184 protein-coding genes, 2 tRNA genes, 2 other RNA genes, 24 pseudogenes and 1 riboswitch (2 of these 213 only partly in view) are annotated in these 227,506 nt (G+C 67.1%); of the genes and pseudogenes, 104 read left to right on the forward strand and 108 right to left on the reverse strand.

The features are described 5' to 3' along the window. Positions 1-601 carry the end of a phosphomethylpyrimidine synthase ThiC gene (gene thiC / locus IQ220_RS01490; RefSeq protein WP_193912973.1) on the forward strand. It extends 788 nt beyond the left edge of the window, so 601 of the gene's 1,389 nt are visible here — the last part of the coding sequence; its start codon lies beyond the left edge, outside the window; it ends in the stop codon at positions 599-601. Positions 602-642: 41 nt separating this feature from the next. Then, complete coding sequence (locus IQ220_RS01495; RefSeq protein ID WP_193912975.1) at positions 643-1,854, forward strand: sodium:proton antiporter; 1,212 nt, start codon at positions 643-645, stop codon at positions 1,852-1,854. A 36-nt stretch (positions 1,855-1,890) separates the two neighbouring features. Here IQ220_RS01495 and argS (IQ220_RS01500) read toward each other — a convergent pair. The 3 genes and pseudogenes from argS (IQ220_RS01500) to IQ220_RS01510 form a co-directional block, all read right to left on the reverse strand. Next, positions 1,891-3,724 (reverse strand): annotated as a pseudogene (argS, locus tag IQ220_RS01500) (arginine--tRNA ligase). A 517-nt stretch (positions 3,725-4,241) separates the two neighbouring features. Continuing rightward, positions 4,242-5,693, reverse strand: coding sequence for an iron uptake porin (locus tag IQ220_RS01505; protein ID WP_193912977.1), 1,452 nt, complete (start codon positions 5,691-5,693; stop codon positions 4,242-4,244). 113 nt (positions 5,694-5,806) lie between these two features. Next, positions 5,807-6,277 (reverse strand): histidine phosphatase family protein, encoded by a 471-nt coding sequence (locus IQ220_RS01510; protein ID WP_370566304.1) that lies wholly within the window; start codon positions 6,275-6,277, stop codon positions 5,807-5,809. Positions 6,278-6,951: 674 nt separating this feature from the next. Between IQ220_RS01510 and IQ220_RS15450 the strand changes: the two genes are divergently transcribed. The 9 genes from IQ220_RS15450 to IQ220_RS01555 all read left to right on the forward strand — a co-directional run bounded on the left by IQ220_RS15450 (position 6,952) and on the right by IQ220_RS01555 (position 17,846). Then, a complete protein-coding gene (locus IQ220_RS15450; protein WP_225875718.1) occupies positions 6,952-7,572 on the forward strand; it encodes a FeoA family protein in 621 nt (206 codons plus the stop codon). Further along, positions 7,565-9,946, forward strand: a complete 2,382-nt coding sequence (gene feoB / locus IQ220_RS01520; RefSeq protein ID WP_193912979.1) for a Fe(2+) transporter permease subunit FeoB — start codon at positions 7,565-7,567, stop codon at positions 9,944-9,946. The genes IQ220_RS15450 and feoB (IQ220_RS01520) overlap by 8 nt, the downstream gene beginning before the upstream one ends. A 12-nt stretch (positions 9,947-9,958) precedes the next feature. Beyond that, the gene (locus IQ220_RS16320; RefSeq protein WP_193912981.1) at positions 9,959-10,228 is read left to right on the forward strand and encodes a FeoC-like transcriptional regulator; all 270 of its coding nucleotides are present in this window, start codon (positions 9,959-9,961) and stop codon (positions 10,226-10,228) included. A gap of 314 nt (positions 10,229-10,542) precedes the next feature. Then, the gene (gene ggpS / locus IQ220_RS01530; RefSeq protein ID WP_228008799.1) at positions 10,543-12,093 is read left to right on the forward strand and encodes a glucosylglycerol-phosphate synthase; all 1,551 of its coding nucleotides are present in this window, start codon (positions 10,543-10,545) and stop codon (positions 12,091-12,093) included. Positions 12,094-12,140: 47 nt separating this feature from the next. Further along, the gene (locus IQ220_RS01535) at positions 12,141-13,382 is read left to right on the forward strand and encodes an ABC transporter substrate-binding protein (RefSeq protein WP_228008800.1); all 1,242 of its coding nucleotides are present in this window, start codon (positions 12,141-12,143) and stop codon (positions 13,380-13,382) included. Beyond that, the gene (locus IQ220_RS01540; protein WP_186698069.1) at positions 13,379-14,248 is read left to right on the forward strand and encodes a carbohydrate ABC transporter permease; all 870 of its coding nucleotides are present in this window, start codon (positions 13,379-13,381) and stop codon (positions 14,246-14,248) included. Before IQ220_RS01535 ends, IQ220_RS01540 begins: the two co-directional genes overlap by 4 nt. Then, on the forward strand, positions 14,245-15,081 hold the full coding sequence (locus tag IQ220_RS01545; RefSeq protein WP_193912983.1) for a carbohydrate ABC transporter permease: 837 nt from the start codon (positions 14,245-14,247) through the stop codon (positions 15,079-15,081). Before IQ220_RS01540 ends, IQ220_RS01545 begins: the two co-directional genes overlap by 4 nt. Further along, positions 15,078-16,067 (forward strand): ABC transporter ATP-binding protein, encoded by a 990-nt coding sequence (locus IQ220_RS01550; protein WP_193912985.1) that lies wholly within the window; start codon positions 15,078-15,080, stop codon positions 16,065-16,067. Before IQ220_RS01545 ends, IQ220_RS01550 begins: the two co-directional genes overlap by 4 nt. 69 nt (positions 16,068-16,136) lie before the next feature. Then, entirely contained in the window at positions 16,137-17,846 is a 1,710-nt protein-coding gene (locus IQ220_RS01555; RefSeq protein WP_193912987.1) for an alpha-amylase family protein, read from the forward strand. On the opposite strand, the pseudogene IQ220_RS01560 reads toward IQ220_RS01555, so the two are convergent. Together IQ220_RS01560 and IQ220_RS01565 are read right to left on the reverse strand one after the other, a co-directional pair. Beyond that, a pseudogene (locus IQ220_RS01560) lies at positions 17,807-19,371 on the reverse strand (FAD-dependent oxidoreductase). The gene IQ220_RS01555 and the pseudogene IQ220_RS01560 sit on opposite strands and share 40 nt — an antisense overlap. Continuing rightward, on the reverse strand, positions 19,371-20,915 hold the full coding sequence (locus IQ220_RS01565) for a glycerol kinase GlpK (RefSeq protein WP_193912989.1): 1,545 nt from the start codon (positions 20,913-20,915) through the stop codon (positions 19,371-19,373). Before IQ220_RS01565 ends, IQ220_RS01560 begins: the two are co-directional and overlap by 1 nt. A gap of 244 nt (positions 20,916-21,159) precedes the next feature. Between IQ220_RS01565 and stpA (IQ220_RS01570) the strand changes: the two are divergent. After that, positions 21,160-22,283 (forward strand): annotated as a pseudogene (stpA, locus tag IQ220_RS01570) (glucosylglycerol 3-phosphatase). Here the strand turns inward: stpA (IQ220_RS01570) and grrM (IQ220_RS01575) are convergent. The 5 genes from grrM (IQ220_RS01575) to mnmE (IQ220_RS01595) all read right to left on the reverse strand — a co-directional run bounded on the left by grrM (IQ220_RS01575) (position 22,273) and on the right by mnmE (IQ220_RS01595) (position 27,485). Next, a complete protein-coding gene (grrM, locus tag IQ220_RS01575) occupies positions 22,273-23,451 on the reverse strand; it encodes a cyclophane-forming radical SAM/SPASM peptide maturase GrrM/OscB (RefSeq protein ID WP_186698082.1) in 1,179 nt (392 codons plus the stop codon). The pseudogene stpA (IQ220_RS01570) and the gene grrM (IQ220_RS01575) overlap by 11 nt on opposite strands. An 11-nt stretch (positions 23,452-23,462) precedes the next feature. Next, positions 23,463-23,939: a GrrA/OscA1 family cyclophane-containing rSAM-modified RiPP gene (gene grrA / locus IQ220_RS01580; RefSeq protein WP_193912991.1), complete on the reverse strand. Its 477-nt coding sequence runs from the start codon at positions 23,937-23,939 to the stop codon at positions 23,463-23,465. A 66-nt stretch (positions 23,940-24,005) separates the two neighbouring features. Beyond that, positions 24,006-25,034 carry an extracellular substrate binding-like orphan protein GrrP gene (grrP, locus tag IQ220_RS01585; RefSeq protein WP_228008801.1) on the reverse strand — a complete coding sequence of 343 codons (1,029 nt, stop codon included), beginning with the start codon at positions 25,032-25,034 and terminating at the stop codon, positions 24,006-24,008. Positions 25,035-25,135: 101 nt separating this feature from the next. Further along, positions 25,136-25,999 (reverse strand): carboxylating nicotinate-nucleotide diphosphorylase, encoded by an 864-nt coding sequence (gene nadC, locus IQ220_RS01590; RefSeq protein WP_193912993.1) that lies wholly within the window; start codon positions 25,997-25,999, stop codon positions 25,136-25,138. 55 nt (positions 26,000-26,054) lie between these two features. Next, the gene (gene mnmE / locus IQ220_RS01595; protein WP_370566305.1) at positions 26,055-27,485 is read right to left on the reverse strand and encodes a tRNA uridine-5-carboxymethylaminomethyl(34) synthesis GTPase MnmE; all 1,431 of its coding nucleotides are present in this window, start codon (positions 27,483-27,485) and stop codon (positions 26,055-26,057) included. Positions 27,486-27,493: 8 nt separating this feature from the next. On the opposite strand from mnmE (IQ220_RS01595), the gene IQ220_RS01600 reads away from it, so the two are divergent. Continuing rightward, positions 27,494-27,997, forward strand: coding sequence for a DUF2062 domain-containing protein (locus IQ220_RS01600; protein WP_186698087.1), 504 nt, complete (start codon positions 27,494-27,496; stop codon positions 27,995-27,997). 50 nt (positions 27,998-28,047) lie between these two features. On the opposite strand, the gene IQ220_RS01605 is transcribed toward IQ220_RS01600, so the two are convergent. Both IQ220_RS01605 and IQ220_RS01610 read right to left on the reverse strand, forming a co-directional pair. Further along, complete coding sequence (locus IQ220_RS01605; RefSeq protein WP_186698089.1) at positions 28,048-28,236, reverse strand: hypothetical protein; 189 nt, start codon at positions 28,234-28,236, stop codon at positions 28,048-28,050. Between the two features lie 128 nt (positions 28,237-28,364). Beyond that, positions 28,365-29,852 carry a YdiU family protein gene (locus IQ220_RS01610; protein ID WP_193912995.1) on the reverse strand — a complete coding sequence of 496 codons (1,488 nt, stop codon included), beginning with the start codon at positions 29,850-29,852 and terminating at the stop codon, positions 28,365-28,367. Positions 29,853-30,715: 863 nt separating this feature from the next. Here IQ220_RS01610 and IQ220_RS01615 point away from each other — a divergent pair. Both IQ220_RS01615 and IQ220_RS01620 read left to right on the forward strand, forming a co-directional pair. Next, positions 30,716-31,510, forward strand: a complete 795-nt coding sequence (locus IQ220_RS01615; RefSeq protein WP_193912997.1) for a class I SAM-dependent methyltransferase — start codon at positions 30,716-30,718, stop codon at positions 31,508-31,510. 113 nt (positions 31,511-31,623) lie between these two features. Next, positions 31,624-32,748 (forward strand): hypothetical protein, encoded by a 1,125-nt coding sequence (locus IQ220_RS01620; RefSeq protein ID WP_193912999.1) that lies wholly within the window; start codon positions 31,624-31,626, stop codon positions 32,746-32,748. 105 nt (positions 32,749-32,853) lie between these two features. On the opposite strand, the gene IQ220_RS01625 is transcribed toward IQ220_RS01620, so the two are convergent. Both IQ220_RS01625 and IQ220_RS01630 read right to left on the reverse strand, forming a co-directional pair. Next, positions 32,854-33,720, reverse strand: a complete 867-nt coding sequence (locus tag IQ220_RS01625) for a hypothetical protein (RefSeq protein ID WP_193913001.1) — start codon at positions 33,718-33,720, stop codon at positions 32,854-32,856. A 674-nt stretch (positions 33,721-34,394) separates the two neighbouring features. Next, complete coding sequence (locus IQ220_RS01630; protein ID WP_370566314.1) at positions 34,395-36,689, reverse strand: bifunctional (p)ppGpp synthetase/guanosine-3',5'-bis(diphosphate) 3'-pyrophosphohydrolase; 2,295 nt, start codon at positions 36,687-36,689, stop codon at positions 34,395-34,397. Positions 36,690-36,967: 278 nt separating this feature from the next. Here IQ220_RS01630 and IQ220_RS01635 point away from each other — a divergent pair, with 278 nt between their 5' ends. Together IQ220_RS01635 and IQ220_RS01640 are read left to right on the forward strand one after the other, a co-directional pair. Then, the gene (locus tag IQ220_RS01635) at positions 36,968-38,569 is read left to right on the forward strand and encodes an ABC transporter ATP-binding protein (protein ID WP_193913003.1); all 1,602 of its coding nucleotides are present in this window, start codon (positions 36,968-36,970) and stop codon (positions 38,567-38,569) included. A gap of 112 nt (positions 38,570-38,681) precedes the next feature. After that, the gene (locus IQ220_RS01640) at positions 38,682-39,491 is read left to right on the forward strand and encodes a heparin lyase I family protein (protein WP_193913011.1); all 810 of its coding nucleotides are present in this window, start codon (positions 38,682-38,684) and stop codon (positions 39,489-39,491) included. Positions 39,492-39,504: 13 nt separating this feature from the next. Here the strand turns inward: IQ220_RS01640 and IQ220_RS01645 are convergent, their stop codons facing one another. The 3 genes and pseudogenes from IQ220_RS01645 to IQ220_RS01655 form a co-directional block, all read right to left on the reverse strand. Further along, positions 39,505-40,455 (reverse strand): RluA family pseudouridine synthase, encoded by a 951-nt coding sequence (locus tag IQ220_RS01645; RefSeq protein WP_193913012.1) that lies wholly within the window; start codon positions 40,453-40,455, stop codon positions 39,505-39,507. Positions 40,456-40,510: 55 nt separating this feature from the next. Then, a pseudogene (ylqF, locus tag IQ220_RS01650) lies at positions 40,511-41,430 on the reverse strand (ribosome biogenesis GTPase YlqF). After that, positions 41,430-41,801, reverse strand: coding sequence for a universal stress protein (locus IQ220_RS01655; protein WP_186698104.1), 372 nt, complete (start codon positions 41,799-41,801; stop codon positions 41,430-41,432). Before IQ220_RS01655 ends, ylqF (IQ220_RS01650) begins: the two are co-directional and overlap by 1 nt. 150 nt (positions 41,802-41,951) lie before the next feature. On the opposite strand from IQ220_RS01655, the gene pgk (IQ220_RS01660) reads away from it, so the two are divergent. Both pgk (IQ220_RS01660) and IQ220_RS01665 read left to right on the forward strand, forming a co-directional pair. Further along, entirely contained in the window at positions 41,952-43,157 is a 1,206-nt protein-coding gene (pgk, locus tag IQ220_RS01660) for a phosphoglycerate kinase (RefSeq protein WP_193913014.1), read from the forward strand. Between the two features lie 89 nt (positions 43,158-43,246). Next, positions 43,247-44,092, forward strand: a complete 846-nt coding sequence (locus IQ220_RS01665) for an NAD(P)-dependent oxidoreductase (protein ID WP_370566306.1) — start codon at positions 43,247-43,249, stop codon at positions 44,090-44,092. A 65-nt stretch (positions 44,093-44,157) separates the two neighbouring features. Here IQ220_RS01665 and IQ220_RS01670 read toward each other — a convergent pair whose 3' ends face one another. Beyond that, a complete protein-coding gene (locus IQ220_RS01670) occupies positions 44,158-44,931 on the reverse strand; it encodes a hypothetical protein (RefSeq protein ID WP_225875722.1) in 774 nt (257 codons plus the stop codon). A 49-nt stretch (positions 44,932-44,980) separates the two neighbouring features. Between IQ220_RS01670 and IQ220_RS01675 the strand changes: the two genes are divergently transcribed. Further along, positions 44,981-46,081 carry a glycosyltransferase gene (locus IQ220_RS01675; protein ID WP_193913016.1) on the forward strand — a complete coding sequence of 367 codons (1,101 nt, stop codon included), beginning with the start codon at positions 44,981-44,983 and terminating at the stop codon, positions 46,079-46,081. 24 nt (positions 46,082-46,105) lie between these two features. Here IQ220_RS01675 and IQ220_RS01680 read toward each other — a convergent pair whose 3' ends face one another. Further along, positions 46,106-47,221, reverse strand: coding sequence for an aminotransferase class I/II-fold pyridoxal phosphate-dependent enzyme (locus tag IQ220_RS01680; protein WP_193913018.1), 1,116 nt, complete (start codon positions 47,219-47,221; stop codon positions 46,106-46,108). A 143-nt stretch (positions 47,222-47,364) separates the two neighbouring features. Between IQ220_RS01680 and IQ220_RS01685 the strand changes: the two genes are divergently transcribed. From IQ220_RS01685 to IQ220_RS01705, 6 genes are all read left to right on the forward strand, one after another. Then, positions 47,365-48,150 carry a pentapeptide repeat-containing protein gene (locus IQ220_RS01685; RefSeq protein ID WP_370566307.1) on the forward strand — a complete coding sequence of 262 codons (786 nt, stop codon included), beginning with the start codon at positions 47,365-47,367 and terminating at the stop codon, positions 48,148-48,150. 32 nt (positions 48,151-48,182) lie between these two features. Further along, positions 48,183-49,031, forward strand: a complete 849-nt coding sequence (locus IQ220_RS15455; protein ID WP_228008802.1) for a hypothetical protein — start codon at positions 48,183-48,185, stop codon at positions 49,029-49,031. Positions 49,032-49,233: 202 nt separating this feature from the next. After that, positions 49,234-50,304 (forward strand): selenide, water dikinase SelD, encoded by a 1,071-nt coding sequence (gene selD / locus IQ220_RS15460; protein ID WP_228008803.1) that lies wholly within the window; start codon positions 49,234-49,236, stop codon positions 50,302-50,304. A gap of 53 nt (positions 50,305-50,357) precedes the next feature. Next, entirely contained in the window at positions 50,358-51,374 is a 1,017-nt protein-coding gene (locus IQ220_RS01695) for an SIS domain-containing protein (protein ID WP_193913197.1), read from the forward strand. A gap of 53 nt (positions 51,375-51,427) precedes the next feature. Then, the gene (kdsA, locus tag IQ220_RS01700) at positions 51,428-52,249 is read left to right on the forward strand and encodes a 3-deoxy-8-phosphooctulonate synthase (RefSeq protein WP_193913022.1); all 822 of its coding nucleotides are present in this window, start codon (positions 51,428-51,430) and stop codon (positions 52,247-52,249) included. 5 nt (positions 52,250-52,254) lie between these two features. Next, a complete protein-coding gene (locus IQ220_RS01705; RefSeq protein WP_193913024.1) occupies positions 52,255-52,830 on the forward strand; it encodes an HAD family hydrolase in 576 nt (191 codons plus the stop codon). 17 nt (positions 52,831-52,847) lie between these two features. Here IQ220_RS01705 and kdsB (IQ220_RS01710) read toward each other — a convergent pair whose 3' ends face one another. The 6 genes and pseudogenes from kdsB (IQ220_RS01710) to IQ220_RS01735 form a co-directional block, all read right to left on the reverse strand. Further along, positions 52,848-53,630, reverse strand: a complete 783-nt coding sequence (gene kdsB, locus IQ220_RS01710) for a 3-deoxy-manno-octulosonate cytidylyltransferase (protein ID WP_193913199.1) — start codon at positions 53,628-53,630, stop codon at positions 52,848-52,850. Then, positions 53,630-55,000 carry a hypothetical protein gene (locus IQ220_RS16190; RefSeq protein WP_370566308.1) on the reverse strand — a complete coding sequence of 457 codons (1,371 nt, stop codon included), beginning with the start codon at positions 54,998-55,000 and terminating at the stop codon, positions 53,630-53,632. Before IQ220_RS16190 ends, kdsB (IQ220_RS01710) begins: the two co-directional genes overlap by 1 nt. A 9-nt stretch (positions 55,001-55,009) precedes the next feature. Further along, positions 55,010-57,423, reverse strand: a pseudogene (locus tag IQ220_RS01720) (UvrD-helicase domain-containing protein). Between the two features lie 27 nt (positions 57,424-57,450). Beyond that, a complete protein-coding gene (locus tag IQ220_RS01725; protein ID WP_186698223.1) occupies positions 57,451-58,491 on the reverse strand; it encodes a glycosyltransferase in 1,041 nt (346 codons plus the stop codon). An 8-nt stretch (positions 58,492-58,499) separates the two neighbouring features. After that, positions 58,500-59,213: a heme oxygenase (biliverdin-producing) gene (locus IQ220_RS01730; RefSeq protein WP_193913026.1), complete on the reverse strand. Its 714-nt coding sequence runs from the start codon at positions 59,211-59,213 to the stop codon at positions 58,500-58,502. 78 nt (positions 59,214-59,291) lie between these two features. Beyond that, positions 59,292-59,735 carry a hypothetical protein gene (locus tag IQ220_RS01735; RefSeq protein ID WP_186698219.1) on the reverse strand — a complete coding sequence of 148 codons (444 nt, stop codon included), beginning with the start codon at positions 59,733-59,735 and terminating at the stop codon, positions 59,292-59,294. A 90-nt stretch (positions 59,736-59,825) separates the two neighbouring features. On the opposite strand from IQ220_RS01735, the gene IQ220_RS01740 reads away from it, so the two are divergent. Continuing rightward, entirely contained in the window at positions 59,826-61,268 is a 1,443-nt protein-coding gene (locus IQ220_RS01740) for an NADP-dependent isocitrate dehydrogenase (RefSeq protein WP_193913028.1), read from the forward strand. Positions 61,269-61,280: 12 nt separating this feature from the next. Here the strand turns inward: IQ220_RS01740 and IQ220_RS01745 are convergent, their stop codons facing one another. From IQ220_RS01745 to IQ220_RS01765, 5 genes and pseudogenes are all read right to left on the reverse strand, one after another. After that, entirely contained in the window at positions 61,281-62,495 is a 1,215-nt protein-coding gene (locus IQ220_RS01745; RefSeq protein ID WP_193913030.1) for an SGNH/GDSL hydrolase family protein, read from the reverse strand. Between the two features lie 20 nt (positions 62,496-62,515). Next, a complete protein-coding gene (locus IQ220_RS01750) occupies positions 62,516-62,677 on the reverse strand; it encodes a DUF5989 family protein (protein WP_186698215.1) in 162 nt (53 codons plus the stop codon). 22 nt (positions 62,678-62,699) lie between these two features. Further along, complete coding sequence (locus tag IQ220_RS01755; RefSeq protein WP_193913032.1) at positions 62,700-63,095, reverse strand: SxtJ family membrane protein; 396 nt, start codon at positions 63,093-63,095, stop codon at positions 62,700-62,702. Then, positions 63,095-64,965, reverse strand: a pseudogene (locus IQ220_RS01760) (carbamoyltransferase). The gene IQ220_RS01755 and the pseudogene IQ220_RS01760 overlap by 1 nt, the downstream one beginning before the upstream one ends. A 118-nt stretch (positions 64,966-65,083) precedes the next feature. Continuing rightward, positions 65,084-65,308 carry a hypothetical protein gene (locus tag IQ220_RS01765; RefSeq protein ID WP_186698211.1) on the reverse strand — a complete coding sequence of 75 codons (225 nt, stop codon included), beginning with the start codon at positions 65,306-65,308 and terminating at the stop codon, positions 65,084-65,086. A gap of 182 nt (positions 65,309-65,490) precedes the next feature. On the opposite strand from IQ220_RS01765, the pseudogene IQ220_RS01770 reads away from it, so the two are divergent. Then, a pseudogene (locus IQ220_RS01770) lies at positions 65,491-66,108 on the forward strand (chlorophyll a/b binding light-harvesting protein); the annotation flags it as partial. Between the two features lie 147 nt (positions 66,109-66,255). Here IQ220_RS01770 and IQ220_RS01775 read toward each other — a convergent pair. Next, entirely contained in the window at positions 66,256-66,492 is a 237-nt protein-coding gene (locus IQ220_RS01775) for a hypothetical protein (protein ID WP_193913035.1), read from the reverse strand. Positions 66,493-66,721: 229 nt separating this feature from the next. On the opposite strand from IQ220_RS01775, the gene fldA (IQ220_RS01780) reads away from it, so the two are divergent. From fldA (IQ220_RS01780) to IQ220_RS01790, 3 genes are read left to right on the forward strand one after another with little or no spacing between them, the layout of a single operon-like run. After that, positions 66,722-67,234: a flavodoxin FldA gene (gene fldA, locus IQ220_RS01780; RefSeq protein WP_186700033.1), complete on the forward strand. Its 513-nt coding sequence runs from the start codon at positions 66,722-66,724 to the stop codon at positions 67,232-67,234. 56 nt (positions 67,235-67,290) lie between these two features. Beyond that, on the forward strand, positions 67,291-68,646 hold the full coding sequence (locus IQ220_RS01785; RefSeq protein WP_193913037.1) for a (Fe-S)-binding protein: 1,356 nt from the start codon (positions 67,291-67,293) through the stop codon (positions 68,644-68,646). Continuing rightward, positions 68,643-69,380 carry an NYN domain-containing protein gene (locus IQ220_RS01790; RefSeq protein ID WP_193913039.1) on the forward strand — a complete coding sequence of 246 codons (738 nt, stop codon included), beginning with the start codon at positions 68,643-68,645 and terminating at the stop codon, positions 69,378-69,380. The genes IQ220_RS01785 and IQ220_RS01790 overlap by 4 nt, the downstream gene beginning before the upstream one ends. A 3-nt stretch (positions 69,381-69,383) precedes the next feature. Here the strand turns inward: IQ220_RS01790 and IQ220_RS01795 are convergent, their stop codons facing one another. The 12 genes from IQ220_RS01795 to IQ220_RS01850 form a co-directional block, all read right to left on the reverse strand. Next, entirely contained in the window at positions 69,384-70,625 is a 1,242-nt protein-coding gene (locus tag IQ220_RS01795; RefSeq protein ID WP_193913041.1) for an MFS transporter, read from the reverse strand. 5 nt (positions 70,626-70,630) lie between these two features. Beyond that, entirely contained in the window at positions 70,631-72,031 is a 1,401-nt protein-coding gene (locus tag IQ220_RS01800; RefSeq protein WP_193913043.1) for an AMP-binding protein, read from the reverse strand. 229 nt (positions 72,032-72,260) lie between these two features. Then, the gene (locus IQ220_RS01805; protein WP_193913045.1) at positions 72,261-72,626 is read right to left on the reverse strand and encodes a VOC family protein; all 366 of its coding nucleotides are present in this window, start codon (positions 72,624-72,626) and stop codon (positions 72,261-72,263) included. 114 nt (positions 72,627-72,740) lie between these two features. Next, entirely contained in the window at positions 72,741-73,139 is a 399-nt protein-coding gene (locus tag IQ220_RS01810; protein WP_193913047.1) for a hypothetical protein, read from the reverse strand. A 131-nt stretch (positions 73,140-73,270) separates the two neighbouring features. Then, positions 73,271-74,902, reverse strand: coding sequence for an AAA family ATPase (locus tag IQ220_RS01815; protein WP_193913049.1), 1,632 nt, complete (start codon positions 74,900-74,902; stop codon positions 73,271-73,273). A gap of 48 nt (positions 74,903-74,950) precedes the next feature. After that, a complete protein-coding gene (locus IQ220_RS01820) occupies positions 74,951-75,625 on the reverse strand; it encodes a GIY-YIG nuclease family protein (RefSeq protein ID WP_193913051.1) in 675 nt (224 codons plus the stop codon). 497 nt (positions 75,626-76,122) lie between these two features. Then, a complete protein-coding gene (locus tag IQ220_RS01825; RefSeq protein ID WP_193913053.1) occupies positions 76,123-76,461 on the reverse strand; it encodes a hypothetical protein in 339 nt (112 codons plus the stop codon). Between the two features lie 160 nt (positions 76,462-76,621). Continuing rightward, entirely contained in the window at positions 76,622-77,755 is a 1,134-nt protein-coding gene (locus IQ220_RS01830) for an esterase-like activity of phytase family protein (protein WP_370566309.1), read from the reverse strand. A 29-nt stretch (positions 77,756-77,784) separates the two neighbouring features. Beyond that, complete coding sequence (locus IQ220_RS01835; RefSeq protein WP_193913055.1) at positions 77,785-79,203, reverse strand: NAD(P)/FAD-dependent oxidoreductase; 1,419 nt, start codon at positions 79,201-79,203, stop codon at positions 77,785-77,787. Between the two features lie 139 nt (positions 79,204-79,342). Beyond that, positions 79,343-79,699, reverse strand: a complete 357-nt coding sequence (locus IQ220_RS01840; protein ID WP_228008804.1) for a hypothetical protein — start codon at positions 79,697-79,699, stop codon at positions 79,343-79,345. Between the two features lie 47 nt (positions 79,700-79,746). Beyond that, positions 79,747-80,085, reverse strand: a complete 339-nt coding sequence (locus IQ220_RS01845; RefSeq protein WP_228008805.1) for a PCC domain-containing protein — start codon at positions 80,083-80,085, stop codon at positions 79,747-79,749. Beyond that, entirely contained in the window at positions 80,063-80,242 is a 180-nt protein-coding gene (locus IQ220_RS01850; protein WP_193813811.1) for a hypothetical protein, read from the reverse strand. The genes IQ220_RS01845 and IQ220_RS01850 overlap by 23 nt, the downstream gene beginning before the upstream one ends. A 137-nt stretch (positions 80,243-80,379) precedes the next feature. On the opposite strand from IQ220_RS01850, the gene IQ220_RS01855 reads away from it, so the two are divergent. Both IQ220_RS01855 and IQ220_RS01860 read left to right on the forward strand, forming a co-directional pair. Continuing rightward, positions 80,380-80,682, forward strand: a complete 303-nt coding sequence (locus IQ220_RS01855; protein ID WP_193913058.1) for a hypothetical protein — start codon at positions 80,380-80,382, stop codon at positions 80,680-80,682. 7 nt (positions 80,683-80,689) lie between these two features. After that, entirely contained in the window at positions 80,690-82,054 is a 1,365-nt protein-coding gene (locus IQ220_RS01860; RefSeq protein ID WP_193913060.1) for an APC family permease, read from the forward strand. Here the strand turns inward: IQ220_RS01860 and IQ220_RS01865 are convergent. After that, positions 82,009-83,430 (reverse strand): adenylate/guanylate cyclase domain-containing protein, encoded by a 1,422-nt coding sequence (locus tag IQ220_RS01865; protein ID WP_193913062.1) that lies wholly within the window; start codon positions 83,428-83,430, stop codon positions 82,009-82,011. The two genes, IQ220_RS01860 and IQ220_RS01865, sit on opposite strands and share 46 nt — an antisense overlap. A gap of 60 nt (positions 83,431-83,490) precedes the next feature. Beyond that, positions 83,491-84,925 (reverse strand): annotated as a pseudogene (locus IQ220_RS01870) (four-carbon acid sugar kinase family protein). A gap of 17 nt (positions 84,926-84,942) precedes the next feature. Between IQ220_RS01870 and IQ220_RS01875 the strand changes: the two are divergent. Continuing rightward, the gene (locus tag IQ220_RS01875; protein ID WP_370566310.1) at positions 84,943-86,016 is read left to right on the forward strand and encodes an FAD-binding oxidoreductase; all 1,074 of its coding nucleotides are present in this window, start codon (positions 84,943-84,945) and stop codon (positions 86,014-86,016) included. Positions 86,017-86,025: 9 nt separating this feature from the next. Here the strand turns inward: IQ220_RS01875 and IQ220_RS01880 are convergent. Next, positions 86,026-86,987: pseudogene (locus IQ220_RS01880) on the reverse strand (alpha/beta fold hydrolase). A gap of 51 nt (positions 86,988-87,038) precedes the next feature. Between IQ220_RS01880 and IQ220_RS01885 the strand changes: the two are divergent. Then, positions 87,039-87,353, forward strand: a complete 315-nt coding sequence (locus IQ220_RS01885) for a hypothetical protein (protein WP_186698176.1) — start codon at positions 87,039-87,041, stop codon at positions 87,351-87,353. Here IQ220_RS01885 and IQ220_RS01890 read toward each other — a convergent pair. Both IQ220_RS01890 and IQ220_RS01895 read right to left on the reverse strand, forming a co-directional pair. Next, positions 87,313-87,876: an isoprenylcysteine carboxylmethyltransferase family protein gene (locus tag IQ220_RS01890; protein ID WP_193913064.1), complete on the reverse strand. Its 564-nt coding sequence runs from the start codon at positions 87,874-87,876 to the stop codon at positions 87,313-87,315. The genes IQ220_RS01885 and IQ220_RS01890 overlap by 41 nt on opposite strands. Next, on the reverse strand, positions 87,848-89,203 hold the full coding sequence (locus IQ220_RS01895; RefSeq protein WP_193913066.1) for a cation:proton antiporter: 1,356 nt from the start codon (positions 89,201-89,203) through the stop codon (positions 87,848-87,850). Before IQ220_RS01895 ends, IQ220_RS01890 begins: the two co-directional genes overlap by 29 nt. A gap of 129 nt (positions 89,204-89,332) precedes the next feature. On the opposite strand from IQ220_RS01895, the gene IQ220_RS01900 reads away from it, so the two are divergent. After that, positions 89,333-91,774, forward strand: a complete 2,442-nt coding sequence (locus tag IQ220_RS01900; RefSeq protein WP_193913068.1) for a phosphoketolase — start codon at positions 89,333-89,335, stop codon at positions 91,772-91,774. Continuing rightward, a complete protein-coding gene (locus IQ220_RS01905; RefSeq protein ID WP_193913070.1) occupies positions 91,771-94,305 on the forward strand; it encodes a glycogen/starch/alpha-glucan phosphorylase in 2,535 nt (844 codons plus the stop codon). Before IQ220_RS01900 ends, IQ220_RS01905 begins: the two co-directional genes overlap by 4 nt. A gap of 15 nt (positions 94,306-94,320) precedes the next feature. On the opposite strand, the gene IQ220_RS01910 is transcribed toward IQ220_RS01905, so the two are convergent. Beyond that, the gene (locus IQ220_RS01910; protein ID WP_186698255.1) at positions 94,321-94,806 is read right to left on the reverse strand and encodes a hypothetical protein; all 486 of its coding nucleotides are present in this window, start codon (positions 94,804-94,806) and stop codon (positions 94,321-94,323) included. A 65-nt stretch (positions 94,807-94,871) separates the two neighbouring features. Further along, positions 94,872-95,210 (reverse strand): hypothetical protein, encoded by a 339-nt coding sequence (locus tag IQ220_RS01915; RefSeq protein ID WP_193913072.1) that lies wholly within the window; start codon positions 95,208-95,210, stop codon positions 94,872-94,874. 166 nt (positions 95,211-95,376) lie between these two features. Between IQ220_RS01915 and IQ220_RS01920 the strand changes: the two genes are divergently transcribed. Next, positions 95,377-96,957 (forward strand): mechanosensitive ion channel, encoded by a 1,581-nt coding sequence (locus IQ220_RS01920; RefSeq protein WP_193913074.1) that lies wholly within the window; start codon positions 95,377-95,379, stop codon positions 96,955-96,957. Positions 96,958-97,003: 46 nt separating this feature from the next. On the opposite strand, the gene IQ220_RS01925 is transcribed toward IQ220_RS01920, so the two are convergent. After that, a tRNA-Arg gene (locus IQ220_RS01925) sits at positions 97,004-97,077 on the reverse strand. Between the two features lie 77 nt (positions 97,078-97,154). On the opposite strand from IQ220_RS01925, the gene rnpB (IQ220_RS01930) reads away from it, so the two are divergent. Next, an RNA gene (gene rnpB, locus IQ220_RS01930) (RNase P RNA component class A) lies at positions 97,155-97,565 on the forward strand. Between the two features lie 39 nt (positions 97,566-97,604). Beyond that, positions 97,605-98,339 (forward strand): ribonuclease III domain-containing protein, encoded by a 735-nt coding sequence (locus IQ220_RS01935; RefSeq protein ID WP_193913076.1) that lies wholly within the window; start codon positions 97,605-97,607, stop codon positions 98,337-98,339. On the opposite strand, the gene IQ220_RS01940 is transcribed toward IQ220_RS01935, so the two are convergent. Further along, a complete protein-coding gene (locus IQ220_RS01940; protein WP_186698263.1) occupies positions 98,320-98,499 on the reverse strand; it encodes an NAD(P)H dehydrogenase subunit NdhS in 180 nt (59 codons plus the stop codon). The two genes, IQ220_RS01935 and IQ220_RS01940, sit on opposite strands and share 20 nt — an antisense overlap. A 71-nt stretch (positions 98,500-98,570) precedes the next feature. On the opposite strand from IQ220_RS01940, the gene rimM (IQ220_RS01945) reads away from it, so the two are divergent. Both rimM (IQ220_RS01945) and IQ220_RS01950 read left to right on the forward strand, forming a co-directional pair. Next, positions 98,571-99,137, forward strand: a complete 567-nt coding sequence (gene rimM / locus IQ220_RS01945; RefSeq protein WP_193913078.1) for a ribosome maturation factor RimM — start codon at positions 98,571-98,573, stop codon at positions 99,135-99,137. Between the two features lie 43 nt (positions 99,138-99,180). After that, complete coding sequence (locus tag IQ220_RS01950) at positions 99,181-100,650, forward strand: mannose-1-phosphate guanylyltransferase/mannose-6-phosphate isomerase (RefSeq protein WP_193913080.1); 1,470 nt, start codon at positions 99,181-99,183, stop codon at positions 100,648-100,650. A 22-nt stretch (positions 100,651-100,672) separates the two neighbouring features. Here the strand turns inward: IQ220_RS01950 and glmS (IQ220_RS01955) are convergent. Beyond that, positions 100,673-102,585 (reverse strand): annotated as a pseudogene (gene glmS, locus IQ220_RS01955) (glutamine--fructose-6-phosphate transaminase (isomerizing)). Between the two features lie 95 nt (positions 102,586-102,680). Further along, a complete protein-coding gene (gene psaC / locus IQ220_RS01960) occupies positions 102,681-102,926 on the reverse strand; it encodes a photosystem I iron-sulfur center protein PsaC (protein WP_011295528.1) in 246 nt (81 codons plus the stop codon). 181 nt (positions 102,927-103,107) lie between these two features. Between psaC (IQ220_RS01960) and acpP (IQ220_RS01965) the strand changes: the two genes are divergently transcribed. The 4 genes and pseudogenes from acpP (IQ220_RS01965) (at position 103,108) to IQ220_RS01980 (ending at position 108,008) form a co-directional block, all read left to right on the forward strand. Next, positions 103,108-103,350: an acyl carrier protein gene (acpP, locus tag IQ220_RS01965; protein WP_193815346.1), complete on the forward strand. Its 243-nt coding sequence runs from the start codon at positions 103,108-103,110 to the stop codon at positions 103,348-103,350. Between the two features lie 8 nt (positions 103,351-103,358). Continuing rightward, positions 103,359-104,606 carry a beta-ketoacyl-ACP synthase II gene (gene fabF, locus IQ220_RS01970; RefSeq protein WP_186698272.1) on the forward strand — a complete coding sequence of 416 codons (1,248 nt, stop codon included), beginning with the start codon at positions 103,359-103,361 and terminating at the stop codon, positions 104,604-104,606. 75 nt (positions 104,607-104,681) lie between these two features. Then, positions 104,682-106,706, forward strand: a complete 2,025-nt coding sequence (gene tkt, locus IQ220_RS01975) for a transketolase (RefSeq protein ID WP_193913082.1) — start codon at positions 104,682-104,684, stop codon at positions 106,704-106,706. A gap of 76 nt (positions 106,707-106,782) precedes the next feature. After that, positions 106,783-108,008 (forward strand): annotated as a pseudogene (locus IQ220_RS01980) (PQQ-dependent sugar dehydrogenase). Between the two features lie 3 nt (positions 108,009-108,011). Here the strand turns inward: IQ220_RS01980 and IQ220_RS16325 are convergent. Then, a pseudogene (locus IQ220_RS16325) lies at positions 108,012-108,176 on the reverse strand (Mpo1-like protein); the annotation flags it as partial. A gap of 775 nt (positions 108,177-108,951) precedes the next feature. Then, positions 108,952-109,614, reverse strand: coding sequence for a sulfotransferase (locus IQ220_RS01990; RefSeq protein ID WP_193913084.1), 663 nt, complete (start codon positions 109,612-109,614; stop codon positions 108,952-108,954). A gap of 318 nt (positions 109,615-109,932) precedes the next feature. Between IQ220_RS01990 and IQ220_RS01995 the strand changes: the two genes are divergently transcribed. Continuing rightward, positions 109,933-111,105, forward strand: a complete 1,173-nt coding sequence (locus IQ220_RS01995) for a hypothetical protein (RefSeq protein WP_193913086.1) — start codon at positions 109,933-109,935, stop codon at positions 111,103-111,105. A 1,169-nt stretch (positions 111,106-112,274) separates the two neighbouring features. Continuing rightward, positions 112,275-112,616 carry a hypothetical protein gene (locus IQ220_RS02000; RefSeq protein WP_193913088.1) on the forward strand — a complete coding sequence of 114 codons (342 nt, stop codon included), beginning with the start codon at positions 112,275-112,277 and terminating at the stop codon, positions 112,614-112,616. Positions 112,617-112,932: 316 nt separating this feature from the next. Here the strand turns inward: IQ220_RS02000 and IQ220_RS15975 are convergent, their stop codons facing one another. Next, positions 112,933-113,463 (reverse strand): ISAs1 family transposase, encoded by a 531-nt coding sequence (locus IQ220_RS15975; RefSeq protein ID WP_193913207.1) that lies wholly within the window; start codon positions 113,461-113,463, stop codon positions 112,933-112,935. After that, positions 113,457-114,074 (reverse strand): ISAs1 family transposase, encoded by a 618-nt coding sequence (locus tag IQ220_RS15980; RefSeq protein WP_193913090.1) that lies wholly within the window; start codon positions 114,072-114,074, stop codon positions 113,457-113,459. Before IQ220_RS15980 ends, IQ220_RS15975 begins: the two co-directional genes overlap by 7 nt. A 31-nt stretch (positions 114,075-114,105) precedes the next feature. Here IQ220_RS15980 and IQ220_RS02015 point away from each other — a divergent pair, with 31 nt between their 5' ends. Beyond that, the gene (locus IQ220_RS02015) at positions 114,106-114,666 is read left to right on the forward strand and encodes a hypothetical protein (protein WP_193913092.1); all 561 of its coding nucleotides are present in this window, start codon (positions 114,106-114,108) and stop codon (positions 114,664-114,666) included. A 775-nt stretch (positions 114,667-115,441) separates the two neighbouring features. Then, positions 115,442-115,606, forward strand: a pseudogene (locus IQ220_RS16330) (Mpo1-like protein); the annotation flags it as partial. Between the two features lie 3 nt (positions 115,607-115,609). Here the strand turns inward: IQ220_RS16330 and IQ220_RS02025 are convergent. From IQ220_RS02025 to acpP (IQ220_RS02040), 4 genes and pseudogenes are all read right to left on the reverse strand, one after another. Continuing rightward, positions 115,610-116,835: pseudogene (locus tag IQ220_RS02025) on the reverse strand (PQQ-dependent sugar dehydrogenase). Between the two features lie 76 nt (positions 116,836-116,911). After that, a complete protein-coding gene (tkt, locus tag IQ220_RS02030) occupies positions 116,912-118,936 on the reverse strand; it encodes a transketolase (RefSeq protein ID WP_193913082.1) in 2,025 nt (674 codons plus the stop codon). Positions 118,937-119,011: 75 nt separating this feature from the next. After that, on the reverse strand, positions 119,012-120,259 hold the full coding sequence (gene fabF, locus IQ220_RS02035; RefSeq protein WP_186698272.1) for a beta-ketoacyl-ACP synthase II: 1,248 nt from the start codon (positions 120,257-120,259) through the stop codon (positions 119,012-119,014). Between the two features lie 8 nt (positions 120,260-120,267). Then, on the reverse strand, positions 120,268-120,510 hold the full coding sequence (acpP, locus tag IQ220_RS02040) for an acyl carrier protein (RefSeq protein WP_193815346.1): 243 nt from the start codon (positions 120,508-120,510) through the stop codon (positions 120,268-120,270). A 181-nt stretch (positions 120,511-120,691) separates the two neighbouring features. Between acpP (IQ220_RS02040) and psaC (IQ220_RS02045) the strand changes: the two genes are divergently transcribed. Continuing rightward, complete coding sequence (gene psaC, locus IQ220_RS02045; protein ID WP_011295528.1) at positions 120,692-120,937, forward strand: photosystem I iron-sulfur center protein PsaC; 246 nt, start codon at positions 120,692-120,694, stop codon at positions 120,935-120,937. 95 nt (positions 120,938-121,032) lie between these two features. After that, a pseudogene (gene glmS, locus IQ220_RS02050) lies at positions 121,033-122,945 on the forward strand (glutamine--fructose-6-phosphate transaminase (isomerizing)). Positions 122,946-122,967: 22 nt separating this feature from the next. Here glmS (IQ220_RS02050) and IQ220_RS02055 read toward each other — a convergent pair. Next, on the reverse strand, positions 122,968-124,437 hold the full coding sequence (locus tag IQ220_RS02055) for a mannose-1-phosphate guanylyltransferase/mannose-6-phosphate isomerase (protein ID WP_193913080.1): 1,470 nt from the start codon (positions 124,435-124,437) through the stop codon (positions 122,968-122,970). A gap of 43 nt (positions 124,438-124,480) precedes the next feature. Beyond that, the gene (gene rimM, locus IQ220_RS02060) at positions 124,481-125,047 is read right to left on the reverse strand and encodes a ribosome maturation factor RimM (RefSeq protein ID WP_193913078.1); all 567 of its coding nucleotides are present in this window, start codon (positions 125,045-125,047) and stop codon (positions 124,481-124,483) included. A 71-nt stretch (positions 125,048-125,118) separates the two neighbouring features. On the opposite strand from rimM (IQ220_RS02060), the gene IQ220_RS02065 reads away from it, so the two are divergent. Beyond that, positions 125,119-125,298, forward strand: coding sequence for an NAD(P)H dehydrogenase subunit NdhS (locus tag IQ220_RS02065; protein WP_186698263.1), 180 nt, complete (start codon positions 125,119-125,121; stop codon positions 125,296-125,298). On the opposite strand, the gene IQ220_RS02070 is transcribed toward IQ220_RS02065, so the two are convergent. Beyond that, entirely contained in the window at positions 125,279-126,013 is a 735-nt protein-coding gene (locus IQ220_RS02070) for a ribonuclease III domain-containing protein (RefSeq protein ID WP_193913076.1), read from the reverse strand. The genes IQ220_RS02065 and IQ220_RS02070 overlap by 20 nt on opposite strands. A gap of 39 nt (positions 126,014-126,052) precedes the next feature. Next, positions 126,053-126,463, reverse strand: an RNA gene (gene rnpB, locus IQ220_RS02075) — RNase P RNA component class A. Positions 126,464-126,540: 77 nt separating this feature from the next. Between rnpB (IQ220_RS02075) and IQ220_RS02080 the strand changes: the two genes are divergently transcribed. Beyond that, positions 126,541-126,614 (forward strand) — tRNA-Arg (locus IQ220_RS02080). A gap of 46 nt (positions 126,615-126,660) precedes the next feature. Here IQ220_RS02080 and IQ220_RS02085 read toward each other — a convergent pair. Beyond that, complete coding sequence (locus tag IQ220_RS02085) at positions 126,661-128,241, reverse strand: mechanosensitive ion channel (RefSeq protein WP_193913074.1); 1,581 nt, start codon at positions 128,239-128,241, stop codon at positions 126,661-126,663. Positions 128,242-128,407: 166 nt separating this feature from the next. On the opposite strand from IQ220_RS02085, the gene IQ220_RS02090 reads away from it, so the two are divergent. Both IQ220_RS02090 and IQ220_RS02095 read left to right on the forward strand, forming a co-directional pair. Then, on the forward strand, positions 128,408-128,746 hold the full coding sequence (locus IQ220_RS02090) for a hypothetical protein (protein WP_193913072.1): 339 nt from the start codon (positions 128,408-128,410) through the stop codon (positions 128,744-128,746). A 65-nt stretch (positions 128,747-128,811) separates the two neighbouring features. Beyond that, positions 128,812-129,297, forward strand: a complete 486-nt coding sequence (locus IQ220_RS02095; RefSeq protein ID WP_186698255.1) for a hypothetical protein — start codon at positions 128,812-128,814, stop codon at positions 129,295-129,297. Positions 129,298-129,312: 15 nt separating this feature from the next. Here the strand turns inward: IQ220_RS02095 and IQ220_RS02100 are convergent, their stop codons facing one another. Continuing rightward, positions 129,313-131,847 (reverse strand): glycogen/starch/alpha-glucan phosphorylase, encoded by a 2,535-nt coding sequence (locus tag IQ220_RS02100; RefSeq protein WP_193913070.1) that lies wholly within the window; start codon positions 131,845-131,847, stop codon positions 129,313-129,315. After that, positions 131,844-134,285 (reverse strand): phosphoketolase, encoded by a 2,442-nt coding sequence (locus IQ220_RS02105; RefSeq protein WP_193913068.1) that lies wholly within the window; start codon positions 134,283-134,285, stop codon positions 131,844-131,846. The genes IQ220_RS02100 and IQ220_RS02105 overlap by 4 nt, the downstream gene beginning before the upstream one ends. Positions 134,286-134,414: 129 nt before the next feature. On the opposite strand from IQ220_RS02105, the gene IQ220_RS02110 reads away from it, so the two are divergent. Further along, positions 134,415-135,770: a cation:proton antiporter gene (locus IQ220_RS02110; RefSeq protein WP_193913066.1), complete on the forward strand. Its 1,356-nt coding sequence runs from the start codon at positions 134,415-134,417 to the stop codon at positions 135,768-135,770. After that, the gene (locus tag IQ220_RS02115) at positions 135,742-136,305 is read left to right on the forward strand and encodes an isoprenylcysteine carboxylmethyltransferase family protein (RefSeq protein WP_193913064.1); all 564 of its coding nucleotides are present in this window, start codon (positions 135,742-135,744) and stop codon (positions 136,303-136,305) included. Before IQ220_RS02110 ends, IQ220_RS02115 begins: the two co-directional genes overlap by 29 nt. Here IQ220_RS02115 and IQ220_RS02120 read toward each other — a convergent pair. Continuing rightward, a complete protein-coding gene (locus IQ220_RS02120; RefSeq protein WP_186698176.1) occupies positions 136,265-136,579 on the reverse strand; it encodes a hypothetical protein in 315 nt (104 codons plus the stop codon). The genes IQ220_RS02115 and IQ220_RS02120 overlap by 41 nt on opposite strands. 51 nt (positions 136,580-136,630) lie before the next feature. Between IQ220_RS02120 and IQ220_RS02125 the strand changes: the two are divergent. Continuing rightward, positions 136,631-137,592, forward strand: a pseudogene (locus tag IQ220_RS02125) (alpha/beta fold hydrolase). 9 nt (positions 137,593-137,601) lie between these two features. Here IQ220_RS02125 and IQ220_RS02130 read toward each other — a convergent pair. Further along, positions 137,602-138,675: an FAD-binding oxidoreductase gene (locus tag IQ220_RS02130; RefSeq protein WP_370566310.1), complete on the reverse strand. Its 1,074-nt coding sequence runs from the start codon at positions 138,673-138,675 to the stop codon at positions 137,602-137,604. Positions 138,676-138,692: 17 nt separating this feature from the next. Here IQ220_RS02130 and IQ220_RS02135 point away from each other — a divergent pair. Together IQ220_RS02135 and IQ220_RS02140 are read left to right on the forward strand one after the other, a co-directional pair. Next, positions 138,693-140,127 (forward strand): annotated as a pseudogene (locus IQ220_RS02135) (four-carbon acid sugar kinase family protein). A 60-nt stretch (positions 140,128-140,187) separates the two neighbouring features. Next, positions 140,188-141,609: an adenylate/guanylate cyclase domain-containing protein gene (locus IQ220_RS02140; RefSeq protein ID WP_193913062.1), complete on the forward strand. Its 1,422-nt coding sequence runs from the start codon at positions 140,188-140,190 to the stop codon at positions 141,607-141,609. Here IQ220_RS02140 and IQ220_RS02145 read toward each other — a convergent pair. Continuing rightward, positions 141,564-142,928, reverse strand: coding sequence for an APC family permease (locus IQ220_RS02145; protein ID WP_193913060.1), 1,365 nt, complete (start codon positions 142,926-142,928; stop codon positions 141,564-141,566). The genes IQ220_RS02140 and IQ220_RS02145 overlap by 46 nt on opposite strands. 7 nt (positions 142,929-142,935) lie before the next feature. Next, complete coding sequence (locus IQ220_RS02150; RefSeq protein ID WP_193913058.1) at positions 142,936-143,238, reverse strand: hypothetical protein; 303 nt, start codon at positions 143,236-143,238, stop codon at positions 142,936-142,938. A 137-nt stretch (positions 143,239-143,375) separates the two neighbouring features. Between IQ220_RS02150 and IQ220_RS02155 the strand changes: the two genes are divergently transcribed. The 12 genes from IQ220_RS02155 to IQ220_RS02210 all read left to right on the forward strand — a co-directional run bounded on the left by IQ220_RS02155 (position 143,376) and on the right by IQ220_RS02210 (position 154,234). After that, complete coding sequence (locus tag IQ220_RS02155) at positions 143,376-143,555, forward strand: hypothetical protein (RefSeq protein ID WP_193813811.1); 180 nt, start codon at positions 143,376-143,378, stop codon at positions 143,553-143,555. Next, positions 143,533-143,871, forward strand: a complete 339-nt coding sequence (locus tag IQ220_RS02160; protein ID WP_228008805.1) for a PCC domain-containing protein — start codon at positions 143,533-143,535, stop codon at positions 143,869-143,871. The genes IQ220_RS02155 and IQ220_RS02160 overlap by 23 nt, the downstream gene beginning before the upstream one ends. 47 nt (positions 143,872-143,918) lie before the next feature. Further along, positions 143,919-144,275, forward strand: a complete 357-nt coding sequence (locus IQ220_RS02165) for a hypothetical protein (RefSeq protein ID WP_228008804.1) — start codon at positions 143,919-143,921, stop codon at positions 144,273-144,275. A 139-nt stretch (positions 144,276-144,414) separates the two neighbouring features. Then, the gene (locus tag IQ220_RS02170) at positions 144,415-145,833 is read left to right on the forward strand and encodes an NAD(P)/FAD-dependent oxidoreductase (protein WP_193913055.1); all 1,419 of its coding nucleotides are present in this window, start codon (positions 144,415-144,417) and stop codon (positions 145,831-145,833) included. 29 nt (positions 145,834-145,862) lie between these two features. After that, positions 145,863-146,996 carry an esterase-like activity of phytase family protein gene (locus IQ220_RS02175; protein ID WP_370566309.1) on the forward strand — a complete coding sequence of 378 codons (1,134 nt, stop codon included), beginning with the start codon at positions 145,863-145,865 and terminating at the stop codon, positions 146,994-146,996. 160 nt (positions 146,997-147,156) lie between these two features. Then, the gene (locus tag IQ220_RS02180) at positions 147,157-147,495 is read left to right on the forward strand and encodes a hypothetical protein (RefSeq protein WP_193913053.1); all 339 of its coding nucleotides are present in this window, start codon (positions 147,157-147,159) and stop codon (positions 147,493-147,495) included. Between the two features lie 497 nt (positions 147,496-147,992). Beyond that, positions 147,993-148,667: a GIY-YIG nuclease family protein gene (locus IQ220_RS02185; RefSeq protein ID WP_193913051.1), complete on the forward strand. Its 675-nt coding sequence runs from the start codon at positions 147,993-147,995 to the stop codon at positions 148,665-148,667. Positions 148,668-148,715: 48 nt separating this feature from the next. Further along, positions 148,716-150,347 carry an AAA family ATPase gene (locus IQ220_RS02190; RefSeq protein WP_193913049.1) on the forward strand — a complete coding sequence of 544 codons (1,632 nt, stop codon included), beginning with the start codon at positions 148,716-148,718 and terminating at the stop codon, positions 150,345-150,347. A gap of 131 nt (positions 150,348-150,478) precedes the next feature. Continuing rightward, entirely contained in the window at positions 150,479-150,877 is a 399-nt protein-coding gene (locus IQ220_RS02195; RefSeq protein ID WP_193913047.1) for a hypothetical protein, read from the forward strand. Between the two features lie 114 nt (positions 150,878-150,991). Then, positions 150,992-151,357, forward strand: a complete 366-nt coding sequence (locus IQ220_RS02200) for a VOC family protein (protein WP_193913045.1) — start codon at positions 150,992-150,994, stop codon at positions 151,355-151,357. Between the two features lie 229 nt (positions 151,358-151,586). Further along, positions 151,587-152,987: an AMP-binding protein gene (locus IQ220_RS02205; protein WP_193913043.1), complete on the forward strand. Its 1,401-nt coding sequence runs from the start codon at positions 151,587-151,589 to the stop codon at positions 152,985-152,987. 5 nt (positions 152,988-152,992) lie between these two features. After that, positions 152,993-154,234, forward strand: coding sequence for an MFS transporter (locus IQ220_RS02210; protein ID WP_193913041.1), 1,242 nt, complete (start codon positions 152,993-152,995; stop codon positions 154,232-154,234). 3 nt (positions 154,235-154,237) lie between these two features. Here the strand turns inward: IQ220_RS02210 and IQ220_RS02215 are convergent, their stop codons facing one another. Genes IQ220_RS02215 through fldA (IQ220_RS02225) form a run of 3 tightly spaced genes read right to left on the reverse strand, consistent with a single transcriptional unit; the run spans position 154,238 to position 156,896 of the window. Next, on the reverse strand, positions 154,238-154,975 hold the full coding sequence (locus IQ220_RS02215) for an NYN domain-containing protein (protein ID WP_193913039.1): 738 nt from the start codon (positions 154,973-154,975) through the stop codon (positions 154,238-154,240). Then, positions 154,972-156,327 (reverse strand): (Fe-S)-binding protein, encoded by a 1,356-nt coding sequence (locus IQ220_RS02220; RefSeq protein ID WP_193913037.1) that lies wholly within the window; start codon positions 156,325-156,327, stop codon positions 154,972-154,974. The genes IQ220_RS02215 and IQ220_RS02220 overlap by 4 nt, the downstream gene beginning before the upstream one ends. Before the next feature lie 56 nt (positions 156,328-156,383). Beyond that, positions 156,384-156,896, reverse strand: a complete 513-nt coding sequence (fldA, locus tag IQ220_RS02225; RefSeq protein ID WP_186700033.1) for a flavodoxin FldA — start codon at positions 156,894-156,896, stop codon at positions 156,384-156,386. 229 nt (positions 156,897-157,125) lie between these two features. Between fldA (IQ220_RS02225) and IQ220_RS02230 the strand changes: the two genes are divergently transcribed. Next, positions 157,126-157,362 (forward strand): hypothetical protein, encoded by a 237-nt coding sequence (locus IQ220_RS02230; RefSeq protein WP_193913035.1) that lies wholly within the window; start codon positions 157,126-157,128, stop codon positions 157,360-157,362. A 147-nt stretch (positions 157,363-157,509) separates the two neighbouring features. Here the strand turns inward: IQ220_RS02230 and IQ220_RS02235 are convergent. After that, positions 157,510-158,127, reverse strand: a pseudogene (locus tag IQ220_RS02235) (chlorophyll a/b binding light-harvesting protein); the annotation flags it as partial. Positions 158,128-158,309: 182 nt separating this feature from the next. On the opposite strand from IQ220_RS02235, the gene IQ220_RS02240 reads away from it, so the two are divergent. The 5 genes and pseudogenes from IQ220_RS02240 to IQ220_RS02260 all read left to right on the forward strand — a co-directional run bounded on the left by IQ220_RS02240 (position 158,310) and on the right by IQ220_RS02260 (position 162,337). Beyond that, positions 158,310-158,534, forward strand: coding sequence for a hypothetical protein (locus IQ220_RS02240; protein ID WP_186698211.1), 225 nt, complete (start codon positions 158,310-158,312; stop codon positions 158,532-158,534). A gap of 118 nt (positions 158,535-158,652) precedes the next feature. Next, a pseudogene (locus tag IQ220_RS02245) lies at positions 158,653-160,523 on the forward strand (carbamoyltransferase). After that, positions 160,523-160,918 (forward strand): SxtJ family membrane protein, encoded by a 396-nt coding sequence (locus IQ220_RS02250; RefSeq protein WP_193913032.1) that lies wholly within the window; start codon positions 160,523-160,525, stop codon positions 160,916-160,918. The pseudogene IQ220_RS02245 and the gene IQ220_RS02250 overlap by 1 nt, the downstream one beginning before the upstream one ends. 22 nt (positions 160,919-160,940) lie before the next feature. Beyond that, a complete protein-coding gene (locus tag IQ220_RS02255; RefSeq protein ID WP_186698215.1) occupies positions 160,941-161,102 on the forward strand; it encodes a DUF5989 family protein in 162 nt (53 codons plus the stop codon). Between the two features lie 20 nt (positions 161,103-161,122). Further along, positions 161,123-162,337, forward strand: coding sequence for an SGNH/GDSL hydrolase family protein (locus IQ220_RS02260; protein ID WP_193913030.1), 1,215 nt, complete (start codon positions 161,123-161,125; stop codon positions 162,335-162,337). 12 nt (positions 162,338-162,349) lie between these two features. On the opposite strand, the gene IQ220_RS02265 is transcribed toward IQ220_RS02260, so the two are convergent. Next, positions 162,350-163,792 carry an NADP-dependent isocitrate dehydrogenase gene (locus IQ220_RS02265; protein ID WP_193913028.1) on the reverse strand — a complete coding sequence of 481 codons (1,443 nt, stop codon included), beginning with the start codon at positions 163,790-163,792 and terminating at the stop codon, positions 162,350-162,352. Positions 163,793-163,882: 90 nt separating this feature from the next. Here IQ220_RS02265 and IQ220_RS02270 point away from each other — a divergent pair, with 90 nt between their 5' ends. The 6 genes and pseudogenes from IQ220_RS02270 to kdsB (IQ220_RS02295) all read left to right on the forward strand — a co-directional run bounded on the left by IQ220_RS02270 (position 163,883) and on the right by kdsB (IQ220_RS02295) (position 170,770). After that, positions 163,883-164,326 (forward strand): hypothetical protein, encoded by a 444-nt coding sequence (locus IQ220_RS02270; RefSeq protein ID WP_186698219.1) that lies wholly within the window; start codon positions 163,883-163,885, stop codon positions 164,324-164,326. Between the two features lie 78 nt (positions 164,327-164,404). Next, complete coding sequence (locus tag IQ220_RS02275) at positions 164,405-165,118, forward strand: heme oxygenase (biliverdin-producing) (RefSeq protein ID WP_193913026.1); 714 nt, start codon at positions 164,405-164,407, stop codon at positions 165,116-165,118. Positions 165,119-165,126: 8 nt separating this feature from the next. Beyond that, positions 165,127-166,167 carry a glycosyltransferase gene (locus IQ220_RS02280; protein WP_186698223.1) on the forward strand — a complete coding sequence of 347 codons (1,041 nt, stop codon included), beginning with the start codon at positions 165,127-165,129 and terminating at the stop codon, positions 166,165-166,167. A 27-nt stretch (positions 166,168-166,194) separates the two neighbouring features. Next, positions 166,195-168,608 (forward strand): annotated as a pseudogene (locus tag IQ220_RS02285) (UvrD-helicase domain-containing protein). Between the two features lie 9 nt (positions 168,609-168,617). Continuing rightward, complete coding sequence (locus IQ220_RS16195; protein ID WP_370566308.1) at positions 168,618-169,988, forward strand: hypothetical protein; 1,371 nt, start codon at positions 168,618-168,620, stop codon at positions 169,986-169,988. Then, a complete protein-coding gene (kdsB, locus tag IQ220_RS02295) occupies positions 169,988-170,770 on the forward strand; it encodes a 3-deoxy-manno-octulosonate cytidylyltransferase (protein ID WP_193913199.1) in 783 nt (260 codons plus the stop codon). Before IQ220_RS16195 ends, kdsB (IQ220_RS02295) begins: the two co-directional genes overlap by 1 nt. A gap of 17 nt (positions 170,771-170,787) precedes the next feature. On the opposite strand, the gene IQ220_RS02300 is transcribed toward kdsB (IQ220_RS02295), so the two are convergent. From IQ220_RS02300 to IQ220_RS02320, 6 genes are all read right to left on the reverse strand, one after another. After that, on the reverse strand, positions 170,788-171,363 hold the full coding sequence (locus IQ220_RS02300; RefSeq protein ID WP_193913024.1) for an HAD family hydrolase: 576 nt from the start codon (positions 171,361-171,363) through the stop codon (positions 170,788-170,790). 5 nt (positions 171,364-171,368) lie between these two features. After that, positions 171,369-172,190: a 3-deoxy-8-phosphooctulonate synthase gene (gene kdsA, locus IQ220_RS02305; protein WP_193913022.1), complete on the reverse strand. Its 822-nt coding sequence runs from the start codon at positions 172,188-172,190 to the stop codon at positions 171,369-171,371. A gap of 53 nt (positions 172,191-172,243) precedes the next feature. Beyond that, a complete protein-coding gene (locus IQ220_RS02310) occupies positions 172,244-173,260 on the reverse strand; it encodes an SIS domain-containing protein (protein ID WP_193913197.1) in 1,017 nt (338 codons plus the stop codon). A gap of 53 nt (positions 173,261-173,313) precedes the next feature. Next, on the reverse strand, positions 173,314-174,384 hold the full coding sequence (gene selD, locus IQ220_RS15480; protein ID WP_228008803.1) for a selenide, water dikinase SelD: 1,071 nt from the start codon (positions 174,382-174,384) through the stop codon (positions 173,314-173,316). 202 nt (positions 174,385-174,586) lie between these two features. Continuing rightward, the gene (locus IQ220_RS15485; protein ID WP_228008802.1) at positions 174,587-175,435 is read right to left on the reverse strand and encodes a hypothetical protein; all 849 of its coding nucleotides are present in this window, start codon (positions 175,433-175,435) and stop codon (positions 174,587-174,589) included. A 32-nt stretch (positions 175,436-175,467) separates the two neighbouring features. Beyond that, positions 175,468-176,253 carry a pentapeptide repeat-containing protein gene (locus IQ220_RS02320; RefSeq protein ID WP_370566307.1) on the reverse strand — a complete coding sequence of 262 codons (786 nt, stop codon included), beginning with the start codon at positions 176,251-176,253 and terminating at the stop codon, positions 175,468-175,470. A 143-nt stretch (positions 176,254-176,396) separates the two neighbouring features. On the opposite strand from IQ220_RS02320, the gene IQ220_RS02325 reads away from it, so the two are divergent. Beyond that, entirely contained in the window at positions 176,397-177,512 is a 1,116-nt protein-coding gene (locus IQ220_RS02325) for an aminotransferase class I/II-fold pyridoxal phosphate-dependent enzyme (protein ID WP_193913018.1), read from the forward strand. Between the two features lie 24 nt (positions 177,513-177,536). Here IQ220_RS02325 and IQ220_RS02330 read toward each other — a convergent pair whose 3' ends face one another. After that, positions 177,537-178,637, reverse strand: a complete 1,101-nt coding sequence (locus IQ220_RS02330; protein WP_193913016.1) for a glycosyltransferase — start codon at positions 178,635-178,637, stop codon at positions 177,537-177,539. 49 nt (positions 178,638-178,686) lie between these two features. On the opposite strand from IQ220_RS02330, the gene IQ220_RS02335 reads away from it, so the two are divergent. Next, complete coding sequence (locus IQ220_RS02335; protein ID WP_225875722.1) at positions 178,687-179,460, forward strand: hypothetical protein; 774 nt, start codon at positions 178,687-178,689, stop codon at positions 179,458-179,460. Between the two features lie 65 nt (positions 179,461-179,525). Here the strand turns inward: IQ220_RS02335 and IQ220_RS02340 are convergent, their stop codons facing one another. After that, positions 179,526-180,371 (reverse strand): NAD(P)-dependent oxidoreductase, encoded by an 846-nt coding sequence (locus IQ220_RS02340; RefSeq protein ID WP_370566306.1) that lies wholly within the window; start codon positions 180,369-180,371, stop codon positions 179,526-179,528. 89 nt (positions 180,372-180,460) lie between these two features. Continuing rightward, positions 180,461-181,666, reverse strand: coding sequence for a phosphoglycerate kinase (pgk, locus tag IQ220_RS02345; protein ID WP_193913014.1), 1,206 nt, complete (start codon positions 181,664-181,666; stop codon positions 180,461-180,463). Positions 181,667-181,816: 150 nt separating this feature from the next. Between pgk (IQ220_RS02345) and IQ220_RS02350 the strand changes: the two genes are divergently transcribed. From IQ220_RS02350 to IQ220_RS02360, 3 genes and pseudogenes are all read left to right on the forward strand, one after another. Next, positions 181,817-182,188 carry a universal stress protein gene (locus tag IQ220_RS02350; RefSeq protein WP_186698104.1) on the forward strand — a complete coding sequence of 124 codons (372 nt, stop codon included), beginning with the start codon at positions 181,817-181,819 and terminating at the stop codon, positions 182,186-182,188. Beyond that, positions 182,188-183,107: pseudogene (gene ylqF / locus IQ220_RS02355) on the forward strand (ribosome biogenesis GTPase YlqF). Before IQ220_RS02350 ends, ylqF (IQ220_RS02355) begins: the two are co-directional and overlap by 1 nt. 55 nt (positions 183,108-183,162) lie before the next feature. Next, on the forward strand, positions 183,163-184,113 hold the full coding sequence (locus IQ220_RS02360) for an RluA family pseudouridine synthase (RefSeq protein ID WP_193913012.1): 951 nt from the start codon (positions 183,163-183,165) through the stop codon (positions 184,111-184,113). A gap of 13 nt (positions 184,114-184,126) precedes the next feature. Here the strand turns inward: IQ220_RS02360 and IQ220_RS02365 are convergent, their stop codons facing one another. After that, positions 184,127-184,936: a heparin lyase I family protein gene (locus IQ220_RS02365; RefSeq protein WP_193913011.1), complete on the reverse strand. Its 810-nt coding sequence runs from the start codon at positions 184,934-184,936 to the stop codon at positions 184,127-184,129. A gap of 112 nt (positions 184,937-185,048) precedes the next feature. Continuing rightward, positions 185,049-186,650: an ABC transporter ATP-binding protein gene (locus IQ220_RS02370; protein WP_193913003.1), complete on the reverse strand. Its 1,602-nt coding sequence runs from the start codon at positions 186,648-186,650 to the stop codon at positions 185,049-185,051. A 278-nt stretch (positions 186,651-186,928) separates the two neighbouring features. Here IQ220_RS02370 and IQ220_RS02375 point away from each other — a divergent pair, with 278 nt between their 5' ends. Then, positions 186,929-189,223, forward strand: a complete 2,295-nt coding sequence (locus IQ220_RS02375; RefSeq protein WP_370566314.1) for a bifunctional (p)ppGpp synthetase/guanosine-3',5'-bis(diphosphate) 3'-pyrophosphohydrolase — start codon at positions 186,929-186,931, stop codon at positions 189,221-189,223. A 674-nt stretch (positions 189,224-189,897) separates the two neighbouring features. Beyond that, a complete protein-coding gene (locus IQ220_RS02380; RefSeq protein WP_193913001.1) occupies positions 189,898-190,764 on the forward strand; it encodes a hypothetical protein in 867 nt (288 codons plus the stop codon). A gap of 105 nt (positions 190,765-190,869) precedes the next feature. Here the strand turns inward: IQ220_RS02380 and IQ220_RS02385 are convergent, their stop codons facing one another. Further along, positions 190,870-191,994 carry a hypothetical protein gene (locus IQ220_RS02385; RefSeq protein WP_193912999.1) on the reverse strand — a complete coding sequence of 375 codons (1,125 nt, stop codon included), beginning with the start codon at positions 191,992-191,994 and terminating at the stop codon, positions 190,870-190,872. 113 nt (positions 191,995-192,107) lie between these two features. After that, entirely contained in the window at positions 192,108-192,902 is a 795-nt protein-coding gene (locus tag IQ220_RS02390; RefSeq protein ID WP_193912997.1) for a class I SAM-dependent methyltransferase, read from the reverse strand. A gap of 863 nt (positions 192,903-193,765) precedes the next feature. On the opposite strand from IQ220_RS02390, the gene IQ220_RS02395 reads away from it, so the two are divergent. Both IQ220_RS02395 and IQ220_RS02400 read left to right on the forward strand, forming a co-directional pair. Continuing rightward, on the forward strand, positions 193,766-195,253 hold the full coding sequence (locus IQ220_RS02395) for a YdiU family protein (protein WP_193912995.1): 1,488 nt from the start codon (positions 193,766-193,768) through the stop codon (positions 195,251-195,253). 128 nt (positions 195,254-195,381) lie between these two features. Beyond that, the gene (locus IQ220_RS02400; protein ID WP_186698089.1) at positions 195,382-195,570 is read left to right on the forward strand and encodes a hypothetical protein; all 189 of its coding nucleotides are present in this window, start codon (positions 195,382-195,384) and stop codon (positions 195,568-195,570) included. Between the two features lie 50 nt (positions 195,571-195,620). On the opposite strand, the gene IQ220_RS02405 is transcribed toward IQ220_RS02400, so the two are convergent. Then, on the reverse strand, positions 195,621-196,124 hold the full coding sequence (locus IQ220_RS02405; protein WP_186698087.1) for a DUF2062 domain-containing protein: 504 nt from the start codon (positions 196,122-196,124) through the stop codon (positions 195,621-195,623). An 8-nt stretch (positions 196,125-196,132) separates the two neighbouring features. On the opposite strand from IQ220_RS02405, the gene mnmE (IQ220_RS02410) reads away from it, so the two are divergent. The 5 genes from mnmE (IQ220_RS02410) to grrM (IQ220_RS02430) all read left to right on the forward strand — a co-directional run bounded on the left by mnmE (IQ220_RS02410) (position 196,133) and on the right by grrM (IQ220_RS02430) (position 201,345). Further along, positions 196,133-197,563 (forward strand): tRNA uridine-5-carboxymethylaminomethyl(34) synthesis GTPase MnmE, encoded by a 1,431-nt coding sequence (gene mnmE / locus IQ220_RS02410; RefSeq protein ID WP_370566305.1) that lies wholly within the window; start codon positions 196,133-196,135, stop codon positions 197,561-197,563. A 55-nt stretch (positions 197,564-197,618) separates the two neighbouring features. Further along, positions 197,619-198,482 carry a carboxylating nicotinate-nucleotide diphosphorylase gene (nadC, locus tag IQ220_RS02415; protein WP_193912993.1) on the forward strand — a complete coding sequence of 288 codons (864 nt, stop codon included), beginning with the start codon at positions 197,619-197,621 and terminating at the stop codon, positions 198,480-198,482. 101 nt (positions 198,483-198,583) lie between these two features. Continuing rightward, positions 198,584-199,612 (forward strand): extracellular substrate binding-like orphan protein GrrP, encoded by a 1,029-nt coding sequence (gene grrP, locus IQ220_RS02420; RefSeq protein WP_228008801.1) that lies wholly within the window; start codon positions 198,584-198,586, stop codon positions 199,610-199,612. A 66-nt stretch (positions 199,613-199,678) separates the two neighbouring features. Beyond that, the gene (gene grrA, locus IQ220_RS02425) at positions 199,679-200,155 is read left to right on the forward strand and encodes a GrrA/OscA1 family cyclophane-containing rSAM-modified RiPP (protein WP_193912991.1); all 477 of its coding nucleotides are present in this window, start codon (positions 199,679-199,681) and stop codon (positions 200,153-200,155) included. An 11-nt stretch (positions 200,156-200,166) separates the two neighbouring features. Next, positions 200,167-201,345 (forward strand): cyclophane-forming radical SAM/SPASM peptide maturase GrrM/OscB, encoded by a 1,179-nt coding sequence (gene grrM / locus IQ220_RS02430; RefSeq protein WP_186698082.1) that lies wholly within the window; start codon positions 200,167-200,169, stop codon positions 201,343-201,345. On the opposite strand, the pseudogene stpA (IQ220_RS02435) reads toward grrM (IQ220_RS02430), so the two are convergent. Continuing rightward, positions 201,335-202,728: pseudogene (gene stpA, locus IQ220_RS02435) on the reverse strand (glucosylglycerol 3-phosphatase). The gene grrM (IQ220_RS02430) and the pseudogene stpA (IQ220_RS02435) overlap by 11 nt on opposite strands. Here stpA (IQ220_RS02435) and IQ220_RS02440 point away from each other — a divergent pair. After that, positions 202,703-204,247 carry a glycerol kinase GlpK gene (locus IQ220_RS02440; protein WP_193912989.1) on the forward strand — a complete coding sequence of 515 codons (1,545 nt, stop codon included), beginning with the start codon at positions 202,703-202,705 and terminating at the stop codon, positions 204,245-204,247. The pseudogene stpA (IQ220_RS02435) and the gene IQ220_RS02440 sit on opposite strands and share 26 nt — an antisense overlap. After that, positions 204,247-205,811 (forward strand): annotated as a pseudogene (locus tag IQ220_RS02445) (FAD-dependent oxidoreductase). The gene IQ220_RS02440 and the pseudogene IQ220_RS02445 overlap by 1 nt, the downstream one beginning before the upstream one ends. Here the strand turns inward: IQ220_RS02445 and IQ220_RS02450 are convergent. The 9 genes from IQ220_RS02450 to IQ220_RS15490 all read right to left on the reverse strand — a co-directional run bounded on the left by IQ220_RS02450 (position 205,772) and on the right by IQ220_RS15490 (position 216,726). Further along, positions 205,772-207,481 carry an alpha-amylase family protein gene (locus IQ220_RS02450; protein ID WP_193912987.1) on the reverse strand — a complete coding sequence of 570 codons (1,710 nt, stop codon included), beginning with the start codon at positions 207,479-207,481 and terminating at the stop codon, positions 205,772-205,774. The pseudogene IQ220_RS02445 and the gene IQ220_RS02450 sit on opposite strands and share 40 nt — an antisense overlap. A gap of 69 nt (positions 207,482-207,550) precedes the next feature. Next, positions 207,551-208,540, reverse strand: a complete 990-nt coding sequence (locus IQ220_RS02455) for an ABC transporter ATP-binding protein (RefSeq protein WP_193912985.1) — start codon at positions 208,538-208,540, stop codon at positions 207,551-207,553. Beyond that, positions 208,537-209,373, reverse strand: a complete 837-nt coding sequence (locus IQ220_RS02460) for a carbohydrate ABC transporter permease (protein WP_193912983.1) — start codon at positions 209,371-209,373, stop codon at positions 208,537-208,539. The genes IQ220_RS02455 and IQ220_RS02460 overlap by 4 nt, the downstream gene beginning before the upstream one ends. Further along, positions 209,370-210,239: a carbohydrate ABC transporter permease gene (locus IQ220_RS02465; RefSeq protein ID WP_186698069.1), complete on the reverse strand. Its 870-nt coding sequence runs from the start codon at positions 210,237-210,239 to the stop codon at positions 209,370-209,372. Before IQ220_RS02465 ends, IQ220_RS02460 begins: the two co-directional genes overlap by 4 nt. Continuing rightward, positions 210,236-211,477: an ABC transporter substrate-binding protein gene (locus tag IQ220_RS02470; protein ID WP_228008800.1), complete on the reverse strand. Its 1,242-nt coding sequence runs from the start codon at positions 211,475-211,477 to the stop codon at positions 210,236-210,238. Before IQ220_RS02470 ends, IQ220_RS02465 begins: the two co-directional genes overlap by 4 nt. A gap of 47 nt (positions 211,478-211,524) precedes the next feature. Further along, on the reverse strand, positions 211,525-213,075 hold the full coding sequence (ggpS, locus tag IQ220_RS02475; protein WP_228008799.1) for a glucosylglycerol-phosphate synthase: 1,551 nt from the start codon (positions 213,073-213,075) through the stop codon (positions 211,525-211,527). Positions 213,076-213,389: 314 nt separating this feature from the next. Then, positions 213,390-213,659 (reverse strand): FeoC-like transcriptional regulator, encoded by a 270-nt coding sequence (locus IQ220_RS16335; RefSeq protein ID WP_193912981.1) that lies wholly within the window; start codon positions 213,657-213,659, stop codon positions 213,390-213,392. A gap of 12 nt (positions 213,660-213,671) precedes the next feature. Beyond that, a complete protein-coding gene (gene feoB / locus IQ220_RS02485; RefSeq protein WP_193912979.1) occupies positions 213,672-216,053 on the reverse strand; it encodes a Fe(2+) transporter permease subunit FeoB in 2,382 nt (793 codons plus the stop codon). After that, positions 216,046-216,726, reverse strand: coding sequence for a ferrous iron transport protein A (locus IQ220_RS15490; protein WP_370566315.1), 681 nt, complete (start codon positions 216,724-216,726; stop codon positions 216,046-216,048). Before IQ220_RS15490 ends, feoB (IQ220_RS02485) begins: the two co-directional genes overlap by 8 nt. Positions 216,727-217,340: 614 nt before the next feature. Here IQ220_RS15490 and IQ220_RS02495 point away from each other — a divergent pair. The 3 genes and pseudogenes from IQ220_RS02495 to argS (IQ220_RS02505) all read left to right on the forward strand — a co-directional run bounded on the left by IQ220_RS02495 (position 217,341) and on the right by argS (IQ220_RS02505) (position 221,727). Continuing rightward, positions 217,341-217,811, forward strand: coding sequence for a histidine phosphatase family protein (locus IQ220_RS02495; protein WP_370566304.1), 471 nt, complete (start codon positions 217,341-217,343; stop codon positions 217,809-217,811). Positions 217,812-217,924: 113 nt separating this feature from the next. Beyond that, the gene (locus IQ220_RS02500) at positions 217,925-219,376 is read left to right on the forward strand and encodes an iron uptake porin (protein WP_193912977.1); all 1,452 of its coding nucleotides are present in this window, start codon (positions 217,925-217,927) and stop codon (positions 219,374-219,376) included. 517 nt (positions 219,377-219,893) lie between these two features. Further along, positions 219,894-221,727 (forward strand): annotated as a pseudogene (gene argS, locus IQ220_RS02505) (arginine--tRNA ligase). Between the two features lie 36 nt (positions 221,728-221,763). Here the strand turns inward: argS (IQ220_RS02505) and IQ220_RS02510 are convergent. The 6 genes from IQ220_RS02510 to IQ220_RS02535 form a co-directional block, all read right to left on the reverse strand. Next, positions 221,764-222,975 carry a sodium:proton antiporter gene (locus IQ220_RS02510; RefSeq protein WP_193912975.1) on the reverse strand — a complete coding sequence of 404 codons (1,212 nt, stop codon included), beginning with the start codon at positions 222,973-222,975 and terminating at the stop codon, positions 221,764-221,766. Between the two features lie 41 nt (positions 222,976-223,016). Further along, on the reverse strand, positions 223,017-224,405 hold the full coding sequence (gene thiC, locus IQ220_RS02515) for a phosphomethylpyrimidine synthase ThiC (RefSeq protein ID WP_193912973.1): 1,389 nt from the start codon (positions 224,403-224,405) through the stop codon (positions 223,017-223,019). Between the two features lie 95 nt (positions 224,406-224,500). Continuing rightward, positions 224,501-224,618: riboswitch (TPP riboswitch) on the reverse strand. Positions 224,619-224,660: 42 nt separating this feature from the next. Beyond that, a complete protein-coding gene (locus IQ220_RS02520; RefSeq protein ID WP_193912971.1) occupies positions 224,661-225,218 on the reverse strand; it encodes a HEAT repeat domain-containing protein in 558 nt (185 codons plus the stop codon). A gap of 88 nt (positions 225,219-225,306) precedes the next feature. After that, the gene (locus tag IQ220_RS02525) at positions 225,307-225,558 is read right to left on the reverse strand and encodes a DUF3188 domain-containing protein (protein WP_193814958.1); all 252 of its coding nucleotides are present in this window, start codon (positions 225,556-225,558) and stop codon (positions 225,307-225,309) included. After that, positions 225,555-226,838: an amidohydrolase gene (locus IQ220_RS02530; protein ID WP_228008796.1), complete on the reverse strand. Its 1,284-nt coding sequence runs from the start codon at positions 226,836-226,838 to the stop codon at positions 225,555-225,557. The genes IQ220_RS02525 and IQ220_RS02530 overlap by 4 nt, the downstream gene beginning before the upstream one ends. A 27-nt stretch (positions 226,839-226,865) precedes the next feature. Then, positions 226,866-227,506, reverse strand: partial view of a tetratricopeptide repeat protein gene (locus tag IQ220_RS02535; RefSeq protein WP_193912970.1) — the 3' portion only. 172 nt of this gene lie beyond the right edge of the window; the window shows 641 of its 813 coding nt (coding positions 173-813); its start codon lies beyond the right edge, outside the window; its stop codon occupies positions 226,866-226,868.

Consider the following 227,506-nt stretch of genomic DNA (forward strand, 5'->3'; position numbering starts at 1 on the left):
CCGCGCCTGGGAGCACGACATCCAGGTGATGGTGGAGGGTCCGGGCCATGTGCCGATGGACCAGATCGAGTTCAACGTCAAAAAGCAGATGGAGGAGTGCAGCGAGGCGCCCTTCTACGTGCTCGGCCCGCTCGTCACAGATATCGCCCCCGGCTACGACCACATCACCAGCGCCATCGGCGCCGCCCTGGCCGGCTGGCACGGCACGGCCATGCTCTGCTACGTGACCCCCAAGGAGCACCTCGGCCTGCCCAACGCCGAGGACGTGCGTGAGGGCCTGATCGCCTACAAGATCGCCGCCCACGCCGCCGACCTCGCCCGCCACCGCCCAGGAGCCCGCGATCGCGACGACGAACTCAGCCGCGCCCGCTATGCCTTCGACTGGAACAGACAGTTCGAGCTCAGCCTGGACCCGGAGCGGGCCAAGGAATACCACGACGAAACCCTGCCGGCTGACATCTACAAGCAGGCCGAGTTCTGCTCGATGTGCGGACCCAAGCACTGCCCGATGCAGACCAAGATCACCGATGAGGATCTGGCCGGCTTGGAGCAGGTGCTGAAGGCCCAGGAGGCCGCGGCAGGCCAGCCGGTGGGGGTCTGAGTGCGGCGGGGGCGGCCTCTGCAGCCCTTGTTACCTTCCCCATGCTCACAATCGAAACGGTTGAGCTTCTGCTGCTTGTGGCGACCGTGGTGGCCATGCTGGCCCGCCGCTGGCGCCTGCCCTACAGCGTGGGTCTGGTGCTGGGGGGCATCCTGCTGGCCTGGCTGCCCTTCGCTCCTGATATCGCCCTGACGCGGGAGCTGATCTTCAATGCCTTCCTGCCGCCCCTGATCTTCGAGGCGGCGATCTGCATCGCCTGGCCCGCCCTGCGCAAGGACCTGCCGGTGGTGCTCACCCTGGCCACCCTGGGGGTGGTGGTGTCCGCCGGCGTCACCACCCTGGGCATGCACTACCTGGCCCACTGGAGCTGGCAGGCGGCCCTGCTGTTCGGTGTGCTGATCTCGGCCACGGATCCGGTGTCGGTGATCGCCACCTTCAAGGAGGCCGGGGTGCATGGCCGCCTGCGGGAGCTGGTGGAGGCGGAGAGCCTGCTCAACGACAGCACCGCCGCTGTGGGTTTCGCCATTGCGATCGCCTTCGCCACCGGCGCCACGATCACGCCCCTGGGCACCGTCCAGTTTCTGGCACTCACGATCGTGGGTGGGGTGGCCTGTGGCGCCGCCGTGGCCGCGGCCCTGCTCGCCCTGGCCGGCCGCACCGAGGACCCCTTGGTGGAGATCACCTTCACCACGGTGGCGGCCTACGGCTCCTTTCTGCTGGCGGAGCAACTGGAGGTGTCGGGGGTGCTGGCCACCCTCACCGCCGGCATCATGCTGGGCAACCTCGGCCCCCTGGGCGCCATCTCCCCCAAAGGCCGCGAAGCGGTGGAATCCTTCTGGGAGTACGCCGCCTTCGTGGTGAATTCGCTGATCTTCCTGCTGATGGGAATGCTGGAGGCCCACCAGAATTTCTCCCGGGTGCTGCTGCCGATCGGCATCGCCATTGGCCTGGTGCTGGCCGGCCGGGCCCTCTCCACCTATGGCTGCTGCGTTCTGTTCGGTTCGTCGTCGCTGCGGGTGAAGGCCAACCACCAGCACGTGCTCTTCTGGGGCGGCCTGCGCGGTGCCCTCGCCCTGGCGCTCGCCCTGGGCTTGCCCACCAGCCTTCCCTACCGCGACGCCGTGGTGACAACGGCCTTTGCGGTTGTGGCCTTCTCGGTGATCGTGCAGGGTCTGTCGATCACGCCGCTGATGCGGGGGCTTGGGGAGATCGCGCCTGCACCGTCCGGCAGTCCTGTCGAGTCCTCGGGCTGAGCTGAGCGGTCCTGTGCGGCGCCGCCCCCCTTGCGCTCACATCCGCTCCAGGGTCGGAATGCCCAGCAGCCCCATGCCCAGCTTCAGGGTGGCGGCGGTGAGCTGGCAGAGGGCCAGGCGCGAGGCGCGGGCCGGCTCAGGTGCCTTGAGCACGGGCACCTGGTCGTAGAAGCGGTTGAACACCTGGCTGAGCTCGAACAGGTAACTGCACAGGCGGTTGGGCAGCAGCTCCTCCTCCACCTCCACGATCACGCCATCGAGCTTGAGCAGCTCCCGCACCAGGGCCCATTCCTGCGGTTCGCTGAAGCTCAGCGCGCTGGGTGCCTCCGGGGCTGGATCCCCGGAACCGGCCGCCGCCCCATCGCCCCCCTTGCGGGCGATGCCGGCGATGCGCACCACGGAATAGAGCAGGTAGGGGGCCGTGTTGCCCTGCAGCGCCAGCATGCGATCGAAGCTGAACTGATAGTTGGTGCTGCGGTTCTGGCTGAGATCGGCGTACTTCACCGCCGCCAGGCCCACGGTGGTGGCCACCTGCTCGATGAAGGCCTCGTCTTCGCTGCGCTCTTCTTCGCTTAGGCGGCGGCGCAGGTCAGCCTCGGCCCGCTCCACGGCCTCATCCAGCAGGTCGCGCAGGCGCACGGTGTCGCCGGCACGGGTCTTCAGCTTCTTGCCGTCGTCGCCCTGCACCAGCCCGAAGCACATGCTCCAGGCGTGCCCCGGCCGGGATCCAGCCGGCCCTCTCGGCCACCTGGAACACCCCCGCAAAGTGGGCCGCCTGGCCCGCATCGGTCACGTAGATCACCCGCCGGGCGCCATCCCCCTCCGGCGGCGCCGCGAAGCGGTAGCGGATCGCGGCCAGGTCGGTGGTGGCGTAGTTGAAGCCGCCGTCGCGCTTCTGCACGATCACCGGCAGGGGCTTGCCGTCTTTTCCACTCACGCCTTCGAGGAACACACAGCGGGCGCCGTCGTCGGTCACCAGCAGGCCACAGGCCTCCAGATCGGCCACCACCGCCCCCAGATAGCGGTTGTAGAACGACTCACCCCGCTCGCTCAGGTCGATGGCGAGGCGGTCGTAGAGCTTCTGAAACTCGCGGCGGCTCTGGTCGCACAGCAGCCCCCAGGCCTTCAGCGACACCGGATCGCCCCCCTGCAGCTTCACCACCTCCTCGCGGGAGCTGGCCTGGAAGGCGCCATCGGCATCGAAGCGGGCCTTGGCCTGGCGGTAGAAGGCCACCAGATCGCCCAGGTCCACCGCGTCGGCGGTGCTGAGGGCCTCCGGCGCCACCTGCTTGAGATGGGTGATCAGCATGCCGAACTGGGTGCCCCAGTCGCCCACGTGGTTGAGCCGCAGCACCGGATGGCCGCGAAACTCCAGCAGCCGGGCCAGGGAGTCGCCGATGATCGTGGAGCGCAGGTGCCCCACGTGCATCTCCTTGGCGATGTTGGGGCTGGAGAAGTCCACGATCACCGGCGCCGGCGCTATAGAGCCGGGCTCCCGCACGCTCGGCACCCCCAGGCGCGGATCGTCGAGGCGGTGCGCCAGCTCGGCCGCCAGCCGCTCCGGCCGCAGGGTGAGGTTGATGAAGCCTGGGCCGGCAATCTGGGGCTCCAGGCAGAGCTCCGTGAAGCTGGGGTCGGTGCCGAGCTCAGCCACAAGTGCGCTGGCGATGGCGCGGGGCGCCTGGCCCAGCGGCTTGGCCAGGGCCAGGGCGCCATTGGCCTGGAAATCGCCGAATTCAGGCTTGCTGGCCGCCCCCAGCTGGGGATCCAGGCGGCCTCCGCCCTGCCGCGCCACCGCCGCCTGATCGGGAAACGCCCGCTCCAGGGCCGCCGTGAGCTGGGCTTCAAGGGCGTGGGCGATGCGCAGCATGGGTGGCAGGGGCGGCCGGTGTGCCGGGGTGGAACAACAATCCGGCTCCGATCATCCCCCTCCGCCTTCCGTCGCTGGCCCCCCTGCCCCCGGGCTGCAGGGCCATGTCACATCGGGCACGCCGTCGGCTGCCCTGGGTCACCTCTGATTCACGCTTTCTTCCTGGGTCGCAGCGGTCGATGGCGCTAGGGGTGGGGAGCAGCACTCACTTCCACTGGTGTGCCTGCGCTTCGGCCTGATTGGAGAGTGATCTGTTGCCCGATCCCCATCGTTTCACTGGCCACGCTGCCCCAGGTGGTTGGCGTCGGGGTCAGCGCTGGTTCCTGCTCTGGAACGGTGACGCCGGGGCAGATCCCGCTGGGGCGCAGGCCAGGCCCCAGGCCTCGGGCGAAGCCGCAGGTTGCAGACCGGCGTGGCGGCCAGGCCTGAGCTTCAGCGTTGCCTCCTTGCTGAAAAAGCGCCGAAACTCCAGAGAGTCTCAGCGCCAGAGATCGTTATCAAACGGGCTGAATCAGCCTTAGAAGGAGAACGTGGTTTTCAACATGCCACCAAAGGTGTCATCCGTGCCGGTGTTCTCGATGTAGAAAAAGGCGGGAGTCACCGCGATGTTGTCCGTGACCTGCCAGTTGTACCAGAGCTCGTAGGCCAGGTTGTCGTTCCCATCGCCCCCATCAACCCAGAGGCTGTTGCTGCAGGTTCCCACCGTGCCGCACTTGCCCCCATCCACCACTCCCACACTGCCGAGGGCCATGCCGAGGCTGTTGCCCTTGATGAACATGTCATCCCAGGTGAGGCCCACCATCCAGCTCCAAGCCTCATCGTTGGAGCGGCGGTCGATGTCCGACCAGCCAAAACCGGCGCTGATCGAAGGTACCCAGCCAGCTTCCTTCGGCTGCCAGTAGCCGCTCACGGCCACGTTATTGCTGGCGCTGGTGGGGAAGAGCTCGAACGGATCGTAGTCAGAGTAGGTATAGGCAATGGCACCGCCCCAGTTCTCTCCGATGTAGCCCCCCTGTGCGGTCACGATAAAGTCCCGCCCGGCGCCGACGGTTGAGTCGGAGGCTGCACCGATGTCAGACACGTAGGCCATGGTAAAAGCCCATCCTTCCTTCTGCCACTGCAGGCCGGCTCCGGCACCCTGGGTCTTGTTGTAGGTGGCCTGGGCGCCGGCGTAGTTGAAGATGTCGAGGCCCATGTCCACTGGATAGGCGGTGGGCCAGAGCACGATGTCGTCCTGGGCGACGTTGGCACCCACGGTGGCGATGAAGTTCTCACCGATGGGAAACTGATAGAAGAGGCGATCGATGAACACAGAGTCGGCGGAGTCCTCCTCACCGAAGCTGATGCCCAGGGCGGTGTTGCCGTTGCCGAACACCGAGCTGCCGAAGTTACCTGCCCGCAGGGTGGTGCGCAGCAGGTCCTTCCCGGAGAAGCTGGTGTCGAAGCTGAGCTGAACGTCGTAGTTGGCGGTGATGTTGTCACCAAAACCGGTGTTCCCGGCGCCACCCAGCACCATGGTGGCCTGACCGCTGAGCTTGGTGGTGGTGGAGAACTGGCTGGCCTCCAGCTCACCCACCTTGGCCTCAAGGCCGTCGACGCGGCCCTTGAGGATGGCCAGCTCCTTCTCGAACTCGGCCATCAGGCGCTTGAGCTCGTCGGTCACCTCGGTGACGCGGTCAAGGCAGGCGTTCAGCAGCGCAGCGGCTTCAAAACGGGTCATGGCCCGCTGGCCGCGGTAGGTGCCGTCGGGATACCCGGCGACGCAGCCGTAGCGCTCAATCAGGTTGGAGAGAGCCTGGTAGGCCCAATCCGTGGGTTGCACGTCCGAGAACTGGGAGATGCTGGTCACCTGCTCCTGGGAGGCGTACCGGTCAACGCCGTCGAAGTTGAGCTCGGCAGCCGTGGCGGCCACAGGGGCCAGCAGTCCAAGTGCTGCGGGGGCAACCAGCAGTTGCTGGAACAGGTGCATGGGTTCCTCACACGAAAAGGAAAGGTAAGCGTAGTAACGATTCTCATTCTCAACACAGTGGTCTGTGCCGGTGGGCCTTCTGGCTGGTTGGGTCAAGCGGGCTGTCGTCAGGCTCAGAGTTGCGCCCATTCCCCTGGCAGTACATTGGCCACGAGAGTGAATCCGCCTCGGCCATCCGGCTTGATCACATAGGCGATGCCTTGGGGATCTGGATAGATGCCAGTTGCCGATTCAAAAATGTCGTCATGGCCAACAATCACTGTGTTGCTGCCGCGTTCTGGAAGTTCAGTCAGTAAGGGAGTGACGTTCTTCTTCATCAAAGCAACCAAGTCATCGGTGTACTCCTCGTAGGGAAGAAAATTCAGACGTGAATCCTTCTTGTCATACCTTCCAAAGGCCAGGTTCGCCGTCTGCCAGGAGCGACAGTACTCGCTGGAGATCACTCTGCTCACGGGAATGCCCTTGGTCGTGAAGGCGGCACCAATATCTCTGGCATCCTGAATGCCCTGCTGGCTCAACTGACGCTGGGTCGAGCACTCGCCCAGGCTCATGTTGGGATCGGCTTGATCGGCATAGTCTTTCACCGTTTGAGCGTGGCGGAAATAGATGACATAGCTCCCTGTTTCAGGGCTGATAGCAGCGCTTTGCCACTAATTCGATCTTGAAAGTCTGCGTTGGCCTGTTCACCAGGGGACAGCGCCTGAGCCAAGCGAAGTGGGGCAATGGTCTGGCCCCCTGTGCGCGTTGAGACGCGTTCAGATTCACTCACTGCAGTCCATGCAGGCTGATGGGCAGCCGACACTCCGATGATGCCCAAGGCAAGAGACAGGACTAGTCGGGACATGAAGCAAGACCTCTTTAGAACGGAACTAGAAGCGACTTGTTCAATGGAATCATGCTTGTCAGATCTCATCACCCATCCACAGATAAATGTTAGACGTTGGAGCACAGGCCAAGGAGCGCCAATCCGCGTCTGAACCCTATGGGATCAAGGAAGAAGCCGATGGCTTGTGCATCACTCCTGCAAGTGCTGATTGTTACAGGCTGGACACACTGAGTGCGCTCTTGATCGGTCAGGGTGACATTTCATACGTTTACGGGTGTCATGACCGATGCCATCTGCAGTCGAAATGGCTAAACAAGGTGTGTGGTTCAGGAGTAGAGGTCTGCATTGACCTGGCCAGATATCGGCAAAGGTGTGGCTGCCCTGCGGCGGTGGAGGTCCTGGCCCGGGCTCTGGCGCTCCGCCGCGGCGTACGTGAAACCAGGCGATCCAGCCAACCCATCCAGACTCGATGCGTCGTCGTTTCTGCTTGCTGAGGCTTGCCTGGAGGAACCACTCTGGGTTGTGGAGGTGAGCGCCCAGGCAGAACTCAGGGACAGGTTGATCAGCATGGGCCTGCATCGGGGTTGCCCACTGCGGGTGGTGATGCGCGCTGCCCGCGACTCCCATCTGGTGGCGGTCGCCAATGCCCGCCTGGCCCTGGATGGGGCGATGAGCCGAGCCATCCGGGTACGCCGCTCAGCCATCCAGATCGCCCCGGACGCGCCGTCAAGCTCCATTCCATCGCTCGCTTCATCCATGGACATGTCACCCCAGGGACCCACGCAGCAGTCCGGCTCAGCGCACCCGGTGGATCAGGTGCAGCTGCAGACCCTCCCCGCAGGCAGCCGCGGCCGTGTTCAGGGGTATCGGCAGGGATCGAGAAGTTACCGCCAGAAACTTCTGGCCATGGGTCTCACTCCTGGAACCGAGTTTGAAGTCACTCGCCATGCCCCGATGGGCGATCCGGTGGAATTGAAAGTGCGGGGATTCTCACTCATGCTGCGTAAGCATGAAGCTGACATGTTGATCGTTACGGTGTTACGCCATGCCTGAAGCCATCATCGCCCTTTGTGGCAATCCGAATTGTGGCAAGACAACCCTGTTCAACGAGCTGACTGGCACCAATCAGAGGGTTGGCAATTGGCCCGGAGTCACGGTCGAGCGCAAGGAAGGCCTGCTCGAGGTTGGTTCCATGCCGGTGCGGCTCGTGGATCTGCCTGGTATCTACTCGCTTGACCTGGCTGATTCCCACGGAGGCCTCGATGAAAAGGTGGCCAGGGATTATCTGACCTCCGGCAAGGTGAATCTGATCATTAATATTGTTGATGCCTCGAATCTGGAGCGGAATCTCTATCTCACTGCCCAGATCATGGAGATGCGTCTCCCCATGATCGTGGCCCTCAACATGATTGATGTGGCCGAAGAGGCGGGCTTCGCCACCGACAGCGTCGCCCTCTCCGAGCGGCTGGGATCCCCGGTCGTTCCGCTGGTGGCCGCAAAGGGCATCGGGGTGGAGAGCCTCCTGCATGGCGTGGAGCGTGAGCTGCAGAGCCCGACGCCACCCCGGCCCTATGTGGCCTACCCGCCAGTGGTGGAGGATGCCATCGCCGCCCTGATGCCCCAGCTCGGCTGCCTGAGCGCCGCTGTGGGCGCCGGCAGCCTCACGCCGGACCACCGCTGGCTGGCCCTCAAGCTTCTGGAGGGCGGTTCCCAGGGCGAGACCCTGCTGCAGGGCCGGCGCGAGCTGAGCCAGCAGGTGGCGAGCCATCGGCGCTGCATCCGCCAGGTTCTCCAGGACGACATCGATGTGGTCTTCGCTGACAGCCGCTACGGCTGGATCCGGCAGCTGGTCTCTGGCGTGGCCAGGCAGACCCGTCTCGTCAGCCGCAGTGTGTCAGACCGGATCGATCAGGTGGTGCTGAACCGCTGGCTGGGAATCCCCATCTTCCTGCTGGTGATGTATGCACTCTTTCTGGTGACAATCAACATCGGTGGAGCATTTATTGATTTCTTTGACATTGCAGCGGGCACCATCTTCGTGGATGGATTCGGCGCCCTGCTGGCTGCGGCTCAGATGCCTGAGTGGCTGATCCTGATCCTTGCCGGAGGTGTCGGTGCCGGCATCCAGACCGTAGCCACGTTCATACCCATCATTGGAATCCTGTTCCTTTTTCTGGCCATCCTGGAGGATTCGGGTTACATGGCCCGGGCGGCCTTCGTGATGGATCGCTTCATGCGCTTGATCGGCCTGCCAGGCAAATCATTCGTACCCATGCTGATTGGATTTGGCTGTAATGTGCCTGCCATCATGGCCACCCGTACGCTTGAAAACAGGCGCGATCGGTTGCTCACGATCATGATGAATCCCTTCATGTCCTGTGGAGCGCGACTGCCGGTCTATGCCCTATTCGCTGCGGCCTTTTTCCCTTTATCCGGTCAGAACGTGGTGTTTGGTCTTTACCTCATCGGTATTGCCATGGCCGTGCTCACCGGCCTGATCCTGAAAACCACCATCCTGCGTGGCCAGGCATCCCATTTCGTCATGGAGTTGCCGGCCTACCACATGCCCACCATCAAGGGAGTGCTGATCCGAGCCTGGGAGCGGTTGAAAAGCTTCATCATGCGGGCCGGAAAAGTGATTGTGATCATGGTGATGGTGCTCAGCATCCTCAGTTCAGTGGGTGTTGATGGCAGCTTTTCCAATGAGAACAGTGATCGATCTGTGCTCAGCAGCGTCAGCCGATCAATCACTCCTGTCTTCAGCCCTCTTGGCATCCGTCAGGAGAACTGGCCGGCCACGGTGGGAATCTTCACGGGTGTGTTTGCCAAGGAGGCCGTTGTGGGCACCCTTGATGCGCTCTATTCCACGCTTGGGGCCCAGGATGATGCGGCCCGAGGCCTCGCTCCCCAGGCCGACGACGACTTCCGCTTCTGGGATGGCCTGGCGGAGGCGGTGGCCACCATTCCAGCCAACTTGTCGGAGGTTCCCGCCATGCTGCTCGACCCCCTGGGCATCACTGTGGGTGATGTCAGCAACGTGGATGCAGCGGCCGAGGCGCAAGCGGTTGGGGTGGGAACGTTCGGCGCCATGGCCACCCGCTTCAACGGCAGGATCGGAGCTTTTGCCTACCTGATCTTTGTGCTGCTCTACTTCCCCTGTGTGGCCGCCATGGGTGCGGTCTACCGGGAAACCAACGGGGGCTGGACAGCCTTTGTCGGCCTCTGGACCACGGGTCTGGCCTACGCCGCATCCACCCTCTTCTATCAGGTGGGAACCTTTGCCAGCCATCCGCGCCTGTCCATGGGCTGGATTCTGGCCGTCATGGTGGTTGCTGCCCTCACCATTCTCGGCTTGAAGGCCATCGGCCCCCGGGCCGTGGACCCGGAGCGCGAGCGGCTGAATGATGCCTCTGCCCAAGCCCTCTGAGATCCAGATCCTGTGATTCTCAGTCTTCTCCAGAATTACTTACGAGACCATCGAGCGGCTTCGCTCACCCAGATGGAAGCCAGCCTGGGTGTACCAGCTGACGCTCTGCGAGGCATGTTGGATCTGCTGGAGCGTAAGGGCCGGGCCCAGCGCCTGCCTCGTGCGCAGCGCTGCCATGGCTGCACGCTTTGCGACGAGAAAGCATTGGAGTTCTACCGCTGGATGGGCGACACGGATGTGCCGGCTCAGAGGCCCTGTCAGCAGGAGCAGCGTCCTCAGTGAGTCTCGCTGGAGATCGCTTCTGCATCATCCTTGCCGCCCATCGATCAGCTTGATGTGACTCTGCCCAGCACACTGAGGACATCAGCGACGCACATGCGGCGATGAAAAGCGCTTGACAAAGTGGTACGCATGATCTAGTATCGAACGTTAGATTCGACTCAGCAAATCTTTTTCGGCGCGCAGCGCTGGCGACGCGATCAGGCCCTCGGCCTGCCTGGAGAACGCGCTGATCCCAGGCTCGTCCCACGCTGATCCGCCATGCGGCCCACACCCTTCAGTCCAGCGATCTCCTGTTGATGCCAGTGTCCCAAGCCATGCGTGCCACACCCAGTCCGACCACATCCAGTCCGACCACGCCCAGCACCCTTGAGCGCTCGGCTTCCAGCCAGGCCTTCGGCGGCAGCAGCTTTGTGCTGGTGTACCACCGCTCTCCTTACGACCTGAAAACCGCTGCTGATGGCAGCACTGAGTTTGTCGACCAGAAGAGCCCGAACGGCATCATTCCCACCCTCCGCAACCTGTTTCTGGAGGAACGCTCCGGCACCTGGATTTCCTGGCGCCAGGATGAAGACGCGGTCAATGCCGCTGATGAACGGCTCACCGTTCCATCGGCCAACCCGTTCACCTTGCGACGGTTGCCGCTCACCGAGAAGCAGATTTCAAGCTTCTATCATGTGACCTCGAAGGAGTCCTTCTGGCCGATTCTGCACAGCTTTCCAGGCCTTTTCAGTGTTGACAACTCAGACTGGGACACCTTCGTAGGCGTCAACCAGTCGTTTGCCCGTGCGGCCTGTGAGGAGGCGGCGGAAGGGGCCACGATCTGGGTGCACGATTACAACCTCTGGCTGGCCCCAGCCCAGATCCGGGCCCTCCGGCCCGATGTGAGGATCGCCTTTTTTCACCACACACCCTTCCCCTCCAACGACGTGTTCAGCATCCTGCCCTGGCGGGATGAAATTCTCGACAGCCTGCTCTGCTGCGACCTGGTGGGCTTCCACATTCCCCGCTACGCCGACAATTTCTCCCGCACCGCCATCAATCTGCGTGGCGCCCGCTGTGGGGATCCCGTGCCCGTGGCGGTCAAGTTCCGCCACCACGGCAGTGCCCTGGCCCAGCCCACGGTGTTGCCCTGGTTGGAGCACAACGGCCGTCGGGTGCATATCCAGGCCTCACCGGTTGGCACCTCTCCGGATGTGATTCGTGAGCTGAGAGACAGCACCGAGGTGCAGACGATGGCGACCCAGATCTCCGAGCAGCATGCCGGCCGCAAGTTGATCATCTCGGCCTCCCGGGTGGATTACACCAAGGGCAACGAAGAGATGCTGCTCTCCTATGAGCGGGTGCTGGAGCAGCAGCCCCAGTGGCACGGCCGGGTGGAGCTGTTCCTCGCCTGCGTGGCCGCCGCCAGTGGCATGCGCATCTATGAAGACATCCAGCGCTCGGTGGAGGAGATCGTGGGCCGCATCAATGGCCGCTTCGGCCGCATCGACTGGACCCCCGTGCGCCTCTCCACCCGCCGCACCCCCTACGACGAGCTGGTGGCCTGGTTCAGTCAGTCGGATGTGTGCTGGATCACGCCGCTGCGCGACGGTCTCAACCTGGTGGCGAAGGAATACGTCGCCGCCCGCCAGGGCCAGGGCGGGGTGCTCGTGCTCTCGGAATTCTCCGGAGCCTCGGTGGAACTGGAAGACGCCGTGGTCACCAACCCCTATTCCCACCGCAGCATGGACGCGGCCATCGTCGCCGCCCTGGAGATGCCCCTGGAGGAGCAGAAGCAGAGAATGGCCTCGATGTCGGAGGCGGTGGAGGAATTCACCGTGCAGCACTGGGCCGAACAGCAACTGGGCACCCTGCGCGCGATTTGAGCCTCCCCTCCAGACGCTGGCTCCTGGCCCTCGGCCTGATGCTCGGGATGGTGGTCGCCCTGGCCGGGGGCGTGGGTGGCTGGCGCAGCCTGGCCGGTGCTCAGGAGCCCACCACGGTGCGGGTGCTGATGCCCGCTCCCTTCGCCGATGCCACCGCCGAGCAGGTGGCGGCCTTCAACCGCGAGCACCGCGATCTGCGCATCGCCGTGACCCGGGGCCCCTTTGAGACTGAGTCGGTGTCGGATCTGGCCATCAGCAGCCTGCTGCTGGGGGACAGCCCCTACGACCTGCTGCTGATGGACGTCACCTGGACGGCCAAGTACGCCGCCGCCGGCTGGTTGCTGCCCCTCGACGACTGGCTCGGCGCCGAGGCCCTCGAGCCTCTCGCCCCGGGCGCCCGCGCCGGCAACCGCATCGATGGCCGCCTCTGGCGCCTGCCCCTGGTGGCCGACATGGGCCTGCTCTACTGGCGCACCGACCTGATGGACGCCCCGCCCCGCACCCCCGCCGAGCTGGTGGCCGTGTCCGAGCAGCTGCAGCGCCAAGGCCGGGTGCGCTGGGGCTACGTGTGGCAGGGCCGCCAGTACGAAGGCCTCAGCTGCGTGTTCCTGGAGGTGTTGCACGGCTTCGGCGGCGCCTGGCAGGCCGACCAGCCCGGCATGGGGTTGCTGACACCCGCCGCCGATCAGGCCGCCGCCTGGATGCGCTCCCTGATCGACACGGGCGTCAGCCCCGCCGCCGTGGCCAACTTCGCCGAACCGGAGGCCCTGCAGAGCTTCGAGGCCGGCGACGCCGCCCTGATGCGCAACTGGCCCTACGCCTGGCAGGAGCTGCAACGGCCCCAGAGCGCCGTGGCCGGCAAGGTGGGCGTCACCACCATGGTGGCCGAGCCCGGTCAGACCTCCGGCGCCACCCAGGGCAGCTGGGGGCTCTCGGTGCTGGCCGGCACGCCCCATCCCGCCGAGGCCGTGCAGGTGCTGCAGGCCCTCAGCGGCGCCGAGAGCCAGCGCCAGCTGGTGCGGCGCTGGGGCTACACCCCCACCCTCACCGCCCTGTTCGACGACCCGGAGCTGGTGCTGGAGCGCCCCCTGCTGCCCGTGCTGCAGCAGGCCCTGGAGGCCGTGGTGCTGCGTCCGATCAACCCCGGATACGCCCAGCTCAGCGACATCGTGCAGCGCCAGCTCAGTGGCGTGATCACCGGCGACACCCCGCCGGCCCAGGCGATGGACCGGGCTGGGCGAGCCAGCGAGCAGCTGCTGCAAGCGAGCGGCCAGGCGGCGCTGCGATGAGTGCGGCCCTCGCCCTGCTGCTGATCGCCCCGGCGCTGCTGCTGCTGCTGGCCGTGTTCGTGTGGCCGATCCTGGATTACGCCTGGCTGAGTCTGCAGGCCCAGTCGGTGTTCACGGGCCTGGAGCCCGTGCCGGTGGGGCTGGCCAACTGGCAGCGGCTGCTCGGCGACGGCCGCTTCTGGCAGGACGCCGCCCAGACCCTGCGCTTCGCGGTGGTGTCGGTGGGACTGGAGCTGCTGCTGGGGCTGGCCATCGCCCTGCTGCTCCATCAGCGCTGGCGGGGCCGGGGCCTGGTGCGCAGCCTCAGCCTGCTGCCCTGGGCCCTGCCCACCACCGTGATGGCCCTGGGCTGGCGCTGGATCTTCAACGACCCCAACGGGCCGATCAACGGCCTGCTGCAGACCATCGGCCTGCCGAGCCTGCCCTTCCTGGCATCGCCCCAGCTGGCCTGGCTGGCCGTGGTGCTGGCCGATGTCTGGAAAACCACTCCCTTCGTGGCCCTGCTGCTGCTGGCTGGGCTGCAGAGCATTCCGGCCGATCTCTACGAGGCCCTGGCCCTCGAGGGTGGCCGCCCCTGGCAGGCCCTGCGCTGGATCACCCTGCCGCTGCTGCGCCCCTACATCTTCATCGTGCTGCTGTTCCGCCTGGCCCAGGCCCTGGGGGTGTTCGATCTGGTGGCCGTGCTCACCGGCGGCGGCCCCGCCAGCAGCACCGAGAGCCTGGCCCTCTACGCCTACCTCAATGCCATGCGCTTTCTCGACTTCGGCTACAGCGCCACGGTGATGCTGGGCATGTTCGCCCTGCTGCTGGCCTGCGCCCTGGCCCTGGTGCTCAGCCAGCGCCGGCGGCGGGAGGGCGCGGCATGAGCCAGGCCCCTTCCCCCCGTGGCGGTCGCCTGGCCCTGGTGGCGCTGCTGCTGATCTGGAGTCTGGCGCCCATGCTCTGGCAGCTCTACACCTCCCTGCGCACCCCGGAGGCCCTGCTGGCCGGCGCAGAGGCCCTGGGCCGCGGCTGGACCCTGGCCAACTACGGCGCCGTGCTGGGCAGCGATCCCCCCTTCTGGCGCTACCTGCTCAACAGCACCGTGGTGGGGGCCCTGAGCACGCTGCTCACCCTCGCCCTCGCCATCCCCTGTGCCTATGCCCTCAGCCGCCGCGGCGGCCTGCTGCGGCTGCTGGTGGGCGGCGGTCTGCTGGCGGCGGCGGTGTTCCCCTACGTGCTGCTGTTTCTGGCCCTGCTGCAGGTGGCGCGGCAGCTGGGGCTGGCCAACAACCTGCTGGCCCTGTGCCTGCCCTACGCCGGTCTGTCGCTGCCCCTGGCCCTGCTGCTGCTGCAGGCGGCCTTTGCGGAGCTGCCGCGGGAGCTGGAGGAGAACGCCGTGCTGGAGGGCTTCAGCCTCTGGCAGCGGCTGCGCTGGATCCTGCTGCCGCTGATGGGGCCCTCGGTGGTGAGCACGGCGCTGCTGGTGTTCCTGTTCAGCTGGAACGAGTTTCCGATCGCTCTCACCTGGCTCAGCCGCAGTGAGCTGCTCACCCTGGCGCCAGCCATGGCCCGCATGGCCGGCTCGTCGGTGTTTACGGTGCCCTACGGCGCCTTCGCCGCCGCCACCGTGCTGGGCAGCGTGCCGCTGCTGGCCCTGTTGCTGCTGTTCCAGCGCCAGATCGTGGCCGGCCTCACCCAGGGAGCGATCAAGGGATGAGCAGCGCACCAGCCCCTGCCCTGCGCCTCGAAGGCCTGGAACGCCGCCTCGGCCAGCGCTCGATCCTGGCGGGCATCGACCTGCGGGTGGAGCCGGGCGAGTGTGTGGCGCTGCTGGGGCCGAGCGGCTGCGGCAAGAGCACGATCCTGCGGCTGATCGCCGGCCTCGATCAGCCCGATGGCGGCCGCATCCTGCTGGGTGAGCGCGACATCACCGCCCTGCCGGCCGGGCGGCGTCAGGTGGCCATGGTGTTCCAGAGCTATGCGCTCTACCCGCACCTGAGCGTGGCCCGCAACCTCTCCCTGGGCATGGAGCTGCGGGGGGTGCCGCGGCAGCAGCGGCAGCAGGAGATCGACCGGGTGCTGGCCATGCTGCAGCTGGAGGACCAGAGCCAGCGCCGCCCCGCCGACCTCTCGGGCGGTCAGCGCCAGCGGGTGGCCCTGGCCCGGGCCCTGCTGCGCCAGCCGCGGGTGTTCCTGCTCGATGAACCGATGAGCAACCTCGATGCCCAGCTGCGGGAGGAGTTGCGCCCCCAGCTGCGCACGATCCTCTGCGGCAGTCAGGCCCCGGTGGTGTACGTGACCCACGACCAGCAGGAGGCCATGGGCATCGCCGACCGCATCGCCGTGCTGCAGCAGGGACGCCTGCAGCAGTGCGGCACGCCCCAGGAGCTCTACGGCACGCCTGCCAACGTGGCGGTGGCGCGCTTCATCGGCCGGCCCCAGATCAACCTGCTGCCGATGCAGGACGGCCTCCTGGTGGGCATCCGCCCCGAGCACCTGTATCCAGTCACCGAGGGCGGTCTGCCGGTGCGGGTGCTCAGCCGCGAGTGGCACGGCGCCAGCCAGCAGCTCACGCTCAGCAGCCCCCACGGCGAGCTGCGCTGGACCTGCGACGGCAGCCAGCCGATCGCCAGCACGCTGCAGCTGGGCTGGGACCGGCGCCACGAACATCGCTTCCAGCAGGCCAGCGGGCTGCGCTGCTGAGGCCCGGGTGCTGGCGCTGGCGGCCATTTGCGCTTAAACCAAGACAGAGCGAGAGGGTCTGGATGCCTGATGCCTGATCCGGTGGCGCACTGGTGGGAAGGCTGTGTGATCTACCAGTTGCTGCCGCGCAGCTTTGCCGATGCCAACGGTGACGGCATCGGCGATCTGGCCGGCATCAGGGAGAGGCTGCCCTACCTGAGCTGGCTGGGGGTGGACGCGATCTGGATGACGCCGATCTACCCCTCTCCGCTCAAGGACGGCGGCTACGACATCACCGACTTCAAGTCGATCCACCCTGATCTGGGCTGCATGGCCGACCTGCGCCAGCTGCTGGAGCAGGCCCATCGGCTCGGCATCAAGGTGGTGCTCGATCTGGTGCTGAACCACACCAGCGTGCTGCACCCCTGGTTCCAGCGGGCCCGCTGGGCGCCGAGCGGCAGCTCCGAGCGCGACTTCTACGTGTGGCGGGATCGCGACGACGGCTACGCCGACGCCCCCGTGCTGTTCCGCCGCTACGAGAGCTCCAACTGGGAATGGGATGAGGTGGCGGGGCAGTACTTCCTGCATCGCTTCCTGCGCCACCAGCCCGACCTCAACTACGCCAACCCCGCCGTGCAGGAGGAGATGCTGGCGGTGGTGGACTTCTGGTTGGAGCAGGGGATCGACGGCTTCCGGCTCGACGCCGTGCCCTTCCTGTTCGAGGAGGAGGGCAGCCGCTGCGAGGGCCTGCCTGAGACCCACGCCTTCCTGCGGCGGGTGCGGCAGCGGGTGGACGCCTGTGACCGCGACGTGCTGCTGCTGGCCGAGGCGATCCAGCCGGTGCAGGAGTCGGCTCCCTACCTGGCGGAGGGGGAGCTGCATGCGGCCTTCGAGTTCGCCCTCACCGCCCACCTGTTCGCGGCGGTGGCCCAGGGGCGCTGCGACCAGCTCTACACCTGCCTGCGCGAGGCCCAGAACGCCGTACCGGGCTGCCGCTGGGCCCTGCCCCTGCGCAACCACGACGAGCTGTGGCTGGGCGATGGCCACCTGGTGAGCGATGCGGTGGTGGAGGCGGTGTGCACGGGCTTCCCCAACGCCGAGGGCCACTGGCTGAACTGGGGCATCAACCGTCGGCTGGCGCCGATGCTCAACGGCGATCCGCGCCCCAACACCCTGCTGCACAGCCTCATCTACAGCCTGCCCGGCATCCCCTGCCTCTACTACGGCGATGAGCTGGGCATGGGCGACTGGCCCGGGCTGCGCGACCGCGATGCCAACCGCACGCCGATGGCCTGGACGCGGGACCGCGCCGGCGGCTTCTCCACGGCGCCCGATCCCCTGCTGGTGCTGCCGCCGATCACCGCCCCCGGCTACGACTACCGGGTGGTGAACGTGGCCGTGCAGCAACAGCTCTCCGGCTCCCTGCTCAACTGGCATCACCGCATGCTCACCAGCCGCCAGCAGTTGCCGGCCCTGCGGCTGGGGGACTTCCAGCTGCTGGAGAGCGACCACCCCTCCGTGTTGAGCTACGCCCGCAGCACCGGCGACATGACCATGGTGGTGGCGGCCAATGTGTCGGGCACGGGAGCCTCCACCCAGCTCGATCTGGGCCAGTGGCGGGGCAGCCGCATGCGCGAGGTGGTGTGGGGCTGCGAGTTTCCCGCCGCCAATGACAGCTGGTTCATCTACCTGCCCGCCTACGGCTTCTTCTGGTGGCTCGTGGGCGAAGCGGACATGGTGTCCGAGGCTGAGGAGCCGCCTCAGCCCGAAAGGGCGGAGCCGGTGGCCGCCAGCTCCTGATCCAGCAGCCGCTGCACCTCGGGCCGCAGCCGTTCGGCCTCGGCGCTGTCCACGAAGCCGAGGCGGCAGCGCCGCCAGAGCACGTCGTCGCTGCTGCGGGCCCACTCGTGGCGCACGGCGTGGCGCACTTCCGCGGCGGTGAGTGGAATCACCGGGCTCAGGGGTTCCCTTTCCTGGGGCGAGGCGGCGCAGGCCAGCACCGCCTCGGCCTGCAACCCGTGGCTGGCGAGCAGATGCTGCACCAGGGCCGCCGGGTGCTCAGCGCCGAGGCGCTGCTCCAGGGCGGCGAGCCCCCGGCGGGTGGACTCAGGCTCCTCTTCGGCACCCAGGATGGGCGTGGGTCCGGCGGGCTCCGCCAGGGGACGGCCCAGCTGGGCTGCCACGGCCTTCAGGCCATCGAGGGCCATGGGGCGGCAGGTGGTCCACTTGCCGCCCATCACGCTGATCAGTCCGGAGGGGAGCTGCTCCACCTCGTGCTCGCGCACCACGGTGGAGGTTTCCGGGGCTGCACCCGCGGCAGCGGGGCTGGCGGCGCTGGCCGGGCGCAGCAGGGGCGGGCGCCGGCCCAGCGGCTGCACACCTGCGGCTCTCCGTGCTGGGGGAACCAGCGCCGCACGTAGCTGAGCAGGTAGGCCTCCTCCTCGGCGCTGGGGGCGTTGGCCTCCCCGACCGGGCAGGAGGTGTCGGTGGTGCCCACCAGGGTGCGGCCGAAGAAGGGCAGCACGAACAGCACCCGGCCGTCGTCGGTGGCGGGAATCAACAGGCCGGTGCCGCCGGGGCAGAGGTTTCCCTTCAGCACCAGGTGGATGCCACGGCTGGCCTGCAGCCTTGGGCCCTGGTCGGGATCGGCCATGCGGCGGATCGCGTCGGCGCCGATGCCCGTGGCGTTGAGCACCACCCGGGCCTGCAGCTCGCGGCGCTCGCCTGTCTGCAGGTCTTCCACCACCGCGCCGCTGAGGCGGCCCTGCTGGCGCAGCAGCTCCACCACCCGGGTGCGGGTGTGCACGCTCGCGCCGAGGCCCGCGGCGGTGCGGGCGATCAACAGGTTGAGCCGGGCATCGTCGAACTGGCCATCGCTGTAGGCCACGCCGCTGTAGCCGGGAGCCAGCTCGGGCAACTGCTGCTGCACGGTGCCGCGGGCCAGCCAGCGGCTGGCGCCGATGCCGCGGCGCCCGGCCAACAGGTCGTAGAGCCCCAGGCCGATGCCGTAGTAGGCCTGCTGAATGAAGCCGGCGGTGGGCAGCAGCAGCTCCAGCCGGTGGGCCAGAAACGGCACCGCCTCCAGCCAGTGGCCCCGCTCCCCCAGTGCCTCCCGCACCAGCTGCAGCTGGCGCCAGTCCAGCCGGCGGAAGGCCAGTTCCAGGTAGCGCACGCCGCCGTGCAGCAGCTTGGTGCTGCGGCTGCTGGTGCCCTGGGCGATGTCGCCCGCCTCCACCAGGGTCACCGAGAGGCCACGGCGCACGGCCTCAAGCGCCACGCTGGCCCCGGTAGCGCCGCCACCGATCACGAGCAGATCCACGGTCATCAGGCTGCTCCGGAAGGGGTTACCACTTGAGCCTGCTGCAGGTCGGGGTCATGCCAGTGCAGGCTGCGCTCCACGGCGGACCGCCAGCGCTGCTGCCGATGTTGGCGCTGCTCCAGGCTGATCGCGGGCTCGAAGCGCCGGGCACCGGGGGCCTCGGCCAGGTCGCTCCAGGCACCCAGGCCCTCCAGCTCTCCAGCCTGCACCCCAGCCAGCAGGGCCACGCCCCGCGCCGTGCTCTCCAGGTCGGCCCGGCGCCGCACCGGCAGGCCGGTGGCATCGGCCTGGGCCTGGAGCAGCAGATCGGCGGCTGCGGCTCCGCCATCGGCAGCGAGTTCCTGCAGGGGCTCGCCCAGGGCCTCTTCGGCCAGCTCTACCAGGGTGGCCACCGCCAGGGCGATCCCCTCCAGGGTGGCCCGGGCGAGTTGGGCCGGGCCGGTGTCGCGGCTGAGGCCGATCAGCAGGCCCCGCGCCGCCGGATCCCAATGGGGCGTGCCCCAGCCGGTGAAGGCGGGCACCAGCATCACGCCGCCGCTGCTGCTGCAGCTGGCCGCCAGGGCGTTCACCTGGTCGGAGCGCTCGATCAGCCGCAGGCCGTCGCGCAGCCACTGAATGGCGGTGCCGGCATTGAAAAGGCTGCCCTCCAGGCAGTAGGTGGGCCGGCCGACGGCATCGGTCCAGCCGACGGTGCTGAGCAGGCCGGCGTCGGAGCGCTGGATCGTGGCGCCGGTGTTGATCACCAGGAAGGCGCCGGTGCCGTAGGTGCACTTGCCCTCGCCGCTGGTCAGGCAGCTCTGGCCCAGGGTGGCGGCCTGCTGGTCTCCCAGCACCGCCGTGATCGGCACGCCGGCGAAGGGCAGCCCCGCCGCGATCGTGCCGAAGGCGGCCTGGCTCGGCAGCAGCTCCGGCAGGGCATCGGGCGGCACCCCCAGGCTGGAGGCGAGCTCGAGATCCCAGCGCAGCTGCTCCAGGTCCATCAGCAGGGTGCGGCTGGCATTGCTGCAGTCGGTGGCATGGCGTCCGCACAGCCGCCACAGCAGCCAGCTGTCCACGGTGCCGAAACACAGCTCCCCGGCCGCCGCTGCCGCCGCCGCCGCCGGCAGCTCCCGCAGCAGCCACACAATCTTGCTGGCGCTGAAGTAGGGGTCCACCAGCAGGCCGGTGCGCTGGCGGATGGTGGCTTCCAGCCCCTGCTGCTTCCAGGCGGCGCAGAGGGCGGCGGTGCGGCCGTCCTGCCACACGATCGCCGGGGCCAGGGGCTCCTGCGTGCCCCGGCGCCAGAGCACGGTGGTTTCACGCTGGTTGGCGATCCCGCAGGCCACCACGGCTCGGCGCTGCTCCGGGCTGATCGCCTGCTCCAGCTGCTGCAGAGCGGCCAGCTGGCTCTGCCAGATCGCCTCCGGGTGCTGCTCCACCCAGCCATCCGCCGGGTAGTGGCACTCCAGGGGGGCACCGCAGCAGGCCACCTGCTGGCCCTGGTGGTCATACAGCGCCGCGCGGGAACTGGTGGTGCCCTGGTCGATGCTCAGAAAGAGGGCAGAACCCATGCAGCCACCTGTTTTGAGTTTGGTACCACAACAGGCTGGGCTGAACCCAGGGATCCACCCGGCCGCAAGGAAGTGCAACGGTGGGCCGATGGGGCAGGGTGACTGCAGCGGCCCCCGGCCGCCCGACGCCCCGGCAGCCCGCGCCATGCCCCTCTCGCCCAACCCCCTGAGCCCGGATGCCCTGCTCGAGGACCTGGCCGCCCCTGCCGAGCTGCTGATCGTGCAGGACCTCGACGGGGTGTGCATGGAGCTGGTGCATGATCCGCGCCAGCGGCGGCTGGAGCCGGCCTACATCCGCGCGGCGCGGCAGCTGGAGGGACAGTTTGCGGTGCTCACCAACGGCGAGCACGAGGGCAGCCGCGGCGTCAACCGGGTGGTGGAGCAGGCCCTGGCCGGCAGTGCCGAGCCCGCCGCCGAGGGCCTCTACCTGCCCGGGCTGGCGGCCGGTGGCGTGCAGCTGCAGGACCGCTTTGGCCTGGTGAGCCATCCGGGGGTGTCGGCCGGGGAGATCGCCTTCCTGGCGGCAGTGCCGCAGCGGCTGCGGCGCAGCTTGCTGGAGCGGCTGCCGGCGCTGTTGCCCCACCTGGGTGGGGATCGGCGGCAGGCCCTGGTGGAGGCGGCCGTGCTCGACAACCCCCTCTCCCCCAGCCTCAACCTCAACGGGCTGTTCGCTGCCGTGGAGGGCAACGTGGCCGGCCAGCAGGATCTACAGGCCCTGGCTCTGGAGCTGATGGGGGAGTTGCTGGCGGAGGCCACAGCGGCAGGCCTGGGCGAGGCCTTCTTCCTGCACCTGGCCCCGAACCTCGGCCGCCGGGACGGTGCTGAGCAGCTCAAGCCCGCCAGCCCCGCCGGCACCGGCACCACGGACTTCCAGCTGATGCTGCGCGGCGCCCTCAAGGAGGTGGGCCTGCTGGTGCTGCTCAATCAGGCCATCGGCCGCCGCAGCGGCAGCCCCCCCCTCGGCGCCGACTTCAACGTGCGCACGGCCCCCCACGACCACCCCAGCCTGCTGGAGCTGGCCCGCTCGGCCTTCGAGCCGGCGCTGATGCCCACCCTGGTGGGGGTGGGCGACACGATCACCTCGGTGCCGGCGCAGGCGGGGGCTGGCTGCGGGGCGGCAGCGACCGGGGCTTCCTCACCCTGCTGCAGGAGCTGGGCGCGGTGTTCGGCACGGCCAACCGGGTGGTGCTGGTGGACAGCAGCGGCGGTGCCGTGGACCGCCCCTCCCACGCCGATGGCCGCCTGGTGGGTCTCACCGATCCGCAGGATTCCCTGCGCATCGACGCCAGCCTGGCCGGCGGGCCACGGCAATACGTGGAGCTGTTCGGCAGGCTCGCCGAGCGCCGGGGTCAGGCCCTCAGGGGTTGAGGCCCAGCTCGCGCTCCATGCCGGCCAGGGCCACCTCGGCCACCAGCTGGATGCGGTAGCGGCAGTGCTGCGTGGTGGTGCCGTCGAAGCGGCCGTGCTCCCAGTACTTGTTGCTGCCGGCGCCGCCACCGCAGAGGCCGAAGTAGTCGCAGCTGGCCCGGCAGCGCTCCACACCGGTGCGGATCTCGCGCTCCACCTGCTGGAACTTCGGCGTGCCGGCCAGATCCACCAGGCTGTCGCGCAGCACGTGGCCGAAGCAGAAATCGCCGAAGCGTTCGGTGTGCACCGACAGCAGCTCCGGATCGAAGGTGGACATGTTGCCGCGGGCATCCACGTTCACGATCGCGAAGGGGGTGTTCATATCGGTCTGCACCAGGCGGGCTTCGCCGCAGGCCAGGCTGGTGATTCCCTCGAACTCGCGGATCCGCAACCGCTCGGGCTGGTCGCCGCAGCGGTCCCAGACGCGCTCCATGAACTGGCGGTAGCGGGCCTCCAGGGCGGGCCGCTCCCCCGCCGAGACCTCCAGGCTGGACTGGGTGTTGACGCCCTCGGTCTCCTCCATGTTGAAGCCCACGTCGCCGATGCCCTGCTGCAGGAAGAAATCGACGATCGCGTCGGCATGGTCGAGCCCGGCGGCGGTGAGCACGCAGATCACCTCGAAGGGGATGCCCCGCCGTTGCAGCCAGTCCACCCCCCGCATCACGGCGGCATGGCTGGGCAGGCCGGTGCGGGTGACCCGGTGGGCGTCGTGCAGGAAGGCGGGGCCATCCATGCTCACGCCCACGTGGATGTCGTGGCGCTCGAAGCAGTCGCACCAGGCCGCATCGATCACGGTGGCGTTGGTCTGCAGCGACTGCACCACCGTGGAGGGCGGCAGCCCGTGGCGCTGCAGCACGGCCTGGATGCGGGCGCTGGCGGCGTCGTAGAAGGCGATCGGCATGGTGAGCGGCTCGCCCGCATGCCAGAGCAGGGTGAATCCCCCGTCAAAGAAGGGGCTCTCCAGCACCCGCTCCAGGGCCGCCTCCAGCAGCTCCAGCGACAGCCGGGTGCGGTCGTCCCGCTGGGGCAGGTAGCAGTAACTGCAGTCGAGGTTGCAGAAGGGGGTGGGCTGCAGCACCAGCAGGCGCACCGGCCCATAGGCCAGCTCAGGCACCGGGGTGACGCTCATCGGGGCCTCGCTCAGCGGAAGTTGCGGAAGCCACCGCCGTTGCGGAAGCCCCCATTCCTGAAGCCGCCCCCATTGCGGAAGCCGCCATTACGGAAGCCACCGCCATTGCGGAAGCCGCCGTTGCGGAACCCCCCGTTGCGGAAGCCGCCATTGAAGAAGCCGCCGTTGCGGAAGCCTCCGTTGTAGAAGCCGCCATTGCGGAAGCCGCCGTTGCCCCAGCCCACGGTGGGGGCGTTGACGAACACGTAGGCCAGGGCGTCCGGTGGCCCGGCCTCTGGCCCCAGTTCCTCACGATCCTGGCCTTCCAGGTTGGTGCCGGCCTGCTGCTCCCTGTCCCGCACCACCGCTGCAATGCGCTGCATCCGCGCCTCGATGCTGGCGGTCGATCCCTGCTGCGCGGCGGCGGTGGCCAGGGCCGCTGCGCAGTCGAGCGGCAACGACACCAGCAGCAGCAGGCCGAACAGGCGGGAGCGGGTCAGAAAGGCCATGACAGGTGCTGCGAAGAGACGCGCGGACGGAAAAAAGGAACGGCGGGAAGGGGAGCAGAGGCCGCTTCAGCTGCCGGGTTCGGGCTGCTGATCGCCGTCGGCCGCGGGCAGGGGCCTGATCGCCTCCCGGCCCAGCAACAGCCCCTGGAAGATCTCATCGACCTGCTCATGGGCAGCGCCGGGGCCGGTGCCGGGCGCCAGCCAGCGATCCACTGCGGCCACGTCTTCTGGCCTGCCGTCCACATAGCCCTGCAGCAGCCGGGCGATGGCCAGATCCACCAGGTTGCGGAAGGCGGAGTCGTTCTCCGGCAGCAGGCAGGCCACCCCATAGCTCTCGAAGGGCTCGTCGGGCACCAGCGCCAGGTCCTTGAGTCCCCGGGCCCGGGCCAGGGCAGCGAGCACCTTGGTGTCACCGATCACTCCCTCCACCCGGTTCGCCTCCAGGGCATCGAGGGCCTCGGACAGGTTGGCGAACGGCACCAGCCGGGCCTCGGGCTGCATCCCCTCGAGCTCCGTCTCCGCCAGGGTGGAGCGCACCACGCCGATCGGGCGGCCGGTCAGGGCGGCGGGATTGCCGTCGAAGCGGCCGGCCGGGGCCAGCAGGCGCAGGCCCGACACGCCGATGGGCATTGAGAAGTCGGCGGTCATGTCGGCTTCCCAGCTGAAGGGAATGCCGCAGGCCAGGTCGGCGGTGCCGGCCGTCACCCGAGCGGCGGTGGCGGCCAGGTCGGGCTCCATGACCAGCCGGAGCCTCACGGGACGGCCCACGGCCCTGGCCAGCTCGGCGGCGATCCGCTCGCCCAGCAGCACCGCGTAGCCCTGGGGCTGGCCCTGGCTGCCGCCGCTCAGCAGGGGCGGCGCGTCGGCGGGGCCGACCAGCACCAGTTCCCCGGAGCGGGCCACCCGTTCCACGGCTCCTCCCGCCAGGGCGGCAGCAGGAAGCGCCAGCCCCCCAGCCACGGCCAGGGCTGCCAGGGTGGCCGTGCTACAGAGCGCGCCCGAGGCGGCGGGCTCGGCGCAGCTCAGGCTCAGGGGGCGGCCGTAAGGGGCTGATCCCCCTGGGGAGGGAGCGGCCGAAGGGCCTGGGGAAGACAAAGCACGCCACGCCGGATGCCCCAGGACTCTGGCAAGGCCTGGGGCATCCGGCCATGCGGCGGGCTGCAGCCTGCGGGATTCTTCATTGCGACGAAGACCGCTCAGATCCACTGCTGCGCAAAGCGCATGCTGATGTCGAGCCAGGGGCTGCGGGTGATCGGTGCGCTGCTGGAGATCAGGTCCACGCCGCTGGCCGCACAGGCGCGCAACTGGGCCGGCTCCACCCCGGAGGCCTCCAGCACCACAGCCCGGCCCAGGTCTGTGGCCAGCCGGCGCAGGACCGGCACCAGCTCGGCCAGGGCACCAGGGCTGAAGCCATCCAGCAGCACGGCGTCAGCGCCGGCCTGGATCGCCTGCTCGGCCTCGGCGGCGGTCTCCGCTTCCACGATCACCCGGGCGGGCCAGGGGGCCGCAGCCCGCACCGCCAGCAGGGCCGGCACCACCCCGCCCGCCCAGGCCAGGTGGTTCTCCTTGAGCATGGCGGTGTCGTCGAGCCCGAAGCGGTGGTTGAGGCCGCCGCCACAGCGCACGGCGTATTTCTCCAGCAGCCGCAGCCCTGGAGTTGTCTTGCGGGTGTCGGCCAGACGCACGCCGCTGCCCTCCAGCTGCTGCACCAGCTCGGCGGTGGCCGTGGCGATGCCGCTCAGGCGCATCGCCAGGTTCAGGGCCGTGCGCTCGCCTGCCACCAGGGCCGCGGCATCTCCCTCCAGCTCCAGCAACCGCTGATCGGCCTGGATCCGCTCGCCATCACCCACCAGTAGCCGCACCTGCAGCTCGGCATCGAGCAGGCGGAACAGGGGCTCCACCAACGCCCCGCCACTGAACACCCCGGCGCGCCTGGCCACCCAGTGGGCCCGGCCCCGCGCCCCCGCTAGGGCGGGCGCCGTGAGGTCGCCGCGGCCCAGATCTTCCGCCAGCCAGGCGCGCAGCAGGGGCTCGAGTTGCAGGGGGCTCAGCGGTGGCATGGCAGCGAGCGCGGCAGGAGGGCGGACCCTCCAGGACCATGGCAGCCTGCCCGGCTCACTTGCCGATGCAGAAGCGCGAGAACACCCGATCCAGCACCGCCTCGTTCACCTCTTCGCCGGTGATGGCACCGAGGGCCCGCACCGCCGTGCGCAGGTCGATGGTCCAGAAATCCCAGGGCAGCCCCTGCTCGGCGGCCTCCAGGCTGCCCGTCAGGGCAGTCGCCGCCTCCCTGGCCAGATCGCGCTGACGGGCGTTGAGGGCCACCTGGAGACCCTGCCCATCGCCCGCCCCGCAGCGCCGCAGCAGCTGCTGCACCAGGGCATCGCTGCCGGCGCCGGTCAGCGCACTGATCACGCCATCGGGGCTTGTCGCCACCGACTCGGACTGGGCTGGAGGAGGCCCTGCCTGATCCGGGGCGATCAGATCCGCCTTGTTGCCCACCAGCAGCAGGGGCACCCCCTCCGGCACCAGGTTCCGCAGGGCGGCGTCCTCCTCGGTCCAGCCGGCCTGGAGATCGAACAGGAGAAGCACCGCATCGGCGCTGGCCAGGGCCTCGTGGCTGCGGGCGATGCCGAGCTGCTCCACGGCGTCGGCGGTGGGCCGGATGCCGGCGGTGTCGAGCAGGGTGAGCGGCACGCCGTCGAGCACCAGCTCGCTCTCCAGCAGATCGCGGGTGGTGCCGGGCAGGTCGGTCACGATCGCCCGCTCGCGGTGGCTGAGGCGGTTGAGCAGGCTGCTCTTGCCCACATTGGGGCGCCCCACGATCGCCACCCGCAGGCCCTCCCGCAGGGCCGCGCCCTGACGCGCCTCCAGCACCAGGGCCTCCAGCTCCCGCTGCACCGCCACCAGGGCGGCCACTACGGCAGCGGCGTCGAGGCGGGGGAGGTCGTCTTCGAAGTCGACCCGGGCTTCCAGTTCGGCCAGCTGGTCGAGCAGCCGCTCCCGCAGGCTGCCGATACGGCGCTGCAGGCCGCCATCGAGGCCGGCCATGGCCAGCTGGGCGGCGCGGCGGCTGCGGGCCGTGATCATCTCGCTCACCGCCTCGGCCTGGGTGAGATCGAGGCGGCCGTTCAGAAAGGCCCGCTGGCTGAATTCCCCGGGCTGGGCCAGGCGGGCCCCGGCGGCCAGCACCAGCTCCAGCACCCGCTGCACCGGCACCAGGCCGCCATGGCAATGGAGCTCTACCACGGTTTCGCGGGTGAAGCTTCGCGGCGCCCGCATCAGCAGCAGCAGGGCCTCATCCACCCGTTCCTGCGTGGCCGGATCCACCACGTGGCCATACAGCACCCGATGGGTGTCCCACACCTGGGAACCCGGCGCCCGGAACAGCCGGGCGCCGATGGCCTCGGCCCGGGGGCCGGAGATTCTTACGATCGCCACACTCCCCTGCCCAGGCGCGATCGCCGTGGCGACCGCTGCGATCGTGTCGCCGCCTTGGGCGCTGGCCGTGATCGCTTCGTCATCCAGCTCCAGCTCGCCTGTCACCCCGTTCCATGGCGCTGCGTCCACCCCAGTTTCAACCGCTTGCCCCCGCGGTGCGTGCCATCCAGCGGGCGATCCAGTGGCTGTGGCAGCAGGAGGGCAGCCCCGGTCAGCGGGCCAGGGGGCTGGCGGCGGGGGTGTTCTGCGGCTGCTTTCCGTTCTTCGGGCTGCAGACCCTGCTGGGGGTGGCGCTGGCGAGCCTGGTGCGGGGCAACCACCTGCTCGCCGCCGCGGGCACCTGGATCAGCAACCCCTTCACCTACCTGCCCCTCTATTGGCTCAACTTCAAGCTGGGAAGTGTGTTCCTGGGGCCGGGCCAGGGCTGGCCGGGCATGGAGAGCCTGCGCAGTGAGGCGATCTGGCAGCTGGGCTGGGCTTTTGCGAGCCGCATGTTGCTGGGATCCCTGGTGGTGGGTCTCGCCGCCGGGCCCCTGGGCGGCTGGCTCTACTGGCGCTGGCTGCTGCAGACAGGCGGCCAGGCTGATCCCCAAGTCCCACGGCCGCCCACAGGTTGATGCAGGCCCCGCCCATGAATCGGTTTCATGACTTCGCTTCAGGACGGGGATCAGGAATTGGCCAGGCCGGGAAACACCATCAGGTCGATGTGGCCACCGGTGGGATGGCGCCATTCGCGGAATTCCTCAGCCAGGGCCTGATGGTCTTCGCTGAGGCACTGATCCTGGAGATCCTGCAGGCGCTGATGCACCTGATCGAGGGTGTGGTCAATCAATTCGGCGGCCTGTTCAGATGTCATGGCCAGATGGGTGGTTGTCGGACGAAAAATTATCCTCATTTTGTAGACAACATGCTCCGATTGAGCTGTAGCAGCAGACACACGGCCCGGGCGCTGTGGCCGAATGCCCATGCTCAGAGCCACTCGAATCAGTCGTCCTTCACCACAGTGCGCGCCAGCCAGTCGTGGAAGGGTTGCCAGTCGTCGGCCTGATCAATCGCCTCCCAGAGCCTCTCAATCACTCGACGCACCGGGGTTTCGGGCAGGTTCCAGCGCTGCAGGCGATCAGCGATCGAGCTGGCCGCGCTGGCCGCGTCTGGGGAGTTGGCTTCGGTGTTGGCAGCCTGGTGGCTGCAGGCCCACCAGGCGTCGCGCCAGGCCAGCCAAGGCTGCCGGGGCGGCTGCGGGGCCCCCGCCAGGAAGGGCCCCAGCTCATCGGGTGTACTCGGCAGGCCTGCCTCTGCCACCCGCGCCGCCAGCCCGGCGAAGAAGGATCCGTAGCCCACGGGCCAGGCCGCCAGCAGTTGCAATGTGGCAGGCAGGGGATCCGGGGCTTCCCCCAGGCCATCTCCTTCCCCCGGCCATGCCGGCGGCAGCCCCAGCCGCCTGGCCATCAGCTGGCGGTAGTGGTGGTCGAAGGCCGGCGCGAAGCGCTCCAGGCGGGCCTCCAGCTCGGCCCGGGGCAGCAGCATCACCAGGGGCTCCTGCAGCAGGCGCAGGTTCTGGTGGGCGACTGCCGGTTGCTGGCCGTAGGCGTAGAGACCGGCGTGATCGAAGTAGGCCGCCGTGAAGCGCGGGTCCAACTGGTCGAGGAAGGCGAAGGGGCCGTAGTCGAAGCTCTCCCCGGCCAGCGACATGTTGTCTGTGTTGAGCACCCCGTGGGTGAAGCCGGCGGCCATCCACTCGGCGCTGAGTCGGGCCACGCGCTCCACCAGCTCGCCGTAAAAGGCCAGCAGCCGCGCCTCCCCAGTCGCTTCGGTTGCGGCCACCTCGGGGTAGTAGGTGATCACCACATGCTGCAGTAGGCGCTCCAGCTGTCGCGGCTGGCGTTGATGGAGCATCCGCTCGCAGCTGCCGAAGCGCAGGTGGGTGCGGGCCAGGCGCACCATCACGGCGCTGCGTGTGGGGGAGGGCTCGTCTCCCCGGTACAGATCCTCCCCTGTTTCCACCAGGCTGAGGCTGCGGCTGGTGGTCACGCCCAGGCGCTGCAGCGCCTCGCCGGCGATCACCTCCCGCACGCCCCCCTTGAGGGTGAGGCGGCCATCGCCGCCGCGGCTCCAGGGGGTGGTGCCGCTGCCCTTGGTGCCCAGGTCCTGCAGCTGGCCATGGCGGTCGCGCAGCTGGCCATAGAGAAAGCCACGGCCATCGCCCAGAAAGGGGTTGTAGGTGCCGAACTGATGGCCGTGATAGCGCAGGGCCAGCAGGGGTGTGCGCGCCTCGAAGCGGCCGTAGGCGGCCTCGATGTCGGCGTCGGAGACGCTGGCAGGATTGAGGCCGATTTGGTGTAACAGGGAGTCGTTGCGGAAGCGCAGCTGGGTGCGCGGGAACTGCGCTGCCTCCACCACGTCCCAGTAGTCAGCCCCGAGTCCTTCGAGCTGGGGCTCGAACGGCAGGGCGAGCAGGGGGTTGGGGGGCATTGCAACAAGCTTGAGCGGATTGACCCTAATGAGCAGGTCCCAAGGGACACTGGGTTGCCAACGAGGCAGGGGGAGCTTCAACGTCGGTGATCGATAACGTCAAGAAGCGGGCGATCCTTGATGGAAGGCCATCTGCGCCCTCCATTCCACCAAGAACAAAGAGGGCAAGAGAGATCCTGAGATGTATGTTGCCGCCAAGGCAAAGTAGTGGTTCCATTACTGTGCAGATGGCTTGGCCTATGGGATGCGCTGCCGGGTCGGCATTGAGAAGCTCTCAAGGAATGCGAGGCCGAGGTCTGGATTGCCGCAGCCGGGGAGCACCTCCTACGGCTGGATGCTTTCGGAAGCAGCCTGCCTGATCCGATTGAAGAGGAGAAAGTGCCTTTCAATCCGAAGGAGGAGAATCCCTTCGGGTCAGCCATTATCAGCTCGGACTTCGGAGCGGTCTATTCCTGCCGGGGCATCAGGAAAACGGCCTAAAGCTCAAGATCCTTCTTGCATGGAGACGTCCATGAACCGTGCAAGACCACTGCTTCTTATATGCTATCTAAAAGATCGGCGTGTCGGATAAAAGTGTACGACTGGAAAGCCCTCTAGGCCCCAAAGGCAAACCAACAGGCCTGAGTACGAGGCCAGTGTAGACATTAGGACCTAAAGTGGCTCACATCTGTCTCATTGGTGAAAACAAGACTAGCCTTCTAGAGATTGAGTACCTTTGTTAGACTCCTATGGTTGCAGGCGGCGTTGGCAGCGCACGCGCCTGCTTCAGCCTGGGCTGACGAATAACAGCTTTAGCCAGCATCAGGATCCTGGCCTCAAGCAGGCTCTCTACTATACTGATCACAATCTTTGCTCCTTGGGGCATGTCAGACAGGATTCTGGATCACTACACGGACCAGCCACCATCTCTGTCCAATACAATTGGCATCTTTAAAGGCGAGTGGAGCTCTGCCATACCAGGTTGTCCAGATGGTGGAAGAGCCCCGCTTTTTTCTGACCCACGTGCAGACTACTGGATCAAGAAAACAAATGAGTTGTTTGGCAGCTCGCTTACCTCAGAATCAATTAATGCACTCGAGCTGGGGCCGCTGGAGGGGGCACATTCCTACATGTTCTCCAATGCAGGCTGGAATGTTACTTCAATTGAAAGCAATTCCAGGGCGTTTCTAAAAACACTAATCATTTATAATGAATTCAATCTCCATGCCAAGGCGCTCTACGGTGATTTTATCCCTTATCTAAAGAATCCCAGCACCCCTCTATTCAATTTTATTGCTGCCAGTGGCGTTCTCTATCACATGAAAAATCCCTTGGAGACAATTGACCTCATCCTGTCTAAATGTCTATCTGTGGGAATATGGACTCATTTCTATGATGAGTCATTGACAAGTCTTTGGCCTAATCGATGGAGCCAAATCGAACTCAGTGCAGGTGGCACAACTTACCCGGCATTTAAGCAATTCTATGGTCAAGGACAAAAAGATCAATCCTTCTGTGGCGGTGGTCAAGAGTATTCAATATGGGTTCAGAAAGACGACATCCTAACTCGCTTAAGCGATCATGGTTTTGACATAGATATACATTCCTGTCAAATGGATCATCCCAATGGACCTTGCATGACTCTATTTGCGCACTCGAAGCACAAGCCTCCCCAGTAATGCTTACCACTTTTCATATTCAGCCAACACTACTGGTAGCGAGAAAGAGTCCCAACCGAACTGAACGGTATTTGATTAGATCGTAATCCGATTAATAACCTACTCATGCAATAATGAAGCAGATCTACCTCCATATTGGTCATGGCAAAACCGGAACCTCGGCGTTCCAGGCATTGATGGCACAATCTCAGAAGATGCTTCTTTCTGCAGGCATACTGTATAAAGAGCATCCCAGCTTTTCAAATGCGATCCGATCACGGATAAGTTCAGGCAACATTGATCCGAGTGACACGAATGATTGGTTTGACACTCAGGTCTTGGCGACCGTGAGGAACAACCAGAATTACGATAAGTATGTTTTTTCCTGTGAGAATGCTTTCCACTATATGGATAGTGTGTACGCGGCTCTCGACAATAGTAAGGATAACTTTAACTTGCACGTGATTCTAGCTGTCCGCAATCCAGGAGACATGCTCTCATCTGAATACCATCAACTGGTTAAGCGTGATGGGTTGTTCATTTCATACGAGGCCTTTCTAGAGCGCACTAGCTATAGATGCAAGCATGCTTTCAGAGCTCTCGAGATTATTGAACAGCTCGAGAGCAAGGAGATTTCCTTTTCTCTATTAAACTTTTCGAATTTAGGCTATGCAATTACCCGAAGAATCTCTGAAATCATTGGCATAGATACTTTAGTCGATACTCATAGATTTACAAGTATGAGAGTAAACCGGTCGATGTCTGTTTCAGAGTTGCAGGCTCTCGTTCTTGTCAATCGACTCTATGGCAAGTTCGCGGGCACCAAGCTATCAGATGCATTGGTTAACTCACTCCCAGATATTGATTCTGACCCTTTATTGCCATCGGCTTCGTCAAGCAAGAAGATTGCTGATGAAATGAAACCGATCATCCATGCGATTAATCGAAGATTGCCTCTGTCTTCCCCACTTGTAGTCACCAACGATGTTGAGATAGAATCGAATTTGATCTCTCCCCTCGATGATTCTCAGGTTGCCATCATTAAGGGTGCTATTTCTGAGCTGAGTCAAAGTGAAGATCGCGCTTGGCGGGCAAAGAGATCAAGTTTTCTCATGAAGACAGCAAATAAGATCTTGGAAAAAGAGTCACTTGGGGTTCGTGTTGCTTTCAGACTGATGAAGCTTGCTCAGCATCTGCAGCCTTCAAGTCAGCCCATAAGAGAAAAGACTCGCAGGCTAAGAAGAATGATTAGGCGGTGACTCAATATCAGCCCTAGAAGTTCCTGTCATAGACTATTTGACTAGGATGCTTGCAGAGTTTCGAAGAGACTCTGACTTAGAGCGAGGTACTCTGGCTCGAAAATATCATGCTTTTGATAGAATACATCCAAACTCGGCGCCCAGACAGAATACTCTAACGTTCAACTGAGGTAAATATCCTAGTATGGAGAGGTTCAATACGATGTTCTTTAGTGATGCCGGGGTAAATTGCCAACAATGTACATCAACATAGGGCTTGGAGGCGTATTCGTTCATAGCTGCATCAATGCACCTTCTCATGGCCGTTGTAGCATTTCTGAAGGGGTTGAGCGCTTCTTGATACTGGTGACGGCTGAAGCATCTCGTTTCAAGTACTGAACGCAAGCTAGGTCTTGACCTGTGCTCTAGATGGGCAACTATGACTTCAAGATAAGTCGATTCTGGAATAAAGTGATCGAAGCAATATAATTTATGTGGTGCAGTAAATGCGTAGTGCCCGGAGTCCTCTAAGGCTGAAAGTACATTGATGAAATGTGCTATTAAGTCGGGTTGATGCTCTACACAGTGATGAGAGATTATGGCTTCATATTTGCTGGTAATCTGAGAAAAGCCATTCGCCAGGCAATAGTCGATGTGGGGAACTTTGTCGGGATTCCTGTTTAGAGCGTGACTTGCACGAGTTCGAAGTTCGTCGGTAGTAAAGTAGTCGGCGTATTCAATCTCTACTCCAGGCTTTCTAAACCTTTCAAGCGATGGCTTATCAAATGGCCCGATTTCAAGCATCCTTTGGCAGTGGCCAAGGGACTTGTCCATGAATTGCATCCGATTGCTGATTTCGCTTGCAATTCTGTTGGCGGCTAGACCATGATCTTGCCAATGTTGCCTAAGTGCCTTTGTTCTGAGGTCTGGCAAGTCTGGATTGTGCTTTCGATACTGTCTTGCGTTGAATTCCTGGGGGATGGCGTCGTGCATCGGAATCGTTCCAAAGACTAATTACTGAGTTGGTAGTAAGAGTCTAGCGTGAGTAGAGTTCAACTCAACGTGTTCCCCAAACTTTAGAATATGCTCAATAGCCTGCCTGATAGTGTGTTCCTGGCGTGTGTGCCCTCCTAGAACTCATGGGAACTGAACCAATGGTGGTGGTCACGTTAGTCTGGCAATGGTTTTCAGGAGGTTTTAGCTGTATCCTTTTTCGTGAAGGAATTACATTTCTTTCCTAGCAGCGCGCTTCCTTGGGGGCTGGGGCTGGGGTAAATCCCCGGCACCAGCAGGGCTGACATGGCCAAACTTGACCAGCCCGGCCATCTTGATGTGTCCGTAGCATCTACAGAGATGGCACCCCCGTGGCTTAATGTCTGCTGCCGAGTGGTTCTCCGGCAAGACCTCTTCTGGTTTCTGGTTGGCAGACAGCACCGGAAAGCTAATGTCGTTTAGCAAGTATGCCCAGTTCTACTGGGGCATGGCTGTAGAGCGCCCCAACTCATCAGCCACATAGGATTACCATGGGCCCGAATATTCGTAACAGTGGCACTCCATTGGATCTTTACTGCTCCTGGTGAGTTGCATGTTGATGATCCGCCGCATGGACGGAGTTTGGCCTGCTTGAAGACCTCCTAAAACTCCTAGGGACTAAGGCCTCTGCCGGGTCAGCCAATCCCCGTCCGACAGATGTCGAGCACATCCGCCATCGAGGCGATCTGGTTGATGGTGCCGCTGAGCTGGTGGGCGCCGCTGAGTTCCACCCGCAGTTCAATGCGGGCCGGCTTGCCGGGGGTGGTGCGCACCCGGGCGTCGCTCACGTTGATGCGGTGGTCGGAGAGGCGCATCAGGATGTCCTTGAGCACGCCCACCCGATCGAGCACCTCGATGCGCAGCTGCACCGGATAGCGGCGCTTCTCCTGGTCGGAGGTGGGGTTCCAGCGCACGGGTAGGCGGCGCTCGGGCGGCACCTGCTGCACGTTGGCGCAGTCCTGGCGGTGAATTGTGATGCCGTGGTTGCCGAGGGCCACCGCCGCCAGAATCGCTTCCCCCGGCAGGGGACTGCAGCAACCGCCCAGCCGGTAGTCGAGGCCCTCAAGCCCCAGGATGGCGCTGGAGGCTCCGGGGCCGATCGGGCTGGCCGTGGCGGTGGGCGGGCCGGCCTGGTTTTTCACGGAGCGGGCCAGTTCCTCGTTGCTGAGCACCGGGGCGGCAGCGCTGTTGGCGAGGCGCAGCTCCTCGCGCAGGCGGTTGAGCACCTGGTGCAGGGTCACTCCGCCGAAGCCGAGGTTGGCGAGCAGGTCGTCGGTGCTGATCAGGTTGCAGCGGCGGGCCACCTTGGCCATCGCCTCGCCGTTGAGCAGGGCATCGAAGCCCTCACGGCCCAGCTCCCGCTCCAGCATCTCGGTGCCGCGCTGGATGTTGGCCTCGCGATGGCTCTTCTTGTACCAGGCCCGGATCCGGTTGCGGGCCGTGGGGGTGGCCACGAAGTTGAGCCAGTCGAGGCTGGGATGGGCCGCCTTGGCGGTGAGGATCTGCACAAAGTCGCCGTTCTGGAGCGGCGTGGCCAGGGGGCAGAGGCGGTCGTTGATACGTGCCCCCTGGCAGTGGTTGCCCACCTCGGAATGAATGCGGAAGGCAAAATCCACCGCCGTGGATCCCTTGCGCAGGCCCACCACATCGCCATTGGGGGTGAACACGAACACCTCCTCATCGAAGAGGTCTTCCTTGATCGAGGCGAGATAGTCGTTGCTGTCCTGGGCGCCACCATCTTTTTGCCAGTCCACCAGCTGGCGCAGCCAGTTGAAGCGCTCGGCGTCGTTGCCGAGGGCAGCAGGTGAACCGCCTTCTTTGTATTTCCAGTGGGCAGCGATGCCGTATTCCGCCACCTGGTGCATCTCGGCAGTGCGGATCTGCACCTCGATCGGCCGATGGCGGCCGATCACCGCCGTGTGCAACGACTGGTAGCCATTCGGTTTCGGCAGGCCGATGTAGTCCTTGAAGCGTCCGGGGATCGGCCGGAAGGTGTCGTGCACCACCGCCAGGGAGCGGTAGCAGCCATCGAGGCTGGGGCAGAGGATGCGCAGGGCGGCCACGTCGTAGATCTCGTGGAACGCCTTCTGCTGGCGCTGCATCTTGCTCCAGATGCCATAGAGGTGCTTGGGGCGGCCGCTCACCTCGCAGGCCGAGAGCCCCACGGCGGCGAGCTTGTCGCGCAGCAACTGCACCGTGACCTGCAGCCGCTCCTCGCGCTCACTGCGCTTGGTGGCCACCTGCAGCTGCACGTCGCGATACGCCTCGGGCTCCAGGATCTTGAAGGCCAGATCCTCCAGTTCCCACTTGAGTCGGCCGATGCCGAGCCTGTTGGCCAGGGGGGCGTAGATCTCGCGCGTTTCGCGGGCGATGCGCAGCTGCTTCTCGGGTTTCAGCGCCCCGAGGGTGCGCATGTTGTGCAGCCGGTCGGCCAGTTTCACCAGCACGACGCGGATGTCGCTGGCCATGGCCAGGAACATCCGCCGCAGGTTCTCGGCCTGGGCCTCGGTTTTGTTGGTGAAGTGGATGCCGCCCAGCTTGGTCACGCCCTCCACCAGGGCGCGCACCTCGCCGCCGAAGTGCTGTTCCAGCTCCTCGGGGGTGACCTCGGTGTCCTCCACCACGTCGTGGAGGAAGCCGGCGGCGATCACGCTGGCGCTGGCGCCGATGTCCCGCAGCAGATCCGCCACGGCGATCGGGTGCACGATGTAAGGATCGCCGCAGGCCCGGTACTGGCCCTCGTGGAGCTGGTAGGCGAAATCAAAGGCGGAGGCCAGCAGGGCCTCGGCGTCGGTGGGACACGACTGGCCGTCGCCAGGAGGGGCGTGCTCGATGCAGTGCTGGAGCCACTGCGGCAGCGGCACGCCGTAGTCGTCCGGACTGTGGATCGGGCGTGGCTTGGGGAGCGCCCGGGCCGCCGGAGGCCCGATGGCGAGGTCGAGGCATGGGGCCGTCCCCAGGCTCTCCAGGCTGGTCTGCAGCCCTGACTGACGCTTGGACTGCGCTGACGGGTCGCAGTCACTGCAGGGGTTTCGAGACCACCCACAGCCGGGTGATCCGTCTCTGGGCCCGGGGCGTCGGTGCGCTCCAGCGGGGGGTTCAGATCGGAAACCGCGCGGAGCATGCAACCTTGCGGACTGCACCAATCGTAGGCAGGTGCGGCCCGATCGGGACCAGTCTCGGCGTCAGCGGATCCAAGCTGGGGGCCATGACTGAGCCCGTGCTGTGTTTCAAGGACCTGGTGGTCCGCTATCCAGGCGCGCCGAGCCCCACCCTCGACGGCCTGGTCCTGGAGCTGCATCCCGGCCAGACCCTCGCCCTGGTGGGCCCCTCCGGCTGTGGCAAGAGCACCGTGGCCCGGGCCGCCCTGCAGCTGCTGCCCGAGGGCAGCCAGTGCAGCGGCAGCCTCAGCCTCGGTGGCCAGGATCCGCGCCAGCTGGGCCGGGCCGCCCTGCGCCGTCTGCGTGGCGAAGCGGTGGGCCTGGTGTTCCAGGATCCGATGACGCGGCTCAATCCGTTGCTGACGGTGGGGGATCACCTCACCGACACCCTGGCGGCCCATCGCCCCGGCTGGAGGCGGCGCGCCCTGCGGCAGCGGGCCGAGGATCTGCTGCAGCGGGTGGGCATCAGCGCGGAGCGCTTTGACAACTACCCCCACGCCTTCAGCGGCGGCATGCGCCAGCGGCTGGCCATTGCCCTGGCCATGGCGCTGCGACCGCCCCTGGTGATCGCCGATGAACCCACCACCAGCCTCGATGTGGCCGTGGCCGGCCAGGTGATGGCGGAGCTCACCCAGCTCTGCCGCGAGGCCGGCAGCGCCCTGCTGCTGATCAGCCACGATCTGGCCATGGCCGGGCGCTGGTGTGACCAGATCGCCGTGCTCGACCAGGGCCGCCTGATCGAACAGGCTCCGGCCCGGCAGCTGCTGCTGGAGCCGCAGGCGCCGCTGAGCCAGCGGCTTGTGGCCCGAGCCCGCGAGCGGGAGGCGGCGGGCGCCCGTCCACCGGGTGAGCGGCAGCGGCTGCTGGAGATTGAGGCTCTGCGCTGCTGGCATCCTTTGCCCTCGGCCCCTTGGCGGCCCCGCTGGCTGAAGGCCGTCGATGGGGTGAGCCTGGAGGTGAGCCGCGGCGAGACCGTGGGAATCGTGGGGGCCTCAGGCTGCGGCAAGAGCACCCTCTGCCGGGCCCTGATGGGCCTCACCGCCGTGCAGGGCGGGGCGGTGCGCCTGGATGGCATCGACCTGCGGCAGCTGCGCGGCGAGGCGCTGCGGCAGGCCCGCCGCGGTCTTCAGATGGTGTTCCAGGACCCCCTGGCCTGCCTCAATCCCCAGATGACGGTGGCTGACGCCGTGGCCGATCCCCTGCGCATCCACGGCCTGGCCAGCCGGCCGGCGGCCCGGCAGCGGGCCCGGGAGCTGCTGGCGGCGGTGGGCCTGAACCCGCCGGAGGCGTTCGAGCAGAGGCTGCCCCGCCAGCTCTCCGGCGGCCAGCAACAGCGGGTGGCCATCGCCCGGGCGTTGATTCTGGAGCCGAGGGTGCTGCTCTGCGACGAGAGCGTGAGCATGCTCGATGCCGAGGTGCAGGCCGATGTGCTGGCCCTGCTGCGGGATCTGCAGCAGCGGCTTGGGCTGGGTCTGCTGTTCGTGACCCACGACCTCTCGGTGGCCGGCGGCTTCTGCCACCGGGTGATCGTGCTGGAGGGCGGCAGGATCGTGGAGCAGGGCCCGGGGGCAGAGCTGCTGCGTCATCCCCGGGCCGCCATCACCCGCACCCTGGTGGAGGCCTGCCCGCGGCTGCCCCAGCCCGCCTGAGCGGGGGGCTGGTCCGGAGATCGAAATGTGCACTTGCAGCACCCGGCCAAGAGCCACAATCTGCAACCACTCTTCATCTGGCTGAGGGAGGCAAGCCCCAGCCGCCCATCCCATGCGGAAGCGGAACAGAAAGGGCCGGCCAACCTGGCGGGCGGGCCGCGGTATCCGCGTACCTAAAGCCACCACCATTCGCCTCACCGGTGATGGACGCGTTTTCAATCGCCACCCCACAGTCCGGAAGGTCGCGTTAGGGCCAAGCGCCCGTCTGGGTAGCGGCGGCAACTACAGCGAAGCAGGCTCCCCTGATTTGCTTGGCAAATACCAGGGGGCCTTCTCGCCAGTGAGCCTGCGCGAGGAAGGTAGTAACCGCTTTCTGAGCTTCAGCGTGAACGGCAGGGGGAATGGTCAGAAGGATCGCGCTGAGCTCACTCAGCAGGGGTATTTCAAGGCTGGGAGAGCGCTCCAGGCCAACTTCAGGATGCGCATTCCCAAGGGCAGTGGGGTATCCGACAACTCCTACTACCTGATGCAACTCTGGCAGCTGGGCGGCAAGAACCCGTTTGTGGGCCTCCGCATGCGCAGGGGGGAATCCCACAAGGTGGACTTCATTACCAAGACCGTGAAAGGCGGCTCCCGCCAACTCAACAAGGTGGCCCCCTTCAGCTTTGTGCCGGGGCAGTGGCACAACTTCCAGATGCGCTTCCGCTTTCGTCCTGGCAAAAACAGCACCATGAGCGTGGCCGCCGATGGCAAGCAGATCGGCAACTGGAGGGGTCGGGCAGGAACACCCAATGTGCAGCCGATCCCCAACCGCGGCCCCACCCCTTACTACCGCTTCAAGTTCGGGATCTACAAGCGCAACGAGCCCAGCGCCGGCACGTTCACCACCCACTTCGACGACATGCTGGTGGGAATGCTCTGAGCCGAGACCCCTTTCAGCGCAGCCTGCCCCGCAGCTGCTCCAGCAGCCGCTCGAACGCCGCTGGCAGTGGTGCCTCACACACCAGGCGTTCGCGGCTGATCGGGTGATCCAGGCTCAGTTGCACGGCGTGCAGGGCCTGCCCCGGCAGGGCCACGGGCAGGCGCCGGCAGCGGGAGTAGGCGGGGTCGCCCACGATCGGATGGCCGATGTGGGCGGCGTGCACCCGGATCTGGTGGGTGCGGCCGGTGTCGAGCTGGAAGCGCAGCAGCGCGAAATCCCCCAGCCGCTCCTGCACCGACCAGTGGGTGCAGGCGTGCCGCCCGCTGGCATCGCACACCACGGCGTATTTCTTGCGATCCACCGGATGGCGGCCGATCGCGCCAATCACCGTGCCGTGGTCGGCGCGGGGTTGGCCGTGCACCACGCCGAGGTAGTGGCGGGAGGCGATGCGCTTCTGGATCTGCACCTGCAGCTTCACCAGGGCCTCCTGGCTCTTGGCCACCACGATGCAGCCGGTGGTGTCCTTGTCGAGCCGGTGCACGATGCCGGGGCGCAGTTCGCCGCCGATGCCGGGCAGGTCGGGGCAGTGGTGCAGCAGGCCGTTCACCAGGGTGCCGTCCCTGTTGCCCGGCGCCGGATGCACCGTGAGGCCGGCTGGCTTGTTGAGCACGATCAGGTGGGCATCCTCGTAAAGCACATCGAGGGGCATCTCCTGGGCCACCAGGTAGGGCAGCGGCTCCGGTGGTGGCATCCAGAGCTCCACTTGATCGCCCAGCCGCAGGGGGGTCTTGGCCCGTCCGGTGATCCCATTCACCCGCACGTAGCCCGCTTCGATGAACTTCTGGATCCGGGCCCGGCTCTGCTCCGGGCGCTGGGCCACCAGCCAGCGATCCAGCCGCATCGGCAGCGGCTTCGGATAGGAGAGCGTCAGCAGCTCGCCTGCTCCCTCGCCGAACGCGGCCATCAGCAACGCCTCCTCTTCGCTGGGTGAATCGGCTCTGCCCGCATCGGCTCTGCGCTCATGCCAGCGGTGCCGCCGGCAGCTCCAGGGCCAGGGCCCCGAGCCTGGAGCAGCGGAAGTCATCCAGCAGCTTGGTGGCCATGCGCAGGCTGTCGCCGCTGGTGTGCCGCCCGGCGGCGGCCTGCAGCCAGCCCTCCACATCGGGGCCCCCGGAGGGGAGGTCGGCCTGGGCCAGGCCATAGCGGCGCAGCAGCAGATCCCGCGGCACTCCGGAGGCCGGCACCGCCTGCAACAGCACCAGCAACTGCAGGAAGGCGAGGGCGGCCGCCTCGTTGTCATAGGCCGCCTGGCCGATGTCGTCGCAGAGGGCCAGCCGCAGGGCCAGCTGCTGGTCATCCAGCCGGGGCGGCAGCACGCCGGGGGCATCGAGCAGGTCGAGGTCCTGGCCCAGCCGCACCCAGCGCAGGCTGCGGGTGACGCCGGCCCGGCGGGCACTGTCCACCACCTTCTGGCGCACCAGCCGGTTGATCAGGGCCGACTTGCCCACATTGGGAAAGCCCAGCATCAAGGCCCGCACAGGCCGCGGCCGCATGCCCCGACCCAGGCGGCGGGCGTGAGGGCGGCGCCGGCCCGGATGGCGGCCTGCTGCAGCTGTTTCACGCCGGTGCCCACCTTGGCGTCACACCACCACACCTGCTGGCCCTGCCGCTTGAACCAGGCGCTCCACTCCTCCCGGGCCGCCCGGGGGATCATGTCCACCCGGTTCAGGGCCAGCAGGTGGTGCTTGCTGCCGATCCAGCGCTGCAGGCGGGGATGGCCCGTGGCCAGGGGGATGCGGGCATCCCGCACCTCGATCACCAGGTCCACCTTGGCGAGCGCTTCCGCCAGGGCCTTCTCCGCCTTGGCGATGTGGCCCGGATACCACTGAATCGCCGGCGCGTTGACGCTGAGCTGGATGGTCTGGGGCTGGGGGGGCATCAGGGCACCACCAGCACCGGACACGGCGCCAGCTGGATCACCCGGGCCGCGGTGCTCTGTTGATCGCTCTCGATGGAAATGCCGCGGGTACCCATCACGATCACATCGGCATTGATCTCATCGGCCACATCGCCGATCACGAAGGCGGGCTTGCCCTCCCGCTCCACCAGCTCACAGGCCACCCCCTGCTGCTCGAAGCTCTGGCGCGCCTCCTGCAGCAGGGCGGCCACCGCGGCCGGGTCGTCGTCGGGCTCCACAACGGAGAGCAGCACCAGGCGGCTGCTGTGCTGCTGCGCCAGCTGCAGGGCCACGGCGGCGGTGTCGAGAGCCTGGCGGCTGCGATCGATCGGGAAGAGAACGGTGTCGAACATGGGTCGATGCCCCAGTGGCGTCAGTCTGGAGCGCGGCGCCCCGGGCGGCCATCCAGACCCCAGCGGCTGGTCAGATCGGCCGTCCGGGTGGTAGAGGGGGCTGGGAGCTAAGCTCCCGCCCGTTTATCCCTACCCCTACCCGCGCACTCCATGGCGAAGCGATCCCTGGCCAGCCTCTCCGCCGACGACCTGCGCGGCAAGCGCGTGCTGGTGCGGGTCGACTTCAACGTACCGCTGGATGATGCCGGCGCCATCACCGATGACACCCGCATCCGGGCCGCCCTGCCCACCATCAACGCCCTCACCGGCAAGGGCGCCAAGGTGATCCTGGCGGCCCACTTCGGCCGGCCCAAGGGCCAGGTGAACGAGGCCATGCGCCTCACCCCGGTGGCCGCCCGCCTGGCTGAGCTGCTGGGCCAGCCGGTGCTGAAAACCGAGAGCTGCATCGGCCCCGACGCCGAGGCCAAGGTGGCCGCCATGGCCGACGGCGATGTGGTGTTGCTGGAGAACGTGCGCTTCTTCGCCGAGGAAGAGAAGAACGATCCTGGCTTCGCCGCCAAGCTCGCCGCCCTGGCTGATGTCTATGTGAACGACGCCTTCGGCGCCGCCCACCGTGCCCACGCCTCCACCGAAGGGGTTACCAAGGCCCTCAGCCCCAGCGTGGCCGGCTACCTGATGGAGAAGGAGCTGCAGTACCTGCAGGGCGCCATCGACGAGCCCAAGCGCCCCCTGGCGGCGATCGTGGGCGGCTCCAAGGTGAGCAGCAAGATCGGCGTGCTCGAGGCCCTGATCGACAAGTGCGACAAGGTGCTGATCGGCGGCGGCATGATCTTCACCTTCTACAAGGCCCGTGGCCTGGCAGTGGGCAAGAGCCTGGTGGAGGAGGACAAGCTGGAGCTTGCCAAGGAGCTGGAGGCCAAGGCGGCCGCCAAGGGGGTTCAGCTGCTGCTGCCCACCGATGTGGTGCTGGCCGATGCCTTCGCCCCCGACGCCAACAGCCAGACCACCCCGATCGACGCCATCCCCGACGGCTGGATGGGCCTCGACATCGGTCCCGATGCCCTCAAGGCCTTCCAGGCGGCCCTCTCCGACTGCAAGACCGTGATCTGGAACGGCCCCATGGGCGTGTTCGAGTTCGACCAGTTCGCCGCCGGCACCAACGGCATCGCCCACACCCTGGCCGACCTCAGCGCCAAGGGCTGCTGCACGATCATCGGCGGCGGCGACTCCGTGGCCGCCGTGGAGAAGGTGGGTGTGGCCGACAAGATGAGCCACATCTCCACCGGCGGCGGCGCCAGCCTGGAGCTGCTGGAGGGCAAGGTGCTGCCGGGGGTGGCTGCACTTGATGAGGTCTGAGGCCGTGGCTTGAGGTCAGGGGGGGCTTCGCTGAGGTGGGGTGGCCCGGGGCCTTTCTCCAGCCAGATCGCTCAGAGGCGGCACACCCGATGACCCAATCGTTGACAGACCCGATCAACCCGCCGCCATCAGCCCCGAGCGTGGCCTTCCTGGGGCTGGGGGCACTCGGTGCCCCCATGGCCACCAATCTGCTGGCCGAGGGCTACCCCTTGCTGGTCCACAACCGCAGCGGCGCCAGGCAGGAGCCGCTTGTGGCCGCCGGGGCTCGCTCAGCCAGCAGTCCGGCAGAAGCAGCGGCGGGCGCCGATCTGCTCTGCATCTGCGTGAGCGATGGGCCTGCGGTGGAGGCGGTGCTCTTCGGTCCCGCCGGGGCGATCGAAGGGCTGCGGCCCGGATCCCTGGTGATCGACTTCTCCACGATCGCCCCGGCCAGCAGCCGCCAGCTGGCCGCCCGCTTGGCCGACCACGGCGTGGCCTACCTGGATGCCCCCGTGACCGGCGGTACCGAGGGGGCCGCCGCCGGAACCCTCTCGGTGCTGGTGGGGGCGGCGCCGCACCACCTGAAGCGGGCCAGGCCCGTGCTGGAGGTGGTGGGGCAGCGCATCAGCCACTTCGGGCCCGTGGGGGCGGGTCAGCAGGCCAAGGCCGTGAACCAGGTGCTGGTGGCGGGCAGCTACGGGGCCGTCGCCGAGGCGATGGCGCTGGGCAGTCGCCTGGGGCTGCCCATGCCCCAGGTGGTGGAAGCCCTGAAGCTGGGGGCGGCCGGCTCCTGGGCCCTGGAGCACCGCGCCGACCAGATGCTGGAGGGGCACTACCCCCTGGGCTTCCGGCTGGCGCTGCATCGCAAGGATCTCGCCATTGCCCTGGAGGCTGCCGCCGCCGTGGATCTCTCCCTGCCCATGGCCGAGCGGGTGGCCGCCATCGAAGAGCCCTGATCGCCCGGGGCCACGGCGACGACGACGTTTCAGCTCTGGCCCGTTGGTTCAGGGAGTGAGTGGGTTCAGAGGGTGAGCTGGGCCCGATCCGCCACCACCCGCACCCGCTTGGTGGCGCTCACGATCCCCTTGGGGTGCACCATCAGCACGGCCCAGGTCTGCTCCCCGGGGGTGTAAGGGGCCTGCACCGTCTTGAACAGGCCGCCGCCGCCGAGGGCCCCGAGCTGCAGGGTGGGGCTGTCCTGGGTGGCCACATCCTGGGGGCTGAGGGCCACGATGCCGCCCGCGGCAATCGCTCCGTCCAGGGGCTCGTCAAAGATCACGTCCACGTCGTAGCGCTGGCCGGTGAGCACCGCATCGGGGATCAGCAGGCTCACGGGCAGGGGGGCGTCGCCGCTGCGCAGCACCGATTGCTCGTTGATCACGGTCTGGCCGGTGATGCGGCGGCCGTCAGTCTCGAGGGCGAGCCGCTGTTCCGCCTCGAGGCGATAGGTGGTGGGCCCGTCGGTGCGGCTGCCGCTCACCTGCAGTTTCACCGTGGCGCGGCCGTCCCGCAGGGCTTCGCCAGGAGTCAGGGTCCAGCGGGCATCGGGGAACTGGCGCAGCAGGGTGTTGCGTCGGCGCACCACATCGGCCGGGTCCAGGTCGGGGCCGCCCTTCAGCAGGGCTTCCAGATCTCCCTGGCCATTGAGGGCGGCCTGGAGGCTCTGGAACTGGGCCGGGATGGGCTCGGCGGCGCGGGCCTGCGGAGCAAGGGGGGCGTCGAGGCCGAGCAGGGGCAGCAGGATCGCCGTGCTCAGCAGCGTGGCGCGCAGGGAACGGTGCCGGGGGTGGCGCATGCTGCTGCTGGGACGGCTTTTAAGTTAGGCACCGTTGGCGGCCACGTCCATGCCCAGGCTCCTGATCGCGGCCAGTGGCACCGGTGGACATCTCTTCCCCGCCCTGGCCGTGGCCGAAGCCCTTCCCCCCGGCTGGGACGTGCGCTGGCTGGGTGTGCCGGACCGGCTTGAGAGGGAGCTGGTGCCCAGGCGCTACCCCCTGCACACGGTGAAGGCGGGGGGGCTGCAGGGGCGGGGTCTGCGCAAGCTGCTCAACCTGCTGCGGCTGCTGGTGGCGATCGGCAGCGTGCGGCGGCTGCTCCGCCGCGAACAGATCGACGCGGTGTTCAGCAGCGGCGGCTACATCGCCGCCCCGGCGATCCTGGCGGCCCGCTGGTGCGGCGTGCCCGTGGTGCTGCACGACAGCAACGCCGTGCCGGGGCGGGTGACGCGGCTGCTGGGGCGGTTCTGCACCCGGCTGGCGGTGGGCTTGCCCCAGGCCATGGCGCAGTTACCGGGCTGTCAGGTGCTGGTGACAGGTACCCCGGTGAGGCCGGAATTCCGCCAGCCGGCCGCCCCTCCGTCCTGGCTGCCCGCCGGCGAGGGCCCCTTGCTGCTGGTGATGGGCGGCAGTCAGGGAGCCCTGGGCCTGAACCGGATGGTGCGGCCCTTGCTGCCCAGGCTCAGCGCCGCGGGGATCAGGGTGGTGCACCTCACCGGCAGCAGCGACCCGGAGGCCGGCGCCCCCCTGCCCCCGGGCGTGGTGGAGCGGCCCTTCAGTGATGAGATGGCGGGGTTGCTGGAAGCCACGTCCCTGGCCATCAGTCGCTCCGGGGCTGGAGCGCTCAGCGAGCTGGCGGCTTGTGGCACCCCGGCCATCCTGGTGCCCTATCCCAGCGCGGCCGACCGTCACCAGGACGCCAATGCCGAGGCGGCCGCGAGTCTGGCGGCCGCCGTGATCGTGCAGCAGCACGCGCCTGAGCTGCCCACCCTGGAGCGGGCCGTCTGGCGGCTGCTGGGCCCGCACCTGCGCCGGGTGCCGCCCCAGGCCGATCCGCTCACGGCGATGGCCGAGGGCATGGCCCGGCTGGACACCCCGGATGCCGATCGGCAGCTGGCCAGCCTGCTCCAGGACCTGGTGGCGGCCAGACGGGTCCGATCCCGCTCCTGAGCACCAGCCTGAGCGCGGGCCTGATCAGTCGGTGGGGGGCAGCTCCTGGGCCAGGGCCGCCAGCAGCCGCCGATGGCCGCGGCGGTCCTGCAGGCCGAGTCGCAGCCAGCTGGCGCCGAGCCCCTCGAACGACCGGCAGTCACGCAGCAGGATGCCGTGGCGGCGCTCCATGGCCTGGCGCAGTTCCACCAGCGGGTCGCTGCCGCGCAGCAGCAGGAAGTTGGCCGCCGAGGGCATGGCCGTGAACTGGCCCCAGCGCCCGAGCTGTCGCCGCAGCCAGGGCTGCTCCCGGGCCAGCCAGCCATGCACCCGCAGGGTCCAGCCCACCAGGGCCGACGGATCGGCCAGCAGCTGCTCCACCGCCGCCAGGGCGAGGCCGTTGACGGGCCAGGGATCGCGCCAGGCGGCCCAGCGCCGCAGCCGTTCGGGGCTGCCGAGGGCATAGCCGATGCGCAGGCCGGCGCAGGCCAGCAGCTTGGTGAGGCTGCGCACCACCACCAGGTTCGGATGGCGCTGCAGCAGGGGCAGCAGTGACTGGGCCTCTCCGCCCGGCACCAGGGGCAGGAAGGCCTCGTCGCACACCACCAGGCGGTGGCGCTCCAGCAGCGGTTCGAGGGAGTGGCGGCTCCACAGCTGGCCAGTGGGGTTGTGGGGGTTGCAGATCCACAGCACCTGGGCCTCGCCCGCTGGGCTGGGGCTGTCGGGGAGGGCCGGGAAGGGCTGGGGGAAGGCCTGGGGCCAGGTCAGCGGCAGGGGCAGCCCCTGCCAGCTGCCGCCCCAGCAGGCGAGGGCCCGGCTGTAGTCGGCGAAGCCCGGCTGGGGCACCAGGCTGAGCCCCGCTGCGGCGGCGTCGCGGCCCGCCCAGGTGAACAGTTCAGCGGCGCCATTGCCTGGCAGCACCTCGGCCGGCTCCAGCCCATGCAGCGCGGCCAGCTGCCCCCGCAGCCGCTGCCAGCCGCGGTCGGGGTAGACCCGCACGGCCGAACCGAGGGACGCCCCCAGCAGGGCACGGCGCAGGGCCCAGGGAGGCCCGAAGGGCACCAGGGAGGCACTGGCATCGAGCAGCCGGCCGGGGGGCTGGCCCAGGCGGGCGGCGGCGGCAGTCAGGTTGCCGCCATGTCGCTCCCCCGTGTCGCTCACCCGTATCGCCACTGTCCAGGGCAGAACGCTAGACACTGAGACATGGCGCTATAAAGCAATCAATCGAGAGCTGGTCCATGACACGGGACTGGTGGTCATGCCGAGGCCTGGGCCCGCTCCGAGGCACCACCTTCCTCACGCTGGTGGCTGCCCTCAGCCTGGGATCTGCTGCGCTACTGAGCAGGGCCGCCCTCGCCGGCTCCACCGACGACCTGCTGCAGCTGCTGGAGCAGCGGCAGTGCCCGCGCTGCAACCTCACCAGCGCCGATCTGGTGCACGCCCGGCTCGACGATGTGGACCTGCGCCAGGCTCGCCTCCAGCGCGCCAACCTCGGTCAGGCGCGGCTGGATGGCGCCCAGCTGATGGGCGCGGATCTGAGCTTCACCACGCTGCAGGGCGCCTCTCTGCGTGGAGCAGACCTGCGCGGCGCCCGGCTGGAGGGCACCGACCTGCGTCAGGCGGATCTGAGCGGTGCCCTGCTCGATCCGGGAGCCCTCTCCCGGGCCCACTGGCAGGGAGCCCGGGGTGTGGACCATGGCCAGCTGAGCTTTGGGGAACTCCACAACGCCGGTGTGCAGGCCGCTCAGCAGGGCCGCTATCCCGAGGCCGAGCAGTTCTTCAGTTCGGCAATCCGGCTGCAACCCGCCGCGGCGGTGAGCTGGGTGGCCCGGGGCATCACCAGGGGTGAGCAGGGCAAGGCCCAGCTGGCCGCCAACGACTTCAACTACGCCGCCAGCCTCTACGCCGCCGGCGGCGAGGAGATCCAGGCGGACCAGCTGCGCCAGGCGGCCGCAACGATCAGCGCGCCACCGGGCCAGCCCGGAGGAGGAGGTAATGGCCTTGGGGGGGCCCTGGTGGGCGGCACGGTGGATGCCCTGCAGTTCCTGCTGCCCCTGGCCGCCAAGGCCTTCATGCCGCTGCCCTTCTGAGCCCCACCCGCTCCGGCCCTCCCTGCCCGCCCATGCGTTCCTCCGGCCCGGCTGGCCACCTGCTCCTGGCCGGCGGCGGCCACACCCATGCCCTGGTGCTGCTGCGCTGGGCCATGGGCCGGGGTCAGCGGCCCCGGCCGGGCCAGGTGAGCCTGGTGAGCCGGCACAGCACGGCCCTCTACTCGGGCATGGTGCCGGGCCTGGTGGCGGGCCTCTACAGCCGCGACGAGGCCAGCATCGATCTGCGCCAGCTCTGCCAGCGGGCCGGCGTGGCCTTCATCCGCGCCGAGATCACCGGCCTCGATCCCCAGCATCGCCAGGTGGATCTGCAGGACCGCCCCGCGCTGCGCTGGGACTGGCTCAGCCTCGACGTGGGTGCCGTGACGGCCGGCAGCAGCCCAGGGGCGGCCCTGCCCGTGAAGCCGCTGGAGCCCTTCCTCGACCGGCTGGATGGCCTGGAGCGCTTCGATCGCCGCGTGCGCATCCGAGGCGGCGGCGCCGCCGCCGTGGAGCTGGCCCTGGCCCTGTGCCGCCGCGGTCAGCAGGTGGAGCTGTTGCTGCGCGGCCAGGGGTTGCACCTCGGCTCGGGAGCGGCCAACCGGCTCGGAGAGCGGCTGCTGCGGGCCGCCCAGGTGGTGGTGCGCCGGGGCGTGGAACCTGAGGCGGCTGCCGATCTGGCCTGCACGGGAAGCGCCGCTCCCGCCTGGCTCGCCGCCGCCGGCCTGGCCTGTGATCGGCGCGGCCGGGTGCTCACCGAGCCCAGCCTGCAGGTGCAGGGCCACCCCGCGATCCTGGCCTGCGGCGACTGCGCCGTGCTGGCCGGCGCGCCCCGGCGCCGGCGGGGGTGTGGGCCGTGCGGGCGGCGCCCACCCTCGCTGTGAACCTGGAGCGGCTGCTGGCGGCTGATCCTGCCCGGCTACCGGCCCTGCGCCCCTGGCGACCCCAGCGCTGGCGCAGCAGCTGCTCGGTGATGGCGGTGGTGCCACGGGCCGGCCTCCGCGGGCCATCGCCCTGTGGGGCCCCCTGGCGCTCGGCCCCAGCCGCTGGCTGTGGCGCTGGAAAGACCGCATCGACCGGCGCTTCATGCAGCGCTTTCTGCCCGATGGCGCCATGGCGCCCGGCCCCGCTGACGCCATGGCCTGCCGCGGCTGCGCCGCCAAGCTGCCGGCCGCACCGCTGCTGGCGGCCCTTGCCCAGAGCGGCCAGAGCACCTCAGCTGAAGACGCCGCCTCGGTGACACGCACGGCCAACGGGGCGCTGCTGCTGCAGAGCGTGGATGGCTTCCCCGCCCTGGTGGCCGATGCCTGGCTCAACGCCCGCCTCTCCACCCTGCACGCCTGCAGCGATCTCTGGGCCAGCGGCGCCCAGGTGCACAGCGCCCTGGCGGTGCTGACCCTGCCCCAGGCCGCGGCGACCCTGCAGCAGGAGCTGCTGCACCAGAGCCTGGCCGGGATCCGCTCGGTGCTGGAGCCCCTGCAGGCCCCCCTGCTTGGGGGCCACACCCTGGAGGCCCGCGACGGCGGTGGGCTGGTGTTGGCCCTCAGCGTCAATGGGGTGGTGGAGCCGCGACAGCACTGGCCCAAGGGGCCGCTGCAGCCAGGCGATGCCCTGCTGCTCAGCCGTCCGCTGGGCACGGGGGTGCTGTTCGCTGCCGCCATGGCCGGGGCGGCCCGGCCTCGCTGGATCGACGCCGCCCTCGAGCAGCTGCAGCAGAGCCAGGCCCCCCTGGTGCCCCTGCTGCGGCAGCACGGCTGCCGCGCCTGCACGGACGTGACCGGCTACGGGCTGCTGGGGCACCTGGGCGAGATGCTGGCGGCGAGTGGAGCCGGGCTGGAGGTGGTGCTGGCGGGCGGGGCTATTCCGAGCTTGGCGGGGGCCCTGGAGCTGCTGCACCAAGGCCATGCCAGCAGCCTGGCGCCAGCCAACGCCAGCGCCCTGGAGCTGCTGGCGGGCCCGGTGCGGCTGGAGCCTGGCGCCGGATCTGGCCCAGGCAGGGCAGCCCAGGACACGGCCCTGCGGGCCCTGCTGATCGACCCCCAGACCTGCGGCCCCCTGCTGGCGGCCGTGCCGGGCGAGGCGGCGGATGCCGCTGTTGGCAGCCTGCGCCGGGCGGGCTTCCCGGCTGCCGCTGTGGTGGGGAGGGTGCTGGGTTGAAGGGCGCTGGGTTGAGCGGTGCTGGAAGATTGACGCCAATCCCCGTGCCGCCCTTGTCCGCCCTCACCCGCTGCCTGCAGGAGGAGGCCTCCGCGATCGCCGCGGCCGCCGAGCGTCTCGATCCCCAGCAGGTGGAGGCTGCGCTGGAGCTGCTGGAGAGCTGCCGCCAGCGCCGGGCCAAGCTGGTGGTGACCGGGGTGGGCAAGAGCGGCATCGTGGCCCGCAAGATTGCCGCCACCTTCTCCTCGATCGGCCTCACGGCGGTGTTTCTCAATCCCGTGGACGCCCTGCACGGCGACCTGGGCATCGTGGCCGCCGATGACGTGACCCTGCTGCTCTCCAACAGCGGTGAGACGGAGGAGCTGCTGGCGATCCTTCCCCACCTGAAGCGGCGGGGCACGAGCCGCATCGCCCTGGTGGGACGGCTGGAGTCGAGCCTGGCGCGGGGCTGCGACCTGGTGCTCGACGGGGCTGTGGACCGGGAGGCCTGCCCCCTCAACCTGGCCCCCACCGCCAGCACGGCCGTGGCCATGGCCATCGGCGATGCCCTGGCGTTGGTGTGGATGGAGCGGGCCGGCATCTCGCCGGTGGACTTCGCCATCAACCACCCGGCCGGCTCCCTCGGCCGGCGTCTCACCCTCACCGTCGGCGATCTGATGGTGCCCGCCGCCGAGCTCGAGGCCCTGCACCCGGAAGCGCGCCTGCCGGTGGTGATCGCCCACCTCACCCAGGGGAGCCCCAAGCGCGGCAGCCTGGGGGCCAGCTGGGTGCATGGCAGCGATCCCTCCAAGCTGGCCGGGCTGATCACTGACGGCGACCTGCGCCGCACCCTGCAGCGTCACGGTCCGGGCGACTGGGATCGGATCACAGCCGCCGAGATGGCCACCAGCGATCCGATCACCGTGACCCCCGATGTGCTGGCCGCCGAGGCCCTCGAGCTGATGGAGCGCAACCGCCGCCAGGCGATTTCGGTGCTGCCCGTGGTGTCGCCCGACGATCCGTTGCTGCTGGAGGGGCTGCTGCGTCTGCATGATCTGGTGCAGGCCGGCTTCAGCGCCAGCGCCAGCTGAGCGCCCCACCCTGACCCGCCCAGTCCCCTGTCCCCCTCCCCCTGGCCCTCCCGATGACCTTTCGCCTGATCGCCGGACCCTGCGTGATCGAGAGCCGCGATCTGGTGCTGCAGGTGGCCGAGCGGGTGAGCGAGCTCTGCAAGGAGCTGGGCATCAGCTACGTGTTCAAGGCCAGCTTCGACAAGGCCAACCGCAGCTCGGGCCAGTCGTTCCGGGGGCCCGGCGCCGAGGAGGGCCTGGCCATCCTTCAGGAGGTGCGGCAGCAGCTGGGCATCCCCGTGCTCACCGACATCCACGAGAGCCACCAGGCCGCCGCCGCCGCCCAGGCGGTGGATGTGCTGCAGATTCCCGCCTTCCTCTGCCGCCAGACCGACCTGCTTGAGGCCGCCGCCCAGGCGGTGGCCGGCACCGACAAGGTGGTGAACGTGAAGAAGGGCCAGTTCCTGGCGCCGTGGGACATGGCCCAGGTGGTGAACAAGCTGGGGGAGGGCGGCCTGACCCCCGAGAGCGGCCGCCTCTGGCTCACGGAGCGCGGCTCCAGCTTCGGCTACAACACCCTGGTGGTGGACTACCGCAGCGTGCCCCAGATGCAGGCGTTGGGTTGCCCGGTGATCTTCGATGCCACCCACGCCGTGCAGCAGCCGGGCGGCCAGGGCACCAGCTCAGGCGGCCAGCGGGAGTTCGTGGCGCCCCTGGCCCGGGCGGCGGTGGCGGCGGGGGTGGATGGGCTGTTCATGGAGGTGCACCCCGACCCCGACCAGGCCCTCAGCGACGGGCCCAACATGGTGCCCCTGCACCGGCTGGAGGCCCTGCTGCGCCAGCTGATGCAGCTGCGCGCCGTGGTGCAGGACGACCTGGCCGTCAGCAGCTACTGACGTCCATGGCCGCCCCCCTGCACGCCCTGCGCTCCCGCCTGCAGCGTCTGGCGATCGGGCCGCGGCTGGCGGCGGTGCAGCTGCTGGTGTGCGACGTGGACGGGGTGCTCACCGACGGCGGCCTCCACTACGACGAGGCCGGCGCTGTTGTGAAGCGCTTTGATGTGCGCGACGGCCTGGCCATCCGGCTGCTGCAGCAGGCCGGCCTCGAGGTGGCTCTGCTCAGCGGCGGCCGCAGCGGGGCGGTGGAGCACCGGGCCCGCCATCTGCAGATCCGCCACTGCCGCGTGGGGGTGGGCGACAAGCTGACGGGGCTGCGGCAGCTGCAGGCGGAGCTGGGCGCGGCGCCGGCCCACACGGCCTTCATCGGCGATGACCTCAACGATCTGGTGGTGCGGCCGGCGGCGGGGCTGCTGGTGGCGCCCGCTGATGCCGCCCGGGGCCTGCGTCGCCGGGCCGACTGGGTGCTGCGGCAACGGGGTGGCCACGGCGCCGTGCGGGAGCTGGCGGAGGCGCTGCTGCAAGCGCGCGGCGCCCTGCAGGCCCTGCACCGGCAGGGCTGGCGCGACGGCAACGGCTGATCAGGACAGTGCTGTGCTCAGGCTCCGGCGGCAGAGGAGCTCAGCCACCGCCTGGCTTGCTCCAGCTGCTCGGCGGTGTCCACCGAGAAGCAGTCCTGCTCCACCACGAAGGTGGCGATCGGCACGCCGGCCTCGATCAGCCTCAGCTGCTCGAGTTTCTCCAGCTGCTCCAACGGCGAAGGCGGCAAGGCCCCCCAGCCCGCCAGCACATCGGCTCGGTAGCCGTAGAGGCCCACGTGGCCCCAGTAGGTGGTGCGGCTGGCCCAGAGCTCGGGCGGCAGGTCGCGCACGTGGGGCAGGGCGCTGCGGGAGAAGGTGATGGCCCGACCATCGGCGGCTCGCAGCACCTTCACCACGTTGGGGTCGTGCAGCTTGGCGGCCTCGAGGGGGTACACGGGCGTCAGCACCGGCGGAGCCCCCAGGGCCCGGAAGCGCTCCACCATCGCCTCGATGATCGAGGGATCGAGCAGGGGCTGATCTCCCTGCACATTGATCACCAGGGTTTCGGCGGCGAGCCCGCCACCAGCTGCCATCAGCGCGTCGACCACCGAGGCCAGCCTCTCGCTGCCGCTGCTGCAACGGGGGGAGGTGATCAGGGCCGCAAACCCCCAGGCGGCCGCCGCCTCCCTCACCAGCTCGCTGTCGGTGCACACCACCACGTGGTCCACCCCCCGGGCCTGGCCGCAGCGCTCGAGCACGTGGCGCAGCATCGGCCGGCCAGCGATGTCGGCGAGCACCTTGCCGGGCAGCCGCGAGGATTCCAGCCTCGCCGGAACGGCCACCACCACCGGGCAGGACATCACAGCGGCCAAGCGGGGTGATCGGCTGGGCGGATCCTATGGGGCAGGTGAGCGGTGCGCTGCGGGGTGGGGGGCTTGAGGAGGAGTCCAGAACGACCAGACCACCCCACGGTTCGGACCGGAAGCCAGGGCGCTACAGCTTCTCCTGCTCCAGTCGCTCGGCTCGCAGCTGTCGCAGCCGCTCCCCCAGCCCAGGCCCCGGCGCCTGCCCCTGGGCGATCAGTTCCCTGGCCCCCAGCGGCGATTGGAGATCCCGCCAGCGCAGCCACCAGCGCAGCAGTGGCCGGCGAGCGCCGGTGCCCGTGACCAACGCCAGCGCCACGGCCTCGGGGGCGATCCCGGGGGTCTCCAGCACGGCACACCAGGACACCACCGAGCGCGGCGCCGCCTCGCCGCCCAGCGCCGCCAGGGCGGCCCGCAGCTGCAGCCACTGGGCCAGCAGCCGGGTGCTGGCGGTGGGGCAACTGCAGCCGCTCGGCCAGGGCGAGGGGATCGGCGGCCCCGGCCACCAGGGCCGCCAGCAGCGGCAGGCCGGCCCGCTGGGCCCAGCGCAGGCGGCGGTGCCAGTGGTGATCGGCCTGCAGCTGGGCATCCAGCAGGGCCAGACCACCCCAGTTCTGCAGCAGCGCCAGGGCCTGGGGCCAGGGTTCACGCCGCAGCAGCAGCTCCAGCTCCATGCGCAGCCGGGTGCCGAGGGCGGCTGGCGCCTGGCCCGGCCGCTCGCCGGAATGCCAGGCCCAGGGCCAGGCCGCCAGGGTGCGCCGGGCCTGCTCCCGGCTGCCGGCCTCCAGCTGGAACCCCAGCCGGGCCCCATAGCGGGCGCCGCGCACCAGCCGGCTGGGGTCGTCCCGCAGGCTGTGGGGGTGCAGCAGCCGCAGTTGCCGCCGCTGCAGGTCGGCCTGGCCGCCATGGGGGTCGAGCAGCTCGCCGCTGGCCAGATCCAGGGCGATGGCATTGATCGTGAAGTCGCGGCGGGCCAGGTCGTCGGCGAGCCGGCCCGGCACCACCTTCGGGTTCTCGCCCGGTTGCGGGTAGGTCTCACGGCGGGCTGTGGCCAGATCCAGCAGCACCGTCTGCCCCTCGAGTTGCAGCTCCAGCTCCACCGTGCCGAAGGCCCCGTGCTCCTGGGCCCCCCGCAGGGCCCCCGGCGGCAGGGTCGCTTCCAGCCGCCGCACCAGGGCGCTGGCGGAGCCATCCGCCACCAGATCCAGGTCGGGCACGCCGCGCCAGGGGTCGTTGTGCACCCGGTGCAGCAGCAGATCGCGCACGGCGCCCCCCACCAGCGCCAGCCGCTGCCCGGAGGCCTCTCCCTGCCGCGCCACCGCGGCCAGGGCGGCCGAGAGCACCGCGGGAATGCCGGGAACGTCCAAGGTTTCGGCTCAGAGTTGCTCGATCGGCGCCAGGCGCGGATCGAGGATCTTGGGGCCCATGCCCTCGAACTTCACGGCGATCGAGATCTTCTCGCCGCTGCCGAAGAGGTGGGTCACGTGCCCCTCCCCGAAGGAGCTGTGGCGCAGCCGATCCCCCACCGCCCAGGTTTTGCCGCCACCGCCGCCAATCGCGGACCCGCGGCGGCGCACGGCGTTGGCCGGCACCCCGCCGCGCCGCCGGCCGCCACCTGGCGGCTCTCCTGGCGATCCACCCGGGTGAGGCGATCCAGCCGCTGTTCACGGCGGATGGCGGCGCCGCCGCTGCGGGGGATGTCGCCCTGCACCAGCTCCTCGGGCAGCTCGGCCAGGAACACCGACGGCACCGCCGGCTCACGCATGCCGCCCCAGAGGCGCCGCTCGCTGGCATGGGAGAGGAACAGCCGCTCCTTGGCGCGGGTGAGGCCCACGTAGCAGAGGCGGCGCTCCTCCTCCATGGCCGAGGGATCCTCCAGGGAGCGGTAGCTGGGGAACAGCCCCTGCTCCATCCCCACCAGGAACACCACCGGGAACTCCAGCCCCTTGCTGGCGTGCAGGGTCATCAGCGTCACCCGGTCCTGCTGGGTGTCCTTGCTGTCGGCGTCACTGGCCAGGGCCGCTGAGGCCAGGAAATCCTCGAGCGAGCCCTCCTCGTTCTCCTCCTGGTACTGCAGGGCGGCGTTGACCAGCTCGTTGAGGTTGCGGCGCCGGTCTTCCGCCTCATCGGTGCCCTCGGTGATCAGCTCGGCCAGGTAGCCGCTCTGCTCCATCACCCGCTGCACCAGCTCCGAGGGGGCCGCGTCCTGGCTGCGGGTCTGCAGGTCGCTGATCAGTTCGCGGAACTGCAGCAGCCCCCGGGCGGAGCGCCCCCCCAGGGAGCGCACCGCCTCGGCGTCGCTCACCACCTCCCAGAGGGGGATGCCCAGCTGGTTGGAGGCGTCGGTGAGACGCTCGATCGTGGTCTTGCCGATGCCGCGCTTGGGGGTGTTGAGCACCCGCAGCAGGCTCACGGTGTCGGCCGGATTCACCAGCAGCTTCAGGTAGGCGAGCATGTCCTTGATCTCGCGCCGGTCGTAGAAGCGCAGCCCCCCCACCACGATGTAGGGGATGCCCCAGCGCACCAGCGATTCCTCCATCGCCCGGCTCTGGGCGTTGGTGCGGTAGAGCACGGCCATGTCACCCCAGCGCAGCTCGTCGTGGGCGGCATCGAGCAGGCGCATGCGCTGCACCACCGCCTCGGCCTCGGCGATCTCGTCGTCGCAGCGGGTGAGGTGGATCGGCTCGCCCTCGCCGCGGGTGGGGCGCAGCACCTTGTCGATGCGCTCGGTGTTGTGGGCGATCAGGGCGTTGGCGGCCGCCAGGATCGTGGCGGTGGAGCGGTAGTTCTCCTCCAGCTTCACCATCGTGCGGGTGGCCTCATCGGCGGCGCCATCACCGAAGTCGTCCTGAAAGCCCATCAGGATCGTGAAGTCGGCGGCACGGAAGCTGTAGATGCTCTGGTCGGCGTCGCCCACCACGAACACCGAACGGCCCTGCCAGTTGGCGTAGGTGTCCGGGTCCTGGCCGTCGGTCACCAGCAGCTTGATCAGGTCGTACTGGGTGCGGTTGGTGTCCTGGTATTCATCCACCAGCACGTGGCGGAAGCGGCGGTGCCAGTAGTGGCGCACCTGCTCGTTCTGGCTGAGCAGCTGCACCGGCAGCAGCAGCAGATCGTCGAAGTCGAGCGCGTTATTGGCGGCCAGGGCGCGGCGGTAGCGGCGGTAGGTCTCGGCCATCAGCTTGCCCCGCTGGCCGCCGGCATCGGCCTCCAGCTGCTCCGGCAGCCAGCCCTGGTTCTTGGCGTTGCTGATCGCCCAGCGCACCTTCTTGGGTTCGAAGCGTTTGGGGTCGAGGCCCAGCTCCTGGGTCACGATCTCCTTCACCAGGCTCTGGGCGTCGCCCTCGTCGTAGATCGAGAACTGGCGGGTCCAGCTGAGCCCCTCGGGATCGCGGAACTTGTCGATGTCGAAGCGCAGCAGCCGCGCAAACAGGGCGTGGAAGGTGCCGATCCAGAGATCCTTGATCACCTCGCGGTAGATGCGGCTGCGCAGCTGGCGCTGCTCCTGGGGCGGCAGGGTGCTCCAGGGCTGGCCGAACTGGCTCTGGGCCAGCTTCTGGGCCAGCAGCAGCTCCAGCCGCTCCTTCATCTCCCGGGCCGCCTTGTTGGTGAAGGTCACCGCCAGCAGCTCCGCCGGATCGGCGCCGTGGTGGCCGATCAGGTGGGCGATGCGGTGGGTGAGCGCCCGGGTCTTGCCGCTGCCCGCCCCCGCCACCACCAGCAGGGGGCCGGTGTGGTGATCCACCGCCTTGCGCTGGGCGTCGTTGAGGCCGGCCAGGAAGGCGCTCATCCAAGGGCCAGAAGTGCTGGCCGCACCCTAGGCACCGCCCCGCGCCAGCACCCGCCCCAGCCGGGCTCGCCAGCGCCGGGCCTGCAACCGCCACAGCGGTGGGGCCTCAAGGGGAGGCTCCCCCGCCAGCAGCCGGTCCCAGTGGTCGTTCACCAGGCTGAGGGCGTCGCGCCAGCGTTCCAGCAGGGCCACTTCGCTGCTGGTCACCAGCAGCGCCTCAAGGTCAGCCGCCGGGGCTCGCCAGGCCGCCGGATCGGCCACGGCGGCACAGATCCGCTCCAGGTCGGCGCTGAGGGTGCCGCAGCCGAGCTGGTGGCCCAGGCGGCCGGGGTCGAGGCTGTCGGCCAGGGCGTGGTTGAAGCTGCTGAACAGCACGCAGCCGCAGGCCAGGGCCTCCAGCGGCGGCAGCCCGAAGCCCTCGCTCACCCCGCTGACGCGCCAGTGGTCGGCGGAGTCGTAGAGCACCACGGCGGCGCTGTTGAACAGGTCCACCAGATCGTCCACCCAGCCGCTCTGCACCTCCACCCGCAGCCCCCGCCGCCGCAGGGCCGGCACCAGCTCCTGCAGCAGGTAGGCGCTGCTCTTGCGCTGCTGCACGAGCACATCCACCGGCCGGGGACCGGAGCCGTCACGGCGGCCCCGCTGCAGCCACATCGGCGCCAGGGCATTCGGCACCAGGGCCAGGGGATTGCGGCTGGCCCACTGGCCCCAGTAGCCGAGCGTGTTGCGGCTCACCGCCAGCACCGGCACCCCCGGCGGCAGCCGGAAGCCGTAGCCGCTGCTGTGGGCGTGGTAGGCCACCGGACGGCCCCGCAGGGCCCGCAGCTGGCCGGGCACCTCAAAGCCCCAGCTCACGATCCAGAGCACCTGCCGGGCTGCGGGCGACCCCAGAGGTTCGGCGCGCAGCAGGTCGGCCAGAAAGGGCCGCTCAGGCTCCCGCCGCCGGTAGGTCACCACCTCGGTGGGAGCCAGCTGCTGCAGCAGGCGGGCAGTCTGCAGTTCCACCAGCAGGCCGCCGCCCCTCAGCCGGCCGCCGGTGCCGGGCACCAGAAATCGAAGCGAACGCAACAGGGCCGTCAGGCGGCGACGGCTTCGGTGCTGCCGCTGCGCTGGCGGCGGGTGAGGAAGCCGAACAGCACCTTGCCGATGGCGGCCACCAGGTTGCCTTCCAGTTCCTGGAACATCTTCATGTTCAGGTGGAAGGCCTGGTTGGCCTCGGCCACGATGCGATCGGCCGTGGCCTGGTCGATCGGCAGTTGATCGAGCGTGGCGCGGTAGTTCACCTTGAAGGCCTTCTCATCGGGAATGGCCGCGAATTCGTAGAAGCGCAGACCATCGTGTTCACCCAGGTTCATGGCTTTCTGGGCGATGTTCTTGAGGATCTGGCCACCGGAGAGGTCGCCGATGTAGCGGGTGTAGTGGTGGCCCACCAGCAGCTCAGGGCTCTCCTTGGCCACCTGGTGCAGCCGCGCCACGTACTCCTGGGCGGCGGGGGTGGCCTTCACGGAACTGCACCAGTCGGGGCCGAAGTAGAAGGCGAGATCCTGCTCGAGGGTGTCGCGGCGGTTGAGTTCGGGGAAGGCCAACGGGCCTACCACGGGATGGTCGCGCAGGCCGGCGAGCTCCTCCTCCATGGCGGAGTACACGAAGTAGAGATCGGCCACCAGAGTGCGGTAGCTGACCTTGTCCACCACGCCCTTCAGGAAGCAGCTCACGAAGCCGGTGTTCTCCGCCATCGTGTGGGCCTTTTTGGTGCCTTCACGCAGCTGGGAAGCGAGAGCAACGGACATGACCGGTGGGGACTTGCAGCGGGCTGGACGTCACGGTAAGCGTGGCGTTTGCCTGCGGGGTTCCCAGATTGCGAAGGGTTACGCGGCGCAGGCGCCGCTGGCCTCGAACAGGTCGAAGAGCTCGCGGCAGAACTGCTGCAGCTTGGCCACCGTGATCGCGTCCGGAGGGTGGCTGCCGGTGGGATGCCAGTCGCCCAGGGTGGCCAGCCGCCAACGCTCGGACTCGTAGGTGAGGCCCCGGATCAGCACGCCGATCAGGCGCGGCCTGCCTGCCGGCGATCCGGGCGCGGCAGCCAGGCGTAACTGCACCAGGAAGGAGCGGCACTGGCTGCGGGGGCTCCAGCCGGGCAGGTGAAAGGAGAGGTCGAGACTGTCCTGGTCGTCGAACTGGCGGGTGCAGGGATCGTCGCGCCAGGGCTTGAGATTGGCGCGGGCATCAGGGAAGTGCACCCGGAACAGAGCCGCCGCCGAGGCGATCGCCTGGGCCAGTTCCAGATTTCTGGCCTGATCGGCAGCGTTCATGCCGTTTCCCCTGAGCAGAACCCCGTAGGAGCGAAACCTAGGCTCCCCGCACCCTCCAGTGCCGCAGGAATGGCTACCAGCGCAACCAGCATGGCGACCAGCCCAGGAAGCTTCGAGAAGCTCAGCCCCCCCAGCAGCGGCACCGCCATCCGGTTCGAGAACGGCCAGCCGCTGGTGCCTCCCGACCCGATCATCCCCTTCATCCGCGGCGACGGCACCGGCGTGGACATCTGGCCCGCCACCCAGCGGGTGCTCGATGCGGCGGTGGCCAAGGCCTACGGCGGTGAGCGCCGCATCGAGTGGTTCAAGGTGTACGCCGGCGACGAGGCCTGCGACCTCTACGGCACCTACCAATACCTGCCCCAGGACACCCTCAGCGCCATTGAGCAGTACGGCGTGGCGATCAAGGGTCCGCTCACCACGCCGATCGGCGGCGGCATCCGCTCGCTGAACGTGGCCCTGCGCCAGATCTTCGATCTCTACTGCTGTGTGCGCCCCTGCCGCTACTACAGCGGCACCCCCAGCCCCCACAAGCGCCCCCAGGATCTCGACGTGGTGGTCTACCGGGAGAACACCGAGGACATCTACATGGGGATCGAGTGGGAGGCCAGCGATCCGGTGTGTGTGGAGCTGATCGCCCACCTCAACGACGTGGTGATCCCGGCCAACGGCAAGCTCGGCAAGCGCAGCATCCCGGCGGGCTCCGGCATCGGCATCAAACCGGTGAGCAAGGCCGGCACCCAGCGCCATGTGCGCAAGGCGATCCAGCACGCCCTGGGCCTGGAGGGGGCCAAGCGCCACGTGACCCTGGTGCACAAGGGCAACATCATGAAGTTCACGGAAGGGGCCTTCCGCGACTGGGGCTATGAGCTGGCCACCAGCGAGTTCCGTGACGTCTGCGTCACCGAGCGCGAGAGCTGGATTCTCGACAATCTGGCCCGCAACCACGGGCTCACGGTGGAGGAGAACGCCCGCCTGATCGAGCCCGGCTACGACAGCCTCACCCCCGAGAAGAAGGCGGCGGTGGACGCCGAGGTGAAGGGGGTGCTCGACGCCATCGGCGAGACCCACGGCTACGGCAAGTGGAAGGCGATGGTGCTGGTGGACGACCGCATCGCCGACAGCATCTTCCAGCAGATCCAGACCAGGCCCCAGGAGTATTCGGTGCTCTGCACCCTCAACCTCAACGGCGATTACATCTCCGATGCGGCGGCCGCCGTGGTGGGGGGCCTGGGCATGGCGCCCGGGGCCAACATCGGCGACAACGCGGCGATCTTCGAGGCCACCCACGGCACGGCGCCCAAGCACGCCGGCCTCGACCGGATCAACCCCGGCTCGGTGATCCTCAGCGGCGTGATGATGCTGGAGTACCTGGGCTGGCAGGAGGCCGCCGACCTGATCACGGCCGGGCTCAGCGCCGCCATCGCCAAGGGTGAGGTCACCTACGACCTGGCCCGGTTGATGGAGCCGCCCGTGGATCCCGTGAGTTGCTCGGGCTTCGCCGAGGCCGTGGTGGGGCACTTCGGCGGCTGAGCCCTGGGGCTCTCAGGGTCTGATGCGGGTGGCGATCAGCTCGGCGATGCGCTGATTGCCGCTGGCGTTGAGGTGGCGCGGATCGGTGTACAGCGCGAGGTTGGTGGTGAGTTCGCTGGCCTGGCTCAGATCCAGGCAATAGGGCAGCTGCCCACAGGAGCGCCGGAGATGGGCATAGAGCGCGTTGATCTCTTCCACATAGCCTTTGCGCTCAAGCAGGGCCACGGTCACGGCATCGACGCTGTTGCGATCGGAGGCCAGACGGCCATCAGCGAGCAGCTGGGCCCGGTTGCGGTCGAGGCCCAGCGTGGGCTGCAACACCACCAGATAGCGAGCGCCGCGAGCTGCGGTGATGCCATGCATCGCTTTGACGTTGTCGCTCCAGATCGCAGCAGCCCGCTCCAAACCCTGTTGTCTTGGCTGGGAGATCGGCTGCGCAGAGAGCCAGCGTTGCTGCTTGTTGGGATCAAGCGTCACTGGCTTGGCGGCGGGCTGATCCGTCGCTGTAGATCCAGCAGTGGCCAGGAGCACCTGGGCGAGCCGCAGAACGGCGCTGTTGTCTGTGAAGCAGAGCAGGCCACAGGAGTAATAGCTGCGATCGCGATAGGGAATGTGATTGAAGGGCTTATCTTCCAGGGCTTTGAGCAGCATTCTGGGGGCATAGATCTTGTCATTGGATCCGTAGAGACTCTCGTCGGCGAAATAGAGCTCGTTAATGCCGTTGAAGCTCACCACCCATCCAGGTGCGGCTTCAGAGAAGCTGGCCAGAAGCCGCACCACTTCCTGGGAGCTGGTGCCACCACCGATGGCCGCATTGGTGATCTGAATCCTGGCCTGGGGAGTCCCCGAGGCCAGCAAGCGGCCCAACTGGTCAGGCCAGGTGCCGTTCACGCCCGAAAACTGAACGCCAAGTGGATCGGTTGTGGATCCCCCCAGCACGAGCAGCCGCGCCATCTCGTTGCCTGTGCCATAGGTCTTTCGGGTGAAGAGGGTGCTGCTGGAATCAGACCCATCGGCATTGGGACTGATCTTGAAATCCCTGGCCTGATGGGCATGGCCAACTGCCGGATGCAGCTCAAAGTTCCATGTCTTCACAGGGCCTTGCCGCCTCGAGATCAAGCCACCAGGAAGTGATTTGTAGACCATGGCTGAGATCACCTCCAGCGCCAGCAGGAAGATGATCAGAACTGCTCCATTGATGCCACAGAGCTTGAGAAAGCTGCGCATCCGGGACGCATCAAGGCGCATCAGAAAATGGAGTAGATAAACGGAGCCAGCACGGACCCCTGGGTGAAGACAATCAGCCCACCCATCAGCACGATCGTGATGATCAGTGGCGCCAACCAGTATTTCTTGCGAACCCTCAGAAAATCCCAGACGTCCTTGAGCAGATCAAGCAGTGCTTCCATGGCGGCTTCCCGTTGCAGGTGATCAGAAAATGCGGTTCAGACTGATGCTCGAATGGGCGCGCGTTTCGCGATAGCTGTCCTTATTCCTGACACGGCGACGCAGTGGGTCATGGCCCCTGAACCGCATCACCAGCGCAATGGGTTGCAGCACAAGAATGAACACCAGCCCAAGAATGACATGGCTGTTGATCCAGCCAAGCCCATGGCCCAGGGCCATCCAGCAGCGGTAGGGAAAGGCCAGCAGCCCAGGAGTCATCAGGGCAAGGCCGATGGCTGGCAGGCCAATCAGCAGGGGCCACAGCACAGGCGCGTGCCCATGCAGCGCAGGAATCAGCCAGCCGAACACCACTGGGATCACGCTGCCCACCAGCAGGCCAAACTCCCTTAGCAGCTTGCGGCTTGGCACGGCAGTACGCATCAATCCAACTCAAAGTCCTGCATCCAGCTTGGATCAGCATGTTGTGGTTGCTGATTCTCCTTAAGCAAAAGCTGATTCTCTAATACAAGCACGTCCATCTCCGTGCGCATGAAGCAGCGATAGGCATCTTCAGGGTTGCAGACGATCGGCTCCCCTCTCACGTTAAATGATGTGTTGACCAGGGTTGGGCAGCCGGTGCGGCGATGGAAGGCCCTGATGAGATTGTAGAAGCGAGGATTGGTCGAAGCATTTACGGTTTGCACCCTGGCTGTGTAGTCCACGTGGGTGACTGCGGGTAGTTTAGAACGTGAAATTCTTAGTTTCTCGATCCCAAAGAGTTGCTGCTGCTCGGCAGACATGGGAATGCAGAGCTCTGCGCGCAAGGGGGCTACGATCAACATGTATGGGCTGCAGGCGTCAAGCTCAAATTGACTGGAAGCCTCTTCCTCGAGCACGGCCGGTGCGAAGGGCCTGAAGCTCTCTCGATACTTGATCTTGAGGTTCATCACGCTCTGCATCTCCTGATTTCTGGAATCGCCCAGGATCGACCGCCCTCCCAGGCTCGAGGCCCAAACTCCATCGAACCATTGAACCAGCCAACCACTTTCCCCTGGTCCAGGAGCTCCGCCAGACGTAGAAACAGCGGTGCGTCTTCGATCTCCTGGTAGTCGGCCTCAATCGAGTCGAGGTAGCTGCGAATCTCCTTATTGCTGAACTGCGGGCCCAGCAAGGCCCCCTTCATGGCATCGCCCCCCGCCTGGGAGCCGCAGGGCTTACGCGGCTGTTGATGGTGCTGGTGCCAGGCCACCAGGGCCGCTCCCAGTGCTGAGCCGGCATCGCCACTGGCGGGTTGAATCCAGATCTGATCAAAGATCTTCTGCCGCAGCAGCTTGCCGTTGGCAACGCAGTTGAGGGCGACACCACCAGACAGGCACAGATTGGTGGCCCCTGTTTCAGCCCTCAGGGTTCGCGCCAGCTTCAGCACAATTTCCTCAGTGACAGCCTGAATCGACGCCGCCAGGTCCATGTGGAACTGACGCAACTCCGTTTCGCGTTCGCGCGCTGGGCTTGCGAACAGCTTGTCGAACTTGCGGCTGGTCATACGGAAGCCACGGTGATACTTGAAGTAGCGCATGTCCAACCAGAAGGTGCCATCTGGTTTGATATCGATCAGGTGCTTCTTGATCAGGTCGACAAAGCGTGGTTGGCCATAGGGAGCTAACCCCATCAGCTTGTACTCTCCGGAATTCACCTTGAACCCGCAGTAATACGTGAACGCTGAATAGAGAAGTCCGAGAGAGTGCGGAAAATTGATCTCCCAGAGCAGCTTGAGGTCTTTGCCTTCGCCGAGCCATGCCGAGGTGGTGGCCCATTCGCCCACCCCATCCATGCAGAGCACGGCAGCCTTGTCGAAAGGGCTGGGATAGAAGGCTGCCCCAGCGTGGGAGAGATGGTGCTCGCTGAACAGCAACTCAGGCAGCTTGGCCCCGTCCCCACGGACGTCGCCGGCCATGCGGTTCGCGAGGGCGCGCAACTCCTGCTTCAGGCGGGATTTGATGAACAGCTTCTCCTTCAACCACACCTGCATGGCGGCCACAAAGGAGCGTCCTCCGCGTGGTGCGGCGCCCAGGTAGGTTTCCAGTAGGCGCTCGAATGTGAGCAGCGGCTTCTCGTAATACACCACCGCATCGAGATCGGCGGGAGTCAGATGTTGGCTGCTGAGGCAATAATGAGCTGCGCTTGCGGGAAAGGTAGCGTCATGTTTCTTGCGACTGAAGCGCTCCTCTTGGGCTGCGGCAACCACTTCGCCGTCCACAATCAATGCTGCAGCACTATCGTGGTAGTAGGCCGAAAGTCCAAGAATCCGCATAGGCGAGTTCAAACCGGCATGGCTGTGGAAGGAATCCTGCCATGGGAACTGCCCCAGCGCTCCGCTGCCTTCCTGGAGCGCTCCTCCAGCCACGCCTCAGGTGCGGGCCTGGAGGCCCTCAGGCGGGGCCTGGCTCCACGATCATCCAGAGCACACGCGTGGCATCCACCTTCTCGAGGATCTCGAGGTGTTCGGCCGTGAGGGCACGGGCATCGTCGTGTTGACCGTTGGCGGCCAGCTCCGAGAGGTGCCCCATGCACCAGTCGCGCAGCTGCGTGATCGAGAGCATGCGCCGTTCGCGGTCTTCGGGCTTGCTGTAGCGGGCTGGAATTGGTTTCCCCATGAAATGCTGTGATCAATCCATGGCACTTTGGCCGGATGGAGCTGAACTGCACCCACAGGATCTGACAGAGCGGTGTACCTTTTGCCACAGGGTCTTGTTGTGAACCCTGCCTCGACGCGAAGCTTTGCCCACGTGTCCACTTTCTCCGGCCGATAGGTTGGCTTGGCCATGCAGTCACATCAATGCAATCCTACGGCAATCCAGAGCCAGCCTATGACTGGTGGGCTGGTAACTCTCGCTTTGTCAGCCAGTCGGGCAGCTTCATTTCGGCCCATGCTGCCCATGCCGGCCTGATCATGTTCTGGGCCGGATCCTTCACCATTTATGAGCTGAGCCGCTATTCCACCGATCAGCCCCTTGGTGAACAAAGCCTGATCCTGCTGCCCAATCTGGCTCGCCTCGGCATTGGTGTGGGTGATGGGGGCGTGCTCTCCCAGCCGGAGGCGATCGTGGCCATCGCCGCCTTTCACCTGGTGAGTGCAGCGGTGCTGGCCGCTGGTGGCATGTGGCATCTGTTCCGGGCCCCGCTGGATCTGGCGGAGGCGGAGGGAACGGCCCGGCGCTTCGACTTCGACTGGAGCGACCACAAGCAGCTGGGCGTGATTCTCGGCCACCATCTGATCTTCCTGGGCCTGGGCGCCACGGCACTGGTGGAATGGGCCCAACGCCATGGCCTCTACGACACGGCGACCCAGACGGTGCGCACGGTGCAGCCGAACGTGGATCTGGCCACGATCTGGTCGTACCAGACCCACTTTCTCTCGATCAGCAGCCTGGAGGATGTGGTCGGCGGCCACGTCATGCCCTGCGTGCCATCGGCTTTGACTTCAAGCGGGTGAACAAGGCTCTGGAGGCCATGGAGCTGGCCTGACTCCCATCGCCCTGGCCGCTGGCCAGGGCTTTCTGTTGTCGCTCAGCAGCAGTGATCGCTCAGCAGCCGTGATCTCTCAGCCGAGGGGCTGGTTCAGCAGGGAGTGGGTGAGTTCACGCTCAAGCTGAAGCTTGCTGCTTTCGACCCGCTGCATGTCCTGATAGAGGCGATGCAGCTCAGACTCCCGGTCCTGCAGATGGCGGGCAAGGTCGAGTTGCTCCGCCGTGAGTTCTGGATAGTCCTTTGACATGGCGGCGAGATCATCACCGCGGCGTAGCCGCATCAGCAGCTGGAAAGTGTTGGGAGAGGCCACCGATGAGGGGCTGACCCAGCCCCACAAAACCAGATTGGGGGAGGGAGATGGGGAGCTCATATTGGCGATCAGCAAAGCATCTCCAACGTACCCCTGGGGGCTGGATGGGGTGGGATCACGGGCGACCTGCAGTCGTGACAATCCTCACGGCACGCTGTGGCCTGCCGGCTTCAGATGGCCGCTGGCGAGGGCAAGACTTTTCGAGTTCTTTAGAGCTGTTCTGCTCATGCTGGTACCCACCATCTACTTCGCCACGTCCACGGGAAAGACGGAAGATGTCGCCCATCGCCTGGCGCCGCTGGTGAAAGCTGCTGCCGTCGTTGATGTGGCCGACATCAACGACACCTCGGTGCTCGGGGCCTGCGCAGCTCTGATCTGCTGCACGCCCACCTGGAACACCGGCGCGGATGATCTGCGTTCCGGCACGGCCTGGGATGCCCACGTGGAGGCGATCGAAACAACGAAGCTGCACGGCAAGCCCGTGGCGATCATGGGCCTGGGGGATTCCTCCTCCTATGGGGATTACTTCTGCGACGCGATGGAGGAGCTGTATCGCGCCTTCGAGCGGGCCGGTGCCCGGTTGGTGGGCCAGGTGGACATCAGCGATTACAACTACAACAGCTCCAAGAGCGTGCTGAATGGCCGCTTCTGCGGCCTGCCGATCGATGAAGACTCCGAGCCCGATCTCACCGATGAACGGCTGAATCGCTGGGCGGAGCAGCTGCGGCGGGAGCTGGTGTGACAGGCGAAGCCGCAGCAGCCAGCCAGGAGGGTGCCCGCTGACGGCAGACTGACCCCATGACTCTTCCTGGTCTACCGGCGGGGGCGACCGACCCCTGCGTCCACTGCGGCTTCTGCCTGCCCAGCTGCGCCAGCTACCGGGTGCTGGGCACGGAGATGGACTCGCCCCGGGGCCGCATCCACGCCCTCAAGGCGATCGAGGCCGGTGAGCTGCCGCTCGATGCCACGGTGGCGAAGCACTTCGACACCTGTCTGGGTTGCCTGGCCTGCGTCACGGCCTGTCCTTCGGGGGTGCGCTACGACCAGCTGATCGAGGCCACCCGCCCGAAGCTGAACGCCCCGGAGCTGCGCAGCCCGGCGGCCAACGCCTTCCGCCGGCTGCTGTTCGCTCTGTTGCCCTACCCGCGGCGGCTGCGGGCCGCCCTCAGCCCCCTGCGGCTCTACGCCGGCACCCCCCTGCAGGGTCTCGTGCGCCGCAGTGGCCTCACCCGCCTGCTCGGCCCCCAGATCGAAGCCCTGGAGCGCCTGTTGCCGCCCCTGGCGCCCGAGGCCTTCCGCGATGGCTTCCCAGCGGTGGTGCCGGCCCAGGGCGAGCGCCGCGCCCGGGTGGGGCTGGTGCTGGGCTGCGTGCAGCGGCTGTTCGATCCGGAGGTGAACGCGGCGGCGGTGCGGGTGCTGAGCGCCAATGGCATTGAGGTGGTGATTCCGGCGGAGCAGGGCTGCTGCGGCGCTGTGACCCACCACCAGGGGGAAGAGGAGCACACCCGCCAGCTGGCTGATGCGCTGGTGCAGAGCTTCCGCGCCGTGGTGGGCCCGGGCCGCCCTGCTGGGCCTGAGCCGCTGGATGCGGTGCTGGTGGCGGCCTCCGGCTGCGGCCACACCATGAAGGCCTACGACCACCTGGCCAGCCGCGGCTTCCCGGCGCCGGTGGCCGACATCCATGAATTTCTGGTCCGGCTCGGCCTCAGCGAGGGGTTCCGTCAACAACTGCAGGCCCTGCCCCACGCCGATGGCAGCACCGCCAACGCTGAGCGGCCGCTGCCGGTGGCCTTCCATGACGCCTGCCACATGATCCACGGCCAGGGCCTGCACAGTGAGCCGCGGGATCTCCTGCGCGCCATCCCCCACCTGACGCTCAGCGAGGCCTTCGAGGCCGGCGTGTGCTGCGGCAGTGCCGGCATCTACAACCTGGTGCAACCGGAGGAGGCTGCCGAGCTGGGCCGCATCAAGGCCGCCGATCTGGCCGGCACCGGAGCGGCCCTGGTGGCGAGCGCCAACATCGGTTGCACCATGCAGCTGCGCCGCCACCTCGATGGTGAGGCCGCCGCCGCGCTGCCGGTGCTGCATCCGATCCAGCTGCTCGATCGCAGCTGGCGGGCCGGGGGCAGCGCCGCCGCTGCAGAACCCCGATGACCCGGGAGGCACCGAATCTGGCGGTGCTGATCGATTCCGACAATGCCCAGGCCGCCGTGATCAGCGACCTGCTGGCGGAGATCGCCCAGGTGGGAACCGCCACCGTGAAGCGCGCCTACGGCGACTGGACCACACCCCAGCTGGGCAGCTGGAAGGAGGTGCTGAATGTGCACGCGATCGTGCCGGTGCAGCAGTTCAGCTACACCACCGGCAAGAACGCCACCGATTCGGCCCTGATCATCGATGCGATGGATCTGCTGCACGGCGGCCGGGTGGAGGGTTTCTGTCTGGTGTCGTCTGACAGCGACTTCACCCGCCTGGCCACCAGGATCCGGGAACAGGGGCTGCTGGTGATCGGCTTCGGGGAGCGCAAGACGCCGAAGGCCTTCGTGGCTGCCTGCGACCGCTTTCTCTACATCGACCTGCTCAAACGCGGCAGCGGCCGGCCCAGCTCCGGTGGCGGCGGCGCCGGCCATGACCACGACGGCGTCCCCCCGCTCAAGCCCTTCCTCAGTGAGGCGATCGCGGCCGTCACCCAGGACGACGGCTGGGCCCCCCTGGGCATGGTGGGCAGCCTGCTGCAGAAGCACGATCCGTCGTTCGACGCGCGCAGCTACGGCTTCCGCAAACTGAGCGAACTGGTGAAGGCCCAGCCTTACCTCACGGTGAAGGAAGTGCCGATCAGCCCTGGCAGCCCGCAGATGCATCTGTCGGTGCGGCTGCGGGGGGGGTGATGCTCATGGCTTCGCGCCTTCTGCCCGCGGCTGACGCCGCCAGATCAGCAGGGTGGCAACGGTGGCCACGACGCCGCAGACCACCGCGAACTGGAACGGCTCCGCCGGTCCCGAAGCACTGAGCTGACCCCCGAGGAACGACACGATCGCCGCCGCCAGGGTGAACAACGCCGTGGAGAAGCCCATCACCCAGCCCTGCTCGTCGGTGGAGGCGGCCTGCGAATAACCGGTGAGCAGTGTGGGATAGCCGATGCCATGCAGCGCTCCGGCCGGCAGCAACAGTGCCAGGGCCAGTGGTCCGGAAGGAACCAGCAGAAATGCCGTGATCACCCCGCAGAGCAGCACCGCCACCAGCGCCATGATCGTGCGCTGGGAGAGGCGGGCGTTCAGCGGCGCCACCAGAACACCGCTGGCCAGCGCCAGCCCGATGCCGAGCAACACCATGCCGATGCTGGCCGCCTGGGCGCCATAGCCGAAGCGGGCCGTGAGATCGGCAGCGGCGAACACGTAGAACGTCATGAAGCAGAGCATGTAGGGGAAGTAGACCGCCGTGATGCGCAGCACGCTGCGGCGCTCGAGCGCGTGAGTGAGCAGGCGGGAGATCGCCAGGGGGCTCAGCTCCAGCGGGACCCGCTCCGTGACCACGTCCCGGAAGCCGAGCACCACGAGCCCCAGGGCGAACAGGCACAGGATCCCCCCCACCACAAAGGGCAACTGGGGAGAGGCCAGGCCACCCAGGATGGCCGGATCGGAGAACACACCGCCGATGATCGGCCCGAGCACCAGGCCGATGCTCACCCCCACCGTCGCCAGGCCCAGGTTGCGGGTGCTCTCTTTCTGATTGGAGGCCAGGTCGATCATCGCGGCGGCTGCGATCGGCTGGGTGCCGGCGGTGAATCCTGTGATGGCCCTGGAGGCCACCAGCAGCGGGTAGCTGTGCAGCGGGATCGCCGCCGCCGCCAGCCCATAGCCCGCGATCGACCCCAGCAGGCAGATGAGGATGCCCAGCCTGCGGCCGATGCTGTCGGACAGGCGGGAGATGTAAATGGAGCCGAAAAACCAGGTAAGGAAGAAGGTGCCGATGGCAACGCCGTAGAGGAAGGCACCCTGGCCTGGCGGGCTGCCGGCGGCCAGGAAGCTGGAGTCTGGCTTCAACAGCAGGGCATCGAAGATGGGAAAGGCGATCCCCTGCCCCATCACATCCACCAGGCAGACCACCATCAGAGCAACAATCGCGAGGTGCATGGACTTCAGCCTTCTGGATGGGGAACGGGGAGGGGTTGCCCCTCCCCCGCCAGCCGGGCGAGGGCCTGCTCACGCAGTTGCCTGCGGTCGACCTTGCCGGTGCAGTTGCGGGGGAGTTCGGCGGTAAGCAGCACGTGCGCCGGCAGCTTGTAGGCGGCCAGGTGTTGGGCCAGATAGGTGAGCAACACGTTCTCCTTCGGGGCGGGAGCGCCTGGCTGGGGCTGGATCCAGGCCACCGGCACGGCACCGTCGCGGCGGTGGGGTATGCCCACCACCACGGCAGCATGCACCGCCGGATGGGCATCGAGCAGTTCCTCGATCTCCGCCGGGGCGATATTCGAGCCGCGCCGCACGATCAGCAGCTTGCGCCGCCCGCAGAACCAGAGCGTGCCATCGGCATCACGACGGCCCAGATCACCTGTCATCAACCAACCGTCCCGAAACAGGGCCTCGGTGGCCTTGGCATCCTTCCAGTAGCCGATCGTGGCTGAGGCCGTGCGCACGGCGAACTCCCCGATCCCGCCTTCTGCCACCTCGGTGCTGCCCGATTCCGGCAGGATCCGCAGGTCCGTGCCGGGGGTGGGACGTCCGATCGAGCCTGGCTTGCGCTCGCCATGGATCGGGTGCATGGCGTAGTAGCCACCCACCTCCGTCATGCCGCAGCCCTCAAGCACCGGCCAGCCGAACAGCTCGCGGAAGCGCTTCTGCAACTCCATGGGCACGGTGTCGCCCGAACCGATCACCCGGCGCAGGGAGGGAAGGGCCAGCTGCCGGGTCTCGAGATGGTCCACGAAGTCGAGCAGATCACTGGCCAGCAGACCGAACTCACTCACCCCGTGCTGCTGGATCAGGGCTGCGGCTGTCGCCGCTGAAGGCCGCGTCGCCAGCAACACCTGGGCACCGGCGCGCAGGCTGGGCAGCAGCTGGGTCTGCAGGCCGCCCGCATGGCTGAGGGGCTTGCCCACGAGCACCACGTCGTCGGCCTGCAGATCAAGCGCCAGGCGGCAGGTGTCGATCGCGGCCAGGCAGCCGCGGTGGGAGTGCACCACCCCCTTGGGCTGGCCGGTGCTGCCGGAGGTGAACAGGATCAGGGCCGGATGGTCTTCCGGCAGATCCTGCACCGGATCGATCGGTGCTGCGCCGAGCAGGGCCGGCCAGGGGAGTGCCGGCGGGCCCAGGGCAGCCGCGTGCTCAGCCTGCTCGGCGGGCAGCACCACAGCCCCGGGTTCGATGCGCGCCAGCATCGCCTTCACCTCTTCCTCCGTGAGCCGCGCATTGATCGGCACAGAGATCGCCCCGATCCGGTAGCAGGCCAGGGAGATCAGCACGGCTTCGGGGCCGTTGGGGAGTCGCCAGGCCACCCGCTCACCCGGCCGGATGCCCTCGGCCCACAGGCCTCCAGCCACCAGGCAGCACCATCCTCCAGGGCGCGATAGGTCAGGGGAGGGCTCGGGGCCAACAACGCCGGCCGATTGGGACCGCGCCTCAGCGCAGCGTCCAGCAGGCGCTGCAGACCGGTGGTGGGCATGGCGATGGGATGGGGGGTGGGGAGATCAGATGAGACAAACCATGGGGTAGCAGAGGAATCGCCACCACGTGAGGAGACTCTGGGCAACAACCACCTGGCATTGGTGGCTAGCGCCTTGGTTCCCAAAGTTCAATGGGATTCCCCTCTGGATCATGCAATCTGGCAAACTTGCCCATGGGCATTTCTTGATGATCCGTAGAAACTTCAACCCCAGCTTGGCGGAGTTGCGCAACGATCTTGGCTAAGTCGCGTACGCGAAAATTGATCATCCAGGCTTGAGTTTCTTTGCCGAAATAGTCTGTATCCCGCTCAAAGGGGGCAACGATTGTCGGCCCTTCCTCCTGTATCCAGGGAAGCTGGATTTCGTTTGATGGAATTGGGTTCACTCCCAAGTGCACCCTATACCATTCCGAAAGTTTCTCGGGGTTGGTGGCGCGAAAGAACACACCACCAATGCCAGTAACTTTTTCCATTGATCACTTGGTTTGAGGGTTGTGCATGGCGCTTCGCACCGGCGGCGCCAGCTTTGCTGGCATCTGGTTGCCTGCGCTTGTTAGGCGGAACTTGTTCCGATTGAAACAAGTTAGTCATTGAACCGGCTTGCTTCGAATCCACAGCGCCGATGTGAAGAGAATGACGGTCATGCAATGAAAGATCACCAAAGCAGTCAGGTAGCCCTGTTGCGCTTCGCTTACTGTAAAGCCCGCTGGAACGTCGACTATCCAATCTCGAAATACTGTATACAGAAAGATCTGGCTAATTGCTGCAACATAGAAGGCAGCGAATCCTATTTTCCAGCCAAGTACTAGCCCCACGAAGACGAGAAGGTCGATGACCAGGTACAGTATGTCAAGGACTTGCCACTTCAATGGTGCTGCGCTCCAGTCGAAGCCGGAGACCCCCAGAATATTGAACACATGGACTGCAGCGCCGTACGAATAGAACAGTGCAATAAGCCAGGTTACGATCTTTGCCGCGAGTTTCATTCTTTCTTTCTCTTAAGTGAGATGTTAGTCGATCTGCGTTATTATCGAATCCGCCTAGCGCTCTAGATCAGAAGCGGGCAGGAAACTACGCATAATAACAAGCCTCGGCTCCCGCCTTCTGTATCTGGATGTTATGTGCTTGGCAGTATCTCAGGCGGTGGATCTATTCTAGGCAGCAATCTCTTGATTTCCTCAATAACTGGAGGAGAAGCCTGATTATTCAACAGGCGAATTAGCCAATGCTCAAATTCAGATCGCCTGGTGCCCCTTAGATGGCTTGAGGCAATAGCAAGCATTCCTTTGTTGTCATATATGGACAAGAGTTTGACCAAGTCCTTTGCAGCTTTAGATTGGTTAATTTCACTTTGTGCGTAGGCTGATAGCTGTTCGAAATTCAGATTTGAAATTTCCTGACGAAGCAGGTCGTCAAGCTGGGAAGGGGTACGAGCGTCTGATAAATCGACCTTTTTGAGTGCACGGTCTATCCTCCGTCGGCAGAAACGGAGTACAGATCTTTCAATATTCTCTACGCTGAGGCTAGCAATAATTGCATCGCAGAATTCTTGTAGCTTGTCCTCCAGCGGTTTACCTGTAAAGCCCTCGGCTAATAATATTGCACGTGCTACGGATGGATGTACAAAGATATTTTCGATTTCCGAGACAGGCAGCATTTGGATTCCCAGCGTTGACAAATGCTCACTATCGTTCTCACTGTAGTCGTCTGAATCTACAATTCCAGCGCAGAAGACCCGAGTTAGTTCAGAATTTTCGCGCAAAGTGACAACCGAATGTATTACTTGCTCGCACGAACCTCTTGGGATGACTGTCCATTCGGGGTAGGACCGCCTATAGGTAGCGATATCAAGACTGTTTGCATTTCCCTCAACAAATAGAATGGGTTTTCGACTGCCAAGTATCAGCGTTGTGATGGTCTCGTCAAAACCACTATCCTTGGGAATAGGGCTGATCTCCCAAGAGGGTGTGGGCAGGTAGGCCTGGATAACATACTTCTCTGCAATTCGTGAGCAGGCAAAGTCTATGTCATGCGTAATAAACATAAAGCCACAGTCGGGTCGGATCGATTCGAGCTCATCCCATAGCTTCGACATTATTGATTTGTGGACATGAAGTTCTGGCTCATCAAAAATCAAGAGCGAACTAGGCTCTGCAACCAGCGATTGGCCGAGCATATAAAAAACGGCTCTCTCGCCATCGCTCATTTCCGATGCAGAGTAAAGGCTGTTATTGCCTCGCGTTGATACTTGAATGTCATCTCCGCTGATATGGAGCTCTTTGTGCGTAAGCAGCGATTCCCATACTTGTTTCAAGATCTCGAACCTCGTCGCTTTAGCGTCAATGGTTCCCCCTGCTCTTAAGCTCTTATGTGTTTCTAATGAGGTATTCGTCTGCTCCGCAAATAACGACTGAAGCAAGAAGTCGAAGTCATTGAGTAGCGCAACGGGCGCACTGCCGCCCTTCCATCGATGATTTTTTCTATAATTTATATTTGCGCCTTCGCCGCTATAGCCTGTTCTTAGCCCAAGCCTAGCCTCGCGTTCGCTTACTTTTGCTACCGATGGATTTAAAGATAGGGCTCGGTGGGCTGCGATTCGGTGCGATCTTTCGCCAAGCTGATCTTCAACATAAGATGCGAGGCGTGTCTTTCCAGATCCATTGGCTCCGACAATGACCACCGAAGAACCGACCTCTATTTGGAGTGTCTCTACACCCTCTTGAGTAGGTACTTCAATTTGAAAGCTCATTTTTCAAGACATTGAGGAGTTTGGTTTTCAATGCACATAACGTACGCATCACTGGGCCGGCGGTGATGACTCTCCATTGGAATCCGACCCGGCCGCCGGCTCCAGTGCATGCGATTGTTCGCCATCTGCGCCGCCATCGAGTGTGCCATTCTCGAACGTCGGCATGAGCCCAAAGAACTGCTCGCATTTACCAATTACTGCATCAAGGTCTTCGGTTCGGAAGACTTCGGTATGTAGTTGATCGCATTCAACTGTAACACAATCGATCGCAGTGCGCTCCCAAACACGTTTGCATGGCCATGACTTGATGACAACCGCAAACGGCGCAGAACAACGGTGCGAGCGGAGGCGTTCTGGGATGCTGACCGCGAAACCAACCTTAAATCGCCCTGGGTCGTGTTCGGGTTCTAGCTGAATCACGTAGAAGAAGCCGTAGCCTCCTTGAAGGTTGGCGTAGTCGTCGTCGGAATCGGAAACGCTCCCCGATAGGCTCCTTGAGATGACTTCTTGTTGCAATACACCGAAATCGTCTTGCGTGATGTAAGCAATCGCCTGTCCTTTGTGATTCGGATCGGAGCTGCGTTCCGTGAACGTCTCAATCCCAAGACGTTTAAGAATCTTGAATACGTTGTATTTCTCGACTTCCAATCGAGCGGCGGCATCGATTACGGAGATAGGATTCGTATTCATGTCTTTGATGGCGAACTTGGAGCTGAGCCGCACCGCCGTTCTACCGAACGTCGTTCGGCTAGCAGGCGGTGTCGGCTCTAGCGATAGTTGGTTTGCCGCGCAAATAGTCTACGCACCTCACACAACCGTAAAAACGCGGACAAATCAACTAGTCATTGGATGGTTCCGTGAACCACAGCCATCAGCCCTGCTCTTTCCGATAACCATCGAGAGCAGTGCTTGCCGGACCTCCAAAAATCCTTTTGCCCCTTGCGATTTCAGGGTGGCTCACTAAATCTTAGCTGTGGTTCACGGGTCTGCAAACCGTCTGTTCAATTGGCTACACTCTGTCTGCCGGGCTGCGGAGCCAAGGGGCCTAAGGTTGAGCACATGTGTATAGATCATGGTGGTTCTCACATCCTGATGACCCAAGAGTTCCTTGATTGTTCGCGGCCCCAGAATGGCAGTACCCACCAAGTTGTGACTTGTGCCGCAGCTTTAGCCTGCTGGCTTGGACAAGGCTCCAGCTGAGCACCGCAGGTCACCCATGGCTAGAGCTGCTGCAGCCCCACCTCATTCAACTGGGGTTCTGCGGTGCGCTCCAACCAGTCCGCCACAGCTTCGGATGAGAGCAGTTCGGTGAGTACTCGGCATTCGAACTCGCGCTGGCTGTCCTCTTCCCCCACCAGCACCAGCAGCGCTTCCCCGGAGGGCACCCGATCACGGGTCAGCACGGTGAGCAGCGGTTCGGGAATCAGCGGGCCGGGCACCCGGTCCTGAATCACATGGATCAGTTCGTGCCTGAGCACCACCTCCGGATCCGCCCCCTCGCGCTCAATGGCGTCCGGGCAGAGGAACACATTCGCCGCAGCCGCTTCCCAACCCCCCAACAGCCTGGGTTGCAGATCGCAGTGTCCATCTCCCATGGACACGGCAACCCCAACACTGGCGGCAGCGGCAATCAGGAGCTCAACCAATGGACCTTGCCCGGTTAAGGCCAGGTTAAATGTGATGCACCTAGCTCTGTGGGGCGCTCAAGACGTTGTCTTCTCAGCCCGCCAGGGTTCTCGACCCTGCGCCTGCGTTGGAGGCACAGTCAGCACCAGGCTGATCGGTCTGCCACTCCTGGGCGGCAGGGGGCTGCGGGTGCAGCGGTGCCAGTTGGGCCAGGCGGTTGGCCTGCAGGGGATTGAGGTTGTCGTCGCTCAGCAGCAGCAGCGTCGGCCGGCCGTCGGCCAGCGGCGGGCCGGGAATCAGGCCCTCCCAGTTGTCGGGACTGAGGCCGGCGGCGATCAGATCCCATTGCGCCAGCGGCGGCGCCGCGGCTTCATCAGTGGCTGCCGGCAGGGGATAAAGCGCCAGTTGAATCTGCCAGCTGAAGGGCGGCTCGAAGCGCCGCAGCAGCGCCAGCAGTTGGCCCGAATCAAGCACCAGCAGCTCGGTGAGCCCCCAGCCGTCGCCGGACGGCAGCAGCAGCGACCCCTGCTCCAGGGCCTCGGGCGCGTCGACGCGGGGATCCTGATCAGCGCGCCAGCCCCAGCGCAGCAGCCGCACCTGGCGGGGGGGATCCTGCAGCAGGGGCTGCTCGGCGGCCATCAGCAGTGCAGGCTTGCCGTCCACTGCGTCGAGCAGGGCCAGCGACTCCGGCCCGGCGTTGCTGCCCAGTCCGCGTCCCTGGCCTGGTTGCCAGGCGGAGGGCAGCTCCAGCGCCTGCAGCAGCAGTCCGCTGCTGGCCTCGAAACGCAGCAGCTGGGCCGGCAATGGGCCGTCGCGGCGGCCCTCGCTGGCCACCCACAGCTGCCCACCCAGCCGCACCATCCCCTCAGCATCGATCTTCGGCGGCAGCGTCTGGCCGAGGCCGCTGCGCAGCGGCACGGTGCGCTCCAGCCGCAGCGGGGCAGCGCCGGCCAGGGCTGCCTCCAGCCCGCTCCAGATGCCGATTGAGCCCTGGGGCAGATCGCTGAGCAGCCAGAGTCGGTCCGCCGGCCCATCCAGCAGCAGGGCGGAGAAACCGCCGATCGGCTCTGAGGCCCTGCCGCGGCGGGGCAACTCCAGCTCCCGCACCAGCTCCCAGCCGGCGTCGCTGGGGCAGGGCAGGGGCAGCGCCGACGTCTGGGCGCCCAGCAGCGGGGCCCCAAGGCTGAGCAGCTTGAGGGCAATCGCTGTGGCGATGGTCAGCAGCACGGGGGTTCAGGCCTCCACAAGACGTTCGCTCAGGCTGCCAGGGGTTCCGAATCCTGCTCCTCGGCAGGGGTCTCGGGGGCGGCGTGCCGTTCGGCCCGGAACAGCCCCACATCCACGCCCAGGTGTTGATCCGGCCGGCCGGTGATCAGCAGGGCGGTGCGCTGGCGGGTGGCGATCTGCCACATCCACTTGGTGAACAGGGTGACGCGGTTCTCCGTGTCAGGGATGAAGGCCAGGTGGGCCAGCGCCCAGAAGACCCACCCCGCCAAGCCCGTGATGTGCAGGCCTCTTAGGTCGGCCACCGCATACCAGGGGCCGATCACCGCCATGCTGCCCAGGTCGGTGAAGCGGAAGGGGGCGAGGCTGCGGCCTTCCCGCCCAGCCAGGATGTGGGCCGCCACCCAGCTGCCCATCTGCACGGCGGGGCCGGCCATGCCGGGCAGGGGTTTGCCGTCAGTGGTGTGCAGGTAGGCGCAGAGGTCACCGATGGCGTGGATCTCAGGGTGGCCCGGCACCGAGAAGTCGGGCTCCACCAGCAGCCGCCCACCGCGGTCCACGGGGCATCCCGTGCGATCGGCCAGCAGAGCGCCCAGCCGGGAGGCCCGCACGCCGGCGGTCCAGCAGATGGTGGCGGCCTCGAGCTGCTGCAGGCCATCGGCCCCCTGCAGGCTCACCAACCCGGGGGCGATCGCCTCCACCTTCGTGTGCAGCCGCACCTCCACGCCGGCCTGCTGCAGGTAGCCCGCCGCGGCGGCGGACAGCTTCGGGTGCATCGTGGGCAGCACCCGCTCCACCGGATCCACCAGCACCACCCGGCAGAGGTCGGGGTTGAGCTGCTTGAAATCCCGGCGGATGGCGCGGTGCATCAGCTCGATCAGGGAGCCGGCCAGCTCACAGCCGGCGGGGCCGGCGCCCACCACCACCACGGTCTGGAGGAAGCGGCGGCGCTCGGGATCGAGCGTCTGCTCCGCCTCCTCCAGGGCCATCAGCAGACGGCGGCGGATCTCATCGGCGTGCTCGAGGATCTTCATCGGCGGCGCCAGGGGCCGCCACTCCTCGCGGCCGAAATAGGTGCTGCCGGAGCCGCTGGCCAGGATCAGATGGTCGTAGCCGTAGCGGTGGTCGTTGAACACCACCTCCTTGGCCTCGGGGTCGATGTCCACCACCTCCCCCAGCAGCACCTGGATGTTCGGGGCCTGGCCCACCATCTGGCGCAGGGGGGAGGCCACATCCGCCTCAGACACCAGCCCCGAGGCCACCTGATACAGCAGCGGCTGAAACAGGTTGAAGTTGCGCTTGTCGATCAGCGTCACCCGCACGGGCTTGCCGGCCAGGGCGTGGCAGGCCTTGAGCCCGGCAAAGCCGCCGCCCACGATCACCACATGGGGCCAGTCCGCCAGCGCACAGGCGGGGGGCTCCAGTTCCAGAAAGAAGCGTTCCGGTGCCATCGCCCCCCACGCCTACAGCTTCAACGTATCCATGGCTCTCCAGGGGCTTGGTAGTGGTGGAAGCCATTCGGTGTCTCCATCAGCCGTTCCACACCTGCAGCCCCGGGGATCGGGCTTCGGCACGTCGATCACCCAAGGCTCAGCGCAGCGGCACGAAGATCCGGTTGCCGTTGGCCGGGTTGGTGAACTCGGCGTTGCCCTGCACAAACACGCGCCGCTCCCAGGTGCCGCCGAGGGAATCCCGCAGCGTCGAAAGGGGGAAGCCCTCCTTCACCAGCCGGTAGGTCATCGCCATACCGTCCTCCCAGACAATGCGCACCGTGCCATCGGCGGAGTGGCTGTCACGGCAACCGATCGGCTGGTCGTTGTAGGCGCAGCGCTTCCAGGCCTCGGCCAGGGCTGCGGGAGCCAGGACCGCCGGGGCCAGAACCGCTGCAGCCAGTGCGCTGCTGATCAACGCCATGGTCAGGGGGGCACGGCCCAGAGGTCTCGGCATGGCAGGTGCAGCCTGGAACCTGAGTATGGCCAGGCCCTGCGTTGGGCTCACACGTTGTGGCCGTTTGGGTGCCGATGGATCTGCAGTTCGGCGTAACCCGTCGCTGGATCCAGCTCTCGCCGGAACTGCCACTGCGGCAGCAGCCCCACCAGCAGCTCGGCGGTGGTGCGCACCAGCGAACCGGGGGCCAGATGGCCGCCGATCACCGCTCCGGTGTTGTCGGCGATAGCGATGTGCAGATGGGCTCCATCGGCAGAGAGCGTGCCGGCCAGGCTGACGATTTCCAGTGCGCCGTCCAGGGTTGTGCTCTCTTGACGGTCAGCCAGCCGCAGCAGGGGGCAAGGTGGACGTGGCTGGACGGGATCAATCCCCGAACTTGCGATCAAGCCACAGCGTGAGCACATAGACGCCGATGAACATCGGCAGGTAGGCCACCCACATGTTGGGCAGATTCAGTTCTGAGTTGTTGATCAGAACAAGGCCTGAGTAGCTGACCAGGCCATAGATCAAGGCTCTGCGCAATGGGCCGGAAAGTCTTTTCATCGCAGACCTGCCCAAGCACTTGGCCCATGGTATCGGCTGTGATTCCGCGCGCCGAACCTGGGTTTGAGGCTGCACCGCCCGCCTTGCCCGCCCATGATGGCCGTCGCCCCAAGCGGTCCTGCCGTGTGGTCTGTTCCATGCCCCATCCACCCCGGTCTTCAACGCCGCTGATCAGGGCTCTGACGACCCTGCTGGTGGTGGCGCTGCCCCTGGTGCTGCAGCCCCAGGCCGCCAGGGCCCGCCAACCCCTGAACCCCGACATCGAGACGATGTGCGAGGGGTTGGCCCTGATCAATCAGAAGCTGGGTGCCACCGCCGCCCCGGGCACCCCCATGGCCGAGCTCATGGAGCAGGAGCTGGTGATCACGGCAGGCCAGTACGAGGCCCTGTGGTCGTTGATGAAGCTCACCCCCACGCCGATCTGCGAGTCGCTGTACTGATGGCCCGATGAGCACGCCCTCTCCGGGCCGGCTGCAGCAGGTGCTGGGGCTCGGCTTTGGCCTTGCCGGCGCCGTGGGGGGCACGATCGGGGCCGGCATCCTGCGCACCCCCGGCATCGTGGCGGCCCAGCTGCTCGATCCCTGGCTGATCCTCGCGGCCTGGCTGCTGGGTGGCCTCTACGCGGTGCTCGGCGCTCTCTGCGTGGCCGAGCTGGCCAGCAGCCTGCCCCGCGCCGGCGGCTGGTATGTGTACGCCGAGCGGGCCTTCGGGGCCCGGGCCGGCGGCTTGGTGGGCTGGACCGACTGGCTCGCCCACTGCATCGGCCTGGCCTGGGTGGCCACCACCACGGGCGAAGTGGTGCTGCAGCTGTTGCCCGCTGCCGGCCTGTCCGAGCGCCTGATCGGCCTGCTCACCATTGCCCTGTTCGGCCTGATCCAGTGGCGCGGGGTGCGGGCCGGCAGCGCCAGCCAGGAGCTGCTCAGCCTGGCCAAGGCGGTGGCCTTCCTGGGCCTGGTGGCGGCCTGCTACCTGCTGCCGCCGCTGGACTCCACCAGCGTCTACACCAGCGCCGGCGCGGGCGAGCCCCTGGCCTGGGGCAACCTCGGCCTGGTGGCCCTCATGGCCCTGCAGCCGGTGATCACCACCTACGACGGCTGGGCCAGTCCGATCTACTTCTCCGAGGAGTTCACCGATCCCGCCAACGACCTGCCCCGCTCCCTGATCGGCGGCGTGCTGGCTGTGCTGGTGCTCTACCTGCTGATCAACGGGGCCCTGCTGCATGTGCTCACACCGCAGCAGCTGGCCGCCTCCAGCCTGCCGGCCACCACGGCGGCCCAGCTGTTGGGCGGTGCGATCGGCGGCCAGGTGATCACGGCGGTGGCCCTGGTGGCCCTGCTCGGGCTGATCAACACCGTGGTGATGGCCGCGCCGCGCATCCTCTACGGCCTCAGCCGCGATGGCCTCTTCCCGGCTCTGGCCCAGGGCGTGAACCCAGGCGGCACCCCCACAGGCGCCCTCGGTCTCAGCCTGGCGGCCTCCATGGCCCTGGTGCTGGCGGGATCCTTCGAGCACCTGCTGGCCATGGCCGCCTTCCTCTATGTGTGCCTGCCCCTGGTGGGCATCGCCGCCCTGGCGGTGCTGCGGCAACGGGAGCCCGAGCTGGAGCGCCCCTTCCGGCTGCCCGCCTACCCGCTGGCACCGCTGTTGATCGCCCTGGTGTCGGTGGCGTTCCTGGCGGCGGCCTTGCTGCAGGACAGCGCCAACAGCCTGGCGGCCCTCGCCCTGGCCAGCCTGGGGCTGGTGATCCCGCGGCGTTCCAGCCCCGATCAGGCGGAGCCCGGGGCGGCCGGCGCCGGCGGCTCCAGCCAGTAAGTGGTCATTGCCCCCACCCCCTTCACCAGCAGGGACCCGCGCTGCTGCACCTGGAAGCGTGGCTCCAGCCTGCGGGCCAGGGCCTCGCTCAGCTGGATGCGGCCGGCGAGGCCATGGCTTTCCATGCGGCTGGCGATGTTCACCGTTTCGCCCCAGAGGTCGTAGATGAACTTCTTGGTGCCGATCACACCGGCTACCACGGGGCCGCTGTGCATGCCGATCCGCAGGGCCATGCCCTCGGCCTCCGGGCTGCGGAAGTCGCGCATCCAGGCCTGCATGTCCAGGGCCATGGCGGCGATGGCGTCGGCGTGGTTCTCGCGGGGCAGGGGCAGGCCCCCCACCACCATGTAGTTGTCGCCGATGGTCTTGATCTTCTCCAGGCCATGGCGTTCGCAGAGCTGATCGAAGGCGGTGAACACCTGGTTCAGCAGCTGCACCAGGGCATGGCAGGGCAGCCGCGCCGCCAGGGCGGTGAACCCCTCGATGTCGGCGAACAGCACGCTCACATCGGCATGGGTCTCGGCGATGGTGCGCCGTCCCCGCTTCATCTCCATTGCGATCGGCGGCGGCAGGATGTTGAGCAGCAGCTGGTCGGCCCGCTCCTGCTCCTGCTGGGCACTGCGCTCGGCCACCTGGCGGCGCTCCATTTCGGCTGCCGTGGTGAGAAACGACTGGTTGAAGGCCTGCTCCACCTCCCCCACCTCATCGGCAGCCCCGAGGGGCAGCAGCAGGGTTTCCGGGTTGCTGGTGGCGCCCGAGGCCAGGGCCCGCCCGGCCAGCACCAGCCGATCCCGCAGGGTCACGATCCGACCGATCACCAGCCGCTGCATCACCACCAGGGTGATCAGGGTGAGGAAGGCCGCGATCCCCAGAACGATCAGGGTGATGTTGAGGGTGTAGCTGAGCAGCCCTGCGCGGATGCTGCTGGCCTCGTGGCGCATCACCAGAAGATGGTCGCCCCCCAGGCTTTCCGGCCCCCACACGGCGTCGTAGCTGCCGCGCAGCGGATACCAGCGCCCCTCGATGCGATTCCGGCTGGCCTGGACCCCTGAGAGCCGCGGCAGTGCCCCGAAGCCGCCCAGCCTCTCCCCGCTGGACGCCCGGTAGAGCGCAGCACCCTCGATGTCCTGCAGCATCGAGGAGCTCCGCAGCCGCTGCACCGCGGCCAGCAGCTGCGGCGATGAGCCCGCCTGGCCTTCGGCCACCAGCCAATCGATCTTGGCGGTGCTCACCTGCCGCAGCTGCGCCCCGAGCCGGTCGGCCTGGCGCAGCACGGAGGGCACCAGCACCAGCGCCTCCACCACCAGGAAATTCAGAAAGATCCAGAAGGCGATCCGCCGAGCCAACCGGGCCCGGAGCATGGCGGGCAGGGGCACGGCAGCAGAGCACGGAATTCCTCCGGTTTACCGGACTGGGGCCCAGGCGGATGTTTCGCTTCAGTCCGCTGCCTGGGCGCCCTCCATCCAGAGCCAGGCCTGCCGCAGGCTGCCCGCCTCGCCGAGGTTGCCTGGGAAGGTGAGCAGGGGCAGCCGCGGCAGCGGCGCCTCGGCTGGCGGCAGCACCAGCGACAGCCCCGGCAGCAGCTGGCCCTGCAGCTCCACGGCCTCCAGGGCCAGCCCGTCGCGCAGCAGCGCCGAGCTGGTGATGCCCCCCTTGCTGATCACGTAGCCCAGCTGCGGCACAAGGGCGGCGGCCAGCCGGGCCATCAGGGCCGCCAGCCCCTGCCCCAGTCGCTGGCGCTCGGCGGCACTGGCGCAGCGCAGCTCGCCGCGGCTGGTGTGCAGCACGGCCGTGCGGCCGCTGTGGAGCACGGCCTCGAGCTGCTGCAGCCAGTCGGCCTCCAGGGAGGCCAGCAGCTCAGCGGGCAGGGGCCCCTCCAGCACCCGCGCCAGGCGGCGCACCGGCAGTTCCACCGCCTGGCAGGTGGGCTCCTGCAGCAGGGACTCCAGCTGGGCATCGGCCAGGGGCACGTGGGAGCCCACCAGCACCAGCCCCGGCAGGGGGCCGGCGGGCCCCCCGGCGCCGCAGGCCCGCCAGGGCAGAGGGTGTCAGGGGCTGGGGGGGCAGCGGCACCAGGCCGTTCAGCAGGCTGGCGGCGCACTGGCACAGGAACCGCCGCGGCCGCCCCCAGCGCTCGCTGGCCGCTGCAGCCGTGAGCTGCCGCACCGCGGCTCCCAGGGCCGCCAGCTGCTGCGGCCGCTCCGCATCCACCACCACCACCGGGTTGCCGCGCAGCGCGGCCAGGCGGGCACAGAGGGCCGCAAGGCCATCCGCCGAGGCCGCCGCCGCGTCGAGTTCCGCCAGGCCGAGCCGCTGCACGCTCCTGGCCGGCAGCCGGCCCGCACTCTTTTCCTCCACCCAGGCCGCCAGGTCGCTGCTGCTGTAGCCGAACAGGCCGTCGCGGGCGAAGGGCGTGGTGTGCACCGGCACGCCGTAGAGGCGGTGCACTCCCCCTGCGGTGGTGCGCCCCCCCGGCAGGAAGGCCGGTGCCAGCAGGGTGGCATCGAAGCCTCCGGGCTCCCGCTCCCCCGGCGCGCTCAGCAGCGGTGCCAGCTCCCGGGCGATCACCTCGCATTCCAGAGGGAAATGGCTGCGCAGGGTGGAGTCGCCCCGGCTCACCACCAGCCAGTGCCGGCAGCGCCCCTCGGCCTGCTCCGCCCTCAGCGCCTCGAGCAGGGCCCGGCAGATCTCTGCCACCCTCACGGCCGCCTCGTCCGGGGCCAGGGCGCGGCTGTCGGCCAGCACGAACAGCAGTGGTGAGGGGTGCTGCAGGCCGCGCCGCAGCGTCGCCACATCCCAGCGCAGCAGCAGCAGACAACCGTGCACGGTCTGGGATCCGGTGGGGTCGTCGTCGAGCACCACAACCTTCATGGCACCATCGTGCCGTGATGACTCCCGAGCCCAGCGATCTGCAGGCCGTGGTGCAGGACCTGCACCGGCGCAACGTCACCTGGCTGCCCGCCGGGCTCGGCAGCCGCCTCGACTGGGGACCGCCGGTGGCGCAGCCCCACACGGTGCTGAGCTGCCGGCAGCTGAACCGGATCCTGGAGCACAACCCGGGCGACTTCACCATCAGCGTGGAGGCCGGAACACCACTGGTGGAGGTGCAGCAGGCTCTGGCCCACCACGGGCAGTGGTTACCCGTGGACTGGCCCTGGGGCAGCGGCCCCGGCGGCGAGGCTTCCGGCTCCGTCGGCGGCCTGGTGGCCCGCGGCCAGGCCGGCGGCTACCGCCAGCGCTACCTGGGCGTGCGCGACCAGCTGATCGGCATCCACCTGCTGCGCAGCGATGGCGTGGCCGCCCGGGCCGGCGGCAAGGTGGTGAAGAACGTGGCCGGCTACGACCTGATGCGCCCCCTCTGCGGCAGCTGGGGCTCCCTGGCGCTGATCACGTCCGTCACCCTGCGCACCCAGCCGATTCCGCCCCACCGCCAGGGGCTGCGGCTTGAGGGGGCCAGGCCTGCCCTGGGCAGCTTCTGCCGCTGGCTGCTCGGCTCCAGCCTCAGCCCCGAGCGGCTCGACTGGCAGCGCCGCGGCGGCGAGGCCAGCCTGCTGGTGAGCCTGGCCAGCATCAGTGCCCAGACGCTCCAGGAGCAGATCGCCTGCATCGAGGCGAAGGCCGGCGGCGAAGGCCTGGGCTGCGGCTGCCTGGAGCCCGATGCCCTGGCCGCGGCGGAGTGCTGCGGCCAGGGCGACCCCGAGCCCGACTGGTTGCTGCGCCTGGGGGTGCTGCCCGACCGGCTGCCGGAGCTGCTGGAGCAACGGGCCCTCGGCGGCCTGGAGCTGGTGATGGGCGCCGGCAGTGGCCTGGCTACGCCTGGGGCAGCGCTGCCGCGGTGCCGGCCCACCGGGTGGAGAGCCTGCGGCGCCACTGCCAGGCGGCCGGAGGGGCGCTCACCCTGCTGCGGCAGCCCAGCGGCAGCAGCCTGCCCGCCTGGCTCGATGCGCCCTCCCGGCCCCTGATCGAGGCCCTCAAGCGGCAGTTCGATCCGAAGCAGCAACTGGCGCGGGGCCGTCTGCCAGGCGTGGCTCCTGTGGCTGGCTGAGCCCCGCCAGCCAGCTGAGCAGGGCTTCATTCACCTGGTCGGGCACTTCGTCGTGGGGGCAGTGCCCCGCCTCCAGCACCACCTCGGTGGTGCTCTCGGGCGCGTGGCGCTGGAAGGCCTGGCGGCGCCCCACCGCGTTGATCCAGGGATCGCGGATGCCCCAGAGCAGCAGCAGCGGGCAGCGCAGCTCGGCGAACAGCTCATCGAGGGGCTGGCCCCGGGGAATGTCGAACACCGTGCGGAACACGCCGAAGGCGCCCGGATCCAGGGAGGGCCGCCGGATCGCCTCCACCAGGGCGTCGTCGACGTTGGTGCGGTCGATGTACACCTGGTTCAGGGTGCGGCGGATCGTGGCGGGGCGGCGCAGGTTCTCGAACAGCAGCCGCTGCAGCACGGGGCTGCGCAGCAAGGCGCCGCCGATCGTCTGGCGGGTGATGGCGCCCCAGCCCTTCGGCGGGGCCTGCTCATCGCTGAAGGGGCCGGCGGCATTCACCAGCACCACCCCGGCCGCTCGCGACCCGGCGCGGCCTCGCCCTTGAGGGCCGCCGCCGCCGCCAGGGCGGCGAAGCCGCCGAGGGAATTGCCCACCAGCACCGTGGGCCGGCCGATGCGCTCAGCCACATAGGCCACCAGTTGATCGCGCCAGAGTCCGCCGCCATAGGCCAGCCCGGCGGGCTTGGCGCTGCGGCCGAAGCCGAGCAGATCCACGGCATGCACCTCGTGGCTGCGGGCCAGGGCCGGGATGTTGTAGCGCCAGTGGTCGGTGGAGGCCCCGAAGCCGTGCACCAGCAGCACCGCAGGCCCCAGCGGCCGCTCCGGCCCCGCCACCACGGCGTGCACCGGGTGGCCCAGGTGGGTCCAGGGCTGGGCAATCGGCTGATCGGGCACTGCAGCGGCCGGCAGGGAGGGTCGATGCTAAGGAGCACCGCGAGCTCACCCTTGCCCCTCGCCAGCATCGACTGGATCGCCCTGCTGCCGGGGATCGCCCTCTGGGCGCTGGCGCTTTACCTGCCGCTCAGCCTGCCCCTGGCCAGGCTCGAGCAGGCCCTTGAGGCCGGCAGCTGGCCGCCCCTGCTGCAGCAGGTGGTGCTGGTGGGGCTCAGTCTGGCCGCGGCCGTGGCCGTGGGTGCCCTCACGGAGATCGGCCTGGGCCTGGCCCTGGGCCCCAGCTGGGCCTCCAGCCTCGGCCTGATCGCCGTGGGCTGGGGGCTGTTCACAGCTCTCGCCAGTCGAGCCAGGGAAGACGAGGAATGATCGCTGCGGTGGAGTGCCGGTAGGCGGCGTAGTCGGGGTGGGTGCTGGCCAGGGCCCGCTCCTCGCGCCGCGCCTTGCCGCCCAGTACCGCGCCGAGGGCCAGCAGCAGGCCCAGGTGCAGCAGGCTGCCGAGGGCCAGCGTCACCCCCAGGGAGCAGAGCAGCACCGCCTGGTAGAGGGGGTGGCGGCAGCGGCCGTAGGCGCCGCTGGTGACCAGGGCCGCCCCCGGAATCGGCTCCGGCAGGGGCGAGAGGCTGGCGCCCAGGCTCAGGAAGCCCTGCAGGGCCAGCCCCATCCCCACCAGGAACAGCACCGCGCCGCCCAGGGCCAGGGGCAAGGGCCAGGCATAGCCCCAGGAGCCAGGCGCCGGCCAGGGCGGCAGCAGGTGGGCGGCGATCAGCAGCAACTGGGCCAGCAACCACCACTCGCCGCGGCGGTTGTCGCGCCAGCCGCCCCAGCTCAGGCCCCAGCGCCGCAGCAGCGACACACCGGCATCAGGTGGGGATTTCGGCGAGGGGGTCAAGGTCGGGTCCTCCGGATTGGCCGCCGAGCACCAGTCTGAGCAGGATCGGGGCCAGGAAGGTGGTGCCGATCACCATCAGCAGGATGGCCGCCTCCAGCGACTTGGTGAGCAGGCCGGCCTGGCTGCCGAGCCCCAGGAAGATCAGTCCCACCTCGCCGCGGGGCATCATCCCCAGCCCCACCACCAGCCGGTTCGTCTTCTCCTTGCTCACGTAGCTCCAGCCCGCCGCCACCTTGCCCAGGATCGCCACCACCAGCAGGAAGGCGGCCACGATCAGCCCCTCGTGGTTCTCGGGGTTCATCGGGTTGAGCACCGAGAGATCCATGCCGGTGCCGATCAGCACGAAGAAGATCGTGGCGAACAGGGCCACCAGCGGCTGCACCGTGCCCTGGATCGCATGGGTGTGCTTGGAGCCACTGAGGATCAGGCCCGCCGCGAAGGCACCCAGCGCCGCCTCCAGGCCGATCGCCTGGGCGGCGAAACAGCACAGGGTGAGCACCACGAAACCGGCCACCACCACCTCGCCGGGAGCCTTGAGCCGATCCAGTACCCAGTCAAAGGCAGGCGCGGCCGTGCGGCTCAGGAACAGCGCCGCAGCCACGAACACCCCGGCGGCCACCACCAGTTTCAGCAGCGGGGCCAGCTCGAAGCTGCCGCCTCCGGCCAGGCTCACCACCACGGCCAGGATCACGATGCCGAGGATGTCATCGAGCACGGCCGCGCCGATCACCGTCTGCCCCTCACGGGTGCGCAGGAACTTGAGCTCCCCGAACACGCTGGCGGTGATGCCGATCGAGGTGGCCGTCATGGCCGCTCCGGCGAACACGGCAGGAATCAACGGCACGTCAAAGAAGTAGTAGAGGCCGGCCGTGCCCAGGGCGAAGGGCAGCACCACGCCCGTCACCGCCACGGTGGTGGCCTGGGCGCCCACGGCCACCAGCTCATCGAGCTCACTCTCCAGGCCGGTGAGGAACAGCAGGGCGTAGAGCCCGATCTCCGACACCTGCTTGAGGTTGGGGAAGGTTTCGGCGTAGAGATCCTGCACGCTGGCCGGCTCCAGGCCGGAGAGGGAGCCGAGCACCGAAAGGCTCCATGCGGACAGCTGGGCCTGGGTGTCCGGCGGCACGATCAGGTGCAGCCCCGACACGCCGATCACAACGCCAGCCACCAGCTCGCCCAGGATCGTGGGCAGCTGCAGGCGCACCATCAGCTCAGCGAGCACCCGAGCCGCCACGAAGATCACCAGGAATTCGCCAACGGAAATCAGCGTTTCGGCCACCTCCGACTGGTGACTGTCGACAGCGAGCAACAGGGCTGGCAGGGTCATGGAGAGGTTCGGCTGGGGCCGATCGGGTCGTCGGCGCCGGTGTTCGGACGCAGATCTCTAACCAGCGGCGCCGTTCCACCGTGGCCATGGTCGCTACCGTCCGCACATGCCGTTTCTGGGCTGACTGAGATGGGAGAACTGCTCTCCACCGCCATCCCGAGCCTCACCAGCAGCCTGCCGCCTCCCTCCACCACGCCCTCCCAGCAGGACCTGGCCCTGATCGATCGCTGGTGGCGCGCCGCCAACTATCTGGCGGTGGGGATGATCTATCTGCAGGACAATCCGCTGCTGCAGCAGCCCCTCCAGCCCGAGCACATCAAGAACCGGCTGCTGGGCCACTGGGGGTCGAGCCCAGGCCAGGCCTTCATCTGGGCCCATGCCAACCGGCTGATCCGGGAGCGCGACCTGGACATGCTCTACCTCTCTGGGCCAGGCCACGGCGCCCCAGGCGTGCTGGCCCCCACCTACCTCGATGGCAGCTACAGCGAGGTGTACCCCGACATCTCCCGCGACAGCGAGGGGATGCGGCGCTTCTTCAAGCAGTTCTCCTTCCCGGGCCACATCGGCTCCCACTGCACCCCGGAAACCCCCGGCTCGATCCATGAGGGCGGCGAGCTGGGCTACGTGCTCTCGCACGCCTGCGGCGCGGTGTTCGATAACCCCGAGCTGATCGCCGTGGCCTGCGTGGGCGATGGCGAGGCCGAAACCGGCCCGCTGGCCACCAGCTGGCACATCAACAAATTCCTCAACCCGATTTCGGACGGGGCGGTGCTGCCGGTGCTGCACCTCAACGGCTACAAGATCGCCAACCCCACCCTGCTGGCCCGCATCCCGCGCGAGGAGCTGGTGAGCCTGCTGCGCGGTTACGGCTGGGAGCCGATCCTGGTGGAGGGCCATGAGCCCCACGCCATGCACGCCGCCATGGCCGCGGCCATGGACCAGGCCGTCGATGCGATCCAGCAGGTGCGCGCCACCTGCCGGGCCAGCGGCGAGGCCGTGCGCCCGGCCTGGCCGATGATCGTGCTGCGCTCCCCCAAGGGCTGGACCGGCCCCGCCGCCCTCGGCGACAAGAAGATCGAGAACTTCTGGAGGGCTCACCAGGTGCCCCTGGCCGCCCCCAAGACCGATCCCCAGCAGCTGGCCATGCTGGAGGCCTGGATGCGCAGCTACCGGCCTGAGGAGCTGTTCGACAGTGAAGGCCGCCTCTGGCCCGACCTCGAGGCTCTCGCGCCGGTGGGCCCCAGGCGGATGGGCTCCAGCCCCCATGCCAATGGCGGCCAGCTGCGCCGCAAGCTGCGCCTGGCGCCGGTGGAGGCCTATGCCGTGCCGGTGGAGCAGCCAGGAGCCACTGAGCACGAGAACACGGCGCCCCTGGGCTGCCTGCTGCGCGATTCCATTGCGCGCAACCCCGATTCGCTGCGGGTGTTCGGCCCGGATGAAACCGCCTCCAACCGCCTGCAGGCGATCTACGAGGTGAGCAAGAAGGTGTGGATGGAAGACCTCCTCCCCGAAGACCTCAACGGCAGCGAACTGGCCCGCGAGGGCCGCGTGGTGGAGATGCTCTCGGAGCACACCCTGGTGGGGATGATGGAGGGCTACCTGCTCACCGGCCGCTACGGCTTCTTCCACACCTACGAGGCCTTTGCCCATGTGATCGCCTCGATGTTCAACCAGCACGCCAAGTGGCTGGAGAGCTGCATCCACCACGCCACCTGGCGGGCCCCGATCGGCGCCTGGAACTGCCTGATCTCCTCCACGGTGTGGCGCCAGGATCACAACGGCTTCACCCACCAGGATCCGGGCTTCATCGATCTGGCCGGCAACAAGAGTGGCGAGGTGGTTCGCGTCTACCTGCCGGCCGATGCCAACTCCCTGCTGGCGGTGGCGGAAGAGGCCCTGGTGGAGCCCAACGTCTGCAACATCATCGTTTCCGACAAGCAGAAACACCTCCAGTACCTCAGCCTGGAGCAGGCCCGTGCCCACGTGGCCAAGGGCATCAGCATCTTCAGCTGGGCCAGCAACGATGACAGCGGCACTGAACCCGATGAGCCCGATGTGGTGATGGCCTGCGCCGGCGACATCCCCACCAAGGAAACCCTGGCGGCGGTGCAGATCCTTCGTCATGAGTGCCCCAGGTTGAAGATCAGGGTGCTCAATGTGGTGAAGCTGTTTGCTCTCACCGAACCCTCGGAACATCCCCATGGCCTCAGTGATCGGGATTTCGACAGCCTGTTCACCACGAACAAGCCGGTGATCTTCAACTTCCACGGCTATCCCTGGCTGATTCACCGGCTGGTCTACCGCCGCACCAACCACCCCAACTTCCACGTGCGTGGTTACAAGGAAAAAGGCAACATCAACACGCCTCTGGAGCTGGCGATGAACAACCAGATCGATCGCTTCAATCTCGTGATTGACGTGATTGATCGCGTTACCGGGCTCGGCTCAAGGGCCGCCCATGTGAAGGAACGGATGAAGAACGCCATCCTGGCCAATCGCGCCCATGCCCACACCCATGGCATGGATGCCCCCGAGATCACCAACTGGCGCTGGAGTACACCCGAGGCATGACCACCATCCAACCCAGGCCTCTGCGCCTGCCCACCCCGGGCTGTTACGCCGACTCCGACCGCAGCGGCTCCGGGCCGGAGGACCTGTTTGACGGCATGACCGGGCACCTGTTCTTCAGCCTCGGCAAGCTGGCCCCCACCGCCACCCGCCACGACCTCTACGTGGCCCTCAGCTACGCCGTGCGCGACCGGCTGATGACCCGCTACCTGGCCGGCCTCGAGGCCCTGCGGGCGGCTCCCACCCGGGTGGTGGCCTATCTCTCGGCCGAGTTCCTGATCGGGCCGCAGCTGGGCAACAACCTGCTGATGCTGGGCATCGAGGAGGCGGCGAGCCAGGCCCTGAAGCGCTTCGGAATCGACGATCTGCACCAGATCCTGGACGTGGAGGAGGAGCCGGGGCTGGGCAACGGCGGCCTGGGCCGCCTGGCCGCCTGCTTCCTCGAATCGCTCTCCTCGCTGGAGATCCCGGCCTCCGGCTACGGCATCCGCTACGAATTCGGCATCTTCGATCAGCTGATCCGCGATGGTTGGCAGGTGGAGGTCACCGACAAGTGGCTCAAGGCCGGCTGGCCCTGGGAGTTGCCCCAGCCCGATCAGGCCTGCTTCGTGGGCTTTGGTGGCCGCACCGAGACCTACCGCGACAGCAACGGCGTGCAGCGGTCGCGCTGGATTCCTGCCGAGCATGCCATCGGCATCCCCCACGATGTGCCGGTGCTGGGCTACCGGGTGAACACCTGCAACCGGCTGCGCCTGTGGCGCGCCGATGCCACCGAGAGCTTCGACTTCTACGCCTTCAACATCGGCGATTACTACGGCGCCGTGGAGGAGAAGGTGGGCAGCGAAACCCTCTCCAAGGTGCTCTATCCCAATGACGGCACCGACGAGGGCCGGCGTCTGCGCCTCAAGCAGCAGCACTTCTTTGTGAGCTGCTCCCTGCAGGACATGCTGCGCAGCCTGGAGGGCCGCGGTCTGCCGATCGAGGAGTTTCCCGATCACTGGGCGGTGCAGCTCAACGACACCCACCCCTCCATCGCGGTGGCCGAACTGATGCGGCTGCTGATCGATGAGAAGCAACTGCCCTGGGACACCGCCTGGGACATCACCAGCCGCTCGCTCTCCTACACCAACCACACCCTGCTGCCCGAGGCCCTCGAGAAGTGGGGCCTGGACCTGTTCGGCTCGCTGCTGCCCCGGCACCTGGAGCTGATCTTCGAGATCAACCGCCGTTTCCTGCAGCAGGTGCGCCTGCGCTACCCGGGCGATGAGGGCGTGCTCAGGCGGATGTCGATCATCGATGAGGACGGCGGCAAGGCCGTTCGGATGGCGAATCTGGCCACGGTGGCCTCCCATCACGTCAATGGCGTGGCGGCCCTGCACAGCCAGCTGGTCACCACCGACCTCTTTCCGGACTTCGCCACGTTCTGGCCTGAGAAGTTCACCAACGTCACCAACGGCGTCACCCCCCGGCGCTGGATGGCGCTCTCCAATCCACAGCTGAGCGATCTGCTCAACGAGGCGATCGGTGAAGGCTGGGTGCGCGATCTCAGCCAGCTGAAGCGGCTGGAGGGCTTTGTGGATGACAGCGCCTTCCTGGAGCGCTGGGATGCCACCAAGCTGGCCGTGAAGACCCAGCTCAGCCATTACATCCATCGCCATAACGGCGTGCTGGTCGACCCGGCTTCCCTGTTCGACGTGCAGGTGAAGCGGATCCATGAGTACAAGCGCCAGCATCTCAACGCGCTGCAGGTGGTCGCCCAGTACCTGCGCATCAAACACGGCGATGGTGACCATCTGCCGCCCCGCACGGTGATCTTCGGTGGCAAGGCCGCTCCCGGCTATTACATGGCCAAGCTGATCATCCGGTTCATCAACGGCATCGCCGAAACGATCAACTCGGACCCCGAGATGGAGGGCCGTCTGCGGGTGATCTTCCTGGCGGATTACAACGTGAAGCTGGGCGAGAGGGTCTACCCCGCCTCCGACCTCTCCGAGCAGATCTCCACCGCCGGCATGGAGGCCTCCGGCACCGGCAACATGAAGTTCGCCATGAATGGCGCCCTCACCATCGGCACCCTCGATGGGGCCAACGTGGAGATCCGGGAGCAAGTGGGAGAAGACAACTTCTTCCTGTTCGGCAAGACCACCTCAGAGATCGCCGCACTGCGCAGTGGCGGCTACCGCCCCTGGGAACTGATCGGCTCCATGCCGGAACTGGCCGAGGTGTTGCGCCTGGTGGAGCAGGGGCACTTCAGCAATGGCGACGGAGAGCTGTTCCGCCCGCTGCTGCAGAACCTCACCGGCCGGGATCCCTACTTCGTGCTGGCCGACTTCGACGACTACCTCGGTGCTCAGCAGAGCGTGGGTGAGGCCTGGGCCGACCGTTCCCGCTGGAACCGCATGGCCCTGCTCAACACCGCCCGCAGCGGCTTCTTCTCCTCCGACCGCTCGATTCAGGACTACGCGGACAAGATCTGGCAGGTGAAGCCCTACCCAGTGAAGATCACCTGCGAGACCGACGCGATGCCCGACTGATCCGGTCTTGCCCGATCAGCCCCGGTCGGGCAGATCGGGGGTCTGGTGCAGCAGGCGGTTGAGCCGCAGCCGATCGGCGTTGAGCGGATCGGGGGCCAGCTCTCCAGCCACCTCGCGGAACTTCTGCTCCACCTCATCCGGCATGCGCACATCGAAGATGCGCTCCATCAGCGCCTCGATCGAGAACAGGTGGGCGTTGATGTTCTCCAGGTCCGCCAGGGCCTGCTGGAAGGCATCCGGCTCCGGGGCCTGCTCAGGCGCCACGGCAGCCCCGCCGCTGTCTGAGGGGGGAGGGGTGGCGGCAGCCGGGGCCGCCTCCTCAGCGGCATCGGCCTGTTTCTGCAATTCATCCATCACCCGGCCCGCCAGCGTCCGGAAGGACTGCAGGGCAGCCCAGTTGAGCTCCTGCTGCTGGCGCAGGGTGGGGTTTTCGCGGATCAATCGGTCATGTTCCCGATAGAACCGCTGGCAATCAGGGCACTGGCAGGGCTCTTCGGGCACCGCGCTCCCCAGGGAAGTCAATGCCCATCATGGCACCGAGGGCCAGGGTCAGCCGCTTTGAGGGTTCAGGCGGCCAGGCCGTCTCCCTGGCTGCAGTCGCCGGCTCCAGCGTCGTCGTCACTGTCGTCGCAGGCTGAGGGGATCGGGATCTCAATGGTGCTCACCACCTGAATCACATCTCTCAGCCGCATCGAATCGGCAAACCAGCCCATGGCCTGCTCGGTATCGCCGCGTTGCTCGGCGTCCCCGGCCTGCTCCTCGTGGGCCTGGGCCAGCAGCGCCAGCCAGCAGAGGCAGCGGGCCTGCATCACCGAGAGATCCAGTTCGTCGAGATGCCCGTCGGCGATGCGCTCACTTTCCTGCTGCACCAACAGGCGCAGGCGCAGATCATGCAGTTGCGTCATGGAGGTCCCGACGTTGGCCCCACGCTAGCGGCAGTGGTGGAAATCAACAGGCCACCATAGGTAGCGTCAGCTACGACAAGTCCCATTCGCGGCCGTTGCTTGACATCTGGGGACGCTCTGCACAGGGTTGAAGTTGACAGCCCCGATCCCCCTCCTCAGAGTGCCGATGACCGATCCGATCAAGGCTCTGGTGGGGCCGCAGATGCTGGGCCTGGTGGGCAATCTGCTCGGTGCCCTCGGCATCCTGTTGCTGGGCTACGTGGTGGCCGCCCTGCTGGCCCGGGGTGTGCGGCGATTGCTGCGCCGCACGGGGCTCGACCGTCGCATCAGCGGTGCCGTGGGCGCTGGCAGCTCCGGCTCGATGCCCCAGCTCGACCGACTGCTCTCCGGGGTGGTGTTCTGGGTGGTGATGGTGCTGTCGATCGTGGCGGCCCTGAACGTGCTGCAGCTCACCACCGTTTCGGAGCCGCTCAACCAGTTCCTCAATCAGATCTTTGCCTTCCTGCCCCAGCTGGGCGCGGCCGCCGTGCTGGCGGCGGTGGGCTGGCTGCTGGCCTCCCTGGCCCGCGCTGCCCTGCGGCGCGTGACCCAGGGCCTCAGCCCCTCCCCCGAGCCGGAGAGTGGGCCTCTGGCTGCTGCCGCTGCAGCCCCGGAGGCCGCTGCTGATGCCGCCCCCGACACCATGGCGGCCGAGGCCGCTCAGCCGGTTGCCCTGGTCGGCCAGGTGGGTCACACCCTGGCCGAGGTTGTGTACTGGCTGGTGCTGCTGTTCTTCCTGCCGCTGATCCTCAACGCCCTCAACCTGGGCTCCCAGGTCACCCCCGTGGTGAACCTGTTCGACAGCTTCCTGGGTGCCCTGCCCCAGATCGCCAAGGCCGCCGCGATTGCGGCCGTGGGCTGGTTCCTGGCCCGCACGGTGCGCCTGCTGGTGGCCAACCTGCTCGCCTCCAGCGGCATCGACCAGGTGGGTGCCGGCTTCGGCCTTGATCCCAAGCAGGGAGGCCGCAAGCTCTCCTGGCTGGTGGGCACCGTGGTGTATGTGCTGATCCTGATTCCCACTGCCACCGCCGCCCTCGACGCCCTGGCCATCCCGGCGATCTCCACGCCGGCCACGGCGATGCTGAACAGCATCCTCTCGGCCCTGCCCCTGATCTTCACCGCTGCACTGGTGCTGGCCCTGGGCGTGGTGGCGGGCCGCTTCATCGGCCAGCTGGTGAGTCGGCTGCTGGCCGGGGTGGGTTTCGACCGCCTCTACACCTGGATGGGGCTGGAGGGGCTCAACCGCGACGGCGACAACCCCATCGGCCGGCGTCCCTCTGAGCTGCTGGGAGTGGTGGCCCAGGTGGGCGTTGTGCTGTTCGCGGCCGTGGCCGCCACCGATGTGCTCAACCTGCCAGGCCTGGCCTTGGTTGTGGAGGGTCTGCTGCTGCTGTTCGGCCAGATTCTCTCGGGCCTGGTGGTGTTCGCCGTGGGCCTCTACCTGGCTCAGTTGGCCCACCACCTGGTGAGCGGCTCCAGCGGGCACCAGGCCCCTCTGCTGGGCCAGATCTCCCGGGTGGCGATCATCGGCTTCAGCGGCGCCATGGCTCTGCAGCAGATCGGCGTTGCTCCAAACATCGTGGGCCTGGCCTTTGGCCTGGTGCTCGGGTCGCTGGCCGTGGCTGCCGCCGTGGCCTTCGGCCTCGGTGGTCGCGAGGTGGCGGCCGAGCAGCTGCGCGAGTGGGTGGGCAGCCTCAAGCGCCGCTGAGGCCACTGCCAAGGGCGGTGCTCGAGGCTTCACCGCGTGGGCCATACGGGGCTGGCGGGACTCGAACCCACGACCTACGGTTTAGGAAACCGTCGCTCTATCCGGCTGAGCTACAGCCCCCTGCGACGCCATTATGCGACCGCCACCCCACCGGGTCCGCAGCCCTGGCCGCCGGACCGAAAGGCATCATGGGGGGTGAAAGCAGGCGAGGTGATCGCGATCGGGGGGCAGCGGTCTTCGGGCCGCCGGTCCGCCCGGTTGAGGAAAGTCCGGGCTCCCCAATGGCCAGGCTTGCTGGGTAACGCCCAGTGCGGGTGACCGCGAGGAGAGTGCCACAGAAAAACACCGCCGATGGCCGGGGCTTGTCCCCGTGCACAGGCAAGGGTGCAAAGGTGCGGTAAGAGCGCACCAGCAGCATCGAGAGGTGCTGGCTCGGTAAACCCCGGCTGGGAGCAAGGCCCAGGGACAACGGTTGGCCATGACACCCGTCCCGCCACAAGTGCGCCGCTCGAGGCCGTCGGAGACGGCGGTCCCAGACAGATGATCGCCCCGGAGCGAGGGTTCGCCCGGCTCCGGAACAGAACCCGGCTTACGCCCTGCTTTCACCCCTTCGGCTGGCCTGCGCCGCCCCGCCCCATCCCGTTGCCGTGACCCCCGACCGCCGCCGCCAACTGGTGACCTTTCTGGCCGCCCTTGGCCTCGATCCAGATGGCCCCGGCGGCCCCGGATCGACGGCGGAGGCCCTGGCCCCGGTGGATGAGGCCCTCACCCACACCTCCGCCCGCCTGCCCCGCAACCACGAGCAGCTGGAGTTCCTCGGCGACGCCGTGCTGAGGCTGGCGGCCTCCGAATACCTGCGTCAGCACCACCACGGCCTCAGCGTGGGCCGCCACGCGGCCCTGCGCAGCCAGCTGGTGAGTGACCGCTGGCTGGCGGAACTGGGCCAGGAGTGTGGCGTGGCCAGCGTGGCCCTGATCGGTCCGATGGCCCAGGGCGACCGCGCCGGCGAGGCCACCGTGCGGGCGGAGCTGTGCGAGGCCCTGATCGGTGGCCTGTATCAGGCCTGGGGCTCCCTGCAGCCGGTGCACCGCTGGCTCACCCCCCACTGGCAGCGCAGCAGCGCGGCCCTGCTGGCCGATCCCGACCGGCACAACTGGAAGTCGGCGCTGCAGGAGTGGACCCAGGGCCAGGGCCTGGGGCTGCCGCGCTACAGCTGCCGTGAAGCCAGCCCGGCCCACGGCGATCCCCGGCGGTTTCACTGCCGCGTGAGCTTTGAGGCGAGCGGGCCGGAACCGGCCGAGGGCTGGGGTGGGTCGCGCCGGGCCGCCGAGCAGGACGCGGCGCGGCTGGCCCTCGCCCGCCTCAGAGCTGCTCGAGGGTGAGCAGGGGCACCGTGACCAGCTTGTCCCAGTTGCCGCCCTCGAACAGCACGGCGGCCCGGTTGCCGCTGATCCGCTGCACGAAGCCCTTGTAGCCGTTGTAGATCGAGCGCCCGTCACGCACCACCACGGTGCTGCCCGGCAGGATCGGAAGGTCAGTCATGGTGGAAAACCGGCGTGGGGCCATTATCGGCTGTAAGCGCCAGCGATGACTGCGATCGACGAGCCCCAGCGATGACGGAAACCGAAGAACTGCTGGTGGTGGGCCGCTTGGTGGCGGCCCAGGGGCTGAAGGGGGAGGTGCGGGTGCTGCCCATGAGCGACTTCCCCGAGCGCTTCACCCGGCCCGGCCGCCGCTGGCTGCAGCGGCGCGGCCAGGTGGCCCGCCCCCTGGAGCTGCTCTCTGGAAGGCCCCTGCCAGGTAAGGAGCTGTTCGTGCTGCGCCTGGCCGGGGTCGACAGCCGCGAGGCGGCCGAGGCCGTGGTGGGCGAAGAGCTGCTGGTGCCCGCCAGCGACCGTCCCAGGTTGGCCCCCGGCGAGTTCTACCTGCTGGATCTGGTGGGCCTCGAGGTGCGCCTGCTCGAGGGCGGCGTTGAGGGCGTTGCTGAGAGCGGCAACGGGGCGGGTGTGGTGCTGGGCACGGTCACCAACCTGATCCACGCGGGCAACGACCTGCTGGAAGTGGCCCGCAGCGACGGTCGCCGGCTGCTGATCCCGTTCGTGCAGGCGATCGTGCCGGAGGTGAGGCTGGCGGAGGGCTGGATCGGCATCACCCCTCCTCCAGGTCTGCTTGACCTCTGAAACCTGGCGGGCTGGCCTTGAATGGCGGCACGGCACGACAGCGATGAGCAGCACTCCCAACCTGGTTCCCGTGATCCTCTGCGGGGGCACCGGCACCCGTCTCTGGCCCCTCTCGCGGGCCAGCTACCCGAAGCAGTACTGGGCCCTGGGCGGCAGTGGGGAGGAAACCCTGCTGCAGCAGACCCACCAGCGGCTCGCGGGCCTGCCGGGGCTGGCGCCGCCGCTGCTGATCTGCAACGAAGACCACCGCTTCATCGTGGCTGAGCAGATGCGGCAGATCGAGGTGGAGCCCGGTGGCATCCTGCTGGAGCCGATCGGCCGCAACACCGCCCCCGCCGTGGCGGTGGCCGCCCTGCACGCCACGGCTCGCGGCGACGATCCCCTGCTGCTGGTGCTGGCAGCCGACCACGTGGTGCGCGACACCGCCGCCTTCCGCCGCACGGTGGAGGCCGGCCTGGGGGCCGCCATGGCGGGCCAGCTGGTGACCTTCGGCATCGTGCCCACGGCGCCTGAAACCGGCTACGGCTACATCGAGGCCGCCGCGCCCCTGCCCACCGCTGGTGCCGCTGACCCCCAGCCGGTGCCGATCGCCCGCTTCGTGGAAAAACCTGACGCCGCCACGGCGGAGCGCTTCCTGGCCTCCGGGCGCTTCACCTGGAACAGCGGCATGTTCCTGTTCCGCGCCAGCGCTGTTCTGGCGGAACTGGAGCGCCTGGCCCCCGAGGTGGTGAGCGCCTGCCGCGCCGCCCTGGAGCACGACTCCGCCGACCTCGATTTCCTGCGGCTGGAACGGGAGGCCTTTGCCGGCTGCCCGGGGGTGGCCATCGACGTGGCGGTGATGGAGAAGACGGAGCTGGGCTGTGTGCTGCCCCTCCAGGCCGGCTGGAGTGATGTGGGCAGCTGGAGTGCCCTGTGGGAAACCGCCGACCAGGACGGCGCCGGCAACGTGCTGCGGGGCCGGGTGATCAGCGAGGCCAGCCGCAACTGCTACCTGCGCAGCGAGCACCGGCTGGTGGTGGGCCTGGGGGTGGAAGACCTGGTGGTGGTCGAGACCGACGACGTGGTGCTGGTGGCCCACCGCGACAAGGCCCAGGACGTCAAGACCGTGGTGGGACTCCTGGAGCGGGCCGGCGCCCCCGAGAGCAAGGCGCACCGCAAGATCTACCGCCCCTGGGGCTCCTACGACGGCGTGGTGGAGGGCGAGCGCTGGCAGGTGAAGAAGATCATGGTCAATCCCGGCGCCAGCCTCTCGCTGCAGATGCACCACCACCGGGCCGAGCACTGGGTGGTGGTGAAGGGCACCGCGGTGGTGGAGAAGGACGGCCAGCAGGAGCTGGTGGGCGAGAACCAGAGCACCTACATCCCGCTGGGGTCCCGGCACCGGCTCAGCAACCCGGGCAAGATCCCCGTGGAGCTGATCGAGGTGCAGAGCGGCGCCTATCTCGGCGAAGACGACATCGTGCGCTTCGAAGATCGCTACGGGCGCAGCGATGCCGTGCTGAAGGGCGCCTGATCCCTCAGGAGCAGCTGATCCCTCACTCCACCGTGACGCTCTTGGCCAGGTTGCGGGGCTGATCCACATCCAGGCCCCGATGGGCAGCGATGTGATAACTCAGCAGCTGCATCGGGATCACGGTGAGCAGGGGGCTGAGCAGCTCCGACACCTCGGGGAGCGGCAGCAGCACATCGAACAGGTCGGTGTCGGGCCCCTGGGGCGCCACCCCGATCAACTGGGCATCGCGGGCCTTGGCCTCCTGGGCATTGCTGAGCACCTTCTCGAACACCGGGCCCGGCATCGCGATCGACACCACCGGCACCCGCGAATCGAGCAGGGCGATCGGGCCATGCTTCATCTCTCCGGCCGGGTAGCCCTCGGCATGGATGTAGCTGATCTCCTTGAGCTTGAGGGCACCCTCCAGGGCGATCGGGAAGTTGATGCCCCTGCCCAGGAAGATCACGTCCTGGGTGTCGGCAAACAGATGGGCCAGGGCCTCGCAGCGCTGGTCGTGGTCGTCCACAAGCTGGCGCAGCAGCAGCGGCAGCTGGCGCAGCTGGCCCACCAGCTGGCGCAACTGCTCGGGCTCCCCCACCCCCGGGGCGCCCCCCTGGCGCTCGGCGAAGGCCAGAGCCAGGCCGTAGAAGGCCAGCAGCTGGCCCAGGAAGGTCTTGGTGGCGGCCACGCCCACCTCGATGCCGGCGCCGATGTCGAGCAGGTGGGGCACCATGCGGGCCAGGGAACTCTCCGGCCGGTTGGTGATCCCCAGCAGCCGGGCCGCGTAGGCCGGATCGGCCACCTGCTGGCGGCGGTCGCGCTCCATGGCCAGGGCCGCGAGGGTGTCGGCGGTCTCCCCCGACTGGGTCACCCCGATCGTGAGGGTGTGGCGGCTGAGCGGCGGCGGCGCGTAGCGGAACTCGCTGGCATAGAACACGCTGGTGGGGATACCGGCCAGCTGCTCCAGCAGGTAGGCGCCCACCTGGGCCGCGTGGCGGCTGGTGCCGCAGGCCAGGATCTGGATCCGCTCCACCCCCTCGTAGAGACCCTCGTCGAGGGCCAGGGCCACGAGCCGCGCTCCCCCCTCGGGGGGTAGATGGCGTGCCACCCAGAGGGCGGCGGTTTCGGGCTGCTCATGGATCTCCTTGAGCATGAAGTGGCGGAAGCTGCGCTTGTCCGCCACGTGCTGGGTGCCGCTCAGCAGGCTGGGAGCCCGCTGCACCCGCTGGCCCTCGGCGTTGTACAGCTCGATGCCGAGCGGGGTGAGCAGGGCCACCTCGCCGTCTTCCATCGGCAGGATGGTGCGGGTGAAGCCCGCCAGGGCGGGGGTGTCGCTGGCGCAGAGGAATTCCCCCTCGCCAAGGCCGATCAGCAGAGGGGCGGCGCGGCGGGCCACCACCAGGCGCCGGGCACCCGGCCCCACACCACCGCGAGGGCGTAGGCCCCGGCCAGCAGCGGCAGCACCTCCTGCACCGCCTGCAGCAACAGCGCCGGCCCCGCCTCAGTGCCCTCTCCCAGCAGCTGGTCGAGCCGCCGCGCCAGCAGGTGGGGAATCACCTCGGTGTCGGTGTCGGAGCGGAACACCACCCCCTCCTGCTGCAGGCCCTCGCGCAGGCTGCGGTGGTTCTCGATGATGCCGTTCTGCACCACCGCCAGCTCACCGCGGCCATCGAGATGGGGGTGGGCGTTGCGTTCCTCGGGCTTGCCGTGGGTGGCCCAGCGGGTGTGGCCGATGCCGCAGTGGCCCGGCGCGCCGTGCTGCTCAAAGCGACCCGTGAGGTTCACCAACTTGCCCTCCGCCCGCAGGCAGTGGAGCTGCCCCTCGGGGCCTTCGCCGCGGAGCTCCACGGTGGCGATGCCGGCGGAGTCGTAGCCGCGGTATTCCAGCTGGCGCAGCCCTTCCAGCAGCTGGGGAGCCGCCTCCCGGGAACCGATCAGGGCAACGATGCCGCACATAGGCCAGGGATCACAAAAAAAGCCCGGCGCGGGCCGGGCATGAGCTTATGGGAGCTGCAGGGAAGGCCCAGGCCGGCTGGGCGGCCGCTGAGAACTCAGTAGGCGAGGCCCATGGAGCGGGTGGTCTCGTCGCCCAGATAGACGCGGATCGAGAGGAAGTCGGTGGGGCAGGCGGTTTCGCAGCGCTTGCAGCCCACGCAATCTTCGGTGCGGGGGGAGGAGGCGATCTGGGAGGCCTTGCAGCCGTCCCAGGGCACCATCTCGAGAACGTCGAGGGGGCAGGCACGGACGCACTGGGTGCAGCCGATGCAGGTGTCGTAGATCTTGACGGCGTGGGACATCTGGACTCCGGTGTGCTGAGACTCGGCGTGTGGCAAAGGTACCGAAGCTGTTCGGGTCCGATCGCCCCCGACGCCGCGGCCGTCATCCTTGTTCATAAGTCGCCCCTCACTGGCGCCTGAGCGGCCCCTGAGGAGCCCCAGGCGGGACGACCCGTAGAGTGCCTCGACCAACAAAGCGGCCATGTCCCAGGAAGCGATCTTCGAGAAAGTGCGCTCCATCGTTGCTGAACAGCTCAGCGTCGACGCCGCAGAAGTGAAGTCTGAGTCCAACTTCCAGAACGATCTCGGGGCCGACTCCCTCGACACCGTTGAGCTGGTGATGGCGCTGGAGGAGGCCTTCGACATCGAGATTCCCGATGAGGCGGCTGAGGGCATCGCCACCGTGGGGGATGCCGTCACCTACATCCAGGACAAGCAGGCCTGAACCGCTCCATGGTCCAGGGTCTCCAGCGGGTCGTCATCACCGGCCTCGGCGCGGTCACACCGATCGGCAATGACGTCTCCAGCTACTGGGATGGCTTGAGCAGCGGCCGCAACGGCGTGGCGGGGATCACCCTGTTCGACGCCAGCCGCCATGCCTGTCGCTTCGCCGCTGAGGTGAAGCAGTTCGACCCCAGCGGCTGGCTCGAGCCGAAGGAGTCGAAGCGCTGGGACCGCTTCTGCCAGTTCGCGGTGGTGGCGGCCAAGCAGGCCGTGGCCGATGCCGGCCTCACGATCGACGCCAGCAACGACGAGCGGGTGGGAACGGCGATCGGCTCCGGCGTGGGCGGATTACTGATGATGGAGAGCCAGGCCCACGTGCTGGCCGATCGCGGCCCCGACCGGGTGAGCCCGTTCTGCGTGCCGATGATGATCCCGAACATGGCCACCGGGCTCACGGCGATCGCCCTCGGTGCCAAGGGGCCCAGCTCCGCCGTGGCCACGGCCTGTGCGGCGGGCTCCAACGCCATCGGCGATGCCTACCGCCTGATCCAGCTGGGCCTGGCCGACGCCATGGTGTGCGGTGGCGCCGAGTCGGCGATCACGCCCCTGGGCCTGGCGGGCTTCGCCAGTGCCAAGGCCCTCTCCTTCCGCAACGACGATCCGGCCACGGCGAGTCGCCCCTTTGATGCCGAGCGCAACGGCTTCGTGATCGGCGAGGGCGCCGGCGTGCTGGTGCTCGAGAGCCTGGACCATGCCGAGGCCCGTGGCGCCACCATCCTGGGCGAGGTGGTGGGCTACGGCATGAGCTGCGATGCCCACCACATCACCTCACCTGCCCCCGGCGGCCGCGGGGGGGCCCAGGCGATGCGGCTCGCCCTGCGGGACGCCCAGCTGGAGCCGGAGGCGGTGGACTATGTGAATGCCCATGGCACCAGCACCCAGGCCAACGACAGCAATGAGACCGCCGCCATCAGGAGTGCCCTGGGCGAGCGGGCCGGCCAGATTCCGGTGAGCTCCACCAAGTCGATGACCGGCCATCTGCTGGGCGGCAGCGGCGGCATCGAGGCCGTTGCCGCCGTGCTCGCCATGAAGCATGGCCTGGTGCCGCCTACGATCAATTACCTCAATCCGGATCCGGCCTGTGATCTGGATGTCGTGCCCAACCAGGCCCGTGAACGGAAACTCAACGTGGTGCTCTCCAACTCCTTCGGATTCGGTGGCCACAACGTCTGCCTGGCCTTCCGGCGTCTGAGCTGATGGTCCGTTAGCCCCACCGCCCGGCATCGCCTGTTGCGTCGAGCCTGATCACCCTTACCCCCTAGCTCCCTCCCGATGGTCGCCACCCCCACCACCTCCACCGCCTCCGCCAGCCAGCTGGAAACGCTCTGCATCAACAGCATCCGCTTCCTGGCTGTCGACGCCATCAACAAGTCGAACTCCGGTCACCCCGGCCTGCCCATGGGCTGCGCTCCCATGGCCTATGCCCTGTGGGACCAGACCCTCAAGCACAACCCCAAGAACCCCAAGTGGTTCAACCGCGACCGCTTCGTGCTCTCCGCCGGCCACGGCTGCATGCTGCTCTATGCGCTGCTGCACCTCACCGGCTACGACTCGGTGGGCCTGGACGACCTCAAGCAGTTTCGCCAGTGGGGTTCCAAGACCCCGGGCCACCCAGAAACCTTCGAGACCGCCGGCGTCGAGGTGACCACCGGCCCCCTCGGCCAGGGGATCGCCAACGCCGTGGGCCTGGCCATGGCCGAGGCCCATCTGGCGGCCAAGTTCAATCGCCCCGGCTGCGACCTGATCGATCACCACACCTACGTGATCATGGGCGACGGCTGCCACCAGGAGGGCGTGAGCAGTGAAGCCGCCTCCCTGGCCGGCCACCTGGGCCTGGGCAAGCTGATCGCCCTCTACGACGACAACCACATCACCATCGACGGCAACACCCAGGTGTCGTTCACGGAGGATGTGCTCAAGCGCTACGAGGCCTACGGCTGGCACACCATCCACGTGGCTGACGGCAACACGGACGTGGCCGGCATTGCCCGGGCCATCGCCGAGGCCAAGGCCGTCACCGACAAGCCCTCGCTGATCAAGGTGACCACCACGATCGGCTACGGCTCCCCCAACAAGGCCAACACCGCCGGGGTGCACGGCGCCGCCCTGGGCGCCGATGAGGCCGAGCTCACCCGCAACAATCTGGGCTGGACCTACGGCGCCTTTGAGGTGCCCCAGGAGTCCTATGACCACTGGCGCCAGGCGATCAGCCGCGGTGCCGCCGCCGAGGCCGCCTGGAACGAAACCCTGGCCACCTACCGCAGCACCTACCCCGCCGAGGCCGCCCAGTTCGAGCGCCAGCTGCGGGGCGAGTTGCCCCAGGGCTGGGATGCCGCCCTGCCCAGCTACACCCCGGAGGACAAGGGCCTGGCCACCCGGATGCACTCCTTCAACTGCCTCAACGCCATCGGCCCCAACCTGCCCGAGCTGATCGGCGGCTCGGCCGACCTCACCCACTCCAACCTCACGGACATCAAGGGTGAGGCCAGCTTCCAGAAGGGCGGCGAAGCCAACCGCTACCTCCACTTCGGTGTGCGCGAGCACGCCATGGCCTCGATCCTCAACGGCCTCGCTTACCACGGCAGTGGCCTGATCCCCTACGGCGGCACCTTTGCGGTGTTCGCCGGCTATGCCCTCGGCGCCATCCGCCTCTCGGCGCTGAGCGAGCTGGGTGTGATCTACGTGCTCACCCACGACTCGATCGGTCTCGGCGAAGACGGCCCCACCCACCAGCCGGTCGAAACCCTCGCCACCCTGCGCTCCCTGCCCAACCTGCTGGTGATCCGCCCCGGCGACGGCAACGAGACCAGCGGTGCCTACCAGGTGGCGATCGCCAACCGCAAGCGCCCCACCGCTCTGATCCTCAGCCGCCAGGGCATGGCCAACCAGCCCGGCTCCACCGCGGCTGCCGTGGCCAAGGGTGGCTACATCCTCGAGGACAGCGACGGCACCCCGGACCTGATCCTGATCGGCACCGGCACCGAGCTCGACCTCTGCGTCAAGGCGGCGGCCCAGCTGCGGGCCGATGGCCAGAGCGTGCGGGTGGTGTCGATGCCCTGCGTGGAGCTGTTCGAGGAGCAGGATGCCGCCTACCGCGAAGGCGTGCTGCCGGCGGCGGTGCGCAAGCGCCTGGTGGTGGAGGCCTCCAGCTCCTTCGGCTGGCACAAGTACACCGGCTTCGAGGGTGGCAGCGTGTCGATCGACCGCTTCGGCGCCTCGGCCCCGGGTCCGGTGTGCATGGAGCAGTTCGGCTTCACGGTGGACAACGTGGTGGCCAAGGCCAAGGCCCTCGGCTGAAGCCAGCAGACTGGGGGCCTCAAGCCCCAGTCCCTTGGCGCCCTCCCTGCCCTGGTTTCCCCCTCGTGACCGGCCAATGGCCCCGCTGGCGATGTCCCTCGCCATCGGGGCCTTGGCGATGGCGGGTCTGCCTCGCTGCGTCGCCCAGCCGGGCGATGGCCAGGCCGGCGGCGCAGCGGCGCTGCTGAGCCCGGATCCGGCCCGGCTTCCCGTGGAGGCTGTGGCGCTGGAGCCTGTGGTGGAGGGGTTGAACCGCCCCTGGGGTGTGGCCTGGCTTCCCAATGGCGACCTGCTGATCACCGAGCGCCCCGGCCGGCTCCGGGTCGTGCGCGCCGGTGTGCTGGATCCAGAGCCGGTGCCAGGCGTGGCGCCCGTGGCCGATGTGGCCGCCAACCAGCTGTTCGCCTCAAGCCAGGGGGGCCTGCTCGACATCGCCCTGCACCCCCGCTTTGCGCAGAACCGCTGGGTGTATTTCAGCTACGCCCATGGCAGCCAGGAGGCCAACGGCACCCGTGTGGCCCGGGCCCGCTTCGATGGCCGGGCCCTGAGCGATTGGCAGGTGATCTTCACGGTGAACCGTGACAAGAGCGGCGGCCAGCACTTCGGCTCGCGGCTGCTGTGGCTGCCAGATGACACGCTGCTGGTGTCGATCGGCGATGGCGGCAACCCGCCCGTGAGCTCGATGGCGCCTGGATCCGGCTCCAGGCCCAGAACCCGGCCAGCCACCTGGGCAAGCTGATCCGCATCCAGGACGACGGCTCCATCCCCCCCGACAACCCCTTCGTGGGCCAGGCGGGGACTGACCCGGCCGTGTGGAGCCTGGGCCACCGCAACATCCAGGGCCTGGCCTACGACCCGGTGCACCGGCGGGTGTGGGCCACGGAGCACGGCTCCCGGGGCGGCGACGAACTCAACCTGATCAGGCCCGGCGCCAACCACGGCTGGCCGGTGGTGGCCCACAGCCTCGAATACAGCAGCGGCGACTCCGTGGCGCCTACCAGCAGCGCGCCGGGATTCGTGGACCCCAGCCGGGTGTGGATGGACACGATCGCCCCCTCCGGACTGGCGCTGCTCCCGGGCGAGGCGGTGCCGCCATGGCGCGGGAACCTGTTCGCCGGTGGTCTGGTGGCCGGCGGGGTGCGGCGCCTGCAGCTCGATGCCGACGGTGCCGTGATCGCCGAATCCGTGATTCCGATCGGCGCCCGGGTGCGGGATGTGCGCCAGGGGCCCGATGGAGCGCTCTATGTGCTCACCGATGAGGAGCAGGGCCGCCTGCTGCGGGTGCGGCCCACGGGGCTCTGAAGCTCAGAGCTCGATGCGGCCTCTGAGAATCCCCCACCACAGGCACCAGTCGCCCCGGAAGCTGAACAGGGGATAGCGGAAGCTGGCGGGGCGGTTGCGCTCGAAGAGGCCGTGTCCCGCCCAGGCGAGCAGGTAGCCCTGCAGCGGGGCCAGCAGCAGCAGCCACCAGCGCTCAGAGGAATGGACTAATGGGGGTCACGTCAGACCAGTTTTCATGTCGCCGGCGGACCAAAAGCGGATGTCGCTTGAGAAGGGCCTCCATCGCCAAGGGGCCATCCATCCGGCGAGCCAGATTTCAGCCGACCGCGCGGCGACTGAACCGTTCGCTCCAGATAGAACGATGCCGGCAAGCTGCTGTATTACTGATGGTGGGGCTGTCACCTGGCGAGCTGAGGTTCAGCGCTGGGGGCAGAAAGTCCTGCTCCAGCAAGCTCAACCACTTCACTCTTCGTACCCAAAAGGCACCTGAGCACATCCGTGAGGCCCGGAGCGGCACCATCTGGATCGCAGACTGTACTCTCGACATCACGGCACTACTGGCAAGGCAATACGCCAACCCAACCCGAACCCGTGCTGAAACATTGAATCAGCCCTCTCTAGAGCCAGGCTGCTGGTGATAGAACCAAACTGCTCGGCCACGGTGCTGCAGCAGCGGCTCTCCTGCAGGGAGACTCCGCGGCTTCAGCATTCTGCTGCGCCGTAAACCTCTTCCTGATTTTGGTGGGATTGGCCATCGATGGACAGTCTGAGGTCATGGCGTGACCCTTACCGGCTTGTCCTTGGAAGCAACCCCCACTGCTTGTCATGGCTGATTTTGAGGGGCTCAGACAAATGCGCCTTAGTGTGAAGGCGCTCGTCGTGCGTTACACATCTTGCTGGAATTCAATTGTCAATAGCCAAAGAGAGCAACCCATGCACCACAGACTTGTAGGCGCGGTAGCACTTACCTGCAGTGATTGAGCTCTTGACCGAGACACTCAAGCACGGCCTGGGGAATAAATGGGATGTCAAGGGGCTTGAATAGACTACTCTCAAGGTAGCTCAAGTCTTTGTCTCGGATTTTTGAGTACTCAATAGTGATCAGATTTTTGCGATCACGTGACAACACTGAAGCGTAGAACTCATGGATCTGATTGACGAGCTCTGAGTTCAACCTCTTTTTCCACCAGGAACTTTTACAGATTTCAGCAGGCTCTCTTTGCAGGAGCACAAAAACAACTCCTGGGAAGAGTATGTCAAGAAAATCGAGATAGTCATTCAGTTCAGGTATTGGAATCTCGAAGAATCTGATCTCCTTGAAGCCTAGAACAAAGACTCCCTGAGAGTTATGGTTACCAAGTAAAAAGTCAGTCGCGACCTCTCGCATCCGCTCAAGGTAGTTTCGGGGATTGAAAAACTCATAACCAAACCACGGCTTTGTGGAGTTAAGCCCTCTCGGCCTTGGACCTGGAGCCGTCAAGGCCAGATAGGATTTAAACTGCCAATAAAAGAAGTTATTGTTTTCGCCTCGCACTAGAGTATAAGGTGCTGCATTAAGAATAGACTGAAGGATTGTACTGCCGCTTCTGCCGACAGCAATGATAACAACATAAGGATGGGCGTACATCTCGGGAAGAAAGAAGAGACTGGGAGCGGATTTAACCCAACAAAGCATGATGTTTGAGCGTGCACAGCAGGAGCAGTGGCCCTGCGAAGTAGCTCAGCGTGATTGCTTCACCATAAAAACCAATAATCGAATCTATCACATAGTCTTTCAATCCAGCATCTTACTGCCTGAGCGAGGTTTTATTGTCGCTCTGCTCACCCTCTGTTCCAAGTCGTGAGATTTCTTGGAGAGAGCACCGTGGATAGCGCCGCCTCCACAGCCTTGACAACAGGCCTTCCTGGCACTTATTGTCTTGTTTTATCAACATTTATTTAATCGATGCAGGCACTTAGTTTCACAAATTGTGGCCTGCCCAAGCGCGAAGTGTACGACTTTTCAACATATCAGAAACTTTCACCTTCCTCCCAACAGGAAGCCCTCGATCTCTTTGACGGAGATACATTTGTCTACGACATAATAACCGGATGTGATCTCAAGACATTTATTATTCTATCTCCAAGGCTGTCAGAGCGTCATAGCAAGTATTTACAGGAGCGCATTGCTGAGCAGGGCTTTACAGTTAGCCTTCTGCTGCCAAAGATCAAGTCACATATTGTCGTCTGCAGAAATCCCACCTCCAAACAGTTCATTGAGTTAGGTTGCAGAAGTTTTCCACTTGATGAGCCCAACAGCCTTGTCAGCCATTTAGCCTGTAAGCGACCGAGCAAGATTTCCTATACTCTTCAAAAAGATGAACACCTTGATCACATCAACGACTGGGTGGCCTTTCAGCTTCGTGAGTATTTAGCTGATCTTGTCATTCTTTTCGACAACAATAGTAACGCTTGTTATGACTTTGGGGCACTCTCAAGCTCCCTTCTAAGCCTTGGAGACTCTGTATTCCTTAAGCATGTTCCCTTCAAGTATGGACCTGCTGGCACAACCACTGATGGTCAACTGCTTAAAGCCTACAAAGATCTACTCTTACAGGCGAGCATGTTTGAATATGTGAAGTCCTGTATCATGCTGGCTGGGCTTCAAGAAGCATTACTATTAAATACTGACATAGACGAGTTAATTTTCTGCAGAGGCGACACTACGCCATTTACGCTTTTACCAGGAGACAAACTTGGTCTCCTGTTCAGCGGTTATTGGTGCTATCCACCCGTCTCCTTCTCCGAGGAAGGAATTGCGACGTATGAAGACCATGTTTTCATTAATCCAGTCAATCGCATCAGCGGGGACAGAAAATGGCTGCTCAGAGTCAATGAAGCTACATTTCCCTGCTGGCAGAGCGCCCACTTGATCTCAAGACTACCTGACAATGGCAATCCTGAATCGGTGATTGGCGAGCCTGATGCCACAGCATTTTTCTTGCATCATTATGCCGTTACAAATAGATGGCGCGGCACCCGTAGTGTCTCCGACAAGCAGGAAGGCGTACTGGTTTCAGCGAGAGAGTTTGATGTAATAAACAAGATGATAAGCACTTATGTGCCATCGTTGACCTGAGCTGGAAGCCCGACACACCTGCGCAGGGATCGGTAGCATTTATACCAAACCTTCGCAACTAGGGCTTCAGCATCAACGAGAAGCGGGTATAGAGCGGCTTTCGCTAGGGACTCCCTGAAGCTGCTAACAGCCAACAATCTACATCACGCGTGGGTGAGCGACTTCCAGTTCAACCAAACGATGGATCGGCATAAATCAAGGTCCCTGATCTTTATCAATGGCGAAAGATGGGCCTACTTGGCTATTCAAGCCGACATAAGGCCAATGAGGCAGGCGTGGTCGATGCCTTTCGTAAACTTCAGGCAACATCCAGCCTCCACCGACCTTCCGGGTGGACAACAGCCCCGAGTTCATTGTGCATACACTCCAGGGATGCTATAAGGACAACAGATCGAGCACAGCATGCATCCCGCCAAGTTCTTCCCATGAGCTTTCATATGAACTGGACTGCTAATGAAGTCATGTCACTGCTACGTAAAATTCCTGGCTGAATGACTGTGGCGTATGGTCCAGGACGAGGGGGCTTCCTGAGTGTCTACATCAACAACTGGCACACGGCACTCAGCCTACTCCACTTCCCCCTAGAGGCATTGCCAGGTAAGCCCCCTCAGCACACCGGGAAGCAAGACTCCCCCATGATATCCATACTAAATCAGAACCTTTTCCCCACCCAGGTGGAACAACGACGATGGCGAAGGGTGTGCAGTACATGGCATCCAACGCAAACCTCAAAAGAACTAATGAACCCTGCTAGCGAGTCCATCCTAGAAATCGACTATCTTGTCTTTAGTTCTCATAAATCAGGCACGCAAACAGTCGTCAACACTCTAAGAGGCTCCTCAAAGCGGGGACTTCACCTCCATTCCCTAGAGAACATAGGACTTCGCGTAAATCAAGGCGACCTTGTTACATGCTTAAAACACTATTCCCATGTTAGAAGGAGAAGAATCACGATTCTCTCTACATTTCGCGAGCCTCTCGATCGCCATATTTCTTCCTTCTTTCAATGGCATGGGATAGGCGTTCTTCATAATGGCCTCGTACGGCATCCTGAGGACACAGTTATCGCCCGCATGAATACAGAAGAGCTAGCTGAATTGTTTCTATCTCAGCTGCGAGCCCGAAAGTTCGTTGGCTACAGAGATTCTCTGCATCAAATCTGCAGCGAGATGAGTCTTCCTATCTCCGCCATAAACTTCTCACCCAGGCTTGGTTTTGGCATCCTGAAAACTGAGTTAATGCAATTGGTAACCTTTCGTTTCGACCAATTGTTCTGCACATATCCACGCCTTATCGAAGAGGCTCTTGCCATAACCCTGAAGCCTGTTCTGGCCAACTTAAGCGACAATCACTGGTACCACGAAAAATACAGAGACTTCAAAAGAACCGTTAAGCTCCCAGAATCACTGATTGCGCAGATCTACGAAGACAAACGGGACTTGGTCAACATATTCTATCCAGGCCTCTATGACAGCTTGGTACATGCAGCACAGGCAAAGTATGGATATTGATCAGCCCTATCTTTGGGCTCCATGAACAGTCTGGCCCAATAAGACTAGATGATCCTGTCAGCATGGGATTCGGTCCACGGGAGTAGATTTTTCCCCATACCCCTCTCTTCCAATCCAGGCCATCCTAAGTGGGCAGGGCTCGCTGGTCGGCATGGAGCTGCCATTACAGGCCAACGCGTCGGAACGAGGCCATGGCCGCGAGAGCAGCTGGACCCTGCGCGCAGTGGAAGCCCCCACGACGATCAAGGAGATCTGGCCAGGATGCGCCTTGATCATCTCGGTGAGATCCGCCAGTACTCAGGGCTGATTCAAAGTGTCAGCAGGGGTTGGGCTCTGGCTGACGCATCGCCATTGCCATCAGCGCCCTGATGTCGTGCATCACGGCCTGCATCCCAGCGCGGATTGACCGAAACCCAGCCAGCCGCAACAGGTTGAGCGCTGCCGTACGCAGCGTGGCCATCACCCCAGCGCCATTGCCGCGGTAGCGGTGGGCATCCTCATGGAGCTGGGTGTCACGGATCCAGTGCCAGCCCTCAATGCTCCAGCGATCTCGCACCAGTTGCAGCAGGGCTTCTGGGGTGGTGCGCAGGCTGGTGAGAAACAGGTGGATGGCCTGAAACGGCTTGCCTTCTCTGGTGCCGGTAGCGGTCATCTCCACAATCCAGCTGGTGCCCGCCCAGCTCTCGCGGATGTGCTGCGGTGCCTCCTTTGCCCGCAGCGTCCAGGTGATGTCGCGACCGTGGCTGATCTCATGATCCGTTGCCACAAAAGGGATCGCGCGCTTTCCCTGGAACTGGCTGGCAATCTGGCGGTGCAGGGTGCGCTGGTTGGCTTTGACGGTCAGCAGGAAGTCGGCCCCCTGCTCCTGGAGGAGTTGAAAAACGGGCTTTGGGTATGGAGTGCATCCGCTTGGATCAGTACACCGTCCAGATCCATCTCACCGAGCAGCTGTTTGAGGACCGCCCGCTCATGGTTCTCGCCGGTGGCGTAGCAGGCCTGGCTGATCGCCACACCCAGGGCGGCGGAGTAGAGCGTCACCTGGGCAATGAATGCCGAGCCGCCACCGGGCGTGGGCTCGATCGAGCCCCTCAGCGTCTTGCCGTCACAGATCAGCTGATCGAGATCGGCTGCACCACCTGGGATCTGGGCGATTGTCCAGTCGCGGATCGCAGCGCAGAGAGCCGCCACGTCCACCTGGCGAAAGAAGTAGCGGAAGGCGGAATCGGAGGGCGGACGCCTGAGTTCGATGCCCAGTGCCTCGCACAGCACGCTGTGGTGGCGAATGGCAAAGCGCTCCAGATCCCGCAGGCTCTGGCAACGGCTCAGGATTCCCAGCAACGCCACCAGCAGCAGATACCAGGCCGGAATACGGATCCCGCGCCGCATCCGCGCGTCCGGAATCGCCTTGAGAAAGCTGATCAGGTCGAGATCAGTGGCGGGAAGAGCGGTTTCGGGCACAGGAAGAGCGCGATTCCGCTGACCTCAACCCATGCTGACAGCCCCGACCAGGCCGCCTGTGACACACTTTGAATCAGCCCTGGCTCCAGGTCCAAGGCCGAGAGGGCTTAACTCCACAAAGCCGTGGTTTGGTTATGAGTTTTTCAATCCCCGAAACTACCTTGAGCGGATGCGAGAGGTCGCGACTGACTTTTTACTTGGTAACCATAACTCTCAGGGAGTCTTTGTTCTAGGCTTCAAGGAGATCAGATTCTTCGAGATTCCAATACCTGAACTGAATGACTATCTCGATTTTCTTGACATACTCTTCCCAGGAGTTGTTTTTGTGCTCCTGCAAAGAGAGCCTGCTGAAATCTGTAAAAGTTCCTGGTGGAAAAAGAGGTTGAACTCAGAGCTCGTCAATCAGATCCATGAGTTCTACGCTTCAGTGTTGTCACGTGATCGCAAAAATCTGATCACTATTGAGTACTCAAAAATCCGAGACAAAGACTTGAGCTACCTTGAGAGTAGTCTATTCAAGCCCCTTGACATCCCATTTATTCCCCAGGCCGTGCTTGAGTGTCTCGGTCAAGAGCTCAATCACTGCAGGTAAGTGCTACCGCGCCTACAAGTCTGTGGTGCATGGGTTGCTCTCTTTGGCTATTGACAATTGAATTCCAGCAAGATGTGTAACGCACGACGAGCGCCTTCACACTAAGGCGCATTTGTCTGAGCCCCTCAAAATCAGCCATGACAAGCAGTGGGGGTTGCTTCCAAGGACAAGCCGGTAAGGGTCACGCCATGACCTCAGACTGTCCATCGATGGCCAATCCCACCAAAATCAGGAAGAGGTTTACGGCGCAGCAGAATGCTGAAGCCGCGGAGTCTCCCTGCAGGAGAGCCGCTGCTGCAGCACCGTGGCCGAGCAGTTTGGTTCTATCACCAGCAGCCTGGCTCTAGAGAGGGCTGATTCAATGTTTCAGCACGGGTTCGGGTTGGGTTGGCGTATTGCCTTGCCAGTAGTGCCGTGATGTCGAGAGTACAGTCTGCGATCCAGATGGTGCCGCTCCGGGCCTCACGGATGTGCTCAGGTGCCTTTTGGGTACGAAGAGTGAAGTGGTTGAGCTTGCTGGAGCAGGACTTTCTGCCCCCAGCGCTGAACCTCAGCTCGCCAGGTGACAGCCCCACCATCAGTAATACAGCAGCTTGCCGGCATCGTTCTATCTGGAGCGAACGGTTCAGTCGCCGCGCGGTCGGCTGAAATCTGGCTCGCCGGATGGATGGCCCCTTGGCGATGGAGGCCCTTCTCAAGCGACATCCGCTTTTGGTCCGCCGGCGACATGAAAACTGGTCTGACGTGACCCCCATTAGTCCATTCCTCTGAGCGCTGGTGGCTGCTGCTGCTGGCCCCGCTGCAGGGCTACCTGCTCGCCTGGGCGGGACACGGCCTCTTCGAGCGCAACCGCCCCGCCAGCTTCCGCTATCCCCTGTTCAGCTTCCGGGGCGACTGGTGCCTGTGGTGGGGGATTCTCAGAGGCCGCATCGAGCTCTGAGCTTCAGAGCCCCGTGGGCCGCACCCGCAGCAGGCGGCCCTGCTCCTCATCGGTGAGCACATAGAGCGCTCCATCGGGCCCCTGGCGCACATCCCGCACCCGGGCGCCGATCGGAATCACGGATTCGGCGATCACGGCACCGTCGGCATCGAGCTGCAGGCGCCGCACCCCGCCGGCCACCAGACCACCGGCGAACAGGTTCCCGCGCCATGGCGGCACCGCCTCGCCCGGGAGCAGCGCCAGTCCGGAGGGGGCGATCGTGTCCATCCACACCCGGCTGGGGTCCACGAATCCCGGCGCGCTGCTGGTAGGCGCCACGGAGTCGCCGCTGCTGTATTCGAGGCTGTGGGCCACCACCGGCCAGCCGTGGTTGGCGCCGGGCCTGATCAGGTTGAGTTCGTCGCCGCCCCGGGAGCCGTGCTCCGTGGCCCACACCCGCCGGTGCACCGGGTCGTAGGCCAGGCCCTGGATGTTGCGGTGGCCCAGGCTCCACACGGCCGGGTCAGTCCCCGCCTGGCCCACGAAGGGGTTGTCGGGGGGGATGGAGCCGTCGTCCTGGATGCGGATCAGCTTGCCCAGGTGGCTGGCCGGGTTCTGGGCCTGGAGCCGGATCCAGGCGCCATCGAGCTCACGGGCGGGTTGCCGCCATCGCCGATCGACACCAGCAGCGTGTCATCTGGCAGCCACAGCAGCCGCGAGCCGAAGTGCTGGCCGCCGCTCTTGTCACGGTTCACCGTGAAGATCACCTGCCAATCGCTCAGGGCCCGGCCATCGAAGCGGGCCCGGGCCACACGGGTGCCGTTGGCCTCCTGGCTGCCATGGGCGTAGCTGAAATACACCCAGCGGTTCTGCGCAAAGCGGGGGTGCAGGGCGATGTCGAGCAGGCCCCCCTGGCTTGAGGCGAACAGCTGGTTGGCGGCCACATCGGCCACGGGCGCCACGCCTGGCACCGGCTCTGGATCCAGCACACCGGCGCGCACGACCCGGAGCCGGCCGGGGCGCTCGGTGATCAGCAGGTCGCCATTGGGAAGCCAGGCCACACCCCAGGGGCGGTTCAACCCCTCCACCACAGGCTCCAGCGCCACAGCCTCCACGGGAAGCCGGGCCGGATCCGGGCTCAGCAGCGCCGCTGCGCCGCCGGCCTGGCCATCGCCCGGCTGGGCGACGCAGCGAGGCAGACCCGCCATCGCCAAGGCCCCGATGGCGAGGGACATCGCCAGCGGGGCCATTGGCCGGTCACGAGGGGGAAACCAGGGCAGGGAGGGCGCCAAGGGACTGGGGCTTGAGGCCCCCAGTCTGCTGGCTTCAGCCGAGGGCCTTGGCCTTGGCCACCACGTTGTCCACCGTGAAGCCGAACTGCTCCATGCACACCGGACCCGGGGCCGAGGCGCCGAAGCGGTCGATCGACACGCTGCCACCCTCGAAGCCGGTGTACTTGTGCCAGCCGAAGGAGCTGGAGGCCTCCACCACCAGGCGCTTGCGCACCGCCGCCGGCAGCACGCCTTCGCGGTAGGCGGCATCCTGCTCCTCGAACAGCTCCACGCAGGGCATCGACACCACCCGCACGCTCTGGCCATCGGCCCGCAGCTGGGCCGCCGCCTTGACGCAGAGGTCGAGCTCGGTGCCGGTGCCGATCAGGATCAGGTCCGGGGTGCCGTCGCTGTCCTCGAGGATGTAGCCACCCTTGGCCACGGCAGCCGCGGTGGAGCCGGGCTGGTTGGCCATGCCCTGGCGGCTGAGGATCAGAGCGGTGGGGCGCTTGCGGTTGGCGATCGCCACCTGGTAGGCACCGCTGGTCTCGTTGCCGTCGCCGGGGCGGATCACCAGCAGGTTGGGCAGGGAGCGCAGGGTGGCGAGGGTTTCGACCGGCTGGTGGGTGGGGCCGTCTTCGCCGAGACCGATCGAGTCGTGGGTGAGCACGTAGATCACACCCAGCTCGCTCAGCGCCGAGAGGCGGATGGCGCCGAGGGCATAGCCGGCGAACACCGCAAAGGTGCCGCCGTAGGGGATCAGGCCACTGCCGTGGTAAGCGAGGCCGTTGAGGATCGAGGCCATGGCGTGCTCGCGCACACCGAAGTGGAGGTAGCGGTTGGCTTCGCCGCCCTTCTGGAAGCTGGCCTCACCCTTGATGTCCGTGAGGTTGGAGTGGGTGAGGTCGGCCGAGCCGCCGATCAGCTCGGGCAGGTTGGGGCCGATGGCGTTGAGGCAGTTGAAGGAGTGCATCCGGGTGGCCAGGCCCTTGTCCTCCGGGGTGTAGCTGGGCAGGGCGGCATCCCAGCCCTGGGGCAACTCGCCCCGCAGCTGGCGCTCGAACTGGGCGGCCTCGGCGGGGTAGGTGCTGCGGTAGGTGGCCAGGGTTTCGTTCCAGGCGGCCTCGGCGGCGGCACCGCGGCTGATCGCCTGGCGCCAGTGGTCATAGGACTCCTGGGGCACCTCAAAGGCGCCGTAGGTCCAGCCCAGATTGTTGCGGGTGAGCTCGGCCTCATCGGCGCCCAGGGCGGCGCCGTGCACCCCGGCGGTGTTGGCCTTGTTGGGGGAGCCGTAGCCGATCGTGGTGGTCACCTTGATCAGCGAGGGCTTGTCGGTGACGGCCTTGGCCTCGGCGATGGCCCGGGCAATGCCGGCCACGTCCGTGTTGCCGTCAGCCACGTGGATGGTGTGCCAGCCGTAGGCCTCGTAGCGCTTGAGCACATCCTCCGTGAACGACACCTGGGTGTTGCCGTCGATGGTGATGTGGTTGTCGTCGTAGAGGGCGATCAGCTTGCCCAGGCCCAGGTGGCCGGCCAGGGAGGCGGCTTCACTGCTCACGCCCTCCTGGTGGCAGCCGTCGCCCATGATCACGTAGGTGTGGTGATCGATCAGGTCGCAGCCGGGGCGATTGAACTTGGCCGCCAGATGGGCCTCGGCCATGGCCAGGCCCACGGCGTTGGCGATCCCCTGGCCGAGGGGGCCGGTGGTCACCTCGACGCCGGCGGTCTCGAAGGTTTCTGGGTGGCCCGGGGTCTTGGAACCCCACTGGCGAAACTGCTTGAGGTCGTCCAGGCCCACCGAGTCGTAGCCGGTGAGGTGCAGCAGCGCATAGAGCAGCATGCAGCCGTGGCCGGCGGAGAGCACGAAGCGGTCGCGGTTGAACCACTTGGGGTTCTTGGGGTTGTGCTTGAGGGTCTGGTCCCACAGGGCATAGGCCATGGGAGCGCAGCCCATGGGCAGGCCGGGGTGACCGGAGTTCGACTTGTTGATGGCGTCGACAGCCAGGAAGCGGATGCTGTTGATGCAGAGCGTTTCCAGCTGGCTGGCGGAGGCGGTGGAGGTGGTGGGGGTGGCGACCATCGGGAGGGAGCTAGGGGGTAAGGGTGATCAGGCTCGACGCAACAGGCGATGCCGGGCGGTGGGGCTAACGGACCATCAGCTCAGACGCCGGAAGGCCAGGCAGACGTTGTGGCCACCGAATCCGAAGGAGTTGGAGAGCACCACGTTGAGTTTCCGTTCACGGGCCTGGTTGGGCACGACATCCAGATCACAGGCCGGATCCGGATTGAGGTAATTGATCGTAGGCGGCACCAGGCCATGCTTCATGGCGAGCACGGCGGCAACGGCCTCGATGCCGCCGCTGCCGCCCAGCAGATGGCCGGTCATCGACTTGGTGGAGCTCACCGGAATCTGGCCGGCCCGCTCGCCCAGGGCACTCCTGATGGCGGCGGTCTCATTGCTGTCGTTGGCCTGGGTGCTGGTGCCATGGGCATTCACATAGTCCACCGCCTCCGGCTCCAGCTGGGCGTCCCGCAGGGCGAGCCGCATCGCCTGGGCCCCCCCGCGGCCGCCGGGGGCAGGTGAGGTGATGTGGTGGGCATCGCAGCTCATGCCGTAGCCCACCACCTCGCCCAGGATGGTGGCGCCACGGGCCTCGGCATGGTCCAGGCTCTCGAGCACCAGCACGCCGGCGCCCTCGCCGATCACGAAGCCGTTGCGCTCGGCATCAAAGGGGCGACTCGCCGTGGCCGGATCGTCGTTGCGGAAGGAGAGGGCCTTGGCACTGGCGAAGCCCGCCAGGCCCAGGGGCGTGATCGCCGACTCGGCGCCACCGCACACCATGGCGTCGGCCAGGCCCAGCTGGATCAGGCGGTAGGCATCGCCGATGGCGTTGGAGCCCGCCGCACAGGCCGTGGCCACGGCGGAGCTGGGCCCCTTGGCACCGAGGGCGATCGCCGTGAGCCCGGTGGCCATGTTCGGGATCATCATCGGCACGCAGAACGGGCTCACCCGGTCGGGGCCGCGATCGGCCAGCACGTGGGCCTGGCTCTCCATCATCAGTAATCCGCCCACGCCGGAGCCGATCGCCGTTCCCACCCGCTCGTCGTTGCTGGCGTCGATCGTGAGGCCGGCATCGGCCACGGCCTGCTTGGCCGCCACCACCGCGAACTGGCAGAAGCGGTCCCAGCGCTTCGACTCCTTCGGCTCGAGCCAGCCGCTGGGGTCGAACTGCTTCACCTCAGCGGCGAAGCGACAGGCATGGCGGCTGGCGTCGAACAGGGTGATCCCCGCCACGCCGTTGCGGCCGCTGCTCAAGCCATCCCAGTAGCTGGAGACGTCATTGCCGATCGGTGTGACCGCGCCGAGGCCGGTGATGACGACCCGCTGGAGACCCTGGACCATGGAGCGGTTCAGGCCTGCTTGTCCTGGATGTAGGTGACGGCATCCCCCACGGTGGCGATGCCCTCAGCCGCCTCATCGGGAATCTCGATGTCGAAGGCCTCCTCCAGCGCCATCACCAGCTCAACGGTGTCGAGGGAGTCGGCCCCGAGATCGTTCTGGAAGTTGGACTCAGACTTCACTTCTGCGGCGTCGACGCTGAGCTGTTCAGCAACGATGGAGCGCACTTTCTCGAAGATCGCTTCCTGGGACATGGCCGCTTTGTTGGTCGAGGCACTCTACGGGTCGTCCCGCCTGGGGCTCCTCAGGGGCCGCTCAGGCGCCAGTGAGGGGCGACTTATGAACAAGGATGACGGCCGCGGCGTCGGGGGCGATCGGACCCGAACAGCTTCGGTACCTTTGCCACACGCCGAGTCTCAGCACACCGGAGTCCAGATGTCCCACGCCGTCAAGATCTACGACACCTGCATCGGCTGCACCCAGTGCGTCCGTGCCTGCCCCCTCGACGTTCTCGAGATGGTGCCCTGGGACGGCTGCAAGGCCTCCCAGATCGCCTCCTCCCCCCGCACCGAAGATTGCGTGGGCTGCAAGCGCTGCGAAACCGCCTGCCCCACCGACTTCCTCTCGATCCGCGTCTATCTGGGCGACGAGACCACCCGCTCCATGGGCCTCGCCTACTGAGTTCTCAGCGGCCGCCCAGCCGGCCTGGGCCTTCCCTGCAGCTCCCATAAGCTCATGCCCGGCCCGCGCCGGGCTTTTTTTGTGATCCCTGGCCTATGTGCGGCATCGTTGCCCTGATCGGTTCCCGGGAGGCGGCTCCCCAGCTGCTGGAAGGGCTGCGCCAGCTGGAATACCGCGGCTACGACTCCGCCGGCATCGCCACCGTGGAGCTCCGCGGCGAAGGCCCCGAGGGGCAGCTCCACTGCCTGCGGGCGGAGGGCAAGTTGGTGAACCTCACGGGTCGCTTTGAGCAGCACGGCGCGCCGGGCCACTGCGGCATCGGCCACACCCGCTGGGCCACCCACGGCAAGCCCGAGGAACGCAACGCCCACCCCCATCTCGATGGCCGCGGTGAGCTGGCGGTGGTGCAGAACGGCATCATCGAGAACCACCGCAGCCTGCGCGAGGGCCTGCAGCAGGAGGGGGTGGTGTTCCGCTCCGACACCGACACCGAGGTGATTCCCCACCTGCTGGCGCGGCGGCTCGACCAGCTGCTGGGAGAGGGCACTGAGGCGGGGCCGGCGCTGTTGCTGCAGGCGGTGCAGGAGGTGCTGCCGCTGCTGGCCGGGGCCTACGCCCTCGCGGTGGTGTGGGGCCGGGTGCCCGGCGCCTGGTGGTGGCCCGCCGCGCCGCCCCTCTGCTGATCGGCCTTGGCGAGGGGGAATTCCTCTGCGCCAGCGACACCCCCGCCCTGGCGGGCTTCACCCGCACCATCCTGCCGATGGAAGACGGCGAGGTGGCCCTGCTCACCCCGCTCGGCATCGAGCTGTACAACGCCGAGGGCCAGCGGGTGCAGCGGGCTCCCAGCCTGCTGAGCGGCACCCAGCACGTGGCGGACAAGCGCAGCTTCCGCCACTTCATGCTCAAGGAGATCCATGAGCAGCCCGAAACCGCCGCCCTCTGGGTGGCACGCCATCTACCCCCCGAGGGGGGAGCGCGGCTCGTGGCCCTGGCCCTCGACGAGGGTCTCTACGAGGGGGTGGAGCGGATCCAGATCCTGGCCTGCGGCACCAGCCGCCACGCGGCCCAGGTGGGCGCCTACCTGCTGGAGCAGCTGGCCGGTATCCCCACCAGCGTGTTCTATGCCAGCGAGTTCCGCTACGCGCCGCCGCCGCTCAGCCGCCACACCCTCACGATCGGGGTGACCCAGTCGGGGGAGACCGCCGACACCCTCGCGGCCCTGGCCATGGAGCGCGACCGCCGCCAGCAGGTGGCCGATCCGGCCTACGCGGCCCGGCTGCTGGGGATCACCAACCGGCCGGAGAGTTCCCTGGCCCGCATGGTGCCCCACCTGCTCGACATCGGCGCCGGCATCGAGGTGGGCGTGGCCGCCACCAAGACCTTCCTGGGCCAGCTGCTGGCCTTCTACGGCCTGGCTCTGGCCTTCGCCGAGCGCCAGGGGGGCGCCCCGGGGGTGGGGGAGCCCGAGCAGTTGCGCCAGCTGGTGGGCCAGCTGCGCCAGCTGCCGCTGCTGCTGCGCCAGCTTGTGGACGACCACGACCAGCGCTGCGAGGCCCTGGCCCATCTGTTTGCCGACACCCAGGACGTGATCTTCCTGGGCAGGGGCATCAACTTCCCGATCGCCCTGGAGGGTGCCCTCAAGCTCAAGGAGATCAGCTACATCCATGCCGAGGGCTACCCGGCCGGAGAGATGAAGCATGGCCCGATCGCCCTGCTCGATTCGCGGGTGCCGGTGGTGTCGATCGCGATGCCGGGCCCGGTGTTCGAGAAGGTGCTCAGCAATGCCCAGGAGGCCAAGGCCCGCGATGCCCAGTTGATCGGGGTGGCGCCCCAGGGGCCCGACACCGACCTGTTCGATGTGCTGCTGCCGCTCCCCGAGGTGTCGGAGCTGCTCAGCCCCCTGCTCACCGTGATCCCGATGCAGCTGCTGAGTTATCACATCGCTGCCCATCGGGGCCTGGATGTGGATCAGCCCCGCAACCTGGCCAAGAGCGTCACGGTGGAGTGAGGGATCAGCTGCTCCTGAGGGATCAGGCGCCCTTCAGCACGGCATCGCTGCGCCCGTAGCGATCTTCGAAGCGCACGATGTCGTCTTCGCCGAGATAGGCGCCGCTCTGCACCTCGATCAGCTCCACGGGGATCTTGCCCGGGTTGCTGAGCCGGTGCCGGGACCCCAGCGGGATGTAGGTGCTCTGGTTCTCGCCCACCAGCTCCTGCTGGCCGTCCTTCTCCACCACCGCGGTGCCCTTCACCACCACCCAGTGCTCGGCCCGGTGGTGGTGCATCTGCAGCGAGAGGCTGGCGCCGGGATTGACCATGATCTTCTTCACCTGCCAGCGCTCGCCCTCCACCACGCCGTCGTAGGAGCCCCAGGGGCGGTAGATCTTGCGGTGCGCCTTGCTCTCGGGGGCGCCGGCCCGCTCCAGGAGTCCCACCACGGTCTTGACGTCCTGGGCCTTGTCGCGGTGGGCCACCAGCACCACGTCGTCGGTCTCGACCACCACCAGGTCTTCCACCCCCAGGCCCACCACCAGCCGGTGCTCGCTGCGCAGGTAGCAGTTGCGGCTGGCCTCGCTGATCACCCGGCCCCGCAGCACGTTGCCGGCGCCGTCCTGGTCGGCGGTTTCCCACAGGGCACTCCAGCTGCCCACATCACTCCAGCCGGCCTGGAGGGGCAGCACACAGCCCAGCTCCGTCTTCTCCATCACCGCCACGTCGATGGCCACCCCCGGGCAGCCGGCAAAGGCCTCCCGTTCCAGCCGCAGGAAATCGAGGTCGGCGGAGTCGTGCTCCAGGGCGGCGCGGCAGGCGCTCACCACCTCGGGGGCCAGGCGCTCCAGTTCCGCCAGAACAGCGCTGGCGCGGAACAGGAACATGCCGCTGTTCCAGGTGAAGCGCCCGGAGGCCAGGAAGCGCTCCGCCGTGGCGGCGTCAGGTTTTTCCACGAAGCGGGCGATCGGCACCGGCTGGGGGTCAGCGGCACCAGCGGTGGGCAGGGGCGCGGCGGCCTCGATGTAGCCGTAGCCGGTTTCAGGCGCCGTGGGCACGATGCCGAAGGTCACCAGCTGGCCCGCCATGGCGGCCCCCAGGCCGGCCTCCACCGTGCGGCGGAAGGCGGCGGTGTCGCGCACCACGTGGTCGGCTGCCAGCACCAGCAGCAGGGGATCGTCGCCGCGAGCCGTGGCGTGCAGGGCGGCCACCGCCACGGCGGGGGCGGTGTTGCGGCCGATCGGCTCCAGCAGGATGCCACCGGGCTCCACCTCGATCTGCCGCATCTGCTCAGCCACGATGAAGCGGTGGTCTTCGTTGCAGATCAGCAGCGGCGGCGCCAGCCCCGGCAGGCCCGCGAGCCGCTGGTGGGTCTGCTGCAGCAGGGTTTCCTCCCCACTGCCGCCCAGGGCCCAGTACTGCTTCGGGTAGCTGGCCCGCGAGAGGGGCCAGAGACGGGTGCCGGTGCCCCCGCAGAGGATCACGGGAACCAGGTTGGGAGTGCTGCTCATCGCTGTCGTGCCGTGCCGCCATTCAAGGCCAGCCCGCCAGGTTTCAGAGGTCAAGCAGACCTGGAGGAGGGGTGATGCCGATCCAGCCCTCCGCCAGCCTCACCTCCGGCACGATCGCCTGCACGAACGGGATCAGCAGCCGGCGACCGTCGCTGCGGGCCACTTCCAGCAGGTCGTTGCCCGCGTGGATCAGGTTGGTGACCGTGCCCAGCACCACACCCGCCCCGTTGCCGCTCTCAGCAACGCCCTCAACGCCGCCCTCGAGCAGGCGCACCTCGAGGCCCACCAGATCCAGCAGGTAGAACTCGCCGGGGGCCAACCTGGGACGGTCGCTGGCGGGCACCAGCAGCTCTTCGCCCACCACGGCCTCGGCCGCCTCGCGGCTGTCGACCCCGGCCAGGCGCAGCACGAACAGCTCCTTACCTGGCAGGGGCCTTCCAGAGAGCAGCTCCAGGGGGCGGGCCACCTGGCCGCGCCGCTGCAGCCAGCGGCGGCCGGGCCGGGTGAAGCGCTCGGGGAAGTCGCTCATGGGCAGCACCCGCACCTCCCCCTTCAGCCCCTGGGCCGCCACCAAGCGGCCCACCACCAGCAGTTCTTCGGTTTCCGTCATCGCTGGGGCTCGTCGATCGCAGTCATCGCTGGCGCTTACAGCCGATAATGGCCCCACGCCGGTTTTCCACCATGACTGACCTTCCGATCCTGCCGGGCAGCACCGTGGTGGTGCGTGACGGGCGCTCGATCTACAACGGCTACAAGGGCTTCGTGCAGCGGATCAGCGGCAACCGGGCCGCCGTGCTGTTCGAGGGCGGCAACTGGGACAAGCTGGTCACGGTGCCCCTGCTCACCCTCGAGCAGCTCTGAGGCGGGCGAGGGCCAGCCGCGCCGCGTCCTGCTCGGCGGCCCGGCGCGACCCACCCCAGCCCTCGGCCGGTTCCGGCCCGCTCGCCTCAAAGCTCACGCGGCAGTGAAACCGCCGGGGATCGCCGTGGGCCGGGCTGGCTTCACGGCAGCTGTAGCGCGGCAGCCCCAGGCCCTGGCCCTGGGTCCACTCCTGCAGCGCCGACTTCCAGTTGTGCCGGTCGGGATCGGCCAGCAGGGCCGCGCTGCTGCGCTGCCAGTGGGGGGTGAGCCAGCGGTGCACCGGCTGCAGGGAGCCCCAGGCCTGATACAGGCCACCGATCAGGGCCTCGCACAGCTCCGCCCGCACGGTGGCCTCGCCGGCGCGGTCGCCCTGGGCCATCGGACCGATCAGGGCCACGCTGGCCACGCCACACTCCTGGCCCAGTTCCGCCAGCCAGCGGTCACTCACCAGCTGGCTGCGCAGGGCCGCGTGGCGGCCCACGCTGAGGCCGTGGTGGTGCTGACGCAGGTATTCGGAGGCCGCCAGCCTCAGCACGGCGTCGCCGAGGAACTCCAGCTGCTCGTGGTTGCGGGGCAGGCGGGCGGAGGTGTGGGTGAGGGCCTCATCCACCGGGGCCAGGGCCTCCGCCGTCGATCCGGGGCCGCCGGGGCCATCTGGATCGAGGCCAAGGGCGGCCAGAAAGGTCACCAGTTGGCGGCGGCGGTCGGGGGTCACGGCAACGGGATGGGGCGGGGCGGCGCAGGCCAGCCGAAGGGGTGAAAGCAGGGCGTAAGCCGGGTTCTGTTCCGGAGCCGGGCGAACCCTCGCTCCGGGGCGATCATCTGTCTGGGACCGCCGTCTCCGACGGCCTCGAGCGGCGCACTTGTGGCGGGACGGGTGTCATGGCCAACCGTTGTCCCTGGGCCTTGCTCCCAGCCGGGGTTTACCGAGCCAGCACCTCTCGATGCTGCTGGTGCGCTCTTACCGCACCTTTGCACCCTTGCCTGTGCACGGGGACAAGCCCCGGCCATCGGCGGTGTTTTTCTGTGGCACTCTCCTCGCGGTCACCCGCACTGGGCGTTACCCAGCAAGCCTGGCCATTGGGGAGCCCGGACTTTCCTCAACCGGGCGGACCGGCGGCCCGAAGACCGCTGCCCCCCGATCGCGATCACCTCGCCTGCTTTCACCCCCCATGATGCCTTTCGGTCCGGCGGCCAGGGCTGCGGACCCGGTGGGGTGGCGGTCGCATAATGGCGTCGCAGGGGGCTGTAGCTCAGCCGGATAGAGCGACGGTTTCCTAAACCGTAGGTCGTGGGTTCGAGTCCCGCCAGCCCCGTATGGCCCACGCGGTGAAGCCTCGAGCACCGCCCTTGGCAGTGGCCTCAGCGGCGCTTGAGGCTGCCCACCCACTCGCGCAGCTGCTCGGCCGCCACCTCGCGACCACCGAGGCCGAAGGCCACGGCGGCAGCCACGGCCAGCGACCCGAGCACCAGGCCAAAGGCCAGGCCCACGATGTTTGGAGCAACGCCGATCTGCTGCAGAGCCATGGCGCCGCTGAAGCCGATGATCGCCACCCGGGAGATCTGGCCCAGCAGAGGGGCCTGGTGCCCGCTGGAGCCGCTCACCAGGTGGTGGGCCAACTGAGCCAGGTAGAGGCCCACGGCGAACACCACCAGGCCCGAGAGAATCTGGCCGAACAGCAGCAGCAGACCCTCCACAACCAAGGCCAGGCCTGGCAGGTTGAGCACATCGGTGGCGGCCACGGCCGCGAACAGCACAACGCCCACCTGGGCCACCACTCCCAGCAGCTCAGAGGGACGCCGGCCGATGGGGTTGTCGCCGTCGCGGTTGAGCCCCTCCAGCCCCATCCAGGTGTAGAGGCGGTCGAAACCCACCCCGGCCAGCAGCCGACTCACCAGCTGGCCGATGAAGCGGCCCGCCACCACGCCCAGGGCCAGCACCAGTGCAGCGGTGAAGATCAGGGGCAGGGCCGAGAGGATGCTGTTCAGCATCGCCGTGGCCGGCGTGGAGATCGCCGGGATGGCCAGGGCGTCGAGGGCGGCGGTGGCAGTGGGAATCAGGATCAGCACATACACCACGGTGCCCACCAGCCAGGAGAGCTTGCGGCCTCCCTGCTTGGGATCAAGGCCGAAGCCGGCACCCACCTGGTCGATGCCGCTGGAGGCGAGCAGGTTGGCCACCAGCAGGCGCACCGTGCGGGCCAGGAACCAGCCCACGGCCGCAATCGCGGCGGCCTTGGCGATCTGGGGCAGGGCACCCAGGAAGCTGTCGAACAGGTTCACCACGGGGGTGACCTGGGAGCCCAGGTTGAGGGCGTTGAGGATCAGCGGCAGGAAGAACAGCAGCACCAGCCAGTACACAACCTCGGCCAGGGTGTGACCCACCTGGCCGACCAGGGCAACCGGCTGAGCGGCCTCGGCCGCCATGGTGTCGGGGGCGGCATCAGCAGCGGCCTCCGGGGCTGCAGCGGCAGCAGCCAGAGGCCCACTCTCCGGCTCGGGGGAGGGGCTGAGGCCCTGGGTCACGCGCCGCAGGGCAGCGCGGGCCAGGGAGGCCAGCAGCCAGCCCACCGCCGCCAGCACGGCGGCCGCGCCCAGCTGGGGCAGGAAGGCAAAGATCTGATTGAGGAACTGGTTGAGCGGCTCCGAAACGGTGGTGAGCTGCAGCACGTTCAGGGCCGCCACGATCGACAGCACCATCACCACCCAGAACACCACCCCGGAGAGCAGTCGGTCGAGCTGGGGCATCGAGCCGGAGCTGCCAGCGCCCACGGCACCGCTGATGCGACGGTCGAGCCCCGTGCGGCGCAGCAATCGCCGCACACCCCGGGCCAGCAGGGCGGCCACCACGTAGCCCAGCAACAGGATGCCGAGGGCACCGAGCAGATTGCCCACCAGGCCCAGCATCTGCGGCCCCACCAGAGCCTTGATCGGATCGGTCATCGGCACTCTGAGGAGGGGGATCGGGGCTGTCAACTTCAACCCTGTGCAGAGCGTCCCCAGATGTCAAGCAACGGCCGCGAATGGGACTTGTCGTAGCTGACGCTACCTATGGTGGCCTGTTGATTTCCACCACTGCCGCTAGCGTGGGGCCAACGTCGGGACCTCCATGACGCAACTGCATGATCTGCGCCTGCGCCTGTTGGTGCAGCAGGAAAGTGAGCGCATCGCCGACGGGCATCTCGACGAACTGGATCTCTCGGTGATGCAGGCCCGCTGCCTCTGCTGGCTGGCGCTGCTGGCCCAGGCCCACGAGGAGCAGGCCGGGGACGCCGAGCAACGCGGCGATACCGAGCAGGCCATGGGCTGGTTTGCCGATTCGATGCGGCTGAGAGATGTGATTCAGGTGGTGAGCACCATTGAGATCCCGATCCCCTCAGCCTGCGACGACAGTGACGACGACGCTGGAGCCGGCGACTGCAGCCAGGGAGACGGCCTGGCCGCCTGAACCCTCAAAGCGGCTGACCCTGGCCCTCGGTGCCATGATGGGCATTGACTTCCCTGGGGAGCGCGGTGCCCGAAGAGCCCTGCCAGTGCCCTGATTGCCAGCGGTTCTATCGGGAACATGACCGATTGATCCGCGAAAACCCCACCCTGCGCCAGCAGCAGGAGCTCAACTGGGCTGCCCTGCAGTCCTTCCGGACGCTGGCGGGCCGGGTGATGGATGAATTGCAGAAACAGGCCGATGCCGCTGAGGAGGCGGCCCCGGCTGCCGCCACCCCTCCCCCCTCAGACAGCGGCGGGGCTGCCGTGGCGCCTGAGCAGGCCCCGGAGCCGGATGCCTTCCAGCAGGCCCTGGCGGACCTGGAGAACATCAACGCCCACCTGTTCTCGATCGAGGCGCTGATGGAGCGCATCTTCGATGTGCGCATGCCGGATGAGGTGGAGCAGAAGTTCCGCGAGGTGGCTGGAGAGCTGGCCCCCGATCCGCTCAACGCCGATCGGCTGCGGCTCAACCGCCTGCTGCACCAGACCCCCGATCTGCCCGACCGGGGCTGATCGGGCAAGACCGGATCAGTCGGGCATCGCGTCGGTCTCGCAGGTGATCTTCACTGGGTAGGGCTTCACCTGCCAGATCTTGTCCGCGTAGTCCTGAATCGAGCGGTCGGAGGAGAAGAAGCCGCTGCGGGCGGTGTTGAGCAGGGCCATGCGGTTCCAGCGGGAACGGTCGGCCCAGGCCTCACCCACGCTCTGCTGAGCACCGAGGTAGTCGTCGAAGTCGGCCAGCACGAAGTAGGGATCCCGGCCGGTGAGGTTCTGCAGCAGCGGGCGGAACAGCTCTCCGTCGCCATTGCTGAAGTGCCCCTGCTCCACCAGGCGCAACACCTCGGCCAGTTCCGGCATGGAGCCGATCAGTTCCCAGGGGCGGTAGCCGCCACTGCGCAGTGCGGCGATCTCTGAGGTGGTCTTGCCGAACAGGAAGAAGTTGTCTTCTCCCACTTGCTCCCGGATCTCCACGTTGGCCCCATCGAGGGTGCCGATGGTGAGGGCGCCATTCATGGCGAACTTCATGTTGCCGGTGCCGGAGGCCTCCATGCCGGCGGTGGAGATCTGCTCGGAGAGGTCGGAGGCGGGGTAGACCCTCTCGCCCAGCTTCACGTTGTAATCCGCCAGGAAGATCACCCGCAGACGGCCCTCCATCTCGGGGTCCGAGTTGATCGTTTCGGCGATGCCGTTGATGAACCGGATGATCAGCTTGGCCATGTAATAGCCGGGAGCGGCCTTGCCACCGAAGATCACCGTGCGGGGCGGCAGATGGTCACCATCGCCGTGTTTGATGCGCAGGTACTGGGCGACCACCTGCAGCGCGTTGAGATGCTGGCGCTTGTACTCATGGATCCGCTTCACCTGCACGTCGAACAGGGAAGCCGGGTCGACCAGCACGCCGTTATGGCGATGGATGTAATGGCTGAGCTGGGTCTTCACGGCCAGCTTGGTGGCATCCCAGCGCTCCAGGAAGGCGCTGTCATCCACAAAGCCCTCCAGCCGCTTCAGCTGGCTGAGATCGCGCACCCAGCCTTCACCGATCGCCTCGTTGAGCAGATCGCTCAGCTGTGGATTGGAGAGCGCCATCCAGCGCCGGGGGGTGACGCCGTTGGTGACGTTGGTGAACTTCTCAGGCCAGAACGTGGCGAAGTCCGGAAAGAGGTCGGTGGTGACCAGCTGGCTGTGCAGGGCCGCCACGCCATTGACGTGATGGGAGGCCACCGTGGCCAGATTCGCCATCCGAACGGCCTTGCCGCCGTCCTCATCGATGATCGACATCCGCCTGAGCACGCCCTCATCGCCCGGGTAGCGCAGGCGCACCTGCTGCAGGAAACGGCGGTTGATCTCGAAGATCAGCTCCAGGTGCCGGGGCAGCAGCGAGCCGAACAGGTCCAGGCCCCACTTCTCGAGGGCCTCGGGCAGCAGGGTGTGGTTGGTGTAGGAGAGCGAGCGGCTGGTGATGTCCCAGGCGGTGTCCCAGGGCAGTTGCTTCTCATCGATCAGCAGCCGCATCAGTTCGGCCACCGCGATGGAGGGGTGGGTGTCGTTGAGCTGCACCGCCCAGTGATCGGGAAACTCCTCGATCGGCAGACCGCGGCCCTCCAGGCTGCGCAGCATGTCCTGCAGGGAGCAGCTCACAAAGAAGTGCTGCTGCTTGAGGCGCAGACGCCGGCCCTCGTCGGTGCCGTCATTGGGATAGAGCACCTTGGAGAGGGTTTCGCTGCCCACCTTCTCCTCCACGGCGCCGTAGTAATCGCCGATGTTGAAGGCGTAGAAGTCGAAGCTCTCGGTGGCATCGGCGCGCCACAGGCGCAGCCGGTTGCAGGTGTTCACCCGGTAGCCCAGCACCGGCACATCGTGGGGGATGCCGATGGCATGCTCGGCAGGAATCCAGCGCGACCGCTGCACGCCGTTGCTGTCGCGGTAGGTCTCGGTGCGGCCACCAAAGCCCACGAAGCAGGCCTGATCGGGCTGGGGCAACTCCCAGGGCCAGCCGGCCTTGAGCCACTTGTCGGTGACCTCCACCTGCCAACCATCGCGGATCAGCTGATCGAAGATGCCGAATTCGTAGCGGATGCCGTAGCCGGAGGCCGGGATCTCCAGCGAGGAGAGCGATTCGAGGAAGCAGGCGGCCAGGCGGCCCAGGCCGCCGTTGCCCAGCCCCGGCTCCTCCTCCACGTCCAGGATCTGGTGCAGATCGTCGATTCCGAAGCGCTTCAGGGCCTGGCTCGCCGCCTCCTCGATGCCCAGCATCAGCAGGTTGTTGCCCAGCTGCGGCCCGATCAGGAACTCGGCCGAGAGATAGGCCACCACCCGGGTGGGAGCCGCCCGCAGGGCCTCGAGGCCGGCCAGGTAGCGGGTCATCAGCCGGTCGCGCACGGCGTAGCTGAGGGCCACGTAGAGGTCGTGGCGGGTGGCGGTGGGGGCCAGCTTGCCGAGGCTGAAGAACAGGTGCCCGGTCATGCCGTCAAACAGGTCCTCCGGCCCGGAGCCGCTGCGGTCGGAGTCGGCGTAACAGCCCGGGGTGGGCAGGCGCAGAGGCCTGGGTTGGATGGTGGTCATGCCTCGGGTGTACTCCAGCGCCAGTTGGTGATCTCGGGGGCATCCATGCCATGGGTGTGGGCATGGGCGCGATTGGCCAGGATGGCGTTCTTCATCCGTTCCTTCACATGGGCGGCCCTTGAGCCGAGCCCGGTAACGCGATCAATCACGTCAATCACGAGATTGAAGCGATCGATCTGGTTGTTCATCGCCAGCTCCAGAGGCGTGTTGATGTTGCCTTTTTCCTTGTAACCACGCACGTGGAAGTTGGGGTGGTTGGTGCGGCGGTAGACCAGCCGGTGAATCAGCCAGGGATAGCCGTGGAAGTTGAAGATCACCGGCTTGTTCGTGGTGAACAGGCTGTCGAAATCCCGATCACTGAGGCCATGGGGATGTTCCGAGGGTTCGGTGAGAGCAAACAGCTTCACCACATTGAGCACCCTGATCTTCAACCTGGGGCACTCATGACGAAGGATCTGCACCGCCGCCAGGGTTTCCTTGGTGGGGATGTCGCCGGCGCAGGCCATCACCACATCGGGCTCATCGGGTTCAGTGCCGCTGTCATCGTTGCTGGCCCAGCTGAAGATGCTGATGCCCTTGGCCACGTGGGCACGGGCCTGCTCCAGGCTGAGGTACTGGAGGTGTTTCTGCTTGTCGGAAACGATGATGTTGCAGACGTTGGGCTCCACCAGGGCCTCTTCCGCCACCGCCAGCAGGGAGTTGGCATCGGCCGGCAGGTAGACGCGAACCACCTCGCCACTCTTGTTGCCGGCCAGATCGATGAAGCCCGGATCCTGGTGGGTGAAGCCGTTGTGATCCTGGCGCCACACCGTGGAGGAGATCAGGCAGTTCCAGGCGCCGATCGGGGCCCGCCAGGTGGCGTGGTGGATGCAGCTCTCCAGCCACTTGGCGTGCTGGTTGAACATCGAGGCGATCACATGGGCAAAGGCCTCGTAGGTGTGGAAGAAGCCGTAGCGGCCGGTGAGCAGGTAGCCCTCCATCATCCCCACCAGGGTGTGCTCCGAGAGCATCTCCACCACGCGGCCCTCGCGGGCCAGTTCGCTGCCGTTGAGGTCTTCGGGGAGGAGGTCTTCCATCCACACCTTCTTGCTCACCTCGTAGATCGCCTGCAGGCGGTTGGAGGCGGTTTCATCCGGGCCGAACACCCGCAGCGAATCGGGGTTGCGCGCAATGGAATCGCGCAGCAGGCAGCCCAGGGGCGCCGTGTTCTCGTGCTCAGTGGCTCCTGGCTGCTCCACCGGCACGGCATAGGCCTCCACCGGCGCCAGGCGCAGCTTGCGGCGCAGCTGGCCGCCATTGGCATGGGGGCTGGAGCCCATCCGCCTGGGGCCCACCGGCGCGAGAGCCTCGAGGTCGGGCCAGAGGCGGCCTTCACTGTCGAACAGCTCCTCAGGCCGGTAGCTGCGCATCCAGGCCTCCAGCATGGCCAGCTGCTGGGGATCGGTCTTGGGGGCGGCCAGGGGCACCTGGTGAGCCCTCCAGAAGTTCTCGATCTTCTTGTCGCCGAGGGCGGCGGGGCCGGTCCAGCCCTTGGGGGAGCGCAGCACGATCATCGGCCAGGCCGGGCGCACGGCCTCGCCGCTGGCCCGGCAGGTGGCGCGCACCTGCTGGATCGCATCGACGGCCTGGTCCATGGCCGCGGCCATGGCGGCGTGCATGGCGTGGGGCTCATGGCCCTCCACCAGGATCGGCTCCCAGCCGTAACCGCGCAGCAGGCTCACCAGCTCCTCGCGCGGGATGCGGGCCAGCAGGGTGGGGTTGGCGATCTTGTAGCCGTTGAGGTGCAGCACCGGCAGCACCGCCCCGTCCGAAATCGGGTTGAGGAATTTGTTGATGTGCCAGCTGGTGGCCAGCGGGCCGGTTTCGGCCTCGCCATCGCCCACGCAGGCCACGGCGATCAGCTCGGGGTTATCGAACACCGCGCCGCAGGCGTGCGAGAGCACGTAGCCCAGCTCGCCGCCCTCATGGATCGAGCCGGGGGTTTCCGGGGTGCAGTGGGAGCCGATGTGGCCCGGGAAGGAGAACTGCTTGAAGAAGCGCCGCATCCCCTCGCTGTCGCGGGAGATGTCGGGGTACACCTCGCTGTAGCTGCCATCGAGGTAGGTGGGGGCCAGCACGCCTGGGGCGCCGTGGCCTGGCCCAGAGAGGTAGAGCATGTCCAGGTCGCGCTCCCGGATCAGCCGGTTGGCATGGGCCCAGATGAAGGCCTGGCCTGGGCTCGACCCCCAGTGGCCCAGCAGCCGGTTCTTGATGTGCTCGGGCTGGAGGGGCTGCTGCAGCAGCGGATTGTCCTGCAGATAGATCATCCCCACCGCCAGATAGTTGGCGGCGCGCCACCAGCGATCGATCAGGGCCAGGTCCTGCTGGGAGGGCGTGGTGGAGGGAGGCGGCAGGCTGCTGGTGAGGCTCGGGATGGCGGTGGAGAGCAGTTCTCCCATCTCAGTCAGCCCAGAAACGGCATGTGCGGACGGTAGCGACCATGGCCACGGTGGAACGGCGCCGCTGGTTAGAGATCTGCGTCCGAACACCGGCGCCGACGACCCGATCGGCCCCAGCCGAACCTCTCCATGACCCTGCCAGCCCTGTTGCTCGCTGTCGACAGTCACCAGTCGGAGGTGGCCGAAACGCTGATTTCCGTTGGCGAATTCCTGGTGATCTTCGTGGCGGCTCGGGTGCTCGCTGAGCTGATGGTGCGCCTGCAGCTGCCCACGATCCTGGGCGAGCTGGTGGCTGGCGTTGTGATCGGCGTGTCGGGGCTGCACCTGATCGTGCCGCCGGACACCCAGGCCCAGCTGTCCGCATGGAGCCTTTCGGTGCTCGGCTCCCTCTCCGGCCTGGAGCCGGCCAGCGTGCAGGATCTCTACGCCGAAACCTTCCCCAACCTCAAGCAGGTGTCGGAGATCGGGCTCTACGCCCTGCTGTTCCTCACCGGCCTGGAGAGTGAGCTCGATGAGCTGGTGGCCGTGGGCGCCCAGGCCACCACCGTGGCGGTGACGGGCGTGGTGCTGCCCTTCGCCCTGGGCACGGCCGGCCTCTACTACTTCTTTGACGTGCCGTTGATTCCTGCCGTGTTCGCCGGAGCGGCCATGACGGCCACCTCGATCGGCATCACCGCCAGCGTGTTCGGGGAGCTCAAGTTCCTGCGCACCCGTGAGGGGCAGACGGTGATCGGCGCGGCCGTGCTCGATGACATCCTCGGCATCGTGATCCTGGCCGTGGTGGTGAGCCTGGCCGGAGGCGGCAGCTTCGAGCTGGCCCCGCTGCTGAAACTGGTGGTGGCCGCCGGGGTGTTCGTGGCTGCGGCGCTGTTCCTGAGCCGCACGGCCGCGCCTGCCTTTGACTGGGTACTGGATCGGCTCAAGGCTCCCGGCGAGGTGGTGGTGGCCGGTTTCGTGGTGCTCACCCTGTGCTGTTTCGCCGCCCAGGCGATCGGCCTGGAGGCGGCGCTGGGTGCCTTCGCGGCGGGCCTGATCCTCAGTGGCTCCAAGCACACCCATGCGATCCAGGGCACGGTGCAGCCGCTGGTGGCCCTGTTCGCCACGATCTTCTTCGTGCTGATCGGCACCGGCATGGATCTCTCGGTGCTCAACCCGATGAACCCCGAGAACCACGAGGGGCTGATCGTGGCCGCCTTCCTGCTGGTGGTGGCGATCCTGGGCAAGGTGGCGGCGGGCTGGAGCTACGTGAGCAAGGAGAAGACGAACCGGCTGGTGGTGGGGCTGGGGATGATGCCCCGCGGCGAGGTGGGACTGATCTTCCTGGGGCTCGGCAGCCAGGCCGGCCTGCTCACCAAGTCGCTGGAGGCGGCCATCCTGCTGATGGTGATCGGCACCACCTTCCTGGCCCCGATCCTGCTCAGACTGGTGCTCGGCGGCCAATCCGGAGGACCCGACCTTGACCCCCTCGCCGAAATCCCCACCTGATGCCGGTGTGTCGCTGCTGCGGCGCTGGGGCCTGAGCTGGGGCGGCTGGCGCGACAACCGCCGCGGCGAGTGGTGGTTGCTGGCCCAGTTGCTGCTGATCGCCGCCCACCTGCTGCCGCCCTGGCCGGCGCCTGGCTCCTGGGGCTATGCCTGGCCCTTGCCCCTGGCCCTGGGCGGCGCGGTGCTGTTCCTGGTGGGGATGGGGCTGGCCCTGCAGGGCTTCCTGAGCCTGGGCGCCAGCCTCTCGCCCCTGCCGGAGCCGATTCCGGGGGCGGCCCTGGTCACCAGCGGCGCCTACGGCCGCTGCCGCCACCCCCTCTACCAGGCGGTGCTGCTCTGCTCCCTGGGGGTGACGCTGGCCCTCGGCAGCCTGCTGCACCTGGGCCTGCTGCTGGCCCTCGGCGCGGTACTGGGCGGCAAGGCGCGGCGCGAGGAGCGGGCCCTGGCCAGCACCCACCCCGACTACGCCGCCTACCGGCACTCCACCGCAGCGATCATTCCTCGTCTTCCCTGGCTCGACTGGCGAGAGCTGTGAACAGCCCCCAGCCCACGGCGATCAGGCCGAGGCTGGAGGCCCAGCTGGGGCCCAGGGCCAGGCCCAGGCCGATCTCCGTGAGGGCACCCACGGCCACGGCCGCGGCCAGACTGAGCCCCACCAGCACCACCTGCTGCAGCAGGGGCGGCCAGCTGCCGGCCTCAAGGGCCTGCTCGAGCCTGGCCAGGGGCAGGCTGAGCGGCAGGTAAAGCGCCAGCGCCCAGAGGGCGATCCCCGGCAGCAGGGCGATCCAGTCGATGCTGGCGAGGGGCAAGGGTGAGCTCGCGGTGCTCCTTAGCATCGACCCTCCCTGCCGGCCGCTGCAGTGCCCGATCAGCCGATTGCCCAGCCCTGGACCCACCTGGGCCACCCGGTGCACGCCGTGGTGGCGGGGCCGGAGCGGCCGCTGGGGCCTGCGGTGCTGCTGGTGCACGGCTTCGGGGCCTCCACCGACCACTGGCGCTACAACATCCCGGCCCTGGCCCGCAGCCACGAGGTGCATGCCGTGGATCTGCTCGGCTTCGGCCGCAGCGCCAAGCCCGCCGGGCTGGCCTATGGCGGCGGACTCTGGCGCGATCAACTGGTGGCCTATGTGGCTGAGCGCATCGGCCGGCCCACGGTGCTGGTGGGCAATTCCCTCGGCGGCTTCGCCGCCCTGGCGGCGGCGGCGGCCCTCAAGGGCGAGGCCGCGCCGGGTCGCGAGCGGCCGGGGTGGTGCTGGTGAATGCCGCCGGCCCCTTCAGCGATGAGCAGGCCCCGCCGAAGGGCTGGGGCGCCATCACCCGCCAGACGATCGGCGGCGCCTTGCTGCGCAGCCCCGTGCTGCAGCGGCTGCTGTTCGAGAACCTGCGCCGCCCCGCCACGATCCGCCGCACCCTGAACCAGGTGTACATCGACCGCACCAACGTCGACGACGCCCTGGTGGAGGCGATCCGGCGGCCCTCCCTGGATCCGGGCGCCTTCGGCGTGTTCCGCACGGTGTTCGACATTCCCCGGGGCCAGCCCCTCGATGAGCTGTTCGCCGAGCTGCGCTGCCCGCTGCTGCTGCTCTGGGGCATCCGCGATCCCTGGATCAACGCGGTGGGGCGCCGCCAGGCCTTCCAGCGCCACGCGCCCGAGAGCACCACCGAGGTGGTGCTGGAGGCGGGGCACTGCCCCCACGACGAAGTGCCCGACCAGGTGAATGAAGCCCTGCTCAGCTGGCTGGCGGGGCTCAGCCAGCCACAGGAGCCACGCCTGGCAGACGGCCCCGCGCCAGTTGCTGCTTCGGATCGAACTGCCGCTTGAGGGCCTCGATCAGGGGCCGGGAGGGCGCATCGAGCCAGGCGGGCAGGCTGCTGCCGCTGGGCTGCCGCAGCAGGGTGAGCGCCCCTCCGGCCGCCTGGCAGTGGCGCCGCAGGCTCTCCACCCGGTGGGCCGGCACCGCGGCAGCGCTGCCCCAGGCGTAGCCAGGCCACTGCCGGCGCCCATCACCAGCTCCAGGCCGCCGAGGGCCCGTTGCTCCAGCAGCTCCGGCAGCCGGTCGGGCAGCACCCCCAGGCGCAGCAACCAGTCGGGCTCGGGGTCGCCCTGGCCGCAGCACTCCGCCGCGGCCAGGGCATCGGGCTCCAGGCAGCCGCAGCCCAGGCCTTCGCCGCCGGCCTTCGCCTCGATGCAGGCGATCTGCTCCTGGAGCGTCTGGGCACTGATGCTGGCCAGGCTCACCAGCAGGCTGGCCTCGCCGCCGCGGCGCTGCCAGTCGAGCCGCTCGGGGCTGAGGCTGGAGCCGAGCAGCCAGCGGCAGAAGCTGCCCAGGGCAGGCCTGGCCCCCTCAAGCCGCAGCCCCTGGCGGTGGGGCGGAATCGGCTGGGTGCGCAGGGTGACGGACGTGATCAGCGCCAGGGAGCCCCAGCTGCCGCAGAGGGGGCGCATCAGGTCGTAGCCGGCCACGTTCTTCACCACCTTGCCGCCGGCCCGGGCGGCCACGCCATCGCTGCGCAGCAGGTGGATGCCGATCAGCTGGTCGCGCACGCCCAGGTAGCGCTGGCGGTAGCCGCCGGCCTGGCCGCGGGCCACCAGGCCGCCGACGGAGCCGGAAGCCTCGCCGCCGGGGCCGCTGCCCCAGGGCCAGTCCACGGGTAACCACTGCCCGTGGTGGGCCAGAGCCTGCTGCACCTCCACCAGTGGTGTTCCGGCCTCCACGCTGATGGTGAAGTCGCCCGGGTTGTGCTCCAGGATCCGGTTCAGCTGCCGGCAGCTCAGCACCGTGTGGGGCTGCGCCACCGGCGGTCCCCAGTCGAGGCGGCTGCCGAGCCCGGCGGGCAGCCAGGTGACGTTGCGCCGGTGCAGGTCCTGCACCACGGCCTGCAGATCGCTGGGCTCGGGAGTCATCACGGCACGATGGTGCCATGAAGGTTGTGGTGCTCGACGACGACCCCACCGGATCCCAGACCGTGCACGGTTGTCTGCTGCTGCTGCGCTGGGATGTGGCGACGCTGCGGCGCGGCCTGCAGCACCCCTCACCACTGCTGTTCGTGCTGGCCGACAGCCGCGCCCTGGCCCCGGACGAGGCGGCCGTGAGGGTGGCAGAGATCTGCCGGGCCCTGCTCGAGGCGCTGAGGGCGGAGCAGGCCGAGGGGCGCTGCCGGCACTGGCTGGTGGTGAGCCGGGGCGACTCCACCCTGCGCAGCCATTTCCCTCTGGAATGCGAGGTGATCGCCCGGGAGCTGGCACCGCTGCTGAGCGCGCCGGGGGAGCGGGAGCCCGGAGGCTTCGATGCCACCCTGCTGGCACCGGCCTTCCTGCCGGGGGGGCGCACCACCGCAGGGGGAGTGCACCGCCTCTACGGCGTGCCGGTGCACACCACGCCCTTCGCCCGCGACGGCCTGTTCGGCTACAGCAGCAGCGACCTGGCGGCCTGGGTGGAGGAAAAGAGTGCGGGCCGGCTGCCGGCCAGGAGCGTGCAGCGGCTCGGCCTGGCGGAACTCGACGCGGCGGCGGCCTCGGCGGATGGCCTTGCGGCCCTCTGTGCCCGCCTGGCCGCGCTGCGCGGCAACCCGGTGGTGGTGGTGGATGCGGAGCGGCCGCAGCAGCTGGCGGCCCTGGGAGCCGCGGTGCGGCAGCTCACGGCTGCAGCGGCCAGCGAGCGCTGGGGGCGGCCGCGGCGGTTCCTGTGCCAGTGCGCCGCCAGCCTGCTGAACGGCCTGGTGCCGCTGCCCCCCCAGCCCCTGACACCCTCTGCCCTGGCGGGCCTGCGGCGCCGGGGGGCCCGCCGGCCCCCTGCCGGGGCTGGTGCTGGTGGGCTCCCACGTGCCCCTGGCCGATGCCCAGCTGGAGTCCCTGCTGCAGGAGCCCACCTGCCAGGCGGTGGAACTGCCGGTGCGCCGCCTGGCGCGGGTGCTGGAGGGGCCCCTGCCCGCTGAGCTGCTGGCCTCCCTGGAGGCCGACTGGCTGCAGCAGCTCGAGGCCGTGCTCCACAGCGGCCGCACGGCCGTGCTGCACACCAGCCGCGGCGAGCTGCGCTGCGCCAGTGCCGCCGAGCGCCAGCGACTGGGGCAGGGGCTGGCGGCCCTGATGGCCCGGCTGGCCGCCGCCCTTGTGCCGCAGCTGGGCTACGTGATCAGCAAGGGGGGCATCACCAGCTCGGCGCTGCTGCGCGACGGGCTGGCCCTGGAGGCCGTGGAGCTGCAGGGCCAGCTGCTGCCGGGGCTGTCGCTGGTGCTGCCGCCAGCCGAGGCGCCGCTGCCGCGGCTGCCCCTGCTCACCTTCCCAGGCAACCTCGGCGAGGCGGGCAGCCTGCGGCAGGCCTGGCTCTGGATGGAGGGCGCCCAGGCAGCGGACTGAAGCGAAACATCCGCCTGGGCCCCAGTCCGGTAAACCGGAGGAATTCCGTGCTCTGCTGCCGTGCCCCTGCCCGCCATGCTCCGGGCCCGGTTGGCTCGGCGGATCGCCTTCTGGATCTTTCTGAATTTCCTGGTGGTGGAGGCGCTGGTGCTGGTGCCCTCCGTGCTGCGCCAGGCCGACCGGCTCGGGGCGCAGCTGCGGCAGGTGAGCACCGCCAAGATCGATTGGCTGGTGGCCGAAGGCCAGGCGGGCTCATCGCCGCAGCTGCTGGCCGCGGTGCAGCGGCTGCGGAGCTCCTCGATGCTGCAGGACATCGAGGGTGCTGCGCTCTACCGGGCGTCCAGCGGGGAGAGGCTGGGCGGCTTCGGGGCACTGCCGCGGCTCTCAGGGGTCCAGGCCAGCCGGAATCGCATCGAGGGGCGCTGGTATCCGCTGCGCGGCAGCTACGACGCCGTGTGGGGGCCGGAAAGCCTGGGGGGCGACCATCTTCTGGTGATGCGCCACGAGGCCAGCAGCATCCGCGCAGGGCTGCTCAGCTACACCCTCAACATCACCCTGATCGTTCTGGGGATCGCGGCCTTCCTCACCCTGATCACCCTGGTGGTGATGCAGCGGCTGGTGATCGGTCGGATCGTGACCCTGCGGGATCGGCTGGTGCTGGCCGGGCGGGCCCTGGCCTCGGGCGCCACCAGCAACCCGGAAACCCTGCTGCTGCCCCTCGGGGCTGCCGATGAGGTGGGGGAGGTGGAGCAGGCCTTCAACCAGTCGTTTCTCACCACGGCAGCCGAAATGGAGCGCCGCCAGGTGGCCGAGCGCAGTGCCCAGCAGGAGCAGGAGCGGGCCGACCAGCTGCTGCTCAACATCCTGCCGCCGCCGATCGCAATGGAGATGAAGCGGGGACGGCGCACCATCGCCGAGACCCATGCCGATGTGAGCGTGCTGTTCGCCGACATCGAGGGGTTCACCGCCCTGGCGGCGCGGCTGCCCTGCCATGCCCTGGTGCAGCTGCTGAACCAGGTGTTCACCGCCTTCGATCAGCTCTGCGAACGCCATGGCCTGGAGAAGATCAAGACCATCGGCGACAACTACATGGTGGTGGGGGGCCTGCCCCTGCCCCGCGAGAACCACGCCGACGCCATCGCCGCCATGGCCCTGGACATGCAGGCCTGGATGCGCGACTTCCGCAGCCCGGAGGCCGAGGGCATGGCCCTGCGGATCGGCATGCACAGCGGCCCCGTGGTAGCCGGTGTGATCGGCACCAAGAAGTTCATCTACGACCTCTGGGGCGAAACGGTGAACATCGCCAGCCGCATGGAAAGCCATGGCCTCGCCGGCCGCATCCAGCTGAGCGAGGCCCTGGCCCGCAGGCTGGAGCCACGCTTCCAGGTGCAGCAGCGCGGGTCCCTGCTGGTGAAGGGGGTGGGGGCAATGACCACTTACTGGCTGGAGCCGCCGGCGCCGGCCGCCCCGGGCTCCGCCTGATCGGGGCTGGAACGCCGCGGGATCACCAGCCCCAGGCTGGCCAGGGCGAGGGCCGCCAGGCTGTTGGCGCTGTCCTGCAGCAAGGCCGCCGCCAGGAACGCCACCGACACCAGGGCGATCAACAGCGGTGCCAGCGGGTAGGCGGGCAGCCGGAAGGGGCGCTCCAGCTCGGGCTCCCGTTGCCGCAGCACCGCCAGGGCGGCGATGCCCACCAGGGGCAGGCACACATAGAGGAAGGCGGCCATGGCCAGCAGGTGCTCGAAGGATCCCGCCAGCACCAGGGCCATGGAGGCCGCCAGGCTGAGACCGAGGGCGCCTGTGGGGGTGCCGCCTGGGTTCACGCCCTGGGCCAGAGCCGGGAAGAGGCCATCGCGGCTGAGGCCGTAGAGGATGCGCGGCGCGGCCATCACCACGGTGTTGATCAGCCCGAGCAGGGCCACCAGGGCCACCGCCGTGATCACCTGGCCGCCGATCGCACCGCCCAACAGCTGGGCCGCCGTGGTGGCCGGCAGGCTGGAGGCGGCCAGCTGCTGCGGTGTGAGCACATGCAGCAGGGCCCCGTTGATCAGCAGGTAGAGCACCAGCACAGCCAGCACGCCGCCGATCAGGGAGCGGGGCAGGTCGTTGGCGGGATCGGTGAACTCCTCGGAGAAGTAGATCGGACTGGCCCAGCCGTCGTAGGTGGTGATCACCGGCTGCAGGGCCATGAGGGCCACCAGGCCGAGGTTGCCCCAGGCCAGGGGCTCGCCCGCGCCGGCGCTGGTGTAGACGCTGGTGGAGTCCAGCGGCGGCAGCAGGTAGCAGGCCGCCACCAGGCCCAGGAAGGCCACCGCCTTGGCCAGGCTGAGCAGCTCCTGGCTGGCGCTGCCGGCCCGCACCCCGCGCCACTGGATCAGGCCGAACAGGGCAATGGTGAGCAGGCCGATCAGGCGCTCGGACAGGCCGGCAGCGGGCAACAGCTGCAGCACCACTTCGCCCGTGGTGGTGGCCACCCAGGCCAGGCCGATGCAGTGGGCGAGCCAGTCGGTCCAGCCCACCAAGCCGCCGGCCCGGGCCCCGAAGGCCCGCTCGGCGTACACATACCAGCCGCCGGCGCGGGGCAGGCTGCTGGCCAGCTCGGCCACGCAGAGAGCGCCGAGCACCGCGTAGAGGCCACCCAGCAGCCAGGCCGCGAGGATCAGCCAGGGATCGAGCAGCTGGGCCGCCACGATGCCGGGGGTGCGCAGGATGCCGGCCCCGATCGTGCCCCCCACGGCGCCGGCAAGGCCAAAGCCGAGCCCCAGCACCTGCTGCAGCCGGCCCGGAGAGGGCGTGCTCATCGGGCCATCAGTACAGCGACTCGCAGATCGGCGTGGGGGTGAGCTTCATCAACGACCACAGGGCCTCGTACTGGCCTGCCGTGATCACCAGCTCCTGCTCCATGAGCTCGGCCATGGGGGTGCCCGGGGCGGCGGTGGCACCCAGCTTCTGATTGATCAGGGCCAACCCCTCGCACATCGTCTCGATGTCGGGGTTCAGGGGTTGGCGGGCCCTGGCGGCCTGGGGCTGCAGCACCAGGGGCAGCGCCACCACCAGCAGGGTCGTCAGAGCCCTGATCAGCGGCGTTGAAGACCGGGGTGGATGGGGCATGGAACAGACCACACGGCAGGACCGCTTGGGGCGACGGCCATCATGGGCGGGCAAGGCGGGCGGTGCAGCCTCAAACCCAGGTTCGGCGCGCGGAATCACAGCCGATACCATGGGCCAAGTGCTTGGGCAGGTCTGCGATGAAAAGACTTTCCGGCCCATTGCGCAGAGCCTTGATCTATGGCCTGGTCAGCTACTCAGGCCTTGTTCTGATCAACAACTCAGAACTGAATCTGCCCAACATGTGGGTGGCCTACCTGCCGATGTTCATCGGCGTCTATGTGCTCACGCTGTGGCTTGATCGCAAGTTCGGGGATTGATCCCGTCCAGCCACGTCCACCTTGCCCCCTGCTGCGGCTGGCTGACCGTCAAGAGAGCACAACCCTGGACGGCGCACTGGAAATCGTCAGCCTGGCCGGCACGCTCTCTGCCGATGGAGCCCATCTGCACATCGCTATCGCCGACAACACCGGAGCGGTGATCGGCGGCCATCTGGCCCCCGGTTCGCTGGTGCGCACCACCGCCGAGCTGCTGGTGGGGCTGCTGCCGCAGTGGCAGTTCCGGCGAGAGCTGGATCCAGCGACGGGTTACGCCGAACTGCAGATCCATCGGCACCCAAACGGCCACAACGTGTGAGCCCAACGCAGGGCCTGGCCATACTCAGGTTCCAGGCTGCACCTGCCATGCCGAGACCTCTGGGCCGTGCCCCCCTGACCATGGCGTTGATCAGCAGCGCACTGGCTGCAGCGGTTCTGGCCCCGGCGGTCCTGGCTCCCGCAGCCCTGGCCGAGGCCTGGAAGCGCTGCGCCTACAACGACCAGCCGATCGGTTGCCGTGACAGCCACTCCGCCGATGGCACGGTGCGCATTGTCTGGGAGGACGGTATGGCGATGACCTACCGGCTGGTGAAGGAGGGCTTCCCCCTTTCGACGCTGCGGGATTCCCTCGGCGGCACCTGGGAGCGGCGCGTGTTTGTGCAGGGCAACGCCGAGTTCACCAACCCGGCCAACGGCAACCGGATCTTCGTGCCGCTGCGCTGAGCCTTGGGTGATCGACGTGCCGAAGCCCGATCCCCGGGGCTGCAGGTGTGGAACGGCTGATGGAGACACCGAATGGCTTCCACCACTACCAAGCCCCTGGAGAGCCATGGATACGTTGAAGCTGTAGGCGTGGGGGGCGATGGCACCGGAACGCTTCTTTCTGGAACTGGAGCCCCCCGCCTGTGCGCTGGCGGACTGGCCCCATGTGGTGATCGTGGGCGGCGGCTTTGCCGGGCTCAAGGCCTGCCACGCCCTGGCCGGCAAGCCCGTGCGGGTGACGCTGATCGACAAGCGCAACTTCAACCTGTTTCAGCCGCTGCTGTATCAGGTGGCCTCGGGGCTGGTGTCTGAGGCGGATGTGGCCTCCCCCCTGCGCCAGATGGTGGGCCAGGCCCCGAACATCCAGGTGCTGCTGGGGGAGGTGGTGGACATCGACCCCGAGGCCAAGGAGGTGGTGTTCAACGACCACCGCTACGGCTACGACCATCTGATCCTGGCCAGCGGCTCCGGCAGCACCTATTTCGGCCGCGAGGAGTGGCGGCCCCTGGCGCCGCCGATGAAGATCCTCGAGCACGCCGATGAGATCCGCCGCCGTCTGCTGATGGCCCTGGAGGAGGCGGAGCAGACGCTCGATCCCGAGCGCCGCCGCTTCCTCCAGACCGTGGTGGTGGTGGGCGCCGGCCCCGCCGGCTGTGAGCTGGCCGGCTCCCTGATCGAGCTGATGCACCGCGCCATCCGCCGGGATTTCAAGCAGCTCAACCCCGACCTCTGCCGGGTGGTGCTGGTGGATCCGGTGGAGCGGGTGCTGCCCACGATGCACCCGAAGCTGTCCGCCGCCGCGGCGGGCTACCTGCAGCAGGCCGGCGTGGAGGTGCGGCTGCACACGAAGGTGGAGGCGATCGCCCCCGGGTTGGTGAGCCTGCAGGGGGCCGATGGCCTGCAGCAGCTCGAGGCCGCCACCATCTGCTGGACCGCCGGCGTGCGGGCCTCCCGGCTGGGCGCTCTGCTGGCCGATCGCACGGGATGCCCCGTGGACCGCGGTGGGCGGCTGCTGGTGGAGCCCGACTTCTCGGTGCCGGGCCACCCTGAGATCCACGCCATCGGTGACCTCTGCGCCTACCTGCACACCACTGACGGCAAACCCCTGCCCGGCATGGCCGGCCCCGCCGTGCAGATGGGCAGCTGGGTGGCGGCCCACATCCTGGCTGGGCGGGAAGGCCGCAGCCTCGCCCCCTTCCGCTTCACCGACCTGGGCAGCATGGCGGTGATCGGCCCCTGGTATGCGGTGGCCGACCTAAGAGGCCTGCACATCACGGGCTTGGCGGGGTGGGTCTTCTGGGCGCTGGCCCACCTGGCCTTCATCCCTGACACGGAGAACCGCGTCACCCTGTTCACCAAGTGGATGTGGCAGATCGCCACCCGCCAGCGCACCGCCCTGCTGATCACCGGCCGGCCGGATCAACACCTGGGCGTGGATGTGGGGCTGTTCCGGGCCGAACGGCACGCCGCCCCCGAGACCCCTGCCGAGGAGCAGGATTCGGAACCCCTGGCAGCCTGAGCGAACGTCTTGTGGAGGCCTGAACCCCCGTGCTGCTGACCATCGCCACAGCGATTGCCCTCAAGCTGCTCAGCCTTGGGGCCCCGCTGCTGGGCGCCCAGACGTCGGCGCTGCCCCTGCCCTGCCCCAGCGACGCCGGCTGGGAGCTGGTGCGGGAGCTGGAGTTGCCCCGCCGCGGCAGGGCCTCAGAGCCGATCGGCGGTTTCTCCGCCCTGCTGCTGGATGGGCCGGCGGACCGACTCTGGCTGCTCAGCGATCTGCCCCAGGGCTCAATCGGCATCTGGAGCGGGCTGGAGGCAGCCCTGGCCGGCGCTGCCCCGCTGCGGCTGGAGCGCACCGTGCCGCTGCGCAGCGGCCTCGGCCAGACGCTGCCGCCGAAGATCGATGCTGAGGGGATGGTGCGGCTGGGTGGGCAGCTGTGGGTGGCCAGCGAGGGCCGCCGCGACGGCCCATTGCCGGCCCAGCTGCTGCGTTTCGAGGCCAGCAGCGGACTGCTGCTGCAGGCGCTGGAGCTGCCCTCCGCCTGGCAACCAGGCCAGGGACGCGGACTGGGCAGCAACGCCGGGCCGGAGTCGCTGGCCCTGCTCGACGCAGTGGACGGCAAGCCTGCACTGCTGATGGCCGCCGAGCAGCCCCTGCTGCAGGATCCCCCCCGCCAGGTGCGGCTGCTGCGCTGGGGCTGGCGCGCTGATCAGGATCCCCGCGTCGACGCGCCCGAGGCCCTGGAGCAGGGGTCGCTGCTGCTGCCGTCCGGCGACGGCTGGGGGCTCACCGAGCTGCTGGTGCTTGATTCGGGCCAACTGCTGGCGCTGCTGCGGCGCTTCGAGCCGCCCTTCAGCTGGCAGATTCAACTGGCGCTTTATCCCCTGCCGGCAGCCACTGATGAAGCCGCGGCGCCGCCGCTGGCGCAATGGGATCTGATCGCCGCCGGCCTCAGTCCCGACAACTGGGAGGGCCTGATTCCCGGCCCGCCGCTGGCCGACGGCCGGCCGACGCTGCTGCTGCTGAGCGACGACAACCTCAATCCCCTGCAGGCCAACCGCCTGGCCCAACTGGCACCGCTGCACCCGCAGCCCCCTGCCGCCCAGGAGTGGCAGACCGATCAGCCTGGTGCTGACTGTGCCTCCAACGCAGGCGCAGGGTCGAGAACCCTGGCGGGCTGAGAAGACAACGTCTTGAGCGCCCCACAGAGCTAGGTGCATCACATTTAACCTGGCCTTAACCGGGCAAGGTCCATTGGTTGAGCTCCTGATTGCCGCTGCCGCCAGTGTTGGGGTTGCCGTGTCCATGGGAGATGGACACTGCGATCTGCAACCCAGGCTGTTGGGGGGTTGGGAAGCGGCTGCGGCGAATGTGTTCCTCTGCCCGGACGCCATTGAGCGCGAGGGGGCGGATCCGGAGGTGGTGCTCAGGCACGAACTGATCCATGTGATTCAGGACCGGGTGCCCGGCCCGCTGATTCCCGAACCGCTGCTCACCGTGCTGACCCGTGATCGGGTGCCCTCCGGGGAAGCGCTGCTGGTGCTGGTGGGGGAAGAGGACAGCCAGCGCGAGTTCGAATGCCGAGTACTCACCGAACTGCTCTCATCCGAAGCTGTGGCGGACTGGTTGGAGCGCACCGCAGAACCCCAGTTGAATGAGGTGGGGCTGCAGCAGCTCTAGCCATGGGTGACCTGCGGTGCTCAGCTGGAGCCTTGTCCAAGCCAGCAGGCTAAAGCTGCGGCACAAGTCACAACTTGGTGGGTACTGCCATTCTGGGGCCGCGAACAATCAAGGAACTCTTGGGTCATCAGGATGTGAGAACCACCATGATCTATACACATGTGCTCAACCTTAGGCCCCTTGGCTCCGCAGCCCGGCAGACAGAGTGTAGCCAATTGAACAGACGGTTTGCAGACCCGTGAACCACAGCTAAGATTTAGTGAGCCACCCTGAAATCGCAAGGGGCAAAAGGATTTTTGGAGGTCCGGCAAGCACTGCTCTCGATGGTTATCGGAAAGAGCAGGGCTGATGGCTGTGGTTCACGGAACCATCCAATGACTAGTTGATTTGTCCGCGTTTTTACGGTTGTGTGAGGTGCGTAGACTATTTGCGCGGCAAACCAACTATCGCTAGAGCCGACACCGCCTGCTAGCCGAACGACGTTCGGTAGAACGGCGGTGCGGCTCAGCTCCAAGTTCGCCATCAAAGACATGAATACGAATCCTATCTCCGTAATCGATGCCGCCGCTCGATTGGAAGTCGAGAAATACAACGTATTCAAGATTCTTAAACGTCTTGGGATTGAGACGTTCACGGAACGCAGCTCCGATCCGAATCACAAAGGACAGGCGATTGCTTACATCACGCAAGACGATTTCGGTGTATTGCAACAAGAAGTCATCTCAAGGAGCCTATCGGGGAGCGTTTCCGATTCCGACGACGACTACGCCAACCTTCAAGGAGGCTACGGCTTCTTCTACGTGATTCAGCTAGAACCCGAACACGACCCAGGGCGATTTAAGGTTGGTTTCGCGGTCAGCATCCCAGAACGCCTCCGCTCGCACCGTTGTTCTGCGCCGTTTGCGGTTGTCATCAAGTCATGGCCATGCAAACGTGTTTGGGAGCGCACTGCGATCGATTGTGTTACAGTTGAATGCGATCAACTACATACCGAAGTCTTCCGAACCGAAGACCTTGATGCAGTAATTGGTAAATGCGAGCAGTTCTTTGGGCTCATGCCGACGTTCGAGAATGGCACACTCGATGGCGGCGCAGATGGCGAACAATCGCATGCACTGGAGCCGGCGGCCGGGTCGGATTCCAATGGAGAGTCATCACCGCCGGCCCAGTGATGCGTACGTTATGTGCATTGAAAACCAAACTCCTCAATGTCTTGAAAAATGAGCTTTCAAATTGAAGTACCTACTCAAGAGGGTGTAGAGACACTCCAAATAGAGGTCGGTTCTTCGGTGGTCATTGTCGGAGCCAATGGATCTGGAAAGACACGCCTCGCATCTTATGTTGAAGATCAGCTTGGCGAAAGATCGCACCGAATCGCAGCCCACCGAGCCCTATCTTTAAATCCATCGGTAGCAAAAGTAAGCGAACGCGAGGCTAGGCTTGGGCTAAGAACAGGCTATAGCGGCGAAGGCGCAAATATAAATTATAGAAAAAATCATCGATGGAAGGGCGGCAGTGCGCCCGTTGCGCTACTCAATGACTTCGACTTCTTGCTTCAGTCGTTATTTGCGGAGCAGACGAATACCTCATTAGAAACACATAAGAGCTTAAGAGCAGGGGGAACCATTGACGCTAAAGCGACGAGGTTCGAGATCTTGAAACAAGTATGGGAATCGCTGCTTACGCACAAAGAGCTCCATATCAGCGGAGATGACATTCAAGTATCAACGCGAGGCAATAACAGCCTTTACTCTGCATCGGAAATGAGCGATGGCGAGAGAGCCGTTTTTTATATGCTCGGCCAATCGCTGGTTGCAGAGCCTAGTTCGCTCTTGATTTTTGATGAGCCAGAACTTCATGTCCACAAATCAATAATGTCGAAGCTATGGGATGAGCTCGAATCGATCCGACCCGACTGTGGCTTTATGTTTATTACGCATGACATAGACTTTGCCTGCTCACGAATTGCAGAGAAGTATGTTATCCAGGCCTACCTGCCCACACCCTCTTGGGAGATCAGCCCTATTCCCAAGGATAGTGGTTTTGACGAGACCATCACAACGCTGATACTTGGCAGTCGAAAACCCATTCTATTTGTTGAGGGAAATGCAAACAGTCTTGATATCGCTACCTATAGGCGGTCCTACCCCGAATGGACAGTCATCCCAAGAGGTTCGTGCGAGCAAGTAATACATTCGGTTGTCACTTTGCGCGAAAATTCTGAACTAACTCGGGTCTTCTGCGCTGGAATTGTAGATTCAGACGACTACAGTGAGAACGATAGTGAGCATTTGTCAACGCTGGGAATCCAAATGCTGCCTGTCTCGGAAATCGAAAATATCTTTGTACATCCATCCGTAGCACGTGCAATATTATTAGCCGAGGGCTTTACAGGTAAACCGCTGGAGGACAAGCTACAAGAATTCTGCGATGCAATTATTGCTAGCCTCAGCGTAGAGAATATTGAAAGATCTGTACTCCGTTTCTGCCGACGGAGGATAGACCGTGCACTCAAAAAGGTCGATTTATCAGACGCTCGTACCCCTTCCCAGCTTGACGACCTGCTTCGTCAGGAAATTTCAAATCTGAATTTCGAACAGCTATCAGCCTACGCACAAAGTGAAATTAACCAATCTAAAGCTGCAAAGGACTTGGTCAAACTCTTGTCCATATATGACAACAAAGGAATGCTTGCTATTGCCTCAAGCCATCTAAGGGGCACCAGGCGATCTGAATTTGAGCATTGGCTAATTCGCCTGTTGAATAATCAGGCTTCTCCTCCAGTTATTGAGGAAATCAAGAGATTGCTGCCTAGAATAGATCCACCGCCTGAGATACTGCCAAGCACATAACATCCAGATACAGAAGGCGGGAGCCGAGGCTTGTTATTATGCGTAGTTTCCTGCCCGCTTCTGATCTAGAGCGCTAGGCGGATTCGATAATAACGCAGATCGACTAACATCTCACTTAAGAGAAAGAAAGAATGAAACTCGCGGCAAAGATCGTAACCTGGCTTATTGCACTGTTCTATTCGTACGGCGCTGCAGTCCATGTGTTCAATATTCTGGGGGTCTCCGGCTTCGACTGGAGCGCAGCACCATTGAAGTGGCAAGTCCTTGACATACTGTACCTGGTCATCGACCTTCTCGTCTTCGTGGGGCTAGTACTTGGCTGGAAAATAGGATTCGCTGCCTTCTATGTTGCAGCAATTAGCCAGATCTTTCTGTATACAGTATTTCGAGATTGGATAGTCGACGTTCCAGCGGGCTTTACAGTAAGCGAAGCGCAACAGGGCTACCTGACTGCTTTGGTGATCTTTCATTGCATGACCGTCATTCTCTTCACATCGGCGCTGTGGATTCGAAGCAAGCCGGTTCAATGACTAACTTGTTTCAATCGGAACAAGTTCCGCCTAACAAGCGCAGGCAACCAGATGCCAGCAAAGCTGGCGCCGCCGGTGCGAAGCGCCATGCACAACCCTCAAACCAAGTGATCAATGGAAAAAGTTACTGGCATTGGTGGTGTGTTCTTTCGCGCCACCAACCCCGAGAAACTTTCGGAATGGTATAGGGTGCACTTGGGAGTGAACCCAATTCCATCAAACGAAATCCAGCTTCCCTGGATACAGGAGGAAGGGCCGACAATCGTTGCCCCCTTTGAGCGGGATACAGACTATTTCGGCAAAGAAACTCAAGCCTGGATGATCAATTTTCGCGTACGCGACTTAGCCAAGATCGTTGCGCAACTCCGCCAAGCTGGGGTTGAAGTTTCTACGGATCATCAAGAAATGCCCATGGGCAAGTTTGCCAGATTGCATGATCCAGAGGGGAATCCCATTGAACTTTGGGAACCAAGGCGCTAGCCACCAATGCCAGGTGGTTGTTGCCCAGAGTCTCCTCACGTGGTGGCGATTCCTCTGCTACCCCATGGTTTGTCTCATCTGATCTCCCCACCCCCCATCCCATCGCCATGCCCACCACCGGTCTGCAGCGCCTGCTGGACGCTGCGCTGAGGCGCGGTCCCAATCGGCCGGCGTTGTTGGCCCCGAGCCCTCCCCTGACCTATCGCGCCCTGGAGGATGGTGCTGCCTGGTGGCTGGAGGCCTGTGGGCCGAGGGCATCCGGCCGGGTGAGCGGGTGGCCTGGCGACTCCCCAACGGCCCCGAAGCCGTGCTGATCTCCCTGGCCTGCTACCGGATCGGGGCGATCTCTGTGCCGATCAATGCGCGGCTCACGGAGGAAGAGGTGAAGGCGATGCTGGCGCGCATCGAACCCGGGGCTGTGGTGCTGCCCGCCGAGCAGGCTGAGCACGCGGCTGCCCTGGGCCCGCCGGCACTCCCCTGGCCGGCCCTGCTCGGCGCAGCACCGATCGATCCGGTGCAGGATCTGCCGGAAGACCATCCGGCCCTGATCCTGTTCACCTCCGGCAGCACCGGCCAGCCCAAGGGGGTGGTGCACTCCCACCGCGGCTGCCTGGCCGCGATCGACACCTGCCGCCTGGCGCTTGATCTGCAGGCCGACGACGTGGTGCTCGTGGGCAAGCCCCTCAGCCATGCGGGCGGCCTGCAGACCCAGCTGCTGCCCAGCCTGCGCGCCGGTGCCCAGGTGTTGCTGGCGACGCGGCCTTCAGCGGCGACAGCCGCAGCCCTGATCCAGCAGCACGGGGTGAGTGAGTTCGGTCTGCTGGCCAGTGATCTGCTCGACTTCGTGGACCATCTCGAGACCCGGCAGCTGGCCCTTCCCTCCCTGCGCCGGGTGATCGGTTCGGGCGACACCGTGCCCATGGAGTTGCAGAAGCGCTTCCGCGAGCTGTTCGGCTGGCCGGTGCTTGAGGGCTGCGGCATGACGGAGGTGGGTGGCTACTACGCCATGCACCCGATCCATGGCGAGCGCAAGCCAGGCTCGATCGGACGTCCCACCCCCGGCACGGACCTGCGGATCCTGCCGGAATCGGGCAGCACCGAGGTGGCAGAAGGCGGGATCGGGGAGTTCGCCGTGCGCACGGCCTCAGCCACGATCGGCTACTGGAAGGATGCCAAGGCCACCGAGGCCCTGTTTCGGGACGGTTGGTTGATGACAGGTGATCTGGGCCGTCGTGATGCCGATGGCACGCTCTGGTTCTGCGGGCGGCGCAAGCTGCTGATCGTGCGGCGCGGCTCGAATATCGCCCCGGCGGAGATCGAGGAACTGCTCGATGCCCATCCGGCGGTGCATGCTGCCGTGGTGGTGGGCATACCCCACCGCCGCGACGGTGCCGTGCCGGTGGCCTGGATCCAGCCCCAGCCAGGCGCTCCCGCCCCGAAGGAGAACGTGTTGCTCACCTATCTGGCCCAACACCTGGCCGCCTACAAGCTGCCGGCGCACGTGCTGCTTACCGCCGAACTCCCCCGCAACTGCACCGGCAAGGTCGACCGCAGGCAACTGCGTGAGCAGGCCCTCGCCCGGCTGGCGGGGGAGGGGCAACCCCTCCCCGTTCCCCATCCAGAAGGCTGAAGTCCATGCACCTCGCGATTGTTGCTCTGATGGTGGTCTGCCTGGTGGATGTGATGGGGCAGGGGATCGCCTTTCCCATCTTCGATGCCCTGCTGTTGAAGCCAGACTCCAGCTTCCTGGCCGCCGGCAGCCCGCCAGGCCAGGGTGCCTTCCTCTACGGCGTTGCCATCGGCACCTTCTTCCTTACCTGGTTTTTCGGCTCCATTTACATCTCCCGCCTGTCCGACAGCATCGGCCGCAGGCTGGGCATCCTCATCTGCCTGCTGGGGTCGATCGCGGGCTATGGGCTGGCGGCGGCGGCGATCCCGCTGCACAGCTACCCGCTGCTGGTGGCCTCCAGGGCCATCACAGGATTCACCGCCGGCACCCAGCCGATCGCAGCCGCCGCGATGATCGACCTGGCCTCCAATCAGAAAGAGAGCACCCGCAACCTGGGCCTGGCGACGGTGGGGGTGAGCATCGGCCTGGTGCTCGGGCCGATCATCGGCGGTGTGTTCTCCGATCCGGCCATCCTGGGTGGCCTGGCCTCTCCCCAGTTGCCCTTTGTGGTGGGGGGGATCCTGTGCCTGTTCGCCCTGGGGCTCGTGGTGCTCGGCTTCCGGGACGTGGTCACGGAGCGGGTCCCGCTGGAGCTGAGCCCCCTGGCGATCTCCCGCCTGCTCACTCACGCGCTCGAGCGCCGCAGCGTGCTGCGCATCACGGCGGTCTACTTCCCCTACATGCTCTGCTTCATGACGTTCTACGTGTTCGCCGCTGCCGATCTCACGGCCCGCTTCGGCTATGGCGCCCAGGCGGCCAGCATCGGCATGGTGTTGCTCGGCATCGGGCTGGCGCTGGCCAGCGGTGTTCTGGTGGCGCCGCTGAACGCCCGCCTCTCCCAGCGCACGATCATGGCGCTGGTGGCGGTGCTGCTCTGCGGGGTGATCACGGCATTTCTGCTGGTTCCTTCCGGACCACTGGCCCTGGCACTGTTGCTGCCGGCCGGAGCGCTGCATGGCATCGGCTATCCCACACTGCTCACCGGTTATTCGCAGGCCGCCTCCACCGACGAGCAGGGCTGGGTGATGGGCTTCTCCACGGCGTTGTTCACCCTGGCGGCGGCGATCGTGTCGTTCCTCGGGGGTCAGCTCAGTGCTTCGGGACCGGCGGAGCCGTTCCAGTTCGCGGTGGTCTGCGGCGTCGTGGCCACCGTTGCCACCCTGCTGATCTGGCGGCGTCAGCCGCGGGCAGAAGGCGCGAAGCCATGAGCATCACCCCCCCCGCAGCCGCACCGACAGATGCATCTGCGGGCTGCCAGGGCTGATCGGCACTTCCTTCACCGTGAGGTAAGGCTGGGCCTTCACCAGTTCGCTCAGTTTGCGGAAGCCGTAGCTGCGCGCGTCGAACGACGGATCGTGCTTCTGCAGCAGGCTGCCCACCATGCCCAGGGGGGCCCAGCCGTCGTCCTGGGTGACGGCCGCGATCGCCTCACTGAGGAAGGGCTTGAGCGGGGGGACGCCGTCGTGGTCATGGCCGGCGCCGCCGCCACCGGAGCTGGGCCGGCCGCTGCCGCGTTTGAGCAGGTCGATGTAGAGAAAGCGGTCGCAGGCAGCCACGAAGGCCTTCGGCGTCTTGCGCTCCCCGAAGCCGATCACCAGCAGCCCCTGTTCCCGGATCCTGGTGGCCAGGCGGGTGAAGTCGCTGTCAGACGACACCAGACAGAAACCCTCCACCCGGCCGCCGTGCAGCAGATCCATCGCATCGATGATCAGGGCCGAATCGGTGGCGTTCTTGCCGGTGGTGTAGCTGAACTGCTGCACCGGCACGATCGCGTGCACATTCAGCACCTCCTTCCAGCTGCCCAGCTGGGGTGTGGTCCAGTCGCCGTAGGCGCGCTTCACGGTGGCGGTTCCCACCTGGGCGATCTCCGCCAGCAGGTCGCTGATCACGGCGGCCTGGGCATTGTCGGAATCGATCAGCACCGCCAGATTCGGTGCCTCCCGGGTCATCGGGGTTCTGCAGCGGCGGCGCTGCCCCCGGCCCGCCAGCTGCGATCGAGCAGCTGGATCGGATGCAGCACCGGCAGCGCGGCGGCGGCCTCACCATCGAGGTGGCGGCGCAGCTGCATGGTGCAACCGATGTTGGCGCTCGCCACCAGGGCCGCTCCGGTGCCGGCCAGATCGGCGGCCTTGATGCGGCCCAGCTCGGCAGCCTCCTCCGGTTGCACCAGGTTGTAGATGCCGGCACTGCCGCAGCACACGCCGGCCTCGAAGGCCTCGCTGAGCGTCAGGTGGGGGATGGCGCGCAGGAGATCCCGCGGCTCACTGTGCAGGCCCTGGCCGTGGATCATGTGGCAGGCGTCATGGAAGGCCACCGGCAGCGGCCGCTCAGCGTTGGCGGTGCTGCCATCGGCGTGGGGCAGGGCCTGCAGTTGTTGACGGAACCCCTCGCTGAGGCCGAGCCGGACCAGAAATTCATGGATGTCGGCCACCGGCGCCGGGAAGCCGCGGCTGGCCAGGTGGTCGTAGGCCTTCATGGTGTGGCCGCAGCCGGAGGCCGCCACCAGCACCGCATCCAGCGGCTCAGGCCCAGCAGGGCGGCCCGGGCCCACCACGGCGCGGAAGCTCTGCACCAGCGCATCAGCCAGCTGGCGGGTGTGCTCCTCTTCCCCCTGGTGGTGGGTCACAGCGCCGCAGCAGCCCTGCTCCGCCGGAATCACCACCTCAATGCCATTGGCGCTCAGCACCCGCACCGCCGCCGCGTTCACCTCCGGATCGAACAGCCGCTGCACGCAGCCCAGCACCAGCCCCACCCGGGCGCGGCGCTCGCCCTGGGCCGGCACCACCGCTGGGAAGCCATCGCGGAAGGCCTCGGGCGCCAGGGGCGGCAACAGGCGCTCCAGGGCTTCGATCTGGGGGCCGAGCAGGCGGGTGAGGCCACTGCGGCGCACGAGACCCTGCAGGGGGGTGCCGGCGTAGAGCCGCAGGGGGCTGAGGGCGGCCCGCAGCCGCCGCGGGTAGGGCAACAGAGCGAACAGCAGCCGGCGGAAGGCGTTGGCCGCCGGGCTGCGCAGCTCCGGGGCGTTCAGCTTCGGGCGGGTGGCCTCGATCAGCTGGTCGTAGCGCACCCCCGAAGGACAGGCCGTGACGCAGGCCAGGCAACCCAGACAGGTGTCGAAGTGCTTCGCCACCGTGGCATCGAGCGGCAGCTCACCGGCCTCGATCGCCTTGAGGGCGTGGATGCGGCCCCGGGGCGAGTCCATCTCCGTGCCCAGCACCCGGTAGCTGGCGCAGCTGGGCAGGCAGAAGCCGCAGTGGACGCAGGGGTCGGTCGCCCCCGCCGGTAGACCAGGAAGAGTCATGGGGTCAGTCTGCCGTCAGCGGGCACCCTCCTGGCTGGCTGCTGCGGCTTCGCCTGTCACACCAGCTCCCGCCGCAGCTGCTCCGCCCAGCGATTCAGCCGTTCATCGGTGAGATCGGGCTCGGAGTCTTCATCGATCGGCAGGCCGCAGAAGCGGCCATTCAGCACGCTCTTGGAGCTGTTGTAGTTGTAATCGCTGATGTCCACCTGGCCCACCAACCGGGCACCGGCCCGCTCGAAGGCGCGATACAGCTCCTCCATCGCGTCGCAGAAGTAATCCCCATAGGAGGAGGAATCCCCCAGGCCCATGATCGCCACGGGCTTGCCGTGCAGCTTCGTTGTTTCGATCGCCTCCACGTGGGCATCCCAGGCCGTGCCGGAACGCAGATCATCCGCGCCGGTGTTCCAGGTGGGCGTGCAGCAGATCAGAGCTGCGCAGGCCCCGAGCACCGAGGTGTCGTTGATGTCGGCCACATCAACGACGGCAGCAGCTTTCACCAGCGGCGCCAGGCGATGGGCGACATCTTCCGTCTTTCCCGTGGACGTGGCGAAGTAGATGGTGGGTACCAGCATGAGCAGAACAGCTCTAAAGAACTCGAAAAGTCTTGCCCTCGCCAGCGGCCATCTGAAGCCGGCAGGCCACAGCGTGCCGTGAGGATTGTCACGACTGCAGGTCGCCCGTGATCCCACCCCATCCAGCCCCCAGGGGTACGTTGGAGATGCTTTGCTGATCGCCAATATGAGCTCCCCATCTCCCTCCCCCAATCTGGTTTTGTGGGGCTGGGTCAGCCCCTCATCGGTGGCCTCTCCCAACACTTTCCAGCTGCTGATGCGGCTACGCCGCGGTGATGATCTCGCCGCCATGTCAAAGGACTATCCAGAACTCACGGCGGAGCAACTCGACCTTGCCCGCCATCTGCAGGACCGGGAGTCTGAGCTGCATCGCCTCTATCAGGACATGCAGCGGGTCGAAAGCAGCAAGCTTCAGCTTGAGCGTGAACTCACCCACTCCCTGCTGAACCAGCCCCTCGGCTGAGAGATCACGGCTGCTGAGCGATCACTGCTGCTGAGCGACAACAGAAAGCCCTGGCCAGCGGCCAGGGCGATGGGAGTCAGGCCAGCTCCATGGCCTCCAGAGCCTTGTTCACCCGCTTGAAGTCAAAGCCGATGGCACGCAGGGCATGACGTGGCCGCCGACCACATCCTCCAGGCTGCTGATCGAGAGAAAGTGGGTCTGGTACGACCAGATCGTGGCCAGATCCACGTTCGGCTGCACCGTGCGCACCGTCTGGGTCGCCGTGTCGTAGAGGCCATGGCGTTGGGCCCATTCCACCAGTGCCGTGGCGCCCAGGCCCAGGAAGATCAGATGGTGGCCGAGAATCACGCCCAGCTGCTTGTGGTCGCTCCAGTCGAAGTCGAAGCGCCGGGCCGTTCCCTCCGCCTCCGCCAGATCCAGCGGGGCCCGGAACAGATGCCACATGCCACCAGCGGCCAGCACCGCTGCACTCACCAGGTGAAAGGCGGCGATGGCCACGATCGCCTCCGGCTGGGAGAGCACGCCCCCATCACCCACACCAATGCCGAGGCGAGCCAGATTGGGCAGCAGGATCAGGCTTTGTTCACCAAGGGGCTGATCGGTGGAATAGCGGCTCAGCTCATAAATGGTGAAGGATCCGGCCCAGAACATGATCAGGCCGGCATGGGCAGCATGGGCCGAAATGAAGCTGCCCGACTGGCTGACAAAGCGAGAGTTACCAGCCCACCAGTCATAGGCTGGCTCTGGATTGCCGTAGGATTGCATTGATGTGACTGCATGGCCAAGCCAACCTATCGGCCGGAGAAAGTGGACACGTGGGCAAAGCTTCGCGTCGAGGCAGGGTTCACAACAAGACCCTGTGGCAAAAGGTACACCGCTCTGTCAGATCCTGTGGGTGCAGTTCAGCTCCATCCGGCCAAAGTGCCATGGATTGATCACAGCATTTCATGGGGAAACCAATTCCAGCCCGCTACAGCAAGCCCGAAGACCGCGAACGGCGCATGCTCTCGATCACGCAGCTGCGCGACTGGTGCATGGGGCACCTCTCGGAGCTGGCCGCCAACGGTCAACACGACGATGCCCGTGCCCTCACGGCCGAACACCTCGAGATCCTCGAGAAGGTGGATGCCACGCGTGTGCTCTGGATGATCGTGGAGCCAGGCCCCGCCTGAGGGCCTCCAGGCCCGCACCTGAGGCGTGGCTGGAGGAGCGCTCCAGGAAGGCAGCGGAGCGCTGGGGCAGTTCCCATGGCAGGATTCCTTCCACAGCCATGCCGGTTTGAACTCGCCTATGCGGATTCTTGGACTTTCGGCCTACTACCACGATAGTGCTGCAGCATTGATTGTGGACGGCGAAGTGGTTGCCGCAGCCCAAGAGGAGCGCTTCAGTCGCAAGAAACATGACGCTACCTTTCCCGCAAGCGCAGCTCATTATTGCCTCAGCAGCCAACATCTGACTCCCGCCGATCTCGATGCGGTGGTGTATTACGAGAAGCCGCTGCTCACATTCGAGCGCCTACTGGAAACCTACCTGGGCGCCGCACCACGCGGAGGACGCTCCTTTGTGGCCGCCATGCAGGTGTGGTTGAAGGAGAAGCTGTTCATCAAATCCCGCCTGAAGCAGGAGTTGCGCGCCCTCGCGAACCGCATGGCCGGCGACGTCCGTGGGGACGGGGCCAAGCTGCCTGAGTTGCTGTTCAGCGAGCACCATCTCTCCCACGCTGGGGCAGCCTTCTATCCCAGCCCTTTCGACAAGGCTGCCGTGCTCTGCATGGATGGGGTGGGCGAATGGGCCACCACCTCGGCATGGCTCGGCGAAGGCAAAGACCTCAAGCTGCTCTGGGAGATCAATTTTCCGCACTCTCTCGGACTTCTCTATTCAGCGTTCACGTATTACTGCGGGTTCAAGGTGAATTCCGGAGAGTACAAGCTGATGGGGTTAGCTCCCTATGGCCAACCACGCTTTGTCGACCTGATCAAGAAGCACCTGATCGATATCAAACCAGATGGCACCTTCTGGTTGGACATGCGCTACTTCAAGTATCACCGTGGCTTCCGTATGACCAGCCGCAAGTTCGACAAGCTGTTCGCAAGCCCAGCGCGCGAACGCGAAACGGAGTTGCGTCAGTTCCACATGGACCTGGCGGCGTCGATTCAGGCTGTCACTGAGGAAATTGTGCTGAAGCTGGCGCGAACCCTGAGGGCTGAAACAGGGGCCACCAATCTGTGCCTGTCTGGTGGTGTCGCCCTCAACTGCGTTGCCAACGGCAAGCTGCTGCGGCAGAAGATCTTTGATCAGATCTGGATTCAACCCGCCAGTGGCGATGCCGGCTCAGCACTGGGAGCGGCCCTGGTGGCCTGGCACCAGCACCATCAACAGCCGCGTAAGCCCTGCGGCTCCCAGGCGGGGGGCGATGCCATGAAGGGGGCCTTGCTGGGCCCGCAGTTCAGCAATAAGGAGATTCGCAGCTACCTCGACTCGATTGAGGCCGACTACCAGGAGATCGAAGACGCACCGCTGTTTCTACGTCTGGCGGAGCTCCTGGACCAGGGGAAAGTGGTTGGCTGGTTCAATGGTTCGATGGAGTTTGGGCCTCGAGCCTGGGAGGGCGGTCGATCCTGGGCGATTCCAGAAATCAGGAGATGCAGAGCGTGATGAACCTCAAGATCAAGTATCGAGAGAGCTTCAGGCCCTTCGCACCGGCCGTGCTCGAGGAAGAGGCTTCCAGTCAATTTGAGCTTGACGCCTGCAGCCCATACATGTTGATCGTAGCCCCCTTGCGCGCAGAGCTCTGCATTCCCATGTCTGCCGAGCAGCAGCAACTCTTTGGGATCGAGAAACTAAGAATTTCACGTTCTAAACTACCCGCAGTCACCCACGTGGACTACACAGCCAGGGTGCAAACCGTAAATGCTTCGACCAATCCTCGCTTCTACAATCTCATCAGGGCCTTCCATCGCCGCACCGGCTGCCCAACCCTGGTCAACACATCATTTAACGTGAGAGGGGAGCCGATCGTCTGCAACCCTGAAGATGCCTATCGCTGCTTCATGCGCACGGAGATGGACGTGCTTGTATTAGAGAATCAGCTTTTGCTTAAGGAGAATCAGCAACCACAACATGCTGATCCAAGCTGGATGCAGGACTTTGAGTTGGATTGATGCGTACTGCCGTGCCAAGCCGCAAGCTGCTAAGGGAGTTTGGCCTGCTGGTGGGCAGCGTGATCCCAGTGGTGTTCGGCTGGCTGATTCCTGCGCTGCATGGGCACGCGCCTGTGCTGTGGCCCCTGCTGATTGGCCTGCCAGCCATCGGCCTTGCCCTGATGACTCCTGGGCTGCTGGCCTTTCCCTACCGCTGCTGGATGGCCCTGGGCCATGGGCTTGGCTGGATCAACAGCCATGTCATTCTTGGGCTGGTGTTCATTCTTGTGCTGCAACCCATTGCGCTGGTGATGCGGTTCAGGGGCCATGACCCACTGCGTCGCCGTGTCAGGAATAAGGACAGCTATCGCGAAACGCGCGCCCATTCGAGCATCAGTCTGAACCGCATTTTCTGATCACCTGCAACGGGAAGCCGCCATGGAAGCACTGCTTGATCTGCTCAAGGACGTCTGGGATTTTCTGAGGGTTCGCAAGAAATACTGGTTGGCGCCACTGATCATCACGATCGTGCTGATGGGTGGGCTGATTGTCTTCACCCAGGGGTCCGTGCTGGCTCCGTTTATCTACTCCATTTTCTGATGCGCCTTGATGCGTCCCGGATGCGCAGCTTTCTCAAGCTCTGTGGCATCAATGGAGCAGTTCTGATCATCTTCCTGCTGGCGCTGGAGGTGATCTCAGCCATGGTCTACAAATCACTTCCTGGTGGCTTGATCTCGAGGCGGCAAGGCCCTGTGAAGACATGGAACTTTGAGCTGCATCCGGCAGTTGGCCATGCCCATCAGGCCAGGGATTTCAAGATCAGTCCCAATGCCGATGGGTCTGATTCCAGCAGCACCCTCTTCACCCGAAAGACCTATGGCACAGGCAACGAGATGGCGCGGCTGCTCGTGCTGGGGGGATCCACAACCGATCCACTTGGCGTTCAGTTTTCGGGCGTGAACGGCACCTGGCCTGACCAGTTGGGCCGCTTGCTGGCCTCGGGGACTCCCCAGGCCAGGATTCAGATCACCAATGCGGCCATCGGTGGTGGCACCAGCTCCCAGGAAGTGGTGCGGCTTCTGGCCAGCTTCTCTGAAGCCGCACCTGGATGGGTGGTGAGCTTCAACGGCATTAACGAGCTCTATTTCGCCGACGAGAGTCTCTACGGATCCAATGACAAGATCTATGCCCCCAGAATGCTGCTCAAAGCCCTGGAAGATAAGCCCTTCAATCACATTCCCTATCGCGATCGCAGCTATTACTCCTGTGGCCTGCTCTGCTTCACAGACAACAGCGCCGTTCTGCGGCTCGCCCAGGTGCTCCTGGCCACTGCTGGATCTACAGCGACGGATCAGCCCGCCGCCAAGCCAGTGACGCTTGATCCCAACAAGCAGCAACGCTGGCTCTCTGCGCAGCCGATCTCCCAGCCAAGACAACAGGGTTTGGAGCGGGCTGCTGCGATCTGGAGCGACAACGTCAAAGCGATGCATGGCATCACCGCAGCTCGCGGCGCTCGCTATCTGGTGGTGTTGCAGCCCACGCTGGGCCTCGACCGCAACCGGGCCCAGCTGCTCGCTGATGGCCGTCTGGCCTCCGATCGCAACAGCGTCGATGCCGTGACCGTGGCCCTGCTTGAGCGCAAAGGCTATGTGGAAGAGATCAACGCGCTCTATGCCCATCTCCGGCGCTCCTGTGGGCAGCTGCCCTATTGCCTGGATCTGAGCCAGGCCAGCGAACTCACCACCAACCTCGCGCTGTACACCGATCCGCGCCACCTCAACGCCAGCGGCAATCAGCGCATCGCCGAGCTGATCGCCACCCGCATCAGACCCTGAGAGCCCCAGGGCTCAGCCGCCGAAGTGCCCCACCACGGCCTCGGCGAAGCCCGAGCAACTCACGGGATCCACGGGCGGCTCCATCAACCGGGCCAGGTCGTAGGTGACCTCACCCTTGGCGATGGCGGCGCTGAGCCCGGCCGTGATCAGGTCGGCGGCCTCCTGCCAGCCCAGGTACTCCAGCATCATCACGCCGCTGAGGATCACCGAGCCGGGGTTGATCCGGTCGAGGCCGGCGTGCTTGGGCGCCGTGCCGTGGGTGGCCTCGAAGATCGCCGCGTTGTCGCCGATGTTGGCCCCGGGCGCCATGCCCAGGCCCCCCACCACGGCGGCCGCCGCATCGGAGATGTAATCGCCGTTGAGGTTGAGGGTGCAGAGCACCGAATACTCCTGGGGCCTGGTCTGGATCTGCTGGAAGATGCTGTCGGCGATGCGGTCGTCCACCAGCACCATCGCCTTCCACTTGCCGTAGCCGTGGGTCTCGCCGATGGCGTCGAGCACCCCCTTCACCTCGGCGTCCACCGCCGCCTTCTTCTCGGGGGTGAGGCTGTCGTAGCCGGGCTCGATCAGGCGGGCGTTCTCCTCCACCGTGAGCCCGTGGTTGCGGGCCAGATTGTCGAGAATCCAGCTCTCGCGCTCGGTGACGCAGACGTCACGGAACTCGCTGGTGGCCAGCTCATAGCCCCAGTCGCGGAAGGCCCCTTCCGTGAACTTCATGATGTTGCCCTTGTGCACCAGGGTCACGTGGCGCTTGGCCCCCTCCAGGCCCAGGGCGTGCTGGATCGCCTTGCGCACATGGCGCTGGGTGCCGGCCTTGCTCACCGGTTTGATGCCGATGCCGGAGCCCGCCGGGATGCTGCGCTTGCCGAGCTTGCCGTTGGCCGGGATCACCACGTCGTTGAGGTGGGCGATCAGCTCCACACACACCGGATCGCTGGCCTCCCACTCGATCCCCATGTAGATGTCCTCGGTGTTCTCCCGGTAGACCACCACGTCGAGATCCTGGGGGCGCTTGTGGGGGCTGGGGGTGCCGCTGTAGTAGCGGCAGGGGCGCACACAGCAGTAGAGATCGAAGATCTGGCGCAGGGCCACGTTCAGCGAGCGGATGCCGCCGCCGATCGGCGTGGTGAGCGGACCCTTGATCGCCACGCCGTACTGCTCAATGGCGCTGAGGGTGTCCTGGGGCAGGTATTGGTAGGTGCCGTAGAGGTCGCAGGCCTCGTCGCCGGCGTACACCTTGAACCACTCGATGCGGCGCTCACCGCCGTAGGCCTTGGCCACCGCCGCATCGAGCACCCGCTGGGTGGCGGGCCAGATGTCCACGCCGGTGCCGTCGCCGCGGATGAAGGGGATGATCGGGTCGGGAGGCACCAGCGGCTGGCCGTTCTCGAACCGGATGGCGGTGCCGCTGCTGGGGGGGCTGAGCTTCTCGAAGCTTCCTGGGCTGGTCGCCATGCTGGTTGCGCTGGTAGCCATTCCTGCGGCACTGGAGGGTGCGGGGAGCCTAGGTTTCGCTCCTACGGGGTTCTGCTCAGGGGAAACGGCATGAACGCTGCCGATCAGGCCAGAAATCTGGAACTGGCCCAGGCGATCGCCTCGGCGGCGGCTCTGTTCCGGGTGCACTTCCCTGATGCCCGCGCCAATCTCAAGCCCTGGCGCGACGATCCCTGCACCCGCCAGTTCGACGACCAGGACAGTCTCGACCTCTCCTTTCACCTGCCCGGCTGGAGCCCCCGCAGCCAGTGCCGCTCCTTCCTGGTGCAGTTACGCCTGGCTGCCGCGCCCGGATCGCCGGCAGGCAGGCCGCGCCTGATCGGCGTGCTGATCCGGGGCCTCACCTACGAGTCCGAGCGTTGGCGGCTGGCCACCCTGGGCGACTGGCATCCCACCGGCAGCCACCCTCCGGACGCGATCACGGTGGCCAAGCTGCAGCAGTTCTGCCGCGAGCTCTTCGACCTGTTCGAGGCCAGCGGCGCCTGCGCCGCGTAACCCTTCGCAATCTGGGAACCCCGCAGGCAAACGCCACGCTTACCGTGACGTCCAGCCCGCTGCAAGTCCCCACCGGTCATGTCCGTTGCTCTCGCTTCCCAGCTGCGTGAAGGCACCAAAAAGGCCCACACGATGGCGGAGAACACCGGCTTCGTGAGCTGCTTCCTGAAGGGCGTGGTGGACAAGGTCAGCTACCGCACTCTGGTGGCCGATCTCTACTTCGTGTACTCCGCCATGGAGGAGGAGCTCGCCGGCCTGCGCGACCATCCCGTGGTAGGCCCGTTGGCCTTCCCCGAACTCAACCGCCGCGACACCCTCGAGCAGGATCTCGCCTTCTACTTCGGCCCCGACTGGTGCAGTTCCGTGAAGGCCACCCCCGCCGCCCAGGAGTACGTGGCGCGGCTGCACCAGGTGGCCAAGGAGAGCCCTGAGCTGCTGGTGGGCCACCACTACACCCGCTACATCGGCGACCTCTCCGGTGGCCAGATCCTCAAGAACATCGCCCAGAAAGCCATGAACCTGGGTGAACACGATGGTCTGCGCTTCTACGAATTCGCGGCCATTCCCGATGAGAAGGCCTTCAAGGTGAACTACCGCGCCACGCTCGATCAACTGCCGATCGACCAGGCCACGGCCGATCGCATCGTGGCCGAGGCCAACCAGGCCTTCCACCTGAACATGAAGATGTTCCAGGAACTGGAAGGCAACCTGGTGGCCGCCATCGGCAAGGTGCTGTTCGGCTTCCTCACCCGCCGCCAGCGCAGCGGCAGCACCGAAGCCGTCGCCGCCTGACGGCCCTGTTGCGTTCGCTTCGATTTCTGGTGCCCGGCACCGGCGGCCGGCTGAGGGGCGGCGGCCTGCTGGTGGAACTGCAGACTGCCCGCCTGCTGCAGCAGCTGGCTCCCACCGAGGTGGTGACCTACCGGCGGCGGGAGCCTGAGCGGCCCTTTCTGGCCGACCTGCTGCGCGCCGAACCTCTGGGGTCGCCCGCAGCCCGGCAGGTGCTCTGGATCGTGAGCTGGGGCTTTGAGGTGCCCGGCCAGCTGCGGGCCCTGCGGGGCCGTCCGGTGGCCTACCACGCCCACAGCAGCGGCTACGGCTTCCGGCTGCCGCCGGGGGTGCCGGTGCTGGCGGTGAGCCGCAACACGCTCGGCTACTGGGGCCAGTGGGCCAGCCGCAATCCCCTGGCCCTGGTGCCGAATGCCCTGGCGCCGATGTGGCTGCAGCGGGGCCGCCGTGACGGCTCCGGTCCCCGGCCGGTGGATGTGCTCGTGCAGCAGCGCAAGAGCAGCGCCTACCTGCTGCAGGAGCTGGTGCCGGCCCTGCGGCGGCGGGGGCTGCGGGTGGAGGTGCAGAGCGGCTGGGTGGACGATCTGGTGGACCTGTTCAACAGCGCCGCCGTGGTGCTCTACGACTCCGCCGACCACTGGCGCGTCAGCGGGGTGAGCGAGGGCTTCGGGCTGCCGCCGCTGGAGGCCCTGGCCTGCGGCTGCGTGCTGTTCAGCAGCTTCAACCACGCCCTGGCCGACAGCCTCGACCCCGGCCGCCTGGGCCACCAGCTCGGCTGCGGCACCCTCAGCGCCGACCTGGAGCGGATCTGTGCCGCCGTGGCCGATCCGGCGGCCTGGCGAGCCCCGGCGGCTGACCTTGAGGCGCTGCTGGTGACCAGCAGCGAAGTGGCCCTGCTGGAACGCTGGCGCGACGCCCTCAGCCTGGTGAACGACCACTGGGACCGGCTGCTGGCGGGGGAGCCTCCCCTTGAGGCCCCACCGCTGTGGCGGTTGCAGGCCCGGCGCTGGCGAGCCCGGCTGGGGCGGGTGCTGGCGCGGGGCGGTGCCTAGGGTGCGGCCAGCACTTCTGGCCCTTGGATGAGCGCCTTCCTGGCCGGCCTCAACGACGCCCAGCGCAAGGCGGTGGATCACCACACCGGCCCCCTGCTGGTGGTGGCGGGGGCGGGCAGCGGCAAGACCCGGGCGCTCACCCACCGCATCGCCCACCTGATCGGCCACCACGGCGCCGATCCGGCGGAGCTGCTGGCGGTGACCTTCACCAACAAGGCGGCCCGGGAGATGAAGGAGCGGCTGGAGCTGCTGCTGGCCCAGAAGCTGGCCCAGAGCCAGTTCGGCCAGCCCTGGAGCACCCTGCCGCCCCAGGAGCAGCGCCAGCTGCGCAGCCGCATCTACCGCGAGGTGATCAAGGATCTCTGGATCGGCACCTTCCACGCCCTGTTTGCGCGGCTGCTGCGCTTCGACATCGACAAGTTCCGCGATCCCGAGGGGCTCAGCTGGACCCGCCAGTTCTCGATCTACGACGAGGGCGACGCCCAGAGCCTGGTGAAGGAGATCGTGACCCAGGAGCTGGGCCTCGACCCCAAACGCTTCGAACCCAAGAAGGTGCGCTGGGCGATCAGCAACGCCAAGAACCAGGGCTGGCTGCCGGAGCAGCTGGAGGCCGATGCCGGCGGCCAGCGGGGCAAGCTGATGGCCGAGACCTACCGCCGCTACCGCCGCGCCCTGGCCGCCAATAACGCGCTCGACTTCGACGATCTGCTGCTGCTGCCGGTGCAGCTGCTCAGCCAGAACGAGCAGGTGCGCCACTACTGGCACCGCCGCTTCCGCCACGTGCTGGTGGATGAATACCAGGACACCAACCGCACCCAGTACGACCTGATCAAGCTGCTGGTGACCGACGGCCAGGACCCGGACACCTACGCCAACTGGCAGGGCCGTTCGGTGTTCGTGGTGGGCGACGCCGACCAGAGCATCTACAGCTTCCGTGCCGCCGACTTCACGATCCTGATGGGCTTTCAGGACGACTTCGGTGATGGCGCCGCCGATGAGGCCACCCGCACGATGGTGAAGCTGGAGGAGAACTACCGCTCCACCGCCACGATCCTGGCGGCCGCCAACGCCCTGATCGCCCACAACACCGAGCGCATCGACAAGGTGCTGCGCCCCACCCGCGGCGAGGGCGAGCCGATCCACCTCACCCGCTGCGACGACGAGATCGCCGAGGCCGAGGCGGTGGTGCAGCGCATGCGCCTGCTCGATGCCGCCCACGACGAGCTGCGCTGGGGTGACATGGCCGTGCTCTACCGCACCAACGCCCAGAGCCGGGCGATGGAGGAATCGCTGGTGCGCTGGGGCATCCCCTACATCGTGGTGGGGGGGCTGCGCTTCTACGACCGGCGCGAGATCAAGGACATGCTCGCCTACCTGAAGCTGCTGGTGAATCCGGCCGACACCGTGAGCCTGCTGCGGGTGCTCAACACCCCCAAGCGCGGCATCGGCAAGACCACGATCGAGCGTCTCACCGACGCCTCCAACCAGCTGGGCATCCCCCTCTGGGAGGTGGTGAGCGACGCCGAGGCGGTGCGCTCCCTGGGGGGGCGCTCCGCCCGGGGGCTGCTGCAGTTCCGCGAACTGATCAGCGACCTGCAGACCCGCAGCCAGGACGCGGCCCCCTCGGAGCTGGTGCAGCGGGTGATGGAGCAGAGCGGCTACCTGGCCGAGCTGATCACCGAGGGCACCGATGAGGCGGAAGACCGGCGCCGCAACCTCAACGAGCTGGTCAACGCCGCCCTGCAGTACCAGGAGGAGAACGAGGAGGGCTCGCTCGAGGATTTCCTGGCCTCAGCGGCCCTGGCCAGTGACGCCGACAGCAAGGACACCCAGCAGGACCGGGTGACGCTGATGACCCTGCACGCCAGCAAGGGGCTGGAGTTCCCGGTGGTGTTCCTGGTGGGGATGGAGCAGGGGCTGTTCCCCAGCTACCGCTCCCTGGAGGATCCCTCGGCCATGGAGGAGGAGCGCCGCCTCTGCTACGTGGGCCTCACCCGCGCCAAGGAGCGGCTGTTCCTCTCCCATGCCAGCGAGCGGCGCCTCTGGGGCGGCATGCGTGAGCCGGCGGTGCCGTCGGTGTTCCTGGCCGAGCTGCCCGAGGAGCTGGTGCAGGGCGACATCCCCCGCAGCGGCGGCGCCGCCATCCGCCGTGAACAGCGGCTGGATCGCCTCACCCGGGTGGATCGCCAGGAGAGCCGCCAGGTGGCGGCCGGCGGCGCGGCGGGGTGCCGGCCAACGCCGTGCGCCGCCGCGGGTCCGCGATTGGCGGCGGTGGCGGCAAAACCTGGGCGGTGGGGGATCGGCTGCGCCACAGCTCCTTCGGGGAGGGGCACGTGACCCACCTCTTCGGCAGCGGCGAGAAGATCTCGATCGCCGTGAAGTTCGAGGGCATGGGCCCCAAGATCCTCGATCCGCGCCTGGCGCCGATCGAGCAACTCTGAGCCGAAACCTTGGACGTTCCCGGCATTCCCGCGGTGCTCTCGGCCGCCCTGGCCGCGGTGGCGCGGCAGGGAGAGGCCTCCGGGCAGCGGCTGGCGCTGGTGGGGGGCGCCGTGCGCGATCTGCTGCTGCACCGGGTGCACAACGACCCCTGGCGCGGCGTGCCCGACCTGGATCTGGTGGCGGATGGCTCCGCCAGCGCCCTGGTGCGGCGGCTGGAAGCGACCCTGCCGCCGGGGGCCCTGCGGGGGGCCCAGGAGCACGGGGCCTTCGGCACGGTGGAGCTGGAGCTGCAACTCGAGGGGCAGACGGTGCTGCTGGATCTGGCCACAGCCCGCCGTGAGACCTACCCGCAACCGGGCGAGAACCCGAAGGTGGTGCCGGGCCGGCTCGCCGACGACCTGGCCCGCCGCGACTTCACGATCAATGCCATCGCCCTGGATCTGGCCAGCGGCGAGCTGCTCGACCCCCATGGCGGCCAGGCCGACCTGCAGCGGCGGCAACTGCGGCTGCTGCACCCCCACAGCCTGCGGGACGACCCCAGCCGGCTGGTGCGCGGCGCCCGCTATGGGGCCCGGCTGGGGTTCCAGCTGGAGGCCGGCAGCCGGGAGCAGGCCCGGCGCACCCTGGCGGCCTGGCCCTGGGCCTGGCATTCCGGCGAGCGGCCGGGCCAGGCGCCAGCCGCCCTCGGCACCCGGCTGCGCATGGAGCTGGAGCTGCTGCTGCGGCGTGAACCCTGGCCCCAGGCCCTGGCGCTGCTGCAGAACTGGGGTGGTCTGGCCCTGCTGGATGCCCAGCTGCAGGCCGATCACCACTGGCACCGCCGCCTGCGCTGGGCCCAGCGGGCCGGCCTGCCGCTGCTGGCGGCCCTGGTGGCCGGGGCCGCCGATCCCCTCGCCCTGGCCGAGCGGCTGCAGTTGCCCCACCGCCAGCACCCGGCTGCTGGCCCAGTGGCTGCAGCTGCGGGCCGCCCTGGCGGCGCTGGGCGGCGAGGCGGCGCCGCGCTCGGTGGTGTCCTGGTGTGCCGTGCTGGAGACCCCCGGGATCGCCCCCGAGGCCGTGGCGCTGGCGTTGGTCACGGGCACCGGCGCTCGCCGGCCACTGCTGCGCTGGTGGCTGCGCTGGCGGGATCTCCAATCGCCGCTGGGGGCCAGGGAACTGATCGCCCAGGGGCAGGCGCCGGGGCCTGGGCTGGGGGAGCGGCTGCGACAGCTGCGAGCCGAGCGACTGGAGCAGGAGAAGCTGTAGCGCCCTGGCTTCCGGTCCGAACCGTGGGGTGGTCTGGTCGTTCTGGACTCCTCCTCAAGCCCCCCACCCCGCAGCGCACCGCTCACCTGCCCCATAGGATCCGCCCAGCCGATCACCCCGCTTGGCCGCTGTGATGTCCTGCCCGGTGGTGGTGGCCGTTCCGGCGAGGCTGGAATCCTCGCGGCTGCCCGGCAAGGTGCTCGCCGACATCGCTGGCCGGCCGATGCTGCGCCACGTGCTCGAGCGCTGCGGCCAGGCCCGGGGGGTGGACCACGTGGTGGTGTGCACCGACAGCGAGCTGGTGAGGGAGGCGGCGGCCGCCTGGGGGTTTGCGGCCCTGATCACCTCCCCCCGTTGCAGCAGCGGCAGCGAGAGGCTGGCCTCGGTGGTCGACGCGCTGATGGCAGCTGGTGGCGGGCTCGCCGCCGAAACCCTGGTGATCAATGTGCAGGGAGATCAGCCCCTGCTCGATCCCTCGATCATCGAGGCGATGGTGGAGCGCTTCCGGGCCCTGGGGGCTCCGCCGGTGCTGACGCCCGTGTACCCCCTCGAGGCCGCCAAGCTGCACGACCCCAACGTGGTGAAGGTGCTGCGAGCCGCCGATGGTCGGGCCATCACCTTCTCCCGCAGCGCCCTGCCCCACGTGCGCGACCTGCCGCCCGAGCTCTGGGCCAGCCGCACCACCTACTGGGGCCACGTGGGCCTCTACGGCTACCGAGCCGATGTGCTGGCGGGCTGGGGGGCCTTGCCGCCTTCGCCGTTGGAGCAGCTGGAGAAACTCGAGCAGCTGAGGCTGATCGAGGCCGGCGTGCCGATCGCCACCTTCGTGGTGGAGCAGGACTGCTTCTCGGTGGACACCGCCGAGCAGCTGGAGCAAGCCAGGCGGTGGCTGAGCTCCTCTGCCGCCGGAGCCTGAGCACAGCACTGTCCTGATCAGCCGTTGCCGTCGCGCCAGCCCTGCCGGTGCAGGGCCTGCAGGGCGCCGCGCGCTTGCAGCAGCGCCTCCGCCAGCTCCCGCACGGCGCCGTGGCCACCCCGTTGCCGCAGCACCCAGTCGGCCCGGCGACGCAGGCCCCGGGCGGCATCAGCGGGCGCCACCAGCAGCCCCGCCGCCGGCCGCACCACCAGATCGTTGAGGTCATCGCCGATGAAGGCCGTGTGGGCCGGCGCCGCGCCCAGCTCCGCCTGCAGCTGCCGCAGCCCCGTCAGCTTGTCGCCCACCCCCACGCGGCAGTGGCGGATCTGCAGATGGCGGGCCCGGTGCTCCACCGCCCCGCTGCGGCCGCCGCTGAGCAGAGCCACCTCGAGGCCGGCCTGCTGCAGCAGCCGGATGGCCAGGCCGTCGCGCACATCAAAGCGCTTCACAACAGCGCCGGCCTCGTCGTAGTGGAGGCCGCCGTCGGTGAGCACCCCGTCCACGTCGCACACCAGCAGCTGCACCGCCGCCAGCCGCGGCCCGATCGCCAGACGCTGCAGGCGGGAGCGCAGGGCGTGCAGGGGGGCGGCCATGGACGTCAGTAGCTGCTGACGGCCAGGTCGTCCTGCACCACGGCGCGCAGCTGCATCAGCTGGCGCAGCAGGGCCTCCAGCCGGTGCAGGGGCACCATGTTGGGCCCGTCGCTGAGGGCCTGGTCGGGGTCGGGGTGCACCTCCATGAACAGCCCATCCACCCCCGCCGCCACCGCCGCCCGGGCCAGGGGCGCCACGAACTCCCGCTGGCCGCCTGAGCTGGTGCCCTGGCCGCCCGGCTGCTGCACGGCGTGGGTGGCATCGAAGATCACCGGGCAACCCAACGCCTGCATCTGGGGCACGCTGCGGTAGTCCACCACCAGGGTGTTGTAGCCGAAGCTGGAGCCGCGCTCCGTGAGCCAGAGGCGGCCGCTCTCGGGGGTCAGGCCGCCCTCCCCCAGCTTGTTCACCACCTGGGCCATGTCCCACGGCGCCAGGAACTGGCCCTTCTTCACGTTCACCACCTTGTCGGTGCCGGCCACCGCCTGGGCGGCGGCCTCAAGCAGGTCGGTCTGGCGGCAGAGGAAGGCGGGAATCTGCAGCACATCCACCGCCTGGGCGGCGGCGGCGGCCTGGTGGCTCTCGTGGATGTCGGTGAGCACGGGGATGCCCAGCTGCTGCCGCACCTCCTGAAGGATGGCCAGGCCCTCCTCGGCGCCGGGCCCCCGGAACGACTGGCCCGAGCTGCGGTTGGCCTTGTCGAAGCTGGCCTTGAACACGTAGCTGATGCCCAGCTCCTTGCAGAGCTCGCTCACCCGCTCGGCCACCTGCAGCACCAGATCGCGGCTCTCGATCACGCAGGGTCCGGCGATCAGGCGAAAGGTCATCGGGAGGGCCAGGGGGAGGGGGACAGGGGACTGGGCGGGTCAGGGTGGGGCGCTCAGCTGGCGCTGGCGCTGAAGCCGGCCTGCACCAGATCATGCAGACGCAGCAGCCCCTCCAGCAGCAACGGATCGTCGGGCGACACCACGGGCAGCACCGAAATCGCCTGGCGGCGGTTGCGCTCCATCAGCTCGAGGGCCTCGGCGGCCAGCACATCGGGGGTCACGGTGATCGGATCGCTGGTGGCCATCTCGGCGGCTGTGATCCGATCCCAGTCGCCCGGACCGTGACGCTGCAGGGTGCGGCGCAGGTCGCCGTCAGTGATCAGCCCGGCCAGCTTGGAGGGATCGCTGCCATGCACCCAGCTGGCCCCCAGGCTGCCGCGCTTGGGGCTCCCCTGGGTGAGGTGGGCGATCACCACCGGCAGGCGCGCTTCCGGGTGCAGGGCCTCGAGCTCGGCGGCGGGCACCATCAGATCGCCGACGGTGAGGGTGAGACGCCGGCCGAGGGAGCCGGCCGGGTGGTTGATGGCGAAGTCCACCGGCGAGATGCCGGCCCGCTCCATCCACACCAACGCCAGGGCATCGCCGATGGCCATGGCCACGGCCGTGCTGGCGGTGGGGGCCAGGTTGAGGGGGCAGGCCTCCCGGTCCACAGCCCCGTCGAGCACCAGGTCGCAGCCCCGCGCCAGGCTCGACTCCAGCCGTCCCACCAGGGCGATGCGGCTCGTGCCCCGCCGCTTCAGGTGGGGAAGGATCGCCAGCAGCTCCTCCGTCTCACCGCTGTTGGAGAGCAGCAGGGTCACGTCATCGGCGGCCACGATGCCCAGGTCGCCGTGCAGGGCGTCCACGGGATTGAGAAACACCGCCGTGAGGCCGATCGAGGAGAAGGTGGCGGCAATCTTGCGGGCCACGATGCCGCTCTTGCCCACCCCGGTCACCACCAGCTTGGCCCGGCGCTGGCGGCAGCTCTCCAGCAGCTCCAGCGCAGCCTCCACCTGCTGGGGATCGAGACGCTCGGCGGCCGCGGCGATCGCGGAGGCCTCCTCCTGCAGGCAGCGGGTGAGGGCGGACAAGGGCGGCACGGGGATTGGCGTCAATCTTCCAGCACCGCTCAACCCAGCGCCCTTCAACCCAGCACCCTCCCCACCACAGCGGCAGCCGGGAAGCCCGCCCGGCGCAGGCTGCCAACAGCGGCATCCGCCGCCTCGCCCGGCACGGCCGCCAGCAGGGGGCCGCAGGTCTGGGGGTCGATCAGCAGGGCCCGCAGGGCCGTGTCCTGGGCTGCCCTGCCTGGGCCAGATCCGGCGCCAGGCTCCAGCCGCACCGGGCCCGCCAGCAGCTCCAGGGCGCTGGCGTTGGCTGGCGCCAGGCTGCTGGCATGGCCTTGGTGCAGCAGCTCCAGGGCCCCCGCCAAGCTCGGAATAGCCCCGCCCGCCAGCACCACCTCCAGCCCGGCTCCACTCGCCGCCAGCATCTCGCCCAGGTGCCCCAGCAGCCCGTAGCCGGTCACGTCCGTGCAGGCGCGGCAGCCGTGCTGCCGCAGCAGGGGCACCAGGGGGGCCTGGCTCTGCTGCAGCTGCTCGAGGGCGGCGTCGATCCAGCGAGGCCGGGCCGCCCCGGCCATGGCGGCAGCGAACAGCACCCCCGTGCCCAGCGGACGGCTGAGCAGCAGGGCATCGCCTGGCTGCAGCGGCCCCTTGGGCCAGTGCTGTCGCGGCTCCACCACCCCATTGACGCTGAGGGCCAACACCAGCCCACCGCCGTCGCGGGCCTCCAGGGTGTGGCCCCCAAGCAGGGGGGCCTGCAGGGGCTCCAGCACCGAGCGGATCCCGGCCAGGCTCTGGTGCAGCAGCTCCTGCTGCAGGGTCGCCGCGGCCTGGGGCAGGGTCAGCACCGCCAGGGCGCTGTGCACCTGGGCGCCGCTGGCCCAGAGATCGCTGCAGGCGTGCAGGGTGGAGAGGCGGGCGTTGAGCCAGGCATCGGCCACCAGGGCGGGGAAGCCATCCACGCTCTGCAGCAGCAGCGCCCCGTTGGCCGTGCGTGTCACCGAGGCGGCGTCTTCAGCTGAGGTGCTCTGGCCGCTCTGGGCAAGGGCCGCCAGCAGCGGTGCGGCCGGCAGCTTGGCGGCGCAGCCGCGGCAGGCCATGGCGTCAGCGGGGCCGGGCGCCATGGCGCCATCGGGCAGAAAGCGCTGCATGAAGCGCCGGTCGATGCGGTCTTTCCAGCGCCACAGCCAGCGGCTGGGGCCGAGCGCCAGGGGGCCCCACAGGGCGATGGCCCGCGGAGGCCGGCCCGTGGCACCACCGCCATCACCGAGCAGCTGCTGCGCCAGCGCTGGGGTCGCCAGGGGCGCAGGGCCGGTAGCCGGGCAGGATCAGCCGCCAGCAGCCGCTCCAGGTTCACAGCGAGGGTGGGCGCCGCCCGCACGGCCCACACCCCCGCCGGCGCCGGGGCGCGCCGGCCAGCACGGCGCAGTCGCCGCAGGCCAGGATCGCGGGGTGGCCCTGCACCTGCAGGCTGGGCTCGGTGAGCACCCGGCCGCGCCGATCACAGGCCAGGCCGGCGGCGGCGAGCCAGGCGGGAGCGGCGCTTCCCGTGCAGGCCAGATCGGCAGCCGCCTCAGGTTCCACGCCCCGGCGCACCACCACCTGGGCGGCCCGCAGCAGCCGCTCTCCGAGCCGGTTGGCCGCTCCCGAGCCGAGGTGCAACCCCTGGCCGCGCAGCAACAGCTCCACCTGCTGACCGCGGCGGCACAGGGCCAGGGCCAGCTCCACGGCGGCGGCGCCGCCGCCTCGGATGCGCACGCGGCGATCGAAGCGCTCCAGGCCATCCAGCCGGTCGAGGAAGGGCTCCAGCGGCTTCACGGGCAGGGCCGCCCCTGGGCTGCTGCCGGCCGTCACGGCACCCACGTCGAGGCTGAGCCAGTCCCAGCGCAGCGCGGGGCGGTCCTGCAGATCCACCTGGCGATGCTGGGGATCGAGGCCGGTGATCTCGGCGCGGATGAAGGCCACGCCGGCCCGCTGGCAGAGCTGGCGCAGATCGATGCTGGCCTCGTCGCGGCTGTAGAGGCCCGCCACCAGGCCCGGCACCATGCCCGAGTAGAGGGCCGTGCTGTGCCGGCTCACCAGGCTCACCTGGCCCGGCCGGGGCCGCTGACCCCGGCCCATGGCCCAGCGCAGCAGCACCAGGGCATGGGTGTGGCCGCCGCCGGCCAGGAGCAGGTGGCCAGCCGGGCCGGAGGAACGCATGGGCGGGCAGGGAGGGCCGGAGCGGGTGGGGCTCAGAAGGGCAGCGGCATGAAGGCCTTGGCGGCCAGGGGCAGCAGGAACTGCAGGGCATCCACCGTGCCGCCCACCAGGGCCCCCCCAAGGCCATTACCTCCTCCTCCGGGCTGGCCCGGTGGCGCGCTGATCGTTGCGGCCGCCTGGCGCAGCTGGTCCGCCTGGATCTCCTCGCCGCCGGCGGCGTAGAGGCTGGCGGCGTAGTTGAAGTCGTTGGCGGCCAGCTGGGCCTTGCCCTGCTCACCCCTGGTGATGCCCCGGGCCACCCAGCTCACCGCCGCGGCGGGTTGCAGCCGGATTGCCGAACTGAAGAACTGCTCGGCCTCGGGATAGCGGCCCTGCTGAGCGGCCTGCACACCGGCGTTGTGGAGTTCCCCAAAGCTCAGCTGGCCATGGTCCACACCCCGGGCTCCCTGCCAGTGGGCCCGGGAGAGGGCTCCCGGATCGAGCAGGGCACCGCTCAGATCCGCCTGACGCAGGTCGGTGCCCTCCAGCCGGGCGCCGCGCAGGTCTGCTCCACGCAGAGAGGCGCCCTGCAGCGTGGTGAAGCTCAGATCCGCGCCCATCAGCTGGGCGCCATCCAGCCGCGCCTGACCGAGGTTGGCGCGCTGGAGGCGAGCCTGGCGCAGGTCCACATCGTCGAGCCGGGCGTGCACCAGATCGGCGCTGGTGAGGTTGCAGCGCGGGCACTGCCGCTGCTCCAGCAGCTGCAGCAGGTCGTCGGTGGAGCCGGCGAGGGCGGCCCTGCTCAGTAGCGCAGCAGATCCCAGGCTGAGGGCAGCCACCAGCGTGAGGAAGGTGGTGCCTCGGAGCGGGCCCAGGCCTCGGCATGACCACCAGTCCCGTGTCATGGACCAGCTCTCGATTGATTGCTTTATAGCGCCATGTCTCAGTGTCTAGCGTTCTGCCCTGGACAGTGGCGATACGGGTGAGCGACACGGGGGAGCGACATGGCGGCAACCTGACTGCCGCCGCCGCCCGCCTGGGCCAGCCCCCCGGCCGGCTGCTCGATGCCAGTGCCTCCCTGGTGCCCTTCGGGCCTCCCTGGGCCCTGCGCCGTGCCCTGCTGGGGGCGTCCCTCGGTTCGGCCGTGCGGGTCTACCCCGACCGCGGCTGGCAGCGGCTGCGGGGGCAGCTGGCCGCGCTGCATGGGCTGGAGCCGGCCGAGGTGCTGCCAGGCAATGGCGCCGCTGAACTGTTCACCTGGGCGGGCCGCGACGCCGCCGCAGCGGGGCTCAGCCTGGTGCCCCAGCCGGGCTTCGCCGACTACAGCCGGGCCCTCGCCTGCTGGGGCGGCAGCTGGCAGGGGCTGCCCCTGCCGCTGACCTGGCCCCAGGCCTTCCCCCAGCCCTTCCCGGCCCTCCCCGACAGCCCCAGCCCAGCGGGCGAGGCCCAGGTGCTGTGGATCTGCAACCCCCACAACCCCACTGGCCAGCTGTGGAGCCGCCACTCCCTCGAACCGCTGCTGGAGCGCCACCGCCTGGTGGTGTGCGACGAGGCCTTCCTGCCCCTGGTGCCGGGCGGAGAGGCCCAGTCACTGCTGCCCCTGCTGCAGCGCCATCCGAACCTGGTGGTGGTGCGCAGCCTCACCAAGCTGCTGGCCTGCGCCGGCCTGCGCATCGGCTATGCCCTCGGCAGCCCCGAACGGCTGCGGCGCTGGGCCGCCTGGCGCGATCCCTGGCCCGTCAACGGCCTCGCCCTGGCGGCGGTGGAGCAGCTGCTGGCCGATCCGTCGGCCCTGGTGGGCTGGACCCTGCGGGTGCATGGCTGGCTGGCCCGGGAGCAGCCCTGGCTGCGGCGACAGCTCGGGCGCTGGGGCCAGTTCACGGCCATGCCCTCGGCGGCCAACTTCCTGCTGCTGCGCGGCAGCGACCCGCTGGTGGAACTGCGCCAGGCCATGGAGCGCCGCCACGGCATCCTGCTGCGTGACTGCCGGTCGTTCGAGGGGCTCGGCGCCAGCTGGCTGCGACTCGGCCTGCAGGACCGCCGCGGCCATCGGCGGCTGCTGGCGGCCCTGGCCCAGGAGCTGCCCCCCACCGACTGATCAGGCCCGCGCTCAGGCTGGTGCTCAGGAGCGGGATCGGACCCGTCTGGCCGCCACCAGGTCCTGGAGCAGGCTGGCCAGCTGCCGATCGGCATCCGGGGTGTCCAGCCGGGCCATGCCCTCGGCCATCGCCGTGAGCGGATCGGCCTGGGGCGGCACCCGGCGCAGGTGCGGGCCCAGCAGCCGCCAGACGGCCCGCTCCAGGGTGGGCAGCTCAGGCGCGTGCTGCTGCACGATCACGGCGGCCGCCAGACTCGCGGCCGCCTCGGCATTGGCGTCCTGGTGACGGTCGGCCGCGCTGGGATAGGGCACCAGGATGGCCGGGGTGCCACAAGCCGCCAGCTCGCTGAGCGCTCCAGCCCCGGAGCGACTGATGGCCAGGGACGTGGCTTCCAGCAACCCCGCCATCTCATCACTGAAGGGCCGCTCCACCACGCCCGGGGGCAGGGGGGCGCCGGCCTCCGGGTCGCTGCTGCCGGTGAGGTGCACCACCCTGATCCCCGCGGCGCTGAGCCTGGGCAGCAAGGGCCGCACCATCCGGTTCAGGCCCAGGGCTCCCTGACTGCCGCCCATCACCAGCAGCAAGGGGCCCTCGCCGGCGGGCAGCCAGGACGGAGGGGCGGCCGGCTGGCGGAATTCCGGCCTCACCGGGGTACCTGTCACCAGCACCTGACAGCCCGGTAACTGCGCCATGGCCTGGGGCAAGCCCACCGCCAGCCGGGTGCAGAACCGCCCCAGCAGCCGCGTCACCCGCCCCGGCACGGCGTTGCTGTCGTGCAGCACCACGGGCACGCCGCACCAGCGGGCCGCCAGGATCGCCGGGGCGGCGATGTAGCCGCCGCTGCTGAACACCGCGTCGATCTGTTCGCGGCGGAGCAGCCGCCGCACGCTGCCGATCGCCACCAGCAGCCGCAGCAGGTTGAGCAGCTTGCGCAGACCCCGCCCCTGCAGCCCCCCCGCCTTCACCGTGTGCAGGGGGTAGCGCCTGGGCACCAGCTCCCTCTCAAGCCGGTCCGGCACACCCAGCCAGCGCACGTCCCAGCCGGGGGGAAGGGCTTCGGCCACGGCCAGGGCGGGGAAGAGATGTCCACCGGTGCCACTGGCCGCGATCAGGAGCCTGGGCATGGACGTGGCCGCCAACGGTGCCTAACTTAAAAGCCGTCCCAGCAGCAGCATGCGCCACCCCCGGCACCGTTCCCTGCGCGCCACGCTGCTGAGCACGGCGATCCTGCTGCCCCTGCTCGGCCTCGACGCCCCCCTTGCTCCGCAGGCCCGCGCCGCCGAGCCCATCCCGGCCCAGTTCCAGAGCCTCCAGGCCGCCCTCAATGGCCAGGGAGATCTGGAAGCCCTGCTGAAGGGCGGCCCCGACCTGGACCCGGCCGATGTGGTGCGCCGACGCAACACCCTGCTGCGCCAGTTCCCCGATGCCCGCTGGACCCTGACTCCTGGCGAAGCCCTGCGGGACGGCCGCGCCACGGTGAAACTGCAGGTGAGCGGCAGCCGCACCGACGGGCCCACCACCTATCGCCTCGAGGCGGAACAGCGGCTCGCCCTCGAGACTGACGGCCGCCGCATCACCGGCCAGACCGTGATCAACGAGCAATCGGTGCTGCGCAGCGGCGACGCCCCCCTGCCCGTGAGCCTGCTGATCCCCGATGCGGTGCTCACCGGCCAGCGCTACGACGTGGACGTGATCTTTGACGAGCCCCTGGACGGAGCGATTGCCGCGGGCGGCATCGTGGCCCTCAGCCCCCAGGATGTGGCCACCCAGGACAGCCCCACCCTGCAGCTCGGGGCCCTCGGCGGCGGCGGCCTGTTCAAGACGGTGCAGGCCCCTTACACCCCCGGGGAGCAGACCTGGGCCGTGCTGATGGTGCACCCCAAGGGGATCGTGAGCGCCACCAAGCGGGTGCGGGTGGTGGCGGATCGGGCCCAGCTCACCCTCTGAACCCACTCACTCCCTGAACCAACGGGCCAGAGCTGAAACGTCGTCGTCGCCGTGGCCCCGGGCGATCAGGGCTCTTCGATGGCGGCCACCCGCTCGGCCATGGGCAGGGAGAGATCCACGGCGGCGGCAGCCTCCAGGGCAATGGCGAGATCCTTGCGATGCAGCGCCAGCCGGAAGCCCAGGGGGTAGTGCCCCTCCAGCATCTGGTCGGCGCGGTGCTCCAGGGCCCAGGAGCCGGCCGCCCCCAGCTTCAGGGCTTCCACCACCTGGGGCATGGGCAGCCCCAGGCGACTGCCCAGCGCCATCGCCTCGGCGACGGCCCCGTAGCTGCCCGCCACCAGCACCTGGTTCACGGCCTTGGCCTGCTGACCCGCCCCCACGGGCCCGAAGTGGCTGATGCGCTGCCCCACCACCTCCAGCACGGGCCTGGCCCGCTTCAGGTGGTGCGGCGCCGCCCCCACCAGCACCGAGAGGGTTCCGGCGGCGGCCCCCTCGGTACCGCCGGTCACGGGGGCATCCAGGTAGGCCACGCCGTGGTCGGCCAAGCGGGCGGCCAGCTGGCGGCTGCTGGCCGGGGCGATCGTGGAGAAGTCGATCACCAGGGATCCGGGCCGCAGCCCTTCGATCGCCCCGGCGGGACCGAAGAGCACCGCCTCCACCGCAGGCCCATCGCTCACGCAGATGCAGAGCAGATCGGCGCCCGCCGCTGCTTCTGCCGGACTGCTGGCTGAGCGAGCCCCGGCGGCCACAAGCGGCTCCTGCCTGGCGCCGCTGCGGTTGTGGACCAGCAAGGGGTAGCCCTCGGCCAGCAGATTGGTGGCCATGGGGGCACCGAGTGCCCCCAGCCCCAGGAAGGCCACGCTCGGGGCTGATGGCGGCGGGTTGATCGGGTCTGTCAACGATTGGGTCATCGGGTGTGCCGCCTCTGAGCGATCTGGCTGGAGAAAGGCCCCGGGCCACCCCACCTCAGCGAAGCCCCCCCTGACCTCAAGCCACGGCCTCAGACCTCATCAAGTGCAGCCACCCCCGGCAGCACCTTGCCCTCCAGCAGCTCCAGGCTGGCGCCGCCGCCGGTGGAGATGTGGCTCATCTTGTCGGCCACACCCACCTTCTCCACGGCGGCCACGGAGTCGCCGCCGCCGATGATCGTGCAGCAGCCCTTGGCGCTGAGGTCGGCCAGGGTGTGGGCGATGCCGTTGGTGCCGGCGGCGAACTGGTCGAACTCGAACACGCCCATGGGGCCGTTCCAGATCACGGTCTTGCAGTCGGAGAGGGCCGCCTGGAAGGCCTTGAGGGCATCGGGACCGATGTCGAGGCCCATCCAGCCGTCGGGGATGGCGTCGATCGGGGTGGTCTGGCTGTTGGCGTCGGGGGCGAAGGCATCGGCCAGCACCACATCGGTGGGCAGCAGCAGCTGAACCCCCTTGGCGGCCGCCTTGGCCTCCAGCTCCTTGGCAAGCTCCAGCTTGTCCTCCTCCACCAGGCTCTTGCCCACTGCCAGGCCACGGGCCTTGTAGAAGGTGAAGATCATGCCGCCGCCGATCAGCACCTTGTCGCACTTGTCGATCAGGGCCTCGAGCACGCCGATCTTGCTGCTCACCTTGGAGCCGCCCACGATCGCCGCCAGGGGGCGCTTGGGCTCGTCGATGGCGCCCTGCAGGTACTGCAGCTCCTTCTCCATCAGGTAGCCGGCCACGCTGGGGCTGAGGGCCTTGGTAACCCCTTCGGTGGAGGCGTGGGCACGGTGGGCGGCGCCGAAGGCGTCGTTCACATAGACATCAGCCAGGGCGGCGAGCTTGGCGGCGAAGCCAGGATCGTTCTTCTCTTCCTCGGCGAAGAAGCGCACGTTCTCCAGCAACACCACATCGCCGTCGGCCATGGCGGCCACCTTGGCCTCGGCGTCGGGGCCGATGCAGCTCTCGGTTTTCAGCACCGGCTGGCCCAGCAGCTCAGCCAGGCGGGCGGCCACCGGGGTGAGGCGCATGGCCTCGTTCACCTGGCCCTTGGGCCGGCCGAAGTGGGCCGCCAGGATCACCTTGGCGCCCTTGCCGGTGAGGGCGTTGATGGTGGGCAGGGCGGCCCGGATGCGGGTGTCATCGGTGATGGCGCCGGCATCATCCAGCGGTACGTTGAAGTCGACCCGCACCAGCACGCGCTTGCCGCGCAGGTCGTCGGCGGAGAGGCTGGCCAGGGATCGCTTCGCCATGGAGTGCGCGGGTAGGGGTAGGGATAAACGGGCGGGAGCTTAGCTCCCAGCCCCCTCTACCACCCGGACGGCCGATCTGACCAGCCGCTGGGGTCTGGATGGCCGCCCGGGGCGCCGCGCTCCAGACTGACGCCACTGGGGCATCGACCCATGTTCGACACCGTTCTCTTCCCGATCGATCGCAGCCGCCAGGCTCTCGACACCGCCGCCGTGGCCCTGCAGCTGGCGCAGCAGCACAGCAGCCGCCTGGTGCTGCTCTCCGTTGTGGAGCCCGACGACGACCCGGCCGCGGTGGCCGCCCTGCTGCAGGAGGCGCGCCAGAGCTTCGAGCAGCAGGGGGTGGCCTGTGAGCTGGTGGAGCGGGAGGGCAAGCCCGCCTTCGTGATCGGCGATGTGGCCGATGAGATCAATGCCGATGTGATCGTGATGGGTACCCGCGGCATTTCCATCGAGAGCGATCAACAGAGCACCGCGGCCCGGGTGATCCAGCTGGCGCCGTGTCCGGTGCTGGTGGTGCCCTGATGCCCCCCCAGCCCCAGACCATCCAGCTCAGCGTCAACGCGCCGGCGATTCAGTGGTATCCGGGCCACATCGCCAAGGCGGAGAAGGCCCTGGCGGAAGCGCTCGCCAAGGTGGACCTGGTGATCGAGGTGCGGGATGCCCGCATCCCCCTGGCCACGGGCCATCCCCGCCTGCAGCGCTGGATCGGCAGCAAGCACCACCTGCTGGCCCTGAACCGGGTGGACATGATCCCCCGGGCGGCCCGGGAGGAGTGGAGCGCCTGGTTCAAGCGGCAGGGCCAGCAGGTGTGGTGGTGTGACGCCAAGGTGGGCACCGGCGTGAAACAGCTGCAGCAGGCCGCCATCCGGGCCGGCGCCGCCCTCACGCCCGCCGCCTGGGTCGGGGCATGCGGCCGCGGCCTGTGCGGGCCTTGATGCTGGGCTTTCCCAATGTGGGCAAGTCGGCCCTGATCAACCGGCTGGTGCGCCAGAAGGTGGTGGACAGTGCCCGCCGGGCCGGCGTCACCCGCAGCCTGCGCTGGGTGCGGCTGGGCCAGGACCTCGACCTGCTCGATGCCCCCGGCGTGCTGCCGCCCCGGCTGGATGACCAGCAGCTGGCCCTGCGGCTGGCCCTCTGCGACGACATCGGCCAGGCGGCCTATGACAACGAGGCGGCCGCCCTCGCCTTCCTGCAGTTGCTGGTGCTGTTGCAGGCGGTGCCGGCCTCCGGAGTGCCGCGGGATCTGCTGCTGCGCCGCTATGGCCTGGCCCAGGCCGACCTCCCCTCCGGGGGCCCCGATGTGGAGGGCTGGCTGCAGGCCGCCGCCGGGCGGCACACCAGCGGCGACAGCCTGCGCATGGCCACCAAGCTGCTGGATGACTTCCGCTGCTCCAGGCTCGGGGCCCTGGCCCTGGAGCTGCCGGCGGCACCGCTGGCATGAGCGCAGAGCCGATGCGGGCAGAGCCGATTCACCCAGCGAAGAGGAGGCGTTGCTGATGGCCGCGTTCGGCGAGGGAGCAGGCGAGCTGCTGACGCTCTCCTATCCGAAGCCGCTGCCGATGCGGCTGGATCGCTGGCTGGTGGCCCAGCGCCCGGAGCAGAGCCGGGCCCGGATCCAGAAGTTCATCGAAGCGGGCTACGTGCGGGTGAATGGGATCACCGGACGGGCCAAGACCCCCCTGCGGCTGGGCGATCAAGTGGAGCTCTGGATGCCACCACCGGAGCCGCTGCCCTACCTGGTGGCCCAGGAGATGCCCCTCGATGTGCTTTACGAGGATGCCCACCTGATCGTGCTCAACAAGCCAGCCGGCCTCACGGTGCATCCGGCGCCGGGCAACAGGGACGGCACCCTGGTGAACGGCCTGCTGCACCACTGCCCCGACCTGCCCGGCATCGGCGGCGAACTGCGCCCCGGCATCGTGCACCGGCTCGACAAGGACACCACCGGCTGCATCGTGGTGGCCAAGAGCCAGGAGGCCCTGGTGAAGCTGCAGGTGCAGATCCAGAAGCGCATCGCCTCCCGCCACTACCTCGGCGTGGTGCACGGCCAACCCCGCGCCGACCACGGCACGGTGATTGGCGCGATCGGCCGCCATCCGGTGGATCGCAAGAAATACGCCGTGGTGTGCGATGCCAGCGGGCGGCACGCCTGCACCCACTGGTCGGTGCAGGAGCGGCTGGGGGATTTCGCGCTGCTGCGCTTCCAGCTCGACACCGGCCGCACCCACCAGATCCGGGTGCACGCCGCCCACATCGGCCATCCGATCGTGGGCGACCCCGCCTACTCCCGCTGCCGGCGCCTGCCCGTGGCCCTGCCGGGGCAGGCCCTGCACGCCGTGCAACTGAGCCTGGATCACCCGATCAGCCGCGAACGCCTGGTGTGTGAGGCACCACTGCCAGCGGCGTTCGAGCGGCTGCTGGAGCAGCTGCGGGGCAGGCTGCGCTGAAAGGGGTCTCGGCTCAGAGCATTCCCACCAGCATGTCGTCGAAGTGGGTGGTGAACGTGCCGGCGCTGGGCTCGTTGCGCTTGTAGATCCCGAACTTGAAGCGGTAGTAAGGGGTGGGGCCGCGGTTGGGGATCGGCTGCACATTGGGTGTTCCTGCCCGACCCCTCCAGTTGCCGATCTGCTTGCCATCGGCGGCCACGCTCATGGTGCTGTTTTTGCCAGGACGAAAGCGGAAGCGCATCTGGAAGTTGTGCCACTGCCCCGGCACAAAGCTGAAGGGGGCCACCTTGTTGAGTTGGCGGGAGCCGCCTTTCACGGTCTTGGTAATGAAGTCCACCTTGTGGGATTCCCCCCTGCGCATGCGGAGGCCCACAAACGGGTTCTTGCCGCCCAGCTGCCAGAGTTGCATCAGGTAGTAGGAGTTGTCGGATACCCCACTGCCCTTGGGAATGCGCATCCTGAAGTTGGCCTGGAGCGCTCTCCCAGCCTTGAAATACCCCTGCTGAGTGAGCTCAGCGCGATCCTTCTGACCATTCCCCCTGCCGTTCACGCTGAAGCTCAGAAAGCGGTTACTACCTTCCTCGCGCAGGCTCACTGGCGAGAAGGCCCCCTGGTATTTGCCAAGCAAATCAGGGGAGCCTGCTTCGCTGTAGTTGCCGCCGCTACCCAGACGGGCGCTTGGCCCTAACGCGACCTTCCGGACTGTGGGGTGGCGATTGAAAACGCGTCCATCACCGGTGAGGCGAATGGTGGTGGCTTTAGGTACGCGGATACCGCGGCCCGCCCGCCAGGTTGGCCGGCCCTTTCTGTTCCGCTTCCGCATGGGATGGGCGGCTGGGGCTTGCCTCCCTCAGCCAGATGAAGAGTGGTTGCAGATTGTGGCTCTTGGCCGGGTGCTGCAAGTGCACATTTCGATCTCCGGACCAGCCCCCCGCTCAGGCGGGCTGGGGCAGCCGCGGGCAGGCCTCCACCAGGGTGCGGGTGATGGCGGCCCGGGGATGACGCAGCAGCTCTGCCCCCGGGCCCTGCTCCACGATCCTGCCGCCCTCCAGCACGATCACCCGGTGGCAGAAGCCGCCGGCCACCGAGAGGTCGTGGGTCACGAACAGCAGACCCAGCCCAAGCCGCTGCTGCAGATCCCGCAGCAGGGCCAGCACATCGGCCTGCACCTCGGCATCGAGCATGCTCACGCTCTCGTCGCAGAGCAGCACCCTCGGCTCCAGAATCAACGCCCGGGCGATGGCCACCCGCTGTTGCTGGCCGCCGGAGAGCTGGCGGGGCAGCCTCTGCTCGAACGCCTCCGGCGGGTTCAGGCCCACCGCCGCCAGCAGCTCCCGGGCCCGCTGCCGGGCCGCCGGCCGGCTGGCCAGGCCGTGGATGCGCAGGGGATCGGCCACGGCGTCAGCCACCGTCATCTGGGGATTGAGGCAGGCCAGGGGGTCCTGGAACACCATCTGAAGACCGCGGCGGGCCTGCCGCAGCGCCTCGCCGCGCAGCTGCCGCAGGTCGATGCCATCCAGGCGCACCGCCCCGCCCTGCACGGCGGTGAGGCCCATCAGGGCCCGGCAGAGGGTGCTCTTGCCGCAGCCTGAGGCCCCCACGATTCCCACGGTCTCGCCGCGGCTCACCTCCAGGCTCACCCCATCGACGGCCTTCAGCCAGCGGGGCCGCCAAGGGGCCGAGGGCAAAGGATGCCAGCAGCGCAGAGCCTCAATCTCCAGCAGCCGCTGCCGCTCACCCGGTGGACGGGCGCCCGCCGCCTCCCGCTCGCGGGCTCGGGCCACAAGCCGCTGGCTCAGCGGCGCCTGCGGCTCCAGCAGCAGCTGCCGGGCCGGAGCCTGTTCGATCAGGCGGCCCTGGTCGAGCACGGCGATCTGGTCACACCAGCGCCCGGCCATGGCCAGATCGTGGCTGATCAGCAGCAGGGCGCTGCCGGCCTCGCGGCAGAGCTGGGTGAGCTCCGCCATCACCTGGCCGGCCACGGCCACATCGAGGCTGGTGGTGGGTTCATCGGCGATCACCAGGGGCGGTCGCAGCGCCATGGCCAGGGCAATGGCCAGCCGCTGGCGCATGCCGCCGCTGAAGGCGTGGGGGTAGTTGTCAAAGCGCTCCGCGCTGATGCCCACCCGCTGCAGCAGATCCTCGGCCCGCTGCCGCAGGGCGCGCCGCCTCCAGCCGGGGCGATGGGCCGCCAGGGTGTCGGTGAGGTGATCCCCCACCGTCAGCAACGGATTGAGCCGCGTCATCGGATCCTGGAACACCAGGCCCACCGCTTCGCCACGCAGACGGCGCAGGGCGGCCCGGCCCAGCTGGCGCGGATCCTGGCCACCGAGGCTGAGGCTGCCGCTGCACTGGCTGCCCTCGGGCAGCAGCTGCAGGGCGGCCCGGGCCACGGTGCTCTTGCCACAGCCGGAGGGGCCCACCAGGGCGAGGGTCTGGCCGGGATGCAGCTCCAGGACCAGGCCGTCGAGGGTGGGGCTCGGCGCGCCTGGATAGCGGACCACCAGGTCCTTGAAACACAGCACGGGCTCAGTCATGGCCCCCAGCTTGGATCCGCTGACGCCGAGACTGGTCCCGATCGGGCCGCACCTGCCTACGATTGGTGCAGTCCGCAAGGTTGCATGCTCCGCGCGGTTTCCGATCTGAACCCCCCGCTGGAGCGCACCGACGCCCCGGGCCCAGAGACGGATCACCCGGCTGTGGGTGGTCTCGAAACCCCTGCAGTGACTGCGACCCGTCAGCGCAGTCCAAGCGTCAGTCAGGGCTGCAGACCAGCCTGGAGAGCCTGGGGACGGCCCCATGCCTCGACCTCGCCATCGGGCCTCCGGCGGCCCGGGCGCTCCCCAAGCCACGCCCGATCCACAGTCCGGACGACTACGGCGTGCCGCTGCCGCAGTGGCTCCAGCACTGCATCGAGCACGCCCCTCCTGGCGACGGCCAGTCGTGTCCCACCGACGCCGAGGCCCTGCTGGCCTCCGCCTTTGATTTCGCCTACCAGCTCCACGAGGGCCAGTACCGGGCCTGCGGCGATCCTTACATCGTGCACCCGATCGCCGTGGCGGATCTGCTGCGGGACATCGGCGCCAGCGCCAGCGTGATCGCCGCCGGCTTCCTCCACGACGTGGTGGAGGACACCGAGGTCACCCCCGAGGAGCTGGAACAGCACTTCGGCGGCGAGGTGCGCGCCCTGGTGGAGGGCGTGACCAAGCTGGGCGGCATCCACTTCACCAACAAAACCGAGGCCCAGGCCGAGAACCTGCGGCGGATGTTCCTGGCCATGGCCAGCGACATCCGCGTCGTGCTGGTGAAACTGGCCGACCGGCTGCACAACATGCGCACCCTCGGGGCGCTGAAACCCGAGAAGCAGCTGCGCATCGCCCGCGAAACGCGCGAGATCTACGCCCCCCTGGCCAACAGGCTCGGCATCGGCCGACTCAAGTGGGAACTGGAGGATCTGGCCTTCAAGATCCTGGAGCCCGAGGCGTATCGCGACGTGCAGCTGCAGGTGGCCACCAAGCGCAGTGAGCGCGAGGAGCGGCTGCAGGTCACGGTGCAGTTGCTGCGCGACAAGCTCGCCGCCGTGGGGCTCTCGGCCTGCGAGGTGAGCGGCCGCCCCAAGCACCTCTATGGCATCTGGAGCAAGATGCAGCGCCAGCAGAAGGCGTTCCACGAGATCTACGACGTGGCCGCCCTGCGCATCCTCTGCCCCAGCCTCGATGGCTGCTACCGCTCCCTGGCGGTGGTGCACGACACCTTCCGGCCGATCCCCGGACGCTTCAAGGACTACATCGGCCTGCCGAAACCGAATGGCTACCAGTCGTTGCACACGGCGGTGATCGGCCGCCATCGGCCGATCGAGGTGCAGATCCGCACTGCCGAGATGCACCAGGTGGCGGAATACGGCATCGCTGCCCACTGGAAATACAAAGAAGGCGGTTCACCTGCTGCCCTCGGCAACGACGCCGAGCGCTTCAACTGGCTGCGCCAGCTGGTGGACTGGCAAAAAGATGGTGGCGCCCAGGACAGCAACGACTATCTCGCCTCGATCAAGGAAGACCTCTTCGATGAGGAGGTGTTCGTGTTCACCCCCAATGGCGATGTGGTGGGCCTGCGCAAGGGATCCACGGCGGTGGATTTTGCCTTCCGCATTCATTCCGAGGTGGGCAACCACTGCCAGGGGGCACGTATCAACGACCGCCTCTGCCCCCTGGCCACGCCGCTCCAGAACGGCGACTTTGTGCAGATCCTCACCGCCAAGGCGGCCCATCCCAGCCTCGACTGGCTCAACTTCGTGGCCACCCCCACGGCCCGCAACCGGATCCGGGCCTGGTACAAGAAGAGCCATCGCGAGGCCAACATCCAGCGCGGCACCGAGATGCTGGAGCGGGAGCTGGGCCGTGAGGGCTTCGATGCCCTGCTCAACGGCGAGGCGATGGCCAAGGTGGCCCGCCGCTGCAACCTGATCAGCACCGACGACCTGCTCGCCAACCTCGGCTTCGGCGGAGTGACCCTGCACCAGGTGCTCAACCGCCTGCGCGAGGAGCTGCGCCTCGCCAACAGCGCTGCCGCCCCGGTGCTCAGCAACGAGGAACTGGCCCGCTCCGTGAAAAACCAGGCCGGCCCGCCCACCGCCACGGCCAGCCCGATCGGCCCCGGAGCCTCCAGCGCCATCCTGGGGCTTGAGGGCCTCGACTACCGGCTGGGCGGTTGCTGCAGTCCCCTGCCGGGGGAAGCGATTCTGGCGGCGGTGGCCCTCGGCAACCACGGCATCACAATTCACCGCCAGGACTGCGCCAACGTGCAGCAGGTGCCGCCCGAGCGCCGCCTACCCGTGCGCTGGAACCCCACCTCCGACCAGGAGAAGCGCCGCTATCCGGTGCAGCTGCGCATCGAGGTGCTCGATCGGGTGGGCGTGCTCAAGGACATCCTGATGCGCCTCTCCGACCACCGCATCAACGTGAGCGACGCCCGGGTGCGCACCACCCCCGGCAAGCCGGCCCGCATTGAACTGCGGGTGGAACTCAGCGGCGCCCACCAGCTCAGCGGCACCATCAACCAGATCGCCTCGATGGCGGATGTGCTCGACATCTGTCGGACGGGGATTGGCTGACCCGGCAGAGGCCTTAGTCCCTAGGAGTTTTAGGAGGTCTTCAAGCAGGCCAAACTCCGTCCATGCGGCGGATCATCAACATGCAACTCACCAGGAGCAGTAAAGATCCAATGGAGTGCCACTGTTACGAATATTCGGGCCCATGGTAATCCTATGTGGCTGATGAGTTGGGGCGCTCTACAGCCATGCCCCAGTAGAACTGGGCATACTTGCTAAACGACATTAGCTTTCCGGTGCTGTCTGCCAACCAGAAACCAGAAGAGGTCTTGCCGGAGAACCACTCGGCAGCAGACATTAAGCCACGGGGGTGCCATCTCTGTAGATGCTACGGACACATCAAGATGGCCGGGCTGGTCAAGTTTGGCCATGTCAGCCCTGCTGGTGCCGGGGATTTACCCCAGCCCCAGCCCCCAAGGAAGCGCGCTGCTAGGAAAGAAATGTAATTCCTTCACGAAAAAGGATACAGCTAAAACCTCCTGAAAACCATTGCCAGACTAACGTGACCACCACCATTGGTTCAGTTCCCATGAGTTCTAGGAGGGCACACACGCCAGGAACACACTATCAGGCAGGCTATTGAGCATATTCTAAAGTTTGGGGAACACGTTGAGTTGAACTCTACTCACGCTAGACTCTTACTACCAACTCAGTAATTAGTCTTTGGAACGATTCCGATGCACGACGCCATCCCCCAGGAATTCAACGCAAGACAGTATCGAAAGCACAATCCAGACTTGCCAGACCTCAGAACAAAGGCACTTAGGCAACATTGGCAAGATCATGGTCTAGCCGCCAACAGAATTGCAAGCGAAATCAGCAATCGGATGCAATTCATGGACAAGTCCCTTGGCCACTGCCAAAGGATGCTTGAAATCGGGCCATTTGATAAGCCATCGCTTGAAAGGTTTAGAAAGCCTGGAGTAGAGATTGAATACGCCGACTACTTTACTACCGACGAACTTCGAACTCGTGCAAGTCACGCTCTAAACAGGAATCCCGACAAAGTTCCCCACATCGACTATTGCCTGGCGAATGGCTTTTCTCAGATTACCAGCAAATATGAAGCCATAATCTCTCATCACTGTGTAGAGCATCAACCCGACTTAATAGCACATTTCATCAATGTACTTTCAGCCTTAGAGGACTCCGGGCACTACGCATTTACTGCACCACATAAATTATATTGCTTCGATCACTTTATTCCAGAATCGACTTATCTTGAAGTCATAGTTGCCCATCTAGAGCACAGGTCAAGACCTAGCTTGCGTTCAGTACTTGAAACGAGATGCTTCAGCCGTCACCAGTATCAAGAAGCGCTCAACCCCTTCAGAAATGCTACAACGGCCATGAGAAGGTGCATTGATGCAGCTATGAACGAATACGCCTCCAAGCCCTATGTTGATGTACATTGTTGGCAATTTACCCCGGCATCACTAAAGAACATCGTATTGAACCTCTCCATACTAGGATATTTACCTCAGTTGAACGTTAGAGTATTCTGTCTGGGCGCCGAGTTTGGATGTATTCTATCAAAAGCATGATATTTTCGAGCCAGAGTACCTCGCTCTAAGTCAGAGTCTCTTCGAAACTCTGCAAGCATCCTAGTCAAATAGTCTATGACAGGAACTTCTAGGGCTGATATTGAGTCACCGCCTAATCATTCTTCTTAGCCTGCGAGTCTTTTCTCTTATGGGCTGACTTGAAGGCTGCAGATGCTGAGCAAGCTTCATCAGTCTGAAAGCAACACGAACCCCAAGTGACTCTTTTTCCAAGATCTTATTTGCTGTCTTCATGAGAAAACTTGATCTCTTTGCCCGCCAAGCGCGATCTTCACTTTGACTCAGCTCAGAAATAGCACCCTTAATGATGGCAACCTGAGAATCATCGAGGGGAGAGATCAAATTCGATTCTATCTCAACATCGTTGGTGACTACAAGTGGGGAAGACAGAGGCAATCTTCGATTAATCGCATGGATGATCGGTTTCATTTCATCAGCAATCTTCTTGCTTGACGAAGCCGATGGCAATAAAGGGTCAGAATCAATATCTGGGAGTGAGTTAACCAATGCATCTGATAGCTTGGTGCCCGCGAACTTGCCATAGAGTCGATTGACAAGAACGAGAGCCTGCAACTCTGAAACAGACATCGACCGGTTTACTCTCATACTTGTAAATCTATGAGTATCGACTAAAGTATCTATGCCAATGATTTCAGAGATTCTTCGGGTAATTGCATAGCCTAAATTCGAAAAGTTTAATAGAGAAAAGGAAATCTCCTTGCTCTCGAGCTGTTCAATAATCTCGAGAGCTCTGAAAGCATGCTTGCATCTATAGCTAGTGCGCTCTAGAAAGGCCTCGTATGAAATGAACAACCCATCACGCTTAACCAGTTGATGGTATTCAGATGAGAGCATGTCTCCTGGATTGCGGACAGCTAGAATCACGTGCAAGTTAAAGTTATCCTTACTATTGTCGAGAGCCGCGTACACACTATCCATATAGTGGAAAGCATTCTCACAGGAAAAAACATACTTATCGTAATTCTGGTTGTTCCTCACGGTCGCCAAGACCTGAGTGTCAAACCAATCATTCGTGTCACTCGGATCAATGTTGCCTGAACTTATCCGTGATCGGATCGCATTTGAAAAGCTGGGATGCTCTTTATACAGTATGCCTGCAGAAAGAAGCATCTTCTGAGATTGTGCCATCAATGCCTGGAACGCCGAGGTTCCGGTTTTGCCATGACCAATATGGAGGTAGATCTGCTTCATTATTGCATGAGTAGGTTATTAATCGGATTACGATCTAATCAAATACCGTTCAGTTCGGTTGGGACTCTTTCTCGCTACCAGTAGTGTTGGCTGAATATGAAAAGTGGTAAGCATTACTGGGGAGGCTTGTGCTTCGAGTGCGCAAATAGAGTCATGCAAGGTCCATTGGGATGATCCATTTGACAGGAATGTATATCTATGTCAAAACCATGATCGCTTAAGCGAGTTAGGATGTCGTCTTTCTGAACCCATATTGAATACTCTTGACCACCGCCACAGAAGGATTGATCTTTTTGTCCTTGACCATAGAATTGCTTAAATGCCGGGTAAGTTGTGCCACCTGCACTGAGTTCGATTTGGCTCCATCGATTAGGCCAAAGACTTGTCAATGACTCATCATAGAAATGAGTCCATATTCCCACAGATAGACATTTAGACAGGATGAGGTCAATTGTCTCCAAGGGATTTTTCATGTGATAGAGAACGCCACTGGCAGCAATAAAATTGAATAGAGGGGTGCTGGGATTCTTTAGATAAGGGATAAAATCACCGTAGAGCGCCTTGGCATGGAGATTGAATTCATTATAAATGATTAGTGTTTTTAGAAACGCCCTGGAATTGCTTTCAATTGAAGTAACATTCCAGCCTGCATTGGAGAACATGTAGGAATGTGCCCCCTCCAGCGGCCCCAGCTCGAGTGCATTAATTGATTCTGAGGTAAGCGAGCTGCCAAACAACTCATTTGTTTTCTTGATCCAGTAGTCTGCACGTGGGTCAGAAAAAAGCGGGGCTCTTCCACCATCTGGACAACCTGGTATGGCAGAGCTCCACTCGCCTTTAAAGATGCCAATTGTATTGGACAGAGATGGTGGCTGGTCCGTGTAGTGATCCAGAATCCTGTCTGACATGCCCCAAGGAGCAAAGATTGTGATCAGTATAGTAGAGAGCCTGCTTGAGGCCAGGATCCTGATGCTGGCTAAAGCTGTTATTCGTCAGCCCAGGCTGAAGCAGGCGCGTGCGCTGCCAACGCCGCCTGCAACCATAGGAGTCTAACAAAGGTACTCAATCTCTAGAAGGCTAGTCTTGTTTTCACCAATGAGACAGATGTGAGCCACTTTAGGTCCTAATGTCTACACTGGCCTCGTACTCAGGCCTGTTGGTTTGCCTTTGGGGCCTAGAGGGCTTTCCAGTCGTACACTTTTATCCGACACGCCGATCTTTTAGATAGCATATAAGAAGCAGTGGTCTTGCACGGTTCATGGACGTCTCCATGCAAGAAGGATCTTGAGCTTTAGGCCGTTTTCCTGATGCCCCGGCAGGAATAGACCGCTCCGAAGTCCGAGCTGATAATGGCTGACCCGAAGGGATTCTCCTCCTTCGGATTGAAAGGCACTTTCTCCTCTTCAATCGGATCAGGCAGGCTGCTTCCGAAAGCATCCAGCCGTAGGAGGTGCTCCCCGGCTGCGGCAATCCAGACCTCGGCCTCGCATTCCTTGAGAGCTTCTCAATGCCGACCCGGCAGCGCATCCCATAGGCCAAGCCATCTGCACAGTAATGGAACCACTACTTTGCCTTGGCGGCAACATACATCTCAGGATCTCTCTTGCCCTCTTTGTTCTTGGTGGAATGGAGGGCGCAGATGGCCTTCCATCAAGGATCGCCCGCTTCTTGACGTTATCGATCACCGACGTTGAAGCTCCCCCTGCCTCGTTGGCAACCCAGTGTCCCTTGGGACCTGCTCATTAGGGTCAATCCGCTCAAGCTTGTTGCAATGCCCCCCAACCCCCTGCTCGCCCTGCCGTTCGAGCCCCAGCTCGAAGGACTCGGGGCTGACTACTGGGACGTGGTGGAGGCAGCGCAGTTCCCGCGCACCCAGCTGCGCTTCCGCAACGACTCCCTGTTACACCAAATCGGCCTCAATCCTGCCAGCGTCTCCGACGCCGACATCGAGGCCGCCTACGGCCGCTTCGAGGCGCGCACACCCCTGCTGGCCCTGCGCTATCACGGCCATCAGTTCGGCACCTACAACCCCTTTCTGGGCGATGGCCGTGGCTTTCTCTATGGCCAGCTGCGCGACCGCCATGGCCAGCTGCAGGACCTGGGCACCAAGGGCAGCGGCACCACCCCCTGGAGCCGCGGCGGCGATGGCCGCCTCACCCTCAAGGGGGGCGTGCGGGAGGTGATCGCCGGCGAGGCGCTGCAGCGCCTGGGCGTGACCACCAGCCGCAGCCTCAGCCTGGTGGAAACAGGGGAGGATCTGTACCGGGGAGACGAGCCCTCCCCCACACGCAGCGCCGTGATGGTGCGCCTGGCCCGCACCCACCTGCGCTTCGGCAGCTGCGAGCGGATGCTCCATCAACGCCAGCCGCGACAGCTGGAGCGCCTACTGCAGCATGTGGTGATCACCTACTACCCCGAGGTGGCCGCAACCGAAGCGACTGGGGAGGCGCGGCTGCTGGCCTTTTACGGCGAGCTGGTGGAGCGCGTGGCCCGACTCAGCGCCGAGTGGATGGCCGCCGGCTTCACCCACGGGGTGCTCAACACAGACAACATGTCGCTGGCCGGGGAGAGCTTCGACTACGGCCCCTTCGCCTTCCTCGACCAGTTGGACCCGCGCTTCACGGCGGCCTACTTCGATCACGCCGGTCTCTACGCCTACGGCCAGCAACCGGCAGTCGCCCACCAGAACCTGCGCCTGCTGCAGGAGCCCCTGGTGATGCTGCTGCCCCGGGCCGAGCTGGAGGCCCGCCTGGAGCGCTTCGCGCCGGCCTTCGACCACCACTACCGCCAGCTGATGGCCAGGCGGCTGGGGCTGCCGCCGGCATGGCCGGGGGAAGGAGATGGCCTGGGGGAAGCCCCGGATCCCCTGCCTGCCACATTGCAACTGCTGGCGGCCTGGCCCGTGGGCTACGGATCCTTCTTCGCCGGGCTGGCGGCGCGGGTGGCAGAGGCAGGCCTGCCGAGTACACCCGATGAGCTGGGGCCCTTCCTGGCGGGGGCCCCGCAGCCGCCCCGGCAGCCTTGGCTGGCCTGGCGCGACGCCTGGTGGGCCTGCAGCCACCAGGCTGCCAACACCGAAGCCAACTCCCCAGACGCGGCCAGCGCGGCCAGCTCGATCGCTGATCGCCTGCAGCGCTGGAACCTGCCCGAAACCCCGGTGCGTCGAGTGATTGAGAGGCTCTGGGAGGCGATTGATCAGGCCGACGACTGGCAACCCTTCCACGACTGGCTGGCGCGCACTGTGGTGAAGGACGACTGATTCGAGTGGCTCTGAGCATGGGCATTCGGCCACAGCGCCCGGGCCGTGTGTCTGCTGCTACAGCTCAATCGGAGCATGTTGTCTACAAAATGAGGATAATTTTTCGTCCGACAACCACCCATCTGGCCATGACATCTGAACAGGCCGCCGAATTGATTGACCACACCCTCGATCAGGTGCATCAGCGCCTGCAGGATCTCCAGGATCAGTGCCTCAGCGAAGACCATCAGGCCCTGGCTGAGGAATTCCGCGAATGGCGCCATCCCACCGGTGGCCACATCGACCTGATGGTGTTTCCCGGCCTGGCCAATTCCTGATCCCCGTCCTGAAGCGAAGTCATGAAACCGATTCATGGGCGGGGCCTGCATCAACCTGTGGGCGGCCGTGGGACTTGGGGATCAGCCTGGCCGCCTGTCTGCAGCAGCCAGCGCCAGTAGAGCCAGCCGCCCAGGGGCCCGGCGGCGAGACCCACCACCAGGGATCCCAGCAACATGCGGCTCGCAAAAGCCCAGCCCAGCTGCCAGATCGCCTCACTGCGCAGGCTCTCCATGCCCGGCCAGCCCTGGCCCGGCCCCAGGAACACACTTCCCAGCTTGAAGTTGAGCCAATAGAGGGGCAGGTAGGTGAAGGGGTTGCTGATCCAGGTGCCCGCGGCGGCGAGCAGGTGGTTGCCCCGCACCAGGCTCGCCAGCGCCACCCCCAGCAGGGTCTGCAGCCCGAAGAACGGAAAGCAGCCGCAGAACACCCCCGCCGCCAGCCCCCTGGCCCGCTGACCGGGGCTGCCCTCCTGCTGCCACAGCCACTGGATCGCCCGCTGGATGGCACGCACCGCGGGGGCAAGCGGTTGAAACTGGGGTGGACGCAGCGCCATGGAACGGGGTGACAGGCGAGCTGGAGCTGGATGACGAAGCGATCACGGCCAGCGCCCAAGGCGGCGACACGATCGCAGCGGTCGCCACGGCGATCGCGCCTGGGCAGGGGAGTGTGGCGATCGTAAGAATCTCCGGCCCCCGGGCCGAGGCCATCGGCGCCCGGCTGTTCCGGGCGCCGGGTTCCCAGGTGTGGGACACCCATCGGGTGCTGTATGGCCACGTGGTGGATCCGGCCACGCAGGAACGGGTGGATGAGGCCCTGCTGCTGCTGATGCGGGCGCCGCGAAGCTTCACCCGCGAAACCGTGGTAGAGCTCCATTGCCATGGCGGCCTGGTGCCGGTGCAGCGGGTGCTGGAGCTGGTGCTGGCCGCCGGGGCCCGCCTGGCCCAGCCCGGGGAATTCAGCCAGCGGGCCTTTCTGAACGGCCGCCTCGATCTCACCCAGGCCGAGGCGGTGAGCGAGATGATCACGGCCCGCAGCCGCCGCGCCGCCCAGCTGGCCATGGCCGGCCTCGATGGCGGCCTGCAGCGCCGTATCGGCAGCCTGCGGGAGCGGCTGCTCGACCAGCTGGCCGAACTGGAAGCCCGGGTCGACTTCGAAGACGACCTCCCCCGCCTCGACGCCGCTGCCGTAGTGGCCGCCCTGGTGGCGGTGCAGCGGGAGCTGGAGGCCCTGGTGCTGGAGGCGCGTCAGGGCGCGGCCCTGCGGGAGGGCCTGCGGGTGGCGATCGTGGGGCGCCCCAATGTGGGCAAGAGCAGCCTGCTCAACCGCCTCAGCCACCGCGAGCGGGCGATCGTGACCGACCTGCCCGGCACCACCCGCGATCTGCTGGAGAGCGAGCTGGTGCTCGACGGCGTGCCGCTCACCCTGCTCGACACCGCCGGCATCCGGCCCACCGCCGACGCCGTGGAGCAGCTCGGCATCGCCCGCAGCCACGAGGCCCTGGCCAGCGCCGATGCGGTGCTTCTCCTGTTCGATCTCCAGGCCGGCTGGACCGAGGAGGACGCCGCCCTGCGGAACCTGGTGCCGGAGGGGGTGCCCCTGCTGCTGGTGGGCAACAAGGCGGATCTGATCGCCCCGGATCAGGCAGGGCCTCCTCCAGCCCAGTCCGAGTCGGTGGCGACAAGCCCCGATGGCGTGATCAGTGCGCTGACCGGCGCCGGCAGCGATGCCCTGGTGCAGCAGCTGCTGCGGCGCTGCGGGGCGGGCGATGGGCAGGGTCTCCAGGTGGCCCTCAACGCCCGTCAGCGCGATCTGGCCAGGGAGGCGGCGACTGCCCTGACGGGCAGCCTGGAGGCCGCCGAGCAGGGGCTGCCCTGGGATTTCTGGACCATCGACCTGCGCACGGCGGTGCGGGCCCTCGGTGCCATCACCGGCGAAGAGGTGAACGAGGCGGTGCTGGATCGGGTGTTCTCGCGCTTCTGCATCGGCAAGTGAGCCGGGCAGGCTGCCATGGTCCTGGAGGGTCCGCCCTCCTGCCGCGCTCGCTGCCATGCCACCGCTGAGCCCCCTGCAACTCGAGCCCCTGCTGCGCGCCTGGCTGGCGGAAGATCTGGGCCGCGGCGACCTCACGGCGCCCGCCCTAGCGGGGGCGCGGGGCCGGGCCCACTGGGTGGCCAGGCGCGCCGGGGTGTTCAGTGGCGGGGCGTTGGTGGAGCCCCTGTTCCGCCTGCTCGATGCCGAGCTGCAGGTGCGGCTACTGGTGGGTGATGGCGAGCGGATCCAGGCCGATCAGCGGTTGCTGGAGCTGGAGGGAGATGCCGCGGCCCTGGTGGCAGGCGAGCGCACGGCCCTGAACCTGGCGATGCGCCTGAGCGGCATCGCCACGGCCACCGCCGAGCTGGTGCAGCAGCTGGAGGGCAGCGGCGTGCGTCTGGCCGACACCCGCAAGACAACTCCAGGGCTGCGGCTGCTGGAGAAATACGCCGTGCGCTGTGGCGGCGGCCTCAACCACCGCTTCGGGCTCGACGACACCGCCATGCTCAAGGAGAACCACCTGGCCTGGGCGGGCGGGGTGGTGCCGGCCCTGCTGGCGGTGCGGGCTGCGGCCCCCTGGCCCGCCCGGGTGATCGTGGAAGCGGAGACCGCCGCCGAGGCCGAGCAGGCGATCCAGGCCGGCGCTGACGCCGTGCTGCTGGATGGCTTCAGCCCTGGTGCCCTGGCCGAGCTGGTGCCGGTCCTGCGCCGGCTGGCCACAGACCTGGGCCGGGCTGTGGTGCTGGAGGCCTCCGGGGTGGAGCCGGCCCAGTTGCGCGCCTGTGCGGCCAGCGGCGTGGACCTGATCTCCAGCAGCGCACCGATCACCCGCAGCCCCTGGCTCGACATCAGCATGCGCTTTGCGCAGCAGTGGATCTGAGCGGTCTTCGTCGCAATGAAGAATCCCGCAGGCTGCAGCCCGCCGCATGGCCGGATGCCCCAGGCCTTGCCAGAGTCCTGGGGCATCCGGCGTGGCGTGCTTTGTCTTCCCCAGGCCCTTCGGCCGCTCCCTCCCCAGGGGGATCAGCCCCTTACGGCCGCCCCCTGAGCCTGAGCTGCGCCGAGCCCGCCGCCTCGGGCGCGCTCTGTAGCACGGCCACCCTGGCAGCCCTGGCCGTGGCTGGGGGGCTGGCGCTTCCTGCTGCCGCCCTGGCGGGAGGAGCCGTGGAACGGGTGGCCCGCTCCGGGGAACTGGTGCTGGTCGGCCCCGCCGACGCGCCGCCCCTGCTGAGCGGCGGCAGCCAGGGCCAGCCCCAGGGCTACGCGGTGCTGCTGGGCGAGCGGATCGCCGCCGAGCTGGCCAGGGCCGTGGGCCGTCCCGTGAGGCTCCGGCTGGTCATGGAGCCCGACCTGGCCGCCACCGCCGCTCGGGTGACGGCCGGCACCGCCGACCTGGCCTGCGGCATTCCCTTCAGCTGGGAAGCCGACATGACCGCCGACTTCTCAATGCCCATCGGCGTGTCGGGCCTGCGCCTGCTGGCCCCGGCCGGCCGCTTCGACGGCAATCCCGCCGCCCTGACCGGCCGCCCGATCGGCGTGGTGCGCTCCACCCTGGCGGAGACGGAGCTCGAGGGGATGCAGCCCGAGGCCCGGCTGGTGCCGTTCGCCAACCTGTCCGAGGCCCTCGATGCCCTGGAGGCGAACCGGGTGGAGGGAGTGATCGGTGACACCAAGGTGCTCGCTGCCCTGGCCCGGGCCCGGGGACTCAAGGACCTGGCGCTGGTGCCCGACGAGCCCTTCGAGAGCTATGGGGTGGCCTGCCTGCTGCCGGAGAACGACTCCGCCTTCCGCAACCTGGTGGATCTGGCCATCGCCCGGCTGCTGCAGGGCTATGTGGACGGCAGGCCAGAAGACGTGGCCGCAGTGGATCGCTGGCTGGCGCCCGGCACCGGCCCCGGCGCTGCCCATGAGCAGGTCGATGAGATCTTCCAGGGGCTGTTGCTGGGCCGGGAGGCGATCAGGCCCCTGCCCGCGGCCGACGGCGATCAGCAGCCCGAACCCGGCAGCTGAAGCGGCCTCTGCTCCCCTTCCCGCCGTTCCTTTTTTCCGTCCGCGCGTCTCTTCGCAGCACCTGTCATGGCCTTTCTGACCCGCTCCCGCCTGTTCGGCCTGCTGCTGCTGGTGTCGTTGCCGCTCGACTGCGCAGCGGCCCTGGCCACCGCCGCCGCGCAGCAGGGATCGACCGCCAGCATCGAGGCGCGGATGCAGCGCATTGCAGCGGTGGTGCGGGACAGGGAGCAGCAGGCCGGCACCAACCTGGAAGGCCAGGATCGTGAGGAACTGGGGCCAGAGGCCGGGCCACCGGACGCCCTGGCCTACGTGTTCGTCAACGCCCCCACCGTGGGCTGGGGCAACGGCGGCTTCCGCAATGGCGGCTTCTACAACGGAGGCTTCCGCAACGGCGGCTTCTTCAATGGCGGCTTCCGCAACGGGGGGTTCCGCAACGGCGGCTTCCGCAATGGCGGTGGCTTCCGTAATGGCGGCTTCCGCAATGGGGGCGGCTTCAGGAATGGGGGCTTCCGCAACGGCGGTGGCTTCCGCAACTTCCGCTGAGCGAGGCCCCGATGAGCGTCACCCCGGTGCCTGAGCTGGCCTATGGGCCGGTGCGCCTGCTGGTGCTGCAGCCCACCCCCTTCTGCAACCTCGACTGCAGTTACTGCTACCTGCCCCAGCGGGACGACCGCACCCGGCTGTCGCTGGAGCTGCTGGAGGCGGCCCTGGAGCGGGTGCTGGAGAGCCCCTTCTTTGACGGGGGATTCACCCTGCTCTGGCATGCGGGCGAGCCGCTCACCATGCCGATCGCCTTCTACGACGCCGCCAGCGCCCGCATCCAGGCCGTGCTGCAGCGCCACGGGCTGCCGCCCTCCACGGTGGTGCAGTCGCTGCAGACCAACGCCACCGTGATCGATGCGGCCTGGTGCGACTGCTTCGAGCGCCACGACATCCACGTGGGCGTGAGCATGGATGGCCCCGCCTTCCTGCACGACGCCCACCGGGTCACCCGCACCGGCCTGCCCAGCCATGCCGCCGTGATGCGGGGGGTGGACTGGCTGCAACGGCGGGGCATCCCCTTCGAGGTGATCTGCGTGCTCACCGCCGCCGGGCTCGACCATGCCGACGCGATCGTCGATTTCTTCCTGCAGCAGGGCATCGGCGACGTGGGCTTCAACATGGAGGAGACCGAGGGCGTCAACACCCAGTCCAGCCTGGAGGTCTCGGCGGGGGAGCGGCCCGCCCTGGAGGCCCGCTACCGCCAGTTCATGGAGCGCGTCTGGGACCGCTGCGGCGACCAGCCCGAGCGGTTGCGGATCCGCGAGTTCGAGGGAATCACCAGCCTGGCCTGCGGCGAAGCCCGCCTGGTGCAGACCGATATGAACACCCCCTTCGCGATCGTGAACGTGGATGCCCGCGGCAACATGTCCACCTTCGATCCGGAGCTGCTGTCGGTGCACACCGAACGCTTCGGCGATTTCTGCTTCGGCCACGTGCTGCGCGACAGCCTGGTGGATCTGGCCGGCACGCCGAAGTTCCAGCAGGTGGAGCGCGAGATCCGCACCGGTGTGGAGCGCTGCCGGGCCAGCTGCGACTACTTCGGCCTCTGCGGTGGCGGCGCCGGCAGCAACAAGTACTGGGAGCACGGCCGCTTCGACGGCACCACCACGCAGCACTGCCGCTACCGCATCCAGCTGGTGGCCGAGGTGGCCCTGGCCGGCATGGAGCGCGAGCTGGGCCTCAACCCCTGAGGGCCTGACCCCGGCGCTCGGCGAGCCTGCCGAACAGCTCCACGTATTGCCGTGGCCCGCCGGCCAGGCTGGCGTCGATGCGCAGGGAATCCTGCGGATCGGTGAGACCCACCAGGCGGCCATCGGCGTGGGAGGGGCGGTCCACGGCACCGCCGCTGCTGTCCACCAGCACCACCCGGTTGGCCGTGCCGAACACCGCGCCCAGCTCCTGCAGCAGGGTGAGGAAGCCCCGGTCGCTGCCGCCCCGCAGCCAGCCCCCGCCTGCGCCGGCACCGAGGTGATCGTGTCGCCCACCCCCACCAGGGTGGGCATCAGCGCCGGCTCGAAGGCCGAGCGGGCCAGCTCCAGCAGGCTGGGGTGGTCGTGGGGGGCCGTGCGCACGTTGAAGTCGGCGCCGAGGGGGGGGCTGCCGCTGCGGCGGCCGATGGCCTGATTGAGCAGCACCAGCAGGCCCACCTCCTTGAGGGCGCCGCGCAGCATCAGCTGGAAGTCCGTGGTGCCGGTGCCGGCGGGGCTGGCGGGCTTGAGCTGCTCAGCACCGTCCCGGCGGCCGAGGTTCGGGGCCAGGTGCAGGAAGAAGGCCTCGCCCAGGCCTGCCGCTGTGGCCTCCGCCAGCAACTCCCCCATCAGCTCCAGAGCCAGGGCCTGTAGATCCTGCTGGCCGGCCACGTTGCCCTCCACGGCAGCGAACAGCCCGTTGAGGTTGAGGCTGGGGGAGAGGGGGTTGTCGAGCACGGCCGCCTCCACCAGGGCCTGCCGCCGATCCCCACCCAGGTGGGGCAACAGCGCCGGCAGCCGCTCCAGCAAGCTGCGCCGCAGCCGCTGCGGCACTGCCGCCAGGAAGGCGATCTCCCCGGCCGACACCCCCGGATGGCTCACCAGGCCAAAGCGGTCCTGCAGCTGCACGCCACCGGCCGCCAGCCCGGGCAGGTAGAGGCCCTCGGCGGCGGGCTCGGCACTGCCGGCCAGGGCCTGCTCCACCACCCGGTTGACGCCGCGGCTGCCCTCGTGCTCGCCGTTGGTGAGCACCGCAAACTGTCCCTCCAGCTGCCGCGCCGCGCGGATGTAGGCCGGCTCCAGCCGCCGCTGGCGCGGATCATGCACCAGCTCCATGCACACCCCGTCGAGGTCCTGCACGATCAGCAGCTCGGCAGGGGCGGCCAGGTCCTCGAGCAGGGCATCCGGGCTCAGGGGGTTGGGCGAGAGGGGCATGGCGCGGGCTGCCGGGGCGTCGGGCGGCCGGGGGCCGCTGCAGTCACCCTGCCCCATCGGCCCACCGTTGCACTTCCTTGCGGCCGGGTGGATCCCTGGGTTCAGCCCAGCCTGTTGTGGTACCAAACTCAAAACAGGTGGCTGCATGGGTTCTGCCCTCTTTCTGAGCATCGACCAGGGCACCACCAGTTCCCGCGCGGCGCTGTATGACCACCAGGGCCAGCAGGTGGCCTGCTGCGGTGCCCCCCTGGAGTGCCACTACCCGGCGGATGGCTGGGTGGAGCAGCACCCGGAGGCGATCTGGCAGAGCCAGCTGGCCGCTCTGCAGCAGCTGGAGCAGGCGATCAGCCCGGAGCAGCGCCGAGCCGTGGTGGCCTGCGGGATCGCCAACCAGCGTGAAACCACCGTGCTCTGGCGCCGGGGCACGCAGGAGCCCCTGGCCCCGGCGATCGTGTGGCAGGACGGCCGCACCGCCGCCCTCTGCGCCGCCTGGAAGCAGCAGGGGCTGGAAGCCACCATCCGCCAGCGCACCGGCCTGCTGGTGGACCCCTACTTCAGCGCCAGCAAGATTGTGTGGCTGCTGCGGGAGCTGCCGGCGGCGGCGGCGGCAGCGGCGGCCGGGGAGCTGTGTTTCGGCACCGTGGACAGCTGGCTGCTGTGGCGGCTGTGCGGACGCCATGCCACCGACTGCAGCAATGCCAGCCGCACCCTGCTGATGGACCTGGAGCAGCTGCGCTGGGATCTCGAGCTCGCCTCCAGCCTGGGGGTGCCGCCCGATGCCCTGCCGGAGCTGCTGCCGAGCCAGGCCGCCTTCGGCACGATCGCGGCGGGGCTGCCCTTCGCCGGCGTGCCGATCACGGCGGTGCTGGGAGACCAGCAGGCCGCCACCCTGGGCCAGAGCTGCCTGACCAGCGGCGAGGGCAAGTGCACCTACGGCACCGGCGCCTTCCTGGTGATCAACACCGGCGCCACGATCCAGCGCTCCGACGCCGGCCTGCTCAGCACCGTCGGCTGGACCGATGCCGTCGGCCGGCCCACCTACTGCCTGGAGGGCAGCCTTTTCAATGCCGGCACCGCCATTCAGTGGCTGCGCGACGGCCTGCGGCTGATCGAGCGCTCCGACCAGGTGAACGCCCTGGCGGCCAGCTGCAGCAGCAGCGGCGGCGTGATGCTGGTGCCCGCCTTCACCGGCTGGGGCACGCCCCATTGGGATCCGGCGGCGCGGGGCCTGCTGATCGGCCTCAGCCGCGACACCGGCCCGGCCCAACTCGCCCGGGCCACCCTGGAGGGGATCGCCCTGGCGGTGGCCACCCTGGTAGAGCTGGCCGAAGAGGCCCTGGGCGAGCCCCTGCAGGAACTCGCTGCCGATGGCGGAGCCGCAGCCGCCGATCTGCTGCTCCAGGCCCAGGCCGATGCCACCGGCCTGCCGGTGCGGCGCCGGGCCGACCTGGAGAGCACGGCGCGGGGCGTGGCCCTGCTGGCTGGGGTGCAGGCTGGAGAGCTGGAGGGCCTGGGTGCCTGGAGCGACCTGGCCGAGGCCCCCGGTGCCCGGCGCTTCGAGCCCGCGATCAGCCTGGAGCAGCGCCAACATCGGCAGCAGCGCTGGCGGTCCGCCGTGGAGCGCAGCCTGCACTGGCATGACCCCGACCTGCAGCAGGCTCAAGTGGTAACCCCTTCCGGAGCAGCCTGATGACCGTGGATCTGCTCGTGATCGGTGGCGGCGCTACCGGGGCCAGCGTGGCGCTTGAGGCCGTGCGCCGTGGCCTCTCGGTGACCCTGGTGGAGGCGGGCGACATCGCCCAGGGCACCAGCAGCCGCAGCACCAAGCTGCTGCACGGCGGCGTGCGCTACCTGGAACTGGCCTTCCGCCGGCTGGACTGGCGCCAGCTGCAGCTGGTGCGGGAGGCACTGGGGGAGCGGGGCCACTGGCTGGAGGCGGTGCCGTTTCTGGCCCACCGGCTGGAGCTGCTGCTGCCCACCGCCGGCTTCATTCAGCAGGCCTACTACGGCATCGGCCTGGGGCTCTACGACCTGTTGGCCGGGCGCCGCGGCATCGGCGCCAGCCGCTGGCTGGCCCGCGGCACCGTGCAGCAGCAGTTGCCCGAGCTGGCTCCCGGCTACAGCGGCGTGGCCTACAGCGATGGCCAGTTCGACGATGCCCGGCTCAACCTGTTGATCGCCCGCACCGCCGCGGGCCTCGGCGCGAGCGTGCACACCCGCACCCGGGTGGTGGAGCTGCTGCGCCAGCAGGGCCGCCTCAGCGGCGCGGTGGTGGAAGACCTGCAGACAGGCGAGCGCCGCGAGCTGCAGGCCCGGGTGGTGCTCAACGCCACGGGCATCGGCGCCGACGCGATCCGCCGCATGGCCGATCCCGACCAGGGCCCAAGGCTGCAGGCCAGCCGTGGCATCCACCTGGTGCTGAAGGGAAACCTCTGCCCCGGCGGCACCGGCCTGTTGATTCCCGCCACCGACGACGGCCGGGTGCTGTTCGTGCTGCCCTTCTTCGGCCGCACCCTGGTGGGCACCACCGACACCTCCTGCCCGGTCGGGGAGGCCAACGCCCCCAGCGCCGAGGAGGAGGCCTACCTGCTCAGCTACGTGCGGCGCTGGTTCCCCCAGCACGGAGAGCCGCAGGTGTGCAGCCGCTGGGCCGGCGCCCGCCCCTGCTGCGCCCGGCCAGCGCCGCCAGCCCCGCTGCCGCGGGTGCAGCCCCGGAAACCTCCACCGTGGTGCGCGAGCACGAGGTGGAGCAGCTCCCCTCCGGACTGATCAGCGTGATGGGCGGCAAGTGGACCACCTGCCGCCCCATGGCCCTCGATGGCCTGAAGGCCGTGGCAGCCCAGCTGGGCCGTCCCCTGGCGGAGCCCGCCGGACCCACGCCCATCCTGGGTGCCGAAGAGGAGCCTGAGTCCACCCGCCGGGGGCTCGCCGCCCTGGAGCAGCGCCTCGGCGCTGAGCACCCGGCGGCCCTGGTGCAGCATCTGCTCGCCAGCCACGGGTTGCAGGCCGAGGCGGTGCTGGCCTGCGCCGCCTCGCCCCAGGAAAGGGAACCCCTGAGCCCGGTGATTCCACTCACCGCCGCGGAAGTGCGCCACGCCGTGCGCCACGAGTGGGCCCGCAGCAGCGACGACGTGCTCTGGCGGCGCTGCCGCCTCGGCTTCGTGGACAGCGCCGAGGCCGAACGGCTGCGGCCCGAGGTGCAGCGGCTGCTGGATCAGGAGCTGGCGGCCACCGGCTCCGCCCTTTCGGGCTGAGGCGGCTCCTCAGCCTCGGACACCATGTCCGCTTCGCCCACGAGCCACCAGAAGAAGCCGTAGGCGGGCAGGTAGATGAACCAGCTGTCATTGGCGGCGGGAAACTCGCAGCCCCACACCACCTCGCGCATGCGGCTGCCCCGCCACTGGCCCAGATCGAGCTGGGTGGAGGCTCCCGTGCCCGACACATTGGCCGCCACCACCATGGTCATGTCGCCGGTGCTGCGGGCGTAGCTCAACACGGAGGGGTGGTCGCTCTCCAGCAGCTGGAAGTCCCCCAGCCGCAGGGCCGGCAACTGCTGGCGGCTGGTGAGCATGCGGTGATGCCAGTTGAGCAGGGAGCCGGAGAGCTGTTGCTGCACGGCCACGTTCACCACCCGGTAGTCGTAGCCGGGGGCGGTGATCGGCGGCAGCACCAGCAGGGGATCGGGCGCCGTGGAGAAGCCGCCGGCGCGGTCCCGCGTCCAGGCCATCGGCGTGCGGTTGGCATCGCGGTCGCGCAGCCCGGGCCAGTCGCCCATGCCCAGCTCATCGCCGTAGTAGAGGCAGGGGATGCCGGGCAGGCTGTAGATGAGGCTGTGCAGCAGGGTGTTGGGGCGCGGATCGCCGTTGAGCATCGGCGCCAGCCGACGGTTGATGCCCCAGTTCAGCCAGTGGCCCTCGGCGTTGGGGAAGCCCGTGCACACCGCCTCCACCACCGCATCGCTCACCAGGTGGCCATCGCCCAGCCACAGCTCGTCGTGGTTGCGCAGGGGCAGGGCCCAGCGGCAGCCCGGTACGGCGTTCTGGGCCTCGCGCAGGCAGGTGTAGAGCTGGTCGCAGCGCCCCTGGGCCACCGCCGCGAACAGGTGGGCGGTGAGGGCGAACTCGAAGGCCGCATGCAGCTCCCCCTCCGCCAGGTAGGGAGCCGACTCCTGCACCGGCTGGATCGCCTCGGCCAGCAGCAGCACGTCGCGGTCACAGGCGTCCACCCGCTGCCGCACCCGCCGCAGGAAGGCGTGGGTCTCAGGCAGGCCCTCGCAGCGGCTGCCCTCCTCCTCGAACAGGAAGGGCACGGCGTCGAGCCGGAAGCCGTCGATCCCCTGCTCCAACCAGAAGTCCACCACCGCCAGCATCTCCTCCTGCACGGCGGGGTTGGCGTAGTTGAGGTCGGGCTGGTGGCGCAGGAAGCGATGCAGGAAGTACTGCCCCGCCACCTCATCCCATTCCCAGTTGGAGCTCTCGTAGCGGCGGAACAGCACGGGGGCGTCGGCGTAGCCGTCGTCGCGATCCCGCCACACGTAGAAGTCGCGCTCGGAGCTGCCGCTCGGCGCCCAGCGGGCCCGCTGGAACCAGGGGTGCAGCACGCTGGTGTGGTTCAGCACCAGATCGAGCACCACCTTGATGCCGAGCCGATGGGCCTGCTCCAGCAGCTGGCGCAGGTCGGCCATGCAGCCCAGATCAGGGTGGATCGACTTGAAGTCGGTGATGTCGTAGCCGCCGTCCTTGAGCGGAGAGGGGTAGATCGGCGTCATCCAGATCGCGTCCACCCCCAGCCAGCTCAGGTAGGGCAGCCTCTCCCTGATGCCGGCCAGATCGCCGATGCCGTCACCGTTGGCATCGGCAAAGCTGCGCGGCAGCAACTGGTAGATCACACAGCCTTCCCACCAGTGCGCCACCGGATCAGGCATCAGGCATCCAGACCCTCTCGCTCTGTCTTGGTTTAAGCGCAAATGGCCGCCAGCGCCAGCACCCGGGCCTCAGCAGCGCAGCCCGCTGGCCTGCTGGAAGCGATGTTCGTGGCGCCGGTCCCAGCCCAGCTGCAGCGTGCTGGCGATCGGCTGGCTGCCGTCGCAGGTCCAGCGCAGCTCGCCGTGGGGGCTGCTGAGCGTGAGCTGCTGGCTGGCGCCGTGCCACTCGCGGCTGAGCACCCGCACCGGCAGACCGCCCTCGGTGACTGGATACAGGTGCTCGGGGCGGATGCCCACCAGGAGGCCGTCCTGCATCGGCAGCAGGTTGATCTGGGGCCGGCCGATGAAGCGCGCCACCGCCACGTTGGCAGGCGTGCCGTAGAGCTCCTGGGGCGTGCCGCACTGCTGCAGGCGTCCCTGCTGCAGCACGGCGATGCGGTCGGCGATGCCCATGGCCTCCTGCTGGTCGTGGGTCACGTACACCACCGGGGCCTGACTGCCGCAGAGGATCGTGCGCAGCTGGGGGCGCAACTCCTCCCGCAGCTGGGCATCGAGGTTGCTCATCGGTTCATCGAGCAGGAACACCCGCGGCTGGCGCAGCAGGGCCCGGGCCAGGGCCACCCGCTGGCGCTGACCGCCCGAGAGGTCGGCGGGGCGGCGCTGGCTCTGGTCCTCCAGCTGCAGCATGGCCAGCACCCGGTCGATCTCCTGCTGCCGCTGCTGCCGCGGCACCCCCCGCAGCTCCATGCCCAGGGAGAGGTTGCGGGCCACGCTCAGGTGCGGGTAGAGCGCATAGCTCTGGAACACCATGGCCACCTGACGCCGCCCGGCCGGCAGGGCGGTGATGTCGCGCTCACCCAGCAGGATGCGGCCGCCATCGGGCTGATCGAGGCCGGCGATCAGCCGCAGGATCGTGCTCTTGCCGCAGCCGCTCGGCCCCAGCAGCGCCACACACTCGCCCGGCTCCACCCGCAGGTCGATGCCCGCCAGGATCGAGCGCTGGCCGAGGCGGCGTTCCAGGCCTTCGAGGCGCAGGGCAGGGGCTGGTGCGCTGCTCATCCCTTGATCGCTCCCTGGGTGAGGCCGGCCACGATCTGGCGCTGGAACAGCAGCAACAGGGCCAGCAGCGGCACGCTGCCCAGCACGGTGGCGGCGGCGAAGGCGCCGTAGGGCACCGTAAACACCGACGAGCCGGCCATGCGGGCCATGGCTGGCGCCAGGGTGAGCAGCTCACTGCGGCTGAGCCAGGTGAGAGCGATCGGAAACTCGTTCCAGCTGAACAGGAACACCAGCAGCGCCGTGCTCACCACCGAGGGCCCCATCAGCGGCAGCAGGATCCAGCGCAGCCGCTGCCAGAGGCTGAAGCCCTCCAGCACGGCGTTCTCCTCCAGCTCCCGCGGCAGCTCCGCAAAGGCCGCCTGCAGCAGCAGCAGGGCCAGGGGCAGCGACAGACCGGCGTAGGGCAGGCACAGGGCCAGCAGGTTGTTGGCCAGCCCCAGCTGCCGCGCCACCTGCAGCAGGGCCAGAAACAGCAGCACGTAGGGGAACACCGCCGCCGCCAGCAGACCGCCGCCCACCAGCAGCCGCAGCAGGCCGCCGCGGCGGCTGAGGGCATAGGCACAGGGGATGGCGAGGGCGAGGGTGAGCAGCGTGCTCAGGGCCCCCACCACGGTGCTGTTGAGCAGGTAGCGCCAGAAGGGGGGATCGCTGCCCAGCACGGCGCCGTAGTTGGCCAGGGTCCAGCCGCGGCCCAGGGCCTCTGCGCCGGCCAGCAGGGCCTCCGGGGTGCGCAGGGAGGTGTAGAGCTGCCAGAGCATGGGCGCCAGACTCCAGATCAGCAGCAGCGCCACCAGGGCCAGGCGACCGCCACGGGGGGAAGGGGCCTGGCTCATGCCGCGCCCTCCCGCCGCCGGCGCTGGCTGAGCACCAGGGCCAGGGCGCAGGCCAGCAGCAGGGCGAACATGCCCAGCATCACCGTGGCGCTGTAGCCGAAGTCGAGAAAGCGCATGGCATTGAGGTAGGCGTAGAGGGCCAGGCTCTCGGTGCTGCTGGCGGGGCCGCCGCCGGTGAGCACGGCCACCAGATCGAACACCCCCAGGGCCTGGGCCAGGCGGAACAGCAGCACGATGAAGATGTAGGGGCGCAGCAGCGGCAGGGTGATCCAGCGCAGGGCCTGCCAGGGGCGGCCACCCTCGAGGGCCAGGGCCTCGTAGAGATCGGCCGGAATGCTCTGCAGCCCAGCCAGCAGCAGCAGGGCCACGAAGGGAGTGGTTTTCCAGACATCGGCCAGCACCACGGCCAGCCAGGCCAGCTGGGGCGATGCCAGGAAGGGCAGGCTCGGCAGGCCGATGGTCTGCAGCAGGCCGTTGATCGGCCCGTTGGGGTCGTTGAAGATCCAGCGCCAGCCCAGGGCCATCACGGTGGTGGGCAGGGCCCAGGGCAGCAGGCTGAGGCTGCGCACCAGGCCCCGGCCCCGCCAGCGCTGATGGAGCAGCAGGGCGATGGCCAGCCCCAGCAGCAGCTCCAGTCCCACCGACACCACCGCGAAGCGCAGGGTCTGGGCGGCGTCCTGCCAGAAGCGGCCGTCGCCGAGCAGCCGCTGCCAGTTGGCCAGCCCCACCGGCACGGGCTCCAGGCCCGTGAACACCGACTGGGCCTGCAGACTCAGCCAGGCGTAATCCAGGATCGGCCACACGAACACGGCCAGCAGCAGCAGCAGCGCCGGGGCGATCAGCAGCAGGGCGAGGGCCGCACTCATCGCAGCGCCGCCTGGCCGCTCGCTTGCAGCAGCTGCTCGCTGGCTCGCCCAGCCCGGTCCATCGCCTGGGCCGGCGGGGTGTCGCCGGTGATCACGCCACTGAGCTGGCGCTGCACGATGTCGCTGAGCTGGGCGTATCCGGGGTTGATCGGACGCAGCACCACGGCCTCCAGGGCCTGCTGCAGCACGGGCAGCAGGGGGCGCTCCAGCACCAGCTCCGGGTCGTCGAACAGGGCGGTGAGGGTGGGGGTGTAGCCCCAGCGCCGCACCAGCTGGCGCTGGCTCTCGGCGCCGCTGAGGGCCTGCAGCACCTGCACGGCCTCGGCGGGATGGGGCGTGCCGGCCAGCACCGAGAGCCCCCAGCTGCCCTGGGTGGCGCCGGAGGTCTGACCGGGCTCGGCCACCATGGTGGTGACGCCCACCTTGCCGGCCACGGCGCTCTGGGGCCGTTGCAGCTCCTGCCAGGCGTAGGGCCAGTTGCGCATCAGGGCGGCGTCGCCGGCCTCGAAGCTCTGCAGGGCCTCCGGTTCGGCGAAGTTGGCCACGGCGGCGGGGCTGACGCCCGTGTCGATCAGGGAGCGCATCCAGGCGGCGGCCTGATCGGCGGCGGGTGTCAGCAACCCCATGCCGGGCTGGTCGGCCTGCCAGGCGCCGCCGAAGCCGTGCAACACCTCCAGGAACACGCAGCTGAGGCCTTCGTACTGGCGGCCCTGCCACACGTAGCCCCAGCGCACCCGGCCTTGGCGCTGCAGCTGCTCGGACACGGCCACCAGCTCGGCGGGGGTGCGGGGCGGGGCGTCCATCAGGTCGGTGCGCCAGTAGAGCAGGCCCATGTCGGCCACCAGGGGCAGGCGCCAGAGGCGGCCATCGATGCGGTTGCCGGCGCGGGCGCCCGGGGCGAGAGGCTCGAGGGCCTCGGCGCCGAGCCAGTCGTCGAGGGGCAGCAACCAGCCGGCGGCGGCGTACTTGGCCGTCCAGGTGACGTCCATCAGCAGCAGGTCGTAGGGGCTGTCCCCCAGCAGCAGGCTGCTGATGGCCAGATCCGACACCGACTCAGTCTCAAAGGGGCCCCGGGTCACGGCGATGCGCAGATCGCGGTGCTCGCGGTTGAAGGCCGCCACCTGCTCGGCGGTGGCATCGGCGAAGGGAGCGGGCATCAGCACCCGCACCGTGGTGGGCTCCTGAGCACCGGCCAGGCTGCGCCAGCCACCCACGCCCCCGGCCAGGGCGACCACCATCCCGAGCATCAGGCCGAGGGCCAGGAGCCAGCGTCTGGAGGGGAGGCTCAAATCGCGCGCAGGGTGCCCAGTTGCTGTTCGGCCCAGTGCTGCACGGTGAATTCCTCCACCGCCTCCGACATCGAGGCCATTCTCTGCTTCTGCTCCTCCAGGGGCATCTCCAGGGCGGCGACGATGGCCGCGTCCATGCTGCGGTGGGAATAGGGGTTGGTGACCACGGCGTCTTCCAGTTCCACCGAGGCTCCGGAGAATTCCGAGAGCACGAGCACCCCGCCCTGGCCCTGGCGGGCGGCGACGTATTCCTTCGCCACCAGGTTGAGACCGTCGCGCAGCGGCGTGATCCAGCACACATCCGACTGACTGAACCAGGCCACCAGCTCGTCGTAGGGGGTGCGGCGGGTGGAGAGGCGCACGGGGGTCCAGTCGATGCGGCCGAAGCGGCCATTGATGCGGCCCACGATCTCCTCCACCGAGCGCTGGATGTCTTCATAGATGCGCATGCCACTGGCGGCGGCCACGCAGGCGAGGAACAGCTCCACCCGGCCGTGCCACTGGGGCTGCTGCTCCAGCACCCGCTCATAGGAGAGCAGCATCTCTTCGTTGCCCTTGGTGTAATCCACCCGGGAGGCCGAGATGATCAACTTGCGGCCGGCATGCTGCTCGGAGATCTGGGTCGCCATCGTCTGCACCTCGGTGCTGTCTCTCAGCTCACGAATCACATCCGGAGAGGTGCCAACCGGTGAGGCCTGGATATGCACCCGACGGCCGTTGTGCTCCAACCAGGGCAACACCGTGGGCTGGGCCAGGGCACTGCCGTGGTGGCGGAACTTGACCGCCACGGGCACGGGATCCCCACAGCGGGCGCCACGCAGATTGATGGCGGTGCGGGAGAAATTGTCGGCGTAGCGGGGAATGTGGAAGCCCACCAGGTCGCAGCAGAGCAGGCTGTCGAGAATTTCATCCCGCCAGGGCAGGATGCTGAACACGTCGTTGGAGGGGAAGGGTGTGTGGTGAAAAAAGGCGATCCTCACATCGGGCCGGAGGGCCCGGATCTGGGCTGGGGCCAGCCAGAGGTTGTAATCGTGCACCCAGATCGTGGCCCCTTCCGCCGCCTCCTCACAGGCCGCACGGGCAAACGACTGGTTGACGCCTACGAAGGTGTCCCAGTCTGAGTTGTCAACACTGAAAAGGCCTGGAAAGCTGTGCAGAATCGGCCAGAAGGACTCCTTCGAGGTCACATGATAGAAGCTTGAAATCTGCTTCTCGGTGAGCGGCAACCGTCGCAAGGTGAACGGGTTGGCCGATGGAACGGTGAGCCGTTCATCAGCGGCATTGACCGCGTCTTCATCCTGGCGCCAGGAAATCCAGGTGCCGGAGCGTTCCTCCAGAAACAGGTTGCGGAGGGTGGGAATGATGCCGTTCGGGCTCTTCTGGTCGACAAACTCAGTGCTGCCATCAGCAGCGGTTTTCAGGTCGTAAGGAGAGCGGTGGTACACCAGCACAAAGCTGCTGCCGCCGAAGGCCTGGCTGGAAGCCGAGCGCTCAAGGGTGCTGGGCGTGGTCGGACTGGATGTGGTCGGACTGGGTGTGGCACGCATGGCTTGGGACACTGGCATCAACAGGAGATCGCTGGACTGAAGGGTGTGGGCCGCATGGCGGATCAGCGTGGGACGAGCCTGGGATCAGCGCGTTCTCCAGGCAGGCCGAGGGCCTGATCGCGTCGCCAGCGCTGCGCGCCGAAAAAGATTTGCTGAGTCGAATCTAACGTTCGATACTAGATCATGCGTACCACTTTGTCAAGCGCTTTTCATCGCCGCATGTGCGTCGCTGATGTCCTCAGTGTGCTGGGCAGAGTCACATCAAGCTGATCGATGGGCGGCAAGGATGATGCAGAAGCGATCTCCAGCGAGACTCACTGAGGACGCTGCTCCTGCTGACAGGGCCTCTGAGCCGGCACATCCGTGTCGCCCATCCAGCGGTAGAACTCCAATGCTTTCTCGTCGCAAAGCGTGCAGCCATGGCAGCGCTGCGCACGAGGCAGGCGCTGGGCCCGGCCCTTACGCTCCAGCAGATCCAACATGCCTCGCAGAGCGTCAGCTGGTACACCCAGGCTGGCTTCCATCTGGGTGAGCGAAGCCGCTCGATGGTCTCGTAAGTAATTCTGGAGAAGACTGAGAATCACAGGATCTGGATCTCAGAGGGCTTGGGCAGAGGCATCATTCAGCCGCTCGCGCTCCGGGTCCACGGCCCGGGGGCCGATGGCCTTCAAGCCGAGAATGGTGAGGGCAGCAACCACCATGACGGCCAGAATCCAGCCCATGGACAGGCGCGGATGGCTGGCAAAGGTTCCCACCTGATAGAAGAGGGTGGATGCGGCGTAGGCCAGACCCGTGGTCCAGAGGCCGACAAAGGCTGTCCAGCCCCCGTTGGTTTCCCGGTAGACCGCACCCATGGCGGCCACACAGGGGAAGTAGAGCAGCACAAAGATCAGGTAGGCAAAAGCTCCGATCCTGCCGTTGAAGCGGGTGGCCATGGCGCCGAACGTTCCCACCCCAACCGCTTGCGCCTCGGCCGCTGCATCCACGTTGCTGACATCACCCACAGTGATGCCCAGGGGGTCGAGCAGCATGGCGGGAACCTCCGACAAGTTGGCTGGAATGGTGGCCACCGCCTCCGCCAGGCCATCCCAGAAGCGGAAGTCGTCGTCGGCCTGGGGAGCGAGGCCTCGGGCCGCATCATCCTGGGCCCCAAGCGTGGAATAGAGCGCATCAAGGGTGCCCACAACGGCCTCCTTGGCAAACACACCCGTGAAGATTCCCACCGTGGCCGGCCAGTTCTCCTGACGGATGCCAAGAGGGCTGAAGACAGGAGTGATTGATCGGCTGACGCTGCTGAGCACAGATCGATCACTGTTCTCATTGGAAAAGCTGCCATCAACACCCACTGAACTGAGGATGCTGAGCACCATCACCATGATCACAATCACTTTTCCGGCCCGCATGATGAAGCTTTTCAACCGCTCCCAGGCTCGGATCAGCACTCCCTTGATGGTGGGCATGTGGTAGGCCGGCAACTCCATGACGAAATGGGATGCCTGGCCACGCAGGATGGTGGTTTTCAGGATCAGGCCGGTGAGCACGGCCATGGCAATACCGATGAGGTAAAGACCAAACACCACGTTCTGACCGGATAAAGGGAAAAAGGCCGCAGCGAATAGGGCATAGACCGGCAGTCGCGCTCCACAGGACATGAAGGGATTCATCATGATCGTGAGCAACCGATCGCGCCTGTTTTCAAGCGTACGGGTGGCCATGATGGCAGGCACATTACAGCCAAATCCAATCAGCATGGGTACGAATGATTTGCCTGGCAGGCCGATCAAGCGCATGAAGCGATCCATCACGAAGGCCGCCCGGGCCATGTAACCCGAATCCTCCAGGATGGCCAGAAAAAGGAACAGGATTCCAATGATGGGTATGAACGTGGCTACGGTCTGGATGCCGGCACCGACACCTCCGGCAAGGATCAGGATCAGCCACTCAGGCATCTGAGCCGCAGCCAGCAGGGCGCCGAATCCATCCACGAAGATGGTGCCCGCTGCAATGTCAAAGAAATCAATAAATGCTCCACCGATGTTGATTGTCACCAGAAAGAGTGCATACATCACCAGCAGGAAGATGGGGATTCCCAGCCAGCGGTTCAGCACCACCTGATCGATCCGGTCTGACACACTGCGGCTGACGAGACGGGTCTGCCTGGCCACGCCAGAGACCAGCTGCCGGATCCAGCCGTAGCGGCTGTCAGCGAAGACCACATCGATGTCGTCCTGGAGAACCTGGCGGATGCAGCGCCGATGGCTCGCCACCTGCTGGCTCAGCTCGCGCCGGCCCTGCAGCAGGGTCTCGCCCTGGGAACCGCCCTCCAGAAGCTTGAGGGCCAGCCAGCGGTGGTCCGGCGTGAGGCTGCCGGCGCCCACAGCGGCGCTCAGGCAGCCGAGCTGGGGCATCAGGGCGGCGATGGCATCCTCCACCACTGGCGGGTAGGCCACATAGGGCCGGGGTGGCGTCGGGCTCTGCAGCTCACGCTCCACGCCATGCAGGAGGCTCTCCACCCCGATGCCCTTTGCGGCCACCAGCGGAACGACCGGGGATCCCAGCCGCTCGGAGAGGGCGACGCTGTCGGTGGCGAAGCCCGCCTCTTCGGCCACATCAATCATGTTGAGGGCCACGATCATGGGGAGACGCATCTCCATGATCTGGGCAGTGAGATAGAGATTCCGCTCCAGATTCGAGGCATCAACAATATTAATGATCAGATTCACCTTGCCGGAGGTCAGATAATCCCTGGCCACCTTTTCATCGAGGCCTCCGTGGGAATCAGCCAGGTCAAGCGAGTAGATACCAGGCAGATCCACGAGCCGCACCGGCATGGAACCAACCTCGAGCAGGCCTTCCTTGCGCTCGACCGTGACTCCGGGCCAATTGCCAACCCTCTGATTGGTGCCAGTCAGCTCGTTGAACAGGGTTGTCTTGCCACAATTCGGATTGCCACAAAGGGCGATGATGGCTTCAGGCATGGCGTAACACCGTAACGATCAACATGTCAGCTTCATGCTTACGCAGCATGAGTGAGAATCCCCGCACTTTCAATTCCACCGGATCGCCCATCGGGGCATGGCGAGTGACTTCAAACTCGGTTCCAGGAGTGAGACCCATGGCCAGAAGTTTCTGGCGGTAACTTCTCGATCCCTGCCGATACCCCTGAACACGGCCGCGGCTGCCTGCGGGGAGGGTCTGCAGCTGCACCTGATCCACCGGGTGCGCTGAGCCGGACTGCTGCGTGGGTCCCTGGGGTGACATGTCCATGGATGAAGCGAGCGATGGAATGGAGCTTGACGGCGCGTCCGGGGCGATCTGGATGGCTGAGCGGCGTACCCGGATGGCTCGGCTCATCGCCCCATCCAGGGCCAGGCGGGCATTGGCGACCGCCACCAGATGGGAGTCGCGGGCAGCGCGCATCACCACCCGCAGTGGGCAACCCCGATGCAGGCCCATGCTGATCAACCTGTCCCTGAGTTCTGCCTGGGCGCTCACCTCCACAACCCAGAGTGGTTCCTCCAGGCAAGCCTCAGCAAGCAGAAACGACGACGCATCGAGTCTGGATGGGTTGGCTGGATCGCCTGGTTTCACGTACGCCGCGGCGGAGCGCCAGAGCCCGGGCCAGGACCTCCACCGCCGCAGGGCAGCCACACCTTTGCCGATATCTGGCCAGGTCAATGCAGACCTCTACTCCTGAACCACACACCTTGTTTAGCCATTTCGACTGCAGATGGCATCGGTCATGACACCCGTAAACGTATGAAATGTCACCCTGACCGATCAAGAGCGCACTCAGTGTGTCCAGCCTGTAACAATCAGCACTTGCAGGAGTGATGCACAAGCCATCGGCTTCTTCCTTGATCCCATAGGGTTCAGACGCGGATTGGCGCTCCTTGGCCTGTGCTCCAACGTCTAACATTTATCTGTGGATGGGTGATGAGATCTGACAAGCATGATTCCATTGAACAAGTCGCTTCTAGTTCCGTTCTAAAGAGGTCTTGCTTCATGTCCCGACTAGTCCTGTCTCTTGCCTTGGGCATCATCGGAGTGTCGGCTGCCCATCAGCCTGCATGGACTGCAGTGAGTGAATCTGAACGCGTCTCAACGCGCACAGGGGGCCAGACCATTGCCCCACTTCGCTTGGCTCAGGCGCTGTCCCCTGGTGAACAGGCCAACGCAGACTTTCAAGATCGAATTAGTGGCAAAGCGCTGCTATCAGCCCTGAAACAGGGAGCTATGTCATCTATTTCCGCCACGCTCAAACGGTGAAAGACTATGCCGATCAAGCCGATCCCAACATGAGCCTGGGCGAGTGCTCGACCCAGCGTCAGTTGAGCCAGCAGGGCATTCAGGATGCCAGAGATATTGGTGCCGCCTTCACGACCAAGGGCATTCCCGTGAGCAGAGTGATCTCCAGCGAGTACTGTCGCTCCTGGCAGACGGCGAACCTGGCCTTTGGAAGGTATGACAAGAAGGATTCACGTCTGAATTTTCTTCCCTACGAGGAGTACACCGATGACTTGGTTGCTTTGATGAAGAAGAACGTCACTCCCTTACTGACTGAACTTCCAGAACGCGGCAGCAACACAGTGATTGTTGGCCATGACGACATTTTTGAATCGGCAACTGGCATCTATCCAGATCCCCAAGGCATCGCCTATGTGATCAAGCCGGATGGCCGAGGCGGATTCACTCTCGTGGCCAATGTACTGCCAGGGGAATGGGCGCAACTCTGAGCCTGACGACAGCCCGCTTGACCCAACCAGCCAGAAGGCCCACCGGCACAGACCACTGTGTTGAGAATGAGAATCGTTACTACGCTTACCTTTCCTTTTCGTGTGAGGAACCCATGCACCTGTTCCAGCAACTGCTGGTTGCCCCCGCAGCACTTGGACTGCTGGCCCCTGTGGCCGCCACGGCTGCCGAGCTCAACTTCGACGGCGTTGACCGGTACGCCTCCCAGGAGCAGGTGACCAGCATCTCCCAGTTCTCGGACGTGCAACCCACGGATTGGGCCTACCAGGCTCTCTCCAACCTGATTGAGCGCTACGGCTGCGTCGCCGGGTATCCCGACGGCACCTACCGCGGCCAGCGGGCCATGACCCGTTTTGAAGCCGCTGCGCTGCTGAACGCCTGCCTTGACCGCGTCACCGAGGTGACCGACGAGCTCAAGCGCCTGATGGCCGAGTTCGAGAAGGAGCTGGCCATCCTCAAGGGCCGCGTCGACGGCCTTGAGGCCAAGGTGGGTGAGCTGGAGGCCAGCCAGTTCTCCACCACCACCAAGCTCAGCGGTCAGGCCACCATGGTGCTGGGTGGCGCCGGGAACACCGGTTTTGGTGACAACATCACCGCCAACTACGACGTTCAGCTCAGCTTCGACACCAGCTTCTCCGGGAAGGACCTGCTGCGCACCACCCTGCGGGCAGGTAACTTCGGCAGCTCGGTGTTCGGCAACGGCAACACCGCCCTGGGCATCAGCTTCGGTGAGGAGGACTCCGCCGACTCTGTGTTCATCGATCGCCTCTTCTATCAGTTTCCCATCGGTGAGAACTTCATCGCCACCGTGGGTGCCAACGTCGCCCAGGACGACATCGTGCTCTGGCCCACCGCCTATCCAGTGGACATGGGCCTCGACATCTTCAACTACGCCGGCGCCCAGGCCACCTACAACAAGACCCAGGGTGCCGGAGCCGGCCTGCAGTGGCAGAAGGAAGGATGGGCTTTTACCATGGCCTACGTGTCTGACATCGGTGCAGCCTCCGACTCAACCGTCGGCGCCGGGCGGGACTTTATCGTGACCGCACAGGGGGGCTACATCGGAGAGAACTGGGGCGGTGCCATTGCCTATACCTACTCTGACTACGATCCGTTCGAGCTCTTCCCCACCAGCGCCAGCAATAACGTGGCCGTGAGCGGCTACTGGCAGCCGAAGGAAGCTGGCTGGGTACCTTCGATCAGCGCCGGTTTTGGCTGGTCGGACATCGACCGCCGCTCCAACGATGAGGCTTGGAGCTGGATGGTGGGCCTCACCTGGGATGACATGTTCATCAAGGGCAACAGCCTCGGCATGGCCCTCGGCAGTGTGGGAGTGGTGGATGGGGGCAAGTGCGGCACGGTGGGAACCTGCAGCAACAGCCTCTGGGTTGATGGGGGCGATGGGAACGACAACCTGGCCTACGAGCTCTGGTACAACTGGCAGGTCACGGACAACATCGCGGTGACTCCCGCCTTTTTCTACATCGAGAACACCGGCACGGATGACACCTTTGGTGGCATGTTGAAAACCACGTTCTCCTTCTAAGGCTGATTCAGCCCGTTTGATAACGATCTCTGGCGCTGAGACTCTCTGGAGTTTCGGCGCTTTTTCAGCAAGGAGGCAACGCTGAAGCTCAGGCCTGGCCGCCACGCCGGTCTGCAACCTGCGGCTTCGCCCGAGGCCTGGGGCCTGGCCTGCGCCCCAGCGGGATCTGCCCCGGCGTCACCGTTCCAGAGCAGGAACCAGCGCTGACCCCGACGCCAACCACCTGGGGCAGCGTGGCCAGTGAAACGATGGGGATCGGGCAACAGATCACTCTCCAATCAGGCCGAAGCGCAGGCACACCAGTGGAAGTGAGTGCTGCTCCCCACCCCTAGCGCCATCGACCGCTGCGACCCAGGAAGAAAGCGTGAATCAGAGGTGACCCAGGGCAGCCGACGGCGTGCCCGATGTGACATGGCCCTGCAGCCCGGGGGCAGGGGGGCCAGCGACGGAAGGCGGAGGGGGATGATCGGAGCCGGATTGTTGTTCCACCCCGGCACACCGGCCGCCCCTGCCACCCATGCTGCGCATCGCCCACGCCCTTGAAGCCCAGCTCACGGCGGCCCTGGAGCGGGCGTTTCCCGATCAGGCGGCGGTGGCGCGGCAGGGCGGAGGCCGCCTGGATCCCCAGCTGGGGGCGGCCAGCAAGCCTGAATTCGGCGATTTCCAGGCCAATGGCGCCCTGGCCCTGGCCAAGCCGCTGGGCCAGGCGCCCCGCGCCATCGCCAGCGCACTTGTGGCTGAGCTCGGCACCGACCCCAGCTTCACGGAGCTCTGCCTGGAGCCCCAGATTGCCGGCCCAGGCTTCATCAACCTCACCCTGCGGCCGGAGCGGCTGGCGGCCGAGCTGGCGCACCGCCTCGACGATCCGCGCCTGGGGGTGCCGAGCGTGCGGGAGCCCGGCTCTATAGCGCCGGCGCCGGTGATCGTGGACTTCTCCAGCCCCAACATCGCCAAGGAGATGCACGTGGGGCACCTGCGCTCCACGATCATCGGCGACTCCCTGGCCCGGCTGCTGGAGTTTCGCGGCCATCCGGTGCTGCGGCTCAACCACGTGGGCGACTGGGGCACCCAGTTCGGCATGCTGATCACCCATCTCAAGCAGGTGGCGCCGGAGGCCCTCAGCACCGCCGACGCGGTGGACCTGGGCGATCTGGTGGCCTTCTACCGCCAGGCCAAGGCCCGCTTCGATGCCGATGGCGCCTTCCAGGCCAGCTCCCGCGAGGAGGTGGTGAAGCTGCAGGGGGGCGATCCGGTGTCGCTGAAGGCCTGGGGGCTGCTGTGCGACCAGAGCCGCCGCGAGTTTCAGAAGCTCTACGACCGCCTCGCCATCGACCTGAGCGAGCGGGGTGAGTCGTTCTACAACCGCTATCTGGGGGCGGTGGTGGCCGATCTGGAGGCCTGTGGCCTGCTGGTGACCGACGACGGCGCCCGCTGTGTGTTCCTCGAAGGCGTGAGTGGAAAAGACGGCAAGCCCCTGCCGGTGATCGTGCAGAAGCGCGACGGCGGCTTCAACTACGCCACCACCGACCTGGCCGCGATCCGCTACCGCTTCGCGGCGCCGCCGGAGGGGGATGGCGCCCGGCGGGTGATCTACGTGACCGATGCGGGCCAGGCGGCCCACTTTGCGGGGGTGTTCCAGGTGGCCGAGAGGGCCGGCTGGATCCCGGCCGGGGCACGCCTGGAGCATGTGCTTCGGGCTGGTGCAGGGCGACGACGGCAAGAAGCTGAAGACCCGTGCCGGCGACACCGTGCGCCTGCGCGACCTGCTGGATGAGGCCGTGGAGCGGGCCGAGGCTGACCTGCGCCGCCGCCTAAGCGAAGAAGAGCGCAGCGAAGACGAGGCCTTCATCGAGCAGGTGGCCACCACCGTGGGCCTGGCGGCGGTGAAGTACGCCGATCTCAGCCAGAACCGCAGCACCAACTATCAGTTCAGCTTCGATCGCATGCTGGCGCTGCAGGGCAACACGGCCCCCTACCTGCTCTATTCCGTGGTGCGCATCGCCGGCATCGCCCGCAAGGGGGGCGATGGGGCGGCGGCCGGTTCCGGGGATCCAGCCCCGGAGGCACCCAGCGCGCTGAGCTTCAGCGAACCGCAGGAATGGGCCCTGGTGCGGGAGCTGCTCAAGCTCGATGGCGTGATCGTGGAGGTGGAGGAGGAGCTGCTGCCCAACCGCCTGTGCAGTTACCTGTTCGAGCTCAGCCAGGTGTTCAACCGCTTCTACGACCAGGTGCCCGTGCTCAAGGCACCTGAGCCGGCCCGCGCCTCGCGCCTGGCCCTCTGCCAGCTCACCGCCGCCACCCTGAAGCTGGGCATGGGGCTGCTGGGCATTCCGACCCTGGAGCGGATGTGAGCGCAAGGGGGGCGGCGCCGCACAGGACCGCTCAGCTCAGCCCGAGGACTCGACAGGACTGCCGGACGGTGCAGGCGCGATCTCCCCAAGCCCCCGCATCAGCGGCGTGATCGACAGACCCTGCACGATCACCGAGAAGGCCACAACCGCAAAGGCCGTTGTCACCACGGCGTCGCGGTAGGGAAGGCTGGTGGGCAAGCCCAGGGCGAGCGCCAGGGCGAGGGCACCGCGCAGGCCGCCCCAGAAGAGCACGTGCTGGTGGTTGGCCTTCACCCGCAGCGACGACGAACCGAACAGAACGCAGCAGCCATAGGTGGAGAGGGCCCGGCCGGCCAGCACCAGGCCAATGGCGATGCCGATCGGCAGCAGCACCCGGGAGAAATTCTGGTGGGCCTCCAGCATTCCCATCAGCAGGAAGATCAGCGAATTCACCACGAAGGCGGCGTACTCCCAGAAGGATTCCACCGCTTCGCGGCCTTTGGGGGAGATGGCGCCCAGGGGGCCGAGGTTGCCCAGCATGATGCCGGCGGTGAGGGTGGCCAGCACCCCCGACACCTCCAGTTGCTCCGCCAGCAGAAAGGAGCCGTAGGCCGCCACCGTGGTGAAGGTGATCTCCACCAAGGGGTCCTCGGTGCGGCCGGCCAGGGCGAGCAGGGCCGCGGCCACGGCGGCGCCACAGGCCACCCCACCCACGATCGTGAGTGCCAGAAACTGGACGGTGCCCAGGGGCGTGATCGTGGCGCCGGTGGCGAAGGCGATCGCAATGGCGAAACCCACAGCGGCGGTGCTGTCGTTGAGCAGGCTCTCCGCCTCCACCAGCTCCCGCAGGCGGCCATGCACCCCGGCCTCCTTGAAGGTGGCGATCACCGACACCGGATCCGTGGCCGAGATCAGCACACCGAACAGCAGGGCCGCCTGCCAGCTCCAGTGGGCCAGGTAGTGCATGCCCAGGGTGGTGACGCCGGCGGACACCACCACCCCCAGGGTGGCCAGGGTGAGCACCACCGGCAGGTCCTTGCGCAGGGCGGGCCAGGCGATGCAGATCGCCGCCTCGAAGATCAGGGGCGGCAGGAAGGCATTGAAGATCAGCTCCCGCGTCAGGGCGATATCAGGAGCGAAGGGCAGCCAGGCCAGCAGGATGCCCCCCAGCACCAGACCCACGCTGTAGGGCAGGCGCCAGCGGCGGGCCAGCATGGCCACCACGGTCGCCACAAGCAGCAGAAGCTCAACCGTTTCGATTGTGAGCATGGGGAAGGTAACAAGGGCTGCAGAGGCCGCCCCCGCCGCACTCAGACCCCCACCGGCTGGCCTGCCGCGGCCTCCTGGGCCTTCAGCACCTGCTCCAAGCCGGCCAGATCCTCATCGGTGATCTTGGTCTGCATCGGGCAGTGCTTGGGTCCGCACATCGAGCAGAACTCGGCCTGCTTGTAGATGTCAGCCGGCAGGGTTTCGTCGTGGTATTCCTTGGCCCGCTCCGGGTCCAGGCTGAGCTCGAACTGTCTGTTCCAGTCGAAGGCATAGCGGGCGCGGCTGAGTTCGTCGTCGCGATCGCGGGCTCCTGGGCGGTGGCGGGCGAGGTCGGCGGCGTGGGCGGCGATCTTGTAGGCGATCAGGCCCTCACGCACGTCCTCGGCGTTGGGCAGGCCGAGGTGCTCCTTGGGGGTCACGTAGCAGAGCATGGCCGTGCCGTGCCAGCCGGCCAGGGCGGCGCCGATGGCGCTGGTGATGTGGTCGTAGCCGGGGGCGATATCTGTGACGAGCGGGCCGAGCACGTAGAAGGGCGCCTCGCTGCACTCCTCCATCTGCTTTTTGACGTTGAACTCGATCTGGTCCATCGGCACATGGCCCGGACCCTCCACCATCACCTGGATGTCGTGCTCCCAGGCGCGGCGGGTGAGCTGACCCAGCGTCTTCAGTTCAGCCAGCTGGGCGGCATCGGAGGCGTCGTGCTGACAGCCGGGACGCAGCGAATCACCCAGCGAGAAGCTGCAGTCGTAGCGCTTGAAGATCTCGATGATGTCATCGAAGCGGGTGAATAGCGGGTTCTGCTTGTGGTGATAGAGCATCCACTGGGCCAGGATGCCGCCGCCGCGGCTCACGATGCCGGTGAGGCGACCCTTCACCAGGGGCAGGTGCTCGATCAGCAGACCGGCGTGGATCGTCTGGTAATCAACGCCCTGCTGGCAGTGCTTCTCGATGATGTGCAGGAAGTCGTCGGCATCGAGCTTCTCGATCGAGCCGTGCACACTCTCCAGCGCCTGATACACAGGCACGGTGCCGATCGGCACGGTGGAGGCGTTGATGATCGCCGTGCGCACTTCATCGAGGTTGACACCGCCGGTGGAGAGGTCCATCACCGTGTCGGCGCCGTACTTCACGGCCAGCTGCAGCTTGGCCACCTCTTCATTGAGGTCGGAGGCGTTGGGGGAGGCGCCGATGTTGGCGTTCACCTTGCAGCGGCTGGCGATGCCGATCGCCATCGGCTCCAGGTTGGGGTGGTTGATGTTGGCGGGGATGATCAGGCGGCCCCGGGCCACCTCCTCCATCACCAGCGATGCGGGCAGGTTCTCCCGCTGCGCCACATAGGCCATCTCCTCGGTCACCACGCCCTGGCGGGCGTAGTGCATCTGCGACACGTTGGCGTCGCCACGACGCTTCTCAATCCAGGCGCTGCGCATGATCGGCTCGGGAAGGGGGTGCAAACGGACCGGCGGCCAGGGGATGGGAAGGCACAACTCCGGATCCGAACACTCCCGGGACCAGGCGGACCACGGTTGGATTCGGCACACTTCCCTGCGCCGGCATGACCCGGATCAGGTTCGGAGGGTGTGATCTCAGCCCTGGCAACACCCGCCGGAAGTGGCGTGTGCGGGGCACCCCTAGTGACATCAGAAAGCTAGCAAGGTTGTCCCTGGGGCGCCTTGCCGCGGCCGTCAGCCCTCGGCTGCCTTGCCCTGCAGTCCGTTCAGCGCCGCCGCCACCACCCGGTGGTCGCCGTCCTGCTGCAGGCCGCTGAGCAGGGTTCTGGCCCGCTCGACCACGCCGGCATCAGCCGGGGCCGAGCGCTGCTGGACCAGGCGGCCGAGGATCTCGGTGCCCCCCACCCGCACGGTGTCGTCGGCATCGGCCAGGGCCAGTTCCGCCAGTTCGAGCAGATCCGCCGCCCGCGCCTCGGGGTGCTCCGCCACGGCCGAGAGCACGCTGCAGCGCAGCAGCCACTGGGTGTCGGCCCGGAAGGCCTCGAGCACCACGGGCCAGGCCCGCTCCAGCCCGTAGCTCACCAGGGCATTGGCCGCCTCGGCGCGCACGTTGGCGTCCTCGTCGTGGTGCACGGCCTGCACCAGGGCCTCCCAGCCGGCCTCGGTCTGCTTCACGCCCAGGCCGGCGCAGCTCAGGGAGCGCACGATGAAGGCCGACTGCTCCAGCCCCCGCAGCAGCAGCGGCACCGCCTGCTCATCCGGCACCTCCCGCAGCCCCACCAGGGCAGGCATGGAACGGGAGGGATCACCGGAGAGGATGGCCTCTTCGAGCGCCGGCAGGTCGGCGGGCTGGTTCTGGGGGCGGGGGTCGGAGCTTCGCTCATGGTTCCAGCCTGGCGGATGGCCGGCCCTGGCGCAGGGCCGCCAGCAACGAGCGGCGCCGCCTGCGGCGGCTGTGGAGGCTGGTGCCGAGCAGGGCCGCGCCGATCACCAGCGCCGGCACCGCCTGCCAGCGGTCGGGGCCGCGGCGCTGGGCCAGCACTCCCAGGGCCACCACCAGCAGCAGCGGCGCGGAGAGGGCCAGCATGGTGTAGAGCAACGGGCGCTGACGCGTGGCAGCGGGGGGACTCATCGGGGCCGCTCCATCCAGCGCAGCAGGCTCAGGGTGAGCACCCGCACGCCCACCGCTAGAGCGCCCTCATCGGGGGCGAAGGTGTTGCTGTGCAGGGGGGCGCAGCCGTCGGGTCCCGCCACCCCGAGGCGGAACATCGTGCCGCGGATGCCGTCGAGCAGCTCGGCGAAGTCCTCCGCCCCCAGAGAAGGCTGATCCAGCCACTGCACCTGCTGGCTGCCCAGCACCTCACAGCCGGCCTCCGCCACCAGCTGGGTGAGGGCCGCATCGTTCTGCACGGGCGGCGAGATGCAGCGGTAGCGCACCCGGGCCTCGCCGCCATGGCCGCGGCACAGGGCGTGGACCGTCTCCTCGATCCAGGCAGGCAGCTGGGCGTGCACGTCGTTGTCGAGGCAGCGCACCGTGCCGAGCAGGCGCACGTGGTCGGCGATCACGTTGAAGGCCTTGCCCCCCTCGATCCGACCAAAGCTCACCACAACCGGATGCAGGGCATCGAGCCGCCGCGAGATCGCCTCCTGCAGCCCGCTCACCACCCTGGCCGCGATCCAGATGGCATCGGTGCTCTGGTGGGGCCGGGCGCCGTGGCCACCCTCCCCCAGCACCTCCACCTCCAGTTCGCCCGCCGCCGCCGTGAGGCTGCCGCTGCGCACCCCGATCGTGCCCACCGGAATGCTCGGAAAAGCATGCAGACCGAACAGGGCCGCCACGTTCTCCATCGCCCCATCGGCCTTCATCCAGGCGGCCCCCTGGGCCGTTTCCTCAGCGGGCTGGAACAACAGCCGCACCCGGTGGCGCAGCAGCTGGGGCTGCCGCTGGGCCACTGCGCTGAGCAGGCGGGCCACCCCCAGGCCCACGCTGGTATGGAGGTCATGGGCGCAGGCGTGCATCAGGCCCTGCGTGGTGGAGGCGTAGTCGAGCCCGGTGCGTTCCTCCACCGGCAGGGCATCCATGTCCACCCGCAGGGCCACCACGAGGGGCTCGACGGGATCGCCACCCGGCCCGGAGCCAGCCGGCCCCAGCTCGGCCAGCACGCCGGTGCGGCCCACCCCCTCGCGCACCTGCCAGCCCCAGCGGCGCAGCTCCCCGGCCACCAGAGCCGCCGTCTGCTGCTCGTGGCCACTGAGTTCGGGGTGGCGATGCAGGTGGCGGCGCAGCTGGATCAGCTCCGGCAGCACGGCCTGCAGCTCCGCCTCCAGGCCCAGGCACTGCCAGCTGAAGCCGGCACCGGAGCCGCCGGCCTGGCCAGAGGTCGCCGCAAGAGGAGTGGGGCTGGTGGGCATCAGGGGATCAGCTCAGGGGGGTGCGGCTCAGGAGAGGGCCAGGAACTGCTGGAGAGCCTCCACCGGAGCGGGCGGCCAGCGCCGCGTCTGCCGTAACCATTCTTCCTGGCGGTAGCGGGGATCGAGGCCGGAAGCGGCCGCCCAGTTGCTCTCGGCCTCGCCGCGGTGGCCCTGTTGCCAGAGCAGGGCCGTGAGGCCGGCGCGGGCGTCAGCGAACAGGGGATAGCGGCGGATCAGCGCGCGCAGCGCCTGTTCAGCCTCGGCGCGATCCCCCAGCTGGAACGCGGCCAGGGCGGCACTGGAGCGGGCCATCGCAAAGCCCGGCCGGGCCAGCGACGCCGCCTCGAAGCTGGCCCGGGCCGCCGGCCAGTCGCCCTGGGAGCCGAGCACGTTGCCGAGGTTGTAGAGGGCCGAGGCATCGGCTGGATCACGCTCCAGGATCCAGTGGTAATCGTCTGCGGCGGCCTGCCAGCGCCCCAGCGACTCCTCAGCGGTGCCGCGGTTGAGGTGGGGGTCGGGGCTGGCCGGATCGAGCTCTGCGGCGCGGCTCTGGTCGGCAATCGCCGCCTCGGCATCGCCCAGGGCCAGGCGCACATTGCCGCGGTTGCTCCAGGCGGCGGCGTCGCCGGGCGCCAGCTCCAGCACCTCATCCCAGAGGGGCAGGGCCT

It is taken from the genome of Cyanobium sp. LEGE 06113 (assembly GCF_015207615.1).

Excerpts from the sequence above, each read along its gene's own strand:
- IQ220_RS01495 (WP_193912975.1), top strand. The coding sequence starts at position 643 with ATGCTCACAATCGAAACGGTTGAGCTTCTGCTGCTTGTGGCGACCGTG.
- IQ220_RS01505 (WP_193912977.1), bottom strand. The coding sequence starts at position 5,693 with ATGCACCTGTTCCAGCAACTGCTGGTTGCCCCCGCAGCACTTGGACTG.
- feoB (WP_193912979.1), top strand. The coding sequence starts at position 7,565 with ATGCCTGAAGCCATCATCGCCCTTTGTGGCAATCCGAATTGTGGCAAG.
- ggpS (WP_228008799.1), top strand. The coding sequence starts at position 10,543 with ATGCGTGCCACACCCAGTCCGACCACATCCAGTCCGACCACGCCCAGC.
- IQ220_RS01535 (WP_228008800.1), top strand. The coding sequence starts at position 12,141 with ATGGTGGTCGCCCTGGCCGGGGGCGTGGGTGGCTGGCGCAGCCTGGCC.
- IQ220_RS01540 (WP_186698069.1), top strand. The coding sequence starts at position 13,379 with ATGAGTGCGGCCCTCGCCCTGCTGCTGATCGCCCCGGCGCTGCTGCTG.
- IQ220_RS01545 (WP_193912983.1), top strand. The coding sequence starts at position 14,245 with ATGAGCCAGGCCCCTTCCCCCCGTGGCGGTCGCCTGGCCCTGGTGGCG.
- IQ220_RS01550 (WP_193912985.1), top strand. The coding sequence starts at position 15,078 with ATGAGCAGCGCACCAGCCCCTGCCCTGCGCCTCGAAGGCCTGGAACGC.
- IQ220_RS01555 (WP_193912987.1), top strand. The coding sequence starts at position 16,137 with ATGCCTGATCCGGTGGCGCACTGGTGGGAAGGCTGTGTGATCTACCAG.
- IQ220_RS01565 (WP_193912989.1), bottom strand. The coding sequence starts at position 20,915 with ATGGGTTCTGCCCTCTTTCTGAGCATCGACCAGGGCACCACCAGTTCC.
- grrM (WP_186698082.1), bottom strand. The coding sequence starts at position 23,451 with ATGAGCGTCACCCCGGTGCCTGAGCTGGCCTATGGGCCGGTGCGCCTG.
- grrA (WP_193912991.1), bottom strand. The coding sequence starts at position 23,939 with ATGGCCTTTCTGACCCGCTCCCGCCTGTTCGGCCTGCTGCTGCTGGTG.
- nadC (WP_193912993.1), bottom strand. The coding sequence starts at position 25,999 with ATGCCACCGCTGAGCCCCCTGCAACTCGAGCCCCTGCTGCGCGCCTGG.
- IQ220_RS01600 (WP_186698087.1), top strand. The coding sequence starts at position 27,494 with ATGGCGCTGCGTCCACCCCAGTTTCAACCGCTTGCCCCCGCGGTGCGT.
- IQ220_RS01605 (WP_186698089.1), bottom strand. The coding sequence starts at position 28,236 with ATGACATCTGAACAGGCCGCCGAATTGATTGACCACACCCTCGATCAG.
- IQ220_RS01610 (WP_193912995.1), bottom strand. The coding sequence starts at position 29,852 with ATGCCCCCCAACCCCCTGCTCGCCCTGCCGTTCGAGCCCCAGCTCGAA.
- IQ220_RS01615 (WP_193912997.1), top strand. The coding sequence starts at position 30,716 with ATGTCAGACAGGATTCTGGATCACTACACGGACCAGCCACCATCTCTG.
- IQ220_RS01620 (WP_193912999.1), top strand. The coding sequence starts at position 31,624 with ATGAAGCAGATCTACCTCCATATTGGTCATGGCAAAACCGGAACCTCG.
- IQ220_RS01625 (WP_193913001.1), bottom strand. The coding sequence starts at position 33,720 with ATGCACGACGCCATCCCCCAGGAATTCAACGCAAGACAGTATCGAAAG.
- IQ220_RS01635 (WP_193913003.1), top strand. The coding sequence starts at position 36,968 with ATGACTGAGCCCGTGCTGTGTTTCAAGGACCTGGTGGTCCGCTATCCA.
- IQ220_RS01640 (WP_193913011.1), top strand. The coding sequence starts at position 38,682 with ATGCGGAAGCGGAACAGAAAGGGCCGGCCAACCTGGCGGGCGGGCCGC.
- IQ220_RS01645 (WP_193913012.1), bottom strand. The coding sequence starts at position 40,455 with ATGGCCGCGTTCGGCGAGGGAGCAGGCGAGCTGCTGACGCTCTCCTAT.
- IQ220_RS01655 (WP_186698104.1), bottom strand. The coding sequence starts at position 41,801 with ATGTTCGACACCGTTCTCTTCCCGATCGATCGCAGCCGCCAGGCTCTC.
- pgk (WP_193913014.1), top strand. The coding sequence starts at position 41,952 with ATGGCGAAGCGATCCCTGGCCAGCCTCTCCGCCGACGACCTGCGCGGC.
- IQ220_RS01665 (WP_370566306.1), top strand. The coding sequence starts at position 43,247 with ATGACCCAATCGTTGACAGACCCGATCAACCCGCCGCCATCAGCCCCG.
- IQ220_RS01670 (WP_225875722.1), bottom strand. The coding sequence starts at position 44,931 with ATGCGCCACCCCCGGCACCGTTCCCTGCGCGCCACGCTGCTGAGCACG.
- IQ220_RS01675 (WP_193913016.1), top strand. The coding sequence starts at position 44,981 with ATGCCCAGGCTCCTGATCGCGGCCAGTGGCACCGGTGGACATCTCTTC.
- IQ220_RS15455 (WP_228008802.1), top strand. The coding sequence starts at position 48,183 with ATGCGTTCCTCCGGCCCGGCTGGCCACCTGCTCCTGGCCGGCGGCGGC.
- selD (WP_228008803.1), top strand. The coding sequence starts at position 49,234 with ATGCAGCGCTTTCTGCCCGATGGCGCCATGGCGCCCGGCCCCGCTGAC.
- kdsA (WP_193913022.1), top strand. The coding sequence starts at position 51,428 with ATGACCTTTCGCCTGATCGCCGGACCCTGCGTGATCGAGAGCCGCGAT.
- IQ220_RS01705 (WP_193913024.1), top strand. The coding sequence starts at position 52,255 with ATGGCCGCCCCCCTGCACGCCCTGCGCTCCCGCCTGCAGCGTCTGGCG.
- kdsB (WP_193913199.1), bottom strand. The coding sequence starts at position 53,630 with ATGTCCTGCCCGGTGGTGGTGGCCGTTCCGGCGAGGCTGGAATCCTCG.
- IQ220_RS01730 (WP_193913026.1), bottom strand. The coding sequence starts at position 59,213 with ATGTCCGTTGCTCTCGCTTCCCAGCTGCGTGAAGGCACCAAAAAGGCC.
- IQ220_RS01735 (WP_186698219.1), bottom strand. The coding sequence starts at position 59,735 with ATGAACGCTGCCGATCAGGCCAGAAATCTGGAACTGGCCCAGGCGATC.
- IQ220_RS01740 (WP_193913028.1), top strand. The coding sequence starts at position 59,826 with ATGGCGACCAGCCCAGGAAGCTTCGAGAAGCTCAGCCCCCCCAGCAGC.
- IQ220_RS01745 (WP_193913030.1), bottom strand. The coding sequence starts at position 62,495 with ATGCGCAGCTTTCTCAAGCTCTGTGGCATCAATGGAGCAGTTCTGATC.
- IQ220_RS01750 (WP_186698215.1), bottom strand. The coding sequence starts at position 62,677 with ATGGAAGCACTGCTTGATCTGCTCAAGGACGTCTGGGATTTTCTGAGG.
- IQ220_RS01755 (WP_193913032.1), bottom strand. The coding sequence starts at position 63,095 with ATGCGTACTGCCGTGCCAAGCCGCAAGCTGCTAAGGGAGTTTGGCCTG.
- IQ220_RS01765 (WP_186698211.1), bottom strand. The coding sequence starts at position 65,308 with ATGGGGAAACCAATTCCAGCCCGCTACAGCAAGCCCGAAGACCGCGAA.
- IQ220_RS01785 (WP_193913037.1), top strand. The coding sequence starts at position 67,291 with ATGACTCTTCCTGGTCTACCGGCGGGGGCGACCGACCCCTGCGTCCAC.
- IQ220_RS01790 (WP_193913039.1), top strand. The coding sequence starts at position 68,643 with ATGACCCGGGAGGCACCGAATCTGGCGGTGCTGATCGATTCCGACAAT.
- IQ220_RS01795 (WP_193913041.1), bottom strand. The coding sequence starts at position 70,625 with ATGCACCTCGCGATTGTTGCTCTGATGGTGGTCTGCCTGGTGGATGTG.
- IQ220_RS01805 (WP_193913045.1), bottom strand. The coding sequence starts at position 72,626 with ATGGAAAAAGTTACTGGCATTGGTGGTGTGTTCTTTCGCGCCACCAAC.
- IQ220_RS01810 (WP_193913047.1), bottom strand. The coding sequence starts at position 73,139 with ATGAAACTCGCGGCAAAGATCGTAACCTGGCTTATTGCACTGTTCTAT.
- IQ220_RS01815 (WP_193913049.1), bottom strand. The coding sequence starts at position 74,902 with ATGAGCTTTCAAATTGAAGTACCTACTCAAGAGGGTGTAGAGACACTC.
- IQ220_RS01835 (WP_193913055.1), bottom strand. The coding sequence starts at position 79,203 with ATGGCACCGGAACGCTTCTTTCTGGAACTGGAGCCCCCCGCCTGTGCG.
- IQ220_RS01840 (WP_228008804.1), bottom strand. The coding sequence starts at position 79,699 with ATGCCGAGACCTCTGGGCCGTGCCCCCCTGACCATGGCGTTGATCAGC.
- IQ220_RS01850 (WP_193813811.1), bottom strand. The coding sequence starts at position 80,242 with ATGAAAAGACTTTCCGGCCCATTGCGCAGAGCCTTGATCTATGGCCTG.
- IQ220_RS01855 (WP_193913058.1), top strand. The coding sequence starts at position 80,380 with ATGCCCCATCCACCCCGGTCTTCAACGCCGCTGATCAGGGCTCTGACG.
- IQ220_RS01860 (WP_193913060.1), top strand. The coding sequence starts at position 80,690 with ATGAGCACGCCCTCTCCGGGCCGGCTGCAGCAGGTGCTGGGGCTCGGC.
- IQ220_RS01875 (WP_370566310.1), top strand. The coding sequence starts at position 84,943 with ATGACTCCCGAGCCCAGCGATCTGCAGGCCGTGGTGCAGGACCTGCAC.
- IQ220_RS01895 (WP_193913066.1), bottom strand. The coding sequence starts at position 89,203 with ATGACCCTGCCAGCCCTGTTGCTCGCTGTCGACAGTCACCAGTCGGAG.
- IQ220_RS01900 (WP_193913068.1), top strand. The coding sequence starts at position 89,333 with ATGGGAGAACTGCTCTCCACCGCCATCCCGAGCCTCACCAGCAGCCTG.
- IQ220_RS01905 (WP_193913070.1), top strand. The coding sequence starts at position 91,771 with ATGACCACCATCCAACCCAGGCCTCTGCGCCTGCCCACCCCGGGCTGT.
- IQ220_RS01915 (WP_193913072.1), bottom strand. The coding sequence starts at position 95,210 with ATGACGCAACTGCATGATCTGCGCCTGCGCCTGTTGGTGCAGCAGGAA.
- IQ220_RS01920 (WP_193913074.1), top strand. The coding sequence starts at position 95,377 with ATGACCGATCCGATCAAGGCTCTGGTGGGGCCGCAGATGCTGGGCCTG.
- IQ220_RS01940 (WP_186698263.1), bottom strand. The coding sequence starts at position 98,499 with ATGACTGACCTTCCGATCCTGCCGGGCAGCACCGTGGTGGTGCGTGAC.
- rimM (WP_193913078.1), top strand. The coding sequence starts at position 98,571 with ATGACGGAAACCGAAGAACTGCTGGTGGTGGGCCGCTTGGTGGCGGCC.
- IQ220_RS01950 (WP_193913080.1), top strand. The coding sequence starts at position 99,181 with ATGAGCAGCACTCCCAACCTGGTTCCCGTGATCCTCTGCGGGGGCACC.
- psaC (WP_011295528.1), bottom strand. The coding sequence starts at position 102,926 with ATGTCCCACGCCGTCAAGATCTACGACACCTGCATCGGCTGCACCCAG.
- acpP (WP_193815346.1), top strand. The coding sequence starts at position 103,108 with ATGTCCCAGGAAGCGATCTTCGAGAAAGTGCGCTCCATCGTTGCTGAA.
- fabF (WP_186698272.1), top strand. The coding sequence starts at position 103,359 with ATGGTCCAGGGTCTCCAGCGGGTCGTCATCACCGGCCTCGGCGCGGTC.
- tkt (WP_193913082.1), top strand. The coding sequence starts at position 104,682 with ATGGTCGCCACCCCCACCACCTCCACCGCCTCCGCCAGCCAGCTGGAA.
- IQ220_RS01990 (WP_193913084.1), bottom strand. The coding sequence starts at position 109,614 with ATGTACGCCCATCCTTATGTTGTTATCATTGCTGTCGGCAGAAGCGGC.
- IQ220_RS01995 (WP_193913086.1), top strand. The coding sequence starts at position 109,933 with ATGCAGGCACTTAGTTTCACAAATTGTGGCCTGCCCAAGCGCGAAGTG.
- IQ220_RS02000 (WP_193913088.1), top strand. The coding sequence starts at position 112,275 with ATGAGTCTTCCTATCTCCGCCATAAACTTCTCACCCAGGCTTGGTTTT.
- IQ220_RS02015 (WP_193913092.1), top strand. The coding sequence starts at position 114,106 with ATGCTGACAGCCCCGACCAGGCCGCCTGTGACACACTTTGAATCAGCC.
- tkt (WP_193913082.1), bottom strand. The coding sequence starts at position 118,936 with ATGGTCGCCACCCCCACCACCTCCACCGCCTCCGCCAGCCAGCTGGAA.
- fabF (WP_186698272.1), bottom strand. The coding sequence starts at position 120,259 with ATGGTCCAGGGTCTCCAGCGGGTCGTCATCACCGGCCTCGGCGCGGTC.
- acpP (WP_193815346.1), bottom strand. The coding sequence starts at position 120,510 with ATGTCCCAGGAAGCGATCTTCGAGAAAGTGCGCTCCATCGTTGCTGAA.
- psaC (WP_011295528.1), top strand. The coding sequence starts at position 120,692 with ATGTCCCACGCCGTCAAGATCTACGACACCTGCATCGGCTGCACCCAG.
- IQ220_RS02055 (WP_193913080.1), bottom strand. The coding sequence starts at position 124,437 with ATGAGCAGCACTCCCAACCTGGTTCCCGTGATCCTCTGCGGGGGCACC.
- rimM (WP_193913078.1), bottom strand. The coding sequence starts at position 125,047 with ATGACGGAAACCGAAGAACTGCTGGTGGTGGGCCGCTTGGTGGCGGCC.
- IQ220_RS02065 (WP_186698263.1), top strand. The coding sequence starts at position 125,119 with ATGACTGACCTTCCGATCCTGCCGGGCAGCACCGTGGTGGTGCGTGAC.
- IQ220_RS02085 (WP_193913074.1), bottom strand. The coding sequence starts at position 128,241 with ATGACCGATCCGATCAAGGCTCTGGTGGGGCCGCAGATGCTGGGCCTG.
- IQ220_RS02090 (WP_193913072.1), top strand. The coding sequence starts at position 128,408 with ATGACGCAACTGCATGATCTGCGCCTGCGCCTGTTGGTGCAGCAGGAA.
- IQ220_RS02100 (WP_193913070.1), bottom strand. The coding sequence starts at position 131,847 with ATGACCACCATCCAACCCAGGCCTCTGCGCCTGCCCACCCCGGGCTGT.
- IQ220_RS02105 (WP_193913068.1), bottom strand. The coding sequence starts at position 134,285 with ATGGGAGAACTGCTCTCCACCGCCATCCCGAGCCTCACCAGCAGCCTG.
- IQ220_RS02110 (WP_193913066.1), top strand. The coding sequence starts at position 134,415 with ATGACCCTGCCAGCCCTGTTGCTCGCTGTCGACAGTCACCAGTCGGAG.
- IQ220_RS02130 (WP_370566310.1), bottom strand. The coding sequence starts at position 138,675 with ATGACTCCCGAGCCCAGCGATCTGCAGGCCGTGGTGCAGGACCTGCAC.
- IQ220_RS02145 (WP_193913060.1), bottom strand. The coding sequence starts at position 142,928 with ATGAGCACGCCCTCTCCGGGCCGGCTGCAGCAGGTGCTGGGGCTCGGC.
- IQ220_RS02150 (WP_193913058.1), bottom strand. The coding sequence starts at position 143,238 with ATGCCCCATCCACCCCGGTCTTCAACGCCGCTGATCAGGGCTCTGACG.
- IQ220_RS02155 (WP_193813811.1), top strand. The coding sequence starts at position 143,376 with ATGAAAAGACTTTCCGGCCCATTGCGCAGAGCCTTGATCTATGGCCTG.
- IQ220_RS02165 (WP_228008804.1), top strand. The coding sequence starts at position 143,919 with ATGCCGAGACCTCTGGGCCGTGCCCCCCTGACCATGGCGTTGATCAGC.
- IQ220_RS02170 (WP_193913055.1), top strand. The coding sequence starts at position 144,415 with ATGGCACCGGAACGCTTCTTTCTGGAACTGGAGCCCCCCGCCTGTGCG.
- IQ220_RS02190 (WP_193913049.1), top strand. The coding sequence starts at position 148,716 with ATGAGCTTTCAAATTGAAGTACCTACTCAAGAGGGTGTAGAGACACTC.
- IQ220_RS02195 (WP_193913047.1), top strand. The coding sequence starts at position 150,479 with ATGAAACTCGCGGCAAAGATCGTAACCTGGCTTATTGCACTGTTCTAT.
- IQ220_RS02200 (WP_193913045.1), top strand. The coding sequence starts at position 150,992 with ATGGAAAAAGTTACTGGCATTGGTGGTGTGTTCTTTCGCGCCACCAAC.
- IQ220_RS02210 (WP_193913041.1), top strand. The coding sequence starts at position 152,993 with ATGCACCTCGCGATTGTTGCTCTGATGGTGGTCTGCCTGGTGGATGTG.
- IQ220_RS02215 (WP_193913039.1), bottom strand. The coding sequence starts at position 154,975 with ATGACCCGGGAGGCACCGAATCTGGCGGTGCTGATCGATTCCGACAAT.
- IQ220_RS02220 (WP_193913037.1), bottom strand. The coding sequence starts at position 156,327 with ATGACTCTTCCTGGTCTACCGGCGGGGGCGACCGACCCCTGCGTCCAC.
- IQ220_RS02240 (WP_186698211.1), top strand. The coding sequence starts at position 158,310 with ATGGGGAAACCAATTCCAGCCCGCTACAGCAAGCCCGAAGACCGCGAA.
- IQ220_RS02250 (WP_193913032.1), top strand. The coding sequence starts at position 160,523 with ATGCGTACTGCCGTGCCAAGCCGCAAGCTGCTAAGGGAGTTTGGCCTG.
- IQ220_RS02255 (WP_186698215.1), top strand. The coding sequence starts at position 160,941 with ATGGAAGCACTGCTTGATCTGCTCAAGGACGTCTGGGATTTTCTGAGG.
- IQ220_RS02260 (WP_193913030.1), top strand. The coding sequence starts at position 161,123 with ATGCGCAGCTTTCTCAAGCTCTGTGGCATCAATGGAGCAGTTCTGATC.
- IQ220_RS02265 (WP_193913028.1), bottom strand. The coding sequence starts at position 163,792 with ATGGCGACCAGCCCAGGAAGCTTCGAGAAGCTCAGCCCCCCCAGCAGC.
- IQ220_RS02270 (WP_186698219.1), top strand. The coding sequence starts at position 163,883 with ATGAACGCTGCCGATCAGGCCAGAAATCTGGAACTGGCCCAGGCGATC.
- IQ220_RS02275 (WP_193913026.1), top strand. The coding sequence starts at position 164,405 with ATGTCCGTTGCTCTCGCTTCCCAGCTGCGTGAAGGCACCAAAAAGGCC.
- kdsB (WP_193913199.1), top strand. The coding sequence starts at position 169,988 with ATGTCCTGCCCGGTGGTGGTGGCCGTTCCGGCGAGGCTGGAATCCTCG.
- IQ220_RS02300 (WP_193913024.1), bottom strand. The coding sequence starts at position 171,363 with ATGGCCGCCCCCCTGCACGCCCTGCGCTCCCGCCTGCAGCGTCTGGCG.
- kdsA (WP_193913022.1), bottom strand. The coding sequence starts at position 172,190 with ATGACCTTTCGCCTGATCGCCGGACCCTGCGTGATCGAGAGCCGCGAT.
- selD (WP_228008803.1), bottom strand. The coding sequence starts at position 174,384 with ATGCAGCGCTTTCTGCCCGATGGCGCCATGGCGCCCGGCCCCGCTGAC.
- IQ220_RS15485 (WP_228008802.1), bottom strand. The coding sequence starts at position 175,435 with ATGCGTTCCTCCGGCCCGGCTGGCCACCTGCTCCTGGCCGGCGGCGGC.
- IQ220_RS02330 (WP_193913016.1), bottom strand. The coding sequence starts at position 178,637 with ATGCCCAGGCTCCTGATCGCGGCCAGTGGCACCGGTGGACATCTCTTC.
- IQ220_RS02335 (WP_225875722.1), top strand. The coding sequence starts at position 178,687 with ATGCGCCACCCCCGGCACCGTTCCCTGCGCGCCACGCTGCTGAGCACG.
- IQ220_RS02340 (WP_370566306.1), bottom strand. The coding sequence starts at position 180,371 with ATGACCCAATCGTTGACAGACCCGATCAACCCGCCGCCATCAGCCCCG.
- pgk (WP_193913014.1), bottom strand. The coding sequence starts at position 181,666 with ATGGCGAAGCGATCCCTGGCCAGCCTCTCCGCCGACGACCTGCGCGGC.
- IQ220_RS02350 (WP_186698104.1), top strand. The coding sequence starts at position 181,817 with ATGTTCGACACCGTTCTCTTCCCGATCGATCGCAGCCGCCAGGCTCTC.
- IQ220_RS02360 (WP_193913012.1), top strand. The coding sequence starts at position 183,163 with ATGGCCGCGTTCGGCGAGGGAGCAGGCGAGCTGCTGACGCTCTCCTAT.
- IQ220_RS02365 (WP_193913011.1), bottom strand. The coding sequence starts at position 184,936 with ATGCGGAAGCGGAACAGAAAGGGCCGGCCAACCTGGCGGGCGGGCCGC.
- IQ220_RS02370 (WP_193913003.1), bottom strand. The coding sequence starts at position 186,650 with ATGACTGAGCCCGTGCTGTGTTTCAAGGACCTGGTGGTCCGCTATCCA.
- IQ220_RS02380 (WP_193913001.1), top strand. The coding sequence starts at position 189,898 with ATGCACGACGCCATCCCCCAGGAATTCAACGCAAGACAGTATCGAAAG.
- IQ220_RS02385 (WP_193912999.1), bottom strand. The coding sequence starts at position 191,994 with ATGAAGCAGATCTACCTCCATATTGGTCATGGCAAAACCGGAACCTCG.
- IQ220_RS02390 (WP_193912997.1), bottom strand. The coding sequence starts at position 192,902 with ATGTCAGACAGGATTCTGGATCACTACACGGACCAGCCACCATCTCTG.
- IQ220_RS02395 (WP_193912995.1), top strand. The coding sequence starts at position 193,766 with ATGCCCCCCAACCCCCTGCTCGCCCTGCCGTTCGAGCCCCAGCTCGAA.
- IQ220_RS02400 (WP_186698089.1), top strand. The coding sequence starts at position 195,382 with ATGACATCTGAACAGGCCGCCGAATTGATTGACCACACCCTCGATCAG.
- IQ220_RS02405 (WP_186698087.1), bottom strand. The coding sequence starts at position 196,124 with ATGGCGCTGCGTCCACCCCAGTTTCAACCGCTTGCCCCCGCGGTGCGT.
- nadC (WP_193912993.1), top strand. The coding sequence starts at position 197,619 with ATGCCACCGCTGAGCCCCCTGCAACTCGAGCCCCTGCTGCGCGCCTGG.
- grrA (WP_193912991.1), top strand. The coding sequence starts at position 199,679 with ATGGCCTTTCTGACCCGCTCCCGCCTGTTCGGCCTGCTGCTGCTGGTG.
- grrM (WP_186698082.1), top strand. The coding sequence starts at position 200,167 with ATGAGCGTCACCCCGGTGCCTGAGCTGGCCTATGGGCCGGTGCGCCTG.
- IQ220_RS02440 (WP_193912989.1), top strand. The coding sequence starts at position 202,703 with ATGGGTTCTGCCCTCTTTCTGAGCATCGACCAGGGCACCACCAGTTCC.
- IQ220_RS02450 (WP_193912987.1), bottom strand. The coding sequence starts at position 207,481 with ATGCCTGATCCGGTGGCGCACTGGTGGGAAGGCTGTGTGATCTACCAG.
- IQ220_RS02455 (WP_193912985.1), bottom strand. The coding sequence starts at position 208,540 with ATGAGCAGCGCACCAGCCCCTGCCCTGCGCCTCGAAGGCCTGGAACGC.
- IQ220_RS02460 (WP_193912983.1), bottom strand. The coding sequence starts at position 209,373 with ATGAGCCAGGCCCCTTCCCCCCGTGGCGGTCGCCTGGCCCTGGTGGCG.
- IQ220_RS02465 (WP_186698069.1), bottom strand. The coding sequence starts at position 210,239 with ATGAGTGCGGCCCTCGCCCTGCTGCTGATCGCCCCGGCGCTGCTGCTG.
- IQ220_RS02470 (WP_228008800.1), bottom strand. The coding sequence starts at position 211,477 with ATGGTGGTCGCCCTGGCCGGGGGCGTGGGTGGCTGGCGCAGCCTGGCC.
- ggpS (WP_228008799.1), bottom strand. The coding sequence starts at position 213,075 with ATGCGTGCCACACCCAGTCCGACCACATCCAGTCCGACCACGCCCAGC.
- feoB (WP_193912979.1), bottom strand. The coding sequence starts at position 216,053 with ATGCCTGAAGCCATCATCGCCCTTTGTGGCAATCCGAATTGTGGCAAG.
- IQ220_RS02500 (WP_193912977.1), top strand. The coding sequence starts at position 217,925 with ATGCACCTGTTCCAGCAACTGCTGGTTGCCCCCGCAGCACTTGGACTG.
- IQ220_RS02510 (WP_193912975.1), bottom strand. The coding sequence starts at position 222,975 with ATGCTCACAATCGAAACGGTTGAGCTTCTGCTGCTTGTGGCGACCGTG.
- thiC (WP_193912973.1), bottom strand. The coding sequence starts at position 224,405 with ATGCGCAGCGCCTGGATTGAGAAGCGTCGTGGCGACGCCAACGTGTCG.
- IQ220_RS02520 (WP_193912971.1), bottom strand. The coding sequence starts at position 225,218 with ATGCCTGCCCTGGTGGGGCTGCGGGAGGTGCCGGATGAGCAGGCGGTG.
- IQ220_RS02525 (WP_193814958.1), bottom strand. The coding sequence starts at position 225,558 with ATGAGTCCCCCCGCTGCCACGCGTCAGCGCCCGTTGCTCTACACCATG.
- IQ220_RS02530 (WP_228008796.1), bottom strand. The coding sequence starts at position 226,838 with ATGCCCACCAGCCCCACTCCTCTTGCGGCGACCTCTGGCCAGGCCGGC.